Genomic DNA, 229,202 nt, shown 5'->3' with positions numbered 1-229,202 from the left:
ATGAATCCAACCCGCTGGTGGATACGCGCCTGGCCGACGGATCACGTGTCAACGCGGTGATTCCGCCGCTGGCCCTCAAAGATCCCTGCCTGACGATTCGTAAGTTTCCCGACGAGCGGCTGACGGTCAAAGATCTCATTAACTTCGGCAGCATGACCGACGAAATGGCGAAGTTTCTGGCGCGGGCGGTGCGCTCGAAGAAGAACATCGTCATCTCCGGCGGTACCGGTTCTGGTAAGACGACGCTGCTCAACGTGCTCTCGGGGTTCATCGGGCAGACCGAGCGTGTGGTCACCATTGAGGATGCCGCGGAACTCCAGATCTATCAGGAGCACGTGATCAGCCTGGAGACCAAGCCCCCGAACCTGGAGGGTAAGGGCGAAATCGGAATTCGCGAGCTGGTGAAGAACGCGCTGCGTATGCGTCCGGACCGCATCGTCGTCGGGGAATGTCGTGGTGGCGAGGCGCTCGATATGCTCCAGGCTATGAACACCGGCCACGACGGGTCGATGACGACTGTTCACTCCAACAGCCCGACCGAGGCGATTGCGCGTCTGGAAACGCTGGTGTTGATGAGTGGTATGGAGTTGCCTACCCGAGCGATTCGCGAGCAGATTGCGGGGTCAGTGGATGTCATCATCCAGCAGTCTCGCTTCATGGATGGTAGCCGTCGCATCACCTACATCACCGAGGTCCTGGGCATTGACGATGATGGGTTCGTCAAACTTGAAGACATCTATCGTTACCGCCAGAAGGGGATCAACGAGAAGGGCAAGGTCTACGGCTACCACATGGCAACCGGCTACCTGCCCAGCTTTCTCGACGAGTTTCTCATTAAGGGGCTCGCCGATCCGGAAGACTTCTTTTGATAGGCCTGCCAACCTGCGGAGTCCGCGGGCAAGGCGGTTGCAGACAACAGGTCGGCTCGATAAAGTTCCCAGAGCGCAGATGAGCTTGGATTGGCGAGTGGTGAGAGTGGGCAGGAGCAGGGGGCAAATCGATGCCACCCGGAACTGCGCATGACACCCTCAGCGAGGAAAAGGACACCGTGTTATACTTATGGCTGGCATTGGCTCTGGGGTTTGGCGCAGGGTTTCTCGCGATCTGGGCTGGCGGCGACTGGATTGCGGAGCGCCTCTCGGCAGAGCGTGGCGTGTACGAGCGCATTATCGGTAAAGAGCTCCACCGGCTCTTTCTTCCCATCTCGCCACAGGAGTTTGTGCTCTACCACGCGGGCTTTTTCCTGGTCTGCGTGCTCGGCGGTGTGGTCCTGGTCAAGAGCGCCATTCTGGGGGCTATTTTCGGGGCGGCGATGGGGCTCTTTTTGCCGCGAGTCTTCCTAAAACGCGCCTGGGCCAACCGTCTCACCGCGATCGATGAGCAGGTCGAAGAGGCGATGGTGTACATGGCCAACAGCTTTAAGGCCAACCCCTCGCTTCCCGAGGCGATTCAGGATGTGTGCAACGCCATGGGGCCGCCGATTAGCCAGGAGTTTGGCGTGTTGCTCAAAGAGTACCGCCTGGGTACGCCGCTGGATCAGGCGCTGGTCAACATGCAGCGCCGGGTGCCTTCGCGTAACCTGGAGCTGGCCATCTCGGCATTGGTCATCGGTAGAACGGTCGGTGGAAACATCCCGGAAATTCTCAGCCAGATCTCCGGCACCATCCGTGAGAGCTTCCGCCTGGAACGGGTTATCGATACGCAAACGGCTCAGGGAAAGATGCAGGCCTGGGTTATGGGTTTGATGCCAGCGGTCGTTATTGCCGTCTTTTATAAGATGGACCCGACGCTGATCCAGCCCCTGTTTGAGACCTTCGTTGGCTATATCATTCTGGCGGCGGCGGGCGTCTGTAACATCATCGGCGTGGTGATGATTCTGAAGATCGTTCAGATCGACGTTTGATCGAGCGAGAGCTCCTTACTGTGTACGAGAGCTTCTCTCGACGAGGTAACGCGTGAATAACACTCTGATTCTGGTCGGTGCGATCGTCCTTATCTTCCTGGCCTTTGCCCTTTTTGTCTGGGGCGTGGTGCCCGAGGAGATCGAGGAAGATGAGATCTACGGCTATCGCCTTACGCGTCGTAAGCGCATGCTTGAGGAGGATGCCCTCTACGCGATGGTGCTGCCGCTGGTGAAGATCTTCGCGCACTACATCCGCAGCCTGCCCGATTTGCCCTTTCTGAATATGACCGAACTGCGCGCTTCGCTACGTGACAAGTTGATGCGTTCGGGCTTTATGGGCTCGTTCACTCCCAATGAGTTCCTGGGGATGTGCGGGGTGGCGGGGCTGGGGGGCTTTATGTTCGTGCTCCTCTTTACGCAATTGATGACAGGATTGCCCAACATCGGGCTGGCTTGTGTGGCGGGCTTTCTGTCGCTGGGCTTCCCCTGGCTTTCACTCAGTGGCGCGATCAGCAGCCGGCTGATCGAGATCGACCGACGTCTGCCCTACACCGTCGATCTGCTGGTGCTCTCGATGCGCGCCGGCCTGGACTTCATGACCGCGCTCGATCGCGTGGTGGTACGTGGCCAGTTGCAAAATCCCGACGATCCGATGATCCAGGAGCTGGGGGTGGTGCTCCAGGAGATGCGCGTCGGTACGGCGCGTACCGATGCGCTGATCAATCTTTGTGAGCGGGTTAATTCGGAGTATCTAAACTCCATGGTCGGGGCGATCATTCAGTCCGAGCGTCGGGGTACGCCGCTGGCCAATGTGCTTGAGATTCAGGTCGATACGATTCGCAACAAGCGCACTGCTAAGATTGAGAAAGCTGCCAGCCAGGCGGCCGTCAAGATTCTCTTCCCGCTGCTCTTTATCTTTGGTGCGGTCATGATCGTGATCATGGGCGCGATGATCATCAAGGTGTCCGGCTCCGGGATGTAACCTGCGAGACGGACGCGCGTTCCGTCAAACCACCTCAAGCATTAGCGGACAAATCGCACATGACCTCCTTCTGGTTAGAGTTCGACCATAACGGTCAGACGCAGAACGCCACGTTTGCCGGCCACTCCATCACGGTGGGCCGTGATCGGGGCTCGGATTTCATTCTTGATCACCCCACCGTGTCGCGGCAGCACGCGTTGATCGTCGATGAAGGAGGTGGCACCTACCGGTTGGTGGTGCTTTCTCGCGGCGGACTCACCGCGGTCGACGGGCAGCCCGTCAACGGAGAGGTGACGCTGTGGGACGGAGCGATGCTTACCCTGGGTAAGCACTCGGTACGTTTTCGAGCGCCGGACTCTACGACTCGCCCGCCGCGAGGCGCGGCGGCGGGGCCCACGGCGCCGGTTCCTGCCGGCGGTGGCTTTGGTCAAACGCCGGCGGCGGGTGGGAACTTTGGTCATCAGGGAGCGGCCGGGAGCTTCGGGCAGCAAGGAGCACCGGGTGGATTTGGTCAGACGCCGGTTGGGGGGGGCTTCGGTCAGACGCCAGCTGGGGGTGGTTTCGGCCAGCAAGGAGCACCGGGTGGGTTTGGTCAGACGCCGGCTGCTGGCGGCGGGTTTGGTCAACATGCTGCGCCGGGTGGGTTTGGCTCGCCGGTGCCCAACGGGTCGCCCGAGCCGGGTGCGAAGCCGGCCAGCGATGATCCTGCAGGGATCGTGTCCTGGGATGAGATTGCTGCCAGCGATGCCGCGCTCGCGGACGCTGATGAGGACGTCCAGGCCAGCGATTACCAACGGATTCAGGCCGCCAGTGCCAAAGCCGGGGCAGCCCCTGGGGAGACCAACCCGGTGGTGGTCATTGGTGGGGTGGTGATCGCAGTGGGGATGTTGGCATTTACCTTTTTAGGCGGAGGGGACGGCGGCGCGGCATCGGGGCCCGAGAAAGTCAATTACTCCGAACTTCCCCCGGTCCAGCTTGAGGTAAACTGCCTCGATCAGACCGACTGCATGCGCCAGGCACAAGAGAGCTACCGCATTGCCACCGATCTGCTCGACAAAAAGGATGTTGAAAACCGTAACCTTTTTGATGGTTACAAGCGTCTTCTAGAAGTGCAGGCCTATATGGAGAAGGGAGGGGTCACGGAGTTCCCGGCGGAGATGGGGGAGTGGACAGTCCTTCATGAGGGGTCTCGAGCGGCGCTGGATGATTACTTTCGTAACTTCCGGGCTTCATTTCACTCGGCGATGCAGCGTGATCGTTATCTGGAGATGGCCGAAACTCTCAACAAGGTTGAGGCATTTTTTCCGGATAGCACATCACGGGAGAATCGTTGGGCCAGTGATATGGAACTGAAGATGAAAGCCGAAGGAAACTATCCGCGAACGATGCGTTGAAGGTGATATGAGGCAGCTCGAAGTTCGACATAGGGGCCTGCGCCGCGTCGTGGCGCAGGCTCTTCTTGTAGGTACTCTGGTATGGAGTGTGGCGTGTGTGAACACGCGCGCCCTGGGAGATAACGCCTACGAGCGTCAGGAGTTCTCTCTGGCGCTCGACTACTATGAGGAAGCCTTCGCCGAAGGGGTACGCGATCCGGAGGTCTATTTCCGCGCGGCTAAGGCGGCCACGGCTCAAGGGGCTTTTTCTCAGGCGGAGCGCTACTACAGCCAGGCGCTGCGTCATGGCGGCGATGTGCACGTGGCCCGGGCACTGGCGGAGTTCTACATCCAGACCAGCAATTTTGCGCAGGCCGTGCGGGTGTATCAGTACTTGATGCGCGTGGAAGAGGACGTGCAGCCGGTTTACAGCAATCTGGGCACCGCCCTGATGTATTCTGGGAAGTATCTGGAGGCCGAGTCTTTTTTAACGATCGCTCAGCAGATGAATCCCACCGATCCGGTTCCCTACATCAACCTGGGAGTGCTCTACGATCGACATATTCGAAATCGTCCGCGTTCGGTGGCGTTTTATTCGTGTTTTGTGGAGCTCAGTGCGGATGATTCGCAGCGGCGTATGGTGCAGAACCGCCTGCTGGAGATGTTGAATGAGGGGGCGGTCGATGCCTCTCGGGTCGGGCTGGAGTGTGGGCAGCTCTACCGAGTTCCGGAGCCGGCGGACATTAACGTGCGGGCCGAGCTGGAGGGCATTGGCGAGCCGGTCGATCTCGGATTTGGCGATGCTGTCGGGGCGCCGGAGGGTGAGGTTGAGATTGAGGCGTTGCGGCCGGATGACGCATTGCCGGATAAGGAGGGCGCTGACGTACCGAGTTCAGTGCCGGAAGTAGGGCGGCCGACGGAGGAAGAGCCGGCCTCGGCTAGGCCGGCTGAGGCGCCGACATCGGAGTCGCCACAGACGAAGACTTCCGAGAGTGTGGAGGCACAGGCCGCTGCCCATTTTGAGGCCGGTCGCTACGACGGTGTGGTCGCGGCGTTGCATGGCTTGCAGGGGCGAAGCCAGGAGGGCGATCGTTATTACGCTCTGGCGCTCTACCGGACCGGACGTTTTGCGGACGCCGTAGACTGGCTCAAACTCACGGAAGAGCGTCAGCCTTCCCCGGAGGTGGTGGGCGCGCTGGTTGATACGTACCGGCGCCTGGGGCGCCGTGATGCGCTGGCCTCGGTCTGTGAACGCTTTGCGGGGTGGCCCGACTACGAGGCGGCGGTGGCTCGCTGCCCGAAGTCCGAAGAGGGCGCGGTAGGGAACTAAGACCCGCTGTGATTTTGGAGGCGCCAGGTGATTTTGAAACTTCGGACATGTGTGGAGCGACTGCCGCGGTGGTTGCGTCAGGGGCGCGGGGCAACGGCGTCGGAGTACATGGTGCTCTTGATTCTGGCGGCGCTCTTTATTGTGGTGATGATTCGGCTCTTCGGTGCTTCGGTGAGCGAGCGTTTTGAAGCCAGTCGGCAGGAGATTGCCGGTATCAGCAGTGAGCAGGAGGGCGGGGGAAGCGCTGCCAGCGCTTATGGCTCGGGGACCTCGGAGACGGCAGGCGCGAGTGGAGCCGGGAATTCGGCGGAGTCTGCCGAAGCGGCTGCCGCCCGGGAAGCTCGTGCGCAGGGCCAACGTCCGGCCGGGAAAGCCGGTTCGGTCGGCGGCGTGAGCTGGGTGGTGATCATGATTGTGCTGGGGCTCTTTGGGTTGCTCGGCTACGTGATCTTTGGTGGGAAGAAGAGCTGAGCCCGGGGCTTATTCGACTGCGGAGAGTACGAAGCGGAAGAGAAGCACGCAGAGCACTCCGTAGGCCAGGTCCATAGCAACCATGGCCTTGAGCCATCCCCCGACCTGTTCCCAGGCGCCGCCGGTAAGCAGGGCGGCGCTGATTTTCACCCCGGCAATCAGCAGCGGGATAAGCAAGGGATAGAGAAGAACCGGCAGGAGTACCTCGCGAAGATCGTTTTTAACGAGCATCGCCGAGACCAGTGTTCCCAGGATGGCGAAGCCGGCGGTTCCTACCAGAATCGATGCCAGATGCAGCCCCCAGGTGGGCCCCGGGCTCACGGAAAATGCCAGCAAGAGAAGGGGGATCAGCGCGAGCTCAAAGAGCAGCATGAAGATCAGGTTGGCGGCGAGCTTACCCAGGTACAGGCTTATCTGGCTGCCGGGGACCAGGGCCAGCGCGCGCAGGCATCCGGTCTGGGTTTCGTGCTGAAAGCTGCGCCCGATGGCCAGCGTGCCGGTGAACACAATCGAGATCCACAGAATCCCGGGGAAGACCTCCGCGGTGGATTCGCCATTGCGATAAAATGCGAAGGTAAAGACCGCCATCAGCAGCACAGAAAAGGCGACGGTGGTGGTGAGGATTTCTCGGGTGCGCCATTCCCGACGCAGGTCTTTGGCGAGGATGGTGCGGCTCTGTCTTAAGAGGAGCGCGGTCTTCATAGGGGCAAGGCGTTCAGGTCAGGCGTGAGTGTGGTAGTGAGACATCAGGGAGGTGCCGGCGGGCATGGGGCCGCTGGCGCGCAGCTGTCCTTTGCGCAGAATGAGGAAGTTGTCAGCCAGCGCTTCGATCAATGCAAAATTGTGGGAGATGATCACCACAATGCGACCTTCATCGCGAAGCTGGTGGAGGAGCGCGCTGACCAGGGCTGTGCCGGCCTGGTCCAGGCCGGTGGCGGGCTCGTCGAGGAGCACCAACTGTGGATCGTGGAGAAGGGCCCGGGCCAGGGTCAGACGTTGTTTCATGCCCCGGGAGTAGGTGCTCACGGGTTGATCGGCGGCGTGGGAGAGGCCGACGCGTTGTAGCCACTCTTCGGTCAGGGCGGGGACGTTGTCCAGGTCGTAGAGTGTCCCGAAGAAGCGTAGGTTTTCACGTCCGGTGAGCTCGTCGTAGACCAGCGTCTGGTGGCTGACCCAGCCAATGCGCGCGCGCCCCTGGCGCGCGAACTGGCTAAAGTCCAGCTTGCCAAAGCGGACTTCCCCCTCGGTGGGCGCGTCGATCGTGGCCAGGATATTGATGAGGGTGGACTTGCCGGCGCCGTTATTGCCCAGAAGCGCGGTGATCGAGCCCCGCTCCAGGGTGGTGGAGATGCGGTGCAGGGCGTAGGTGCGACCGAAGACGCGGGAGACGTTATGCAGCGTCAGACGGCTGGGAGAACGAGGAGCCATGGGCGCCCTGGGGAAGGCCGAGTGGTGAGTCGAACGCGGTTATGCAGCGGGCGCCTGGCCGAGATCCCGGAGCTTGGAGAGGATGAGCGAGAGGCGCTCGCGCAGAAGTCCGAGTTCGGTATCGATCTCCCACTGCGTTTCTTCGTCAGCCGTCTGGCGCAGGCGGCGAAGTTCGGCGAGTTCATCGAGCAGGGCTTCGCGTTCGGCGTTGAGCGCGCTGACGATGGCATCGCTCCTGGAGCCGTCGTGGAGGCGACGATGTTCGCGCAACCCGAAGACGATGATCAGCAGCGAAACCAGGGCGCCCAGCGCCAGGGCGATCCAGCCTCCCAGGGGGCGGCCAAAGGGGAGGCCGCGAAGTTGGAAGGCATAACTCTGAGAGGCGGCCAGGTCGCGGCGGTTGGCGATGAGAAACTCCATGTCATCGCGAAGTCCCAGCGACGAGGCGTCGGTGGTCAGTTCGAATTCGGGGGCGACCATGGCCAGGTCATTGAGGCGTGGCGTGCGCTCGTATTGAGTCTGCAGGGGGGCGATGATCTGGATCTGATCGACCGGCCAGGCCATCTCCTGCGCGTAGTTAAATACGTCATCACGGGCGGCCATCGAGAAGCGAATCTGCATGTTGATCGGCTCCCCGGGTTTGATCACCCCGGTCCAGAAGACCACGTTGTTGATGACTTCAAAGCTACCCTGGCCGTCGGCGCGGATGCCCTCGGCTTTCAGGGGCAGGCGGATCGGCAGGCCCCGGGCATACTCGGGGTCCGGTACCATGGAGATATCGACGGCGTGGTCGGCGTCCAGGGTGAAGGTCCAGGTCTGGCTGAGGATGATGTACTCCTCCCAGGGCTCGACGATCACGCGTTTGGAGGCCACGCGGAGCCCGGAGAGATCGTGTCCGCGATCGAAGACCTCGATGTTCATGCGCAGGCCATTGGCCGCGGCGTAGGGACGCGAACTAAAGGGCACGCCGCCGTAGGTTGCGCGGGCGCGCAGTCGCAGGCCTTGCTGGGCAACCTGGGCCGGGACCTGAGCAAAGGTGGCGACGCCCTGAGCGTCGGCCACGGCGGTCCAGCGGGCCACGGGTTCCGGGGCATTGACCTCGAAGGGGCCCTGGGGGCGCGACGCTTCCAGGATCACCGGAGTGCCGGCCAGCGCGGCCTGGTCGTCGGCGCCGTGGGCAAGCTCCACGTGAATACTCCATTGCTCCGGGGCGGCCGTGGCCTGGTGTGCGGTCGGCGCGGCGGTCGCCGCAGGGGCGGTCGGGAGTTCCTGGGCATGCACGCTGGAAGCGAAGGCCAAGAGCAGGCCCAGGAGAGGCATGAGACGGGAGAGGTACTTCATCCGGTGACCTCGGAGGTCAGGGGGGCAGCGCGGTGAGCGGGGACGTCGGGTTCGGTCCGAGGCGTGCCACAGATGGCGCAGAAGCGCGCGCGGGGGCTCAGCGCTTCACCACATTCGCGACACGCTTCGGCGCTCTTAGCAGCCGTCTGAGTGCTGCTGGAGGGCACGTCCTGCGCGTCGGCTTCGGGCAGCGCCTGGACACGGGTGTGGATGGCTTCTTCAATATGGTCATCCCACTCGCGACCGCCGTGAATGGCATCGAGTCGGCGCATGATCGCCACGGCCTGACGTTCATGAGAGCGCTTGAAACGCTTATAATCGTCGGCCGAAATCTTGGCCGTCTGGTGGTCGTACTCGATATCGCGCAGCGACTGCACCAGCGAGGCCTTGCGGGCCATCAGGCCTTCGATTTCGCGCAGTTCTTCGTCGAGGACTTCAAAGCGCAGCTGCTCGTCCTGGCGTGCGAGAAAGGGGCGAACCATGTTGATCAGTCCCCAGAGCGTGAACGCAATGGCGACGATAAGAAGAGGAAGGCTCATGAGGGCTCCACCTGCACAGGGGATCCATCGGCCGCCGGAGTCTCAACCAGCGAGGCCACGGGGCGCTCCATGCGGCGAGCGTCGCCCCAGGAGGTAAAGGATTCGACGGTCCATACCATCATCGGAGAGAAGACCAGGAGGACCACACCGCCGAAGATCGCGGCCCGTCCCAACCCGCCGCTTCCCGGTCGCAGCGAGGCGATGGATTCGCGGGTGGGCCACAGGCAAATCAGGGTGCCCAGGACCAGGATCACGCCCCCGAACCAGAACCACCAGGTGAAGGGGCTGATGAAGACTTTGAAGGCGGCCTGGCTGCCGTCGGGATCGAAGTTGACCAGGGCCACGTAGGTGTCTTCCAGCGGGGTGGAGCGAATGTCGATTTCGCTGACGGGCATGCTGGGACTGGCATGGAAGATCGATTTGCCCGGGTGCATGTCATAGACGTAGCGCCCGCCGCGTTCGACTTTGACGCGGGCGGTGTAGAGGACGCGCTCCCGGTCGTGCTGATCGCCAAGCCCCTGGTAGGTAAAGGTGTAATCGCCGATCTGGGTGGACTCGCCCAGGGCCACGCTGACATCGCGCTCGATCTTCATGGCGTTGCCGGCGAAGGCGACAAAGGCAAAGACGACGCCCAGGTGCACGATGTAGCCGCCGTAGCGGCGTTTCTGCTTCATGCACAGCCGGTAGAAGGATTCGAAGGCGCTTTCGTCATGCATGCGTCGGCGCGCGCTGATACCGCGGTAGAACTCCTGGACGATGGTGGCGCCGACAAAGATGCTCAGCGCCAGGGCAAAGAGCGCGTAGCCGGCTTCCAGGCGGTCGGGGGTGACCAGATCGGTGCCGCGCAACATCCAGTAGGCGCCCGCGCTGAGCGGGGTCAGAATCAGGCTGGCCGCGATCGGGGAGACGAAGTTGCGCTGGAAGTTCTTCTTGCTGGCACGTCGCCAGGCGATGACGGTGCCGATGCCCATCATCAGCATCATCAAAAGCCCCAGGGGAATCATCCAGCGGTTGAACCACTGGGGACCCATGGCGATGTCCTGACCAGAGATGGCTTCTTTGATGCGGGGCCACAGGGTGCCAAAGAGCACCACGGCGGTCATGGAGAGGAACATCCAGTTGTTGAAGATAAAGGCCGCCTCGCGGCTCACCGGGCTGTCCAGACGTTGCTCGCTCTTGAGGGCCTTCCAGCGGTAGATGAAGAGCGAGACGCTGAAGACGGTCACGGCGATCAGCAGGTTGAGGAAGTAGGGTCCGATTTCGCTCTGGGCAAAGGAGTGGACCGACTCGATGAGCCCGCTGCGGGTGATGTAGGTGCCGAAGATCGTCAGCAGGAAAGTGCCGATCATCAGGCCCACGTTCCAGCGCTTGAGCATGCCGCGGCGCTCCTGGATGAGGAGCGAGTGGATCAGGGCGGTGGAGGTCAGCCAGGGAAGGAGCGCGGCGTTTTCAACCGGGTCCCAGGCCCAGTATCCGCCCCAGCCCAGTTCTTCGTAGGCCCACATGCCGCCCAGGATGTTGCCGATGCTCAAGAAGAGCCAGGGCCACAGGATCCACTTGCGCGCAGCTTCGACCCAGGAGTTGGAGAGGTTACCGCTGAGGAGGGCCGCGATGGCGAAGGCAAAGGGCACAGTCATGGAGGCCATGCCGGTGAGCAGTGCCGGGGGATGGAACACCATCTTCGGCGTCTGCAGAAGGGGGTTAAGCCCCTTACCCTGGGTGGGGTCATCGATGAGATGATAGCCGTCGAAGGGGTTGGAGCCGAAGACCATGATGATGAGCAGCGCGGCGGCCACGGCCAGGCAGACGGTCATCACCCAGGGCATGAAGTCCTGGTAGCTCTTGCGGTTGGTGTAGACGCAGATCGCAGTGAAGAGCACGACCTTCCACACCCAGAAGAGCAGGCTTCCGGCCTGGCCGCCCCAGAAGGCGCCCAGGAGGTAGAAGGTGGGCATGGACTGGTCGGAGAAGGCCGCCACGTACTTGATGCTGAAGTCGTGTGTCAGCAGTGCGTGAATCAGCACCAGGGAGGCCACCGAAATGGCTCCAAATGTGGTGTAGGTGGCGAAGCGCGTGGCGTGGAGGAAGCGCCGTGAGCCGGTGCGTGCGGCGATGACGCCCATGGTGGCGCCGACCAGCGCGGTGTAGAGCGCCAGGTAGATGGCAAGGGATCCGAGCCAACTCATAAACTGTCCGGGGTTTTAGCGTGCGGCTTGCGGCGAGAGTTCGGTCGCGGTGGGCGGGGCACCCTCGTAGCGGCTGGGGCATTTCACGAGGACTTCATCGGCGTGAAGGGTCAGGGTTTCATCGACGCGTCCCTGGGCGACCACTTCGCTTTCTTCCTGGAAGGTGTCGGGCAGCGCGCGCTTGTAGACCACCTTCATACCCACGCCCTGTTCGGAGACGCGGAAGGTGTTGTGGATGCCGCCGGCTTCGCCTTCAAAGGAGCCGGGTTCGACGATGCCCTTGATACGAACGGTTTTGCCAATAAGGTCGTCGCCTTTGGCCACGGCCTGGTCGACCTCATAGAAGTAGGTCTCGCCCTGCAGGCCGTCGAAGACCAGAAAGCCAATGGCGGCGATGGCGATCAGCACCCCGGCGATAAGGCCCCAGCTGGGGCCATCGGCCTCGGAGCTGGCGCCGGGCTCAAGGTCCTCCCGCGCGTCGAGCTCATCGAGGTCCAGGTCGGCGTCGAGATGTCCATCCCACCCGGGCACGTGAGGGCCGGGATTGTCATTGTGTTGAGCGCTCATAAGTCGATCCAGTGTCAGGCGTAGGTCGAAACCACCGGGGGAACGTCGGTTTGAGGGCCGGGCATTCCCCCGAAATTTGCCGGGTGGCAAAAGGCCCTCTCTATCTTTGGGCAGAGTTAGCCTAAGCGCCTGAGGCTGGCAAGTAGAGCGCTTGTGGCATTTTGACGCGAAGGGCCTCGCGCAACGCAATACGCGGCGGCTCCGTGAGGGAACCGCCGCGTACCGGGTCGATGCGAGAGGAGCCTCTGGAAGCGGAGAGAGGTGGCCTACCAGATGCTGATGATGTGGTTTTCCTTCTCCTCTTGTTTGGCAGGCTTTTTCTTAGTGGTCTTGCGGGTGGCGCGTCGGCTGGAAGTGCGGCGCGTGGTGCGTCGCTTGGGAGCGGCGCGCTTGGCGGCCGGGTCCACAAAGTTCTGGTCGATGCGGAAGATGGTCGCGGTGTACCCGAGCGCCAGCTCAAACTCCGGATTACGGGGCTCAAAGAGGGCGGAGTCATCATCGTTGGGGTCATACTCCGGGGTACGGATGGAGACCTTGGCGCTCTGACCGGGGATGCCTTCAAAGGAGAACTGAGCGGCGCCGGTGAAGTCGGTACGGGCGACTTCCTGGCCGTCGACCAGGACCGGGAGTCCCTCACAGGAGCCTTCCCTCATGCGTTCGTCGCAGCTGGTCTGAACCCAGCCCATGAAGGTGTGGCGCAGCGACACGACCTTGGGCTTGAGTGTCAGTGGGAGGCCGGAGTACTGGCCGCCGATGACTTCGGTGACGCGCAGCGCTTCGGTGATCTCGCCGCCGTCGGCCACCCGATACCCTTCGGGGGCGCTGACTTTAAGGGTGACGTTGGTGTTGGGTTTTTCGACCAGAGTGGCTTTGAAGGTGCCATCCGCACCGGTAAAGCCGACCACCTGGCCGTCGAGTTCCACGGCGACCGAGTGCACCGGTTGGCCGGCGCCGTCGGTGACCTGCACGTCGACCGGGAAGTTGAACTCGGGAGGAGGTGGAGGGGGCCCCTGGGGCTCGGACTCGCAGGCCACCAGACTCAGGGCGAGGCTGAGCAGGAGAGTGCCGGTGAGCGTGTGGCGCAGGGGCAAAGAGGGGCGAAACATTGAGGGGACCATGGAGGGCTCCGCTGCCTGTGAGGGGCGTGCAAACATCAGTTCTCTGCGCTCTCTTCGGTATCATCGGCGTTGGAATCAACGACCTGGTAGGTGGCGCTGTTTACCGCGATGATGAAGTCCTGGGCGTTTGCGTAGGGGTCATGAGCGGCCAGAGTTTTGTAGTTGTTCCGGACGGCGTCAGTGGTGCCAAGTTTCAGCCCTTCGGCGACATCGGTGCGGAGACGCTCGACGTAGGCCTTTGCCTCGCGTTTCTGGTAGATCTCTTTCCACAGGGCCAGATCGTCGGCCGCGGGGGCATCCTGGGCACGGATGACGCGGGTGATCTTGGAGAGGGCCTCGCGGTACTTTTTGAGTTGATCATCCGAGCGGAGGCGAGCGGCCTCCTCGATGAGTTCGCGAGCTTCGGTGCGGAGGGTGTCGAAGTCCTCTTCGGCGAGTTCGGCGGAGGGCTGGGCCGGCGGGTTCTGCGCAAAGCCGTGCGAGATGGTCAGGCGAGGGTCGCGGGTGACCTGGCCTGGCAGTTCAACCCGGGGAGCCTGAGCAACCTCGCCAGTGGTGGCCGGCGCCGGGGCTTGCTGAGGATCGGGAGCAGGCGCCTGCGCTTGCTGGGGCTGTTGCCCGGGGGCCGGCTGCTGTGGTGCGGGTTGAGAGGTGTCGCCCATGAACATCAAGGCGACCATGGTGACCATCAAAATGGCTAAGATTCCGCCGCCGAGCACTTTGATGTCGAGTCCCTGGCCGCTGCCTCCGCCCCCATACGCCGCGCTGAACTCGGCCGGGGTTTGGGGGCGTTGGGAGGCGTCGGGATTGAGGGCGCTCTGAAGCGAGGCGACCAGCTTTTGATCTTTGAGCTGAGCCAGGCGAGTGCCATCAAGGGGCAGGCCGGTGAGTGCGGCGGTGGCTACGGCGGCCAGGCTGTAGACGTCGGTGGCCGGTGAGAGCTGACGTTGCTCGGGGGGAACCTGCATCTCGGGGGGGCCGAAGGCGCCCAGCCCGCCGCGCTCCTCAAAGCGCAGCATATCGAAGGGCTCGAGCATGGCCTCACCGTTGGGGGTGATCCACACCGCGTCGGTGGTCAGGTTAGCGTAGGCCAGTTGCTGGGCGTGGATGGTGTCCAGGGTTTGGGCGATGGACTTGACCCAGGCACTGACGTGGGCGGGATCCTGGACGCCATGCTGTTGGATGATCTGGGTGAGACGCTGGCCCTGGGGGCGATCGATCTCCACCCACATTCCGGAGCTGGAGACGAACATGCCGTTCATCGGGACCAGGTTCGGATGGCGCAGGCTGTGGAGCTGGGCGATGCGCTGGCGCAGCGGTGTCGACATCTGCTCGGCAGGGCCTTCCCAGACCCGTTTGAGCACGACGTGCTTGCCCAGCTGGTTCTGCGCAAAGATCAGGGTGATGTCGCCGCGCTGAATGGCGTCGGGCGTAAAGATATAGCCGCGCTGCAGATCCTGGTCGTTTTCAATCGGGTCGCCGCCAGCACCGTCGGCGCCGGCCATCAGGGCGTTGACATCCACGAACTGGGTGTTGCCGTCGTAGCCGGCAGCCTGCTGCTCGGGGGTGTAGTGGGCGGCCTGTTCGGCGAAGTCGGCGATGTTGACAAATTGCGTGCTGCCTTCGTAGTCGGGCTGCTCACCGCCGACGTAGACCTGGTGGCCCCCGGAAGCGCCGACCGACGGTGCGGGCGTAGGCGCGGGGGCTGGAGCGTGGCGGGCGGCCGGAGGTTGGTAACCGCCGTAGTCCGGCGCGCTGCTGGTGATTCCGTCGCCTTCGGCGCTGCCCGGGCCTCCCAGGGCGGCGGGGATTTCGAAGAGCTGTGTGGCCTCGTCGGAGGGCCCTTCAAAGGTGGGCGGAGGCGCAAACTGCGGCTGGGGACCTCCCTGAAGTGCATTGAGGTCGACCATCTGGGTTTTGTCGTCGGCGTCGGACTCAAAGCCGCCGTCACCGCCCTGCTGACGCTGATTGGCGCGGTCAATGAGGCTGCGTCGGGCTTGTTTAAAACGATCGTCGGACATGGTGGGGAGGCCGTTGCGAGGGGAGAGTGCGGGCAGCGTTCTATTCAGGGGTATCGCGACTTCAGAACCAATTAGTCACGGGGTTTGGCGAACCATCGCTCGTCGACATTCAGGCCGCGTTCCCGGACGGCATCAATGAAGGTGGGGATGTTGCCCTGGCCGATGTGCTCGCCGATGACTTTGCCCGTGGTCGGGTCGTTGCCACGGTTGCGGAAGACGAAAATCGGGCGGATGCGGTATTCGCCACGCTCATCCAGGCCCAGGACTTCGCAGATGTGGGTGATTTTACGGCTACCGTCGTTGAATCGGCTGGTCTGAATGATGACCTGGATGGCGGAGGCGACCTGGCTGCGCAGGGCGGCCAGGGGCATGTCGACTTCGCTCATCATGGCCATGGTTTCCAGACGGCGCAGGGTGTCGTCGGGATAGGTGGCGTGGGTGGTCGACATGGTGCCCCCGTGACCGGAGGTCATGGCCTGAAGCAGGGTGAGGGCTTCGCCGCCACGGATTTCCCCGATGACGATGCGGTCCGGGCGCAGACGCATCGCCGAGTGGAAGAGGTGCTCGATCTCGACGGCGCCGCGACCTTTGGCGTCGGGCCCGCGGGTCTCCAGCATCAGGCAGTGCGGCTGCTGCATTTGAAGTTCGGAGGAGTCTTCGATGACGATGATGCGGTCTTTATCGCTGATCAGCGAGCTGACGCAGTTGAGCAGTGAGGTCTTACCGCTACCGGTGCCGCCGGCCACGATGATGTTGCGTTCCATCTTCACGCAGATGTCGATGAAGTTGGCAGCTTCGCGGTTGATGGAGCCGTAGCTGATCAACTTGTCGATGGTCAGGTCAAATTTGCCAAAGCGGCGAATCGCCATGGAGACCCCGTTGCGAGCGCAGGGGGGCAGGACGACGTGCACGCGGCTGCCGTCGGGCAAGCGCGCATCCATACGAGGGTTGAGTTCGTTGAGCGTTTTACCGACGTACTGCGCGATGTTTTTGGCGCCGCCCATCAGATCGTCTTCGTTCTCGAAGCGGGCGTCGGTCTTCTGAAGCTTGCCCTTGACCTCGATCCAGATGTCGTTGGGGCCGTTGACCATGATCTCGCTGACGGATTCGTCATCGAGGTAGGGAGTCAGCACGTGAAAGTAGCGTCGGATGGACTGTTCGAAGATTTGCTGAGGGATCATGGCGACAGCTTACGTGGAGGCACGCAGCGCCCCGGTGGTGGCGAGCGAGGTGCGATGGCGCGCCGCAGAAGGGCGGCGAGGGTGCGGACGTAAAAAGGTTGTCATCGTCGCGGAGTATATACAAGCGCTCAAGAGAGCGTCAATTGAGCAGGTCGATGGCTTGTGAGGGTCCGGGGGGCGTGTTAAAGCGGCGCGGGAATGCGGCCCTGGGAGGCCGTGTTGTGGCGAAGCCAGAGCGCCATATTATGCGGGTGCGCGCAGGGTGCGCGTGCCGATTGCGGAGTCGAACTCCGGGATTTGGACGGCGCGTAGATACGACGGTAAAGGGCCGATGGTAAAGTTCATCGACAGGAAGATTTTCCCGGTGGTGGCATTGCTCGCCATGCTGGCAACGTTGGCAGCGATGGCGCTGATTTTCTTCTACGCGCCGGTCGAGCAGACGATGGGCATTGTGCAGAAGATCTTTTATGTGCACGTGCCCTCGGCGATGGCGTCGTATGCCGGGTTCACGGTAACGGCGGTATGCAGCCTGATTTACCTGTTTTCGCCACGGGAACACTGGGATCACGGGGCGGTGGCCGGCGCGGAGCTGGGGCTGTTTTACTGCGTGTTTGTGCTGATTTCGGGACCGCTCTGGGCGTACAAGGCCTGGGGGACGGCCTGGACCTGGGATCCGCAGCTGACGGCGACCTTTATTCTGTTCTTGCTCTACGGGGGGTATGTGCTCTTGCGCCAGTTCGGTGGAAGTAGCAAGCGGTTGAAGAAGATCGCGGCGGTGCTCGGTGTGATCGCGTTTGTGGACATTCCGCTGATTCACTACTCGGTACGCATTTGGGGTGGGTTGCACCCGGTGGTGGAGCGGGAGGGGGGCGGAGGCCTGGCCACGGAGATGTCGCAGGTGTTCGGGGTGAGCATGCTGGCGTTTTTGTTGATGTTCGCCACGCTGCTCTGGTTGCGTTTTCGTGTGCGCTGGCGAGAGGCCGAGCTGGATCGGCTCTACCTGGAAGTAGAAGACCTGGCGCGGGTGCGCGGGATCTGAAGACGCATGGCGTTTGGATGCCATGCGCGACGAGGAGTAGGAATGCACAAGACGAAGAATACCCGGGTAGCGGCCGTGGCGTTGGCTACCGCGGTGATGCTCAGCGCGGCGGTGACCAGCGCACAGGAAGTCACGCCTTCGCTGGCCTCGCAGGATACCTCGGTGCCCGGTGGGACGCTGTTGATGATCTGCTACATCGTGCTGTGGGTGATGATCGGCGGGTACATCTTTTTTGTGATGCGTCGGCAGAAGGCGCTGGAGAAGGATCTGGGGCGTCTGGAGGGGCGCCTGGATGAGGTGCTGGGAACCGGCGCCGAAGGGGAGCCGTAATGGGTGCTCAACGTGATGAGTTGCGGGTCTCGCCGGTCTGTGGTGAGCGAGAGCGGCTGGCGTTTGCGCGCTTCGGGCGCGAGATTGGCAAGCATGATTCGAACCACCGTACCCTGCCTGATCTGCTGGTCTGGAACGACCTGCGCCCCGGGGGCAATCCCTGGTTTGAGCACGGGGAGGCCGAACTCTTTTTGGCGCGGCGCGGGTCGCGGATCGTGGGGCGAATCTCGGCGCAGATCGATGATGAGCATCTGAAGACCTATGATGATGGGGCGGGTTTTTTCGGGTACTTCGACTGCGAAGATGATCCGGAGGTGGCGCAGGCCTTGCTGGAGGCGGCCGCGGACTGGTGCCGGGCCCGGGGGATGAACCGGTTGCGCGGGCCCTTCTCGTTTTCGATCAACGAGCAGTGCGGCACGCTGGTCGACGGGTTTGATTCACCGAATTACGTGATGATGCCGCACAATTCGCCCTACTACGACGGCCTTCTCAAAGGCGCGGGGCTGGAGGGGGTCAAAGACCTCTATGCCTGGCGCTACAATCGGGAGCAGCCGCCGGAGGCGGTGTTGCAGATCGCCGATGCCGTCGCCGAGTACCCCGGCCTGGTGGTGCGGCCGTTGAACATGAATGATATCGAGGGGGACCTCGAGATCATCATGAGCATTTTTAATGACGCCTGGTCTAAAAACTGGGGGTTTGTGCCCCTGACCCGGGCCGAGGTGCACGCGATCGCGCAGCAGTTTAGGTTGATTGCCGATCCCAACCTCTGTCTGATCGCCGAGGTCGACGGGAAGCCGGCGGCGATGGCCGTGGCCCTGCCCAATGTGTACGAGGCGATGGCCGATCTGGACGGAAAGCTCTTTCCGCTGGGGTGGGCGAAGTTGTTGTACCGCCTTAAAGCCCGGCCGCCGAAGACGTTTCGGCAGATCTTGCTCGGGGTGCGCCGGGAGTATCGCGGCAGCGTGCTGGGCGGTCTGAGCGTGCTGCTCTACGTGACGATTCACCGCAAGGCCTACTCCAGCGGATATGTGGAGGCCGAGGCCAGCTGGACGCTCTCGGATAACCACCGCATTAACCAGGGCATGGCCTTTATGGGGGCGGAACACTACAAAACCTATCGGATCTATGAGCGGGAGCTCTGAGTTCGGATGGGGTTGAGGTTGGGCTTCCGGGTGGGTTTTGGAGGATAAGATGCGGGTATTTTTAACGGGTGCGACGGGCTTTGTAGGCTCTCATGTGGCCGAGGCGCTCTTGGCGGCGGGCCATGAGGTGATGGCGCTGGTGCGTCCGACCTCGAAGGTGGCGCATCTGAGCGCGCTGGGGGTGAGTCAGGTGGTGGGGTCGATGGAGGCGCCCGAGGCCTTGGAGGCATCGCTGCGCGAGGTTGATGCGGTGGTGCACGTGGCGGGGATGACCACGGGGAAGACGCCTGCGGATCTGTATCGGGTCAATGGCGTGGCCAGTGGTCGTCTGGCCGAGGTGGCGGCCCGGGCCGGGGTGGCGCGTTTCGTGTACGTCTCCAGTGCGGCGGCGCAGGGCCCCGGCGAAGGAGATCAGCCGCGGCCGCGGGGAGTGCGGCCGCGACCGGTGAGTCACTACGGGCGTAGCAAATTGCATGGCGAGGGAGCGGTGCTGCGGGTACGCCAGGAGATGGGCGTCACGATTTTGCGCCCGCCTCCGGTGTACGGGCCGCGCGACCGCGACATGTTCCAGGTCTTTCAGCTGGCGAGCTACGGGCTGGGGCCGGTGCTGGGGGACGGCTCACGCTGGTTGAGTGTGATTCACGTCCATGATGTGGCCCGTGCGGCGGTGCGTTGCCTGGAGGATGTGGGGTCGGGAGCGGCGTACACCATTGATGACGGCGGCCGCTACACCTGGCGGGAGTTCACCGGCATCATCGCCGGCGCGGTGGGCAAGCGAGGGCTGCATCTGCCGATTCCGGCGCCGCTTTTCGGGGTTGCGGCGATGCTCAGTGAGGCCGGCGGGCGGCTGGCCGGAGTCACGCCGATCTTCAATCGCGATAAGTACGCGGAGATGTCGCAGCCGTCGTGGGTCTGTGGTCACGAGGCGATTCAGCAGGCGCTGGGCTGGGAGCCCACGCTGGGGCTGGAGGAGGGGGCCCGACAGACCGTGCAGTGGTATCGCGAAGAAGGCTGGCTCTGAGGCCAGTGTGGCGTGTCGTGCGTGGTAAGAACAAAGGCCGCCCGGAGCTCCGGGCGGCCTTTGTTATGCCATCTGCGATTGCCTGCTTCGCCGGCCGCCGTGGATGAAGGCGGCCGCAGGAGAGGGCTTACATCTCGTTGAGGGTCTCAATGCCCAGCAGGCTCAGGCCGGCGCCGAGCGCGTTTTGCACGGCGCGGGCCAGCAAGAGCAGCCCGTCTTTGCGGGGGCCTTCGAGATCCACGATGCGGTGATCGGCGTCGTTGTAGAGGGTGCTAAACGCCTTGGAGAGGTTGAAGAGCGCCTCGGTGATGCGGCCCGGGGAGAGCTGGGCGGCGGCGGTCTCCACCATCCGCGGCCAGTCCTGGAGTTGACGGATGACGGCGAGTTCCAGGTCGCTGGTGAGGCTCTCCAGCGCGGCGTCGCGGGCCTGGCCGCTGAGGTTGGGCCAGCCGCCGACCCGGCGCTCGATCGACGAGATGCGGGCGTAGCTGTAGAGGCAGTAGGGGCCGGTGCGTCCCTGGAAGTCGATGGACTTCTGGGGATCGAATTGCACGGTGGAGCGTGGCGAGAAGTCGAGGATGAAGTACTTGAGCGCGGCCAGGCCGATGACGCGGGCGCGGTGGGCCTGTTCGTCGTCGGAGAGGTCGGCGTAGCGCTCGGCGACGGCGGTGCTGGCGAGCGCTTCCATTTCGTCCATCAGGTCGTCGGCGTCGACGACGCGGCCCTCGCGGCTCTTCATCTTGCCGTCGGGGAGCTCAACCATGCCGTAAGAGAGGTGGTTGAGGTTGCCTTCCAGCTCGGGGCGCAGCATCGAGAGGATGCGGAAGAGCACATCGAAGTGGTAGTTCTGCTCATCGCCGACGACGTAGATCATGCGCTCAACGTCGTACTCCTCGAAGCGGGCCAGCGCGGTGCCCAGATCCTGGGTCATGTAGACGCTGGTTCCGTCGCCGCGCAGCAGTACTTTTTGCCCCTGGAGTCCGAGGGCCTCCAGGTCGCAGACCACCGCGCCGTCGTCGAGTTTTTTGAAGTTGCCGGCGTTCAGGCCTTCTTCGACGATGGATTTGCCCAGTTTATAGGTGTTGGACTCGTAGTAGACGCGGTCGAAGTGCACGCCCAGACGCGCGTAGGTCTCGTCGAAGCCGTCGAAGACCCACTGGTTCATGGTCTTCCACAGCGCGACGACTTGCGGTTCGCCGGCCTCCCAGTCGCGCAACATCTGACGGGCGGCGCCGCCGAGCTCGCTTAAGGTGTTGAAGTAGATGTCTTTGAAGGCGGAGAAGAAGACCGGGAGCAGCGTTTGGGCGTCGTCGCCGTGCGCCTTGCGAGCGTCTTTGCTCTCGGGGCTGTTGAGCCAGGCTTCGAAGCGGGCCTGGGCGGCTTCGGTGTGTTGCCAGTCGGCGTACTCCTGGCGGAAGGCCTGGTCAAAGCGCACGTAGTACTTGCCCACCAGGTGATCGCCTTTGATGGCGGCGCTCTCGGGGGTTTCGCCCTGGCCGAAGCGTTGGTAGGCGAGCATGGACTTGCAGATGTGAATGCCGCGGTCGTTGATGAGGTTGACGCGGGTGATGTCGTGGCCGGCGAAGTCCAGGATGCGCGCGACGGAGTCGCCCAGCAGGTTGTTGCGCACATGCCCCAGGTGCTGGGGCTTGTTGGTGTTGGGGGCGCTGAACTCGATCATGATCTTCTGGCCGTCGAGGACCTGGGAGCCGAAGTCGGCGGCGCGGTCGAGGGCCTCGGAGATCACGATGTTGGCAAGTTGGGCCGGGTTGAGGCGCAGGTTGACGTAGGGACCGGCGGCGCTGACTTCGCTGATGAGCGGGTCATCGGCGACCAGGGGCTGGAGCGCGTCGACGAGTTGTTGGGCGATCTGCGGGGGGCCTTTGCGCAGCTGTCGGGCCAGCAGAAAGACGGGGAACCCGCGGTCGCCCATGGTGGGGTCCGGCGGGTTGGCCAGGCTGATCTGGCTGGCGACGTCGGCGGGGATGTCAAAGGCGGCCAGGGCTTTGTCTTTGAGCTCGATAAGGTGGGCTTCGATCTCGGAAATGCGCATGAAGTCTCCGGTGGGGCGTGGGCATTACAGACGAGCGGTGGGGCGCGGGGCCGGAAAATGGCTCGTCAGGCCGGCAGAAGATAAGAGGGGGCCGCATTGATGGCAAGGGTGGAGGGGGTGAGTTTGGTGGGCGGAGTCAGGCGTTTAAGTTCGGGGTCAAACACGGCCCGCCTGACCGGTCCCCCGCGGACGGAGGGGGCGTGCCGACACCACACTCGCCGCGTGGCGCCGGAAGGCCCAGCGGGGGCATCCGGCAGCGCGAGAATTCACGCGATCCGGCTTGTGCCACTCGCCCGGCCGATCGCCGACGTCAGCAGCGGAGTCAGACATGGCGAACAAGGAACAAGGCAGTGGACAGGAGTATGGCACCGAGCCTCCCAGCGGAGCTCATGCCTATCAGGAAGACGTCGTGATGGAGGCGATCGCCGCCAACCGGGTCGACCGCCCGGTCTCCCAGGTGCGGTGGGGGGCGATCATCTCCGGGGTCTTCGTGACCTTTGTATCGCTGACGTTGCTCAACGTGTTGGGTCTGGCGATCGGGGCGGCGACCTTTGACGCATTTAACGGCAATCAGGCGCTGGGCCTTGGTACGGCGATCTGGTGGACGATCAGCGCGTTGATTTCGCTCTTCTTCGGGGGGTGGGTCGCCGGCCGTCTCTCCGGGGTCCATCACCGTCAGGAGAGCCTTTTGCACGGGGTTGTGACCTGGGCGGTGGCGATGGTGTCGATGTTCTTTGTGGTCACGACCGCGGTGGGCAGCGTGATTGGCGGGGCGTTTAGCGTGATCGCCCGCGGACTGATCGCCTCGACGGCGGCTTCCGGGATGCTGGGGCAGCTGGAAGCTCAGGCGGCGCAGCTGGGACTGACCGGCGAGCAGTTGGATCAGCTGCAGACCAGTGCGATGGTGGCCAGCCAGGAGGCCTCGACGGCCCTGGCGACGGCGTCGTTCTGGGCTTTTGTGGTGATTCTGCTCGGCGGGCTGGCCTGTGCGCTGGGGAGTAGCCTGGCCTCGGCGTCGCTGAGTGAAGAAGAGGTAATTGAGCGTGGAGGAGTCCGCGCCCAGCGCCATCTGCGCCCTCGTGAGGTGTGAGGTTCAGAGCTGTGTTGCACCCTGAGTAAGCCCCGATGCGCGAACCAGTGAGAGAGGTTCGTCGCGTAGACAAGCTCCCGCGCAAGCGCGGGAGCTTTTTTGATCTTTTTTAGAGGGGCGACGCAATGTCGGGGTGAGGGCTTCGATAACAGGGGTAGGGGAGCCCGCACGGCTTCTGACGCGATTGCATTTTATACGAGGGGGACCGGAGTTTGTCCGGTTCGGTAGCCCGACTTTAACGACGAATAGGAGGGGATGATGCGTGAGGGTTTTAATGTAGGTGGATGTAGGTTTATGTGGCTTTTTTGGGCTCTGATAGCCGGTGTCCTCTTCGGTTGTGCCGGAGGCGAGGACAGGGGAAGTCTGCGAGCGCGAGGGGCTGCGATTCCGGTGCCGGTGGAAGAGGGGAAGAGCGATGAGGCGGAGGCCGACGAGTCACTCCGGGGCGATGATAAGGCGTCGGTGCCGCATTCGATGCGCCCGAGTGAGGACGGTGGCGAGCGCGAGGATGAGCAAGAGAGGGCGCGCGCGCGGCGGTGCCGCGTGACGTGTTTTAAGGTGGCGTGGTGCGGGGGCAGTGACGAGGCGCTGGTGAGTTGCGTGGAGCGTTGTGAGGAGGAGGGGAGCGACGCAATCCCGGAGTCGGTGGTCGGGTGCGTAGAGGAGTCCGAGCGTTGTGGGGAGGTGAACCGGTGCCATCGGCAGCTGGAGATCTGCGAGGAGGTGTGTGGGGCGAAGCATCACTGTGGGCAGTGGGATGATTCGCAGGGGGATTGTCAGCTGTGGTGTGCCGGAGAGGTGTGGTCGGGGCGCTTGAGCTGGGAGAATCAGGGGTGCGTTGTGAGTCAGGCGCTGGGGATGGTGTGTGAGGGGTTGGATGTGGCGATGTGCGGGCTGCGCGACGCCGAGGAGGGGGCGTACTACGGCGACTGAGTTGGGTCGGGAAGGTCGGGCGTGGTGGGGAGGTTGACCGGGAGGGCGTGCGAAGTAGGGTGTCGGCCTGAGAGCCGACGCAGCGCGCGTTTGCCGGTCAACCCACCACTGCCATTCGAGAACATCGCCGTGAAGCTACGAAAACCTGACAACCTGACGTTTAACCTGTTGCATACGTTGCCCTTTGTGTTTCTGGTCATCGGGCTGATCTTCTCGGCGCATATGGGGTATCAGGTGGCCACTGGCGAGCGAGAAGCCGGAGCGGAGCTGGCGATTGCGGGCTTTTTCCTGGTGTACTTCGGGTATCGCGCGCGATTTGCCTGGGAGATGCTCTTTGAACCCGAGCAGAGCGATACGTAAGCGGTGTGTGGCTGCGGTGGGGGCTAAGAGACGACGTGGAGGATCGCGTCTCGGAGTTCGCCCAGGCGTTCGGCCAACGAGGGGTTATCGTCGGTGGAGGTGCGCCACTCGTCGATGAGGCCAGTGCGGGCCATGAGCGCGGTGTCGCCGTGGTGTGCCAGGCGAGCCCGTTGGAGGACTTCCAAAAGTTCGTGGGCGGCGAGCTGGCGAGCGCCGGGGGTGTGTGGGCAGTGAGGGACCTGTGTGGTGGGATGGAGCTCAAGGCTGCGCGCGAGTGTGTTGAGCACGTCAAGCAGGGGGCCGAGTTCCTGGCCGCGCCTCCAGAGGCGTACGCCGTACATATCGTCGGTCAGGGTGAAGTAGGGACGCCCGACGCGGTCACAGGATGTGAGCATGGCCATGAGCATGGCCACGTAGGGGTTGCAGGTGACGATGAGGCTTGCAAGGTCGGGAGCTTTGCGGGCTGCGGCGTTGAGGGTAGCGCGGTTGAGGGGGATGGAGCCAAACCAACGGGCGTGTGGCGTGTGGGGGATATCGTAGGAGGCGCGTTTCCAGTCTTTGAGCGCGAGGGGCTCCTGCCGCAAGAAGAGAAGAAGTTGGGCGGGGAGCGCGATCCAGATGGCGGTGCGCGAGGAGAACTTGCGGGCGCTGAACGCGGTTAGAAAGCTCTGGCCCTCAAAGGTCAGTGGGGTGTTTTGATGGGGGCGAGGCTTGCCTGTGTTCCAGTCAAAGTCCTGGCGGCGGTAGGCGTAGCCGAGCATGGCGCTCAGGGCGCTCGCGCGGCGATTTACGGTGGCCGCGCTGAGGTTTGAGTGGGCGGTGATGGCCCGGCGGCAGGCTTCCCGGGTTGCCGCCGGTTCGGGCTGGTCGGCCAGCTCTTGCTGTTTGAGTCGGTGCACGGTGTGCACCAGGGGACGTGCGAAGAGCGCGTTGGAGAAAATGCGTGGGCGAGCCGCGATGCTGAGTGCGAAGCGTCGTCCGTCCGGGGTTAGCGTGATGGCGCCGACGTCGGAGGGGCGGACAAGTTCGAGCCAGCGGGCAAAGTCTGCGTAGTAGCGCGCGGTGCGGGGTTCTACGCCCAGGGATTCGGCAATCGCCTCGAAGGTATGAGGGCCGTCCTGGAGTTGGTGGATGAGCGCGATGAAGGTTTCCAGGTTGTTGGCCTGGGGGATCTCGGAGGTCGCCTCAAGAAGATCGAGTTGGGGGTTGTCGGCAGGTTCGTTACTCATGTGACCAGTCTACCTGAGAAGAGGTTCAGGAGCGATGGGCGCGTTTTGCGAGGACCGGGGCTGTGATATGGTCCGCGGCGATACCGTTGGATGCTTGCGGGCGTCGACGGCTCAAACAGACTATCCCAGAGAATTCGGGCCAACTGAATCGATCCACGGAGCTCTCCGATGCAACGTTCTATGAAGGTGATTACGGCCACGTTGATGGCCTGCACGCTGTGGGGCTGCAGTAAGACTGAGGACCGCGTTTTAAATGTGGTGACGCATGAGATTGAGAAGTGCCGGGCGTCCACCGAGCGCTTTCATGAGGTGAAACTACACGGGGACCGCAGCTATCAGGTGCTGGTGGAGGCCTGTCACGAGCCGATCTCCGAGGTGGAGATGGCCAATGAGTGGCGCGGGCAGGTGCGGACCGGGCCGGTGGTGTGGATGGCGGGGGAGGATAAAGCCCTGCGTGCGTTTGTGCTCAATAATGTGGAGTGGCCCGACCTGGACCGCGCGCTGAGCATGGCCGACGATCCGAAGGCCAGTCACGGCACTCTCTCGGAGGCCGAGGCGAGCTTTGCGAAGGCGCAGCAGGCGTTTCCGAAGAACGGTTGGGTGAGGTTGCAGCGCTTGGAGAACCTGATTCACCTGCGTGAGAAGACCCGTTCGGGGACGGAAGCGCCCGAGACGCTGGGTGAGGAAGCGCAGGCAGTGCTCGACGAGATTGCGGCCTGGGCCGGGGAAGCGCAGAAGCCCGAGGTGTTGGCCGGAGCCCGCATGTTGGCGCTGACGTACTACGAAGACTACATCCGTCGGCAGGAAGGGGCGCTCGAAGCGCTGGGTTCTCGTAACCCGTGGATTGAAGCGGCGATTGAGCAGGCCATTAAAGACGGCGATACCAAGACGGTTCAGGAGTATCAGGCGGAGTTGGAGGAGCGTTTAGAACGCGAGCCGGCCGAGCGCGAGGCGCTGGAGGTGCGTCTGCACAAGCTCAAAGAGCTGCGGTGTGAGCAGGCCAGTCAGCTCAGCGTAAGCGGTGTGGAGGATAACGCGCTGCGTGAGGAGGTCACGCAGAAGAAGGCGTCGATTACCTGTCCGGTGCCGCCGCGCGCGGAGGCCTCGGCGGAGTGATTCGCCGGAGTCGCAAGGACGAAGGAGCCGGCCCCCTGCGGGGGGCCGGCTTTTTTAATGCGCGACGAGTCAGGGGTGAGCGTGCAGGGCCAAAAAGTCTGCGAGCAAGCGATTGAAGTCGTCTGGGTAGTCTTCCATCGGGCAGTGACCGCAGGCGTTGAAGACGTGGAGGGAGGCGCGGGGGATGGCGCGTTCGAGTCGGTGGGCGGTTTCCAGGGGAAGGAGGTGGTCGCGATCGCCCCAGATCAGAAGGGTGGGAAGCGCGATGTGTTCGGCGCCCTGGCTGCGATCGCCGGCCGCGACCAGGTCGGCGGCCAGGCGAAGCATGAAATCAAGGCGCGCGGGGTGTTTGAGAGGCTCGAGGTAGGCATCGAGTTCGTCGGTGGTCATGCGTGCCCGGCGCCATTGCAGGGGCTCCAGCAGACGGATGCCCAGGCGGTTCATGCCCAGTTGCGCCAGGGGGGAGGGGAGTCTTTTGATCAGGCCTGCGGCCTGGCGTGGCGTGCGCAGTTTGAGGCCGGGGCTGATCAGGGTCAGGCTTTGCAAAGGGGCGCGGTCGGCGCGCAGAGCGCGATGAAAGCCCAGCGTGGCGCCCAGCGAGTGGCCCACCAGGTGCACCCGGGAGTCGCCGATGCTGGCGAGGAGGGCGTCGAGCCAGCGCGAAAGCCCCTGGACGGTGGGCGGGATGTCATCGGGGGAGCGGAAGGTCTGGTCGCGTCCATGGGCGGGGAGGTCGGCGACGATGACGCGGAAACGCGCGGCCAGGGGGGAGACTGCCAGGCGAAAGGCCATCGCGTGGGCCATGATCCCGTGGAGGAAGACCACGGTCTCGGTGCCCTGGCCGCACTCCCACCAGTGGAAGGGGTGCATTTGAAAGGGAGAGGGCGTGTAGACGGAGCGGAAGGGGGGATTCAGGGAAGTCAGCATAAGGAGAAGTCGGTGCGGAGGATCGAGCTGGGGGGCTGGTCGTGGGGAGGGCGGGAAAGTGCCCGGAGCGCGTTATAACAGAGGAGCGGCTGCGCTGACCAAGGGAGGGCAAGGGGCGGTGACTTGACGCTCCTACCCCCCCTTGATAGAACGCCCAGACGATCTGGAAGTGATCCAAAGCTGCACCACGGGTGCTGTCCCTGGCAGGGGGCAGAGCTCGTCTGAGTGATTGAGCATGCTGCGCCGTCGGGCTGTTGGAGGTTGGTGGATGAGTGCATGGAAACGCCGAGTGGTTTGTCTGGGCAGCGTGCTCAGTGTGTTTGCGATAGCATCGCCGGCGATGGCGGGCGGCAACGATCTGGAGTTGTCGCGCTTTGCGACCTTTAATGAGAACACCGAGGCCGGGTGTGCGGAGACCTGTGGGGTTGCCGAGCCCGATGAGGCGCTCTTCTACGATCTGTCGCGTGACCTGGGGCAGGTGATGGCGCCGCGTTTTGTGGCTCCGTCGGAGACGCTGGGGGAAGCCGGTTTTGCGGTGATGTTCATGGGGAGTCTTTCGGCGATTCCGCATACCGAAGAGCACTGGCAGCTGGGGGTTCGCGATCGTAACCCGGAGTCGACGCTCTTTACCGGGCACCTTCAGGTGCGCAAGGGGCTGCCCTTCTCTTTTGAGGTGGCCGGCAACCTGGGCTATCTCTACGACAGCGAGATGTTCACGATGGGCGCCGACTTGCGTTGGGCGCTTAACGAAGGGTTCTACTACTTCCCGGATGTGGGAGTGCGCGGCACGGTGAACACGGTGGTTGGTGCGCGCGAGCTGAACATGGTCAACGTGGGCTGGGACGTGTCGGCGTCGAAGTCCTTTGCGCTGGGCGGCGTGATGGCGTTGACGCCTTACGTGGGTTTTCAGCAGCTCTACGTGATCAGTTCCAGCCGGGTACTCAATGCCTATCCTCAGGACCCGCGTCCGCCGCAGTTTAATCCGGACCGTCCCGGCGAGGTGTTTGCTCCGGAGTTTGTGTTCGGGCAGCAGCAGATTCAGATCAATCGTTTCTTAGGTGGGCTGCGTCTGCATGTGTGGATTTTGAACTTCACGCTGGAAGCGGTCTTTTCGGATACGGTGCAGCAGTATACGTTTGCGGGCGGAGTGGATTTCTAACTTCGCAACCCGTAAGCAGGGCCAAAAAGTATGCCTAAGCTCGTCAAGCGTTACGCCAACCGCAAGCTCTACGATACCGAATCGAGTACGTACATCACCCTGGAGAACATCGAGGAGATGGTTCGCCAGGGCGAGGATGTGCGCATTATCGACAATTCGACAGGGGAAGATATTACCAGCGCGACGCTGGCACATATTGTGCTGGATCAGCAGCGTGCGAACCCGGCGTTTCCGGTGTCGGTATTGCGGGGGATCATTCAGTCTGGCGAGGAGTTTTTTGCGCGCCTGCAGTGGCCGGTGACCCAGTTTCGCGATGAGTTTAAGCGACGGGCCGAGGCGTTGGAGGAGGGAGGGAAGGCGATTCGTGAGTTTGTCGACGGGACGCAGCGTTCGGTCGACGAGATGCAGCGTCGTCTGGATGATCGTTTTCGAGACGCGGTCGATCAGCTTACGCACCTTCCGGAGATGCAGCATGAAATCGACGAGCTTCAAAAGACGGTGGGGGAGCTCGAAGACCGTTTGATGCGCCTGGAGGCGATGGTGGCGCACGAGCGTCAGGACTGAGGGCCTGGCGTGGAAAAGGGGGTTGGAGGCGCGGCCGGTGCGCGCTACATTGGGGTCTGGCGTAGGGTCCAGGTCCGCAAGAACACTCATGAAATTGAGGCGAATCGATGATCATCCGGTGTCCCGAATGTTCGACAGGTTTTAACCTCCCCGATGAGCGCGTCAGTGAGAAAGGCGTGAAGCTGCGCTGCTCGCGCTGCAGTCATGTGTTTCGAGTTCGCGCGGGGGAAGGCGACGAGGTGGAGATCTTCTATCAGGAAGAGGATCACGCCGAGGCGGCCGAGCCCGAAGCGACGGAGGCGGCCGAGCCGGCCGAGGCCGAGAGTGAGGAGAAGAAGCTCAAACTGCCGGGTAAAGGCGGGCTGAGTCTGGGGGGCTCCGGGAGTTCGAACCCCTTTCCTCACGCGGGGTTGAACCTCAAGCCGAAGAAGGCCAGCGCGCTTTCAGGTGGTGAGGAGGAGGCTGCTGTCTCGGAGGAGGAAGCTGCCTCGGAGGAGGAAGCGAGCGACGAGGTTGCTCAGGCGCCGGCGGCCGCAGCGCCCGCCGCGAAGTTCGGTCCGCCCCCCGGGGTGAAGCTCGCCGGCGCGCCGCCGACTGCGCAGGCGGCGCCAGCGGAAGATGTGGACGCGGCGGAGGATTCGGGGCCGATTCTGGGGCAGGGACAGGGGGCGTTTGGGGATGCGTCGGAGTTGGTGGACGAGTCCTTTGGCGAAGACGGTCCTTATTTTGATCCGAACACCGGCAAGGTTGAGCCCGGCGCATCGGCGCCGGCGCCGGCACGGCCGCCGGTTGGCGCGGCGCCTCCGCGAGCAGCCGCTGCGCGGGTGGCGCCGGCGGCTGCCGCACCGGCAGCGCGACCTGCTCCTGTGGCTGCTGGCGAGCTTGACGACCTGGAGCCGCATCGCATCGGAGGACGCGGCGGGTCGAAGTTGGCGGTGGTGCTTTTGCTGATGTGCCTGGTGTCGATGGGTTTTCTGGGAACGGTCGCTGCACTCAACGACGGGTTTCTGGATTTCAAAAACTTCGGTCAGATGATCGAGGTGGCTTTCGGGGACGGAGAGTATACCCCGCGTGAGGAGTGGGCCCGGCCGACGCAGACCACGATCATTCAGGCCCCCGAGGCTCCGCTGGCGGCCGAGAGTGTGTATGGCCAGCTGGTCGATGTGGGGCGCGACGCCAAGGTGCTTCTGGTCAAGGGGTTCGTGCGCAGCTACGCCGAGAGCGCGTTCCATAATGTGGAGCTTCGCGCGACGGTTTCCAGCGCCGAAGGCCGCCCGCTGCGAGAGGTGGGTGGTGTGGCCGGCGCCGATGTGAGTGCGGCGGAGGTGAGCGGCCAGAAGAGCGTGGAGGATGTGCGCGCGCTGGTAAAGGGAGGCGGCCAGTCGGTGAATCCGAAGTCGGTGGTGCCCTTTACGCTGGTGTTCGACGACGTGCCGCAGACCGTGCTCGAGGGTGGTAACTTCGGGCTTAAGGTGAGCGTGGTTGAGCAGGCCGGAGGCGGGGCGCCGGTTGCGGTGGGAGAGTGATTTATGGGTGATCCCGACGAGAGCGCTGCGCATGGTGATTTGCCGAGGGTAGATGCGTCGTCGGGAGGGGGGGACTCGCCGGTGCCCGACCCGCTGGCGAGGGCGTATGAGGCGATGGTTCGCCACGTCGTCGGAGTGCCCGAGCTGGCGATGCGGGCGGCTACCGTGGCTGGTCGTCTGGAGGCGCTAGAGGCTGATGAAGCCGTCTGGTGCCTGGATCAGCTGATCCGGGGCGCGCTGTGGGGAGACGCTGATGCGATGGAGGCCATGCTGGCGGCGGCCTACTGGCTGGTGACCGTGGATGTAGACGCGGACTACGGCTGGATTACCGAGCTTTTTGAGGCGGCCTATCGCGCGGAGCGCGCGTCGGTGGTGGCGATGTTGCGTGATGCGCCACCGGTGCGGGGGCTGGCCGCGGGGCGGAAGTTGCCGGAGGTGCGCCTGCCGCTGGAGCGAGAGATCACGCTCGGGGAACGACGGATGATGGCCAGCGAGCGCGAGCGCAAGTTGTTGGATCGTTTGCTGATGGATCCGAGCCCGCTGGTGATCGGGAAGCTGCTATCCAACCCCCAGTTGCGCGTGCGGGATGTGCTCGTGATCGCTGCTCGCCGCCCCACTGTTCCGGAGCTGGTGAATGAGGTGGCTTGCCATCCGGTGTGGTTTCGCAAGGTGGAGGTGCGGGAGGCGCTGGCGCGTAACCCCTTTGGTCCTACCGGGGTGGCGTTGAAGATTTTGCCGACGTTGCCTTTGAAGATGCTTCGGCAAGTCGCCGGGAGTGGCGAGCTGCACGAGTTGGTGCAGGAGGCGGCCGGAAGGCTGGTGCGGCTGCGAGAGGAACGCACCGCCCCCTGGCGGGTGTGAGTTACAGGCATAAAAAAGCCTCCCGGGAGTGCCCGGGAGGCTTTTTTGTAGGTGTTGCCAGCAGGGGGTCAGGACCCGAGTGTGCGTTCCGCCTCGGCGACCGCCTCGTCGAGGAGCTTGAGGTAGGCGTCGCGGGTTTCAGGGGATTGACCTTCGGCGCGCATCACGAGGACCGGCTGGGTGTTGCTGGCGCGGACGAGTCCCCATCCCTGGGGGAATTTTACGCGGACGCCGTCGATGGTGTTGGTTTCATAGTCGGCTGAGAAGTGCTGGGCGACGATGCCGGGGACCTTGAACTTGATGGATTCGGGACAGTCGCGGCGGATTTCGGGGGTGACGTGGGTCTGGGGTACGTCGGCCAAGAGCTCGCTGAGGGGCTGGTCGGTGTGGGAGAGGATCTCGGCCAGGCGGCAGGTGGCGTAGAGTGCGTCGTCAAAGCCGAAGAAACGATCGTTGAAGAAGATGTGTCCGCTCATTTCGCCGGCCAGGTGAGCGTCGGTTTCCTGAATCTTGGCTTTGATCAGGCTGTGGCCCACACGTGCCATGACCGGGACGCCGCCGTGAGCCTGGATGTCGTCGAAGAGGGTCTGGGAGCACTTGACCTCTCCGATGATGGTGGCACCGGGGTTGTTGGCCAGCACCTGGCGCGCGAAGAGGATCATGAGGCGGTCGCCCCAGATGATCTGTCCCTTTTCGTCGACGACGCCAATGCGGTCTCCGTCGCCATCGTAGGCGACGCCAAAGTCACAGCCGAGCTCTTGGACGCGGTCAATAAGGTCGGTGAGGTTTTCGGGGACGGTGGGATCGGGATGGTGATTGGGGAAGGTGCCGTCGGGCTCGGAGTAGAGCTCTTCGATGCGGGCGCTGATGGCATCGCGCAGGAGTTCCGGGGCGATGACGCCAGCGACGCCATTGCCGGAGTCGACCGCGATGTGGAGTTTGCGCGGCCCCATGGAGATGTTGTCGCGGATCCATTCGATGTAGTTCTTGCGCAGGTCGGGCATGGCGGAGCAGCTCAGGTCATCACCGGTGGTGAAGTCCCGGGCTTCGATCAGGCGGCGCAGCTCCTGGATGGATTCGCCATGGAGAGTTTCCTTGCCGATCATCATTTTAAAGCCGTTGTACTCTCCGGGGTTATGGCTGCCGGTGATCTGGACGGCGCCGTGGAAGCCGGAGGTGAGGGCGGCGAAGTAGACCAGGGGAGTGGGGACAGTGCCCAGGTTGACGACGTGAGCGCCGGCCTCGCGCATGCCGCGCTGTAGGGCATTGAAGATGCGGTCGGAGGAACGTCGGGCATCGCGTCCGATACCGATGCGGGGCTGACTCTGGCCGCGTCGTGCCACCATGGTGGCGAAGGCGCGTCCGATGTCGCAGACCAGATCGTCGTTGAGGTCGGTGTCGGCGATGCCGCGGATGTCGTAGGCGCGGAAGATCTCGGCGTTCATGGGGGCTCCGTCGTCGGGAGGACAGGGGTAGGCGGCGTAGACGTCGAGGCCGTGGCAGTGGGGCAAGAGTGGGCCGAAGTTAAACGCCGTCACAGGGTGAGCAAGGCGGGATGTAGCACCGGGGGGGGCGGTGGGCAAGTCAGGCCGGTGCGTGGGGCGTTAGCGGGGGGCGGTGGGGCGGATTTCGAGGTCGAAAGTGCGCCAGCGAGGGGGGAGGCAGAGGAGGTTGGCGGAGAGTTCCAGGCGTAGCCAGAAGCGAGCGGTGGGGTCTTCGAGAAGCTTGCGGGTTGGGTGCGTAGGGAGAGGGATGGTGAGTTCGAGGCGATCGTCGAGGGCCTGGCGCAGGTCGGGGCGTGTGGGGCGATTGCCCAGGCTAACTTCGGCCAGGCCCGTGGCGTCGGGGCGAGTGGCTACCAGGGAGAGGGGGCCGACGTGGGGGAGGAGGTTCAGGGGGATGTTGTGTCCGCGCTCTTCGAGGGCGGCATGGAGGATCAGGCGGTCGCGTTGCCAGCGGAGCGCGGCACCGGCGACCAGGCGGCGACGGGGGAGGTCGGTGGCGAGTTGAGGCAGGGTGGTGCGGGCGTTGGGCGGGCGCAGTTCGAGGGGGAGCGCGCCTCGGTCGGGGAATGCCATCCAGCCGGGGTTGTCGGAGCTTCCGGTGACGCGGATGGCCACTGGATCGTCGCCCTGCATCAGGGAGTAGCCGATGAGGGCGTGCTGGCGGGAGAGTCCGGCCTCAATGCGTTTGACGAGAGCGCGGGCGGCGTGTGGGGCTTCGAATTGCTGGATGTAGATCTGGCGCTCCATGGCGCCGACGCGTCGGATGATGGTGCCGTTGGTGGCGATGGCTTCGGGGAAGCGTTCGGCGTGTGGGCCGCGGTGGGTGCGCCAGAGGAGATAGGGGAGGTCGGCGGCTATGAGGTGATTGGTCTGTGACACGGTGCCCCCCGGAGGTAGTGCGAGTGTGAGGAAGTAGGAGTTTAGAGGGTCGCGTTGCGCCAGACCAGCCGGGAGGGATGTTTTGACCTGATGGCGCTCCCGGGGCACGATGGCCGGCGAGCCGGCCGGGTCAGGGTGTCGGGAGTAAAGTGATCAGGGAGTAAGGATGAGCGCGAGCCGAGGATGGAGTTGGGTGCTGGTGGCGATGCTGGCCGGAGGGTGGGTCGGATGCGAGACGCCACGCAGCGGGGAGACGTCTTCGGTGCGCGGGGGAGAGGAGGCGCAGGTGGCGCGCCTGATGGAGAGCGCGCAGGTGGTGGCGCGGGCGGCGGAGCTTCGTGATCGCGGGTATGGTGGTGAGGTCGAGGTTGTCAGGGGGGAGTCGGTCGCGCCGGGGCGGGGGCTCGGGGAGGGGATTGAGGAGGAGCGCGCGCGTCTGTCGCAGGCGTTGTTTGGGGATGCCGAGGCGTTGCAGTTGTCGGTGGATCGGGGGTGGTCCTCTCGAGCCGAAGCGCGCGCCGGCGAGCAGGGGGCGATGCGGGTGATTCAGGAGGGGGACGGGGAGGTGTCGCGGTGGGCGTCGGCGATGGCCAGCAGCGTGGCGTTGGAGTCACAGGTGTTTGGGGCGTTGGAGACGGCCGGGAGCGTGGACGGGTGGTTGGCGCAACAGGTGGTGCGGAGCGCGGGGCCGATGTTCGCGTCGACGCTGGCGCTGGCGGAGGCACAGGGGATGGAGCTGGATGGGGCGTTGCTGGCGCGGCGGCCCGATCTGGCCGAGCGGGTGGCCGGAGTCAACGAGGTGATGGCGGCTGGTGAGGGGGCCTCGGTAGAGCGGGCGCTGGGAGCGTTGGTGATGCGGGAGGCGCTGGGGTTGGCCGCGGCGTTGTATCGGGCCCAGGGGTGGGGCGGCGTGGAGTGGGGGCGCGTGGAGGGATCCGGGCAAAGTGTGGACGTGGTGAGGCCGGATCGGTGGATGGGCGGGGATGGCGAGGCGGTCTGGCAGTGGCCGGAGGCGTTTGAGGCGGTGCAGCAGGCGCGGCGTTGGGAGCTAATCGGCCAGGGGAGGGTGGGGCCGTTGTTGACGAGCGTCTGGTTGGAGGAGGTGCTGGATGCCCGGGGGGCGCGCTCGATTTTTGGGGCGTGGCTGGCCGATAGCTATCGGGTGTATCGGTCGCCCGGCGGTGGGGAGGAGGGGTTTGTCTGGCTGAGTGCCTGGCGTACGCCGCATGAGGCCCAGCAGGTAGCCGCGGCGATGGAGCAGGCGTTGGTGGCCCGGCAGGGGGAGGGCGCCGGGGCGCGAACGCGGGTGGCGGTGCAGGGGCTCCATGTGGCGTTGACGAGTTATACCGAGGCGCAGGACCCGGGGCATCTCGATGATGAAGTGAAGGCGTTGGCCGGGGCGGCGCTGGCGTTTTTGCCGGAAGAACCGGCGCCGCTTCGCTTTGTTCCCACGACCTATGAGCGTTATGTGGAGGCGGCTCAGGAGGCCCGACTGGAGGGGGAGCGTTGGCAGGATCCGGCGTCGGGCTGGACGATGTCGCTGGAGGCGCTGGACGGATGGCAGGTGCAGAAGAGCGACGAGGTGCACGTTCGCTGGTTTGCGACGCATGAAGATGGCGCGCTCGCGCAGTGGACCACGGAGCTTGTTGATCCGTTGGGGGCGGCGTTTGGATCTGATGACTACGTGGCCGGGCTTAAGGAGGCGTTTGCGCGGTCGGTGCAGGGCTCGGAGCCTGAGGTGCAGGTGAGTGCAGAGGGAGAGGGGGGCCCACGGGTGAGCCTGGCGGCTACGGGGGAGATCGACGGACGCGCGATCGAGTTGCAGCTGTGGCAGTGGGAACGTGGCGAGGTGTTGACGTCGTATAGCGTGCAGGCGCCGGCGGATGGGGTTGGGGAGCGGCTGGCCGAGGTGGCTCTAGCGCTGGAGAGCCTGGAGTTGTACGGGGAGGCGCTGGTGCCTGAGCGCGAGCGTGGCGAGGCGGAGGGCGGCGCCGCGGGAGGCGCCGAAGGGAGGGGGGCGGAGGCCGAGGGGATTTTGGAGTTTCGGGTTGAGGAGGAGTGAGGCGGCGGCTGTGTGTACGCGCGTGAGGCGTTTGGAGCACGATGTCCAAGACGGGGTGTGTTGTGGGCGTGGCGGTGAGGCCGGATAGGTTTGGAGTCGGGGCTTGAGCGCGTCAGGGGGGCGGAGCGCTTAGCGGATGGTGTCGATGTGGAGGAGTTGACGGGATGCGCGGGTGGGGGCGAATTCCGCGGGGGCGGTGCCGGGGATAAAGGGATAGGGGTGGCCCGGTTCGCCGGGGCGGGAGCGCAGGCCGGTGGCCGGGTCGATGAGGACTTCTTCGAGGTCGAGCGTGCGGTGAGGCCAGTCGATGTCGGGGCGGTGCAGGTGTTGGTAGAGGGAGGTGAAGACGGGTAAGGCGGTACGCGCGCCGTGTTCACCGCGGCCGAGCGGGTGGGTGTTTTTATCGCTGCCGATCCAGACGATGGCAGTGAGAGTCGGGGAGTAGGTTGCCAGCCAGGCGTCGAACTCGTTGGTGGTGCCGGTTTTAGCGGCGATGGGCCAGGCATCGGGGATGGCGGCGGCGGTTCCCCGGCGGGCGACCTGGAGGAGTGCGTGGTGGAGGAGTGCGGTGGGGCGCGGGTTGAGCACGCGCTCGGGGGGGAGAAGGGGGGCGGCGATGCGTGCCAGGCGTGCGGTTGCCGTGGCGGAGGGCGACGCGAAGTGGCCGTGGTCGTGGAGTTGGCCGGTGCGCAAGTCGATGGTGCGGTCGATAGCGCGGGTGGGGGTGTCGAGCCCGCCGCGGGCGATGGCGGCGTGGACGCGGGCCATGTCCAGGGGGGTGACGCAGCTGGCGCCCAGTGCGAGGGAGGCGGTGGGATCGAGGGTGGCCTCGACACCCAGGGCTCGGGCGCGTCGGATCAGGGCGGAGGGGCCCATGCGTTCCAGGAGGTGAACCGCGGGGATGTTTCGGCTTAAGACCAGTGCGTCTAAGGCGGTGATGGTGCCTTTGAAGTCGAGGTCGGCGTTGCGGGGGGCCCAGGTGCCGGTGTTTCCGCGTGTGTCGACGGTGGAGGGGATGTCTCGAAGAAGGGTGGCCAGGGTGAGAGAGTTGGAGAGGGCTTCGGCGAAGACGATGGTTTTGAAGAGGCTACCCGGTTGACGGCAGGCGCGCGTGGCGCGGTTAAAGGCGCTGCGGTGGACCTGGTGGGCGCCTACGGTGGCGGTGAGGTCACCGCTGTGGTGATCGAGGAGCAGGAGCGCGCCTTCGGCCCGGGCGGGCTGGAAGAGTTCCCAGGAGGCTCGGGGAGAGGTCCGATGCAGGAGGACGAGGTCATCGGGGCGTAAAAGGCGCTGGAAGGCGCGGGGATCGCGGGGGCGTCCGCTGCGTGGATCGAGGCCTCCGAGCCAGGATAAGCGCTCTTTCGGGATGTGGAGGGGGCCCAGCGGCGTGAGGATGGCGAGTCCGTCCGGGGAGGCGTGCTGGACGCTGGCGAGGGAGTAGCGGGCATCGTCTGGAAGTGGGTTTAAGAGGGCGGGGAGCTGCTGGTCGTTGGCGAGGCTGGCGAGGGCTCCGTGGTAGCCCTGCCGCCGGTTGTGGGCGAGGATTCCGCCGGCCAGGGCCTGTCGCGCGGCGGCCTGAAGGCCGACCCGGTGGGTGGTGATGACGCGGGTGCCGCTGAGGCTCCAGTCGGTGCCGGGGTGCAGGCGCTCGATATGCTGACGGGCTTCGGTGTGCGCTTCGGGGAAGGAGAGGTGATGGTCGGGTTGGGCTGTGGGGAGGCCGCCGAAGCCCAGAGGTTGTGCGCGTTCGGCGAGGTAGGTGGGTGTGCTGATGACGCCGATGTCGTGGAGTCGGCGGAGCACGCGGTTGCGCTTTTGCAGGGCTATGTCGGGGGAGGCGACCGGGTTGTAGACGCTGGGGGCCGGGAGGAGTCCGGCCAGGGTGGCCATCTGTCCGAGGGAGAGTTCGGCGGGGGCGAGGTTGAAGTAGCGCCAGCTGGCGCGGGAGATGCCCCAGGCCTGCTGACCGAAGTACACGTTGCGCAGGTAGGCTGCCAGGATCTCGGGTTTGGAGTAGTGCGCTTCGAGCTGGCGGGCGAGGAGGAGTTCTTCGAGTTTGCGGCGGGTGGTTTTTCGGGAGGAGAGGAAGTGTTTGGCAACCTGTTGGGTGATGGTGCTGGCGCCCTGGATGATGTCGCCCGCGCGCAAGTTTACCAGGGCCGCCCGTGCGATGGCGCGGGGGCTGTAGCCCCGGTGAAGGAAGAAGTCCTCGTCTTCGGCGGCGAGGACGGAGGCGATGAGGAGGGGGGGGAGTTCTTCGTAGGCGAGGGGGGCGCCGGAGGCGTGGGAGGTCAGGGGCCAGCCGTCGGCGGTGGTGATCTGTGTGGGCAGATCGGGGTTCCAGGCGTGGAGGTCGGGCAGGGGTGGGAGGTTATTGTGGGCCTGTGTCCACAACCGGGCGGCCCAGATCGCGCTGGCGAGCGTGGCGATGCTCAGGAGCGTCGCCAGGGCCAGTGAGAGACGGCGGAGGTTGAGGCGCCGGGGTGTGCGGGAAGAGGTGGGCATCAGAACTGGATACCGGCGCCCAGGCCCAGATTCCAGAGGCGCACGGTTTCGAAGGTGCCGTCGTCGCGCAGCTTCCAGAGGCCGCCGTAGCGGGCGTGGGCGTAGAGGGGGCCGTAGAGGCCGAGGCGTCCCTCGGCCAGGGTCAGGGCGCCGTCGAGGTTGGTGAGCGCGTTGAGGGTGCCGCTGCTCTGAGGGCCGTCGAGGTTGGTTTTGTAATAGAAGGCGGCGAGTTGGAGTCGGGTGGCGAGTTGGAGGGCGGCGCGGGCGCGCAGGGCGGCGTTGCCGGAGTGTTGCGCGTCTTCGTAGGCGGCGCTCAGGGTGAGGATGCCGGCGATGCGGGTCTGGAGCCAGGCCTGGAAGCCGTGACGGGAGGCGGCGTCGGCGGAGTGGGCGACGCGGAGTTTGGGGCCGGCCAGGCCGGGTTCGACGGGGGAGGCGGTCTGGTAGCGGGAGACTTCGTAGATGGGGTCGATGTATTCGGGGAGGTATTGGTCGGAGAGGTGGCGGTATTCGAGTTTTGCGGAGAGTTCGACCGGGTCGGCGATGTTCTGGCGCCAGAGCAGGCCGGCGTGCAGGCCGCTGCCCAGGCCGAAGTGGGTGTTGAGGTCGAGGTAGGGGGTCAGTGAGAGGCGTGGGCGGTTGAGGAGGTCGATGCGGGCGTCGAAGCCCAGCAGGGTGGTGGGCTGGGCGGATGCGACCCGGGGCTGGAGCGTGGGGCCAGCGAGAGCGCTACCCCGGGTTGTGCGGACGAGGTCGGTCGGAGCGCGGAGGTCGGAGACCAGGGTGGCGCCCAGTGAGATGCGGTCGAGGGCGCGGGGGGCGTTTTTGAAGAAGGAGGATGGCCGCAGGTGCGCGCGTATGCCCAGGAGGTTGGGGCTGGCCAGGTTATTGGCCAGGAGTTCGACGCCGCCGCGGGGGAGGTCGAGGTGGGCGCGCAGTCCCAGGCGGTAGTGATCGGTGGTGATGACGTTGTAGTAGCCGCCGATGATGGTGCCGTGTCCGAGGGAGGCGCCGCCGAGTTCGCCCAGGCGCAGGTAGAGGGGGGCGTTGGGCGTGCCGTACTCCAGGCGCCGAAGGACGCGGAGGTAGTCGGAGAGTTCGAGCCAGTCTTCCTGGCGGATCAGGCTGTGTTGCTCGGGATGGCGGTCGGCCAGGCGCAGACGCAGGGGGATCTGGAGTGAGGCGTGGAAGAGGCTGGAGCAGGCGCTGTCGTCGGGGCAGTAGAGGGCGGGCAACGGGCGAATGTAGGTGAGGCGCGGGGTGATCGAGAGGAAGATGTCCTCATCGAGCGGACCGATCCCGGCTTCTCCTGAGAGCATCAGGACGGTGTCGGAGGCGGCGGTGTTCTGAGCCCGGGTCGTGGCGGGGAGGGCCAGCAGGGTCAGGGTCAGCAAGATGTACAGGTGGGCGCGCATGAACTCCTCGGGCGCGGCAGAAAAAGCCAGCGTGGAGGGCAGCCTAGCGCGAGGCGATCGGTGGGACAACCCGGGTTGGGGGCGTCTGGCGCGTGCCAGGGCGATACGGGGGCGGGGGGAGAGACGGGCCCCGTTTTGTGGCGCTTGTCGGTGGGGAAGCGGGTCATTACACTCCGCGCGACTTGGCGGCCCGGCGTGGGCTGCCTGTGACGTGCGAGAGGAAGATGACTCGAGTCTACACATCGATCAGCGAGGCGGCCGAGAAGCTGGAGCGCTCGGTGGTGACGATCGGCAACTTTGACGGGATGCACCGAGGGCACCAGGCGATCTTCGGGCAGGTCGTGGAGCAGGCGGCTCGCCTGGGTGCGACGTCGGTGGCGATGACTTTTGAGCCGCATCCGGTGGCGTTTTTTCGTCCGGAGGCGGCGCCGGCCAAGTTGAGCGTGCCGCCGGCGAAGTACGGGTTGATGGGACGCTACGGTGTGGATGCCGTGGTGGCGCTGCGTTTTGATGAGGCGCTGGCGTCGATGAGCCCCGAGGCCTTTATCAAGGAGGTGTTGGTGGAGGCGTTGGGGGCGGTGGAGGTCGTGGTCGGGGAAGACTTCCGGTTCGGGCATAGGCGGGCGGGAACGACGGAGCTGTTGCGAGAGGAGGGGGCTCGCTACGGGCTGAAGGTGGTGGTGCCGAAGCTGGTGGAGGTCGGCGGGGCGGTGGTGAGCTCCACGCGGGTGCGGGGGCTTGTTAAGGCCGGGGAGTTGGCTGAGGTGCGGGAGCTTTTGGGGCGGCCGCACCGGTTGACGGGGGAGGTTGTGCACGGGGAGGCGCGGGGGCGCGCGTTGGGCTTCCCGACGGCGAATCTTGAGGTGGTGGAGGGGATGGCGTTGCCTCCGGACGGGGTGTACGCGTCGCGGCTGGCCAAGGGGGGCGATGAGCGGGGCTGGCGGGCGATCACCAATATCGGGACGCGGCCGACGTTTGGGGGAGGGGCCCGGACGGTGGAGACGTTTGTGCTGGAGGAGGGGGTAAGCGATGAGTTGGACCTGTACGGGGAGCAGGTGATGCTCGCGCTGTACATGCGTGTGCGAGAAGAGAAGCGTTTTGAGTCGCCGCAGGCGTTGGTGGCTCAGATCAAAAGCGATGTGGCGCAGGTGCGCGGCTTTTTTGACGAGGGTATCGATGGCGAAGGCTGAAGTGTTGCGTCGCTTCACGGAAGAGGAATCGAGTGAGGCGCTCTGGCTCGAGATGTGGGACGAGCTCAGCGCGGGCACGGCGCTGGAGGTGCACGGGGTGGAGCTGGTGTCGGTGGATGACGATACGATTGTGCTGAGCATGCCGATGGGGCCGCATGCGTTGCAGCCTTTCGGGTTGTTGCACGGGGGCGTCAGTATGCTGCTGGGAGAGAGCGCGGCGAGTATGCACGCGGGCTGGAAGGTGGACGTGCGTGAGCGGGTGCCGGTGGGGATTGAGATCAGCGGCTCGCATATGCGCAGCGCTACGGAAGGGATGATTCTGGTGCGGGGACGGGTGTTGCGTCGCAGTCGGATGCTGATTCATCACGAGGTGGTGATCGAGCAGGCTGAGAGTGGCAAGACGCTCTCGGTGATTCGGGTGACGAACCTGTACAAGCAGCTCGGCTGAGCGGTCGCGCTTGAGGGGGGAGGGTAAGAAGCGGTGGCTGCGCGGGGGGGCGGGGCGGCTTCGCCCGACATTGAGATTCGGGGCACAGTCAGGAGGGAGAGCACGGGAGCGCGTCATGGGCGGGTGGCGAGGCGGTGGTGTGCGTGGGGCGGGCTCGGGGCCAAGGCGGCCGGCAATGGGGGCGATGCGCGTGGCGAGGCCGGGATGGGGGGCGCTTTGGGGCGTGTGTGGAGGTGGGCCTGTGCGAAGTGGATCGCGCCGCTTGGCGGGCGCCAAGCCTTAAGATACATCATGCACGTTGTTCCGGCGTACGTGCCGCATACGCGAGTTCTTTGTGTGTGTATGGCGGTGGGTCGCTGGAGGAGAACGCTGACCGATGAACAGGAGTCGTAGATGTTGAAGTTTCAAAAAGTGGGAGTGGCGCTGGGAGCGGGGTTGATGGCGCTGAGTGTGTCCGGCGTTGCTGTCGCGCAGGACGCGGCCGATCCGATGTACGTGGGTCAGGAGCAGCTTGAGACGGATGAGCAGCCCCAGGGGTTCAGCGGTCAGCTGGGTGTGGAGGCGAGTTTTAACCTGGTGTCGAACCAGAACGTGATCGGTCAGAACGAGGGGACGTCGTTTTTGCTTGGTGGCGCGGTCAACGGTGGGCTGGACTACTTCCGCGGCAAGCATCAGTGGCGCAATACGCTGGCGTACAACACGAGCTGGGCGCGCACGCCGGTGCTCCGGGAGTTTGTGAAGAACAACGATAAGATGGAGTTGGAGAGCATTTATAACTATCTGCTCAACGACTGGATCGGTCCGTATGGACGGGGGAGCGTGGAGACCAGTGCGTTTGCCACGGAGCTGGTGACGGAGGAGGCGACCGGGTATTTGATCACGCGTCCGGACGGGAGCGTGGACGGAGAGGTGACCGATCGTCTGCGGACGGCGGATCCGATCAGCCCGTTGAACTTGTTCCAGTCGGTGGGTGTGGCGCTGGAGCCGGTTCGTCAGGAGGCGGTGCGGGCGACGTTGCGCGTGGGCTTTGGTGCACGTGAAGCGCTGACCGAAGGCGTACTGGTGGTCCAGGATGATGAGACCACCGGGGATGTGGAGTTGGTGGAGCTGGAGAACGCCTACCAGGCCGGTGCCGAGGCGTTTCTGGGTCTGGAAGGGAAGTTCCCGGAGCAGCGCATCGACTACCGCGTGGGGGCCACGGCGCTGGTGCCCTTTATCAACAACGACCAGGAGGATCGCTCTCCCTTTGATCTGGCGCGCATCGGCGTGACGGGCAAGGTGCGGGTGGCGATTGTGGACTGGATGGGCCTGACCTACAGCCTGATGGTGTTGAGCGATCCGCAGCTGTTGGATGCGACGCAGGTTCAGAACAGCCTGTTGCTTACGTTTAACTACACGCTGATCGATACCGAGAAGTAAAACGAAGCCGTGAGGGAGGGCGCGATGGTCGAGCAGGGAAAGGCAAGGTCGGTGTTGGGACGTTATCTGGCGTTGACCTTTGTGGCCTGCTGGGGATGGGCGGGGGCCTTTTATCTGGCCGGGATCGAGTACGGCGGGATGATGACCTATGCGATCGCGCTGCCCTATATGTTGTTTCCGGCCATCGCGGCGATTGTGGTTGATCGTCGCGATGGTCGCGCGGTGCGCGAGAGTTTGTGGCTGAAGTTTGGGGTGAACCGGTGGTGGTTGGTGGCCTGGTTTCTGCCGGTGGTGCTGGCGTTTGCGGCGCTCTTTGGGGCGTTGTTGCTGCCGGGGGTGGGGTTTGATGTGGGGATGGGTGGGATTCTGGAGTCGCTGCGCCAGATGCTGGGGCCGCAGGAGTATGCGGAAGCGAAGGCGGTGTTGGAGCGGTTCCCGCCGCTGATCTTTTTTGTGATTCAGCTGGTGCAGGGGGTGGTGGTGGGGGCGACGTTCAATGCGTTTTTTGCGCTGGGGGAGGAGGCCGGTTGGCGCGGGTTGATGTTAAGGGAGCTGGCGGGCAGGGGGTTCTGGACGAGCGCGCTGATCATCGGGGCGGTGTGGGGCGTGTGGCATGCGCCGCTGATTTTGCAGGGGCATAACTATCCGGAGCACCCGGTGCTGGGTGTGGGGTTGATGACGCTGTGGTGTGTGTTGTTGTCGCCGCTGTTTTCGTGGGCGACCCTGAAGTCGGGGTCGGTGATTGCGGCGGCGGTGATGCACGGGACGCTCAACGCGACGGCGGCGTTTTCGTTTTTGTATCTGGACCACACGATCCCGCTGGTGACCGGACTGCATGGTCTGGTGGGAGTGGGGGTGCTTGTGGTGGCGAACGTGCTGCTCTGGGCGCTGGCCCGGCCGACGTTGGAGGCCGGAGACTGGGAGAAGCTGCGGGGAGGCCGGCGCGCCGAGAGCGAGGGGGCTTGAGGCAAGCGGTGTTCAGGGGGTGAGGGAGCGCCTCATGAAGAGGGCATCATCGTCGTAGCCGGCGGCCGGGCGCAGGGGAGTAAAACCACGCTTTTTCCAGAAGCCTGCGGCGTCCTGAACGGCGACCAGGGTGATGGCGTGAAAGCCCTGCTGGCGAGCGGCGTCGATGAGGGTGTCGAGGAGTTTGGTGGCGATGCCCTGACCGCCGAAGGCCGGGTCGACAGCCATGTCGTGGAGGTGAATGGCATCGGATTGGTCGGGGAGGGAGGTGATGACATTGTCGAGGCCGGGGGAGGCGTCGGCAGGCCAGGGGTGTGCCAGGATGTAGGCGGCCAGGGAAGCGTGTTGTGGGGACTGCGCGGCGAAGCAGAAGTCGGGGGCGACGTGGATTCTGGAGACGAGGGCGTCGAGGAGTTCCCGGAGGCCTTCGCCATAGGCCAGGTGCTGGATGCGGTCGATTTCGGGGGCGTCTTGAGGGGAGAGGGGGCGGATGAGGGGGGAGGTCTGCATGGCAGGTCTCGGATGTGAAGGGGGGGACTCAAAGGGGGGAAGGGCAGAGCCGAGCGCGATAGTAGCGTTGTTTTAGAAAGAAAAAAGCCCCGCGTTTGCGGGGCTGAAGTGGGCAAGTCGGGGTTATGCGGGGTCTGTGGCGAAGGGTTCTTCGGGGGCGGGTTGGGAGGGACCAAGTTCCAGGATGTCGGGCTGGAAGTTTGCGGGGGGGATTCCGGCGTCGGGTTCGGGACCTTCTTCGCCGCGGGCTCGTCTTAAGGTGGGGCGAACGCGTTCGGCCAGGTCGGGGCGTTCGGCGAGCCGGAAGAGGTGTTCGAGTTGCCCGGCGACGGCGAGGTAGACGACGCGCCAGCGTTCCACAGCCTGGTCGCGGAGGCCTTTGGCGTCTTCAATGTCCCGTCGGTTGCGTTTTTCGTCCTGGCGGGCCTGGTTGTAGTGCTGCCGTTTGTCGTTGAGGCTCGCCGCGATGGAGGCGGTGTCCATGGAGATGCCGAGACGGGAGGTGGCGGTGGGATTCTTTCCGAGGAGGTGGATGACGTTTTCGACGTAGCGTTCGAGGTCGTCGAGGCGTTGCGGGGGTTGTTTATGCATCCCAAACCTGGCGAGGGCCTTTCGTCCGAGGATCTGTTCGATGCTGTTGCGGACGCTGCGGATGTCGTCATTGAGTTGTGCGTAGGCGTCGTCCCGGGCGGTGATCAGGGGCTGTTCGGTGCCCTGGCGGGCGGTGTAGGCGAGCTCGGCCTGGTTTAGGGACTCGTTGGCGTGGTGGAGTTTGTGGCGGAGCCAGCGGATCCAGCGTTCGACTTCGTCTTGCTCCAGGTGTAGCTGGAGGTCGTGGGACTGCATGGCGACCAGGGTGCGGGCCACGGAGCTGTTGTGGGCGTCGAGGGCGTGGATGACGTTTTGACCGTTACGAAGCTGGGTGCTGACCTGAACGCTGACGGAAGCCTTCATGTGGTGCTCCTGGAGCAAGGGGGCGCCGTACTGGCGAGCGCACCGAAACATGGAAGTGACCGATCGCCCCCGGTGGGCGTTGGTCGCGCTCCTGTCTCACTCGAAACGCAGGCGATACCACTCCGGGCTGAGGGGCAGCGGAGAAGCCCGCTCAGGAGAGCGCCATCGAGGAACTGCGGATAGGAATGGGGGTAGTTTAGAGGGCGGCGCGGGAGATTCAAGGTTTGGGCGTGGGAAAAGGCAAAATCAGTCGCTGGAAGGAAATCCCGTGTGGGAAAGGAGGTGATATTCGAGTTGGGAGCACATTTCGCGTGGGAAAGAGGTTGATATAGGAGCTGGGAGCACATCCCGTATGGGAAAGAGGTTGATATAGGAGCTGGGAGCACATCCCGTATGGGAAAGAGGTTGATATAGGAGCTGGGAGCACATCCCGTGGGAAAAGAGGGTCGATATTCGAGCGGGAAGCACATCCCATTTGGGAAGAGGGTTGATATTCGAGCTGGAAGCATATCCCGTGTGCGGAGAGGGAAAGCTCGACTGAGAGAGGGGGGGGAGGAGGGTTAGAAGAGGGGCGATCGGCGATGTGGCAAGATCTGGCCGGAAGCGCCCGGGGGATTCGCCGCGGGTGGAGACCGAGCGTGGATGCTCGGTCTTTGGTGCGGGAGATCAGGGAGGCATGATGGTGATGAGCGTGACAGGTCTGGTGATCGAGGTGCTTCGACGAGGTGGGGAGGTTGGAGGCGCGGGGTTAAGCGATAGGCAGCTGTTGATGCTGGTCGTGGTGGGGGTGTTGGTGCTGGTGGTGCTGAATCTGTGGGCGGGGCCGCCGTCGAGCCCTCCCGGCGGGAGGGGAAGAGGACGTCGGAGGCGCCGCTGAGGTGGTGGCTGCCCGGGGGGAGGTAGGGGCAGGGAAAGGGCGCTGATGGCGAGGGCACCCTGGAAGTGCACTGGCCAGGGAGGCCAGGAGGAGGGAGGGGGGCGGCGCCGGATGGTGACTAGAGCGCGATGCGTTTGGAGGGGGACAGTCGGAAGTGACCGGCATTCGGGCAGAAGAGGGGCCTGATTGTGATGCGATCGGGGGAGAGGCATTGTCTGAGGCGTCGAATCTAGTCGGGTTGTCCGGTGGGAGAGGGTGTGCGGCGCGCTGTGGCTTGGGGTTTCCCTGCGGCGGAGCGTTGTCGATGAGCCCGGGCCCATGCTGCTGAGATGAGGTGGATGATGAGTATGTTGGTGATGCGTGGCGTGGTGGTTGCGGGGATTGCGGGCGCCGGTCTGGTGCTGGCAAGTGACGAGGTTGAGGCGTGTTCGGTTCCGCCAGTTGACACGGTCCAGATCGTCGGAGGGGAGGTCGCAGTGCTGCCGGCGAACTTCGGAATTCCGCTGAAGATTTCACGCAGCGTAGACGGGGACGGAGTCGAGGTAGTGATCTTCGATGAGGCCGGGGAGGAGGTGCCCTCGACGCTGCAGGTGCTGAATCAGCGACGAGGGAGGGGCGCGCCGTGGATGGATTGTTCGCCGGGTGTTCTGGAGATGAGGGAGGCGGTGTATCTGAAACCGGTGGAGAGCTTGGTGCCGGGGGAGAGTTACCAGGTTGTCGTTCGTGCCGGGGTAGATACCGGGACTGAGGGGGGACCGTGGAGTGAGGAAGCGTTTGGTTTTGAGGCGGTCGAGGAGCAGGAGGTTCAGGCGCTGGCGGGCGTTGAGGTGGTCAACGCCGAGGTCCGGGTTGATACGCGAGCGAAGTCGTACGAGTGCTGTAGCTGTTCGTCGTGTGGAGGAGGCGCCTGCTGCGCGAGCGATGACTTTCGGGAGTGTTGGTATACGAGCGATCTTCGGTCGCCGCAGGTGGTCGGGGAGCTTGGGAGCGTGCCGAACGCCGGGCAGGTGTGGGTGCAGGTGCTCAATGGCGAGGGGGATGTGGCGTCGGAGGGCCTGGCGAGTGAGTTCAGTCAGGTGAATGTGCTGTATTCGGGAGAGGGGGCTGGAGTGTACTGCTTGCAGGTGCACGCGCGGCATCTGTTAAGTGGTGAAGAGGTGCGGAGCGAGCAGGTGTGCGCGACGACGGACGAAGGGAGCATCTTTGGTGAGGTGGCGCGCGATGTGGAGCGTCCGGGACAATGCGATAGCTCCGAGGTGCCACAGGAGGAGGTGGATGCCGGTGAGCCGGACGCGCAGGATGAACCGGAGGAGGAGGTGGATGCCGGTGAGCCGGACGCGCAGGATGAGGACGGCGAGGGGGGCGGGTGTGGCGTGGCCGGCGGTGGTGTGGGGGGAGTCGCCTGGCTGTTGGGGGCGTTGCTGGCGTTGATGGGGCGTCGCCGGCAGCTCGGGCAGATGCGCTGAAGAGAGACGTGAGCGACACAAAAAAGCCGGGCTATAGGCCCGGCTTTTTTGTGTTCAGGAGGGGGGCTTAGCCCTGGATGGGCCAGCAAGAGCCACTGTTATGACAGTAGTGGCCGCGGGGGCAGTGGTCGTTATTGGTGCAGGGGCAGGAGATGGTGGCGCGCAGCTCGTTGTTGTCTTCGTTGCACTCGCGGAGGGTGCGCTGGCCTGTACCATCGTCGTTGATGCGGGCGATGACTTCGACCTGTTCGCCGTCGCCGGATGTGATGGGGGCGTCGTACCAGTCGTAGGTCAGCTCCAGGCGTCCACCGGGAGCCAGAAGCTGGTCGGAGGGGACGACGTCGATGAGGAGCTCTTGGTCGCCGTCGACGTAATAGAGGGCGACGGGGAGGCCTTCGATCACGCCGCGGCTGCCCTGGTTGGAGGCGATGAAGTGAAGGGAGAGGTGGTCGTCATTGCAGGTGCCCTGGGCCTGGTTGACGACGAGGTCCGGGGCATTGAAGAGGCCTTCGCCCTGGACGTTCTGTCGGAAGTTGTTGAGGTGCTCGACGCGCCAGTTGTCGAGGCGCGGGGAGGGGATGGCGCCGGGGAGGTTGGCGGTGCCGGGGCAGAGCGAATCGTCGAGGCCGTCGCAGACGTTGGTGACGCTGTAAGCGTGCTGGTTCCAGACCGGGCGTGTGGCGACCCAGCGGCTTTCGACATCGCGGATGACTCGCACGCCGGCGAAGGAGCCGCCGAGGTCGTCGAACCCGGGCCAGTCTTCGCGGCAGCGCTGAGAGAGGCCGGCGGAGTAATCGTTGGAGATGACGACGATTTCTGCGTGGTAGTCGCGGTCGACGTCGACGATGACGGGGAGTTCGCGGGTGGTTCCGCTGGTGTTGGCGATCTGGAAGATGATGTCGGTGGTGCCGTCGCCATTGCCGGTGCCGTCGTAGACGCGCAGGAAGCACTCGTCGCCGTAGACGACTTCGGCTTTGCCGTCGCCCTGGAAATCGAAGACGGAGGAGCCGGTGACCCGGCTGGAGAAGTCCTGGGAGGGGAGCTTCCACATCAGTTCGCCGCGTTCGTTGAAGACGACGTAGAAGCAGGAGCCGGCGGTGGCGACGTTGGGCAGTCCGTCGCCGTTGAAGTCGGCGATGGTGGGAGGGCCGGCGCCCAGAGAGCCGGCGCAGGTGGCGTCGGTGTAGTGGGGATGGCCACTGGTGGGCATGGGAGCCATCCAGATGCGCTGGCCGGTGCGTCCGTCGTGGAGTTTGAGGGCGTCCTGGGCGCGCCTGGTGACGATGGCGACCTCGGGGAGGCCGTCGAAGTTACCGTATTCGAAGGTGTCGCCGACGAACTGGCCGAAGTCGGCAACGGCGGGATAGCCACCGACGCCGTCGTCGTAGGTCCAGGCGGTGGGGCAGTCGGCGGTGCCGTCGGGGTTTCGGGTGAAGCTAAAGGCGCCGGATGCGGCGACGACTTCGAGATCACCGTCGCCGTCGAGGTCGGCGACCAGGGAGTTTTGAGGGGTGTCGCTCACGGCGGCGTTGACGCAGAGCTCGGCGCCGGAGACGCCGTCGAAGACGCGGTTGGCGCCGACGACTTCCACGCTTCCGTCACCATCGAGGTCGGCGAGGTAGGCGCCGTCCCAGCCCATGGGGAAGGGAGCGGTGCGCCACATTTCGGCCCAGCCGGTGTCGTGGTCGTCGAAGGCGATGAGGCCGTGTCCCCCGGTGAGGACGGCGATGATTTCGTTTTTGCCGTCGCGATCGATGTCGCCGACGGCCAGGGAGGCCGCGGCGGAGACGCGATGGGCCGGGTCGGTGAGATCGAAGACGGGTTCGTAGGTGCGTCCGTTGACGGCGCGGAGAATGCCGTCGTTGGTGTAGTAGTGGTCGGCGAAGGTGGAGAAGATGATCTCGGGGATGCCGTCGCCGGTGATATCGACGACCGAGGGGGTCATCATGACCTGTCGGTGGGTCGGTGCGGGGGTGTCGTCGGTGGCCTGCCAGGCGACGTCGACGACGGGGTCGAAGACGTTGCCCTCGGGGCGGTAGATGCAGGCATCGCCCAGATCCGGGAGGCATTGGCCTAAGGTGGGCTCACAGAACTCGTCGGCGGCACATTGGAGGGAGCTTTCGCAGGAGGCTCCGGGGGTGACGCAGCTTCCGGCCAGGCAGAGTTGGTCTTCATCACAGCAGTCTTCGCCGCAGCTCTGGAGGGCCGGGCAGCTGGGGCCGGTGTCGAGGGTGTGAGCATCTTCGTCATCGGCGTCGGGGGTGGTGGTGTCGGGGACGCCGACGTCGTCGGTGTCGGCGTCCACGGAGACGTCGAGGTCGTCGGGCTCGGTCAGCCCGTTGGTATCGGCGCAGTCACCGCAGCCGGTGAAGAGCATGGCGAGCAGGGCGATGGCGATGGATCGGTGTAATGAGCGCATAGGTCAGACCTCGAAGAAAAGGAGTGACGAGCCAATAAAGGTTTAGCGTCCGGTTAGTGCGGCGGCCGGAGAGATGTGGCCGGCGCGGCGCGCGGGGATCAGCGCGCCAAGCCAGCAAAAGATCAGAGCGGTACCGAATCCCAGGGCGGGCATCCAGAGGCGCCAGCCAAAGAGCGAGTCGGGTTTGAAGGGAAAATCGCCGACCAGGTGAGCAAATGCAAGGTCGATGCCCAGGGTGGCCAGCCATCCCATGGCGAGGCCGGCCAGGGCGGCGAGGAGCGCCACGATGGTGGCCTCGCCCAGGACGAGCAGGTGAATGGTGCGGCGAGTGGCGCCGAGGGCGCGCATCAGGCCGAACTCGGCGCGACGCTTGAGTACCATCATGGAGAAGGTGTGGGTGATGTTGAGCGCGGAGATGCCCAGGATGATCAGCGCGATGAGGTTAAAGAGCAGGGTGATGAGGAGGATCAGAAGGCCAACGCGTTCGGCTTGCTGGTGTCTGGAGGAGAGTTTGAGGCCGAGTTCGTCGGTGAGTCGAGCGGTCAGGGAGGGGACCTGATCGTTGGCGGCGGCTTCGACGAGAAGGGAGTGGTAGATGCCGGCGACGTCGTCTCCGGAGTAGTGGGCGTTTAGGCGCTGGACGATGCTCAGGGGCAGGGTGGCCCCCATGGGCATGGCGCGCTCGGAGAAGCCGACGAGGCGGGCGCGTTCGAGTTGTCGCTCGGATTGTCCGGCGCGGCCCAGGAAGCTCTGGCCTAAGACGAGTTCGAACTCCAGTCCGACCAGGAGGTCTTCGGAGAGGTGGGGGAGCTGGCCGCCGATGCCCTGCGAGCCCTTGAGAGCGGTGCGCAGGCTGGCGTTGTAGAGCTCGATGAGATTGGGGTGTGCGAGCACGGGGATGGGCCAGGCGCAGTGGTGTTGTTGCGGGTGGCAGTAGGCCTGGGCGCCGCAGATTTGCGCGAGGTCGTCGTCGGGGCGGCACGCCAGGGGCTGGCAGGTGTTCTGGGCGCAGCTCAGGCCGGTGGCGCAGTCGGCGTCGGCGGTGCATGGCGAGGGGGCAGCGTGGTCGGTGAACCCCAGGGGATCTTTGAGGTCTTCGTCGACGAGGTTTTCGGGGATGCCATCGGCGATGAATTCGATGGTGAGATCGCTGCCGAGGAGGGACTTTCCGCCGCGGGCGCTGGCCGGGAAGGTGATTTTTTGCTTGGGGAAGACGGCAGCGACCTCGTCGAGGTCGCGGACGCGCTGCACCATGCGCTCGTTGAGGCCGCCGCCGGAGCCGAAGAGGCCCCCCAGGGAGGGGGCGTCGGCGGTCGGGTCGATGACTTCGAGTTGGCCGATGACAAAGACGCGCTCCAGAATCTGGGTGCGTACTCCCTGGCCCAGAGCGGTGAAGAAGACGAGGGTGGCGATGCCGACGGCCACACCCAGGCCGGAGAGTGCGAAGTGGAGTCGGTTCTGGCGCAGGCTCTGGGCGACAAGGGCGCGGAAGCGCGTGGGGGAGAAGGAGGAGTTCATGCGGAGACCTCGCGGTGCGGGGTCTGCAGGGCGTCTTCGATGACGCGGCCCTGATCGATGACGATGCGTCGTCGGGCGCGTGCGGCGACGTGACGCTCGTGGGTGACCAGGATGACGGTCATGTTGCGGGTGCGATTGAGCGACTCGAAGATGTCGAGGATTTGCAGGCCGGTGGCGTGATCGAGGCTGCCGGTGGGTTCGTCGCAGAGGAGGATGTCGGGGTTCTGAAAGAGTGCCCGGGCGATGGCCACGCGTTGCTTTTGTCCGCCGGAGAGCAGGGGGGGGCGGGTGTGGGCCAGGGCTTCGAGCCCGACGTGGGCGAGGAGTTGTGCGGCTCTGGCCAGGGCCGGGGCGCCGGCAAACTCCCCGCCGAAGAAGGCGGGGAGGGCGACGTTTTCCAGCGCGCTGAGGTGATCGAGGAGGTTGAAGTGCTGGAAGACGTAGCCCAGATGCCTCTGCCGAGCCCGGGCAAGTTCGGGCTCGGAGAGGCCATGCAAGGGGGGGGCGTCGTCGCCGAGGAACACTGCGCCCTGGTAGGAGGTATCGAGCCCACCGAGGGCATTGAGCAGCGTGGTTTTGCCGCTGCCGCTCTTTCCTACGATGGCGACGAATTCGCCGGGCTCGATGGTCAGGGAGACGTGGTCGAGGGCGACGACCTCGCGGTCGCCGCTTGTGAAGCGGCGCGAGAGGTCTTCGACGCGGAGTCTCATGGGGCCTCGGTGGGAGCGTCGGCCTGGGCGGAGGGCTCGGGCAGGGGAGCGACGAAGTCCAGGGAGAAGGTGGCGAAGAGGCCGTGGTCTTCGACGGAGACTTCGAGGAGGAGCTCCTGGAGGGGGTCGAGCCTGGCGATCACGTTTCCGATCATGGGCATAGCGCCAAAGTTATCGCGGAGGCGCTCGAAGTTGAAGTAGAGGCCGTTGAGGTTGTCTGCGGAGGCGAAGCGCGCGCCCAGGTCGAGGCCTTCGACGTCTTTGAGAGCGGGTTCGTCGCGTTTGCCGGAGAGGTACTCATAGACGGCGTCTTCGCCCATGCCGGCGGCGGCCAGGGTGAGGGTGTCGCCGCGCTGGAAGAGCCTGGCCGGGACCATGTCGAGGTTGGCCGGCGCCAGGACGCGGGCGTCTTCGACCGGCGAGGCTTTGTAGTTGACCGGGCGGAGTTCGGCGTGGCCGGTGGCCATTTGTGCCAGGCGGTCGAGGAGGCTCTCCATTTTGCGTTGATCGCTGAAGCCGGCCGAGATCATCAGGCCGCTGGCCGAGAGAACGCGCATGCCCTGTTGGAAGGCGTTGCCCTGGCCGAGCGCGCCCATGAGCTGGCGGGTGCCGATGCCGTAGAACGCGATCAGGGAGTGGCCGGACAAGGCGTTGATGATGTCTTCTTCGACGTTGACGTCGACGTTGCGGCCCCATTCGACGAGGTTTCGGCGGAGGGCGCGTTGATTCTCTTCGGGGAGCCCGTTGATGAAGGTCTGGTAGAGGCCGGCGAGATCGAAGCTGGTGCGGACGCCGAGCATGGTGTTTTTGGTGAGCATGTTGGCCCAGTCGGCTTTGTAGTCGCTGAGGTAGGCCTCACGGGCTTGTTTGGTGAGTTCGGGGTCTCCGCTGGCGAAGGATTTGAGCTGGATGCGGGTGGGCAGGACGTCGATGGCGAGTCCGGTGCCGTTGGCGTTGCCTTTGGAGAAGAGGGCGACCTGTTCGAGAGCCTTCTGGTAGGGCGGGGCGTCCGCGGAGGGGGATTGCTCGAGGCGGGCCAGGTAGCGGTTGGGCTCGACGTAGAGGCTTAAGGGGGAGTCTTTGGCGAGGTTATCTCGGAAGGCGATGAAACCGGTGGTGCTGGCGAGGGAGGTTTCTTTGGTGGTGGTGTCGATCTGGCTGGAGATGGCCAGGGCGGTACCATTTTCGAGGGCTTCGACGGCGTCGAACGCCGGCAGGGTTACAAAGGCGATGTTGCCTTTGTATTGCCAGGCGAGTTCCATGCCACCGGATTGGCCGCTGATTTTGAGGGTGGTGTCACCGATTTTTTCGTTGCGTACGGGCTCTTCGATTTCGAAGGTCTGTCGGAGACGTTCGATGAAGGTGCCTTCGAAGGCCTGGCGGTCGGCGACGTAGGTGACGATGACGGGTCGGTTGACGACCATGGCGATCATCAGGGCGCCGTCGGGGGTGATGCCGGCGCGTTTCCAGCTTTCGGCGTCGTTAAGTTTGAGGCCCCATTCGCGCTGGACCTGAGTTTCGAGCATGCGCGCGGCGGGGGAGAAGGTTTCGGTGCGGCGCATCAGCAGGTCGAGGGCCTGACGGCTTTTATCGAGCTGAGGAGCGATGAAGGCGGCCTCGGTGGTGGCCGGCAGGTGTTCTGCGAGCTGGGTGATGCGGGCCTGAGCCGAGGGGGGAATGGCGTCTTTGCTTTTGCATCCGTCGCAGGCCGGCGCGAAGGCCAGCGCGAGGAGTGCGAGGAGGAAGAGGAAGTATCGCTTCATAAGATTCTCCAGGAGGAGGCGAAGGGCGTGGTGCACGTGGTGGTGTCGGGCTTCCCGCAGTGGGCAGACCGGGCTGCCGCGGGGGCCGGGCGCAGGGTATCGTAGCGATGGCCAGATAAGAGGACAATCCGGGTAGCGTCAAGGGAGGTGCGGTACCGGGGAGCGCGGGACACCTGGACAGTGTGAGGCGTGACAAAAAAAGAGGCCGCGAGCGAGCTCGCGACCTCCAGGCTGGGTGGGTGCCCGGGGGCACCCAAGGGCCAGGTTACTTCAGTCCGATTTCGCGCAGACGCTCAAAGAGAAACTCTTCGGCGGTGATGGGGGCGCTGGCCGGCTCTTCGCCTTCTTCAAGGCAGGTGTCGAGGACTTCGAGCACGTAGTCCGGATGCGGGTGCACGAAGAAGGGCATGGAGTAGCGGCTGGTGGCGTCGCCTTCGGGGTTGACCACGCGGTGGGTGGTCGAGGGGAGCTTGTTGTTGGTAATGCGCGCGAGCATGTCCCCGGAGTCGACGATCATCTGGCCCTTGATGGCGTGGATGGGGCGCCAGGTGCCGTCGCGCTCCAGAAGCTCCAGACCTGACTGGGTGGCTTCGGGGAGCAGGGTAATGAGGTTGATGTCTTCGTGCTCGGCGGCGCGCATGGTTCCGGGCTCATCGAAGCCATCGCAGACCGGGTAGTGAATCACGCGGATGATGGAGTTGCCATCTTTGATCATGTCGGGCAGGAAGCTCTCCTGTTGGCCCAGGTAGATCGAGATGGCTTTGAGCATGGTCTGAGCGGAGTTCTCCATGGCCTGGTAGAGTTCCTGCGCTTTTTCGCGGAGGGCAGGCACCTCTTCGGGCCAGACGTTTTTCTGGATGCGCTCGGCCATGGGGTGATCGGCGGGGAGGTCACGGCCCAGGTGCCAGAACTCTTTGAGGTCAGCCTTTTCGTTGTTCTTGGCGTGTTCGACGCCGAAAGAGGTGTAGCCGCGCTGGCGACCGGTCTCGGGGGACTCGTAGCGACGCTTGGTGGCTTCTTCCAGGGCGAAGAACTTCTCGAAGAGGTCGTAATTTTCGTAGAGGAGGTCGGTGTCGACGCCGTGGCCTTCGACGGCCACAAAGCCCAGCTCTTTGAGGGCGTCACCGATTTTTTGGACGAAGGCCTGACGCGAGGCTTCGTCGCCGTGGGTGTAATCGCGCAGGTCAACGACGGGGATGGTCTGTTCCTTAGCCATGACTGCTACTCCGTAGGTTTGGCGCAGGGCCTGAGGGCTGTTGCCGCGAGGAAGCGGCGGTGGGGTGCTGGGCAGGAACACTTATCAGATGAGGCGACAAACGCAAGGGGTGAGGGGCGGCGTGCGGTGGGGAGTTCGTGGGTAAATTGTCGCAGTCGTTGAGCGGTCCTGGGGGGAGGTGTGGTGCGAGTTCTGGGAGGGGAGCGAGCGGGGGGAGGAAGGCCCAGGGGTGTGGTGTGGGGGGAAGAGGGCTCGGGCGAGGCGCCCGCAGGGGGCTCAGCGAGCGTGGGATCCGATGAGGAAGGCCTGTGTGCGCCGGGTCTCCCCGTACTCGCGGTCGTAGGATTCCACCAGAAGCTCGCCGTGGACCATGGCGCGGTCGAAGTCGAGGATGAGGAGGAGTGACTCCAGGGCGTGGCCGTCCGGGATGCGTGGTCGCCAGTCGCCGTCGAGATCGCGCTCGTCAAAGCGTGCCACGACGCGCAGGGGATCGTCGGGGTAGGTGGGGATGATCTCGGCGGTGGCCAGGAGGCGTTCGTCCAGGCGAGCGTGGGTCGACTGAAGGCGCAGACGCAGGGGAGCTTCGAGGAGGTCATCACAGCGGGCGCGTCCGTCGATGGGGAAGCGCTGGGTTTCGAGGACAGGCTCGTCGCGGCGAGTGAGGGTGATGTCGAAGGTTAAGGGGAGGTCGCGGTCGAGGTCGTAGCCGGGGACTTCGTAGTCGTCGAGGTGAGGGTCGACGTAGTCGCGGGGGCGCTCTCCGTAGCGGTCGCGATCGTCCCAGCGCATCGAGGAGGTGCGCTCGTCGCAGAGATCGCCCGGGGCACCGCAGGAGGCGGTGGTGAGGGAGGTGAGGAGGGCGGCAGCGGTCAAGATTCGTTGTGGGTGACGCATCGGTGTCTCCAGAGAGCAGGCGGCCCGGTTTGCAGGGGGCGTTGCGGGGAGTGTCTGCCCGAGGACAGGCGAAGAAGGGGAGGCGCGACTCGAATTTAGCGTAGGCCAGGTGAAGTCGGAGGGCGACGGCTGGAGTGTTACGCCTTGTTCCGGAGTGAGGGGAAGCGTCGGTGGTGGCGAGGCGGTGCCGGAAGGCGGAGGCGATGCGGATATATGGGCTGATGCGCACGGGGAGAGGCGAAGGTGTTTGGTGAGTTCGCCATCATCCGTACCTTTGGGGGCATGGGAGTAAGAGAGGTTCTCACACCATCGGAGTCTGACCATGACCATCACCGGAATGTCCAACCTCGATCGCGCCGTCAACACGCTCAACATCTGGCTGAGCGATCTGGAGGCTCGCCTGGGCTGGGATGAGCGCCCACGCACCTATCGCGCGCTGGAGGCGACGCTATGCACGCTGCGCGATCACCTGACCCCGGAGCAGGGGGCCCACCTGAGCGCGCAGCTGCCCTTGATTGTGCGCGGCGCGTACTATCGGGGGTGGAGCCCGGCGAATACGCCGGTGAAAGATCGCAACCTGGATGCCTTTCTCGACCACGTGCGCCAGGGACTGGAAGAAGGGCCGGGGAAGGAGAAGGTGGACCCGCTGCGCGTGACGCGCGCGGTGTTTGGGTTGCTCAACGAGCGGATCTCAAGCGGAGAGGTCGCCCGGGTGCGCGGAGAGCTGCATAGCTCGATCGACGCGATCTGGCCGGAGCGCGGCGAGCAGGGCGGGGAGTACTTTCACTGAAGGTCTGAGGCGCAGTGAAGGGAGCGGGCCCTGAGCCGGACTCACCGGCGCTTCAAAGGCGCCGGTGGGGCAGGTGCCGGGCCGGCTCCTCGCGCCGGGGGAGTTCAGTCGTGGAAGCGGCCCACGATGATGAACTGGCGCTCCAACTTTAGGTCGTAGAGCTCGGCCTGAAAGCCGCCGGCTTCTAACTCGGCGATGATTTGCTCAGGGCTGAGGCGGTGCTCGGGGGGCGGTCCCATGGGGCTATCGGCGCTGATGTCCACGATCCAGAGCGAGCCGCCCGGGCGCAGGCGCGACTTGAGGTGCGCGGCGTAGGCTTCGCGCTCGGGGATGTGGTGCCAGGTGTTGACCGTGAGGATGCGGTCGACCTGCGCCTCTTCGAGGCCCGAGGCGTTGGGGGTGGCCTGGATGGTCTTGATGTTGTCCCAGCCCCGGGTGCGGGCCTGTTCCTGGATGTAGCCAAGCATCGCTTCTTCGGTGTCGACGGCGAAGACGTGGCCCTCGGGGCCGACCTGCGCGCTGAGGTGGGGGATAAAGTATCCGGTGCCCGCGCCGATGTCGGCCACACTCATGCCGGTGGTGATGCTCATGGCTTCGACCACGGCGGTAGGGCGTTGCCAGCTATCGCGCTCCGGGCTGTTCCAGCGCTCGACGTAGTCCTCGGGCGACTCGAAGCGGTGGTTGTGGTGGCCGTGCTTGTGAGTGTGGGGAGTGGCGTGATGCTGGTGGTCGTGATGGTCGTGGTGACTCATGGCGTTCTCGTCGTCGGTGTCGTCTTCGGCGTGGTGTGGCGGGGAGGCGTTGAGGGGTTGGGTGGCCCGGGCGTCGTCGGGGGTAGGGCTGTCGGCTTTCTCGATGGCGGAGGAACCCGAGCAGGCCAGGGTGCAGGCCAAAAGGAGAGGGCTCAGCGTGTGAAGGGCAGGTTTCATCAGGGGCTCCGGGGGAAAGTTTGGGGGAGTCAGGCCGTGTACGCAACGCGTTGAGGGTACTCGAATCGTAGGGTTCTCGCTCGTTACGTTTGGGAAGGGCGATGGATGGATGGGGGGCCGGGCGAGAGGAAGGATGGTGGTGAGGGGGAGAGGGCGGTGCAGACCCTGCGTGGCGGTCGGTCGGCGGTGCATGTTTTGCGTGGCGGAGGGAGGGTGAAGGAGCTCCGAGAACCCGGATGTGTGGGGCGCGGGGACTGCGTTGCGGGGTGGCGTGTGGTGTGCGGTGTGGCGAATGGTCGCAGTCTGCGGGAGGAGGGGCGAATCCGAGGCGTTGAGGAACAATCCTTGCGTGTGCAGGTGACTTTGTTGCGCAATGCTTGGGGCTCCGGCCAGGGGCTCGTAAGGATGCACCGGAGGTATGGATGGTCATGATCGATATGCTCGGCCCGAACGAAGCGCCGACGCGTGAGGGAGGGAGCGCGCTGTGGGCCACGGGGTTTCGTCCTTTCTTTCTCGTGGCGGGGCTCTACGCGGCGTTGATGGTGCCGTGGTGGGCGCTGGTGTACGCGCGGGATCTGGAGGTGGCCAGTGCGTTTAGCCGCTTGAGCTGGCATGGCCATGAGATGGTCTTTGGCTTTGCGATGGCGGTGATCGCCGGCTTTTTGCTCACGGCCGTGCAGAACTGGACCCGCATGGTGAGCGCGCGGGGGCCGGCGTTGATGGGGCTGGTGGGCGTGTGGTTGGCAGGACGGCTGGCGATGAGCGGGCTGTGGGAGCCGGGCGTCGTGGGAGCCGTGCTGGACCTGCTCTTTGTGCCCGCGCTGGCCCTGGTGCTGGCGCGTCCGCTGTGGAAGTCCCGGAACCGGCGCAACATGAAGTTCGTTGTGGTTCTGGGGGGGCTTTTTGTGTTGAACCTGCTGATGCACCTGGCGGCGCTGGGGCTTATTGGCACCGGGGAGCGCGTCTGGTTGATGGCGGCGCTGGATCTGGTGGTGGTGATGATGCTGGTGGTGGGGGGACGCGTGATCCCGATGTTTACGCGCAATGCCACCGGGGCGCAGGTGGTGAAACGGGAGTGGATCGAGAAGGTGGTGGTGGTTTTTGTGGGGCTGAGCATGGTCACTCAGCTGGCGCTCCTGCTGGTGGCGAGTGGTGGCTGGATGCGCGCTCTGGCCGGGGGCAGCGCGGCGGTGGCGGGCGTGGCGGTGCTCGCCAGGATGTGCGGATGGGCGACGGGGGCCACGCGCAAGGAGCCGCTCTTATGGGTGCTCCACGCCGGGCACGCCTGGATCGGGATTGGATTCTTGCTGCGGGCGGCGGCGTTGCAGTGGCCGGGGGTGTCGTCGGCGATGGCCACGCATGCGATCACGGTGGGGGCGGTGGGAATGCTGACGCTGGGGATGATGGCGCGTGTTGCTCTCGGGCATACGGGGCGCCCGCTCAAGACCTGGCCGGCGGTGGGGTGGGCGTTTGGGCTGGTCGGGCTGGCGGCGCTCTTGCGCACCTTTGCGCCGATGCTGCTGCCTGTGATGCTCCCGGGCGTGTGGCCGGGGTACTACACGGGCTTTGTGGCAGTGGCGGCAGGTCTGTGGGGCGTGGCCTTTGCGGTGTACTCGGTCGTGTACCTGCCGGTGCTGGTCGGGTCGCGGGTCGATGGTCGTCCGGGTTAACGCCGCGCCGGGGAAGCTCGCGGCCGGGGGGCCGTGGCGCCGGTTATGCGGTGGCGTAGATCAGGCGGGCGTGTGGTGCGGGCAGGAGAGGTACTTGTGGAGGGTGAAGGGTGCCGACACTGAGTCGCGTTTTTATCAAATTCGGGCTGGTCTACTTTGTAGGGGCCATGTGCGCCGGGTTGGGGATGGCCGGGTCCGGTGGGGTGTGGTCGGCGGTCCTCTGGCCGACCTACGTGCACCTCTTTGTGGTCGGATGGATCACGCAGTGCATTGTGGGTGTGGCGCTGTGGCTCTTTCCCAGGTGGAGTAAAGCGCAGCCCCGGGGGCCTGTCTGGTTGGGGTGGGTGAGTCTGGTGGGGTTGAACGTGGGATTGGTGCTGCGCGTGGTGGCCGAGCCGGCGAAGTATGCGTTGGGGAGTTCGGGGAGCGTGTGGGGCTGGCTGTTGGTGGCCTCGGCGCTCTTGCAGTGGGGGGGCAGCCTGGCCTTTGTGGCGCTGATCTGGCCGCGGATCAAAGATCCAAAAGGCGCGCGGGCGCGGCGCCGTTCCGATGGTGCGGTCGGTGATGTGGCGAGGCGCCGATGCCCGGACTGACGAGGGTTGCCTTACGCCTGGCCTGCGTGCACCTGGTGGTCGGCGTGAGCGCAGGGGCCCTGCTTCTTGCGCATAAGGGAGTGCCCTTTTTGCCGGTGGCCGGGATGGGCATGGTGGAGCTCTTGCGCGTGCACCATCACGCGCTGCTCTATGGCTGGACGGTGCAGCTTGTGATGGGGGTCGCGTACTGGGTTCTGCCGACCTTCGGAGCGCGTCACGAGCGGGGCAGCACGTGGCCGATGGTCGTGGCGCTGGGGGCGTTGAACCCGGGCGTGATTCTGGGAACGATGGGGCAGGCGGCCAGCGCTTGGATGCTTCAGGTTGCGGCCGCGCTGTGCTTTGGCGTGATTGCCTGGCCCCGGGTCAAGGCGTTTGGCAGGCGATAGTCTGAAGGGGTGTGCCCGGGAAGCGCTCAGACGTGAAATTGCTTTTCGCGGAAGATCGCCGTGGCGACGGCGGTGGCCAACGTCGTGAAGATGGCGGCGACCAGCAGGCCGAACCACCATTCGAAGTTCAGAGGCTCGTCGAGGATCAGCCGGTCGAGCCAGCCGGCGCGATCGGCGCCCTGAAGCCCGGCGATGGTGCGGACGTGGAATTTGATGCTCACCAGCTCCAGTACCGGGATGGCCGCGATGACCATTTCGACGATGACGTAGTAGACGATCCCCAGCAAAAGACTGGAGGAGAAGATCGCCGCCAGCATGGCGAAGACCGCGGTGTAGGTGAGTACGCCCACCGCCGAGGCTCCGAGCATCTTGCCCAGCGTGGGGAGTTCTCCGAGCAGCTCACCGGAGCTGAAGGCGCAGATGCCAAAGAGGAGGATGATGGGGAGCGAGGTGACGAGGAGCGCGCTCAGCATCGCGCTCTTGAGCTTGGCCAGGTAGATGAGCGCGCGGGGCAGCGGGCGCAGAGTGAGGTAGGTGATGGTGCGGCCTTCGATCTCGTCGACGATGGCGGGCCCGCCAAAGTAGAGGGCCGCCAGCGGCACCAGAAAAGGCAGGTAGACCGACTCCATGCTGTTGCGAAACATGGTCATGCCGTCGAGCTGGCCAAAGGCCACGTAGGCCAGGGCCACCAGGACCGGGAGCAGCTGTACGGCCAGGAGCACCAGGGTCTTTCGGGCGCGGAGTTGGCGGCCGAAATCAAGTGAGAAGAGGCGCAGCGCCTGGGGGATGACGCCCAGATTTCGGGCCGGCAGAGAGGTCGAGGTCATGATGAGCTCGCGTCAGGAGACGAGGTAGCGGAAGACCGCTGAGAGATCATTATCTGAGGAGGTCAGCGCGTGCAGCGCCAGGCCGTGCTCCACCGAGAGTTTGGCGATGCGGCTGTAAGCCTGATCGGGATCGGAGGTGCTCACGAAGAAGCCGCGTTCGGTGAACTTGAGCTCCAGGGTGTCGGCATAGACGCTGAGCAGGCTGGCCAGCCGGCGCGGCTCGTCGCATTCCACGTAGATGCGATGGGGGTGCTCATCGATCATCTCGCGGATGCGGTAGATGTTGCCGTCGGCGAGTACACGGCCCCGGTTGATGAGCACGATGTCGGAGGTCATTGCCTCGACTTCGTGGAGGATGTGGCTGGAGACGAGCACGGTGTGCCCCTCATCGCCCAGGCGTTGAATCAGGTCGATGATGGTGCGGCGTCCAATGGGGTCGGTGCCGGTGAGGGGCTCGTCAAAAAAGAGGACTTTAGGGCGGTGGGCCAGGGCCTGGGCAATTTTAATGCGCTGGCGCATGCCCTTGGAGTACTCGCGGATACGGCGATGGGCCTGGTCGGTGAGGCTGACGGTGGCGATGGCCTCTTCGGCCAGCGCGGCGGCGTCGCTGCGAGAAAAGCCCTGCAGACGGGTGAGGTGGGTGACAAAGTCACGGCCGCTCATGTCTTCGTAGAACGCGTCTTGTTCGGGGACAAAGCCCAGCTGGGCAAAGGCCTTCGGGTTGTTCCAGACGCGAGCGCCGGCGATGGTGGCCATCCCGGTGGTCGGGCGCAGTTGGCCGGTGAGGCATTTGAGCAGGGTGGACTTTCCGGCGCCGTTGGGGCCGAGGAGGCCGACGACGCCCTGTCCGATATCGATGGAGATGTCGTTGACGCCGATGACTTTGCCGTACCAATAGGAGAGACGGCGCGCGGCGATGACCACCTCGCCAGTGCCGACGCGGGTGATCTCGCTTTTGGCGAGCTCAGCTGTGGCTTGAGGTTTGGAAGTAGGAGCGGGGCTCGACATCAGCGCCTCGTCGTGCAGAAAGAAGTCAGAAGTGGAGCTTTCATGCGATGCCCTCCAGGCGGTTGACCCGGCGCAGGAGGGAGGCGATGCCCGCCGCGCCCAGCCCGAGCATGACGGCGAAGGGGGCCCACAGGGGGACGGTGTCCGGGAACTCGGGGCCGCCTTCGAGCAGCGCCTGGCCGATGAGCGTGAGGTTACCGGTGAGGCTGAAGAGCGCGGCCGCCGGGTGCCCGCCGGTCACCGAGCCAAAGATCGCGTGGAGAATCAGCGGCACAATGATGGCACCCAGCCACCCCAGGACTGCGTAGCCGGTGCGAGAGGTCAGACTGCTGATTCCGACGACCATGGCGCTCATCACCGCGACCAGTCCCACGGCCATCACAAGTCCCAGCGCGTGCAACGCGGCGACCTCGCCAAGGAAGTCGGTGGAGGCGAAGAAAGCCACTCTCAAGGCGCTTAAGAGGAGCGCGGGGACCACCGTGGTGATGGCGCCGAGCATAAAGAGGCAGAGGAATTTACCCAGCGCGTAGTCCGCGCGGGTGATGGGCTTGGAGAAGTAGAGCTGTACGGTGCGATGGCGAAGATCGTCGCTGATGATGCCGCACCCATTGGCCGTGAAGACCAGCGCCAGGGCGAAGACCTGAAACTGCAAGAAAAGCACGATCGGTCCGCGCCCGGGCGCCTCGGCTGTGGTGAGCTGCTCAAGCTGCGAGCGCATGGCGTACTCCCCGATGACCAGGACGCCAAAGATCAGCGGGATGAGCCAGCTCCCGAGGAGCGTGAGTTTGGTACGCCAGAAGCGCCAGTAGGTGCGCAGCGAGGTCCAGGCGATGGTCCACCAGGCGTAGCGCTCGACGATGGGGCCTTCGTAGCGGGTGTAGTGCTGATCGCGAATCGACATAGGGTGTTCCGGGTGGGGAAGGCGCTTCAGGCGTCGGGCCGAGCGTCGGCGTGGGCGCGTTGCTCGTCGAGCAGGGCCAGAAAGGCTGTCTCCAGGGTCAGTCGCTGGGGGAGGAAGTGGCGAAGCTGAACGTCGTGCTCGACGGCCAGGCGGACCACATCCTCGGGGCTCTGGCCGGAGCTCAAGCGCACCTTGAGATGCATGCCCGAGGGTTGCACATCAAATCCGGCGTCTTTGAGATGGCGAGCGAAGGCGTCGTTGGCGTCGCGGGTGCCGACTTCGATCAGGGGATCGTCGTTTTTCTGGAGCTCGGCCAGCGAGCCCGAGTGCACCAGCTGGCCCTGGTTGAGCATGACCACGCTGTCGCAGATCTTTTCGACGTCGGGCAAAAGGTGCGTGGAGAGGACGATGTGCACGTCGCGATCGCGTACGTCGGCGATGAGCTCAAGCATCTCGTCGCGGCCTGCGGGGTCGAGCCCGTTGGTGGGTTCGTCTAAGAAGAGCAGGCGCGGGCCATGGACGAGGGCCTGGGCCAACTTGGCGCGCTGCTTCATGCCGGTCGAGAAGCCACCCAGGGGGCGGTAGCGGGCCTCGCCGAGGCCCACGTAGTAGAGGACTTCGTGGGCGCGGCGAAAGGCCTCGCTTTTGGGCATGCCGCAGAGCTGTCCGTTGAAGCTGACGTAGTCGACGGCGGTCATGTAGGGCAGGTAGCAGTCGTTCTCGGGCATGTAGCCGACGGCCCGGCGGATCGCCCGGGCGTCGTGGGGCAGGCTCATGCCCAATACCCGGGCGCTGCCGCCGTTGATGGGGATGAGTCCGAGCAGCGCCTTAATCAGCGTGGATTTTCCGGCGCCGTTGGGGCCGAGCAGACCCACGGCGCGGGCGTCGAGCTCAAAGCTGATGCCCTTGAGCGCGGCGTAGCCGGCGTAATCTTTTTGGACGTTATCGAGTCGAAAGAGCACGGTCAGGGCCCCCGGAGCTTGCCGGCATGCGCGGGCCGGAAACCTGAAGGAGGTCGTCCGGGCCGCGCGCCGGCGCAAAGGAGAGTGGGCGTCAGCGGAAGAGCAAGAATCCGATGATGGCGATGAGCACCACGAAGACCACCGCGGCGATGCCGATCACCGCGGTGAGGATGGTGCGCGAGGAGTCGGCGCCGGCCTGGGGGCGGGCGGGCTGCGGGAGTGCCGCGGCGGCGGCGCCGCCGCCGGCCTCGGCGGTTTGAAATACCGGGGCGTTGGTCGCCAGCGTGGGGGAGCTTTCGAAGGAGGACATCGCGTCGGGCGAAGCGGCGCCGGGGGCTTCCTGGCTCAGATCGATCGCACGATACATGCCGGTGAGTTCCATGCCCGGGACGTAGGCCGCTCGCCCGCTGAGGCCGCGCTCGCGGATGATCTCTTGCTCGCGGGCGAGCAGCGCTTCGAACATGGCCATCGCGTCTTCGAAGCGTTCGCCGGGATCTTTGGAGAGCGCACGCATGATGATGCGCTCCATGGTCGGGGCCACCGGCACCGGGCTGACGCTGGAGGGCGAGGGCACCTCACTGAAGACGTGCGCGGTCAGAATCTGCACGGGGGTGGCGCCCTGGAAGGGCACCGTGCCGGTGATCAACTCGTAGAGCATCACGCCCAGGCTGTAGATGTCGGTGCGGTGATCCAGCTCCAACGCCTGAGCCTGTTCTGGCGAGAGGTATTCGGGGGTGCCATAAACAATGCCGGCCTGGGTGAGCTTTTGTTGCTCGGGCTTGCCGTCGGCTTCGTTGAGTTTGGCGATGCCAAAGTCGAGGATTTTGACGAAGTTCGACTCCCCACGAAAGTTGGTCAGCAAGACGTTGTCGGGCTTTAAGTCGCGGTGGATGATCCCCAGGTCGTGGGCTTCGGAGAGCCCGCTGCAAAGCTGCTTCATCAGCTTGATAGCCTGGATCTCTTCCAGCGGCTGAGCGTCCATGCGTTCGCGCAGGCTCTGACCCTCGACATACTCCATGGCCAGGTAGAGAAGTCCACCCTCGGTGCGTCCGAAGATAAAGACGCGGATGATGTTGGGGTGGGTGAGCATGGAGACAACGCGGGCTTCCCGGTGGAAGCGCTGGATGAGCTCATCGCTCTCAGCGGCGTGCTCGTGGAGCACCTTCACCGCGATCTTCTGGTCGATGGAGTCTTGCTGCGCTAAATAGACCGCGCCCATCCCCCCTTCACCGAGTTTTTTCGTGATGGTGTATTCCCCAAAGAGGCGCTGGCCGACCAGGTTGTTTAAGTCGGGCGGCGGCATCGTGCTGCGGCGCGGCGGCGCATCGACCGCGCTCTGGGAGCGGGCGGATGGCTGTCCGGCGGCGGGGGAGGGGTTGTCGACGCGGTGGACGAGAGCTTTCCCGTCGTCGGGGCAAAACAACGTGTTGTCTGGGAAACGACGGTTGCATTTAGGGCAGATCCGCATCGGCTACTCCGGGGCCTCACCGCTGGATGGGAGCGGTGATGGCGTCGTGAACGTTGGCGCGCCCGGCTTATATCACAGCGATTCACTCCACAACAACGGCGCGCGCTGGCGCCGGCAATCTCGGGAGCGACGATGAGTTCGCCCAACGCACAAGAGCGCGCCCAGCTGCGCGAAGCCATCGATCAGGAGGCGCGCCGGCTGGGGTTTTCGGCCTGCGCGGTGATTCCGGCGGAGCGCTTGCCCTCGGCACGAAGCTATCAGGAGTGGCTGCGTGAGGGGCGCCACGGCTCGATGGATTATATGGAGAAGTATCAGCCGCTGCGTGTGGACCCGCGGGTGCTGGAGGAGGGCACAACCTCGGTGGTGGTGCTGCTGACGAATTACCACCAGGGCAGCGATCGTTTTGAGGGGGGATTGCGCGTGGCGCGTTATGCGCATGGCGACGACTACCACGACTTTTTGTGGGATCGGATGCGGGAGCTCGCCGCGTTCATTCACGCGGAGACCGGGGTGGAGGTGGCGACCCGGCCAGCGGTCGACTCGGCGCCGCTTCTGGAGCGCGATCTGGCGCGGATGGCCGGGTTAGGGTGGGTTGGGAAAAATGCGCTCCTGATCCGGCAGGGGTTGGGCAGCTTTACGATCATCTCGGAGATCTTGGTGGCGATGGATCTGGGGGAGCGCGCCCGGTCGGCCGCTGATCGCTGTGGCAGGTGCACGCGTTGCCTGGATGCATGCCCGACCGGGGCGATCGTGTCGCCGCATATCATTGATGCGCGACGCTGCATTTCTTATCTCACCATTGAGCTGCGGGGGCCGATTCCCCGTCGGCTGCGGCCGCTGATCGGTGACCATGTCTTTGGTTGCGATATCTGCCAGACGGTCTGCCCCTGGAACCGACGAGCGCCGATGAGTGAGGACCCCGGTTTCTCGCCCCGGGAGGCCTATCGAACGCTGAGCCCGATGGAGTTGTTGGGCTTTGATCACGCGCGCTACGTCGAGGTCTTCAGGCGTTCGCCGATGAAGCGTGCCAAGCTCGCCGGACTCAAGCGCAATGCCGCGGTGGTGGTGGGGAACTCGGGAGAGCGCCGGCATGTGGCGCAGCTTGGCAGCTACATGGCAGCTGAGGAGTCCGCGCTGGTGCGAAGCCATATCGCCTGGGCGCTGGGGCGGCTGGGCGGAGAGCTGGCGATTGAGGCGCTGCGGGAGGCGCGTGTCCGGGAGTCGGAGCCGGCGGTGCTCGAAGAGATCGAGCACGCGTTGCAGATGACTTCTCGGGGTTGAAAGGGGCCGCCGATAAACTCCGGCCTTGCCCTGGTTGGCATGAAGGGCCTACGTTTCGTGACACATCCCCGATGAGTCGTCATTTGCGTGTGCGGAGCCAGCGAAGAGCGCCGCCGTGTTGAGAGGTTCATGAGCCTCAGCGCCCGGTAAGTCACGCGATGCAGGGGTGCACGCGATCGCACGGCGATCGATGAGCAGGTATTTCACGCGATGCCACACGTGTCGGGAATGTTCGAGGAGAGGTTCGCTGCTTATGTTGAGACGCTATTTATAGCGAATGAACTGCGCATTGGGGATCAATGCCCGCGGACCACGCGGGAAACGAGTGGTCCCGGCATGCGAACAAGATCTGGAGGAAATGGTTGGGACGTGATAGTGCCACCGGCATGGTTGAGGCAGTCCACCCGAGAGGGAGCATGAGCGAACCAGGTATCATGAGAATTGAGCGTCCGGAGGAGCAACGCGTCCCGGTGATCGTCGACGTGCCACACGCAGGGGAGTGGATCCCTGCCGATGTGCACGAGGAGATGGTGATTGGCGAGAAGGTGCTGCGCCGAGATCTGGACCTGTATGTGGATCAAATCTGGGCGAAGACCACCGATATGGGGGCGACGCTGGTCGCTTCTAACGTGTCACGCTACGTGGTGGATCTGAACCGCGCTGAGGATGACATCTCGCCGGAGACGGTGGATGGCGGCAAACGCATCCTGCGACCGGGATACTATCAGGATCGGGGCGTGGTCTGGCGTACCACCACGGCGCGTACGCCGGTGATGGCCGGTCCGATGAGTAAGGCGGCGTTTAAGAAGCGCCTCAACACCTATTATCATCCCTACCATCAGGCGTTGACCGCCGAGATTGAGCGGGTGAAGAGCCAGTTTGGTTATTGCATCTTGCTCGACGGGCACTCAATGCCTTCGATGGGGCGCAAAGGGCATGATGACCCGGGTCGCAAGCGGGCGGAGATCGTGCCCGGCGATGTGGAGGGTCAGGCCTGTGACACGACCTTGCGGTGGCTGGTGGAAGAGCACTTCCGGGAGCAGGGCTTCAGCGTACGCTCCAATGAGCCCTATAAGGGCGGGTGGATCACGCGTCATTACGGGCAGCCTCAGCAGGGGGTGCACGCTATTCAGATCGAGATCCGTCGGGATCTTTACATGGATGAACGCAGCTTCCGGATCAGACGCGAGGGGCTGGAGCGGTTGGCCGAGGCGTGTGTGGCGTTGATTCCACGCTGTGGCGAGCTTGATGAAGAGGCGCTCAAGCCCTCGAAGCGGCCGCGTTTTTAAGTGAGATACGAGGGGGCGGGGTGTAGGAGAAAGCGGCTGAGCGCGGGGTTTGCGCTCAGCCAGCGGCGCTGGCCCAGCCCAGCGCAAAGAGTCCGTAGTAGAGACAGACTCGGGGGACACGCACCAGCGTGGCGGTGAAGAAGGGCTTGAAGGGCATGCGGTAGATGCCCGCCAGCCAACAAATGATGGAGAAGGGCATCGGCGTGACCGCGGCGATGCCTACCGCCCAGGCGCCCCACCGTTTGAAGAGGGCTTCGCCGCGGGGACGAAAAATCTCCAGGCGACGCGCCAGGAAGGGGATGCGAGCGACCTGCGGTCCGACCAGGTAGGCGAGGGCGCCGCCCATCAGGCTGGCCAGGCTGGTGGCGATCAGGACCGGAATCACCGACGCGCCGGAGGCCACGCCGGCAAAGAGGTAGGTGGACGCCGGGATCGGAAAGCTGATGGCATCGGCGGCCAGCACCCCCAGAAAGATGCCGGGAGCACCGAGTAACTGGACGAATTGTGTGGCCAGATCGGTGATCGGGTCGCGCAGCCAGTAGCCCAGGAGCGCGGTCAGGGCGAACATCACCACCATGATTGCGACACTCTGCCAGGCCAGGCGGCGCATGAACTTATCGTCGGCAATGTCGGGGGCGTCGCTCACGGGAGGCTCGCACTCAGGAGAAAGATTCATGAGGCCATTGTGCCTGCAATCCCGGCCGAGGCAAAGATAAGGCATGGTGCAGGCGCAAAAGGCTGTGATGATCGGTATAACGTTCAGGACGCGGTGGGCCTTCCCGGCGGGCAGAAAGGCACCTCACGCTGGACCTGTGAGGCGCGCAGGTTCGCGACCAACGCTCGGGTGGAGGCGCAATCGGGGGCGAGTTCCAGCACGCGTCGGGCCAGATCGAAGGCGTGTGCCAGATCGTTGGATTCGCGAGCTTCATCAAGGCGTTCGCGAAGGGCCTCCAGAGTGGTCTGGCAGGTCCAATTATCAATGATCTCGGCGCGGTAGCACGCACGTTGAGCGGGGATCGCGAGCACGTCGTGCGCGTGGTCCAGTCTGTGGAGTACGCGTTCTTTGAGTGGCTCTTCGTCGGGAGGAAGTGAGGCCGCGAGTACCTGTTCGCGCAGGCGCAGGTATGCACGTTGGACAAGCTGCGTGTAGGCGGACCAGTGCAGGTCGAGGTAGGCGAAATGATCGTCGGCGTCGGCGCGTGCGGCCATCCTCAGGACGGCATGGCGATGAAGGGCGTCATGACCGAAGATGTCGTTGCCGGAGAGCGCGTGGCGGGTGTCGGGCGTTGAGTACCGGAGAAGGTCGAAGTCGGCCAGGGTGAGCAACGTCGCGGCGATGAGTTCGGGCGGGTCGCCCGATTCCAGGAGCTGCGCCAGCGGCTGAGGCCTCTCGGAGAGTGCGCGCACCACCGGAGTGGCCTGGGGCGTGGCGCCGAGTTGTCGCCGTTGGAGGCCCGGGCGCTCCTGCAGGCTGAAGGGCCCGGGGCCCAGGGCCCGGGCGCTGTGTTTCAGGTCTTCCGGTGCCCGAGACAGTGTCTTTTTGAAGGTTCGGGCAAAGAGGTGGGTGCCTAACTCCACCCGAGTGGAGGGATCCAGGGCGGGGGCCTCGGGCAGGGGGTGAAAGCTCGCCAGCCCTCGTTCCCACTGGGTACCGGTGGGATCGAGGGCGTAGAGGATGCGCGCGCGGCGAGTCAGCGCCAGGCGCCGTGGCGAGAGGAGGTTTAGCTCCAGGAGGGCAGCTTCCAGGGGGATGTTTTGTTCGCTGGCGAGCCGGGTTGCCCGGGCAAGCTGGGGAGCATCGAGTTGACCGCCACGGAGCAGGAGCGTGGAGAGCGCGATCGACTCGGGGTGGGGAGCCTGCCAGACCTCCCAGACGGCGCGCTCGGCGACTAAAAAGGTCGTGGTGCGTCGGGGCTGGGTTACACGGAGGTAGCCGGCCCGCGGATCTTCGAGATGCTCGCGGAGGAGGTTGCAGAAGGAGCGCTGCTCCAGCTGCACCTGGTAGGTCGGGGCGATGGTCTCCAGGTCGTTCTCAGGTGGGGGCGGCGGGGCGGGCAGGGAGGTGCGCTCGGAGCGGGTGGTGGCACCCAGCGCCCGACGAAGCTCTTCGCCGCGCAGACGGGTGGCCAGGCCGGGGCGCTCCACCTCCAGGAGGAGCGCCTGGGCTTCGATGCGACTGCGGCGGACGCGCAGGGTCAGGGAGCCCCGCTCACAGGGGGCGAAGAGGCGGACGCGCTCGGGGGGGGCGCTGGGGGTGGGCAGCGCGCGTACCCGGAAGCGGCTCTCGGTGAGCACTGCGCGCCAGATGCGCTCAAAGCCGGCCAGCTCTACCACGCGCACCTCCAGGGTGCCCGGGAGCGACACGGACCACTGTGCCTCGGGCAGGGTGGCCGGTGGGCCCTGGGTCAGGTTCACGCGCAGATCGCCTCCCAGACGACTGAGTTCGGCAGCAATGGTGCCCTCGGGGAGGTGCGCGGAAAACTCCGCGATCACTTCCAGAAGCCTGGCGCTGAGCGCCTGACGCACTTCTCTTCCCTGGTGGCTCATGTGTTTCCCCCTCACCTTTTCACACCCCGGGCGCCCCCCTGGCAAAACCGCAAACCCGACGGACTAAACCTAAGACGCCAACGCCCCCCGGCTAGCCCCCACCGCCTTTGCAATCCCTTCGGCAGCGTGCACAATATCGCCTCAGATATCTCGGCCCCTCCGGCAGGTAGTTACGATGGCGCATCATCAGGTCTTTCTGGTCGCGGGTTTCTTCGGGTTTTCGAACCTCGGCGGGATCACCTACTTTCATCACGTGCGCGAAGCGCTGGAAGACGCGTTTGCGCGCGCCGGCCATCGCGTAAGTGTTTTCAGTGTGCCAACCCTGCCCACCGGCTCGATTCGCCGGCGCAGCGCGGTGTTGGCCGAGGCCCTGGCGCGTCACGCTGACACTCCGGGGCCCATTCATCTGGTGGGGCATTCCACCGGGGGGCTTGATACCCGGTTGTTGGTCACCCAGAACGTCTCGCTGCCGGTAGCATCGGAGATCGATGTCGAGGCGCTCGCTCGCCGCGTGCGCTCGGTGACCACGGTGGCCAGTCCGCATCTGGGGACGCCGATGGCCACCTTTTTTAATAACTTTTTTGGCGAAAACATCCTGCGCGCGATCTCGCTGGGAACGATTTACACCCTTCGCTTCGGGCGTCTGCCGCTGCGGGCGCTGATCGAACTGGCAGGGATCGTGACGCGGGTGGACCGGGTGCTCGGGCTCGACAATACGATCCTGGATCAGTTCTATCATGAGCTCTTCAAGGATTTTGATGCCGAGCGACGCGACGAAATCAGTGCGTTTCTCAACCAGATCCGCGTGGATCGCTCGGTGGTCGGTCAGCTAACTCCCGGAGCCATCGACCTGTTTAACGCATCGACCGGCGATCGTCCCTCGGTGCGCTATGGCTCGGTGGTCACCCGGGCGCCCGGCTTTGCGTTGAGCACGGTGAGGAGGCTGGGGTTGGATGCCTACGCGCACGCGTCGCACGCGCTCTTTCGCGCGTTGCAGATCATCAGCGCGCGCAGTGGCGATTACCCCCCGCTGAGTCAGGCTCAGGAAGAGGTGCTGATCGAGGCCTTCGGGCATCTGCCCGGGCGTCGCGATAACGACGGCGTGGTGCCCACACTCTCCCAGGTGCATGGGCAGGTGATTCACGCCACGGTGGCCGATCATCTCGATGTGTGCGGGCATTTCAACGACGCTCACCACACCCCGCCTCACGTGGACTGGTTTATCTCGGGGTCGGCCTTTACCCGGGAGCGTTTCCACGCGCTCTGGGACGATGTAGCGACGTTCCAGCTGGAGAGTTCCGGGGACGGGCCTCCGCAGCAGGGCTGCTGAAACGAGGCGATGGTGCCGCCGCGTGGTGCTCGCTTGCATTGGGCGGCCTCCCGCCGCTAGGTTATCGCGGTTGAGCGTGACGACACGCAAACCTGACCATTCATTGAACGATCTGGAAGGTGAAGATGAAACGTATCACAACCCCTCTTGCCGTGGCTCTGATGAGTCTTGTGGTGGGCGCCTGTGGCGGTGACAACTTTAGCTCGGATGTGGTGCCGGAGCTGACGATCGACCTCAACGAGGCCTCGATCACCATCGATCAGGTCGGTCCTGCCGATCGCACCACGACGATCGCCTCGCCGATCATCATGCGTAACTCCGGCAAAGGCGAGCTGAAGGTGACCAAGCTCGAGTGGGTCGCTCGCCCCGATCGTCTGGAGGCTTACTTTGACGGTCCCAACTCCACCAGTCTGGACGATGGGAGGTGCTCCGAAGATACGGAGTGCGCCGGGGGCGGCGTCTGCCTCTCCAGTGGTGTGTGCCGGGACGCCGGGTTTGGAGAGCTGCCCTTTGAGGTGGGGAACCGCTACGACCTGAACTTCTTGCTGCGTCGCGGCGACACGATCAGTTGCCCGGCGCCCGGCGCCGAGGTGCCCGAGCTGATCGCCGAGGTGTACTGTGGCGAGCTGCGCATTGAGACCAATGCCACCAATGATGCCGGCGTGGTCGAAGATGGTAACGCCACGATCTACTTTGTGACCGCCGGCGGAAGCGGCCAGATGGTGCTTCAGCCGGGCCTTATTCAGTTCACCGGGGCCACCGCCGGAGTGGCGCAGAGCGCGCAGTTCACCATTGAGAACCAGGCGCCGAGTCCGCTGACCATCGAGCGAGGCGACTTCGGGGAGAACGCGCATCTTTTTGAAATCACCCCGCCGGTCTTTGACCGGGTGATTGCGGGCAACTCCACCGAGAGCTTCACCCTGACCTACAGCCCCTCGGCGGGAGCGGGCGAGCCGGAGCTGGAGTTTTCGACCAACCTGCAGTTCTCCAGCAGCTCGGTGACCACGTCTCCGGCGATCACCATCGAGGTGACCCAGGGCGTGGGGGATGCCCCCTCGATTGAGGTCGACCCGCAGCAGCTTGATTTTGCCGACGCGAACTCCCGGGCGCTGGTGGTGCGAAATTATGGTGGTGCCACGCTGAGTATTTCCCAGCTGCGCGTGACTCCGACCGAGGCCGCCGCGTTCTACCGGGTGATGTATCAGGGCGAGGATATCCTGGCGAACTTCCCCTCGGGGGCCGAGCGCCCGCGCGTGCCTCGGATGACCGGCGAAGAGCCTTCGGAACTGGAGCTGATCGTGGAGTACGACGATTCGGCGACGGGATCCTCTGTGGGCACCCTGGAGATCCTCCATAACGATGCGGTTGCCGGTAACAAGTCCTTTGTCACGTTGCTCGGAGCATCCAGTGAGGTTGCGGTGGGCGAGGTCTTCCCGACGATCTTCTCGTTGCGCGCCAACGGTCCGCAGGTGGAGCGGGAGGTCGCCATCTACAACGACGGCAATACCGAGCTGGAGATCACCGGCGTTGATATTCAGGGCCTGGGTACCACCACTGATGTGGATCTCTTCAGCTTTGAGGGCTTCGAGGGGACCGTGGCGCCGGGAGCCATTCACACCGCGAAGGTGATCTACACCGGTGAGAGCGAGTTCCGGCACAATGTGGTCGCCACCCTGGAGTCGAACCATGCCGGGCAGGCTGACGCGATGACGCTGGCGGTCAACGCGGTGTCGATCGGTGCCTCGACCATGGATCTGAGCGTCTCCCCCTCGTTCTCCGGCGAGGCGCTGGTGGGCCAGGAGACCTTGCTGACCCTGAACGATGCCGGTGGCGTGGCCAACCTGGCTAACGCGCGTTGGTACATTCTGGAGCGTCCCGAGGGCAGCGAGCTGTTGACCCGTGGTTTCGGCTCCAGCGTAAGGTTTGTGCCCGATGTCGCCGGAAACTACCGCTTTGCGGTGCTGGCGTTGGACTCCAGCAACCGCGAAGAGCAGGTGATCTTCGAGTTCACCGCGACGAACTGAGCGTCTTCGGGGATCGGAGCGCGCCGGCGGCGCGCTCGCCAGGGCCCACCCGGTGGTCAGTGCTTGACACCGTTGGTGGGCCTACTTATATTCCGCCCCCGGTCCAGATCTGCGTAAAACCAGGGTCGACCCAATAGCCTCGCGCCACTTGCCGCGAATAAACATAAAAGCACACGACAGACGTGGTTTCTTACACGCATCCGCTCGGCGCTCACCTTCTGTATTGTTGGAGCGCCGCGCGAGCATTAGGGAGAAAAGCCTCATGGCCGAAGTGTTTCAGAACGTCAATAACTTCTTTGTCGACGAGCGACTGCAGCAGATGCCGACCTTCCCCGAGTGGGAGAACGAAGCGATCGAGCAGTCGCTGCGCGAGATCGAGGAACTCTGGGAGAAGCGCCAGCAGCAGCTCGAAGAGACCCCCGGTGAGCTGGCGACCCAGTACTACTGGATGAGCTACGTGCTGCGCGCGCTGGGATACTGCGCTTCGGTGGCCGAGCCTCCCCCCCAGGGTGTTGACGCGGAAGACGTTCGCCCGGACTTCACGCTCTTCTACTCCGCGGACGATTTCCGTCGCGTGGTGGGCATGCGTGGTGAGCGCGAGTTCTTCACCAACGCGCTGGGCGTGGTTCGCTGCCTGAGCTGGGGCGCTTCGCTCGATGAGTACGAGTCGGAAGAGGGCACCTACAGCCCGGCCTTCGATGTGGACCGCCACCTTCGAAACACCGGCACCAACTGGGGCATTCTTACCAATGGTAAGGTCTGGCGCCTCTACCACCGTGACTCCTCCGGTCTGCTCAACACCTACTTTGAGTTCGACCTGATGGCCGCGATGGAAGCCAACGACCTCGACGCCTTCCGCACCTTCTGGCTGGTCTTCTCGCCGGAAGGTCTGGGTGGCTCGGAGGTGGGCGGTGCGATCGTGCAGCGCCTGCTCAACTGATTGACCTGATCTCTACCGCGACGCTCCAGAAATGGGGCGCGCGGTATCCGCATCGATTTTAGCACTTTATCCGGAGGAAGCTCATTATGGCCCGACGAGACGACAAGCTCGGCCCGCTCGAAGTAGAAGTTCGTGACAACAACGTGAACCGCGCCATCAACCGCCTCAAGCGTGAGATTGGTCGTGAAGGTGTGAGCCGTGAGCTCAAGCGTCGCCGCTTCTACGAGAAGCCCAGCGTCGCCAAGCGCCGCAAGATGCGTGAGGCGGAGCGCCGTCGCCGCAAGGAAGAGCGTCGTCGCGAGAACCGTTAAGGTTCCGCGTACAAAACGCCTAAAAAAAGCCCCGCCGCCTGAGTTCAGGCAGCGGGGCTTTTTTGTGGGTTCAGCGTGTGAGGAGGATGGCCAGCAGAACGAGCGCCAGGACGCAGAGCACGGCCACGAAGATATTCAGGGGGCTGAGCCAGGCCGGTCGTCGCGAGGGAGGCGCGGGCTGTTGCCCCGGCGGCGCTGCGGGGAACGAGAAGGGGTGCGGGGCCGCCGGGGGGGCATCGAAGCCGCGGCTGGCCGGCTGCGTGGGCGCCACGGGGGTTAGAGACGCGTGGGACCGGCGGGCGAGGCCGGCGCCGGGCGTGAGGTTTGCGCCCGGTACGGGAGTGGGGCCCTGATCGGTATGCGTTGCCTGGGCCTGAGACCGGGCCTGGGAAGGAGATGCGGGCTGGGCCTGCCGCAAGGCCTGGGCCTGGCGCAACATCTCCAGCGGGTTCTCCATCATTTCGGTGGCGTCGTCGGGATCGGACTCCAGACGATCGAGAAGCGGCCGCATATCGTTGTGGGTATCAGCCTCGGCTTCAGCCTCGGCCGACGCGTGGGGCGAGCGATGAGCCTCGCGAGAGGGGGAGGCGCTGGCGGCAACGCCGGAGATCTTGTTTTGTGCGTTGGGCGGCGCGAAACCACCGGGAGGTAGTTCCATGACCAGAGTGGCCCCTTCGACCTCTTCGGGCTCCGGCTCAAATGTGGTCTCAATGGTGCGAGCGTCCTGGCTGCGAAGTGGCGCGCCGGGACCGCTGATCGCCGCGAGTTTGAGCGTGGCCGCAGCCTGGGGCGGAGGCATCATGGTGTCGAGCGCCCGGAGCATGTCCTCGGCGCTCGCAAAACGCCGGGAGATGTCTTTGGCGAGCGCCCGGGAGAGCCAGGGCCATAGGGGGTGCTGCATAAGGACATCGGGCGCGGGCAGCGGCGCGGGAGCGATCTGCGCGCGGGCGCGCTCCAGCGCGGAGGCCCCCTGGGCCAGGGGCGCGCCGATGATGGTCTCGGCCAGGGTCAGCCCCAGCGAGTAGAGATCGCTGGCGGGAACCGGGGCTTTCCCCAGCAAGAGCTCCGGGGGCATGTAGGTCGGACTGCCCAGCGCCATCCCGGCGGAGGTCAGGTCGTGATTGCCGAGCATGGTCTTGGCGATGCCAAAATCCAGGACTTTCACAAAGTCATCTTCGCCCTGGTGGGCGCAGAGCATGATGTTGGCGGGTTTTAAGTCGCGGTGGACGATGTCGAGGGTGTGTGCTGCGCTCAGGACACGGAGCACGCCGCGCGCCACCCGCGAGACCAGCTCCGGGGAGAAGGGGCCGCTGCGGGTGAGGCGTTCGGCGAGTGTCTCGCCATGGAGCAGCTCCATGGCGATGTAGAGCGCTCCGCAGTCGGAGCAGCGCCCGTAGTCGTATTGTCGGATGGAGTGCGGGTGCTTGAGACTGCTGGCCATCAGCGCTTCTCGGCGAAAGCGTTGCTCAAGCTGCTCCTGGGTGAGCTGGTCACCGGCGGCGTGCAGGATCTTAAGCGCCACCGGAAGGCGTTGCTGCCGATCCTGAGCACGAAAAATAACGCCAAATCCACCGCGACCGATTTCTTCGAGGAGGTCATAGCGCTGAGCGATCGTATTACCGATCTGCATCGGAGCTCCCGTGGGCTGGTTCTGGTCTGGCAGCGGGGCCCCACGCCGCCGCTGCCCGTGCGCTCCCCCCGAGGAGCGTCGGGTCTCGGGAGGGAAGATGCGTTGAGCTTAGAAGCGCCCGCCAAGTACGACGCCGGCGACTCCCTGGCCCAGGGCCGGCGCAACTTGAATGCTACCCAGGCGACGTTGGATGTCGTCCTGCTGGGAGTTGTCGGAACCGGCCCCTGCGCTCATGTAATCGTACACTAACCAGGCCACGCCGCCGGTGATCAGGACGGCGCCGGCCACGTAGCTGCCGATGGCGATATTGGCGCGGCTCTGGCGCCGGCTGGTTAACTCGGCGTACTCATCGGTCTGATCGGGGGAGAGCTGTCGACGTTCTTCATCGATCCCCGGAATCACCACCAGGTCGAAGACCAGGCCGTTCCCCAGTGCCAGCGCACCGGCTCCCACCAGGCCATATGCGAAATAATTAACCGGGGCCTGGGCTTCATCGGCTGGAGCTTCGGTGGCGTCCGGCAGGGAGTCAGACTCGGAGACCTCGGCGCTGGGAGTTTCCATAATCGCACCGATGGTGGCGTCTTGCTGGGCGACCACCTCGAGCTCTTGCGTAAAGTCCTGATGGTCGTCGAGTTCCATACGCACCTGATAGGTGCCTGGAGCCAGTCCGGCGCTTTCTGTCGGCGTGGTCCCGATGAACGTATCATCGATGTAGACCCGGGCGAACATGGGCTCGGATTCAAACATGATGCGACCGCCGAGCTCGTCGGTGTAAGCGGGGCAGTCAGCTTTGCCTTCGTCGAGAGCGGCTTGCGCCGAGGCGATGAGGGGCTCCTGAGCCGCCGGGTGACGCACAAACGCGGCGTAATACACCAGGCTCAGGGCGCAGTTGTCGGCCTGGGCATAGCTTCGGGCCACGTTGATCAGCAGGCGAGGATCGGGTTCTCTACGGTTGGCCAGCAGCAGGCGCTCAATGGCCACTTCATACTCGCCGGCCTCGTAGGCTTCCCGGGCCAGATTGACGAGGGTGGAGAGATCGGCCTCGGTCAACTCTTGCTTGGTCACGGGTTGCTGTGCGCTGACCGAATGACTGAACGTCAGGAGCAGTGTCAGCGCTGCGATCGCGCTAGCGTGCTTAAAAACCACGGTTCTTCCTCCAAAAAAAAGCTTCACCCGGCCGTCATCGTCATCCATAAGTTTGGCCGGCCCTCCCGGGCAGGAGGTATCTGCTGGCAGCGCCTGTTTTCCGAACACTCCCGCGTGTAGCATTTACGCCGGTCACTGACAACGATCGCCACCCGGCCGTGCTTGGAGGCGAAGTGCTCCCTGTGGTACATCGCAGAGCCTACGTAGGCCTGTGCGCGCACTGCAAGGAAAGAGCTGCATGATGAATTTGCCTGAGCTCGGTGACGTCATCGACGACACCTATGAAATTCGCGATATCCTGGGGAAAGGGGGCATGGGGGCGGTGTATCTGGCTCGACAGATCAACATGGATCGCGATGTCGCCATGAAGATCCTGGTAGCAAGCGGCCCGAAGTTCGACGAAATGGTCAAGCGCTTTCGTCGTGAGGTCATGGCCATTCGCAACCTCTCGCACCCCAACACTGTGCGGATTTATGACTTCCGCGACGACCCGGAGGGGTTGCTCTACTACACGATGGAGGCGCTCAAGGGGGAGACGCTCAAAGAGTTGATGCGTCGGGAAGGGCCGATTTCTCCTCGGCGTGTCAAGCATGTGTTGCGCCAGATTCTCAAGAGCCTCTCCGAGGCACATAGCTACGGCATCGTGCACCGCGATTTGAAGCCGGCCAATATCATGTTGGTCGACATGCACGGGGAGACCGACTTCGTCAAAGTGCTCGACTTCGGCATTGCCAAGGTGTTCTCGGAGAACGACGACGATGAGGAGCTGACGTCGGCGGGCATTGTGGTGGGGACGCTTCGGTACATGGCTCCGGAGCAGATTGCCGAGAAGACGGTCGGGCCGCCTACTGACCTTTACGGGTTGGGGCTGATCGCCATTGAGATGCTTTCCGGGCAGAGCGTGTTTGCCGGGACCGGTCAGTGGAATCTGATTCATCAACAGATCAGCGACGATCCGGTGCCGATTCCCGAGCCGATTCTGCGCAGTGCGATCGGGCCGGTGTTACGCCAGTGCGTGGAGAAGCCGTACGAGGCCCGCTTTGCGACGGCCGATGCGATGCTCAAAGCGCTCGATGCGCTTTCGGACGACGCGTTGGATACGGCGCCACTTTTTGTGGCATCGCCCAGTGGTGAAGGTTGGGTGCCGGCCTCGGGAGGTGGCGCAGCGGGTGGGGCCGTCGCGGTCGCCGTGGATCTGGATGATGCGGCCACGATGGTTGCGGCGTCGCCATTTACGGCGGAAGGGGCGTTGCCCGCGCCCATGCCTGCTCCCAGGGACCACGCCACGCCGGGGCCCATTACCGGAGCGAGCGTGCCGGCCACCTCTCCTTTTGCCTTCTCCGGGGAGTCGGGGGCGCTCGCGTCCATGGGGCCGTCCTCACCGCTGGTGAAGTCGTCAAACTCCCGAAGTCCGGTCGTTCCGCTGGCGTTGATTGTGGTGTTGCTGCTCGGCGGCGGTGCCGGATTCTGGTTCTACTCCCAGCAGCGGGGAAGTGCGCCTGTGCCGCCCGAAGCGGGACAGGCGCAGCCTGCCGATCCCGCACCGGCAGCAGCGGTGGCGGCCCGGGAGCTTCCAGAGCCTGACGAGATGGTGCTGGAAGTCGAGGAGGTCGCCCCCGAGGAGGAGACGCGTCTTGTGCATGTGAGCACCGGCGAGGTGCGCGCGATGATCTTTGTGGATGGCGAGTTGATGGGGCGCACGCCCTTTGATGTCGAAGTGGGGGAGGCCCCGGTAGTGGTGCGCCTGGAGGCCACCGGCTACCAGGAGCAGGAAGTGCTTGTGGAACCCGATGGTCCCGAGGAGGTCGGGCTGGAGATGGTTGCCGAGGTTGTCGAAACGCCGGAGGTTGTGGCCGGTAGCGAAGAGGCGCCGCGGGCAAGCTCAGGGGGCCGTTCGGGAGGGAGTGAGGCGGCCTCCGGTCGGAGCACGACGTCGACGGGGTCGAGAAAGTCCAGTCGTCCGCGGAAGCGCCCTGAGCCGGTGGAGGAGCGGCCCGCGCTCTCCGATGGTTGGGTCGACCTGAGCGAAGTCGCTCCGCGGGAAGATGCCTCCAAGCCGAAAAAAGAGAGTGCGCCGGCCGATGACTGGGTCGAGATTGTGCCGGAGACCGAAAAGAAAGAAGAGGTGGATATCCCCCTCTTCTAGGGCCGGGGCACAATGAGACGTGTGGCCCGTGCGAACTCAGAGAGCGGCAGGGGCGTCGGCCTTGCTTGTCTATCACGCTGGCTTACTCGTCCATCAGGTAGGCGTCGAAGATATTGGCGTAATCATCGGTCCACACCCGGAGTTTGGCTTCGGGTTGATAGTCGTACCAGTCGGGGTCGTCGATGAGTTCGGCGAGGGCCTCTTCGCTGCGGGCCAACAGGATCCAGTCCGACCCGTCGACGTAGAGGTTGTAGACGGGATCATTGGCGTCGACCCAGTGGTCGCGCCCCCGGACCACCAGACCGAGTTCGCCGGCAATACGGGTCAGGGGGGGCTGCAGATCCAGGTGGCGGTTGGAGATATGAAAGGCCAACACGCCGTCGGGGCGGAGTTTTTTGAGGTAGAGTTCCACGGCTTCCAGCGTTAGCAGGTGCACCGGGATCGCTGTGGAGCTGTAGGCGTCCAGCACGATGAGTTCGTAGCGTTCGTCGGGCATCTGGGCGAGCTGAAGGCGTCCGTCGCCGAGAATGACGCGGCACTCTCCGCGGCACTCCTCCAGGTAGGTGAAGTAGCGCGGATCTTGAGCGATGCGGGCGATGGCCGGATCGATCTCAAAGAAGTCTGCCTGCTGGCCTTTTCGGGTGTAAGAGGCGATAGCCCCGGTGCCCAGCCCTACCACCGCGAAGGGGTGGCGCTCGGGGCGCTTGCTCAACACTTCAAAGAGCTGCCCCAGGGGGCCGGTCAGGTAGTAATAGGAGAGGGGGACCTGGCTGAACTCCTTGTCGCGGGCCTGCACGCCGTGAAGCGTGGTGCCGTTGTAGAGCTTATGGTAGCCGCCATCGGAGGTCTCAATGACCTGGTTAGCGGCAAAGAAGCTGCGTTCGGCGTGGAGTTCGTGCGCGTCGGGCATGGCGAGGTAGTACGATGTCAGCATCAGGGGGACCGCCAGCAGTCCCGGGGTGAGGACGCGGTAGCGGGTCAGGGCAACGATCAGCGGGGCTCCCAGTGAGAGGGCAAGCGCTGCCAGCGTGGCCAGCTCACGGCTGCGCTCCAGTCCGAAGTAGATCGTGATGTCGCGTCCCACAAAGTACCCGGCCACCAGCACGCTCAGGGCCAGTGTGACCCGGGTGGCCCGGTGCCGGTAGAGGGTGGGCGGAAACGCGAGTGCGGCGAGGATGAGGATCACCGGGTAATCGATGAGGCGCTCAAAGATGATGGGAGCGAGCAGCGCGTTGAACAGCCCTCCGAGTGCGCCGCCTACCGACATCCATAAAAAGAACCCGGTGAGGTGGTGCGTCGAGGGGCGATCGGCGGCCAGGAGTCCGTGAAAGACCAGGGAGAAGAGGAGCAAGCCGGCAAAGTGTGCGCCGGTGACCCATTCCAGGGGGCTGCTCACCTGGATAAAGAGAATCGTGGCCAGCCCGAGCAGGGCCACGGGAAAGAGCGCAAAGACCCAGATGGAGCGAAAGAACTCGGCGCGGGCAAAAACCAGCACAAAGGAGAGCAGGTAGATCGCCAGGGGAGGGATCCAGAGCATAGGGACCGGCGCGATGTCGGTGGTCACAAAGGAGGTCACCGCCAGCATCATGCTGGAGGGCACGAAGGCCCAGAGCATCCAGCGGCCTCGCCGCGCCCAACTCAGCGGCTGCGGGGCCCGGGGAGGTTCGGTCGCGGGCTCGGAGGAGTCAGGCTGAGGGCTGCGCCACAGCGCCAGAGCGCAGGCGGCCACCGCCGCGATGAGCACGATGTAGGCGATCATCCACAGGATGGTCTGGGTCTGCACGCCGATGCGTGGCTCCAGCACAAAGGGGTAGGCCACCAGACCCACGAAGCTGCCGATATTGCTGGCGGCGTAGAGGTGGTAGGGATCGGCGGCATCGGGATGGTCGGTGGTGGAGAACCACTTCTGCAAGAGGGGCGCGCTGGTGGAGATCACAAAGAAGGGCCAGCCCACCCCCAGCATCAGCGCGCCCAGCAGCCAGAGGGCCGGGTGGGCCAGGGAGGCGGGATCGGCCGGAGGTTCAATCCCGATCGGCAGGAAGAGCACTCCGATGACCATGATGCCGAGATGCAGGAGCGATTGGCGGCGCGTCCCCAGCCAGCCTGTGGAAGCGTGGGCATAGGCATATCCGGCCAGCAAAAGCGCCTGAAAGAAGACCATGCAGGTGTTCCAGACGGCCGGGGAGCCGCCGAGCACCGGTGTGACCATCTTGGCGACCATGGGCTGCACAAAAAAGAGTAGCGAGGAACTCAGCAGCAAGGTCAGGGCGTAGAGGAGGTAGCGCATAGGAGCCTGAAAGAGGGCAGAGCCCGGGGAACAAGAAGCGCAAAAGGCGCACTCGCCAGATGGCGAGTGCGCCTCAATTCAGGGGCGGCGTCAGGTCGTGCGCAAACGAGGTCTTACTCATGCGCGTGGTCATGTGACTCGGCCTCGATAAGGATACTCACCGTCGGCTCCGAGCCGGGGCCGAAGGAAAGCGTGTAACTTCCGGCCTCCAGGGCCACGCGATGCGATTGGAGCAGCTCGGCGCAGGCGTCCACCGCGGTGGTGCTCACCACCTGCTCGGCGCCGGTGCTGTCCAGAACTGCGACGTCGATCACGCTGCTGGTAAAGAGCAGAACATCGGCGGGCTCTGTGCGATCATAGCGAAGATAGCCGGTGTACTGGCCGGAGTGCGAGGTGCTCTCGGGGAGCGAGATCTCGTAGAGCGTGTGGCCTTGCTCAATGTCGGGGGTCAGCGCCTCTTCTGGACTGGCCGCGGCATTGATCAACGTGGGGGTATCCTGAGCGTGAAGGCAGGCTTCTTCTGTAGCGTCCGGGCTCTCGGAATCGTGTTGGTGACCATCGTGGTCGGCATCGCCACAGCCTGTCAGCACAATGAGGAAGAGCAGGGCAGCCGGGAAGGGAAAAATCCAAGTCATCGGATGGGCTCGTCGCGAAAAAAGTCCGTCATCTCAGGCGCCCGGCGGCCAACAGGCCTCGACTCAGCCGCATTTGGAGCAGAGGCCTTTTAGAAATACTTCGCTGATTTCGGCCACCAGAACCGGGCTGGTATCCTGCCGGTTTACCTTAATTTCAACCTCAGCCAGACAGGAGACTTCGCCGCAGTCCACGCAGAGAAAGTGAGGGTGCTCACCTTCGTCATGCTTGTGGTTGCCGCGGAACTCAAAGCGCCAGATGTGATCGCCGAGATCCAGGCGGTTGAGGAGTCCGGCTTCCGTCAGATCGGTGAGGTTGCGGTAGATGGTGGCCTGATCAAAGCCCTGGGGAACGAGCTCCTCGGCCAGGTCAGCATGACTCAGGGGAGCGGTGGCCCGGACCAGGCGAGCGAGCACGGTAGTGCGCGAAGTCGTGCAACGCAGACCGGCCTCGCGGATCATCGCCTGGAGAGCATCGTCGGAGTATTCGTGGGGTGCGGCCATCACAGAGATCCTCGGGAACGAAGTTGCGGCGCAGAGAGCCTCCAAAGGCCTATCATGCGGGCTTTGCCCGCGCAATCGGGGGCCCCTGGCGCCGAGGGAGCCTTCTTCGATAGAAGGCCTCACCAGGCGATGGTGTTCCCCTGCCACTCTTGAAAGGTGCCGGAAGTTTCGGGGCCTGCCCGATCGATGACGTGCAGAAGGTTGGAGATGCTGGTCTGGGCGTCGATCAGGGCGTTGGGGCCGCCCATGTCGGTGAGCACCCAGCCGGGATGTACCACGAAGGCGATGATGCCTTCGGCGGCCAGATCCAGGGCCAGCGAACGCGTGACCATGTTGAGGGCGGCTTTGGAGGCCCGGTAGGCGTAAGAGCCCCCGCTGGTGTTCTCGGCGATCGAGCCCATTTTGGAGCTGAGGTTAACGATTTTTGCCCCCTGGGAGCGGCGCAGAGCGGGGAGCAGCGCTTCGGTCAGGCGGAGGGTGCCCATTGTGTTGACCTGAAAGCCGCGCTCGATCGCCTCGTAGTCCAACGCGCCGAGGGTGCCCCCGCGCTCCAGAATCCCGGCGTTATTGATCAGCACGTCGATTGTGTGATCGGCGCAGGTCTTGGCAAAGGCCGCGATGCTCGTGGGGTCGGCGATGTCGAGGGTGAAGAGTTGCAGGGCGTCGGGAGCGCTACTGGCGAGTGTGCGCAACTCTTCGGCCTGCTCCAGGTTGCGGGCGGTGGCGAACACCCGGTGGCCCCTGGCGAGCAGTTGACGGGTGAATTCTAGGCCCAGGCCTCGATTGGCGCCGGTGACGATGTAGAGCATGGTAACTCCCGGGATGCAGGTCGTGTCGCGGTTCGCCCCCGTGCACCGGTGGCGCGGTGGGGGGAGTGTGGGCAAAGGATTCTGGACATCGTTTCAGGTAGGGCAAGCCCCCTGGTAGCACCATGTTCAGAGCATGTCGGGGATGGGAGGGGCTTGTGGCGAGGCTGCGGGCTCCTCGGTGAGGGCGGGCCAGTCGAAGCCAAAGCTGAAGATTACCGTGTTATCAACGACTTCGAAGCGTTGCCGAGCCCAGAGGTCGGCTTGAAGCTCATCGTAGTAGCGTTGGTAGCGTCCGGCGTTGATGCGTCGGGCATCGACGATCGCGTTGGCGATGTTGCCGCTGTAAAAACCCAGGGTGAGCAGGCCGGCGACCGCCGTCAGGGGGATGCTCTCAAGGCCGCGGTACGCGTAGAGGGTGGCGCCCCCGAAGAGGCCGGTAAAGCCCAGGGCCAGCAGCGCATCGACCGGCCGTCCGTTGTAAAGTTGCCCCGCCCCGGGGACCAGCGCCGAGAGGGTGCCCGCGAGCCAGGGCTGTTTGAGGCGGAGGCGATCGAAGTCGCGATGACGCTGCACCAGTTGGTGTGCGGCCGCGGACAGGGTCGGATCCTCAAAGGTGTCGGGGCGAGTCTCCAGCACGCGGGGCGAACGCAGGAGCGAGGCCACAAAGAGGCGCTGGTAGCGGAGTAACTCCAGCAGCTCCGGAGCGTCCTCCCGGGCGCGTTCTTCAAGCTCGGTGAGCGTGTCATAGCAGGTGGCGATGGCTCCCAGGCTCAGGCAGAGTTCTTGAAGGCCGAGCAGATAGCTTTGAAGCTGCGCGGGCGGGGAGGTCGCGGCGCGGCTGGCTTCAAAAAAATGCTGCATCGCCAGCTCCGAGAACTGGTTTCTGCGGTAGACCTCGCCGATGAGCAGAGCGGCCAGATGGTCGGCCCGTGGCGAGGCCGAGAGCAGACGGTAGCGTTTGAAGCTGGTGATCGCGCGGTAGTCGTCGCCCTCACCAAAGAGGCGCAGCCCCATCTCGACCTCGGCGCTGGCCTGCCAGCGTAAGAAGGCCTCGAAGTCGGGCACCGGCGCCCGGTCATCTTCTGGAGCAACGTGCGCTCGGGGAGGCTCAGCGGGCGGGGGCGCTGTCTGCTGGGCGCTGGCCGGAGGGGCGAACATCACTATCAGGGCGGCGCTCCAGAATATCGCGGGCAAGACCCGCACGCAGCGCGCGAACAAAGAGGTACCAGCCATGATGAGGCGTCTCCACATAGGGGGAGCGGTCGAGGGTCGGAGCCTGAGTCCAGATGGCGTAGTTGGCGATGGGGTCGCTCAGGTGGCCATCGGGCGTGGTGGCGTAGAAGTCATCGGGGCGTTGATCGCGTTGCAGGCGCCCAAAGGTCCAGATCAGCCCCCGGGGACCGTAAGCGGAGGCCTCCAATCCGAAGCGCGAGCAGGTCGGCGAGAAGTTGCAGGTCGGCCCGCTGGCTCGCCCGTAGGTTTCGCCGTAGACGCGCCACCACAGGTAGGCCGAGGCCTGCAGCGGCCCCTGAGCCAGGTGCGCCCGGGAGTGGGATTGACCGGGGGCGCGCATGGGGTGCGTAGGGCTGGTCAGGTGGGCCGGGTGGGGGCGCAGGCGTGTGGGTTCAAAAGGGATCAGCTGCGCGCTTTGAGGGGTACGCTCCGAGGGCGAAAACGCCGGGGCGCTCGCGCAGCTCGCACACAGGCTGGCCGTAAAGAGCACCGCCAGGGCGGATCGAAGGGGCTTGTAGGCGATCAACATGAGGCCGGCAGACGAAGTTTTTGGAAAACCCTTTGAGCGCAACGGCCGATGTTTACTATAAGCCCCCGGGTGAAGCTAGCGATGGAAAGGCCGGACGCGAGGTTCAGGGGCCGGCGAAGTCAGGCACGCATGCCGCGTGCCCTATTGAGGAGGTCAGATGCAGGGCAAACGACTGGTGGTGGCTACGGATCTTTCGGAGAACGCACAGCCGGCGGCGCGTTACGCGGTGGCCTTTGGTGGGCTGCTGGGCATGGAGGTGCATGTGCTGCACGTGCTCGATGTGCAGCTGATGAGCTGGAAAAAGGCCTTTGAAGACGTCAGCGGCGCGCAGCTTCGCGAGAAGATCGAGGGACGCATCCGCGCGTGGTTCGTGGAGGCTACCGGCCAGGAGCCCGCGGGCATCGACCTGCAGATCGGCACGCCGCTGCGTTCGACCTGTGAGGCGTGCAAACCCGAGGATGTGGCCTTTTTGATCATCGGGATGTCGGGCCGCGGGGCGTGGAACAAGTTTGTGTTCGGCTCCACCGCCCTGGAGTTGGCCCATACGCCGCCGTGCCCGCTGATCATCGTGCACCCGGAGCGCAACCAGGTTGCCACGGGCATGGAGGTGGCCATGGGCACCGACTTCAGCGAGCAGGCCGATCGGGCCCTGGAGGTCACCGTGCCCCTGGTCAAGGCGTTGGATGCGACCATGCATCTGGTCCACGCGCACACGCTCCCGACCACCACGGTGATTCTGGACAGCGAGCTTCCCGAAGCGCTGCAGTCGACGGCGATTGTGGACTGGGCCGAAGAGGCGATGACCTCGTATCTCAAAAAGCACAAGACCTTGCTCGACGGGGTGGTGGCCGATGCCCATCTGATCACCGACAGTCCGGTGGCCGGTCTGCGCGACTATGTGGATGCTGCCGGCATCGATCTGGTTGCCATCGGGCACTACCCGGCCAACGCCGGGCGCCTGGAGCGTCTCTCCAGTGTGATGCTCAAGTGGGTTCAGCAGATGAACTGCACCACCCTGATCGTACCGGCCCCGGGCGCCCGGGCGATTGAGTAATCACCGGGCATCTCACGCAGTCCCGAGCAGATGAGGGCGCTTCCAACGAAGCGCCCTCATTGCGCTGGGGCTTAAGGCGTACGGGAGGCTCAGATCGAGACGCCGCCGTCGACATCGATGCAGCGTCCGGTGAAGTAGTCGCATTCGATGATGAAGCGCACCGCCATGAAGATCTCCTCGGGTTTGCCCACGCGTCGCAGGGGCACCCGGTTGACCATGGCCTGGAGCATGTCTTCGCGCATCCCGGCCAGGATTGGCGTCTCGACAAAGCCGGGGGCCACCGCGCCGACACGGATGCCGTAGCGCGCCAGTTCTTCGCCCCAGAGTTTGGTGTCGGCGATGAGTCCGGCTTTGGCCGCTGAGTAGTTGGACTGCCCCTGGTTACCGTGGCGGGAGATCGAGCTGATGTTGACGATTACTCCGCCTTTCTCGTCGTTCTCGACCATCCAGGCGGCGACCTCCCGGGTGAAGAGGAAGGGGCCGGTCAGGTCCACATCCAAAACCGCCTGCCAGTCCTGAAGGCTCATGGTCTGCACCTGGCCGCTTTTGCGATCTTTTTTGACCAGGAGACGATCGCGGAAGATGCCGGCGTTGTTGATGACCCCGTTGACCTTGCCAAAGGCCTCGACGGTGGCGGCGACCGCAGCTTTGACCGCGTGTTCGTCGCTGACGTCGGCGGCAAAGGTCGCCAGGCGCCCGCTCAACCCGGAGGCATCGGCCAGGAGCGTGGCCAGCGCGTCGCTGGCGAGATCGACGGCCATGACGTCGGCGCCGCTCTTGAGCAGCTCAAGCGTAAAGGTGCGGCCCATGCCCTGGGCGGCGCCGGTGACGATGACCTTCATGTCGTTGAGCTGCATACATACCTCAAATGGGTTTGCCTTGCGCAGGCGTTGCCACTAGAAAAAGTCCTTTGGAGGGCCCGCCGGGCCCGGCGCCGGGCGCATAGAGACGACCGGTGCGTGGAGCAGGTTGATTAGCCAGGGTGAAGTAACATGAGTCGAACGACCTTCAAAGAGCTCAAGGAGCGGGCCGATTCCATCTACCAGCGTTACAACGCGCACTTTGCCGGTAAGGCACGTGCCACGCGTGACCTAAGCCTGCTTGATGAGCTGCTCGGCGAGTTGGAGACGGTGATCGCCGATGCTCAGTCGCAGTCCGGTGATCCGGCGGTGGTCTCGCTGCTGGAGATGGCCAAGGACAACCAGCAGGTCTACCGCGATGAGCGCCTGGCCATCGCCGAGGCCAAAGAAGCCGGACCGGTCGCCGAGGAGGTCAGCCGGGTGGTGGCCGAGGCCAACCTGGTCTTTGGGCACTATCGCCGTCATTTCGCCAGCAAAGATCGTCGGACCCGCGATATGGGCATCCTCATGGAGGTCATCACCGATCTCGAAGAGGTGCGCGCCCGCATGAAGGGGCTGGTCAAGTCGCACCGGGAGGCGATTGAGCCCAACCTGGAGATCGTCGAAGAGAACCTGCGCATGTATCGCAATGAAGCGCACCAGATCGAATCGGCGCAGACGCAGGGCACCCCTCAGGAGCAGGCCGACCTGCTGGCGACCCTGGCCAACAACCAGTTTGGTCTCTACCGCGATCATTTTGCCGGTAAGTCGCGCCACACCCGTCGTGAGGGGCTTCTGGAGCGCATGGTCGAGCAGCTCAAGCGGACCCGCGCCGCGATGCAGCGTCTGAAGAAGCGCGGACTGCGCTCCCAGGCCAACGATCGCAACATCGGTATCGTCACCGAGAACCTGAAGGTTTACGCCCGGGAACTCGCCGCGATCAAAGACGCCAAGGCCGAGCTGAGCACCGAGCAGATTGCCGGAAGTCTGGGCGCGGCGGCCAACGAGGTGATGGGCGAGTATCGCGAGCATTTCGCCGGCCAGAATCGCGCCACCCGCGATCTGAACAAGCTCTCGTTGATGTGCGATCAGCTCGCCGAAATCGGGCGTCAGATGCATGCCATCGAGGTCAAGGAGCCGCTGGAGATCAACTCCAAAAATCTGGATATCGTCACCGATACGCGCGTGATGTACGAGCGGGAGTACCGCGAGGTGGAGAAGGCCAAGGTCGGCGTTTAAGTTCGGCATTCCACCGGGGAGGGGGGGAGCAGGAGTGAGGCGATGGCGTCTGAGCAGGTCGACAGGCTCTGGGAGGTTGTGGCGGCGACGGGGGCGTCGCCCGCGGACGGGGAGCGGGATGCGCTGACCCGGGCCATCGCCGGGGGGGCACTCCAGGTTGAGACCTTGGTGCGCCGCTTCAGCGGCGTGCCGTGGCCGGCGTCGGTGGTCGAGGAGGTGCTCCGCCTTGTGCGTGAGTTGGTGGAGCAGGGGACCTTGCTCCGCAGCAGCGAGGAGGTCGATGTTGCGCTGAGTCTGGGGGCGGCCGGGCGTCATCCGCGTCGCACCCTGACCCGCCAGCCGGAGCTGGTGGGGTGGCTGGCCGCGGCGCGCTGGCGCGATGAGCCGATGCCTCGTGAGGCGATGGCCGATGAACTCGCGGCCTATCATGACGCTCTCAGGGCTGAGCTGAGTGGGGAGAGCGACGACGGTTCGGCGCGTTTTTCGGCGCTGCATCACGCGCTTCGCTGGTTCAAGCACCGCCAGTTGTTGCGTATTTTTTTGCGTGAGATCGAAGGGGCCTCCGTGCGCCACACCACCACCGAGGTGGCGGATGTGGCGGAGGTGTGTCTGGATGAGGCCGTGCGCGCGGTGGCCGAGATTCTGGGAGCACCTGAGCTGGCCGAGCACTTTTGTGTATTTGGCATGGGGAAGCTCGGGGGGCGCGAGCTTAACTACAGCTCCGACATCGATCTGATCTTTGTAGCCAGCGATGCGGTGATGGTCGGTGAGGTATCCCGCGGCCAGGTTGAGACCCTGGCCCGGGAGGTCGTCCGCGCCATGGACACGATCACCGATGAGGGGCAGGTGTTTCGCGTGGATCTGCGCCTGCGCCCCGACGGATCGCAGGGACCGATCGTGCAGGGAGCCTCGGCGACGACGGACTACTACTTGAGCTGGGGCCGGGGATGGGAGCGTGGCGCGTTGCTCAAGGCCCGTCCAGTTGCCGGGGGGCGAGCACTGGGAGCGCAGGTGCTCGGGGCGCTGGAGCCCTTTATCTTCCGGAGGTACCTGGATTTCGATGCCATCGACGAGTTGCGCCGCATGAAGGCGATGATCGACGATCAGGCTCGGGCCTCCCGCGCGCTCTCACGCGCGCGGCAGCATCTTCCCGGCGCTGTCGGAGGGACGCCCGCGGGTAAGGCGCCGCAGGCGCCGGTGTCGGGCCTGCAGCAGCGGTTGCTGGCCAAGCTCGGGCGCTCCGCGCCCTCGTCTGCCGCGCCGGCCACCGCCGGGCCCCGCGGCGAGGCCGCCCGGGGGCCGGCGGGCTGGGATGTGAAAGTCGGCCGAGGGGGCATCCGTGAGATCGAGTTTTTTGTCCAGGCGCTCCAACTCGTGCACTGCGGCACTCGCCCCACCTTGCGCGTGCGCGCCACGCTGGAGACGCTCGACCGGTTGCTCTACGCCGGGTTGCTCGCCGGTGAGGAGCATCGTGCGCTGGCCGATGCCTACGACCTCTACCGACGGCTGGAGCATCGGGTGCAGATGGCCGGCGATCGTCAGAGCCACCGCCTGCCCGAGGAGCCGGAGGCCTTCGCCGAGTTGGCCTGGCGCATGGGGGAGTCTCCCGACTCGCTCACGCGCCGGATTGAGGAGTGCCGCCAGGCGGTGCGCGAGATCTTTGAGCGCCTCTTTGAGCAGTCGCCCAAGACCTCCCGCAGAGCCACCGTGGGCGATGCCGGTACCGAAGAGCTCGCCGCGCTCCTGGCCCTGGAGCCCGATGACCTCTTGAGCAAGGCCGGAGTGCGGGCGCTGGGAGAGGCCGGGTTTGTGCGCCCGCGCCAGGCGGCCGGACAGCTGCAGGTGTTGCGCCAGAAGCGCTACGGACCTTTCTCGGCCAATCGTGCCGTGGGCTCCCCGGCCCAGGCCCGCTACCTGCTCAGCGCGATCTGCTCGGCTCCTGACCCGGAACAGGCGCTGGGCCATCTGGTGCGCTTTACCACGGCGGTGGGAGACACCCCGGGCACCTGGCGGATGCTGCGGGAGAACCCTCACGCCGCGCGTCTGTTGATGCACCTCTTTGGCTCCAGCGCGCCTCTGGCACAGATGCTGGCCACCGAGCCCGATGTCTTTGCGCGTATGGTGGCCAGCTCCACCGCGAGCCTGGAGCGCGATCGCGCGGCGATGGAGCGAGAGCTGCGCGCGCGCGTCAGCGCGCTTGTCGACCCGGCGCATAAGCTCGGGCGTATTCGACGATTTCACCAAGAGGAGAGCCTGCGCATCGCTCTGCACGAGGTCGCCGGGGTGGTGCCCAGTACCGCGACCTTCACCCAGCTCAGCGACCTGGCCCAGGTGGTCCTGACTCAGGTCGAGGACACCCTCACGCCGGAGCCCCGGGGCGCCCGCGCGCTCTGCGTGGTGGCGATGGGGAAGTTCGGGGGCAAAGAGCTCGGGTTTGGCTCGGATCTCGACTTTATCTTCGTGTACGACGACCGCGGCCCGGGCGCCATCGATCATCAGGAGGCCACCCGGCGCGCTCGCCGCCTGGTGCGCGCGCTCAGCGCGGCGACCGAGGCCGGTGGCTTCTACGAGGTCGACCTGCGCCTGCGTCCCTCCGGTTCCCAGGGAACCCTGGTGACGAGCTTCCAGGCCTGGAGAGCCTATCACCTGGAGCATGCTGCGCTCTGGGAGCGTCAGGCCCTGATCAAGGCCCGGGCCATCGGCGGCACCGCCGCGCTGCGGGAGCGCCTGGAGGCCGAACGCCAGCGCCTGGCCTTTGATCGCGCGCTGCCCGAGGACCTCGCCGAGAAGATCGCGAGGATGCGCCAGCGGATGTTTGACAGCGCCGCGCTCGCACCGGGCGTTTTTGATGTCAAACAGAGCCGCGGCGGGCTGATTGACGTGGAGTTTCTGACCCAGTTTCTGCAGCTGGAGGCGCCGCAGGTCGCTCGCGACAGGCGCGATACCGTGGGAGCGCTGCACGCGCTGGCGGAGCATCCCCAGACCACACGGGGGCTGGATGTGGAGAGCCTGGCCCGAGACTACCTCTGGTTGCGCCGTCTGGAGCTTCGTCAGGCCATCGCCGGCGCCGGGAGCACCGTTCCCCGCTCCGGACCTCGCCATGCCGCGCTGGCCCGGCAGATGGGCCATCAGGGCCGCGACAGCGTCGCGCAATTTCACGATGAACTTGCCGCAACGCGTCAAAGGATCGGCCAGGCCTGGGCGCAGATCTTTGCACGCGGATAGCTTTCCCTCGCCAGCTCAGGTGTGATAGCCCTGTCGCGATTCTGAAGTCCCCTTGTTGTCTTTTGACAGCGAGGGAACATCTTTGCCCAACGCAAGACCTGCGGGGCGCTGGACACAGGAGGAGATGTGGCGATTCAAGCAGACAAGGTATGGATGGACGGCGAACTCGTGGATTTCGAGGACGCCAAGATCCACGTGCTGACCCACACGCTGCACTACGGGTTGGGGGCCTTTGAAGGCATCCGCTGCTATCAGCGAGCAGACGGCCATTCGGCGATCTTCCGGCTTGGCGAGCACATCCGCCGCCTGCTGGAGACCTGTCATATCTGTACCCTGGAATCTCCCTTCACCAGGGAAGAGATCGAGCGGGCGTGTGTCGAGACGGTTCGGGCCAACGGCTTTAAGGACTGCTACCTGCGCCCGGTTGTGTATCTGGGCCATGGCGAGATGGGTTTGAGCGCGATGGGCAACGATGTGCGCGTGGCGATCATCGCCTGGCCCTGGGGCGCCTACCTGGGCGACGAGGGATTGACTCAGGGCATTCGCGCCAAGATCGCCAGCTTCAACCGCCATCACGTCAACGCCTCGATGGTCAAAGGCAAGATCAACGGGCAGTACGTCAACAGCATCCTGGCCAAGCGTGAGGTCATGAAGGCCGGCTACCAGGAAGCAATCATGCTCGACACCAACGGCTACATCTCCGAGGCCAGCGGTGAAAACATCTTTATTGTGCGCGATGGCGTGATCTACTCCACCCCTCTGGGAAGCTCCATCCTGGGGGGCATCACCCGCGATACGGTGCTGACCCTGGCGCGGGAGCGGGGTTACGAGATCATCGAGCAGCGCGTTACCCGTGACTTCCTCTACGTGGCCGACGAGATCTTCATGACCGGGACCGCCGCCGAGGTGACCCCGGTGCGCGAACTCGACGACCGTCAGATTGGCACCGGAAAACCTGGCCCGATCACCCGCGTGCTGCAGGATGCCTACTTCGACCAGGTTAAGGGCTCGGCCACCGACCACATGGATTGGCTGACGATGGTCGAATAAACGTCATTCCCGGGAATGTACGAGAGCCACCGATGAGGCGGCGCGGTAACTCAGCAGGTGAGTCTCGCGCCGCTTCTTCGCTTTATATGTCTTTGTGATGTCGAGTATGTGAAGTGTTCACCCCGCTGCGAGACACCGATTTCGCTGCCTATGTGTTTGAATCTGGATCAGGGAGGAGAGAGAGATGACCACGTCGATCGAACGCATCGTTGAGCTCTTGGGCTCAGACGCCGACAACCTTCTGGGCTATGAGTCGAAGACCATTTCGAAAGAGCGCCTCAGCCTGCCCGGGCCGGATTTTGTGGAGCGCGTCTTCATGAATTCCGACCGCTCCCCGCGAGTGCTGCGCAGCCTTCAGGCGCTCTACGACGGGGGCCGCCTGGGCGGCACCGGCTATCTGTCGATTCTCCCGGTGGATCAGGGCATCGAACACTCCGCCGGGGCGTCGTTTGCGCCCAATCCCGATTATTTCGATCCGGCCGCCATTGTGGAGCTGGCCATCGAAGGCGGCTGCAACGCGGTGGCCTCGACCTTTGGCGTGCTCGGCATGGTGGCTCGCCGCTACGCGCACCGCATTCCCTTTGTGGTCAAACTCAACCACAACGAGCTGCTCTCGTACCCCAATACTTACGATCAGATTATGTTCGGTACGGTGGAGCAGGCCCACGAGATGGGGGCGGTCGCGGTAGGGGCCACCATCTACTTCGGTTCGCCGGAGTCCAACCGTCAGATCGTGGATGTTGCTCGCGCCTTTGCCCGCGCTCATGAGCTGGGCATGGCCACGATCTTGTGGTGCTACACCCGCAACAATGCGTTCAAAACCGGCGGCAACGACTATCACACCGCCGCCGACCTCACCGGTCAGGCCAACCACCTGGGCGTGACGCTGCACGCCGACATCATCAAGCAGAAGATGCCCGAGACCAACGGCGGCTTCCAGGCGGTCACGCACGAAGACGGCTCCAAGTTCGGTCGTACCCACGAGAAGGTTTACAGCGAGCTGAGCAGCGAGCACCCCATCGACCTGACCCGATATCAGGTGGCCAACTGCTACATGGGCCGTGCCGGGCTGATCAACAGCGGCGGCGCCTCCGGAGATAATGATCTGGCCGACGCGGTGCGCACCGCGGTTATCAATAAACGCGCCGGCGGCACCGGGTTGATTCTGGGGCGCAAAGCCTTCCAACGTCCGCGCAACGAGGGCATCGCGCTTCTGAACGCGGTTCAGGACGTCTACCTCTGTGATGATGTCACGATTGCGTAAATGAGTCTGGTTCGAACATGAATCTTTCGGGGGGGCGAGGATTCGCACCCTGGGCCCTCCGGACAGTACCCTCAATGAGGTGAGTATGAAGTTGCGCTGGAAGGCAGGAGTTGCGGCAGGATTGATGGGGCTGGGGCTGATGGGTTGCAGCACCAATGATATCGCCAGCCGCATTGTGGGCTCGGCGATGCAGACCACTGAGCAACGCATCGGCGAGGAAATCGGCAATCGGGTTAGCGGGGCGCTGCTCAAAGAGCTGACGCCGGCGTTGATGCGCCAGTACACCGTCGGTCTGATGCAGATGCTCTTTTATCAGGGCGGCTACGCGATGGAGTTCGCCGAATACAATCCCGGTGAGTACACCGCCTGGTACACCGAGGGTTCGGAGTACGGACAGGAGGTTGTGAAGGCTTTTCTGCAACGCGATGAAGAGGGCCGGGAGTGGTGGCGAATCGAATCGCGGGCCGGTGCCGATGAAAATGGTGAGGAGGTGGTGCTGGTGATCGAGGCGCTCTTCGAGGTCGGCGAAGACGGCAATCGTTACGTGCGACGAGTCCGTGCACAATACCCCGGCGAGACGGAAGTCCAGGAAGTGCCTGTCCAGGAGGAAGACGCCGAGCTGTGGGTGATCCCCTCTCAGGGGCAGCTCACCGAAGAGAGCCTGGAAGGCTTTAAGGCGGGGCAAGAGAGCATCGAGACGCCGGCGGGCTCCTTTAACACCGCGCGCTACGAGATGAAGGAGCAGGGCACCGATGATACCATGATCTGGTGGATCACCGATGAGGGCGTGCCCGGCGGGCTGGTGGCCACTGAGTGGCGCGAAGATGCCGAGGATATCCAGCAGCGCATGGTGCTCACGGCGTATGGTGCAGACGCGACCGAGTCGAAGCTCGGGGCGTTCTAAGCTCGCCGGTGGAGTAGCGGCACGCGACGACGAGGCTGTCAGAGAACTGGCGGCCTCGTTGTGTTTCGAGAAGGTAACAATCTGAGGCCGGGCCTTTGCGCCGGCGACGCTGTGTGTAGTGTGACGTAGTGTGCCGCATGGTGCGGCGATGATGATCAACTGAATGTGCTGGAGAGACCCATGACCGTGCTCTGTGCCACTGACTTCTCCGAGAACTCCCAGGGCGCACTGCGCCTGGCTGCTGACCTGGCACGCGGTACCGGCCGCAGCTTGCTGGTGACCCATGCTGTCGATCTGGCCGCCGGCGATCAGGGCTGGCGGGTGTTGGTAGAGGCTCCCGATGAGATCGAGGCGTCGGTGCGCGAAGAGGCGCAGCAACGCCTGGAGAGCTTCTTTGACGAGAGCGTCGATGCCTCACGGCGCCCCGGGCTGGTGCGCTTTGAAGTGTGCATGGGCTCGCCGGCCGAGGCGATTTTGGACCTGGCGTCCAAAGAGGCCACCTCCATGGTCGTGGTCGGCACGCGCGGGGCGAGCCGGCTGCGCGAGATCTTTTTGGGCAGCGTGGCCAACAGCCTGGTCCGCCAGAGCGAGGTTCCGGTGGTGCTCGCACCGCCGGAGACCGCGTCGGGAACGTTTAAGACGATCGTGGTGGGGCTGGACCTTTCACCGGTCAGCGGTCCGGTGTTGCGCCGCGCCGCCACCCTGGCGCGCGAGCAGGACGGGAGAATCCACGTGGTGCACGCGTTGATCGTGCCCGAGGTCACGGGCCTGGCGATGTCGTTGAATGAGCCGGCGTCGCGCCTGTCCGAGCTGCGTGCGGAGCGTCACGCGCAGCTGCGTCAGCTGGTCAGCGACGAGGGCGCCCAGGATGTGGTCGACGAGGTCCACGTGATGGTAGAGGCGCCCGATCGGGCGGTAGTGAGTCACGCCGCAACGATCAATGCCGATCTGATCGCGATGGGAACGCGCGGGCGTCGCGGCTGGTCGCGCTTCTTTCTGGGCAACAGCGCTGAGCGCACCATGCGTCGCGCCGGATGCCCGGTCTTTGTGGTGCCGATCGGCCACGAAGACTAACGCCCCAACCAGGCCAGCCAGCTGGCGCTGCGTCCCAGCCAGTAGAGCGCGCTCAGCCCGAGGAACACCAGCAGCGACTGGCGCAGGGTGCGCTCGTCGCTGGCGCGCCGCCCGGCCATGGGGCCCAGGTACACCAGCAGCAGCGAAACTCCCACCGCCAGCAAGAGCCCCAGGCTGGCGAGGGTGAGTACGGTGGGCCCGAAGCGCTGCGGGCCAAAGCTGACCAGGCCCTGCATGGCGAACCACCCGGCTGCGCTCAGGCAGAGCGTAGTGATCAGGCCGCGCGCCTTCGGCGCGCGGCCATCACAGAACACCGTCAATGTGCCAGCCACGATCGGACCCGCCATCAACGCGGCAAAGGGGATCAACCCCGGGTGGAGCGCTGCGGCTTCGATGCTCTCATCTTCCGCGGCGCCCGCCGGGTGCTGACGAGCGCTCATCAGGGCCGGATCGATGCCTTGAAAGACTGGCGCCTCATCCCAGGCCCGCTCCACATCGTTTTCGTAGAGATGTTCGGTCACCGACGCCGCGTCGTCTTGGGGCCTCGACGCGGGGGTTTCGTGGGGCGCAGAGGCGGCGGGCGTGGTGGCGAGGTCGCGTCGGCGTCGACGGCGATTACGAGACATAGGCGTAGCTCCAGGTGAGAGCGAACAGGGTGCAAATACGACGCTAGCACAGCGCTCCCCAACGAGGCGATCAGCCTCCGGCCCCTTCTTGACGCAACGTCTGACGCGAACTAATGATTCAGGCGGGCAAACGCCCCCCAGCCACAATTTCGGCGCGTCGGTCTTTCATGCACGCGCCGGCAAGCACTGCCATTGAACTTTATGACGTTGGCGCCCGTGTTGCGGGCGCTGCATCGGGTCGACTTTTACCTGGAAGAATCATGGCAAAGACCAAAGCGAAGGACGAAGAGATCGGGCAGGCCTCCGGGCCTCAGCCCGAGGCGCTCAACCTGGAGCTGGCCGCAAGTGTGCGCGAGGAGCTCGGCGATGAACGTCTGGTGGCGATGCTGCGCGAGATGTTGCTGATGCGCCGCTTCGAGGAGTACGCCGGACGGGCCTATCAACGGCGCAAGATCAAGGGATTCTGTCACCTGTACATCGGTCAGGAGGCCGTCGGGGTGGGCTGCATGAGTGCGCTCTCGGACGCCGACAAGATCGTGAGCCATTACCGCGAGCACGGCCATGCCCTGGCCCGCGGGTTGGACCCGAATGCGGTGATGGCCGAGCTCTACGGCAAGGCCACCGGAACCACCGGTGGCAAGGGCGGCTCCATGCACCTCTTCGACGCCAGCAAGGGCTTTCTGGGTGGCTGGGGCATCGTCGGCGGGCAAATTTCGCTCGCCGGAGGGGTGGCCTTCGCGCTGAAGTATCGCGGCGAAAAAGCGGCCTGCATCACCTTCCTGGGCGATGGCGCGGTCCATCAGGGCATTGTGCACGAGACGCTGAATATGGCGTCGCTGTGGGACCTGCCCCTGATCACCGTGGTGGAGAACAACCGCTACGCCATGGGCACCTCCATTGAGCGCGTGGCCGCGGTGACCGAACTGGCTCAGAAGTCCGCGCCGTACAACATCGTCGGTGAGACCGTCGACGGCCAGGATATCTTCGCGGTCTATGATGCGATTCGCCGGGCCCGCAAGCGCGCCATTGAAGAGGGGCGCCCGACCTGGCTCGACGTGCTCACCTACCGCTACCGCGGGCACTCCATGACCGATCCGGCGCCTTACCGCACCAAGGAAGAGGTGGAGGAGGAGCAGGACCTTCGCGACCCCATCACCCGCATGAGCGGCTGGATGGTGAGCGAGGGCATTCTGACCGAAGAGCAGATCAGCGCGATCGACGACGAGGTCACGCAGCAGAGCAAAGACGCGATGACCTTTGCTGAGGAGTCCGACTTCCCGGACCCGGCCGTGCTGACCGAAGACGTGTACGTTGAGTGGCCCTGGGACATTGAATAAGGACGACGTGATGCGTGAGATTGCATATAGAGACGCCCTCAACGAAGCGCTCGCCGAAGAAATGGAGCGTGACGAGTCGGTCTTCTTGATGGGTGAAGAGGTCGCCAACTACAACGGCGCCTACAAGGTCAGCAAAGGTCTGCTCGATAAGTTCGGGCCCAAGCGCGTGGTCGATACCCCGATTGTTGAGCTGGGGTTTGCCGGCATCGGCGTGGGCGCGGCGATGGGCGGGCTCAAGCCGATCATTGAGATGATGACCTTCAACTTCGCGATTCTGGCACTCGATCAGATCGTCAACCACGCCGCGAAGCTGCGCTACATGTCCGACGGCCAGCTCAGCTGCCCGCTGGTGTTGCGTGGTGCCGGTGGGGCCGGGGGCTCGCTGGCCAGTCAGCACTCGCAGTCGCTGGAGCAGCAGTACGCGCATATCCCCGGGCTGAAGGTGATGATGCCGGCGACGCCTCATGACGCGAAGGGCATGCTCAAGACGGCGATTCGCGATCCGGATCCGGTGATCTTCATCGAATCCGAAGTGCTCTACGGCATGAACGGTGAGGTGCCCGAAGAGGAGTACCTCATCCCGATGGGCAAGGGTGATATCAAGCGCTCGGGTGCGGATTGCACCATTGTGACCTGGAGCCGTGCGGTGCACTGGTGCCTGCAGGCCGCCGAGCTGGCTGCCGCGGAAGGCATCGACGTGGAGGTGGTCGACCTGCGCACGGTGCGCCCCTTTGACAAAGAGATCATCGCGGAGTCGGTCAAAAAGACCAACCGCGTGATCGTCGTTGAAGAAGCCTGGCCGATGGCGTCGGTAGGAGCGTCGGTGGCTGAGTGGATCGGTCGAGAGCTCTTTGACTGGCTTGATGCGCCGGTGGGCCGGGTGCACCAGCGCGACATTCCCATGCCCTACGCCTACAACCTGGAGCCCCTCTCCTTGCCCTCGGCCGAGAAGATCGCCGAGGCCGTCAAGAAGGCCTGCTACCGTTGACGCGTCGGGGACCATCGAGCGCCATCGCGCCGGTGGTCCCCGGGCTCCGCACACGACTATTGTTCAGCTCAAGCATATCGAGGCACCGATGGCAGAAGTGATGGAGATGTTGGCGCTCAGCCCCACCATGGAAGAGGGCACGCTCGCCGAGTGGAACAAGGCTGAGGGGGACGCAATCAACGAGGGCGACGTCCTGGCCGAGGTCGAGACCGATAAGGCGACCATGGAGATGGAGTCCTTTTTCTCGGGGACCGTGCTCAAGCTCCTGGTGGAGCCGGGGCAGACGGTGCGCGTGGGCGACCCGATGGCCATCATCGGCGAAGAAGGAGAAGACATCTCCGGCCTGCTTTCGGAGCTGGGCGGTGGCGGTGGCGCGAAGGCCGCGCCCAAGGCGGAAGCCAAGCCCGAACCCGCTGCGCCGGCGATGGAAGCTGACACAGGTACAAAAGAGACGCCCGTTGAAAGTGGGGACGGACGCCGCATCAAGGCCAGCCCCCTGGCCCGCAAGATGGCCGAAGACAAGGGCGTGGACCTTGGCAGCATTAACGGCAGCGGCCCCGGCGGGCGCATCATCAAGCGTGATATTGAGTCGGCTCAGGCCGCGCCCACCCGCCAGGCCGCTCCAGTCAGTGCGGCGCCGAGCGGCGAACTTCGCGCGGCCGCCGGCCTCAGCGAGGTCCCCGGCGAGCAGCAGCCGATGAGCCAGATGCGCAAGACGATTGCCCGGCGTCTGGTGGATGTGTGGCAGAGCACGCCGCACTTCTACCTGACGATGGACATCGACATGGCTGCGGCGATGGTGGTGCGCAAGGATATTAACGCGCAGCTCAAAGCGGCCGAGGCGGGCTACAAGGTGTCGGTCAACGACCTTATCGTCAAAGCGGCCGCCGCCGCGCTGGCGAAGTTCCCCAAGGTCAACACCGGGTTTGCCGGCGAAGCGCTCTACGCGTTTGATGAGGTCAACGTCGGGGTGGCCGTGGCCATCGAAGATGGTCTGATCACGCCCACCGTGCGTAACGCCGATCAGAAGTCCCTGGGTACCATTGCCCGCGAGGTTCGGGAGCTGGCCGGTCGCGCTCGTGACAAAAAGCTCAAGCCCGAGGAGTACAGCGCACATACCTTCTCGATCAGCAACCTGGGGATGTACGATATCGACAACTTCCTGGCGGTCATCAACCCGCCGGACGCCGCGATTCTGGCCTGTGGCGCGGTTCAGCAGGTGCCGGTGGTCGTCGATGGCGAGCTGCAGGTCGGGACCCGTATGAAGGTCACGCTCTCCTGCGACCACCGCGTGATCGACGGGGCGCTGGGAGCGGAATTCCTCAACGAGCTGCGCCGTAATCTAGAGCAACCGATGCTTCTTCTGGTCTGAGCATCAAAATGAAGTTCTAATGAGGGCGGCCTGATGAGCCGCCCTCATTGCGTTTGACCCATCTCTTTTGAGCCCCTAAAGGAGTCGCTCATGGCCCTGCCCGAGATCTTTAAAAATACTCGCCTTCCGATCGTTGCCTCGCCGATGTTCCTGGTTTCCGGGGATGAGTTGACGATTGCAATCTGCAAGGCTGGCCTCACCGGGACCTTCCCCGCGCTGAACCAACGGACGACCGAGGGGTTCGAGGAGTGGGTCGTCAAGATCACAGGGGAGCTGGAGGCGTTCCGCCAGGCCAACCCCGAGGCCCCCTGCGGCCCCTTTGGCGTGAACCTTATCGTGCATCGCTCCAACCCCCGGCTGCAGGCCGACCTGGAGGTGTGTGTCAAACATAAGGTGCCCCTGGTGATCACCTCGCTGGGAGCGGTCGAAGAGGTGGTTGACGCGGTGCACAGCTACGGTGGGGTGGTGTTTCACGATATCACCAACCGTCGCCACGCCGAGAAGGCCGCCGAGGCCGGTGTGGACGGTGTGATTCTGGTCGCCGGTGGGGCCGGCGGTCACGCCGGGACGATTAATCCCTTTGCGCTGATGGCTGAGATTCGGTCCTTCTTTAAAGGCACGATTCTGCTGGCCGGTGCCCTGTCGACGGGCAGCGATGTGGCGGCGGCCCGGGCGATGGGAGCTGACCTGGCGTATATGGGCACGCGTTTTATCGCGACCAAAGAGAGCAACGCGCAGCCTGAGTACAAGCAGATGATCTGCGAGGCGCGGGCCGAAGATATCGTGCACACCCCGGCGGTCAGTGGCGTGCCGGCGAGTTTTATGCAGCAGAGTCTGGCGGCCAACGGCTACGATGTGGCCGAGCTGAAGAATCCGTCGGCCGTGGATTTTGGCCGGAAGCTCACGGTGAACGACGAGGCGAAGGCCTGGAAGACGGTGTGGTCCGCCGGCCACGGCGTCAGCGCCATCGCCGATGTGCCCACGGTTGCGGAGCTGGTCGAACGACTGGAGCGCGAGTATCGCGACACGATCGCGCAGATGGCCGCCGAGTTGAAGTAAGCCCAGATAGGTAGGTTGAGCTGCAAAACCAATAGAATAGCCCCGGGTGCACAAGCACCCGGGGCTTTTTTATTGGCTACCGATGAACGAGTTTGCCGAGGTGTCTCAGTAGGTCACAACGCTGGCTTCCAGGCCATTGCGCGTCCACCGAACCCAGGCGCCGGTGCGCGAGCCCCGGTGGTATTCGCCCTCACTGGAGGGTTCCCCGTTGGCGTGCCACTGGGTCCACAGGCCGATGCGCGTGCCGTTTTCGTACTCACCTTCTTCGGCAACCTGACCGTTGGAGTGATAGCGGACGTAGGGTCCGTGGCGCGTGCCCCGGGAGGTGGCGCAGTAGTGCTCATCGCGGGAGGTCACCAGTCGGGTACGCACCGGGCAGCTGAGATCGGAGTTGGCGTAGCGGTCGACCTCGACGATGACGACCTGAGTTTCGGTGTGGTGGTGATGGTGCTCGGTGTGCACCGGGCGCGGGTAGTGATGGTAGCGGCGGTGGATACGCGAGCGTCGGCGTCCGTCGTAGACGTCGTAGCGGGTGCGGTAGTGGCGCGCCGGGTGATGGGCGTGCCCACGTCGGTGGTCACGGGCGTGATGATGGCGGTCGTTGCGGTGGTGATGGCGGTCGTTGCGCCCGCGATCTCGGTTCCGATGCCTGTTTCGGTCATTGCGGCCGCGCCGGGCATCGCGGTTCGGGCGGACATTGCGCACGCGCCGCTCGGAGCGGGTGGTGGTTGTCGTGGTGGTTGTGCGCCGCTCGGAGCTTCGCGCGTGAGACTGCGCTTCCGCCGTGGAGATCGCGGCGCCCAGTGTCAGTGACCAGGCGGCGACCAGCGTGCAGACAAAGAGTGAAGTTCGCAGGATGGAGTGTTTCATGACAGGGCTCGCTGTCGAGAGGGTCCGAGGAGGCCAACGAAGGGGCTGCTATCGGGTCTGACGCGGCACGGTGCGGGGTATTCAACACGATTTGATGCGAAGGGCCGCGAACCTTACCAGCAGGTTGCCGGGGGGCACTGTCCCTCGATGGGATAGCCCTTGTCGCGACGCGCCAGATCGAGGGTGGCCTCGCAGTGGGCGCGCGCACGCTCGCGGGCCGCGATATCGTCGGGATGGGCTCCCCAGCCGCAGATCAGATCTTCGGGCGAATCGCTGCATTCTGGGGTGAGATCGCCGGGTTTGCATAGCTTAACGCAGGAGAAGCAGGCCGGTGTGCGTGGTGAGGTGCGTTCGATATGGCCGCGGGCCTCGGCAGGCTCGGCATCCGGGGGGAGCGCTGCCTGCAGGAAGGGATCGCCGGCGGCGGGGGGCGGTCGTCCGATGAGGGTCTCGGAGGAAGCGTCCCGGCGCGCGCGCGGTGTGGTGGGCTCGGTGCTGGCGCAGGCGCCCAGCGCGATCAGCGCCAGGCTGATCAGCATCGCTCGCCAACCTGGATGGTGCGTAGAAGGGCGCATATCAGTTCGGAGTCTCGGCATCGCGGAAGGCCCAGAAGTGGCTGGCGACGAAGTTCAATGCCATGCCGCAGGCGATTCCGGTAAGCACGCCCAGGGTCGGGGCCAGTTTGTAGCCGCCGGGATTGAGATTGAGCATCACCCACAGCGGGAGGCTGGCCCAGGCCGTGACCATTTGTACGGCGCCGGCTCCTGAGGCCGCCAGGTAGTAGCGAATCAGGCGCCGCCACCAGTCGCGTCGGGAACCTTTTTGGCGGTCGCCCCAGGTGAAGCGGTCGTTGAGCAGGAAGTTGGTAAAAATGCTGACGATGATGCCGGCCAGATTGGCCAGCAAAAAGCGCGCATCTTCGCCCAGTCCTCCCGGAACCAGCCCCAGATAAAAGAGCTTGAAGACGGCCAGATTTACGCCCACACCGCTGAGTCCCACCACACCAAACATCAGCAGGCGGGCGCCATGTTCACGCCAGGGGCTCACAGTGGCGAGCTCACGTTCGGTGGAGATGTCCAGGGGGTCGATGGTCATGGGGCCAGGCGTCCTTTCGGCACGGATGAAGTCGCCGCACACCCTAGCGATGTTAAGCGTGTGCTTCAATCGGCGATAAAAATCGTCTGGTAGGGCTCGCGATAGGCAAATCCCACGCGCTGGTAGACCCGGCAGGCCGGCAGGTTGGATTGATTGACGTAGAGTGTGATGCGGGGAACGCCCTCGGCGAAGAGCAGCGCGCAGAGGTCGCGCATGGCGCGGGTGGCGATGCCCTGATTGCGGAAGAGCGGGTCGGTGTAGACCCCCGAAATCTGAGCCCCGTAGGAGCCGCGCGTGGAGAGGTCGGCCTTAAAGAGCAGGCGTCGCTCATCGAACCAGGCAAAGGTTCGTGCGTTTTCAATGCGGTAGCGTACGTGCCGGCGAAAACCCTCGGGATCGCGTTGCAGGGGATCTTCCAGGGTTTCTTCGCGGTGCATGCGCGCGCTGGCCAAGAAGATCGCCTCCAGATCCTGGACCTGCGCGCGGCGCAGCCCGGAGCGCTGGGTGCCGGCGCTTAGATCCTCGGGCTTGAGGCGGTAGAGCTGCTGGTCCTGAATCAGGCGGGCGCGGATCTGGGGTCCGTCGTCGGAAGCGTTTGCGGCATAGGTCTGCCAGAACGCCCGGGCGCAGGGCCGGCGCGAGACGATGTGTTGGAAGAGGGTTCCCTGCCGGCGAAAGTAGCTGCCGAAGGCTGCGTTTCGCGCCTCAAGCGAGGACTCCACCATCACCAGGCGGCCGGAGAGATCGAGGGCCACCGCGTCGAGCTGCTGCTCGGAATCGAAGAATCCCAGAAATCGGAATTGTCCGCGTTGATGGGGCTCAACCCCGTGGCTCTCCAGCCAGCAGAGTTGAAAGAGATCGGCGTCGGGGCGTTGCTCAAGAAAAGAGGTCAGCGCCCGTCGATGCCGGTTTCGCAGCTCGACGGGCGCCGGGTACGACGCTTCGTTGGCGTAAAAGGTCGCCATCAAGCCGCCGGGTTAAAAGCCGCCGCCGAAGGGATCGAAGTCGAGATCGATGTCGATTTTCTTTTTCTTCTCGGTCTTTTTGGTCGTCGAGCGTGCCGGACGCGAGGAGCCGCTGGAGGACTTGCGCGTGGAAGAACGGCGCACGGTGCGGCGAGGTTCGGGCTCGGGCTCAGGTTCGGCTTCGGGGATCGGATTAAAGCCCAGCTCGACCACGCTCACCTGGGTCTCGGTGGGGCTGTAGACCGCTTTGGCGTAGGTGGTGTTGTCGACCTGGTAACCGGCCGGCATCAGGAAGAAGGCCACGGCGGCGGCGCCGATCACCGCTACCAGGAGCGCGGCGAGGACGAGAAGCTGCGTGGTGTTAGACTTTGCCGGGGCAGCCTGGGCCGGAGATTGCAGAGCGCTCTGCACCTGGGCCGCCGGTGCGGCAGCAGCCTGCGCGGTAGGCGGCTGTTCGGCGGCTCGGGGCGGAGCCTCCTGCTTGACCTCTTCGGGAGGTTGCCACTGACCGCTCTCTTTAAGTTCTTCGATGCGCAGCGCTTCGAGTTTCTGGGTGCGGCGTTTTTCGACCTCTTCCAGCCGGCTTTTCTCGGCGGAAAGGCGCGCTTCGGCCTCGGCGCGACGACGGATTTCTTCTTCTTCTTTGAGCCGTCGTTCTTCTTCGTCGCGCGCGGCGATCTCCGCAGCGATGCGTTGCTGCTCAAGCTCGGCCTCGGTGGCGGTATCATCCAGAATGCCGGCGAGCAGATCGCCGGCGTCGTCGTCGCTGGCCCATTTTTGGTTGGACACGGTCTTTCTCCTAAACCTTCGGCGCAGGCCGATCCACGTGAAGCTCTCCAGGGGCGCCGGTCCTCTCGATCGCCCGAGAACCGAGTATAGTGGCGGTGAGCCAGCGCGACAACCGGGCATCGGGCCGGATCAGCCTCGCATCGTGACCCGGAAGCGAAAGGGCCAGCGTTGGGCCAGGGTGAAGACTTCATCGTTGCGCAGCACATGGCGGGTGATCCGCCGCTCGTCGACGGTGATGCCCGAGGGACTTAAAAGGTCGATGAGCAGCACCTCGCCAATCTCCAGCGGCAGGATCAGCGCGTGCTCCGGTGCCACCGCGTCATCGGGGATGATGATGTCGCAACGTCCGGGGTGTCGGCCGATTTTTAAGCCGGCGCGGCGCAGTAAAATGCGCCCGGGCACCAGTCGGCCCGAGAGGTCTTCGAGGTAGCCAAAGGCTCGCGGCTCGGGCAGTGGCGAGGGTTCGGTGGGCTCAAAGCCGCGGGGATCGCCGCCGCGGGCGCGCCCCGGATCGGGGAGGTCATCCTCGTGGGCAAGCTCACGGCGAATGGCCACCCGGCAGCGACGCAGCGCGGCTTCCATCTCGCCGGCGGAGTAATAGCGCTCGTCGGGCTCTTTGTGCAGCGAGCGCATCACTGTTTCGACCAGGCATTCCGGGAGATCCTCGCGCAGGGTTCGCGGGTCGGCGGGGAGCTCCTGCTCAATGCGTTTCATCAGCGGGTAGCCCTCGTCGCCATCAAAGGGGACCTCGCCGGTGAGCATTTCGTAGAGGGTGACGCCCAGGCTGTAGAGGTCGGCGCGATGGTCGACGGTGCGCGGGCTGGTGAGCTGTTCGGGGGCCATGTAGACCATGGTGCCGACCAGGTCGCGGGATTCGGTCACGCGGCTGTTTTTGCTGCCGACTTCGGCCCGGGCGACCCCGAAGTCGGCGATTTTAACGCGGCCCTCGGGGGTGACCATGATGTTTTCGCTCTTGATATCGCGGTGCACCACGCCGTGATGATGAGCGTAGGCCAGGGCATCCAGGGCCTGGATAGCGATGTCGATGGCGACCAGCGCTTCGACCACCTCGACCTCCTCGTCGAGGATGTCGGCGATGGCCCGGCCGGGGACGAACTCCAGCACCATCGCCGGGCGGTCTTTGACGACCAGGGGCTCATAGCAGGTGACGATGCCCGGGTGCTGTCGTCCGAGCATGTTCTGAATGCGAGCTTCCTGGTGCATGCGATAGACCAGTACCTCGTCGCGGGCGCTCTCCTCGCTGAGCACCTTGATGGCCACCGGCATGCCGGTGGGGCGGTAGACGCCACGGTACACGGTGGCCATGCCCCCGCGCGCGAGCACGCGGCCAATTCTGTAGTTGCCGACGATCACGGCTGCATCCTTTGTTGAGCGACGTATGCGACGGTCGTCCATACCGGGTCGAGCGACCAGTATGCACATCAGGGGGCGCTTAGGCGACCCCCGGCAGGCGCGTCGAGGGGCGAAGTTTTGTCGGGGCGAGGCGTGGGGCCCACGACGTATCAGGTGGAACGCGGCAGATTTGACTCCCGGGAGGCTTTCTTGACAGGCCGCGTCAATCAGCTTATTCCCGAAAAGTAGGCGTTTTAGCAGCAGGTGCTGTTAAAGCGAGATCGCGAAGTCGTATCGAATCAAAAAAAGAGGTCGCACATGTTCCGTCTTGTTGCCCTGATGTTCATCGCTATGTTGGCGTTCACCGGCTGCGAAGAGCCGACTCCGGCCGAAGAAGCCGCTCCCACCGAGGAAGGCGCCGCTGAAGAAGCCGCTCCGGCTGAAGAAGCTGCTCCGGCCGAAGAAGCCGCTCCGGCCGAAGAAGCCGCTGCTGAAGAAGCCGCTCCGGCTGAAGAAGGTGGCGAAGAAGCTCCGGCCGAAGAAGCTGCCGCTGAGTGATCGCTGCAAAATCTTGGAGGCGCTTCGGCGTTTCGAGGTTTTGAAAGCCGACCGGGTTCTCCCGGTCGGCTTTTTTGTGTTCGAGGGCCCGGGTTCGGCTGCGCGGCGCGTTTCGGAAAGCGCCTTTCTCAAATCCCGAGTTCTCGGGAGGGCCCAAAGGGGGGAGGGGGCGTTTCCCGCGTCTCGCGAACAAGAAGTTATGCCCTGCGGTTGCGTCGCATGTGCCAGGTGGGGCATTTTGGGCGCGACCAGAGGTTGCGAAAACGACGCAACCCGCAAGCCCGATGCACGTTTAACACCACACTTCACACCGATGTTGCCAGGATGACACAGATCGATCAGGAACGCGCCCCTTCCCAGGCGTTGAGCTTTGAGCTGAAATGCACCGACGGGCGCGCGCGCCGCGGTCGGGTCACCGTAACCCACGGAAGTTTTGAGACGCCGGCGTTCATGCCGGTGGGCACCCGGGGGACGGTCAAGGGTATGACTCCGCGCGACTTGCGGGAGACCGGGGCCCAGATCTGCCTGGGGAACACCTATCACCTGAACATCGCGCCCGGGGCCAAGATCGTTAAAAAGCTCGGGGGGCTCCACGGGATGATGGGCTGGGATGCGCCGATCCTGACGGACTCCGGCGGCTTTCAGGTCTTTTCGCTCCCGAAGCTCGAGATCGAGGAAGAGGGGGTGACCTTTGCGTTTAAGAAGGGCGGCAAGGCCATTCAGCTGACGCCCGAGCGCAGCATGCAGATTCAGGAAGGCCTGGGCGCAGATATCATCATGGCCTTTGACCACGTGGTCGCCCACCCGGCGCCCTATCACCTGGCTGAGGAGGCCGTGTACCGCACCTCGCGCTGGCTGGAGCGTTGTCGGAAGGCGCATACCCGTACCGACCAGGCGCTCTTCGGGATCGTGCAGGGTTCGACCTTCCCCAACCTGCGCCGTCTTTCGGTGGAGCTTATCTGCTCGCAGGAGCTGCCCGGATACGCCATTGGCGGGCTTTCGGTGGGGGAGGGCCACCAGCTGATGATGGACACCATCGATCAGACTGAGCCCTTTATGCCCGCGGAGAAGCCCCGCTATCTGATGGGCGTGGGCTATCCCGAGGACCTGGTCGAAGCGGTCGCCCGCGGCGTTGATATGTTTGACTGCGTGCTGCCCAGCCGTCTGGCCCGATCCGGAATCATCTTCACGCGTCATGGGCGCTACCGGGTGACCAAGGGGCGCTACAAGGCCGATAAGTTCCCGTTGGATACCAACTGCAACTGCTACGCCTGCCGCAACTTCAGCCGGGCCTACATCAACCACCTGATCAACTCCAAAGAGATCCTGGGCTCGGTTCTGGCCACCCTGCATAACATCACCTTCTACCAGGACCTGATGCGCGCGATGCGCCAGGCCATTGAAGAGGGGCGCTTTGAGAGTTTCCGCCGCGCCTTTCTCGATGAGTACCTCTCGGATGATCGCAAAGAAGAGCTCGACCTCGAAGAGGTCCTCGGCGTCAGCGAAAACGAGGGCGACGATCTTCCCTGGAAGACTATCCACTCGGTGGTACCGCCCACGGCGGTGGAGGAGAACCGCCGGCGCTCGCGCCGTGACGCCGAGGTCAGCATGCCGGAGGAGCGGATGAAGGAGCACCGCCAGGGCTCCGGCAACGAGCGCAAGAGTGGGGCGAAGGGGGCGAAGCACGCTCCCCGCGGGTCCAAGGGGGGCAAATCCAAAGCCTCGGGCAAGGCCGGCGGCGCCAAAAAGTCGGGTAAGAAGCACTCCGGACGCGGCGGCTCCAAGCCCAAGGCCTAAGGCGGCATTGAGAAGGGGAGCGCCGGGCGTGTCCGCTGGCAAGGCGCTCGCAAATGGGGGGGCGACTCCCCGGGTGGACTGGCGAGCGCCCGTGCGTTGATTCGGCCGCGGCGGTGGGTGTGGGGGGCGTTGCGTGGTTTTGCGGGCACCGGCGCTCAAGAGGACCGGGGGGCGTGCACGCGAAGACGTGTGTTTCGAAGACTTTAGACGAGGGCAGTGTCCGTGAATCCGATCCGAGTGAAAAGCGAACCTGTCGACGGTGCGGATACGCCGGGGAAGCGTGGGGGAAGATGGTCCTTGCTACTGGCCGCGCTGGCGATGGTCTGGGTGGTGGCCGTGGCGATGCCGGTATCGGCCGGCGAGGAGCCGCCCGCTGAACTGGCGCAGGACTATCAGCGCTGGCGAGCCGAGGTGGATAAAGACCCGGTCGGGGTGTTGCGCGCGGTGGAGGAGGCGCCGAGCTTCGGTCCGGTCGAAGAGTTGCGTCAGCGCCTGCTCGCCGATGCGGCCCTCGGCGCCGGTCGCCTGGATGTGGCGGTGGAGGCGTTGCGCTGGTTGTACGAGGAGAGTGATGACGCCACCGAGCGCTTCGCCGCGGGGCTGGAGCGGGCCGAGGCGCTGGTGTTGCTGGGGAGCATCGCCGATGCCGAGGCCCAATTGCGCAAGCTCGGGCAAGCGGAGCCGTCCGGGCGTCGGGCGGATGCACGTTATCTGGCCGCGCGCCGGGCGCGCCTGCGCCACGATCTGGCGCTGGCCGGCGGGCGCGGCACCGAGGCGCGCTCCCGGGCGCGCGAGTTGCTGACCCGTTACCCGGCCGAAGATGCCACTCGCCGTGCGGGCTTAAGCGTGACGGTGTCGGAGCTCGACGACGCGCAGCAGGTGCGCCGGGGGCTGGCGCTCTACGAGGCCTGGGACTACGCCGGGGCACGCGTGGCTCTTGAGCCCTTCGCCGAACATCCCCAGGAGGGGCCCCGGGTACGCTGGCACCTGGCCGACATCGCGCTCAATCGTCTGCGCGATGATCCGCAGCGCGCCGAAGCGCTCTACGGGGAACTGGCCGCGGGGCGCAGTCGCTTTGCGGAGCCGGCCCACTATCAGTATGCCCGCGCGCAGATGCGCCAGGAGCGTTACGACGATGCACTCGACACGCTGGAGGCCTATCAGGCGCGCTATCCCCGGGGCACCTGGTCGGAGGCGGCAGACTATTACCGAGGCTGGCTTCCCTACGATCATCGCGAAAATGAGCGCGCCATTGAGGGCTTTCGTCGCTATATCGACAAGCGGGGCTACCGCACCGCGCGTTCGTCGTTGGTGCTGGGGTTCTGGGCCTGGGCGCATCTGCGCGAGGGGCAGTGGCAGGAGGCCATCGACGTCTACGAGCGCCTCTACCGCTACGGAAACATGCTGGTCGAGGGCAAGGCCCTCTACTGGCAGGCCTATGCGCATCTGAAACTGCGGGAGCCGGAGGGGGCGCTGGCTCGTCTGGACCGTCTGCGGCAACGCTATCCGGTGACCTACTACGGGATGCTTGGCGAGCAGCTGCGGGCACAGATCCAGGGTGAGGACCCCACAGCCTCCCGGGTCTGGTGGCCGGAGGGGGCCGGACAGGCCGATGATACTCCGCGGGTCAATGTGGAGGCGTTTCCCGAACATCGGCTGGGCGCATCCGATCGCCAACGCTGGCAGCACGTCCGTTGGCTTGTTGCATTCGGGGAGCCGGAGCGGGCGCGCCGGGTGTTTTTGCCGATGCGACGCCGCATGATCGCTGCCGCTCCTCAGGCGCAGCGTCTGGAGTGGATTCACGCGCTGGGGCAGTACGTGGGCGACTATCACACCATGTGGAACGAGGTCACCGGCGGGTCGATCTCAGCGATGCCCCGGCTTCCGGATACCTCGGCCATCGAGACAGTCATGGCCTACCCGCGGGCCTACCGCCCGGTGGTGGAGAGGGCCGCGGGGGAGTTTGAGTTACCCCCGGAGTTGATGTGGGCGATCATGCGCCAGGAGTCGCGTTACCGTCCCGGACAGATCTCGCATACCGATGCGGTGGGAGCGCTGCAGATGATTCCGGCGACCGCTCGCCGCATCGCCGATGAGCTGGGCACCGAGTATCAGGTGCGCACCTTTCACCGCCCCGAGGTCGGCTTTCGATTCAGCGCCTACTACATGCGCCGTCTCCTCAATGTGTTTGACCAGCGTCTGGTGTTGATGGCCGGCGCCTACAACTCCGGTCCCCAGGTGATCAAGCGCTGGGTCGACAAGAACCCCGGCGATGATTTTGCCGGGCTGATTGAAGAGTTTGAGTACAACGAGGGGCGAAACTATGCCCGAAAGGTCACCGAACATATGCTGCGTTACCTCTACATCTATGAAGACGATGCCGAGCGACGCGGGATGTGGTTGGACCGGATGTTTCCGCTCACCCGGGAGGTCGATCTTCCGGATGATGTGGGTTATTAGTGTCGAATATTCAATGGGTTATGGGTTCGGGATGAGGCTGGGATGACGCAAAAGAGAAAGGCATTTGTGGCCGGAGCCACCGGCTACACCGGGCAGCAGGTGGTGCGTATTCTGGCGGCGCAGGGCGTGGAGGTTGTCGCGCATGTGCGTCCGGATTCCGCAAGCCTGCAGCGCTGGCGCGACCAGTTTGAGGGGCAGGGCGCCCAGGTGGATACGACGGCCTGGGAGCCGGCGGCGATGCGTCAGACTCTGGCGGACATCGGGCCGGACCTGGTGTTTTGCCTGATCGGTACGACCCGTGCCCGCGATCGTCAGAGCGAGGCGGATGCCGGCTACGAGGCCATTGACTTCGGGCTGACCCGGCTCCTGGTCGAAGCCTGTGCGGAGAGCGCGCCTGCGGCGCGTTTTGTGTACCTCTCGGCGCTGGGCGTTCGTCCGGGCTCGCGTTCGGCCTATTACCGGGCGCGGTGGAAAGCCGAAGAGGCAGTTCGCGCCAGCGGCCTGGCGTATCTGATCGCGCGCCCCGGTCTGATTACCGGGCCCGACCGCGAAGAGAGCCGCCCGCTGGAGCGGGTGGCCGGCGTGGTCTCGGGCGCGCTCTTTAAAGGGGTGAGAGCGCTGGGCGGTAAAACGCTCTACGATGCTTATGCCCCCACCGATGCTCAGGAGCTGGGCGGTGCGCTGGTGCGCCGAGCCCTGGAGGCCTCAGAAGATGCGCTGGTCGTGGAGCCCCCGCAGCTTCGTCAGGAGCGCCCTCAGGCGTGATGCGCTCGACCTCCTCGCTGTCTGGGGGGCTTCAGTCTGCCATCACCACCGTGCCGGGGGCTTCGCAGACGCCTCGGGTGAGCTCCTGGCCGGTTGATGGGGCCGGGTAGTCGGCAAACTCTGCTGGCACCGACTGGCACCACCAGCTGGAGCAGCTGCGCTGGATCTGAAAGTGCAGGTGCGTGCCGCACACCCAGCCTGAGTTCCCCACGCGACCTACCACCTGGCCGGCCTCGACTTTGTCGCCGGGCTTCACCGTGACCGAGTCAGCCTCCAGGTGAAGGAGCAGCGCGTCGTAGCCGTTGAGAAGATCGATCACCACGTAGTTCGCATCCCAGCCAAACTCCGGGCCGCATCCATGGCGAGTTGAGTCATCGCGGACCATGCGCACTTCTCCGGCCGCCGGCGCGCTGACCGGCGTGCCCTCGGGAAGATCGAAGTCAAAGGCCCAGCGTCCCAGTCCCTTATGGCTGCCGACATCATGGGTCTGGGTGACTCGGTAGGCCGCCGAACACTCCCAGGGAAGGGAGAGCTCGGCGACCTCCGGGGCCGGCGTCGTGGGCGCGGGATGCGCCTGGGGGGAGGCGTTGGAGAGGGGGGCTGTCGCGCCGACCGAGGAGACCAGCACAAACGCGAGCGCAGCGAGCACGGCAAGGAGCGTGCCCGAGAGGAGATGTCGGACCATACCTGTTCTCTTCAACAACGGGGGAGTTCGGACCGTCTTCGGGGCGAAGAGGGTCGGTTCGTGTTGAAGAGAATGTGTAAGTTTCCGTTTTTATTTAAATTTTCTAGATGGCCCAGCGGCCCAGAAGCGCTTCGAGGTCACCCTCGACCTCGTTGAAGTCGCGGGCGAAGCGGTCCGCCAGCGATTCGCCGCGCTCCAGGATCGTCCGCAGCGGATCCAGGAAGGTGGCTTCGCTGGGGTGGTTGAACTCGCTGGCGAGCGCCTCCAGCCCGCGAGTGGCGATGGCCACGAGTTCGGCGGACAGCTCGGCGATGGGACCGTAGGCACTCTCGGCGTGAATGCCTCCGTGCATCGCCTGGAGGTAGAGCTCGCGATGTTTCGCTTCATCAAAGGGGTGAAAAAGATCGACGACCGCGCGACGGCTCGGCTCGTGATAGAGCAGGCCTTTCCAGAGCGCGGGAAGGGCCACGATGAAGTCGCGGGGCCCGCCATCGGCGCTGCGCACCTCGATGTACTGCTTGAGGCGCACCTCCGGAAAGAGCGTGGAGGCATGCAGCTCAAAGTCGCCGAGCACCGGCGAGTAGTCGGGGTGCTTGCCCTCGACAAAGTCGCGGAAGGAGTACCCGGCCAGGTCGATGTAGCCTTCTTCCCGGCGGATGAAGAACATCGGAACATCGAGCAGGTACTCCAGGTAGTCGGAGTAGCCCCAGTCGTTGCGGTACATAAACGCCGGGACGCCGCTGCGATCGGGATCGGTGCGCGTCCAGATGTGGTTGCGGAAAGACTGCATACCGGTGGGTTTGCCCAGGCGCACCGGGCTGTTCGCAAAGAGCGCGCCCACCAGCGGGCTGGCCAGCACGCCGGTGCGGATGATGTCGGCAGCGTCGTCTTCGCTCACGTAGTCGAAGTTGGCCTGAATGGTACAGGTGCCCTTCATCATCCAGTGCGCCAGGTCGCCACGGGTGGGCAGGTAGTTGCGCATAATGCCGTAGCGGGCTTTGGGCATCCAGGGGACCTGGTCGAGGTCGTAGGTCGGGTTGAGGCCCCAGGGGGCAAAGCGCAACCCGGGGCCGCCGGCGGCTTTGACCTCGGCGAAGTGGGTGTCGATCTCGGCGGCGGTATCAAACACCGTCTTAAAGATCGCCCCGCTGAGCTCAAACTGGCCGCCGGGCTCCAGGGTGATGGCGGCCCCGTCGCGCACCAGCGCTACCAGGTGTCCCCGGTCCAACGCAGTGGCCTCCCAGCCGTGGTGGCGTACCAGGTTTTCGAGCAACTCGCCGATTCCCCCGGGTTCTTCGTAAGAGGCCACGCGCTGGCCGGGCACCTTGAAGACGAATTTCTCGTGTTCGGTGCCCACGCCGCGGTGGCGCCGATCTTTTTCACCGGCACGGAAAAAATCCAACAATTGTTCGCGGTCAACAATGGGCGATGTGTCGATGCTCTGGTCGCGGGACATGTACGGCGTCTCGGGGAAAGATATGAAGAGGGGGGGGAACGTACCTCAAGGGTGCGTCAGGTCTGGCGGTCGGCCCGGTGAGGGCCGCCTGGTGGCGGGTCACACTAGAAGATGCGTGGCCTGGGGATCAACCGCGCACAGACAAGCAACGAGAGTGTCGAAAACTTCCCGGGAAGGGACGATTATCGCTTCTCCGGGCGCTTGCTGGAGAATCCCGCGCTGTGCTTAGTATGTGCACGACGAATCGGACGCGACGAATTGGAGGATGCATGACGTGTCAAAAAGGTGTGCCCGGTGGATGGAAGGTGTGTGTGCTGGGCGCGCTGGTATGCCTGGGATCGGCCTGCGCCAGTGCTCCGCGAGGGCCGGTGGCCTGGTCGGACGCAGCCATTGAAACCTCTCCAGCCGCGGCGCAGAGCCCGGATGAGGACGCCCGGTTTGCGCGAGGCGAAGACGGCTTTCTCTATGTGGTCGGTGACGCGGACTTAGAGGTGGGGCAGCGCGTCTACGGCCGCTACGACGGCGTCTGGCCCATGGAGAATACCGCGCCGCCGGCACTCTTCGTCGGAAAGGTCGTCGAAAAGAGTCAGGAAAGTTGGCGGGTGCATCCGCTCTACACCTTCCCAGATTCCGATGTGCTGGCGCTGCGGCCGGTCGGGGCCGATGGCGAGCGCGAGAAGATGGGCAAGGGCGTGGGGACGCTGACGGAGGTTGATTTCCGCGGTCCCACGCATCTGGGGATGGACCTCGGGGGCGTCGATGGTGTGCAGCGTGGTGATATGTACATGATCTTGCGCCCTGGTCAGGTCGAGGGGCAGGCGCCAGACCTGCTTACGCGGCGTCTTTTGGGCGTGTGCATGGTGGTCGAGGTAGAGGCCGAAGCCAGTACCTGCCGGCTGCGCCCTGGACACAGCGATTATCCCTGGGCGGGGACGATCGCCGTTGGCGATCGGGCACTTTTTGCCGAGCCTACCTTTGGCAATGCCCCGGCCGAGGCGGTGATCTACGTCAGTGCTGTGGAGGGGAATGATGAACTCACCGAGCGGGTGGTGACCTACCTACAGGCCTACGTCGATCGCATGCCCGGGGCGCGTGTCAGTGTGGAGCCTTTCTACGACGCGGTGGATGCCACCGATCCCAACTTCCATCGCTGGAGCCGACTGGCCGAGAGCAACAACCGGCCGGCGCTTCTGGTGGGGCTGACCCGGGTGGAGCATGAAGAAGGCGCCCATCTGGTGATCAACTACACCGGGTTGAGCCCGGCGTTGGGTACCGGCATGGTCGCCGCTCCGCCCGAGGGGGGCGTGGATATGGGGCGTATCGATCTTCTTAGTAGCGAAGATTTCTCCCAGGTGGGAGCCACCGTGTTGGGCTCGTTGATGGTGTATCGAGGTCAGAATGCCGAGGCGCTGGCTCACCTGCATGACGTCTTGCGCGATCCGCGGATCGAGGGCCCCTGGCGATGGCACGCACGCGACCAGTACGCGATGCGCTGGGCGGCGATGAAGCACTACGATGAGGCTCTCTGGTTGGTGCTCCAGGATGAAGCCATGGCCGCCGGAGACGAGCGTGCGTATCTCAACGCGCTGGGCACTCGGGTGCGCCTGCTCGACTTTTTGGAGAAGCCCCAGGCGGCGCACAGTGCTGCCGGGGCCTATCTGGAGGCCCGACAGGCCGAACGCCCGGAAACCAGCTACCTCTCGGCGCTGGCCATGTACGGCGAAATGAGCGCGTCGGTGGGTGACTTTGAGCGCACCGGTCAGGTGATCGATGAGATCGTGGAGAGCTGCCCCGACAACTGCCAGGGCGACGCTATCGGACTCCTCGCCGGAATCTACTGGTCGGTGGTTGAGAGCCCGGAGCTGAGTTCACGCATCGTCAGCGAGATGCTCGCTCTCGGTCGCAATGATAGGGACTCCATGGCCGGCGTTCGCATGTTCCAGGGGTGGAACGCCATGGGCGAGCGAGAGTTCGACGTGGCGATGATCGCGTTTTTGGAGGCGCGGCGGCTTTTTGAAGAGAATGGGGCAAGCTACGGAAAGGCGCGCGCCGATCTCTACCTGGCTATTGTGCAGATGGGACGCGATGAACCTCAGGCCGCGTTTGAACACGGCATCGAAGCGCTCAATGCGATGACGGCGTTCAACGATTACACCTCGACCAGTCAGGTCTACGACTACCTCAGTGGGCTTTACGGCGATATCGATACCTCCAGGCGTCCCGAGGCTTACCTGGGCGGGGCGCCGCGGATTTTACAGGCTAATCTGCAGGCGCGTCTCTCCAGCGGCAACTACAGCGCGGCGGCAGATGCGGCCTTTGGGCTGGCGCACTTTCTCTTCCGGGTGGGCGAACTCGAAGACGCCAGGAGCTTGTTTAAACGTTCGGTTACGCTGGGGTTGAGGTCGACGCGATTTGATATCTGTGCGCTGGCTCATCTTTTCCTGGGCTTGGCGGCGCGGGCCGAGGGCGATATGGAGACCTTCCAAAAAGAGGTCATGCGCGCCCAGCTGATGGGCGAGCTGGCTGAGGACTCCACGATCGATGAACTCATTCAGAACCTGCTCTCGCCGCAGGGTGGCGAGAGCGTACCCACGCAGTTGTTATGACCGAACATGCCGTAAAAAAAGCTCCCCTTCATGTGCTCCAGATGCAGCCGGTGCTGATCGAGAAGATCTGGGGCGGACGCAAGCTGGCCGACCTCTTTGGAAAGGAGCTGCCGGCTCAGGGCCGCTATGGCGAGAGCTGGGAGGTTGCTGATTTGCCCGAGGGGCAATCGAGCGTGGCCGCCGGTCCCCTGGCAGGTTGCACGCTCTCCGAAGTTGTCGGGATGTGGGGGCGAGAGCTCGTGGGTACGGCGGCCCCCGACGCCGCGCGCTTTCCGCTTCTGGTGAAACTGCTGGATGCCAACGCGGACTTGAGTGTGCAGGTGCACCCGGGGCAGCAGCATCTGGCCGAGCTGCCGGGCGCTCATTCCAAGGATGAGTGTTGGATGATTCTGGATGCCGAACCCGGTGCTTCCATCGTGCATGGTCTCAACGGGGAGGTGTTGCCCGAAGCATTTGCCGGGGCCGCGCGAGAGGGCACGCTCAAAGCGGTGCTGCATCACGAGGAAGTGCGTGCAGGAGAGGTCGTACGCGTGAGTCCGGGCACAATTCACGCGATTGGTGCCGGGGTGGCGCTGCTCGAAGTTCAGGAACCCTCCGATACGACCTACCGGGTCTACGATTATAATCGTCCCGGTCTCGACGGGGAGCTGCGTGCGCTGCATCTTGATGAGGCCATGATGGTGAGCCGTTTATGCCCCTCTGCCGAGGTGGCGCTCGCACCGATAGCGCTGGGGCAGGGGGTAGAGCTGCGCGTGGACGCCCCGGGCTATCGGCTGGAGACCGTCCACGTTGCCGGTCAGGCCGATGTAAGCTGGGAGATCGCTCGGAGCTCGGCGCAGGTGATCTACTGTGTAGCCGGAGCGCTTTCGCTGAACGACGGGTTGGGCGGGAAACTTGAGCTGAAGGCGGGACAAACAGTCGTGGTGCCCGCGGCGCTGGGGCGGGTCCAGGGGCAGGTGAGGGATGCCCGACTTGCGGTAGCAGGGCTGGGCGGCGACCTGCTCTTGCGCGATCTCCGAGTGGTGAGTGTCGGTGCCGAGGTTGCGCCGGTTTGACCACGAGCGTGTGTTGACGCGGAGATCAGGGCGTGGTGAACGCGCTCGGGTCTTCGGCTAGAGACACTCGCCGATAAACAAAAAGCTCCGGGCTCTCTTGGGAAGAGCCCGGAGCTTTTTTGTGCCCGGGGGCGACCTAGACCTGGGCGGCGCTCGGAGCCGCGGCTCATATCTCGGTAAGGCCTTATGACACCCAGGCAGCAGGTCGCCGGTCCGACGAGGGGGCACAGGCTCGCGTGGCCAGGGATGTTCGCCATCACGGCGCAAGCTGAGGCGTCGATCTGTGCGACTCTCGGTTCACGCGACGCACGCGCGTGAATCAAAAAGCCCCGCGTCCTCCGTGTGGGAGGGGCGGGGCTTGTGACTTACTTAGGTCGTAGTCTGGACCAACTCGGCGAAACCTTCATTTTGTTTAGAAGGGGTTGGGAATGCAGAAGTTGCCAAATCCGAAGGTATTGCCGCAGAACAACCCGTCGGGGCACCCTCCCTGAAGATTCATAAAGCTGCCATCGCAACCCGAGCAGAAGAAGCCATCGCAGGTCAGGCCGCCGTCGCAGGTGCAGTCAGGGTTGCACATGCCGCAGCCCATGTCTCCGCCGGCACCCGAGCAGGTGTTGGTGGCGGGGTCACAGAAGCCGGGGAAGGGGCAAGAGGTAGGATCGTTAGGGTCGCAGGAGGAGCCGGCGTTGGGGATCACACAGGTGCCGCTGGCACTGCACTCGTAGCCGGCCGGGCAGGCGGTCGGGTCGGCGTTGCAGTCGGGAGCCTGGCCGCAGAAGCCGTCGATGCAAAGCTCGCCACCGGAGCAGTCAGCCGCGCCGACACATTCCACACAGCAGTTGCCCATGCAGTAAGGGGTCCCGGCACCGGCGGCGCCACAGACACCGGGCTGGTCGGTGGAGCAGGGGGTTGCGCAGCCCTGCTGCTGCTCGCAGACTCCACCGTTGCAGACGCGCCCACTACCGCAGTCGTTAGTGGTCAGGCATTGGACGCATTCACAGGCGTTGGCGTCGAAGAGCGGATGGGTCGGAGTGCAGGAATCCGGGCTGATATCGGCACAGGTGTTGGTTTTGCAAGTGCCAGTGGATTCGTCACAGTACTCACCGCTCGGGCAGCTGGCTTCGGGCAGGGTGCAGTCGGGCTGGCAGGTACCATACCCCTCGATGCAACGCTCACCGGGCTGGCATTCGACCGTCTGGCAGTCCACCACCGGAATACACTGCCCGGAGGCCGGATCGCAGAACTCGGCGTCAGCCTGGCAGTCGTCGATGCTCTCACAACCACCGCTGGAGCCATCAGGAATGCACTCGCCGGCGGCGTTGCAGATCTCGCCATCGTCGCAGTCCCCGGCGTTGCGGCATTCGGGAGCTACGGAGGAGCCTCCGCAGACGTTATTGACGCAGGCCTCGCCATTGGGGCAGTCGTCCGGCGAGTAGCACTGGGGGGCCGAGCAGGAGCCATTGGGGCGCTCGTCGGTGACCAGGCAAATCTGGTCGTGCGAGCAGAATTCGCAATCGGCGACCACGCAGAGACTATTGGCGCCGCAGACAGTGCCCAACTCGCAGTCGGTGTCTGTTACGCAGGTGCTGGCCGCAACATCGTCGCTGCTGCAGCCGGCAGTGAGTGCAGCCACACTCAGAATCAGCGTCAGCGACATCAGAAAGCGGCGTGTACATTGCGCCATCGTCAGCGATAATTTCGTCGTTTTCATCATGTTACATTCCCGGTGTATCGGTGCGTCAGCTCTCCGACCATGGAACGCTCCAGACGGCAACGAGGCCGAACTCAAAAGGAGCTTCCACGGTCAGCCGGAAGGCTGAGACGCGGGGGTTCAGTTTACCCTTGAAAGGACTGACCATCATACGGGTTTCGCCTTGTAAGTCAAACGCTTCTATGTTGTCTTTTCGGCGACCGGGTCGGAACAATGACGACTTAAAATCTGGCAAAGGCCATCATGCGCAATTTGATCAGTACAGGCTTACGAAAGCTGGTGAAGAATGAGTCGCGGTACCCCAGGGGGCAACGCAACGCGGTGGTGATCGCCGTGGCGACCGTCAAGGGAGGGGTGGGCAAGACGACGACCGCCGTCAACCTCGCGTGTGGGCTGGCAACCTTTCACAATAAGAAGGTGTTGCTTATCGATCTCGACGCTCAGGGGCATTGCTCCACCAGTTTGAGTGCGGCCTTGCCTGCGGTGGGGCCGGAGCCGACGCCGATCAGCGAAGTGCTGCTCAGCGATGAGCGACTTGATGTGCTCGATGCCAGGCGCGCCACCACCATTGAGCGGCTGGATCTGACGCCGGCCGATCAGGGGTTGGCCGAGGCCGAGGGCCGCATCAGCCAGAAGATCGGCAAAGAACTCCTTCTGCGTGACGCGCTGGAGTACGCGCGCACGCACTACGATGTAATTCTGATGGACTGCCCGCCGAACAAGGGCAACCTGACGCTCAACGCGCTGCTGGCCGCCGATCAGGTGCTTATCCCCACCGATCTCTCGCCGCTGAGTGTTCAGGGGGCCGATGAACTCCTGGATACGGTGCTGACAATTCGGGACCGTCTGCATCACCGTGTCGAGATTCTGGGGGTGGTGCTCACCCGGGTCGACGGGCGCAACGTCACGATCAATCAGGAGATCCTTCAGAGCATCGAAGCGGCCTGGGGCGACCTGGTACTCGAGCAGTCGATCGGGATTAACACGCAGTTGGCGCGGGCGCAGCTCAGTGGAGAGTCGATCTTTGAGCATGCTCCACAGAGCCGCGGAGCTCAGCACTACCGGGCGCTGGCCGACGAAGTGATAGCGCGCCTGGCCTGAACCGGTGGGATGTTGCTTGCGCCTGACCCTCGGTCGACCTAAGAGCGTAGGGGGGGGCCGCCGAGGCCCTCGGAGAGCAACGATATCATGCATCGTTAACGCGATGGAGATGACGCGATGAGCAAGCATCCTGTGGAAGTCCCTGTGGGGCTGAATGCCTTTGTCGATAACGCACCCGTTTCACCATCCGACCGTGTGTCGCGAGGGTTGAACTTTGAAGAGCCGCTGATCTTTGAGCGCAGCGAGCCCGGGCGTCGCGGGTTTGTGTTCTCGGAGAGCGACTGGGATGTCGAACGCATCGATGTGGCCGGGGAACTCGGTGGGTTGATGCGTACCGAAGATGCCCGGCTCCCGGAGGTGACCGAGCCCGATGTGGTGCGTCACTATACCCGGCTCAGCCAGTGGAACTACGCCATTGATACGGGGTTCTATCCGCTGGGGTCGTGTACGATGAAGTACAACCCCAAAATCAACGAGGCCGTTGCGCGGCTTCCCGGGTTTGCGCGTCTGCATCCCTACATGCCCGAGCAATGGTGTCAGGGGGCGCTGGAGCTGCTGTGGAATCTGGAGCGTCTCCTCTGTGAGGTGGCGGGCCTGCCGCAGTGCTCGCTGCAGCCGGCCGCCGGCGCCCAGGGGGAACTTACCGGCCTGATGTGCATTCGCGCCTATCACCAGGCGCGCGGCGATGTGAAACGCACCAAGATCATCGTGCCCGACTCCGCGCACGGCACCAACCCGGCGTCGGCGGCATTTAACGGGTTCAGCGTGGTGGAGGTGCCTTCGAGCCCGGACGGGACGCTCAGTGCGGCGTCGGTGGCCGCGGTGATGGATGACACGGTGGCCGGGTTGATGATCACCAACCCCAACACCATGGGCATCTTTGAGGGGGAAATCGCCGAAATCTGCAAGATCGTCCATGAGGGGGGCGGCAAAGTCTATATGGACGGTGCCAACATGAACGCCATCCTCGGGAAGGCTCGCCCGGGAGACTTTGGCATCGATGTGATGCACTACAATGTGCATAAGACCTTTTCGACCCCTCATGGTGGCGGAGGGCCGGGCGGTGGTCCGATCTGTGTGAGTGAAGACCTGGCGCCTTTTCTGCCGGTGCCCCGGATCGAACGCCACGACGAAGAAGGGGAGGTCCGCTTTCGGCTCGTGCGCGAGGGTTACGAGAGCTCGGTGGGGAAGGTCAAAGCCTTCCTGGGGAACTTCCTGGTGTACGTGCGGGCTTACACGTATCTGCGCGAGTACGGCAGCAATCTGCCCCGGGTCAGCGAGCGCGCCGTGCTCAATGCCAACTACGTGCGCAGCCAGCTCAACGACGTGTTCAACGTGGCCTACCCGGGGATCTGCATGCACGAAGTTGTCTTTGATGACAGCTCGTATAAAGCCGGTGGTGCGACCACGCTCGATATCGCCAAGCGCATGATCGACTTCGGGATCCATCCACCCACCACCTACTTCCCGCTCAACGTGCCGGGCGCGCTGATGATCGAGCCCACTGAGACGGAGTCGTTGCGCACCCTGGATGAGTTTCTCGCGGTGATGCGGACCATTCACCGTGAGGCGGTGGAAGCGCCCGAGAAGCTCAAGGGGGCGCCGCATAATGCGTTTCGCACTCGTCTGGATGAGACGGCTGCGGCACGCCGGCCGGTGCTTACCTACCGTCATGCGCAGGCGCAACGCGAGAATCGTTAACGCTCTGCGATACGAGTATAGTGACCAAAAAAGCGCCCCCCGCCAAGGGGGCGCTTTTTTATGCCGGAGGGCGAAGGTTCAGAGGCCCATGACCTTGGAGACGATTTCCTTCATGATCTCGGTGGTGCCGCCAGCGATGGAGAGGAGGCGCGCGTCGCGCCAGGCGCGGGCCACGGGGCCTTCTTCAACGTAACCCATCCCACCGTGGAGTTGCAGGCAGCCGTCGATGACCTTCATTGCGTGTTCGCCGGCCAGCATCTTGGCCATGGAGATTTCGCGCTGGCAGGGGATCCCGCGCTCGAAGAGCTGGGCGGCGTGGTAGGTCAGTGCACGGCATGCCTCAAGCTGAGTTTCCATTTCGGCGAGCTTGTGGCGAGTGACCTGAAAGCCCGAGAGGGGGCGATCGAAGGCATGACGTTCCCGGCAGTAGGTGATCGTTTCATCGAGCACGATCTGAGCGCTGGCGATGCCGGTGAGGGCGCCGACCAGCCGCTCTCCCTGGAAGTTTTGCATGATGTAGTAGAATCCGGCTCCCTCTTCGCCCAGCATGTAGCGCGCCGGCAAGGCGCAGTCTTCGAAGAAGAGCTCGGCGGTGTCGGAGCAGTGGTTTCCGATTTTTTCGAGTTTCTGGCCCACGCTGAATCCCGGCGTATCGGTCGGGAAGAGAAAGAGGCTGATGCCGCCGTAACGGTTATCCGGGTCGGTGCGTACTGCCAGGGTGATAAAGTCGGCCCGGGTGCCGTTGGTGATCCAGGTCTTCTGGCCGTTGATGATGAAGTCGTCGCCCTCGCGCTGCGCGCTGGTTCGGATGCCGGCAACATCGCTGCCGGCACCGGGCTCGGAGATGCCCAGGGCGGCGATCTTTTCGCCGCGGAGGGCGGGGATTAAAAACTCTTCTTTTTGCTCCTGTGTGCCCAACTCGGCGATGACGGGCGTGGCCATGTCACTCTGGACCAGAAGCGCCATGGTCAGGCCGGCCATCGAGGCCCGTGGGAGCTCTTCGGCCAGCACCGCGGTATGCCAGATGTCGCCTCCCGAGCCCCCGAGTTCTTCGGGGTAGCGACAGCCGATAAACCCCAGCTCGCCCATGCGTTCAAAGACGTCGCGGGGGAACTCGCGCGCGGCTTCCCAGTCGTCGGCGTGCGTGGCGAGTTCGTTGAGGCAGAAGTCGCGCACGGCCTTGCGAAAGATGTCGTGCTCGTCGGTGAACTGGGCATACTTTTTCATGCGCACGTCTCCCTGGGCGTCTGAGTTTTTAGATAGGGCTCCAGTGTACGAGAGCCGACTCAGGGCAACAAGGAGTTCGGGCCGCGCCGGGCTCACTCAAACATGTTGCTCATGGCAAAGAACGCGATCTTTTCGTTGCTCTCGCGCAGGCGCGCGGAGAGCGTGGCCACAAAGCTCCAGAGGATTTCATTGGCCAGGTCGCGGTCGTCGCGCATCAGCTTCAGGAGGGCGTCGCGCTCCAGCACGCCCAGGTGACAGGTCCCGCCGGCGATGGCATGCGCGCTGCGGCGAGCATGTTCATCCAGAAGGGCCATCTCGCCGAAATAGGAGCCGGCTTTTAAAAACGCCAGTGCTTCCTCGCCGACGCCGTGAATGTCTTTGGAGATGCGCACCTCGCCATCCAGGATGATGTAGAGGGCGTTGCCCGCATCGCCTTCCCGAAAGATGAGCTCGGCCGGTTTGGGGTGAAGGGTGGTGGTGATGGCCAGCAGCGACTCCAGCGCGCGATCGCTGATGCCGGCAAAGAGATCGACGTCGCGCAATGTGGAGATGTCGAGAAACTTCCAGCTCATGGGCTCCTCATGAGGGAGGTGGGGCCTGCAATGCACGGGGCAGAGTAGGAACGAGTGTACGCGCTGGGAAGGCCAGAGCATAAAAAAATCCCCGAAGTCTTGGGACTTCGGGGACACATAACCGCGATGGCGCCGGGCTTATTCAACCACGGTGATCGGCAGCGTCGGGCTCTCAAAGAGGAGCTCGTCGTCTTGTGCGCGAAGCTCGAAGAGCACGGCACTTTCGCCGATGGCGAGGCCCTCTACGTCGAGGTGGTCTCCGTGGACCTCGACGGCGACCACGGTGTCGGGGCTTCCCGGGGCAATGCGGGCGACCAGGTTGAGGGTGGTGTCGTCGAGCACGACCGGATCACCGGCCTCGTCGAAGAGCTCCACACCGACTTCCAGGGACTGACCGACAAAGAGTTCGGGGAAATCACCATGCCAGTGATCACCGTGGGTGTCCGCCCAGACATCCTCGGTCTGTGGGTCGATGAGTACGACCGTGTAGGCGTCGGAGTGGTCGCCGTGGTCTCCGTGGTCTCCGTGGTCTCCGTGGTCTCCGTGGTCGCCGTGGTCGCCGTGGTTGTCAGAGTCCTGAACCGGGGAGTCCTCCTCGCCACAGGCAGCGACGCCAAGCGTCAGGGCGGAGATGAGCAGAAGAAGAGAGAGACGTCGGGTGAGCAGCATACAATCCTCGGGGGGAGAAATGGGATGGAATTCGGCACCGGGCTTCGGCGCATGTTGTTGTGTAGTAGAATGAAGATGTAAATGCAATGTGTTTGCGTTTGCGGTTCATAAAAGCAACACACGCGTACATTCGGGGCTCAACCGGCTTCCGGGATAGCGAGGGCGTAACGCGGTGAGTCCCCGAGGCGCCTCGGGGAGAGGTGCCGGGGGCCACGGGGGCGCTATTCTCCCGAGGCGGCGGGTGTTGAGGCGAGGCGCCCACGCAACAGGGGCGCGGCGTGAGAGACCCGTCGGGGGAGGGCTAGCTTTAGGGAGGAGGAGGGCTCAGAGGGTCAGCCCGAAGACCAGACGTTGGCTGGAGGGGGCGACATCGTCGGGAAGTTTCCACGCGGCGATGCGGCGTTGGAGGCACTGGCTCAGGCCTTCGGAGAGTTCTTCGGGGCCGGCGTTGAGGTTGACCTGCTCAATGGTGCGGTCGGCGGCGAGCTCCAGATGAACGCTGAGGCGGTAGGTTTTCCCGGTGTCGCGGGGGCATCCCTGCAGCGAGAGGGACTGATCGCGGGCCCAGCTTAGCAGGCGCTGGCGATCTTCGGCCGACGTGGGCGGCGGGCTCGGAGGCAGCGGCGGATCCTTTTTGACGGGGGCGGGCCTGGAGGGTTTGGCCGGCTGTGGCGAGGGCTTCTCGCGCTCTGCGGGCGCCTCGGGGCAGACCTCGACGATGCGCTCGGTGGGCGGGGGGCACTCCACGGGTTCCGCGGCATCGGGGGTGGGAGGAGCGCAGAGGCGCGGGCCCAGGAGCAGGCCCACGGCAAAGCACATGGCCATTGCGGCCACCTGGGAGGCGATCTGGGAGGTGCGGCGTTGCATCCGATATCCGAACTTCCAGGTTCAGCGCAGCGCGCGCTCCAGGGTGGACGCGGCGGTTAGCGCGGCGCGCTCGGAGCGCGAGGAGAGGGCGGTGCACACATCGATGTTGTAGCCGGAGGCTCCCTTCGTGCGGAGTCCATCGAGTAAGGGGGCGAAGTAGGCGTCTGGCGAGGGCTCCATCACGTCGAGGGTGGCCGCGGGGAAGTTGGGTTCGGCCAGGCATTGATCGGCAAAGCGCTCAAAGCTGATGCCTTCGGGGGTGGCGACCGAGAGGTGGAAGATGCGCTCGGCAGGCAGGCCGGAGGGGCCCGGGAGGTTGAGCCAGCTGGCGAGCTCCCCACTCTCGTGGGTGAAGTAGTTGGCGGGGGACTGTCCGTTGAGCTGGCAGGCGGCGCTCTGGTGGGCGCAGCGCCGGGCGGAGGCACTCAGGTAGACGACGACAAAGCCGTCGGCCGCCTCATGGAAGTAGGCGCTGCTGTCGGAGCCGACGCCGGTTGGATCGAAGATGGCGGCGCGGTCGAGATCCAGGCCCAGCGCCGCCAGGTTTTCGCCGACCCCGTCGCTTTGTTGGTCGAGGTGCCGTTGGCCTTCATCGCTGATGTAGTAGAGCAGGGTCTGGCTCAGATCCAGGAGTTGACCGGGGCCGCCTCCGCCGGTGGAAGGATCGACGGTGGGTTCTTCGCCGTCGACGGGTCGTTCATCGGGGAGGTTATCGGAGGGATCGCTTTCCGAGCCGAGGGAGCCCCCTACGCTGCTCTCCGAGCCGAGGGAGCTTCCCGCACTTACCTGAGCGCCCCGGCCGTAGATCAACGGGGGGGTATCGCCCTGGCGGCGGTAGAGCGGGGCCACACCCACCCGGCGCGTCTGAATGTTGTACTCCTGCATGGCCAATTCCAGGTGGCCCAGAAAGCGAGAATAGCCAGTCATGAGATTGGCCGCGCCCCGGGGAAGATCGACGAGGACCAGGATGTCGACGACCTTCGGATCGGGCTCTTCACCGGGACCGGGAGGCGGGTCGACATAGCGAATCAACGTGCAACCCGGGAGCGACAAGAGCAGCGCAGCAGCGAAGGCGAAAGGGAAGAGGCGTCGCATCAGAGGACCTCGGGTTCGGGGGGCGGAGCCTGACGGGCGTGGGCGCCACGGCGGAGCGCGTTGGTGTTGTAGGCCGCGACCTCAAAGCCGTCGCGTTCCAGCGTGGTGCGCAGCGTCTGGGCGAAGACGCGGCGGGCCTCCAGAAACTCCACGCGTGTGGAGGGGATGTCCAGCGAGAGCTCGGTGGCCAGCGCCTGTCGGGTGGAAGCCGGCGAGCGCGCCAGAAGATGATCGGCGATATCGCGGCGAGTGCCGCGCATAAAGGTCGCCAGGGTTTCCACCGGCAGGCGGTGCAGGGCGTTGGCGAGGGGCTCGTCGGGGACGTGCAACGCGGTCGATTCGAGCAGCAGCTGGCCCAGTGCGGCGTCGGCGACGGCGGGCTTTCTGGACAGAAGATCGCGCAGAATGTCTTCCTGCTCTCGGAGCGCGAGGGCGTCGATCATTTCCAGGACCATGGAGGCCTGGCCCTGAGCTTCGCGACCGGCGTCGATGAACTCCTCGGCCACCGCGCGCTGGCGAGCGGCGAGTTCCCGGGCCTGGGAGCGGGAGAGCGCGTCGGCTTCGCTGGCTTCTAGCAGCAGTTCGCGTCGCTCGTCGGTCTCCAGACTTTCCAGGTAGCGGGAGCGCACCACCGCCGAGAGGCGCGTGAGCACAAAGGCGCGTTCGCGGCGCGTGCAGCTCTGCAAAAGCGTGGCGATGTGGGCCAGTCCCAGGCCTTCGAGGAACTCCCACTCGGCGTCGGTGGAGCCGTCGTCCAGGACCTGCTGAGCGGTCAGGCGGGCGCGCGCCTTCTCGGCGATGGCATGGGCCTCGTCGGCGTCCAGGGGCTGATCGCGCAGGGCGACCTCGCGGGCGATGGCTTCCATGGGGCCGCGCAGCGAGGAGTCACGGCGGACGTCGTCCAGAATGCTGGAGCCCACCAGACGCACCAGGAGGGCAACGTCGGCGGGGGCTTCGCCGATCCATACGCGCAACATCCGGTTGAGAAGCGGGCGCGAGTGTTTGAGCTCGGCGCGCAGCTCATCGACGTCGGGCATCGGGCGCTGGCGAGCCTCGGTGGCGCTGCCCTCAGCGGTGGAGGGCTCGCTGGCCGGGGAGTCGCGGCGCTCGGTCAGGGCTTCCAGGCGTCGCAGGATGGTGATGATCAGGAAGCTCAAGATCAGCAACGTGGCCAGCAGGGCGATCCAGGGCAGAAGCTCTTGCCAGAGGGGGCGCTCCGGAGACGCGGGCGTCTCGGGCGCGGCGGCAGGCTCAGCCACCGGCGCCTCCTCGGGCATCTCTTCGGCAACGGGCAGCTCCGGCATGGGTTGTGGGCGAGGAAGGGGGCGCGGTTCCTCCCGCATCATGGGAGGCATCGGCGGGAGTTGGGGCTCGGGGAAGTCCAGAAACTCCGGGCGAATCTCAATGGTAGGAGCGATGTCCTGGAGTCGGAACTGAGCCATGCGCGCGATGTTGGCGCGGAAGTTCTGCGGCAACTTGCTGTCGAGCAGCACCGTGGCCTCAATGCGGCTCACCCGGGTCTCGTAGCTTGAGCCGGCGACCGAGTTGCCAAAGCCCGGGGTTACCCGGCCCACGGCGCGTGGGGCGTCGACCACCGCGCGAAGTTCCACCAGCTCGCAGCGCCCCGGGCAGAGCCTGGCGAGCATGCTCTCGAGCTCGGCGCGGGCCAGGGATTCGGCACGGGCGCGGGTGCCCTCGATAGCGGCGCGTTCGCCGGCGCTTCCCTGCGCCAGGGCCGGGGAGGCGATCAGCAGGGCCAGGGCGCTGAGCCCTGTAATAATAAGAAGACGCAGAGTGCGAAGCATCAGAGGTTCTCCTGGGGGCTGTCCGAAGCGGTGTCGCCTGGGGAGGTGGGATAGAGGCGTTGCACAAGATCGGGATCGAGGGTGTCGATGCGAATCACCACCCGGCGGTTGGCCGCGCGGACCTCGGCGCGGGTCTGGTCGTCGAGCGCGTCGAGGGCTCGGGTGTCCAGCAGATCGACTTCGGTGGCCGGGCGGGTGTCGGCAAAGCCCTGCACCGACATCCGCCGTGGGTCGAGGCCGGCGCTTTTAAGGCGTTCCATCACGTGGATGGCCCGCGAGGTCGAGAGCTCCCAGTTGGAGCGGTAGCGTCCCGAGACGATCGGGACATCATCGGTGTAGCCCTCGATGACCAGGCCGTAGTTGGGGGCCAGGTCGTGGACCAGGTGGCGTTCGATGGGCTCAATGACCGGGAGGGCGCGGGGGCGAAGATCGGCGCTACCCGAGTCAAAGAGCAGGGCGTTGGAAAACTGAACTTTTAGTCCCTCATCGTCGAGCAGGGTCTGGACCTCACCGCCGAGAGCCTGCTCCTCGATGATGCGATCGATCTTCTCCTGGACTTCGTAGAGGTTGCCGGCGCGCTCGCCGGTAAACGCCTGGACGAGCAGGTCGTACTTGGTCTGAGCGATGGTCGAGATGGAGAGGAGCAGGATCATAAACGTGAGCAGGATCGTCATCATATCGGCGTAGCTGACGATCCACCCGGCCTGTCCGGTGGGAATCTCTTCGGTGAAGCGTTCTTGAATCAGGCCGCTCACGCGCTCCTCCGGGTGGGTTCCACCGGGGTCAGGGTGGTGGTGCGTCCCTGCGCCAGGAGGTTTTGGAGTTCGTGGAGGGGACGACGGCGCGCGATTTTGAGCATGCCGTCGACGACCAGGTTGAGGTTGTCGGCGCGCTGCAGGCGGCGCTGCCCGATGAGTCTGGCCAGGGGCAGGTAGAGAAGGTGGGCCAGGATCAGGCCGTAAAAGGTGGTCAAGAGGGCGATGGCCATGCCCGGACCGAGCTTCTCGAAGTCGCGCATGTTGGCCAAAAGCTGAATCAGTCCGATGACGGTGCCGATCATGCCCATGGCCGGGGCGAAGTCGCCCAGGCTGCCGAAGACGCGCTCGCCACTCTGGTGGGCGTTTAACTCACGACGACCGATCACCATCGCATCGAGCTCCAGCTCGTCGGGTCCGGTCTGCTGCAAGAGCTGGCGTCCCAGGTGCTTGAACATCGGGTCGGGCTCACGCTCCAGGACCGCCGAGGCCTCGGCGGGGCGTTCGGCGCGCAGGGCCCGGGCAAAGGCCAGCAGATGCTCCAGCAGGCGATCGCGCTCGGCGGCTGGATTCCCCCAGAGCGAGCGGCCCAGTCCTTTGAAGGCCTGGGCGATGACGCCAAAGCGGTAGGTCATGATCATCAGCCCGATGGGGACGCCGCCGAGCAGGATCGCGGAGTAGAGGTTAAAAAAGCCGCTGAATTCGTGGCTGATGTATTGAAAGGCCGTCAGAAACGTAGCGACGACGATGAGGGCACCGATCAAAACGTGCATGGCAGCTCCGGGGGCACAAGGGCCCGAGGGTGAGCGCGGTCGTTAAGGGAGATTAGTCTTCCAGGTCATCGACACCCTGCTCCAGCTGGCGCAGGGCATCGATGACTTCGCGGTTTTCGGGATCGATCTGCAAGACCTCTTCCCAGGCCTGACGGGCCAGGGAGGGGCGGCCCAGAAAACTCCACAGGGTGCCTTTCATCATAAGAAGTTGCACATCGCCGGGATAGTGGCGCTCCAGCTCCACGAGGTGGACCAGGGCCATTTCGTGGCTGCCGGCCTGGGCCAGGCGTTTGATGTCTTCGACGCCGCGGTAGTAGCTGGGGCGACTCGGGGCGGGCTCGGCTTCGGCCTGGCCGTCAGGCCGCTGGCGGGGCTGGGGTTCGCCGGTTTCGCGGTCGAGGACATGTTCACCATCGACGAAGGCTCCTTCGCGCTCGAAGTTGGGGTCGGTGCGGCGCAGGTGGTCGATGAGTTCTTTGTCGGCCTGAGTCAGCGGGTGATGCGTGGGGAAGACCTCGGAGGAGGACTCGGTGCCCAGGGGAATGCGCATCTCGTAGCCGGTGGCGACTTCCGGGAACTCCACCTCCCAGTCGCGTTGGCCGTCGCTCATGCGCACGACGTAGCGTTGGGCGGGGATGGAGCCATCGCCGCGGTAGTGAGGCGCGGTGGTTGCGGCCGAGGGCACGATGATGGCGCTCTCGGTGGGCTTGTTGGCGCGCGCGCAGGCGCTCAAAAATAGGGCGCAGGCCAGGGCTGTCAGGAGGGTATGTCGCGTGTTCACAGCGAATCCTTCGCGAAAGATTACCAGTTGAAGCTCGCGCGAGCTTTAAAGCCGAAGCCGCCCAGATCGTAGCCGGCATATTCGGTGGGCAGGAAGTACATGGCGCTGATGCCCGCGCCCAGGCGGTATTGCAAGATCGCGTCCAGGCCCCACTCCATGCTGAAGGAGTTGCCCTCGCTGCCGGCGAAGAAGCCGCCGACGGTGGGGCCGGTGCGCAGCTCCAGGCGGTTGAGGTTGGGCTCAAAGAGTTCGTACTGGAAGGTGGCGCCCACAAAGGCACCGAGCAGGCCGTTGGCGTCGGAGAAGTTCGCAAAGCCCTCGGCGCCCACGCCGAAGAGCATCCGGCGGTCCTGACCGAAGCGCTCGTAGAGGCGGTAGCCAATGGCCGCGCCGGTGATGGCGCCGGCCGGGCCGTCGTAGGGGATGGTGCTCATGCCCAGGTAGAGTTGATGGCCGTAGTAGGGGCGCTCCTCGATCTTGCGTTCGAGTTCGCGCACCCGTTCGGCGCGGCTGATGATGCGAGCGCCGGTGCGCAGAATCGCCGCCGAGGTGGCATCGGATCGGTAGGTTTCGCTCCAGAGTACGGTGGCATCATCGGCCCGGAAGATCTCCAGCTGCATCGCCACGATGTTGGGGCCAGGAAAGAAGGCAAAGCTGATGTCGAGGAAGGCTTTGACGTTGAGGCGTTCGGCTTCGCGTTGGAGATCTTCGTGTTCGGTCAGACCGACGCTCACCACCCAGTCATCGCCTTCGACGCGCGAGCGCATGGCCCGGCAGGCGATGCAGCGCTTGACGCGATGGTCGGTCAGGTTGGCGATGCCCGAGACCAGGGTGCTCTCCACGAAGCTGCCGAAGTGGGGGCTCAGGTTCGGGGTGAGGTTGAGGTTTCGGACCGCCAGCGGGGAGATCGCCCGAGGGTTGAGATCGGCCAGATCGGAGAGGGCTTCGTCGACCATCTCTTCGGCGAGCTGGTAGATGTGGATGACACCGGCATCGGTGCGCAGGTGGCGCTCCACGCCTTCGGCGGCCTGGCGCTGGCGCTCGTCGGCGGCGGGCGCCGGGCGGACGCGGGGCTCTGAGAGGTCCGGAGCGTCTTCCGCAGCGTCTTCGGCCAGGGGCGTCTCCGGGGATTCGGAGCTTTCGGTGGCCGGGGCGTCGTCGATGCGCAGCTCATCGGCGCTCTGTGCCCGGGTCACCGACGCCAGGCCGGTGGTGACCAGCAGGGCGACCAGCGCGACCAGGGTACGCACAGCAGTGGAGGTGGAGGGAGACATCATCATCAGAAAGCCCATCCCAAAGAAAAGTCGAAGCTAAAAAGACCGTCGGTGTTCATGTAGTCGCGCAGGCTGGAGCGCATCTCCGGGTCGTAGACGCCGGGCCCGTAGAAGACCTGGTTGTAGAGCACGCGTCCGTGGGTGATGCCCAGGCGAGCGTTGAGGCCGAAGGCAAATTGCGCCTCGAAGCCGGCGGCGGCGGTGACCAGGTGGTAGCGTACCCGGGCTCCGGAGCTACCGGTGGAGGCGTAGCTGTAGAGTGGGCCCGAGCCCAGGCCGAAGCCCACCGTCAGGTAGGGAGAAAACCAGCGCTGTGAGGGCAAATAGGTGGCCTGGGCGGTGGTCAGGATAAACTCCTGGTTGCCGTTGACGTAGGTCATGTCGGGGTCGTCGGGCTCGTGATAGAACGAGTTGTCGACCATGATCGCGTTGAGCTCGGCGCGCAGTCGCCCTTCGACAAAGGTGCGTCCGACCAGGATGCCCGGGCCCAGCGTGCGGCCGCTCAAGGCCACCAACCAGGGTTTGTCGAGGCGATGGATGTCGTTACGCCGCCGGGCCAGGATGCGTTCGACCTGGCGACGTGTGTCGAGTTCCTGGTGGGCGATGTCCAGGTGGCGGCGGGCGCGATTCTGGGTTTTGAGGCGTTGAATACGGCAGCGGCGGTTTTGCCCACACACGCGATCAGCGCCGCCATCAGAGGCGTCTTCGGGAGGCGGGTTGTGTGGGTCGAAGGCAGGGGCTGCGGCCTGCTCCTGTTCTTTGAGAGCCTGCATGGCGGCCGGGGAGTGGCAGCGGTTCTGGTGGCAGACCCAGCTCTCGGGGCATTCGCTGTCGAAGGTGCAGGCGTCACCGGTCTGCTCTGCGCCGGCCTCGGCCGCCGCGTTGTCGGACTTGCGGAGCGCGTTCAGGCACACCGCCCCGGCGGAGGGGGCCAGTGAGGCAAAGACGAGGGAGGCGAAGGCCGTGATCCCGAGCAGACTGGCGAGTTTTAGCGATCGGCTCACAGGGCCTCCGCGGGTTGCTCGTCGGCGTCGAGTTCGAGATCAAAGCGGGTGGGCCAGCTCAAAAGCTCGCCATGGTCGCGTGGGATGATCATCAGGGAATGTACCGGGGGCCAGCTTAATCGTGGGATGGGCGCGTTATGAGCCAGGTGGGCCGGGGGGACATGGACGGTGCCTAAAATCAGCGCGGTGGCCTCCTCGCGGCCGACGCGTTCGGCGTAGCCGCGGGGGTGGGCCTCCAAAAGTTCGCCGGCCAGGTGGTAGAGCTCCTGCAGTTCGTCGCCGACTGCTGACTCGGGAGCGCTGCGGATGAAGCGTTGAAGTTCTTCGGTCATCAGCGTGAGCCAGCGTTGGCGACGTGTTCGGTCGCCGGGGGAGTCGCCCCATTCGGCCATCAGCGGCAGGGCGGCGCGAAGCACGCGGGCGAGTTGGGCATCGGCCCGGGCAAAGAAGCTGGCGCGGCGATGGGCGGGGATGACCTCCACCACCGCTTCGGGGCGCGGGGTGACCTGCCGGAGTTCGCGAACAAAGGCGTCGGTGTCGTCGAGGAGAAAGGCGGCGAGCGCCAGAGTGGCGTGGTAACGCGGGCGTTCTCGGGCGTCGGTGCGCTGGTCGAGCAGGTACCTGGCGAGGTGTCGGGCGACGTAGGGACGTCCGGCGTCAATGGCCACATCGGAGAGTTCGGCTACCCGTTCGAGCAGGTGGGTTCGGGGGCCGAATTCCTCCAGGATTTCGAAGGTGCGTTCATCGACCTGATAGGTAGCCAGCTCGCGCAGCACCTCTTGATAGATGGCTCCCAGATAGGGGTCATCACCGCGTTTGCGATCGCGCAGGGCCTGGCGAGCCGCACCGAAGAAGGCGTCTGTGCGACCGGCACGTCGTTGGGCGGTGACCGCGAAGTAGGCGTGAGCGCTGTGGAAGGTCATGGCGGTCGGCGGCAGCGGCAATGCCAGGTCGGCCGCCTGCTCAAAGCGTCCCTCCAGCCAGAGCATGCGCAGGCGCAGGTAGCGCGCGGCCTGAGCGATCGGGCCTTCGGCCTCTTCGCCGAGCATGCGCAGCGCGTCGGAGGCCCGGTCGGTTTGCCCGAGGAGCAGGGCCAGGGAGGCCTGACGGGCCAGCGTGCCGGCGGAGGCCTCGCGAGAGTTGAGGTCGATCAGGCGTTGCAGCGCGTCGTGGGCGGCCAGGGCGGCGTGGGCGTGGTTCAGTGCGGTTCGGACGCGTTTGGGAGCCGGGGCAGGCGGCGGTTGGTCGAAGCGCGCCAGTGTGAGGTCGGCGAGGTGGGCGGTGAGCGCGTCGTGATGGTGGGTGAGCTCGGGAAGGTGATGGGCGTCGATGCTGGCGAGCAGGGCGCGGGTCGCATCGGACTCCCTGGCCATCCAGGCATCGGGATCATGGTGGCGCGCCTGTGTCCCGAGCGATTCGCAGTGCCACTCCAGCTCGATTGGCGCGGGCCGCTCCCCGGGCCAGCGCTCGGTGTGGGCGGGCCAGACCACGAGGTTCGAGGGGAGCTCCTCGGGGGTCAGGCGAAAGGTCTCGCGGGAGGTCAGCACCGTGTGCAGGGTGCCGCGGTGCCAGCCCGAACGTTGGTTGGCGGGGAGCTCCATCGAGGCGCGGATCAGCCGCAGGCGGCGCGTCTCCTCCAGTGCGATGAGGTTGAGGAGCAGCGCGGTGTCGGGGGATGCGACGGCCGCTGTGGTGTCGAGCGGCTCGCAGGTGGCGATGTCCAGGAGGGCGTGGGCCACCGCGTCGAGTTCGTGTGGGGCGTGGCGTTGGTTGCGGTAGGCCAGTCGCGCTTCGGCCGCGGGCAGATCGCCGGCGTGGATGGCCTCGAAAGGCCCGCTGAGCTCATCCGGGCGATCGGTGAGGGTGATGCAAGCCGTGGTCGAGAGGGCGACCATGGTCAGGCTCAGGAGGCCTCCGCATGTCAGAGCTCGGGCGAAGCGCGGGGTCACAGGTTACCTCCCAGGGGGAGGGACCACCCGAGGCTCAGCGAGGGCATAAAGCCAAAGGCCGGCGCGATGCCGCGCAGCCGATTTTCAAACTGGGCGCTGAAAAGAAGGTCGATTTTTAGCTGCAGATCCCACTTCATGTGGATCACGACGCCGGCGCCGATGGCGGCGCCGGGGGCGATGCGTTCCTCGGCAAAGAGGACCCCGGCATGACCGACGAGCTGGGGATCGAAGCGCATCACGAAGCGCTCCCACACCAGAATCTTGGCGTAGCCCAGTGAACTCCGCACACCGGCGCTCAGCCAGAGGTCGGGGGCGCGCAGGTCCGGGGCAAGTCCGGTCTGCTCCAGCACGCTTGCGCCGGCCCGGGAGAGGGTGCTCTGGAGTTTGAGCACGCGCAGCTCCGCGCCCCAGCGCTCGTCAAAATAGTAGCCCAGGTCCAGGCCGAAGCCCGGGGTGTCGTAGAAGTCGTTGCGGACGAGCATCGCCGCGGAGAGATGCCCGTAGAGGCGATCCTCTTTCAGGACGACGCGCTCTTCGATGCTCGGACGCTCTTCAGCTCCGGCCGCGCTCACAAGAAGAAAGAGGCTCAGGATGGCGAGCCCGGTGGCCCGTGATAAGCGCATCATGGGGTCACCCACTGGCATTGGTTGCGGGCTCCGAGCCAGGAGGGATACGTCTGGCCGTTACGGGCCTGGAAGGGGTTATCACAGAACCGGTCGCAGGCCTCGTAGGTGAGGGCCAACCTGGGGGCAGAAAACTCGCCGAAGGGGATAAAACTCTGGGTGGGGAGCATGTAGTGCAATGCCGGTAGGCCACTTGAGGGCCAGGGGTGCGGATCGGACTGTGCGCTTTGCGGCGTCAGGCCCTCGCCAGTGTAGAGCACGGGCGCGGGGCTGGACTGACAGATTCGCATGTAGCGCGGGGTCTGGGAGCCCGACGGCCGGGGAAGTTCGAGGGCGTAGTCTTCCAGGGCCGGGGTGCTGCTCAGCGGGAAGAGGTAGCGTACGGCGGAGCGCAGCGAGGGTTCAAAGTCTCGGCTTTCCACGGGCATCCAGGGCGTGGTGTTGGCCCAGGTGATTGTGGGGTAGGAAGTCCCAAAGCCGATGAGCCAGGGAATGAGACCGGGGCCTGAGTCGGTGTCGGCGCGGGCCGTGAGCTCCAGGAGTTGGGCGTTTTTCTCAACGTTGACCGGGAGCTGGAGGTTGTTGAGCACGATCAGGGCGAGCGCCGGACGGACGCTCTGGTCGGCCATGGCATCCAGGGCGTCGGCTTCGATGGTGCTGAGCGGGTAGGTGAGGCTTTCGGATTGATCGCAGCCACTGGTCGGCGCCCCGGTGGCATCGCGGGGGTAGTAGACGCCGAGTTCGTGGACCGGCTTACGCTCTTCGGCAAACTCGTCGAGGATGGTGTGGCGTACGGCGTTGACGAGCTGTTCGCAGCGCCCGGAGTTGCTCACCTGAAGATCGACCAGGAAGGCGACCTGGGTGGGGTGGCGAATGGTCTCGATGATGTGGTCAAGGTTGCCCAGGTACAGCTCGGGGCCAGGGCTCAGCGGCGCGACAAGGGCCGTAGCGTTGCGGTCGGAGCGCCGGGGGCGCACGGCCAGGCATGGAGGGTCGTCTGTCCAACCCTGGGGTAAGGGGACCGTAGCGCTCAGGGGGCTCCAACCGTTGGCAGGCGGAGGCTCGCAGACGATCTGGCTGTCGATCTCATCGGCGCCGGTAAGGACCCACTCAAAGGAGCGGCGAATGGGGAAGCCGTCTTCCACCAGGAGATCGACGAGCTGTGGGTTTGCGACCTGGTTGTTGGAGGCCGGCACGGGATCGAAGGCGTAGGTCTGCGGGACCTCACTGCTGCGGGGCTCGGCGCCGGGGATGGTGCCAAAACGTTGGTGGACGGCCCGCAGTGCGACGGTATCGGTAGGAGCCGTCCAGCGACCGGGAAGCTGATACTGGAAGCACAGATAGAGGCGATCGCAGGCGAAGGGCTCGGAGGGATAGGGCGCCGTGGCGAGGTCAAGGGGGCGGTGGGCACCGTCTTGCCAGAGTTCGAACTCCACCAGGGCTGGGTCGGCGCTCTGGGTCAGACGCCAGACAAAGAAGGTCAGGTCGTCCTGGTCTGAGTAGCGCACCTGCAGGCCGCGAGGGGTGTAGGGGCTGGTCTCGAAGTCGACGAATGAGCACCCGCCCGACAACCATAGAAGGACAAGACCTGCCACAAGCAGGGGATGTAAGGAGGTACGAACCAAACGTGAGCTCCGACCGTACAGACAACGTGGACGGTCTCGGGCTCAAGCAAAGGCTATGCCATGGCTCCTCCCTTCGTTCCCGAGACTTGCGTCAATCGGAGCCAAGGTAGCCGATGGTCTTCAAAAGCTCCAGCCGCAGTGGCGAGCTCAGGGGTTGGATTGACGGTTGATGCGCTCGGCCACGACGACGGCGTCGACGATGGACCAGATATGAACCACCCAGCCCAGGAGCACCAGCCAGAGCAGGATGCAGAGCACCATCATGATGATGCCCTTGCTCACCTCGCCATTGTAGATCTGGCCGGTTCCGCAGAGGATCAGGCTCAGGAGCAGGGCCATGCCCGGTTGATGTTCGGGCTGGTCGAGGGCGCCGGGGTGATTGAGCGCGAGCTCTGAGCCGCCGGCGGTGGCCAGGGCGGTGGAGACCCGGGGCTGGGCAAAGCCAAAGGGGGCATGGTCGGGTTGTGTCGCGTAGGAGCCCGTCTCATAGCCGGTGCAGGACACGACGGTGGGACGCTGGTTGGCCAGGGGCCGGGGCTCACAGCTGGCCTGGGCATCCACGATCATCGAAGCGCTCTCGCAGCCGGTGGCGGTGCGCGTAGGTTGCGCGCTGTGGCGGAGCCCGCCGTCGTAGCCCTGTTGATGCGAAAGGGTGGGGCCGGCGTACTTGCGGGACATGATGCCGTAGTTCAATTGCGGAGAGGCGCCCGGGAGCACTCGATCTTCAGTGCCCGCATGACGGGTATGGCGCTCTTGATGTACGAGCGCGTGGTGATCATGGGGTGCCTGTGCGCCCGGGGAAAAGGCCGGGATATCGGCGGCATCATCAAGCGAGGCGCTGAAGGGCGATGCCAGCGGTGGCGGCGTCGCCGGCGCCCGGGCATCGGTCGGGGATGTCGGGGAGGGCGCAGGAGCGCGTCCGGCGGCGATGTCGGCCGCTGCCTGAAGGTCCTGCCAGCTATCGTCGCCGGTCTGGCGAGGCGTGGGGGTGTGCAGGCTTCCCTGGTTGGGGACCTGATAGAAGAGGTTGCCCTCGGAATCACTGTCCAGCTCAAGCGCACCTTCTTCTAGAAGGCGGTTGAGCAGGCGGTTGGCCTCCCTCGAGGGGATCCCGAGGTAGTAGGCGACCGAGGCGGTAGTGATCCGGGCGTCGGTCTCGAACGCCATCTTCAGTATGGCCTGTTCAAATCGCTGCACTTCCATGGGGCGCCACCCTCTCGGTTACCACATCACCAGTGAACGGATCGGGTTGGGAATCCGACGCGCTCACTCTAAAAACCATCGTAGCGAGGCGAATTGTTCCCAACAAGCCAGGCTGCGAAGATGCATAGAGTGTGCCGGGCGCTTTTCAGAGAGCCGGGCGCGTATCATGCAGACGCCGATCCCATCACCAGCACCCTCGATTCAAAACTAAGCAATCCGGCGTTTAATTCAACGCGCTCGCCGACCTCCTCCACCGGCCAGATGCTTCCGGCGAGAAAGTGCGCGCGGGGTCTCAGCGCCAGGCCCACGCGTGGGTCGGCGCCGTGAACCGGGACCATCAGCCGCGGGCTCAGGGCCCGGCACCACTCCCAGGCCTGAGCCGCGCCCACGGTGAAGTAGCCGCCGACGGGCACGATCATCACGTCCGGCCGGCCCAGCGCCCTCAGCGCCCGGAGGTCTTCGGGGCGAGGGCTATGGCCGATGTCGCCACAGTGCAGCACCGAGCAACCGTGAACCTGGATCAGGAGGAGGTCGCTTGTGCCGCCGCGGCGACTTCCCTGATATTCGTCATGGTAGGCCGGGATGCGGTGGAGGGTGAAGGGCCCAAATGTTCCTTCGACCAGGCGTGGCGGGGGGCCGACGAGGGTGTCGATCGCGGCGTGGTCGTCGTGGTCGTGGGTGGTGATCACCCGATCGAAATGCTCCTCGATCGGGGGAAGTGCCATCAGGCCGCCGAACCCGCCGGGGCGGTAGGGATCGATGATCAGGCTATGCTCACCGGCTCGAAGCCCGAAGGTCGCGTGTCCGTAGAAGCGCAGCTGAGGCGCCGGGCTCGGGGAGAGGGGCGGAGTCATGGCTCCGGAGCGTCTTCCAAGAGGTTGACGCGGAGCCAGCTCGCCAGGGCCTGGCGGCCCAGGGGCTCGATGGCTTCGAGCGTCAGCACCAGAAGCGCCGGGTCGCTTAAGGTCTGGGCCGCTGGCGAGGCGCGCAGCACCCACCCATCGGCCGTCTCGACGCTGGGGCGCGCTCCGTCTCGGACCACTCGGAGGGGCGCTTCATCGCGGTAGTCGCGGTGCAGCGTCCAGCCCCGTTGTGGCAAGGACTGCGTGCTCGGTGCGTCTGCTTCTGCATCTACGAGCAGTGCTTCCTTCGCAAGCGCTTCCGTGCCTTCGGCGAGTCCGTTCGCGCTGGCGCGCGCGGCTTCCTCCGCGCTCCGACTGAGCGCGGCCTCGACAGCCCGCGGCGCGCTCCGGTCGACCTCCGAAAGCGCTCCCTGGTTTCGCGGAGCCACCGCGACGTTGAGCGAGGCGTACATCGGCGTGTCGAGGGCCTCGGGGCCTGGCTCAGCAGCGTGTTTCGCGCTGCCCGCCGGCGCCGGGGGGCGCAGCAACCCCAGCAGTTCCCCGGTCTCACCGAAGATCGCCCAGTCCTGTCCGGCGCGCTCCACCCGCCAGTGGCCTTTGAGTTCGCTCACCTCGGGGCTCACCCGGCGGCTGTCTACCGTGTGACCGTCCCAGCGTTGCGCGCGTACCTCTCCCGCCTCAAGCAGGTGCACTCGGCCGGCCGGCTGCATCGACTCCTCATAGACGCGCACCTGATGCGGACGCACCCGTACCTTCATGAGGGCCCCGTCGGGGCCCTCAAAGTGCAGGCGTTTGCCGCGCGTGGTGAATTGCTCGTAGAGCTCGCTTCCCGGCACAAAGCGCCGGGGCTCGGGCTGCTCGCGCATGCATCCGCTCAGCGCGAGCAGCCCCAGAATGGCGAGGACTCGCGGGCCGCTCACTCTTCGGCGGCGATGGTGATGTTGCGGTTTTGACATAACTGGTCGAGCAGTCCGTTGATGAAACCCGGGGTACCTTTATCGCCAAACTCCTTGGCGAGCTCCACACAGGCGTTGATCACGACCAGCGGCGCCGTCTCGCCCTCCAGGAGCTCACTGATCCCCAGGCGAAGCAGATTTCGGTCGACCGCGGCCATACGTCCGATGCGCCAGCGGGGGCTTAAGACCGTGATCTCCTCATCGATCTTCGAGAGGTTATCGATCACCGCCGTGACCCGATGGACCACCAGGTCCCAGTAGCGCGCCGGGTGGTCGTCGGGCTCGGCCAGGGTCGCGCGAATGCTTTCCAGGGCCTGGCCCGACTCGTAGCCCGAGACATCAATGGCGTAGAGGGTGCGCAGCGCGGCGCGGCGAGCGCGTCGTTGTTTGTCGATCATCAGAGTGCCTTCTTAGCCTGAGAGGGCGTCGTAGAGGTTGACCATCTCGAGCGCGGCCATGGCCGCCTCCACGCCTTTATTGCCGACCTTGGAGCCGCTGCGCTCCACGGCCTGGTCCAGAGAATCACAGGTGATCACGCCAAAGCTCAGCGGAATCTCGCCATCCATCGCCAGCTGTCCGATGCCTTTGGTGGCTTCGGCGGCGATGTAGTCAAAGTGCGGGGTGGCACCGCGAATGAGCACGCCCAGGCAGATGATCGCGTCGACGTCGAGGGAGCGTTTGACGCGGGCGGCGGTCATCGGCAGTTCGAAGCAGCCCGGGCAGCGCACCACGGTGATGTCGTCTTTCTCCACGCCGTGACGCACCAGGGTATCGATGGCACCGCTCAAAAGCTGGTCGGAGAAAAAGGAGTTCCAGCGCGCCGATACGATCGCAAAACGCTTGCCCTGGCCGTGAAAGCCACCTTCGTAGGTGTTGGTCATAACAGATTCCTTTTATGTTTCAAGTGCTTAGGTGTTTGGGCTCAGGCGGAGCGTTGGGGGATCGGGATCTGGTTGACGATCTCAATGCCGAAGCCGTCGCTGCCGATGATGGTCTTGGGACGGTTGGTCATGACTTCGACCTTGCCGCAGCCGGCGTCGCGCAGGATCTGGGCGCCGATGCCCAGCGAGCGCAGGATCTGGCGAGGCTGGTTGATCTGCTTGGCGCGCTCCTCCTCGCTGAGCTCGGTGGCGGCCTTGTGCACATAGCGGCGCACCAGATCGCTGGCACGGCTGCCGGGCTTGTCCAGGTACACGATGACCCCGGTGCCGGCCTCGCCAATGGCCTGCATGCAGTCGCCGATCAGGTGAGCGCTCTCGCTGCGCTCTTGCAAAAAGAGGTCGAACCCGTCGATGCGCGGCTGCACCCGCACCGGGGTCGGCGTGTCCGCGTCGGGCTCGCCGCAGATAAAGCAGAGGTGTTCGGCTTCATCGACCCGGCTGCGGTAGACGCGAACCTTCCAATCGCCCGGGTACTCGGTGTTGAGGGTGCTCTCCTCGACCACCTCCAGCAGAGATTCCCGCTGCAGGCGGTAGGTGATGATATCGCTGACCGAGATCAGCACCATGTTGTGCTCCTCGGCAAAGCGCTCCAGGTCGTCGAGGCGAGCCATGGTGCCATCGGGATTCATGATCTCGCAGATGACTCCGGAGGGCTCGCAGCCCGCCAGACGCGCCAGATCGACGCTGCCTTCGGTCTGACCGGTGCGCACCAGAACGCCGCCCTCACGGGCGCGAAGCGGGAAGATATGCCCCGGCATCACGATGTCGTGGCGGGTAGCTCCCGGAGCCACCGCCGCCTGCACCGTGCGGGCGCGGTCCGCCGCGGAGATCCCGGTGGTCACGCCCTCGGCCGCCTCAATGCTCACGGTAAAGGCGGTGCCAAAGGGGCTGGTGTTGCTGTCGACCATCATCGGAATGCCCAGCGTCTCGATACGCTCCGGCGTCAGGGTCAGGCAGATCAGCCCGCGCCCGTGGGTGGCCATAAAGTTGATGGCTTCGGGAGTGACCTTATCGGCGGCCATCACTAGATCCCCCTCGTTCTCGCGCTCCTCGGCGTCGAGCAGGATCACCATCTCGCCCTGGGCGATGGCTTTGAGAGCTCGTTCTACGCGAGCGATTGCGGCGTCAGACATCGGCGCTACCTCCAAAAAGGGTCATTGAAATCCGAAGCGGGCCAGCTTCGCCAGATCCAGGCCTCCGGTAGCCTGCGGATCGACGAACTTGCGCACATATTTTCCGAGCACGTCAGCCTCCAGGTTGACGCGCTGACCGACCTGGTAGTCGGTGAGTTTGGTCTTGTCGGACGTAAAGGGAATGATCGCAAGGCTAAAGCGCGCCCCGGCCACCGAGTTTAGCGTCAGGCTGACCCCGTCGACGCAGACCGAGCCTTTATCGATAAGGTAAGGCGCAACTTCCGGGGGGGCGTCCACCTCAAAGAGCCAGGCGTTTTTATCTTTGCGGCGGCTGCGCACCACGCCGACCCCGTCGACGTGGCCCAGCACCAGGTGACCGCCCAGGCGATCTCCCACACGCAGGGCACGCTCCAGGTGGACGCGATCGCCGGGGCGACGATCGCCCAGCGTGGTTTTCTGCAGGGTCTCCGGGCTGGCGTCCACGCAAAACGCCCCGCTTTCCAGGCGCGTGACCGTGAGGCAGGCGCCGTCCACAGCAATGGATTCGCCCAGCTCCACCGTGCTCAGATCAAAGCTCGTCGCAAGGGTGAGCTCCCAGTTCTCGCCAGCCTGTTTGCGGGCGCGAACCTCGCCCAGGTCGGCAACCAATCCGGTAAACATCGTCTATACCTCGTCGAAGATCGAAGGGAGTAGCGCGCGGCGCTCTTGGGGGATGTCCCCGCGGAGTAACAGGTCGTCGCCGAGCTGCTCCAGGCTCAGCCCGTCGAGCGTGACCGCCTGCGACATAAGCTCCAGCCCGGCGCCGCCAAGGGGGGAGGGGCCACTGCCGCCAATGAGTTTGGGGGCCACAAAGGCGTACACCTCGTCGATGAGCCCCTGGTCAAAGAGTGTGCCATGGAGGCCGGCGCCACCTTCGACCAGAACGCTGAGCAGCTCTTTGGAGGCGATCGCCTGCAGCACCTGCCGGGCGTCCAGGCGACCGGAGTCGTCCCGGGCCACCGAGATCAGGTCGACGTTATGGCGAGCTCTCAGGGCTTCGGCCCGTGCCGGATCGGCGTCGTCGGCGCAGATCACCCAGGTCGGGGCCGGGGAGTCGACCAGGTTGAAGATCGCAAGCTCTGGCGACGCCACCAGATCGGCGTCGAGCACAAAGCGCACCGGGTCGCGCCCTCCCGCCAGCCGGCAGGTCAGCTTCGGGTCGTCGGCCAGCAGCGTGCCGGTGCCCACCAGAATGGCATCCAGGCGATTGCGCAGCTCGTGCACGCGCTGGCGAGCGATGTCGCCGGTGATCCAGCGCGAGTCACCGCCGCTGGCGGCGATTTTGCCGTCCAGAGTCATCGCCCACTTCGCTACCACCCGGGGAAGTCCGGTGGTGATGTACTTGAAAAAGGGCGCGTTGAGCGCCTGGCTCTCCTGGTCGAGCACACCGTGCACCACCTCCAGCCCGGCGGCACGCAGGCGTCGGATGCCGCGTCCACTCACCCGCGGGTTGGGATCGATGGTGCCGACCACCACACGCCGGATCTTATGCGCGATGAGCGCATCGGAGCAGGGCGGGGTGCGGTTATGATGACTGCAAGGCTCCAGGTTGACGTAGAGCTCGGCACCGGCCACGTCGCCGCCGGCATCTTTGATGGCGGCGACCTCGGCGTGATCCTCTCCGGCGCGGGCGTGGTAGCCCCGACCGATGATCTCGCCATCACGCACAATCACACATCCCACCAGCGGGTTGGGCCGGGTGCGGCCCTCGGCCCGTCGCGCCAGCTCAATGGCCTGGGCCATATACGCCGCGTCGGTGGGCTTCTCTACGGAGGCTACCATGTCCTTCTCAATCCTTCGGGGAGGGCTCGGACGAGTCGCCCCGGTCGCGCTCAAACTGATCGAGATCGCGCAGCTCGCTCAAGAACTCTTCGATGTCGTTGAACGCACGATAAACGCTGGCAAAGCGGATGTAGGCCACCGGGTCCAGCGCACGCAGCTCGGTGGTGATGGCCGAGCCTATCCAGTCGCTCGTCACCTCGCGCTGGCTCAGCTCCAGCATCCTTTCCTCAAAGCGCTCGATCACCGCTTCGATCTCAGCCAGTGAGATCGGTCGCTTGCTGCAGGCCAGCCGAATGCCGCGCTCGATCTTCTCACGATCGTACTCCTCGCGGGTGCCGTCGCGCTTGATGATCTGCGGAAAGGACTCCTCAATCTGCTCATACGTCGTAAAGCGGCGTTCGCACTCCAGGCATTCACGGCGGCGACGAATGGCCGAACCACCGCGGGCCTGGCGAGAGTCCACGACACGATCTTCGAGGTGGCCACAGAAGGGACAGCGCATAGCGGCTCAGGGAAAGAGGAACATCAGGAGTCGGAGTCGTCGCCCGTTTCAAGCTCGGTGATGCGGGCCACTCGCCGGCGGTGGCGCCCGTCATCGCCCGGATCAAAGGCTGTGGTCAAGAAGGCTTCCACACAGGCTTTGGCCATGTCGGATCCACTCAACCGGGCGCCCAGGCAGATGACGTTGGCGTCATTATGCTGACGCGCCAGCCGGGCCTGAACCGGGTTGCTCACCAGCACCGCCCGGATACCGGCGACTTTATTTGCCGCGATCGACATCCCCACCCCGGATCCACAGATCAGAATCCCGAAGCGGGCCTCGCCACGTGCGACCACGCGAGCCACGCGTTCGGCAAAGTCGGGATAGTCCACCGGGGAACCATCCGAGGGGCCCAGGTCGCGCACCGTGTGGGAGTGGCTGCCGACCCATTCGTTGAGCTCGGCCTTCAGCTCGGTGCCGGCGTGATCCGAGGCGATCGCCACATCGCTCACCCGGGCCGAAGGGCCCGGTTCACCGCGCAGGGAGTCGATCAGCGCGATCAGATCGGCCACGGTTTCCACCGCCTCCAGCGCCTCCTCCGAGAGTTCCCCGAGCCCGAAGACCTCCTCGACGCGCCAGACCAGGGTGACCACATCCAGGCTGGTCACCCCCAGATCTTCGGCGAAGCGATCGCCTGGGCTTATCTCCAGAAGCGGGATCTCAAAGACCTCCGAGATCACCTCAATCACGCGCGTTTGTGTCGACATAACTCCCCGGGCAGTAAACGCAGCGCGCCGGTCGACCCTCAACACTCCATAAAAGTGCGGGGCCACCGGCGACGTCTGCTTAAATCATCTTTCTTCCGACCAGGTCGGCGGCACGGGCTCAGTACTGCTCCCACACCTCAACCACCTGCTCTTCGCCGTAGAAGCCACAGTCGGCGCAGGCGCGGTGCGAGCGCTTGGGCGCGTAGCACTGCGGGCAACGCTGCAGTTTGATGGCGGTAAGCTTGTCGTGGTTGGCGCGACGCGAGCGCGTCTTGGCCTGGGACTTACGTTTCTTGGGCACAGCCATGATTGCCTCCTCTCATGCATCTTTTCTGGCGCAGGCTCTCAGTGCCCTTGCCTTCATTAACGTTGCTTTAGGTCGCCGCCCTGGCAGGGGAGGGGACCGAGTTCACTTAATCTTTGGCGTCGCTCTTGAGCTTGATCTCACGCAGCTTCGACCAGCGCAAATCCATGGAGTTGGCTTCGTTGGTCTCCACCGTCTCCTGACCCACATGCGCCTCAAAGGCTTGATCGCAGGACTGCGAATCTTCCTCCGGGCAACGTGCGAAGCTGGGCAGCTCCAGAACCACCGCTTCTACAATCAGCGGGCGAAGGTCAATGACCTCTCCCTCGTAGAAGCTCACGTCGAGGTCGTCGGCACTTAGCACGATCTCTTCCTGATCGCCATAGGCCTCCTCCCACGAAGCGCGAGACATCAACACGAACTCGACCGAAGAGTCAAGCTCGAAGCGGCGCTCGCGCATGCAGCGCCCGCAGGTGTACACCAGCACACCGGCCACCGTCCCACTGAGACGCACCGTCGAGTCGATGAGCTGTGCGCTCAATTCGACCTCAAACTCCGCGTCTTCCGCCGGTCGGTAACCCGCCTCGTCAAGCCCCTGGGCCAGCCAGCCCAGCTCGTCGATCGGAGCCTTAAAGCTCAGTTCGACCGCTTCACCTTGAAAATCAAGGAGATCGAGCTCGAAGTTTTCGCTGTTGATCGCTTTCATGATCCGGCCTTCCGAACGATGATGGAAGTCTTTGCAACTCCCTTAAACGCGGCTCTTTTACCGGGGGGCTGCACCCACGTCAACGGACTTGCGACAACCGGGGCCGGTACCTCAACATTTCGCCCAGAATCTTTGCTGAAGACCACCTTTGAACCACGACCCTGCTCATGCGTACACAGACCACCGCATCTTCTATCCTCCGGACGCGCTGGCGGCGCTCTACCCTCGGGATCGCCGCACTGGCCGCGGCCTCTCTCCTGTTGATCAGCTGCGCGGCGCCCCGGGCTGCACTCCGAGATGTGGAGTTTCGCTCCATCAACTTAAGTGCGCTCAACTTCGCGCTGCTCATCGATCTGACCAACCCCAACGAATACGCGCTGCCGCTGCGGGAGGTGGATTGGCGCGTCGACCTCTTCTCGGCCTACCTGGCCAGCGGGACCCTTCGTCACGATCAGCAGATCCCGGCACGAGGAAACGCCCGAATTGACCTCCCGGTGGCCGTGCGCTTTGCCGAGGCAAAGCAAAGTGCGACCCGAATCATCCGCGAGCCGGTGATCCCCTGGCAGGTCTCCGGGGCCTGCCATATCGAGACGCCGATCGGCAGCATCCCGGTGAGCTTTCGCGACTCCGGGACCTGGAACAACCCCCTGGTGCGCTGAATCCGCTCAGAGCAGACCCTGGTCGCGCAGCCGGCGCAGCTCCGTCTGGAGCCGGTGGGTGGCAAAATCCACCCGGCGCAGGTGGTCGCCGTAGTCGGGATGGCGGCCGGCGAAGAATGCGTGGGCGTTGAGGTAGACCAGATACCCCGCCATCGCCGTGTTCCCGGCAGCAGCGTGACCGTGCAGGGTCTCGATGGTGGCATGGGTGTTTTGGTAGGCGCGCTCCGAGAGCGAGGTCGCCAGACTGATGGCATCTTCGCTGAGCACATCGGCGGCCAGCCCCCACTCTTCGCCTCGCCAGTCGCGGCGCTTGCGATCAAAGCGCAGGCGAGTGGCTTCCTCTCGCCAGCGACGGCTCGCGTCGTATAGAGGCTCATAAAAATGCGGGGAGCGGCGCACGGCCTCCACGTAGAACGTGTAGAAGGCGATGAGCTCCTGGTCGAGCGCGTCGCGCAGCTGGCGGACTCGGCGCATCATCCACCACTGCTCCAGGCGCCGGCCCAGGTCCCCGGAGATAAACGCGCCGAGCACCGACTGCGCATCGAGGTTGCCGAGCTTCTCGACGTCGAAGAGGCCGCCACCCCCGCGCTCCGAGAGACCTAAGGTAACAGGGCCCCCATAGCCACTTCGGGTGTCCCCGCGCAACGCGCGCCTGCGGCGCGCTTCCTGGTGCGTCGGCACGCCGCTCCCCTCGTGCCGCCGCACCGGGAGGTTATCCGCGACCTCGGCGCTCTCCGGCCCCTCCAACTCCAGCACGCGCCGTCGGCGCTGGCTCAGCCCCGGAAGCTGCCGGCGGCTTCCCACATGGCGATGCTCGTCAAAGAACTCCCCGATCGCCTCCAGGCTGTCTTCCAAAAACGCGTCGTAGCTACCGTGGCCCGCCACCAGATCTTCGAGCCGATGCCACACGCCGAAGATCTCCTCCTCGTGCTCGGGCAAGAGATCATGATGCGCCATCAGCTCCAGCGACCAACTCGACGCTCCCAGATCCCAGTACACATCAAACACCGACACCCGGGTCGCGCCCACCGGGTGCGGCGCCCGCAGCGCCGCCCGCAGCTGGACCCGTTCCTGCGCCGCTCGCCGCTGGCGTGCGGCCTGCGTTAACCCGCCGCCGGCGAGCAATGCCAGGGTGGTCAGAATCGCCCAGGTGATCGGTTCCATGATGGCCTGTGAAGGAGCGTTTTGTGCGGGTTAAAGGGGCTCGACCAAAGCACGGCGTATCAGCGTGCGCGAATCGCACGCGCCGGCAACGAGGCGCGCGATGATGTCACCCGGGCTCCAACGCTGTCAAAACGCTTCGGGGCTCTCCGCGGGTGCGCCCCGGGCTTTCTGAAACCTCGTCATGACAAGGAGCATCTGCCAACCGGTGCTCCCCCGCGCAACCCGCGCCGGCGGCCCGCAGCGCGGGTTGACGCCGGCTTCGGCCAGCACCATCATCCCCGCCGGTTGACGCGAACCTCTTCCCCGCTCGCTGGCGAGTGCGGTCAAGAGCCGTGCGGCCTGTGACGTGGCAGTGTGGGGCCCTTCGGGCCCCTCAGGTGGTTGGTAGTGAGAGCAACAACGATCTTCCAGAGCGCGTGGGCGCTGAGCATCACCCTGACGCTTGGGGGCGTGCTGGCCGGCTGTGCATCTTTTCGCACGCCTTCGCCGGTGTGCCTGGCCGGTGCCCAGCTCGATAAGAGCGGGATCTGCCGCAATCAGCTCACCCCGGAGCACCGGATCCCATTTCGGGAGGGGAACACCGTGGAGGTCTCCCAGGGCTTTCACGGGTATACCAGCCACAAAGAGGGCATGGCCTTTGCGGTCGACTTTGCCTGCGCTGAGGGCACCCCCGTGGTGGCCTCCCGCGATGGCGTGGTCTGGGCGGCGCGGGGCGATTCCAACAAAGGGTGCTCCGCCTCGGAGTGCGTGGAAGACGCCAACTACGTAACCCTGGACCACGGCGACGGCACCTACTCCGCCTATTACCACCTCCAGCACTTCGGAGCGCTGGTCCAACCCGGAGATCAGGTCTGCGCCGGCCAGCTCCTCGGCCTCTGTGGCAACACCGGCTTCTCCAGCGGTCCGCACCTGCACTTCGCGCTCCAGGACCTCACCGGCAGGACCCTGCCGGTGCGCTTCACCGAAGCCCGAGATGCCGGCTACGCCTACCCGCTGCCCCTGGCGAGCTACACCTCGCAAAACGCCCTCTCGCTGACCTGCGATCCTACCGACTACTCGACCCTTCCGCGCGACGCCTTCGCGCATCAGGGCGTCTTCCTGCGCAAGAAACTCCCCACGGTTCTCCCGCTCGGGGAGGGCCGCGCCGGGCAGACGATCGAGGGCACCTACCGCGGCACCTCTCCCAACGTGGTCATTCACCGCCGCGCGCAGGGCGCATCCACCTGGCAGGAGGACTGCGTCCCGGTGGACGCCCGCGGCCGCTTCGAAACCACGATCGTCTGGGAGACTCAGGATTATCCTGCCGGCCAATACTTCTTCATGATCACCGGCGGCGACCAGGATTGTGGCTCGCCGGGCTGGGCCTGGTCCTACGTCTTGCGCGTCGACCGGCCCTGAATCCTTCCCCTACGAGGTCTCTATGGGCACGTTCAACACCCTCCACCTGTTCGCCGTATCGCTGATTCGGGCCGCCCGCGGCCGAAAGGTGCGCGAGCACAACCAGGCGCAGCCACCGCGCCCCGAGCAAGCCCTGGAACTCTACGAGTTCGAGGGCTGCCCCTACTGCCGAAAGGTGCGCGAGGCGCTCAGCGAGCTCGATATCTCCTACATCGCTCGTACCTGCGCCCGCGGCGACACCACCAAGCGCGCTCGCGCCACCGAACTCAGCGGCAAGCTCCAGTTCCCGGTGCTCATCGACCCGAACACCGGCGATGTTCTGCTTGAATCCTCGGCGATCCTCGACCACGTGCACCGTCACTATGGCCAGGGTCTGCCGAGTGTAGACAGGCTCACCAGCCTGCCGAGCACGCTGACCGGGTTTATCGCCACCCTGGTGCGCCCGCGCGGCATCCGCGTCCTCCCCGGCCTGGAGGCCCGCACCCAACCGCCCGAGCTGCCGGTACTCTACGGTTTTGAGGCCTCTCCCTTCTGCCGAAAAGTGCGGGAGACCCTCCACGAACTCAACCTGGATTACCGCATGGAGAACGTCGCCATCGGCTCGGCCCGTCGCTCCGATTTCGAGGCGCTCGCCGGTCGCGTGATGGTGCCTTACCTCGTCGATCCCAACCAGGACGTCGCGATGTTCGAGTCCGACGACATCGTCGCCTACCTCCTCCAAACCTACGGCCCGACCGGCGCGCTCACCGCCAGCCCGGCAGCCGGCGTCTTGCCCCGCTGAGATCCCTGGGCTAAACCTGCACCGCACGTCTTCTGATGGCTGTGTTGAGCCCACTTTACTTCATTTTCCAACGAGCCCGAGCATGTCCGATTTCCGTCCCGATCAGATCGAGCCCAAGTGGCAGGCCTACTGGCAAAAGAACAAGACCTTTAAGGTCGAAGAGGACCTCAGCAAACCCTCCTTCTTTGTGCTCGATATGTTTCCCTATCCCTCGGGCTCCGGGCTGCACGTGGGACACGTCGAGGGCTACACCGCCACCGACATCATGGCGCGCTTTAAGCGGGCCCGCGGCTTCGACGTGCTCCACCCCATGGGCTGGGATGCCTTCGGTCTGCCGGCCGAGCAGCACGCCATCAACACCGGCACCCATCCCCGCGACACCACCGTCGAAAACATCGCGACCTTTAAGGGCCAGCTCCAGGCGCTGGGCTTTGCCTACGACTGGGATCGGGAGATCAACACCACCGACCCCGATTACTACCGCTGGACCCAGTGGATCTTCCTCAAACTCTACGAGCAGGGCCTGGCGTACATCGCCGAGGTCCCCGTGAACTGGTGCCCGGCGCTCGGCACCGTGCTCGCCAATGAAGAGGTCATCGACGGGCGCAGCGAGCGCGGCAGCCACCCGGTCATCCGCAAGCCCATGCGCCAGTGGATGCTCAAGATCACCGCCTACGCCGAGCGCCTCCTCGACGACCTCGAGCTGATCGACTGGCCCGACCACCTCAAAGACATGCAGCGCAACTGGATCGGGCGCTCCCAGGGCGCCGAGGTCGACTTCAAGGTCGACGCCGCCTCCGCCAACGGGCTCGATGCCAACATCCGCGTCTTCACCACGCGCCCCGACACCCTCTTTGGCGCCACCTACATGGTGCTCGCCCCCGAACACCCCCTGGTCGACGACCTGGCCAGCGACGCCCAGCGCGACGCTGTGATCGCCTACCGCGACGAGGCCGCCACCAAGAGCGAACTCCAGCGTACCGAACTCCAAAAAGAGAAAACCGGGGTCTTCACCGGCGCCTACGCCATCAACCCGGTCAACGGCGCGCGCATCCCCATCTGGATCGCCGACTACGTGCTCTGGGGCTACGGCACCGGCGCCATCATGGCCGTACCCGGCCACGATGAGCGCGACTGGGAGTTTGCGAAAGCCCACGACATCGCCATCGTCGAGGTCATCGCCGGCGGTGACGTCACCCAGGCCGCGCATACCGGCGACGGCGAGCTGGTGAACTCCGACTTCCTCAACGGCAAGGCGGTGGCTGACGCCAAGAAGACCATCATCGCCTGGCTCGAAGAGCGCGGGCTGGGGCAGGGCACCATCAACTACAAGCTGCGCGACTGGCTCTTTAGCCGCCAGCGCTACTGGGGCGAGCCTTTCCCCATCCTCCATCGCGAAGACGGCCAGGTCGTGCCCCTTCCCGAAGAGCAGCTTCCGCTGACGCTCCCCGATGTGGAGCGCTACCAGCCCAGCGGCACCGGGGAATCCCCCCTGGCCACCATCGACGCGTGGGTCAACACCGTCGATCCCCGTGACGGCACCCCGGCGCGTCGCGAAACCAACACCATGCCGCAGTGGGCCGGCTCCTGCTGGTATTACCTGCGCTACATCGACCCCCATAACGACGAAGCCCCCGTCGACCCCGAGAAAGAAAAGCGCTGGATGCCGGTCGACCTCTACGTCGGCGGCGCCGAGCACGCCGTGCTCCACCTGCTTTACGCCCGCTTCTGGCACAAGGTGCTCTACGACATCGGCGTCGTCTCCACCCCGGAGCCTTTCCAGCGCGTTGTGAACCAGGGCATGATCCTGGGTGTCACCTACCAGTACTTCACCTCCCCCGAGGGCGAGGCCCTCTCCTACAAAGAGGTGGGCGCGCGCACCGATCTCTCGCCAGCGACCATCCCCGCCGACCAGGTCGAGTGGAAGAACGAGGTCCCCTTCCACCCCGAGCACGGCGTTGAACTCGAAGAAATCGTCGAGAAGATGTCGAAGTCGCGCGGAAACGTCGTCAACCCCGACGACGTGATCGCCGAGTACGGCGCCGACAGCCTGCGTCTCTACGAGATGTTCATGGGCCCGCTCGAGCAGACCAAGCCCTGGAACCCCCGCGGGGTCAGCGGTGTGCACCGCTTCCTCTCCCGCGTCTGGCGCCTGACCGCGGCCGAGGAGGGCCTGAGCGACACCATCGTCGACGCCGAGCCGACCGACGACATGCTCCGGCACCTGCACCGCACCATCAAGAAGGTCACCGAGGACACCGAGGCGCTTCACTACAACACCGCCATCGCCGCGATGATGGAGTACGTGAATTTCCTCTACAAACTCGACACTGTACCCCGCGCCCTGATCGCGCCCCTGGTTCAGATGCTCGCTCCCTACGCGCCCCACACCGCCGAAGAGCTCTGGGAGCGCTTAGGGCACGAGTCCTCGGTCATCAACCACCTCTGGCCCACCTACGAGGAGAAGTGGCTGGAAGACGACTCCTACGAGCTCGCCGTCCAGGTGATGGGCAAGCTCCGCGGCGAGATCACCGTCCCCAAAGATGCCGACGAGGAGGCGGTGGTGGCGCTCGCCAGGCAGAATGAGAAGGTCGAGGAGCATCTGGCCGGCAAGACCATTCGCCGCGTCATCTTCGTGCCCGGTCGCATCCTGAACTTCGTGGCGAACTGAGCCTGCGCGGTGGCGACGCTGCCGGGCCGCCGCGATGGCGAGGCCCGGCGGTGAGCCCGGCAGGGTAGAGCGCCCAAAAAGAGCCGGAGGCCTTAAGGTCTCCGGCTTTTTTTATGCGCGCCAGGCCAGGCTCGCCTTCGGCGCGCGGCAAGGGGCGCTCCCACCAGATCGAGCGTGGCGCAGGGGCCGCCGCGCCTTAAAACGCCCCGGCGAGTGTCGACAGGAGGGCGGCCGAGCCCAAAACGCGCGAGTGGCGCTCGTTGGCGTGGTTTCGCGCGTGAGAGGGGGAGCGCATCCGGCCACCCGACGTTCTTTAGCCCTAAAACCCGAGATCCCCCCTCGATCCTGACGTGGTGTGGCGTCTCCGCGTGTGATCGACGCTCGTCGCCGCGTTTTCAGTCGGGGCGTGGCCCTGGCGAGCGTGGTGGGAATGGGTTCGCTTTCGAGAACGCGCGCCGGGCGGCCGAGCACGGGTTTTCAGTTCCGAAAACGCGTGATCGGCGGGCGCGCACGCGACTTCCGTTGCGAAAGCGCGCGAGCGACGCCTGCTCGCGCCTTGAACGCCGTGACGAGCCGCCGGCGAAACTTCACACGCGCCCTTGAGCTTTGGAGGCTCTTTGCTAGGCTCATCCCCATACCCGAGGACGTCAGCCGTACGGGGGCCCTTTTGCGGCTCGCAGGTGTTCTGTGCGCGTGGTCGCGCGCGGAGCAGAGGCGCATCATCTGCTTTTGGAAACAGGAGTCTGTGATGAGCAACAAAGTGGGAAAGACGGTGGAGAATCGTGTGAACTGGGGCCGGTGGGTGGTCTCCTCCATTCGCATTCACGGGGAGGAGGTCGCCACCAGGCTCGGCGGTCAGATGGGCTTTGAGGCCCCGGAGTGGAGGCGCTTCATGGATGGTCAGGGGGACTCGCTGAGCGAACTCACCGAGCGCCTCTGGCAGAAAGAGGCCGAGCTGGCCGGGGAGCGTGCCGACGATGTCGAGCACCGCACGGCCCGCGACGAGGCCGCCGGCCGGGTGTTGGCGATGCTCTCGCGCACGCGCTCGCTCTTGGAGGCTGGCGACTCGGCGCAGGTACGTCGCTTTGGTCTCGACGGCGAGCTGCCCCGTCACCCCAAAGCGCTGGAGTCCTTCGGGCAGAACGTGGCAAAGATGCTCCACGAAGCCGACCTGACCTTTGAGGCGATGGGCCTGAGCATCGCGACCCGCGAGCTCGCCGCTACCCTGCAATCCCCGATCGACGTGCTGCGCAAGGAGTTGGTGACGCTCAACGAGGAGGAGCGCAAAGCTGAGCGCCTGCTCACCGAGCGCGACGCGTTGATCGAGGACTGGTCGCGCATCTACCAGGCGGTCGCCGCCATCATGGAACAACTCTACCGCCTGGCGGGCCACGACGAGCTCGCCCGCCGCGTGCGTCCCACGGCCCACAGCGCGCTGGGCGTCGTCTCGCCAGGGGCGGGCGGTGAGCCCGACGCCCCGGCGTCTCCGGGGGCCGCGGAGCCGCCGGCGCCGCAGCCGGAGGGCGTGGAGTAACGCTCGGTAGCACCAAACCCAAAACACCAGCGGGCCGCCGGAGTTCATTCCGGCGGCCCGCTGGCGTTTGGTCGTTCTCGCGGGCGTGTCAGTCTGCCGCGTGGGCGCGGCGGGGGCTGGGACGGAAGACCTCGCCAGACCTCGCTACATAAGAGCCTTCTCGGTGGTCTGACGTGAGGTGGCGAACCCTTGGTGGGGAGGCGCGAGACCCGTGAGCGCGCGCGGCGGCGTCGGGGCCTGTGACTGGGAGCGGGGTGCCCCCCACAGGGGCTGGGGGGCACGCAGGTCGGCGTCATGGTGGGGGACGCCGGCCGTCTTACAATGCCGGTTAGCGCGGCACGCTCTGCAAAGGGTAGGGCTCAAGATGCTCGACCATGGCCCCGTCGCCGAGCTCGCCAAAGAGGTTGAAGCCTTTGCAATGCGCGCGCCCCTCGGGGTCGAGCACGCAGAGGTGCCATTGCCCCAGGCTTACCTGGGTCACCTCGACATCCAGCGAGAGCTGATAAAAGTCACTGATGTAGGGCTGGCCTCCCTCGGTAATCAAGGCGCTCCGGTTATCGCCCGCGCAGCTCACCTGACCCTCACGGAGAGCGCAGACCGTATCGGCGTAGAGCTCCATGTCCTCCCACGCTCCGCTCAGAATCATGGGCTCGGTGGCTGTGGAACTCGTAAAAGGCCCCCCGAAGAACCCCCGGGAACCCCAACAATGCACTTCTCCCTCGCTCGTTCGCGCGCAGGTCGTGACGTTGCCGGCCTCCACCTCCACGTAGGTCGCTTCCGAGGCGATGGTCTGCGCTTCACCCCACTCCTGAGTGGCCGCGCGCCCCAGCTGGCCATAGGCGTTGTTGCCCCAGCAGCGAATCTCTCCGCCCGCGGTGAGGCCACAGCTGTGGTAGAAGCCCGCCGACACCGAGACATAGTCGGAGCGTTCTTCGACGCGGCGAGGACGGCCGGCATAGAGATTCGGGTTCATGCCCACTTCTCCGTAGTAGTTGTTTCCCCAGCACCAGATCTCTCCGGACCCGGCCACCCCACAGCCGTGATTGAGGTTGAGAGAGATCTCCTGAAAGCTCCGATATCCCTGGTCCATGACCATCGGATCCAGGAGTCCGAGAGAGGGGTGGTTCAGTCCCAGCCCCTGGGATGAGTTGGCCCCCCAGCACATGGCCTCGCTACGGTTCTCACCGCTGAACACAAGGCCGCAGCCCGTCATGCCGCCCAGAGCAAGCTCCGTAGGCTGCCACGGCTGGAGGTCGCTGGGGACGCTGATACTTCCGGATTCCGTCGACTGCATCTGCTTCTCTTCATTTCTTCCCCAGCACTTCCAGCGATGGTCATCCAGTAGTTGTCCACAGTTGCTGAAGTAGCTGGTGACCAGTTTCGAGAACCGGGCCTCCCCGCGTACCGGGCGCAGGGGATGGCCCGTGACCTGACGGCCGTCGCCGACTTGCGCGGTATCGTTGCGGCCCCAACACCAGATCTCGCCATCGGTGTCGAGCCCACAGGTAGTATCATCACTCAGCTCCACCGCCTGCCATCGGTGTTCCCCGATGACCTTCGCCGGCTCGGCATGTCTGCTTTTGACCCCGTGTCCCAGCTGCCCGTGGACATTCACGCCCCAGCACCACAACTCCTCAGTGGTCGAGAGGCCGCACACCCCGTAGGGGCTCATCTCCACGTGGCTCAGCGCGGGCACTTCGGGCACGCGGGTGGGATCGTAGAGTTCAATGTTGGGGAGAAACCCGATGTTGCCGGTCGCATTTTGGCCCCAGCAGTACGGTTCTCCGTTGTTCAATACGGCGCATGCCGCGAGCACCGAGACGGCCACACTCTGCGCGCGTCCCGGCAATACAATGCGCTCCGGGCGCGGAATGTTGGACTCTTCTCGCCTGGGGTTGACCACGCCATTCCGGTTGTTCCCCCAGCAGTACACCTTCCCGCTCTCGGTCAACGCGCACGTGTTGCTGCTGTTGAGAGCCATCGCGTCGATAGCTTCGTCGATCGCGATCTTGAAGGGCCACGCGATGCTCACGCCGGCTCCCTCGCCGATCGCCCCTTCGACGTTGTTTCCCCAGCAGTGCATCTCGCCTTCATGGCTCAGAGCGCAGCTATGCTGACGTCCCACGGCCACCTTCGCGATCCCCTCCAACTCTCCCACCCGCAGCGGATTGGGCACAAGATCGGCGCCCTCCATGCCGGCTTGGTTCCCGCGGTTATCTCCCCAGCAGTAGACCCTCCCGCGACGATCGGCGGCGCAGGCGTGGCTGTAGGTCAGGGCGATATCGACAATGTCGGAGAGCCCCGTTCGTCGTGTAGGCTCTTCGAACACCATGCCGGTGGGGCTTTCCGAACGGATGAGGCCTTCAGTGTTGGCGCCCCAGCAATACACCTCTCCCTCCCAGTTCAGGGCGCAGGTCCTGCCGTACGAAAGGCTGACCTTGCGCCAGCGCTCGTAGCGCACCTCCACGTCGACCACCTGCTCCAGGTCTTCGAAGCGCACCTCCACCTGAGCACTCCCCTCGCCAGCGCCGCGCAGCTCTCCTCCGGCTTCGATGGCGACCACGCTCGGGTCGTGCGACGTCCACACCACATCGGCCAAAAGCTCGGGCGCATTGACGGGGGCGCCATGCCTGTCGAAGAAACGCACCTCCAACGGGCGCCTTTCGCCCTGAACCAGGTGCAGCGTGGCGGGCTCCACACGGATCTCCTCCACTCGCCAGCCGGGCCCATCATCGTCGACGACCACCAGCGGTGGTTCCTGCGGTGGCGGATCACCACACCCCCAGAGAAGGCTGCCCACGACCAGAACACAGGGACCACTCAATGACCTGAATATTCTCACGTTAACCTCGATAATAGTGCGCCTCTTACGCTTCGGCGCACGATAAAAATCAAATTCACCTGCCATGCCTCAGGGGAGGTCGTGGCGGGGGCGATACAGGCTCGACGCTCTCTGCTCCCAACCGGCCGCGCGTAAAACCAGGCACGTTGGACCATCCCCGACGGCGTCGCTCGCACACCGGAGGGCCGTAACGAAGCCCCCGCGTCTACGGCGTTGTCAAAGGATGAATGACAGGCTGATAGTTCACCCGTCTGTGGGGTGTCAAATGGTGTCGTGCTTTGTGTCTTAGGGGCGTGCGGGCCCGCGCCTCGCTTCGATGTCACCCCGGGGTGTCGAGGTGCATTCACCCCGGCGAAGCTCGTCGACGAGGTCCGCGGCCGGGGGCAGGGGAGGGCGACCCGGGGACGCGTCGGGATGACGACTCGCCAGACCTCCACCAGCACGCTCCCGCGGAGGGCCACCGCCGGAGCTCGGTGGACGCCATCGTGTCCGGATGGACGGTGGGCTCGGCACCGGGGGCGGGCCCTGGCCCGAAAGCCTGCGAAGCTCCGAAATGCCCCATGGCTCCCGCTCCTTTTATAGAGAGGCAGGCCCCCAACGCCATGCGTCGTCGTCATGACGCCCCTTCACCCCCGAGGAGTTCTGATGAACCTTGAATTTTCCGCCGCGAAGAGCGCGGCTACCCTGGCTGTTCCCGGCTCCGGAACGGTCGTCGCCCGCATCGACTTTCGCGAAGACGAGCACGGCGTCTTCCTCGACTACCTCTGGACCAACCCGATGTTCCGCGGGCAGGGCTACGCTCGCCAGATGCTCAACGCGTTCGCGGAGTTTGTGCGCTCTTCGGGCAAGGGCATCACGCCCCTCTGTGGCGTGGCTCGCGCCATGATGCAGGGCGATCCACGCTACGACGATCTTCTCCCCCAAAACTTCGGTGAGTCCCCGGGGTGAGGGGGGCTTCACCACGTTGGATGAGGGGGAGGGCGAGTGAACCCTGAGCTTTGGTCGGGCTCCGCACAGGGTTGGGTTTCGGGGCGTGGAGGCTCCTCAGAGCTGACGCGATGCGTCACGTTTTAGGCGCCTCGTTGCCTCCCGCACTCCCTTGTCCGCGCGCTCGAGCGTGTGTTAGTTCTGCCCCCAATGATAGCCGACCGAACCGCGCGTCGCTTGCGCGCGGACGGATGCCCTCACCGGCATGCGCTCAGCCCCTTTCCGATTCGACAAACGTCGTACGCCCGCACTGGAGGTGAAGTGGTGGAACCTACACAGCAAGGTAACCTGAGCCCGTCCAAACAGACCGCGACCCAGGGGGCCGGCTCCCCGCGTAAGAACGCTCCGTACCACGGGCTCAGCAAAGAAGAGCTCGTGGATATGTTTCGCGTCATCTACACCTCGCGAAAACTCGACGACGCCGAGATCAATCTGAAGCGTCAGCAGAAGATTTACTTCCAGATCTCGGGCGCGGGCCACGAAGCCGTCCTCGTGGCGGCGGCCAGGGTGCTCAAGCCCACCTACGATTGGTTCTACCCTTATTACCGTGACCGGGCCCTCTGCGTGGGCCTGGGCATGACTCCGGTGGAGGTCCTGGCCGAAGCCGTGGGCTCCTCCGAGGACCCCAACTCCGGCGGGCGCCAGATGCCCGCCCACTGGGGCCACAAAGACCTCAACATCGTCAGCCAGTCCTCCTGCACCGGCACTCAGATGCTCCAGGCCGCCGGTGCTGCTCAGGTCGCCCGCATCATGGAAGCGGTCGAAGGCCTCAAAGAGCGCACCGACCAGTACACCGGCGATGAGATCGTCTACGTCTCCATCGGCGATGGCGCCACCAGTGAAGGGGAGTTCTGGGAGGCCATCAACACCGCCAGTAACATGAAGTTGCCGGTGATGTTCATGGTCGAAGACAACGGCTACGCCATCAGCGTGCCCGTGAGCGTGCAGACCGCCGGCGGCTCCATCTCCAAAGCCTGCGCCGGGTTTGAGAACCTCTTCATCACCGAGTTCGACGGCTGTGACCCGGTGGAGAGCTACGCCAAACTCCAGGAAGCTGCCGACTACATCCGCAGTGGAAAGGGCCCGGCGCTTATCCACGCCCACGTCGTGCGCCCCTACAGCCACTCGATGTCCGACGACGAAAAGCTCTACAAGACCGATGAAGAGCGCGAAGTCGAAGCCAAACGCGACCCGGTCACCAGCTATCCGGCCTGGCTCATCAGCGAAGGGATCGCCACCGAAGACGAAGTGGCCCAGGTCCGCGCCGAAGTCGAAGCCACGATCCGACAGGCCGTCGATGACGCCCTCGCGCTCCCCACGCCGCACCCCGATACCGCCCTCGACTACGTGTACTCCCCCGACGTCGACCCCACCTCTGCCGATTTCGAGACGGCTCCGGTCTACGCCGAGGACGCTCAAGAAACCACGATGGTCGACCTCATCAACGATGCCCTGCGTACCGAAATGCGCAGAGACCCCTCCATCGTCGTCTTTGGCGAAGACGTCGCCGACGTCACTCGCGAAGAACTTTTGGGCAAGGTCAAAGGTAAAGGGGGCGTCTTCAAGGTCACCCACCGCCTCCAGGAAGAGTTCGGCGGTGCGCGCGTCTTCAACAGCCCCCTGGCCGAAGCCAACATCATCGGCCGGGCCATCGGGATGGCCACCCGGGGCTTAAAGCCCGTGGTCGAGATTCAGTTCTACGACTACATCTGGCCGGCCTACATGCAGCTCAAAAACGAGCTCTCCAACATCCGCTGGCGCTCCAACAACAACTTCAAGGCTCCCGTCGTGGTCCGCGTCCCGATTGGCGGGTACCTCAAGGGCGGCGCTCCCTACCACAGCCAGTCCGGCGTGACGCTCTTCACCCACGTGCCCGGCCTGCGCGTTGTGATGCCCTCCAACGCTGAAGACGCCAACGGCCTGCTGCGCACGGCCATCCGCTCCGACGATCCCGTGATGTTTCTGGAGCACAAGCACCTCTACCGCCAGACCTATAATAAGGGCCGTAACCCGGGCCCCGACTACATGATCCCCTTTGGCAAGGCCAACATCGTTCAGGAGGGCACCGACCTGACGATCGTCACCTACGGCGCGCTCGTCGAACGCAGCCGCCGCGCCGCCAAACTCCACCCTGACCTCAGCGTCGAGATCCTCGACCTTCGTACGTTGAGCCCCTACGACTGGGACGCCATCAGCGACTCGGTCAAAAAGACCAACAAGGTCATCGTCGCCTACGAAGACAACATGAGCTGGGGCTACGGGACCGAAATCGCCACCCGCATCGCCGACGAACTCTTCGAGTACCTCGACGGTCCGGTGCGACGCGTGGCGGCCCTCGACAGCTTCGTGGCCTACCACCCCGATCTCGAAGATCGCATTCTGCCTCAGATCGAGGACCTGGCCGACGCCATCGAGTCGCTGGCGAAGTACTGAGATAGAGCAGGGCGCGCAGCCATATCGTTGATGTGAGCCGGGAGCTTTTGCTCCCGGCTTATTTTGTATCCGCCGAGTTCTTCCAGGCATCTGTTCAGGCGCGAACCTTTTCACTCACTGAATTCCGGTGGACCCCTTGATGAACGCCTCTCCTTACCTGCGTGTCGCGCTGCTGATCGCCGCCGCAACCCTCGTCGCATTGCTTCTGGTGCTCCTTCACTCCACCGCCTGGCTCGCCAGCCTGGGAGGCTCGCTTGAGGGAGAGCGCCTCGAACGTGCGATGGCGTCGCCCAACTGGAGCGCGGAGGAGAACATCTTTCTCAACCCCGTTGAGACCTCGGTGATGGAGCCCGGCGGCACCTGGGAGACGACCCGCGGCTGGTTCTCCAAACCAGCCGACTCCGTCCCGTCGCGCGAACTCCCCACGAACTCACCCGACCTCGCGTCCCCTCCTGTAAGCGGCCTGCGCCTGACCTGGCTTGGCCACTCCTCGACCCTGCTGGAGATCGACGGGGTGCGCCTTCTCCTGGATCCCGTCTTCTCCGAGCGCGCTTCCCCTTCCACCATCCTGGGGCCCAAACGCTTTCATCCCCTGGTCATCCAGCCGGACGAACTTCCCACGCTCGATGCGGTGATCATCTCCCATGATCACTACGATCACCTCGATATGCAGGCGGTTAAAGACCTTTTGCACCTGAGCGACGCGCTCTTTCTCGTCCCGCTGGGAGTAGGCGCACATCTTGAGCGCTGGGGCGTGCCCGACGAACGCATCGTGGAACTGAATTGGTGGGATGAACATGACATCAAGGGCCTGACCATCGCCGCGACCCCCTCGCGCCACTTCACCGGACGCGGTCTCTTCGACCGGTTTGAAACTCTCTGGGCATCCTGGACCTTCGTCGGCCCTGAACACCGCGTCTTCTTCAGTGGCGACACCGGCTTCTTCGATGGGTTTAAGGACATCGCAAAGCGCTACGGCCCTTTCGACATCGCCATGTATGAGATCGGCGCGTACCACCCGGCCTGGGGGCAGATTCACCTGGGGCCAGAGGGCGCGCTCGACGCGTTTGAGAGCATGGACGCTGCCATCGTCATGCCCATCCACTGGGGAAGCTTCGATCTGGGGATGCACAGCTGGACCGAGCCCATTGAGACCTTTGTTTCGCTGGCCGAAGAGCGCGGTCATCAATGGGTGACCCCGGCCCCCGGCGCTTCGGTTGAGCCGGGAGTCACAGAGCCTCGCTCGCCATGGTGGCGCATCAACGATCCTTAACGACCAGAGACTTGAGCGGCGGTGTCGCCAGGATAGGGTAGGGGCTCTAACCTCAAACGCCGACGAGTTCTCTGCAGGGGCGACGTCGCAACCACCGGATTTCGTATGCGACACTCTCGTGCTCTTGCTGCTCTTTTGGTCGCTTCGGCCGTGCTGCTCTTCTCGTCCTGTGACGAGCCGTCAAACCCCACGCAAGAGCCCTTCGATGCGGGCGCATCCAGCGATGCCGATGCCGTCGACGCGTCCTTCACTGATACAGCTCCCCCCGCACCCGACGCCGAAGCCCCCTCGGACGCCGAAATCGACACCGCTGATAGCGCGCCCGACCTGCCTGACGACTGCCCTGCCGCGGAGTCTGAGGGGATTAGCGCCCTGCTCGGAGGGGGCGAAGAGGGCCAAACCCTCGTGATCTGCGGCCGCGGCTTCGGTACACAGGGGCCCACCACTTTCTTTCTTGAGGACTTCGAAGCAGGGCAGGCCGGAGCGTCTCTTCAAACCGACGCCACCCGGGGCCAGTGGCTTGATCCTAAGGGAACCTACGTCGACGACGACGCGCTCTCCGGGATAAACGCGCTGCTGGTCGCCGATCACATCGAGACCGAGGGGCGCGGCGTCAGTGCCGTGCTCGGTTTTCCCGATGACCAGGGCGACTTCGGCCTGAAGCACTTCAACGAATTCTTCGTGCACTGGTCGATGCGCGACCTGGGGGACTTCCCCGGCCACGATTCCAGCCCCACCTCCTTCTCTTCCGACTCCAGCGCCAAAGACATCTGGGTGATGTACGGCGATCGCGGCGACAACTACGACTATTCTTGCTCTCGGGGCAGCTGCAACGGAAACGACATCGTCCTGGCAACCCATACGGGCCAGGGAAGTTTCAAACATGACGGCAATAACACCAACTCAAACTGGTGGATTGGCGGCTACTGGGCCTTTCAACAGTGGAATACCCTCTCCACCTACCTCAAAATCAACCCCGAAGACCCCTACGGGGCGACGACCGGGGTCTTCGAACACCTCAGCGCAGGGCAGGGCGTCTATCGCAGCACCTACAACGAAGGGGTGTTGCGTGAAGATCTCACCGAGATCCCTCCGGTCTGGGATCGCCTCAAGTTTGGCGCCTGGTACCGCACCGCCGGCGATGTTCGCCGCCTTATGGACGAGATCTACGTCGCCGTTGGGCCCGGTGCCGCAGCCCGCGTCGAGGTGGCCAATGCCCCCAACTTCGATGAAGCCACCCGCGTCATCATCTCGCCGGTGAACGCCTGGACGGACACTCGCATCGAGGTGGATCTTCGACTCGCTGACCTCGCCACCAGCGACGAAGAACTCTATCTCTTTGTCGTGGATGCTCACCACCGGCGTAGCGCTGGTGTGGCGCTCTCGCGTTAGTCCTTCAGCCGGTGGGCCACCGAGCCCGCACTCCTGACCGGGCGCGGCCACTCCTCAATGCTCATCGAGCTCGAGGGGCCGCACGTTCTTCTGGCCCCGGTCTTCGCCCACACCTACGGCCTCGTCGACCTGGCCACGTTTGAAATCGGCGCCTATCACCCATCCTCGGGCCAGGTGCACCTTAGCTCCCCTGGGCGCACTCGATGCTGCCGGGCCGATGAATGCCTCGCTCATCATGCCCATCCACTGGTGCACCTTCGATCTCGGCCTCCACGGCTGGACGGACCCCACCGAAACCTTCGCTCACGAGGCGGATGCACGCGGTCTGCGCTGGACCGCGCACGCTCCGGGGGCTCCGTCGAACCCGGAAGGCTGGAGCCTCGCCAGCCCTGGTGGCGATGACGCGTGCCGATGAGTCGCCGATCACAGAGCCCGGGCCCTCGCTGCCTTGGGCGTTCTCACCAGAGGTGTGGTACATCGCGAGGCATTCGCCGGCTTGAACCGCGCACCAGCTGTCTTATCCTCGCCGCGTCATCGTCTGCTACTGATGATCTCACTGACCTCTCCACTGGAGTTTGTATGTTTCGTCAGCCCCTGACATGGACCTTCACGCTTACCGCGACCGCAGCGCTGACCTTGTCGGTGACGGCCTGCAAGTCGACCCTCCCCGATGAGTCTCCCGCCGAAACGACCACGGCCGCGGTCAATCTCTCCGAGTTGGCGGCGCACGAACAGGTCGGCTACCTCCTGCCCTCGGACACCATGGTGGTCGCCGGGTATCACATCGAACTCTTCCGGGAGTTCCGGCAAACCTCGCCAGTGCCCCAGAACCTGGCCCGCTCCCTGGTCCTCGACCTCCCCCTGGTCGTGGACATCCTCACCCACGATGAGGGGCCTGAGCCCCTGGCCGGTCTCAACCCCGAGGGTACCCTCTATCTGGCTACCTCCCGCGCCGGCTTTGAACCCGCCATCGACAGCCTCCGCGTCGGTAGCCCCGAACTTCTGGCGACGGCGGAGCTTGGCCTTCCCGAAACCTTCCACCTGCGGGCTCTGCTCCCAGTCTCCGATGCCGAGGCGGCGCTCACTCAGATTCAAAACGCCCAACTTACGAACATCCGCGCTGTCTCCCGGGGCGACTTCCTGGTCATCGACTTCGCTGCTGGCATCATCGAGCCGGACGTCATCGCCTGGGATGAGAGTTCGCCGATCACCGAAGGCCTCCCGGATACCGCCAGCGCCGCCTGGTCGGCATTTGCCTCGCGCAACGCCCCCTTCGCCCTCTACGCCCCCATCGAAGGCCTCTTCGACCAACTCGCCCTCATCGAACTCAGCTCTACTTTGCTTGCCCCTCGTACCGCTACCGAGCAGGCGCAGATGAAAGCGATCTACGCGTCCGAACTCTCGCAGATCGCTCAGGAGTTTAGCTTCGACAGCCCCGAGGTCGCTGAGTCCGAAGACCTCGCGCTGATCCTCTCGTTCTCGCAATCGTCGCTGACACTGGATGCGGTCGCCAGCCTCACCGAGTACGGACAGTCGCTGGTGGATGCCCTCGCTCAAGCGGCGCCGATGCGCGCGCGCACCGGCGCCCGGCCCGTGCTCGACCTGCGCTTTGGTCTCGATCTCTCCGCCGCAATCGCAAAACACACCACCCCTCGCTGGGCTGACGATGTTCAGGGCATGGATGACGCCAGCTTCGCCCGCATGCTCGAAGGCCAGACCCGGGACTCCGCCTGGGGCTTCCCCCTGGGAGTCATCCGCTCGCCAATCACCGGCTACGCGCTCTTCGATCGTTTCCTCGGTCAGCATACGACCCCCGCTGAGTTCGCCCTGGTGCGCGGCTTCTGGATGCAGATCCTCGACGCCCGTGACTCTGAACTCGTTACGGCACTCTCGCTGAACTTGCCCGCCGATGCGCCTCAAGCCTCGTTTGAAGACTTCGCAAAGGTCGCGCTGCGCCCCCTGGGAGAGCCCCTCGAAATGAATGTCGTGGAACGGGCGCAGGGTATTGAATTCCAGGCCTCCACCGCGGCTCCCGTCGATTCGATCTTCGCCTCACAGGATATCAGCGTTGAGCCGGGCCTTGACCTCTACCTTAACCTCGAACGCACCTTCTCCCTCATGCAGAGCATCCAGGGAGAGGGGGGCCTTAACCCGATGCAGATGATGATTTTTGGGGCCATCGCCAGCAGCGGCCTCACCGAGGTCTTTACGCACGCCAGCTTCGCCCCGGGACAGGGGCTGGTCCGACTGCAATGGGGCGGAGGCTCCCTGAAACTGCCGCCCCCCGTCGACGGGGCGCGTGCCCCTCGCGCGCTGAACGCCGCCGATCCCTGCCTCTTCACCGCGCGTGAGTGGTCCATCCTCGGCCTGAGTGAGTTTTCCGCGTTGCGTGACCCCGCCACCGAAGCTCCCGCCCTGGCTCAGGAACTCAGCGGCGCCCTGGATGCCCTGGCTGCTCAGTGTACCGACCCGAGCGCTCGGGAGCGGGTCTCCACGCTTGCCGAAGACTGGCGCGTGATGACCCCCTGAGCCTTATCACTCAAGGTCAGCGGAGTACGTTGTACCCTGGAAAGATGAGGCCCCCTGCTCGGTGAGAGCAGGGGGCCTCTTGGTTTGATGCATCAAGTGTCCGCACAAGCACTCCGCGCTGGCTCGAACCGCCACCGGGGGGAGCTTTCCACACCACTCCTCTTTCCTGTGCATGTCTGTGGTGTTAGGCTCCCCTTATTACGCTGTGAGCAGATGGTGATGTCGCTGGATGCGACATCGAGAGTGACGCCGGGCAAGGCGCGAAACTTCAGGCGATGCTTTTGTATCGTCGAGACTTCGCATCCCCGCTTGGTAGCGCTCTCGATCGAGCAGACGTGATATCAACGATAGCTCAAAGCGTATGAATCTCTCCACACGTCGTATCGCTGGGGGACTACTAGCAGTCGCCACCTCGTGCCGTCGCGGTGGGCTCTTGTGACGTACCGTCCATTCATCTCGCACATCCAACGAGAGGAGTCAGTGATGCATGATCTTCTTCGCTCCTACCTCAAAGGTAGGTTGCTCCCCACCGGGCGTCGCCTCTTCGCACTCGAAGCGATCGCAAAGGCCGCCCAAAACCTCAATGACCAGGCGCTCGTCAGCCGCTGTCTGGAGGCTCAGCGTCTCAACCGCAAGACCCGTCGCATTGAGATGATCTACCGATCTCAACGTAGCCAACGCAGCAAAGCCCGGGGCAACTCCGTTCAACTCGACGCTGAGATCGGTACCATCCTCAGCGCCATGTGCAGTGTCGCGGAAGGACATAGCTTCAGCAGCGATGCCGTCGCGGAGCTCGCGACCGAGTTCGTCGTCGAGGTCGCTCCCGACGGCCGCGCCGCGCTCACCCGGCAGAACTTCGAGACCCAGCTCGCAGATGCAGAGGCGCTCCTGGATCGTTTTGACTCCGACCTCGCCCCTCACATCTCGGAGCTCGGCCTGGAAAGGCATCTCAAGCAGTTGCGAGAGGTCGTCCCCAGGTTCGCCCGGGAACTCGCTCATGAGGCTCCCAGGAAGCTCTCTCACGAGGAAGTTCAGGCCGCTCAAGCCATGGGCCGTGAAGCCTTCGCCTCCGTGATCTTCCTGGTGCTGGGGACCTACGCCGATGATGCCGATACCCGGCAGCTCTTGCTCAGCGAGTACCATCGCCAGGATCGCTTCGCCGCGGAGAGCTACCGGCGCCACCGCAGCGTAACCGACGTCGACCCGCATACCGGGGACGATATCGCGTCGAGCCCCGACGCCGGGGAACCCGCGGTGCTTTCCCCCCCGCACGAACAGCTGCATTGACCCCCTGCCTCCCGTGACGGCACACAGGCAACAGAGCAGAGGTCGCAGCCCCACGAATAGCAAAGCTATTCGTGGGGCTTTTTGCTGCGCCCCCGCGCACTCGCCAGCCGCACCCCTCCATGGTCACCTCCCCCCGTCTCTCTCAGCTCATCCCCGTGCGTTTTTTTTGTTTTGTCGCTCCAGGCTCCTCGTGAGCCTTGAACTGCATCGGCGCAGACCGGCCGAGCCTGTGAAAAACCCAGTCGGCCACGAGATTTGAGTCAGCGAGCCTGTGAAAAACCCAGTCGGCCACGAGATTTGAGTCAGCGAGCCTGTGAAAAACCCAGTCGGCCACGAGATTTGAGTCAACGAGCCTGTGAAAAACCCGGTCGGCCACGAGATTTGAGTCAGCGAGCCTGTGAAAAACCCGGACGGCCACGAGATTTGAGTCAGCGAGCGCCTGGAAACCGTCGAGGGGCGGCGGATTCGCGTCACGCGGCCCCGCGTGCCCGGTCTTTCACTGGACGTGATGCCGGCGGAACACCCGAAAAGAAGAGGGGAGGGCGAACACCGGCACACGCGTCGCCGGCAACTTCATCGGACGTGCGGTGTGTGGCGTCGCCAATCCGCAAAAAAAGCCCCCTGAGAGCGGCACGCTCCCGGGGGGCTCCTGGATACCTGAGGCTGCGACGATCGCAAGCCCGGGAGATCAACTCGGCTGGACAACCCGGTCAATCGCGGCTGCCAGATCAAAATCCTTCGCGGTCAGGCCCCCGGCGTCGTGCGTCGTCAGCACCAACTCCACCCGGTTATACACGTTAAAGAGCTCCGGGTGATGGTCCGCGGCTTCGGCCAGCGGGGCCACTCGATTGATAAACGCGATGGCCGATAAAAAATCATCGAAAATTAGCTCGCGCTTGATCCTGTCGCCTTCGCGTTCCCAGCCATCCAGGGCTTCAAGACCTTCCGAAATCGTTGCTTCAGCGAGTAGCGTCGGGGCCATCTCAGCTCCTTGTCGACATTGAATTATCCACGTGGGGCAAACTCCACATCCAACAGGTCGGCCTGCTTCAGTAATGCGCTAATCTGCTCAACTCGCCCGAAGCGCTTCCACACCGTGGCCACCGCCCGTAGCTGACGAGCGGCCTGCCGAGAGGGCGTTTGTTCGGCGCTATGGCGTGCGAGCTGCCCGAGCAGATCTAACCACACCTCGCGATCCAACTCCGCCAGCAACGGCTGTTTTTCGGCTTCGACAATCAGCGTTTCATACGCCGAGGTCGACTCTGTGAGCAGTGCGTAGAAGGCCGCATTCGCCTGACAGAACACGGTCACCCGGGGCATGCCCAGATCTTCGGCGTCGGCTCGGGCTCGGCCTAGTTCCAGCGCCGCCAGTTGCAGACGACTTAAGAAACATTGCAGCAGCCCCATCAGACTCCGGGCCTTGGCACGGTCCTCGGCCGTTCCCTGCGCGTCGACATGTTTGAGCGTCTCGCTCAAATTGTGCTCCGCGCTCTCCAACTCGCCATGCCACATGTCGACCAGCGCCAGATTGTTGCGCAGGTCAAAGAGCCCCCAGTTCGTCCCCAGGTTCTCCTTGAGCCGACGGGCCTCCCTCAACACGGTCTGCGCCTCGTTGAACCGCCGTTGGTTAATCAGCACGATGCCTTTATTGAGCAGGGGCTGCGAAATCATGACCTGGTCGCCGATGCGCTCAAACACCTCGATGGCCGCGTCGAAGTGCTGCTCGGCCTGCGCATAGCGACGCGTCATCACCATCAGGATCCCCATCCCGTTTTGCGCAGCTCCGATATTAAACGGGGTGCCCAGTGCCTGGTGAATGTTCAGCCCCTGCCGAAGAAGCCCCTCGGCCTGGTCATAGTCCTCGATCTCCAGCTTCAACTGACCCAGCTGACGAAACGCCTCGGCAAGTCCGTGCCGATCCCCGATCGCTCGCTTTAATTCCAGAGCGTCGCGCAGGGTCTGTTCTGCCTGCGCAAATCGATCCGGGGCATTGAGAGACGGAGCCATCAACGCTCCGCCCAATGCGATCAACGCGTCACTTAACCCCTGACGATTCCTGGACGATTCAAACGCCCTGCGTGCTCGTTTCAGGTAGGCGTAGCGCTCATCATGATCCCCGCGACGCTGAGAGGCCTCGGCCAGATGCAAGAGTACCTGGCCCGTGACCTCGGCATCGCCAAGCGTTCCCGTCATCGTCTCCAGCTGCTCGCGAACCTGCTGGCCAGCCAGCGCATCGCCACGGATCAAGTGCACCCGGGAGAGGCCAATCAATGCCTTGGCGACGCCGGCCACATCGCCGATCTGCTGACTGTGGTCCAGCGCCTGGCTATAGTAGTGCGTCGCCTCATCGGAGCGAGATTGAATCGTGAGCAGATGACCAAAGCCGCGCAACGCCCGACTTCGTTCCGGCCCTCGGGCATGCCCGCCCTCCACCACGCGCCGGTAATGCTCCTCCGAAAGACCAAACTCCCCAAAACGACGCGCCAACTCCGCCATCGCCAGGTTCGACTCGGTCCATAACTCTCCGTGATCCCCGCGGCGCTCCAGCAGTCCTAACAACTCCCGATAGCGATCCCGGGCGCCACGCAGATCAAAACGCGCCATCGAACGCTTCGCGGCACCACTGAGGCTGTCGCGATAGCGATCGCTATCGCCGGCCTGCCGCCAGTGATCGGCGATCTCCACCAGCGGCACCTCCAGCTGACGCTCCCCGTAAAACGCCTGCTTGAGTTCGGCGGCCCCCTGGTGCATCCCGCGCGTGGACCACTGCTCCCGAAGCTCTTTGAGCATCGCCTCCCGCAGCAGACTGTTCTCAAACTCCACGCAGATCAGATTCTGATGCACGCCCTGGCGGGCGATCGCCTCTTCACTCAAGGCGCCGAGGTCCAACTCCAGCTGGCTGACATCGTGTCCCTCCAGCCGGGTCAGCGCGGCCTTCAACAGGTCCACCGGAACGCGCATCCCCAACACGCTCAGCCACTCCAGCACACGGCGCAGCTGAGGGCGATCGCGGTGCTTATGGATCGCCTGCTCCACCCGCAAGGCCATCAACTCCATCAAATCCGGTGGGAGCTCAATTTTGCGCGGGTTCCCGCTCTTCAGACGCCAACGCTCCCCGGCTTTCTGCAGGTTGTTCTCATTCTGCAGGTACCGGATGATCTGGATAGCGTGCAGGGGCACCCCCTGACTCAACCAGCCCACGCGCTCTTTCAGCCGCCTCTCCAGCGGCAAAATCGAGTCCAGAAACACCGAGAGCGCTTTGCCCCGGAGGCGACGCAAACGCTGCCGTGAGAAACTCACCCCGACGTTCGCACCAATGGTACGAAGATGGTCCTCCAGATCCGGGTTCAGTCCCCGCTCCTCCGGACGCATCGTCAACATCAGAACCACCGGGCAGGCCTGGGTCCGCATCGTCACGGCGAAATACTCCAGAAACCCCAGGCTGGCACTGTCGGCGTACTGAATATCTTCCAGCGCCAGCACCAGCGGCCGGCGCTCGGCCATGCGCAACAAGAGTCGCTCCAGACGCGCAAAGAGGACCCCGGACTCCGAGGCCGCCAGCTCCGAGGGCTCCATCACCCGCGGCCTTAAAAAGTCGACGATCGCCCCGATTTCCCCGTCGGAGAACCCTCCCAGACTCCGCAAATCCTGGCGAACCGTGCTGTCCACCTGCATGCGCTCACTGTGCGAGACTCCCCAGAGTCCTCCAATCGCTTCGCGCAGCGCCTCCAGCGGAAGAGAGCGCCTGCGGAAGGCCGCCGTAGAGTAGGACACCGGTGTCTCGGAGAGCGCACTCATCACCGCGTGCACCAGATGGGTCTTGCCCACCCCTCCCTCTCCCTCCAGCAGTACCACCTGCCCCGACCCCAACTGGCCAGCACTCTTCACCAGGCCGACCAGCGTATCAAACTCACGATCTCGCCCGATCAAGGGCAGGTCGAAGCGTGGCCGAGAATGCGCCCGCGTTTGAAAGGGGAAACTCGGTCGTGCGGCCTCGGCTGGCGCAGGGACTTTGCGGCTGATGCGTTTGATTTCAACCCGTGGCGCGCCCCGAGGCAGGGGAGGGGGCTCCGCTCGCGGCTTCGGAGGCTCAATCAGGTGGGTGGCGTCCAGCTCCGCACTCTCGGTCGCTGCCACCGCGTCAGGCGTCGTCTGCACCACCGCATCTGAGGCCTGACTCGTCTCCTCGGTCGTACTCGTATGCCCAAACGCGCGTTGCACCTCCATCGGCACGATATGCGAGGCCGAAATCTCCGGACGGCTTCCGCCGCCCTGAGGCGTCGGCCGAATCTGCATCGCTTGAATCGCGTCGAGAAATCCGTCGAGCAAGGCGGCCGCGTCCTGATAACGGGCCAAAGGATCCTTCTCACACGCCCGGCGTATCAACCGACCCACCGGCGTCTGTTCCAACTCCGGGGGGAGCTCCGGAACCTGATCGCGGATCTGCTTGTGGATCACATCCATGCGGTTGCGGCCCGTCACCGGGGGCTGCCCGCTCACCATCTCATAGAGCAAGAGCCCCAGCGCGTAGACGTCGGTTGCTGGCGTGATCGGTTCCGCGCAGGCCTGCTCCGGTGCCATATACAAGGGCGTCCCGAAAATACGCCCGGCACGCGTTAAGGCCTCCTCCCCGTCGGGGTCGTCGTCGGAGTCCGCCAGCGTCATCTTCGCAACGCCAAAGTCCAGCACCTTGACGTAGTCCCGCTCCCCGAACATCTCACACAGAAAGATGTTCTCCGGTTTGAGATCGCGGTGGACCAGCCCTCGGCGATGGGCCTCCGAGAGACTCTTCAAAACCTGGATGTAGACGTGGGCCGCTCGCGGCCACCCCAGCGCTCCCTGCGTCTGGATCACATCCCCCAGCGCATCGCCCTCCAGAAACTCCATCACCATGTACGCCAGCCCATCTTCGGTCTGGCCGTAGTCATAGAGGGTGATGGTGTTGGGGTGGCGCAGCTGACTGACGTGAAAGGCCTCCCGACGAAAGCGCTCCACGTTGATCGGATCCTTGGCGACCACGGGCGTCAGAAACTTCAGCGCGACATCTCGCCCGATATTCTCCTGAACCGCCCGGTACACCGTGCCAAACCCGCCGGTCCCCAGAACTTCCAGGATACGAAAGCGCCCACCGATTAAATCCCCCGCCTCGGGGAGCGTGGCGTCGATTGAATTCATAACTTCTCTCCGGAGCGCCTGGCCTCCGTCCCCGCTGGCAGCAGGCCAGTGCGGCGTAGCCCGCAGCAGTCTCGCTTTGCGCTCACTGCTTCGCCGGCTGCGTCTGCTGGCCCCCTCGTCTGTCGCCGTTTAGCAGGGGCAAAACCGCCATCCTTAACGTCTTCCGGTGTAGCATGCCCCCTGCTTTACACGCAACCGGGCACCCCACCCTTTGACGCTTCTGACCTGCCCCCTGTACACCATGGCCACCGCACGGAGCGCGTCGCGTTTGCGAGCTCCGTGGTGTCTCCGAGATTGCCTCTTTTCAGGATGTCCCCATGAAGATCTACAGCTGGAACGTCAATGGCCTGCGTGCCTGTGTTCGCAAAGGTTACCTCGACTGGCTCGATGCCTGTGAAGGCGACATCGTTGGCCTCCAGGAGGTCCGCGCACTTCCCGAGCAGCTCTCCGCTAAGGCCCGCAACCCCGAGGGCTGGCATACCTACTTCCACCCCGCGGAGCGCAAAGGTTACAGCGGCGTCGGACTCTACGCTCGCCAGCCCTTCGACCAGGTCATTGATTCCCTGGGCGAGGAGGCCTTCGATTGTGAGGGCCGCGTGCAGATCGCGACGCTCGGTAAGCTCACCCTGCTCAATGTCTACTTCCCCAACGGCAGCGGAAAGAACCGCGACCTGAGCCGCATCCCCTACAAGCTCGATTTCTACAGCCATCTCCGTGACATGCTCGCCACACGCATCGCCCGGGGCGAACGCATCCTGGTCATGGGCGACTTCAACACCGCTCACCGACCCATCGACCTCGCGCGCCCCACGTCCAATACCAAGACCAGTGGATTTCGCCCCGAGGAGCGCGAAGAACTCGACCGCTGGCTGGACCAGGGATGGGTCGATACCTTCCGGGCGATCCGCGGAGACGTCGAAGAACGCTACACCTGGTGGAGTCAGCGCGGAGACGTGCGCGCTCGAAACATAGGCTGGCGCATCGATTACGTGTACGCTTCTCCAGCTGCGATGGAGTTTGTGGTCGACGCCCGGATCCATGACATGGTCATGGGCTCCGATCACTGCCCCATCAGCGTGACTCTCAATCCTGACATCCTCCTCTGAGCCTCCCGGGGCACACACCGCCTCGGTATCGCTATCGCGAGTGTGCCCCGATGAACATCACCCTTCGCCGCGCCTTCCTCAGCCTTGGAGGCTCCCTCCTTGTCCTCGTCTCGGTGGTGCTCGTTCGCACCGCGATGCTGACGCCTGCCCCCTCCCAGGTGTCACAGCCTGAGATAGAGCTCTCCGATGAAGACGCGATCATCGCGCGCTTTGCCCGGGCGCTCTCCATCCCGACCGTGTCTCCCACCGCGGAAGCGCCCAACCTGCATCACTTCCGTGAGCTTCATGACCACCTCCAGAGCTGGTTTCCCCGCGTGCATGCCGAGGCTTCCTTGGAGGTTGTCAACGACGCCACGCTCTTCTTTACCCTGCCCGGAACCGACCCGGCGCTCCCCGAGGTGGTGTTCCTCGCGCACCAGGATGTGGTCCCCGTGGAGCCCGGCACCGAACACGACTGGACCTATCCTCCCTTTGGCGGGACCGTCGCCGAGGGCTTTGTCTGGGGTAGGGGGGCGCTCGATAACAAACATAACCTGATGGCGCTGATGGAGGCCCTGGAGCGTCAGCTGCAGCAGGGAGAGCGGCCGCGTCATACCCTGAGCCTGGTCTTCGGTCACGATGAGGAGGTCGGTGGCACCCAGGGGGCAAAGGTCGTCGCCTCTCTGCTCAAAGAGCAAGGAGCCTCGCTGGCCGCTGTCTATGATGAGGGGCTGATCATCGCCGATGGACTGGTTCCGGGCATCCCCGGACAGGTGGCGCTGATCGGCATCACAGAAAAGGGCTACGTCACCCTCAACCTCACTGCCACCGCCGAAGGCGGGCATGCCTCGATGCCTCCTGAACAACTCGCCGTAAGCCGGCTTGCCGCCGCCCTAAACCGCCTGGCGAACAACCCCATGCCGGCTGCCATCGACGGGCCGACCCGGATGATGTTCGACGCCCTCGCTCCGCACATGGCTTTCCCCTTTCGGGCGCTCTTCGCCAATCTCTGGCTTACCGAGCCCCTGGTCGTCTCTCAGATGGAAGCATCCCCCGCCTCAAATGCCGCGCTGCGGACCACTGTGGCGCCTACTATGCTCCGGGCCAGCCCTCGTGAGAACGTCCTGCCGCAGCAGGCTGTGGCCACATTGAACATCCGTATCAACCCGCGGGACTCCATCGCCGACGTTCTCGCGTACGTGGAGTCGGTCATCGATGACTCTGCTATCACCGTGACCCCGGTCGGTGAGATGCGCTCGGAGCCCGGGCCCATGGCCAGCACGGAGCGTGCGGGATACATCGCGCTGCGCGAGAGCGTGCAGGAGGTCTTCGGTGCGATCCCCGTGGCTCCCAATACCCTGGTGGCCGCAGCAGATGGACGTCATTTCACCGACTTGACCCCCGACGTCTATCGCTTTCAGGCCGTCGCGCTCACCGCCCGAGACCTCGAGCGTATTCACAGTACCGATGAGCGCCTGGCCACCGGGGCCTACCTCGATCTGGTGCGCTTCTATGGCCGGCTCTTGCAAAAGTGGTAGTCCGGGGCGCAGGAACGTGTTTTGACAAAAACATGCCTGAGCCGGGCGCTCCTCCGTGGTAGAGTGAGGCGGTCGCGATGCCTGAGCGTTGCGACTCGTTCACCGGGCCACACCCTCTCCTGGGTGGGCCCTTCTTCTTTGCCAGGAGACGCTCGTCTATGAACATCATCAAGCTGGAGTCCGACGCCGCAAATACTGCTGAAGCCATCAATGAATCGGTGCGGGTCCTGGAGCAGGGAGGGCTGGTCTGTCTTCCCTGTAAGGGCACCTACCGCATTCTGGCGGACCTAAATAATGCAGACGCCGTGATGCGCGTCTTCCAGTCCAAGCGCCGCGTGCATAAGGCCCCCTGCCTGGTGTTCATCGACAAGATTAACCGTCTTCATGAGGTCGCCGCAGATGTGGACCCGGCGGCCAGTGCCCTGATGAAAGCCATCTGGCCCGGTGGGCTCACCATCCTCTTTGAGGCCAGCGACTCCATCCCCCGTGCGGTCGTTAAACAGCTCACCAAAGCCAACGGCAAAATCGGCGTGCGCATCCCCGAGTCTCACCTCGTGCGGCAGATCGTGGAGCGATTCGCCGCGCCGGTCCTGGTTTCCAGCGCCAACCGGGGCAATAAATCCGGGGAGAGCTCCCCGGCGCAGGTCCGAAAGAACTTCGTGGGCCGAGTCGACCTCTTTGTCGATGCCGGGGACCTTCCTTCAGCTCCCGGCTCCACCGTTGTCGATGTCACCGACGAAGAGATTGTGATTGTGCGTCAGGGTTCGGTTCCTAAAGCTCGCATCGAAGCGGTGATCGAGGCGATGGACGAAGATCTGGACGGCTAACCCCTCCCTGTGCGAGGGTTTTGCCGCCTGTGTCCCGGGCGCAGGCGGCATCCCTTTCCCCTCGGCACGTCTCGGAGTGGTTTCATGTACAAGTTCTCGAAGATCTGGCGGTCCGCCGCACTCGTCTCACTGACAACGTTGGCCCTTGGTGCGGGCTGTGGCGAAGACGCCCAGGAAGACCCCTTTGACGCCGCGCAGACTCCGCTGGAGCAATGCGAGGTAGCCTGCGCACACATCTACGAAACCTGCGATCTCAACCTCACCTACCTCGACGGCGCACGCATGGGGCAGGCCTCCTGCGTTCAGGCCTGTGCCGAAGACGATTACTTCCAGGGCAACGTGGAGTGCGCCGCTCGCATCTCCTGCTCTCAGGATGCGCTGGATACTTGTCTTCCCGAGAAAGTTCCTGTCGCGGACTGCTCCTCGCTGCCAGACTGGGACCCCGAGCTTGCGGCTCTGGAAGAGCAGGTCGTTCACCTGGTGAACGAGTACCGGGCCGAGGGGGCAAACTGTGATACCGAAGGGGTCTTCGATCCCGCGCCTCCCGTCGTCGGGGAAGGCATCCTTCGTTGCGCCGCGCGTCTTCACAGCAAGGACATGGCCGAGAATGATTTCTTTGATCATATTCACCCGGTGACCGGAGAGACGCCTTTCGATCGCATCGAAAAGGCCGGCTATACCGGAAGTTATCCCCAGGGAGAGAACATCGCGGCCGGGCAGGAAAGCGCCGTAGAGGTGATGGAAGGGTGGATGGAGAGCGACGGACACTGCGCCAACATCATGAACCCCGACTTCACTGAGCTGGGGGTGGGCGTGTTCAGAGATAGCAGTGCTAGCAACTCGTACGGGATCTACTGGACGCAGAAATTCGGCGCACGCTGAGCGACCACCGCGCACGCCTCCGCCGGGTCAGGCACTTCCTGAGAGCCGACCCGCGCGGGATGACCATGAGTGCACTACGACAAAGCCCCGGCTGACTGGCCGGGGCTTTGTTGTGGAGGGGCCTCAGCTGAGCTCATCGATGGCCTGCAGCTGCACCATGCGTGCGTAGAGTCCACCGGCCTGTAGCAACTCAGCGGGGCTGCCTTGCTCTTTGAGCTCACCGCGCTCTAACACCACAATCTGATCGGCACGGGCCACGGTGGAGAGGCGGTGGGCGATGATCAGTGTGGTGCGTCCCTCCATCAAGCGGTCGAGCGCCTCCTGCACCAGCTTTTCGCTCTCGACATCCAGCGCGCTGGTGGCTTCGTCGAGAATCAGCACCCGCGGATCCTTGAGCAGAGCCCGCGCGATTGCCACCCGCTGCTTCTGGCCACCACTCAAGCGGACGCCTCGCTCACCGACCACCGTATCGAGCCCCTCGGGGAAGGCTTCGACAAAGCTCAACGCATTGGCCGCCGCCATTGCCTCACGCACCTCCTGGTCGCTGGCCTCCGGTCTGCCATAGCGCACGTTCTCGGCCACGGTGCCCGAGAAGAGCACCGGTTCCTGGGCGACCATCCCCAGTCCTTCGCGGAGGGCTTCCTCGCTCCAGTCGGCAATGGCTCGCTGGTCCAGGCTTACGCTCCCCTGATCCACCTCATAGAAGCCGGAAAGCAGGTTGGCGATCGTGCTCTTTCCTGCTCCGGAGGCACCGACCACGGCGAGTTTCTGCCCGGGCTGCATGTCAAAAGACACGTCGTGAAGCACGGGGGCTGTGGGGCGAGTTGGGTAGGTGAAGGAGACGTGATCAAAACGCACATGGCCCCGGGTGATCTGTGCCTCGGTGGTGGTCTCATCGTGTGTCGCGACGCGTGCTTCGGCCGCGGCGTCCAGCAGACCAAAGACCCGTTCTCCGGCGCCGAGGGCCCGGGCAAAGTCGGTCCACAGGCCGCTCATCACGCCCAGTGAGACGGCGACAAAGAGGACGTAGAGAATGTAGGCGGTGAGCTCTCCGGGGCTCATGGCCTCCGAGAGCACCAGCTGGCCGCCGACCCAGATGATCACGGCGATGGTGGCGTAGGCTAAAAAGGTGACGCCCCCACCAAAGAACGCTCCCAGGACCGCCCGGGTGCGCGCCAGCGTAAAGCTGCGTTCGATTGCCTCGGAGTAGCGCTCTTGCTCGCGTGCCTCGCGACCGAAGCTGCGCACGGTGCGAACGCCCGCGATGCTCTCTTCGGCCAGCGAGGTGGAGTCGGCGATTGCGTCTTGGACGTGGCGGGAGAGCTTACGGACGCGGCGGCCATAGGCCATGGCCACGCCTGCCACGACCGGTAAGACGACCACCATCACCAGGGAGAGCTTCACGTTGGTGACGAAGAGAAAGATCAGCCCACCGATGGCCTGGACCCCGTAGCGTAGTGCCATGGACAGGTTTGTCGTCACCACACTCTGCAAGAGCTGGGTGTCGCTGGCCAGGCGGCTCGTCAGCTCCCCGGTTCGGGTCGCATCAAAGAAGGCCATCTCCCGACCGATGATGGCGCTGTAGAGGTCTTTGCGCAGGTCGGCGACCACGCGGTCACCGACCACGGTGAAGAGGTAGTAGCGCAGGCTGACAAACACGGCCTGGAGCAAAAAGAGCCCCAGCAGCGCCAGCCCGACCGTGCTCAGTTCGTAGCGGGCTCCCTCGGAGAGCACCTCGTCGACGACCACGCGTCCCACCTGGGGGTAGGCCAGGGTAATCCCCGAACCGATCACCAACGAGAGCGTTGCCAGCGCGAGCGGGCGCCAGTGTGGCGAGGCCAGCGCCACAAGGCGCCGCCAGTCGACTCGGGCGTGTGGAGGGGGGGCGGGATGGGAGGAGGGAGAACTCGTGGAGGGGGTGTCGTCGGCGGTCATAAGAGCCTTAACGGGCATATGAAACGGGGTGTTAATCGTTGTAAGTGCTTGTTTTTGCTAGTTTTTTGGCTTTTTTGGGTGTGTTAGGTTGCCGCATCCCTGGGACGTAGCTGTTGGTCAGATACAGGGAGTAGGCAAGCAGAAGCGTTGCGCTGAGACCTGAGGCAACGCGTCGAGCCGATGAGGAGTACCATGGAGCGAAGAAGCGAAAAAGTAGGCGGGATGAAGCTGTGGCCCCTGGTTGTGGGGGCGCTGCTCTTGAGTGCCTGCGAAGGGCAGTTGAACGTGGAAGGGGGGCCAGACCTGTCGAAGGCACCATCGAGCCCCGATGCCGGGGGAGGGGACGGGTATCAGCCGCAGGACCCGTCCAATCCCTTTGATCCGGTGGACCCTTCGAATCCGCGTGACCCGTCGAACCCGGGAGATCCTGGCGATCCCACCGACCCCCATCCCGGCAACCCGCCGGAGGGCCAGGAGCCCTGTCGGTCGAACGCGCAGTTCTTTGAGCGCGAGGTCTGGACCGACGTGGTCTCGCGTCAGTGCCAGTCCTGCCACATGGAGAACGGATTCGGTGCGGTCAACAGCGACTTCGAGTTGGCGACCGAGCGGCTCTACGCAGAGGATCACCTCTCCCGCAACTACGATGAACTCTCGGGGTTTGGGCGCGAGCGTCTGGAGGAGTTTGATGACCAGTCCTTGCTGGTGCTCAAGGCGACCGGCCAGGTGATTCACGGGGGCGGCGAGGTGTTTGGCACAGAGAGCTGGCAGGCTGACACCTTGCGGGAGTTTTCGGAGCGGCTGGATGCGCCGGATCCCTGTCCCGGGGGCGTGGACCTCGATGAGGAGGGCTTTTTCGCCGGGGTCGAGTATATGAACGACCTCGACTGGCTCAGCCGAATGACGATGACGTTGGCCAGTCGGGTACCGACCGCCGAGGAGATCGCGAAGGTTGAGGCGCGCGGCGCGGAGGGGATCGATGAGGTGCTGAGCGGCCTCTATGCTGAGGCGGGGTTTTATGAGCGCCTGGAAGAAGGTCTGGCGGACATCTTCTTGACCGACTACTTCATCCAGGGCAACCCGCCGGACAACGTGCTCAACTCGAACCACTACCCGGGGCGGCGGTGGTGGGCGGAGATGGGGTTGAGCGTGGAGGCCCGCAACGAGATCGCGTTGCTGGGGCGTCATGGTCTGGGGCGAGAGCCCCTGGCGCTCTTTTCGCACATCGTCAAAAACGATCTGCCGATCAGCGAGTTTGTGACGGCGGATTACCTGATGGTGAATCCCTACTCGGCGAAGTCTTACGGGGTGGAGAACCAGGTTGACTTTGATGACGACCAGGACCACCTGGAGTTTAAGCCGGCGCGGCTGCCTGCGATCACCTCCTCGGGGATGCGTGGCGAGTACCCGCACGCCGGGGTGTTGACCTCGTACATGATGACCGGGCGGTATCCGTCGACGAACACGAACCTCAACCGCAAGCGTTCGTCCTATTTCTACCTGCTCTTTCTCGGGGTGGACATCAACAACCTGATGACGGAGGCGACCGATCCGACGGCAGTGGCAGACATTGAGAATCCGACCCGCAACGCCGCGGATTGCGCGGTGTGTCACGTGCCGATGGATCCGGTGGCTCAGCTATACCGCACCTACAACAACTACGGTCACTACCTGCCGGTCCGCGATAATCGCTTCGATGGGATGTTCCCGGCCGGGTTTAACGGCGAGGAGATCGCCGATGACGATGTCTGGCAGGGGTTAAGGTGGCTGGGGCAGCGTGTGGCCGAAGACCCCCGCTATTTCCACACGATGGTGCGCCATATGTACCGAGTGGTGCTACGTCGACCGCCGCTCGACAAGCCTGCTGACCCGGCCGCCCCCAACTACGAGGCCCGGCTCAAGGCGTACCGAGTGCAGGACGCGTTTATTCAGCGTGTGGCCACGCAGATGCGCGACAATGGGGAGAGCGCCCGGGTGGCCATTCGGGAGTTGGTCTTTAGCCCCTACTTCCGGGCGGTCGACATCGATTCACAGATGCTGACACCGGAGCGCAGCGTGGAGCTGGAAGAATTTGGTGGCCCACGCCTTCTACATCCCGAGGCGATGACCCGTCGCATTACGTCGGTGTTTGGCCGCGAGTGGATGTGGGGGCCCTTTGAGGCCTTCGCGCCCCACCTGTATCGCTACCTGTACGGAGGCATTAACTACGACAACCTGACCGAGCGGCTGGACACGCCCAGCGGTGTGATGGGTGCGGTGTCGATGGTGATGGCCAACGAGCTGGCCTGCCAGAATGTCCCCCGGGAGTTTGAGACCGCGGCCGGCCAGCGTCTGCTCTTCCCCTACGTGGAGCTGGATGACCTGCCCGGCAACAGTGCCGCCGAGGCGCGTATCCGGGAGAACATTCAGCACCTGCACTTGCGCATCCTGGGTGAGGACTTGCCGGCGGATCACGCCGAGATTGACCGCACCTATCAGCTCTTCGTCGACCTGATGGAAGACGGACAGGCCGGGATGGCTGCTGGCGAAGCGTACTACTCGGAGCGACTCAGCGACTGGTGTCGCGGCGATAGCCTGGAACGCGACCCGACCTACGCGCTGCGGGCGTGGTCCGGCGTGATCAGCTACCTGGTGTCCTCGTTTGAGTTCCTCTACCTCTAAGGAGGTTGCTATGAATCGACGTGACTTTATCAAACTCGCCGGCATGGCCGGCATGACGGTGGTATCTCCGATGGCGTTTGGGCGCATCGCCCGGGCCGAGGAGATGAATTACCCGGGGCCGTATTACGTGATGGTCAACGCCATCGGGGGGTGGGATACGACCTATCTCTGCGATCCCAAAGGGGTGAACGGCATCAACACGGCGTATGGCCAGGGTGAGATTGGCACCATCGCTTCCAGCCCGATTAAGTACGCGCCGGTGGGTAATAATCAGTACTTCTTCGAGAAGTACGCCAGCGAGCTGCTGGTGATCAACGGCGTGGACATGGCGACGACCGGGCACGCGGTCGGGGAGCGTTACGCATGGACCGGGAGTCTGGAGAATCCGGAGTATCCCACCTTTGCGGCGCTGGCGGCGGCGGCCCACGCGCCGAACCTTCCGTTGTCTTACCTCAGCTACGGCGGTCATGACGCAACCGGGGCGTTGTTGCCGCTGACGCGGGTGAGCAATGTCAGTCACCTTAAGGGGTTGGCGGATCCGGATCACAAAGAAGGGTTTGCGCATAAGCCCTACCATGCTCCGGGGGCGGCCGAATTGATTCAGCAAGCGGTGGATGCCCGCCATGCCGCCGGCCAGGACCATAGCCACCTTCCCTCGGAGCGCGCGGCGCGCAGCTCGCTCTTTACCGCGCGGATGGGCGCGAAGGAGCTGAGTCGGATCCGGGACCATCTGCCCACGAGTTTGCCGCGGGATAACGAGATGAAGGCGCAGGCGATGGTGGCGCTGGCCGCGTTTAAGGCGGGGCTATCGGTGGCCGTGAACCTGGTGCTCAACGGGTTTGACAGCCATGCTCAGAACGACACGGTTCAGTTGCCGAAGTTGCAGCTGGTGCTCGATGCGGTCGACTTTCTTCTGGAAGAGGCCGAGACGATGGGGCTGCGCGACCAGATCGTGGTGGTGATGGCCTCGGACTTCGGGCGTACGCCGAATTACAACTCCGATCAGGGCAAGGATCACTGGGCCATCGGGTCGATGATGGCGCTGGGACCGGGCATTCGTGGCAACCGGGTGCTGGGGGCGACCGACGAGGAGCAGCGTCCCTTTAACGTGAACCCGACTACGTTGGAGCTGGAGTATGAGGGGGTGCGTCTGCGCCCGGAGCATGTGCATCGGGCGTTGCGCCGGCACGCCGGGCTGGCGGACCATCCTCTGGCCGGTCGCTTTGAACTCAAAGAAGACGACCTGGACATCTTCAGCTGAGCGAAGGCGTGTCTCAGGTTTTTGGTGACGAAGGCGGCCCCGACAGGGGCCGCTTTTTTGTGGGGAGAGGGTGAGGAGGCCTGGCGGTTGGGGCTTAATTCGGTAGGCTCTTGCGCCGCAAGAGGGAGAGGGAACGCGACTGAGAAGCGCTGGAGAGAAGGAGAAGAGGATGAGCGAGCAAGAAGCACCGGTTCTGATGTCGTTGAGTGAAGCTGCCTGCGCACATGCCGAGGGGGCGATGGCCGCGACCGCGGGCCATGACGTGGCGCATCTGCGGCGCGTGCATCGCGTGGCGTTGAGGCTGTGGGAGGTGGAGGGAGGGGATCGGGAGGTAGTGGAGGTCGGGGCCTGGCTGCACGATCTGGTGAACCTTCCCAAGGATCATCCGGAGCGCCGGCGGGCGTCGACACTGTCGGCGGAGGCCGCGGTGACGTGGGTGGGAGAGCGCATGAGTCCGGCGCAGCGCGCGTTGCTCTTTGAGGCGATTCAGCGCCACTCGTATTCGGCGGGTTATGTGCCGGAGTCGTTGGAGGCGAAGATCGTATGCGACGCGGACCGCCTGGATGCGCTCGGGGCGGTGGGGTTGATGCGGACCCTGGAGACGGGCGGGGCGCTGGGGCGCTTATCTTTTGACCCGCGCGATCCTTTTTGTCAGGAGCGCGAGCCCGACGACGGTGTGTTCACGCTGGATCACGTGTTTGCCAAGCTCTTCAAGTTGCCGGGGCTCCTGCATACCGAGGCGGCCCGCACGATCGCCGCAGAGCGCATCGAGGTGATGGAGCACTTTTTAAGTGCCCTGGGCCGGGAGCTGGGTCACCCTTATCGGCGCTGAGGGATCAGCGGCCGTAGACCTGGCGAGCGACCTGATAGGTCTGGGCGTAGGCCTCGACGGTCAATTCAATGGGATGCGCGTAGCCGCCCCCCAGGGTGAGCGCCACAGGGATGCCGCGGGCGTGCGCGCCGGCGAGCACCATCAGGTCGCGTTGGCGAAGGCCGTCCAGGGAGAGGTCGAGGCGGCCGAGGCTGTCGGCCTGCAGGGGATCGACGCCGGCCTGGTAGAGGATGAGCTCCGGGGCGTGATTCCAGACGGCGTCCAGGGCTTCTTCGAGCGCGTTGAGGTAGGTGAGGTCATCGCAGCCGTCGGGGAGGCCGACATCCAGATCGCCGGGGGGTTTATGAAAGGGGTAGTTCTTTTGCCCGTGAAGGCTCAACGTAAAGATCTCAGGGGTACTGGCGAGTAGGGTGGCGCTGCCGTCGCCATGATGGACGTCGAGGTCGACGATGGCGGCGCGCTGAAGGATGCCCTGGTGGAGCAGCGTCAACGCCGCGATGGCCAGGTCGTTGAATACGCAGAATCCGCCGCCGTGAGTGCGATGGGCGTGATGGGTGCCCCCGGCGAGGTTGCCGCTGATGGAGGTGTCCATGGCGTGAAGGGCGGCGTGCAGGGTGCCTCCCATGGAGGTTCGTACGCGTTCGACAAGGGCCGGGCTCCAGGGCAGTCCGATGGCGCGTTGGGCGCGGCGGTCCAGCCGCCCTTCGAGAAAGGCGTCGACGTAGTCTGGAGCGTGCGCCTGAATCAGCTGCGCACGTTCGAGGGCTGGCGAAGGGAGGAGTTGAGAAGGGCGGAGGATGCCTTCTTCGAGGAGCCGGCGATGAAGCATGCCGTATTTGGCCATCGGGAAGCGGTGCCGCGGGGGGAGGGGCACCCTCACGTGGTCATTGTAATAGGTGATCAAGATCCGTCGGCTCGTTTCAGGTTTCGGGGATGGTCGGAAGGCTGGCGCTGGTTTCGGAGCGTCTACGCTCGGAGCGACTCAGGCCGACGAAAAAGCGTCGGGTCGTGGAGGGCGCGACGAGGGCGAAGAGCGCCGCCAGGGCGCCGGCGACGATCTGAATGCTGGCGTTCTGCCCCGGGGCCAGAACCACGGCGATAAAGGCCCAGATAAACACCAGCGCGACGAGGGGTTCGTCAAGCCCCAGTCGCAGGGCGGCGCCGATCAAGGCGGCGGTCACGAGCATGATCACCGACCAGGTCACGGCGTCGAGGCCCCATCCCTCCCAGCCCAGGCTCACCAGAAGAGCGGAGGCGTTGAGTACAGTGGCGATGGTCAGCCAGGCGACGTAAGCCCCCAGGGTCCAGCGGATGAGGCGCGCCAGGGACCAGCCCTGGCGAAGCTCGGGGTCGGGTCGGCCCCGGTGGGTGGCGAAGGCCTGGTAGAGCCAGATGGCGCTGGCAAGTTGAGCGGCGATGACCAGGAGCGATGTCCCGAAGAGGAGCGATTGCCAGGAGAGGAGCCAGGCGGCGTTGAAGAGCATCGTAACGATCAGCGGGAGGCGTGCGCGCTGATAGCGCGCCCGCTCCGCAAAGCGCGGCAGGGCCTGGAGGAGCGCCAGGGTGAGGATGCCCGCGTAAATGAATCCCCAGATGGAGAAGGCGTAGCCGGCGGGGATGATGAGCACGTTGCTGAAGAAGGTCTCAGAGATCGCACCCACCGAGCGTCCGGGGGGAGCCGCAAGCTGAGGCAGGCTGATGGCCAGGGGGGGGATGATGAGTGCGAGTATTTTAAGAAGAGAGCGAGGCATAAGACGACTCGTTGGGATGGTCACGACGTGCCCATCTTCAAGTAAAAGCACCGAGGCGTCGGAGCAAAGCGAGCAAGCTTGCGTCGGGGTGGGGCGTTGGCGCAGACTTCGGGGTGTATTCCAGGCTCAATGAATCGATGATGTTGTACGCAGGAGTGGCGATGACGTTGAATTCACCACTACGCCATGTTGTGGCGGCCGGGGCGCTGGCAGGGTTTTTGATGCTTAATCCCATGGCGCTGGGATGTGGCGAGGATGGGAGCGAGAGCGGTTATCAGTTTGGCGCGGAGGAGATGAGCGCGGTGGTCGTGGGCTCCTGGGAAGGGAGGGTGCGCTATGAGGGGAGGGAGCCCGTGAGCTTTGAGTTGGCGATGGAGCCGGCGTCTGCCACGGGGGCATCGTCGGGGAGTTTGCGTCAGGCGCTGTGTGGCGAGCGCACGTTGGTGGCGGCGGCTCAGGCCTGCCTGGCGACCAGTGAGCTTGATGTTGTGGCGGTGCTTCGCGATGGCGAGCACGAAGCGGTGGAGATGGAGGGGACGCTGGTGGCCTACGGGGCCGAGTTGAGCATGGGGGAGCTTACGCTTTATGGCGCCGGTCGCCTCTGGCGTGTGCAGATGGAGGAGGGGGCGCTGGCGCCCGCTGGCGAGGTGCGTGATCAGCAGAGCGGGGAGGCGCTGGGCTCATTTGATCTTGCGCGACGGGATGACGTGGCGCGTTAGAGCGAAGGGAGAGGATGGGGGAGGCGCGTGCTGGTGATCGCGTGCCGGGGTGCCGCTGGGGGCCGTGGGTGGAGGGTGGCATCCCATCTCGTTTAGCGACGCTCGTCAGGCAGCACCCCATGGGCTCGAGTCGGCGGACGACCGACGTCAGCACAAAGGAGCCGCCGTCAGGCGCGTTGGGGAGACGCCTGCGGCGATTACCTTTGAGATGTGGAAGGTAGATGCCCCCACCGGGATTCGAACCCGGACTGGACGGATTTTAAGTCCGCTGCCTCTACCGGTTGGGCTACGGGGGCCGGCGTCAGGCCGTCAGGGATGCTTCCGGGCGCTGTCGCAATACAGCAGGATGTAGCATTGAGGTCGATGCGGCGCAAGGCAGGTCGCATCGCGGGCGTCCATCGGGCGCAAAGGGGAGGGCGATGGCAGAGAGGACGGGGAAGTTGGAGGTACGTCCGCCCACGGGGATCGAAGAGCTGGGGCAGGTGTTTTCCCGGCTGGTTCGGATGGGCTGGGGAACGGTGTTGGTGCCCTGGCTGGCGATCGCCGCGATCGACTTTTTGTTTGTCGCGGCGAGCGTGGCGTTGATCTGGAGCTATGGCGCCACGGATGCGCTGGCCGCGGGAGGCGGAAGAGGGGTATGGCTTCAGGTGCTCAGCGGGTTGGAGATGGCAGTGGTGCTCACATTGAGGGTCGCGCTGTTGAACGTGCTGCGCGATCTGGTGATGGTGGGGCCCTCGGCGGTGGGCTCCCTGGGGAGGGTGTTCCGCGAGATGACGCGGCGTCTGGGGCCGGTCTTTCTGGTCAACGTGATGGTGGGGGCGGTGGTAGCCGTGGGGCTGGCGCTCTGCGTGTTGCCGGGGCTGGTGGCGCTCTACTTTCTGGCCTTTGCGCCTTATCTGGTGGCGGTGGGCAAGGCCGGACCGCTGAGCGCGTGGGGCGAGTCCGCGGCGATGGCTCGACGCCATGTGGGAGTGCTTCTGACCGGGTTTGGCGTGGCGGTGTTGTTTGCCGGCGTGATGGCCTGCGGCCTGGGGGCGAGCGCGGCAATGATTCAGGGCTCGGCCGGGGTAGGAGGCGGGCTACTGGTGGGGTGGGTGCTCAACACGACGTTGGGGTACCTGGCGTGGCTGTGGTGGGGGGCGGTGTATGTGACCGCTGAGCAGCGAGACCAGGCGGCGCGCCTTCGTCAGCGGGGCGCCTCGGCGGTGCTTCCCGAGGCGCCCGAGGAGCCGGAGCCCCCGATGGTTTAAGGGGCGCGCTCGGCGGGGAGGGTATCGAGGTCCTCGTCGGTCGCCGGTGCCGGCGGCTCGTAATAGACCGCAATCACGTGGCGGCCCGGGGGCATTTCCAGGACGCGTTCATCGCCGGCACCACTGTTGGCCAGGCGGCTTAGCGAGACGTCTTCGTCATCGAGCACCACGCGGCGGATGGGGCGCCCTTCGAAGTCTCGGGGGAAGGCGACGCTGGCGATGGCTCCTTCGGGAGCGGATTGGAGTCGGGCGCCGAGGACATTGACGGAGATGGTCAGGCGTTGTTCGGCAGCGGACCACTGGCTGGTGAGCACGGACTGTCGACGCGCGACCAGAAAGTCGATGAGATCGCCCACGGATGTGACCCAGTGCTCATGAGCGCGGGCCAGGTCATGGAGCTCGCGAAATCCCAGAAGAATGCCGGCTGCGGGGGTCTCGGCCATGGCGTCGGCCGGGACGTTGATCGCCAGGGGCTGGTGAAAGTAGTTCTGGCTGTTGACGAGCATGCGCTTGAGACGTGCCGGGTTGATGTTGGCACCGCGGAGCACATAGGGAGCCTCGAGAATCGGGAGGGGGAGCCCGCGGCTGTCAATGGGGTAGAAGGGCATGCCGGTGCCGAAGAGGTACCCGTAGTGTTCGGAGGCGCCGGGGCCGAAGCTGGTGTCGACGCGCAGGCCGGCGGCCGAGAGACGGCGGAAGGTGGCGTCCCAGTCGCCCTCCCAGAGACCCTCTTCGGTTTGAACCAGGCGGATCTGGCGCCCCTGTCCCAGGTTGGCTTCGAGTTTGGTGAGTTGTTCGGCCAGATTGAGTTCTTCGGCCCAGGGTTGCATCGCGCCCAGGCCCCGGGCCTTGGTCAGGGGGGGACGGTCCTGGCCGAGGACCCAGAGCAGACCGACCTGCGCGCCGACCTGATCGGCCATGGCAGCCTGGGACGGGGTGAAACGATCGGCGGCCACGAAGATAGTCGAGGCGCCCTCGTTTTTACGGGCCCAGTCGGCGTAGCCGAGGGCTGCGCGGGTGGACTCGGAGCTGGGGTGCGTGTTCATGACCGCGCCCATATGGCGCCCGGGGAAGGGCCAGAGTCTGGGCATGGGGCGGTGTTCGGAGAAGCGGTCAAAGAGGGCCCGCTTGAGCAGATCGGCGTAGGGCACATGGCTGGTAAGCATGCGCTCGTGGGCGACGCGGTTCTCGGTGGGCTGCCATCGGGGGCTGCCGGGGGGGCCAAATTCCATGTGACGGGCGGGCTTGCCCTGATGCAGCGCGGTGAGAGAGCAGGCGTAGTCAAAGAGGATGGTGTAGACTCGCCCCTGTCCCAGGGGCTGGACCAGCAGGCCGGGTTGCTCTTCGACTTCGAGAATCACCGGTCCGGCCGGGCGCGGCAGGAGCGCCGCGGTGGGGAGAAGGGGCCCGGTGAGGGGCGTGTCGACCAGATGTTCGCGGAGAGGGCCATGAACTCCGAGGCCATCGGCGGAGGTGATACGTCGGGCCTGGCCGACGGCGCCGGTGGTGGAGATGCCGGTCAGCGGTTCCCAGCCCTCGCGGGGAAGCTCAACGACGAGCTGCCCGCCGCGGCGAGCGAAGTCTTCGAGCGCGCTCATCGCGGCACGTGGGAGGCTGAGCGCGACGCGTTCCGGGACGATGACCACGCTGCGGCCGGCCAGAATTTGCGGGGAGAGGTTGTCGCTCTGTGCTGTGGCAAAGGCGCCGTAGTGGTGCCACAGGGCGTTGAACCACCCGTAGCTGCAATCCAGCGCGCGCAGCTCGGCAGCCTGGGCGGCGGGCGTTGCCGGCAGAAGCAAGAGCACGTCGCCTTCGGTGCGATCCGGGGGACGCGAGCCATTGGTCTGCGGGGACTCCGCCGGTTGCAGAGTGGGTTCGTTGAGGCTGCTCCATAGCAGGGTAAGCAGGCCGAGCAGGAGTAGCGCGCCCAGGTCCCATTTGAGAGCCCCCAACACTGTGCGTCGTCGAACCATAGGTATCAGTCGTAGTAGAACTCAAAGTTGTTGAAGCCCTGCGAGAGCGGCACTCGCCGCAATTGCAGGCCGATGAGGGAGGCTTCGAAGGTCTCGACCTCGCTGGACATCAGTTCGCCGCCGACGCGGCGGGTGCCACTGCGGGCGCCGAGGAAGGAGCGATCGCCAATGGTGGCCGGGATCACGACGCTCATGTTGCGCTCTTTGGCTTCGATGGTCAGGCGCATGATCGTGCCGGTTCGCGCGCGGTCGGCCGACTCCCGGGTGTGGGCCGGGAGCTCGGTGTTGCGGAGGAGGCGGCTGCGAATCGAGCCCGCTCGTCGCGAGCGTTGGAAGGCGTCGAGTCGCAGTGCGTTCATCACGGTGTGCTGATGGGACTCGATGGACTCGAACATCGAGAGCCACTCTTCGAAGTCATCGACGTTGGGATAGTCGGCAAAGGCGCCGGGGTCGATGGCGACGGTGATGGTCTGATGGTGACCGCCGGCGCTGGTTTCCAGGAGGGTGGCGAAGTCGGGGCCCTGCAGGCGATGGGGCGGCACGATGATCGGGAGTTCTCGAAGACCCAGGGGGATGCCTTCGTCGCTCAGCGCCAAAAAGGGGAGTCCGGTGCCAAACGCGAACCCGCTGTGACCGGGGACCGCGTAGCTGGCGTCGATGCGGATGTTGGCCTCGGCCAGGGCGGCCAGGGGCGCGCTCCAGGTGGGGGCCCAGGTGCCGTCGATGGAGCGCGTGGTGCGGATGTAATTGATCGGGAGGAGGTCCCGCATCTGGTTAAGTTGTTCTTCGATGGTGAGTGGGCGCTTCAGCGGTTGGAAGGCCCCGAAGCCATCGGGTGCGTAGGTGGCGGTGTGCGGGTGCGGATAGCGCCAGAGCAGGCCGACTTCACCGCCGCGCTTGTGAATCGACTCGGCGCCCTCTTTGGTCAGGCCGGAGTCGATGGAGGAGAGCAGGGTGCTGTTGGCGCGCTGGCTGTTCTCGTAGTCGAGCATCCAGGCGCCGCCGTCGCCCAGGCGAGCGTCTTCGTGGAGGAAGACGACCGCGCCGAGCGCGTCACCGGGGTAGGCCCAGAAGGCGGGCAGTGGGGCGTATCGGGCGATGACGCCGTGAGCGATGTAGCGCTCCAGCAGGTCGGCGTAGGGAACCTCGGCGCCGGGGAGTTTCTCATCGGCGACGAGATCTGAGGTGCGGGGAGGGCGTTGACCGTGATCTCCGCGCAGGCGGTAGTTCTCGTCGGGGCGGCCCTGTTGCAGCGAGACGAGTTGTTCGCCCAGGTCGAAGTCGACGGTGATGACGTGCCCCTGGCCCACCGGGAGGGCGTAGATCACCGGCGCACCGTCGATCGAGAGCAGGGTTGAGGCGCCCTCCCGCGGTGAGGTGGAGCCGATGAAGTCGGTGGCCATCGGCGTCTGTCGCAGCTGTGAAAGGAAGGGATCACTGAGGCCGTCGGCGTGGGTCAGGCGCTGTGCGCGGCGGACTCCGGCGCGGCCGTTGGCCGAGAATTGCGCGCGGAGCTCACCCCGGGGACGTTCCACAATGACCAGGCTGCCCTCGCGGGCCCGGCGGCGGACGGCCTCCAGCGTGCTCGAGGGGAGGTCAGCGGTGACGCTGGAGGTCAGGATGATTACCCGGGATTCGTCGAGGGTGCTGGCCGCCAGGGTTTGAGGGGTGGCGATGGCGACCGGGCCGAACTCCTGTTCGACAAGATTGATCCAGGCCGCGCTGAAGTCGCGCTCGCTGAAGGAGGGGCCGCTTTGACGGATGACCTCATAGTCCAGTACCACCAGCACATCGGCGCGGGCTTCGCGGGTGACCTCCACCCCGGCGGAGAGTTGCTCGTCGGCGTCGACGGCGATCGGGTTGCGATGCAGCACCAGGACCGCGGCGATCAACGCCACCAGACTCCAGAGGGCAACCCGATAGGGCAAGACGTTGGCTTGTTTTCGGCGTAAGCTTACGACCATAAGGTGGGGCGTGCGGGGCAAAGGTGAGAGGTTGAGGGCATCGGTTGCGTCGTCGGGCCAACCCTGGAGAGGACCGGCGAGATTCCCGCCAGTCATACACCTATTTGTGGTGATGATTAAGTCTGGACATGTGCCTGATCTGTAAAGATGAGGTGATAAGGAGCGAGATGTCAGAGGTTGTGACGGTCAAAGAGAGCCGGGGGGCACTGGTGATCGAGCGGAGCGCCGGGGGGCGGGCGCGGGCCGGAGCCTGGCGCGCCCTGGTGACGATGCCCCTGGCGCTGGGGGCGCTGGGGGTGGTGCTTTTACCCGATTACATCGGGCGCTATCGCGAGGCGGAGCCGGTGCCGGGGCTCTTCTGGGGAGCGCTGGCGGCGGTGGCGCTGCTGGTCGGGGGGCTGGTCGGGCTGGTGGGAGCGCTTCGCCGGGAGCGCTGGGTGGTCGACGGGCCCGGCCGAGAGTTGCGGGTCGAGGTGAGTTTGATGGCGTCGACTCAGGGCGCCGGTGTGCCCCTGGTGGAGGTGAAAGGGGTGGAGCTAGTGCCCGGCGGCGTCCTGCGTCCGGGGCGCCTGGATGTGGTGCTCACCGACGAGCGCCGGGAGACGTTGGCACGGGGGTATTTTCTGACGAAGCGCCTTCGTGATGTGGGCGAAGAGGTCGTAACCTACCTGCGAGAGCATCGCTTTGTCGTGGCGTTGAGGCAGGCGGGCGGTGGGGCTGAGCGGGCCTGAGGAATGGTGGGGCGTCGCGGCGAAGTTGGCTCCGAGGAGGCAGGTGATGGTTGAGCTTTGGAAGCAGGGGAAGACAGGCATGAAGAGTGGTTGGTGGTGGAAGCGCGTCGGGATGTGCGCGGTGACGGCCGGAGCGCTGGCGTTGAGCGGTGGCCTGCCGTCGCTGGCGCAGGCTCAGGACTTCGAGGTGACCAGCGGCGATGAGCGCCAGCAGCGCATTGTCGAGCGCTACATGGAGCTGGTGGAGTCGAACCCGGCCGAGGAGCGCCATCTCCAGAGTTTGCTCTTTCATGTGGGACGGGGGCAGGGGCTAAATCACCTGATTGACCACTACCGCCGTCGTGTGGAGGCGCGGCCGGAGTCGCTAAATCTGCACCTGGTGCTGGGGCACTTGCTGCGCGCCCGGGGGGACTTTGAAGATGCGCTGGCGATGTACGAGCGCGCGGTCGAGCTCGGGCCACAGGCGTCGAATGCCTGGTTGAGCCGGGGGCAGGTGCGTCTGATGATGGGGCAGCGCGATGGCGCCCTCACCGACTTTGAGCGAGCGCTGGAGCTGGAGAAGAACCGTCAGCGCCGTGGTGAGATTCTGCAGAACCTGGCGGAACTCTCATTTGCTCAGCGCGACTTTGAGCGAGGCATTGAGTTCTACAAACGGCGGATCGCGCTGACGCCCGGGGATGAGTACGTGCGTCGCGATTTCGCGTCGCTACTTTTGCAGTACCGGCAGTGGGAAGAGGCGCTGGCGCAGTACGACGCGCTCTTGCGGATGGTGGGCGGAAACACCGCTCGGCGCGCGGAGTTTCTGTCGGAGCGCGCGGAGATCTTTGCCTCGATGGGGCAGAATGATCGCGCGTTGGAGAGTCTTCAGCAGGCCATCGGGTTGTTGCGCTCGGATAACTGGCGAGTTGGGGAGATGCGCGCGCGAATGGTGGACATCTACCGCCAATCGGGCGAGTTGGGCACCTTTCTGGAGCGCTACGCTCGGAGGTGGTCAAAAGGGGGGTACGACCAGCAGATGCTGGTTGCCGATGTGTACGCCGAGACCGGGCAGCTGGATGAGGCGCTCGCGCTCTATCGACGGGCTGCCGGCCGGAATCGTCGCGCGGAGGAGCCGCGGCAGAAGATCATCCGGATCTATGAGCGGATGGGACGCGAGCAGGACTTACCGGCTGCGTATCGCGACCTGATGCGAGCTGCTCCGCAGCGCCACGGGTACGGGCTGGAGTTGGCGCGCCACCATATGCGTATGGGACAGCGTGACAAAGCGCTGTCGGTGCTCCGGGAGCTGGAGCGGCGCTTTGGGGAAGATAGTTACGTGCTCCTGGAGATCGCCGATCACTACGGGCGTTGGGACATGTCGGATCGGGCGGAGGCGACGTTTGAGAGGGTGAATCGGCTGGATCCCGATGATGATGTGGTCATTCTCGCGTTGGCCGAGCACTACTTTGGTCGTGGGGAGCGTCAGCGGGCGGTCGACACCTGGCGGCGACTGCCGGACTCTCGGCTGGGGCGTGTTCCGGGGTTGGCTCGCATGGGGGAGGTCATGGTGGATCGCGGGCTGACCGATATGGGCGTGAGCGCGTATCGCCAGGCGCTATCGGAGGCGCCAGAGGATATGAACGTGCGCCGTGGGTTGGCCAACGCGCTGGAGCGTGCGCGGCGCTGGGACGAGGCTGCCGAGGCGTGGAACTCGGTCTACGAACGTGCTGATCGCGAGCAGCTGCGTCAGGAGGCCCGGGGACGAATCGTTGAGTTGTACCGCCGTCAGCAGAAGCTGCGCGAGCAGATGAACACCTGGACGCGAGCGTTGGAGGACCAGGGGGATGTGCGAGCGGGATTCTTCCTGGCGGAGGCCCACCTGCGGCTACGCGAGTTTGACCGGGGGGCCGAGGTGTTGGAGCAGCTCGTAGGCAGCTCCGGGGTGAACGACGACGAGAAGGTCAGTGCGCTGACGTTATTGGAGCGCGCCTACGTGCAGGCGGAACGTTATGACGACGCCATCGTGGTCCTGGAGCAGCTGGTAGAGCTTCGTCCGCAGCTGGCCGGAGAGCTTCTGGCGAGGATGTCGGAGTATGCGCTGAGGGCCTCCGGGGAGGCGCAGGCCGTTGATTTTGCGGTGCGCTCGTTGGAGGTCAATCCCGACGACGCGCGCGCTCAGGCGCGGGTGGCGGGTATCTATGAGCAGGCCGGCGAGTGGGAGGAGGCGGTGCGTCACTATCGCGCCGCGGCAGAGATCGATCCGCAGGCGTTTGACCTGCGCCTGGCGTTGGGGCGAGCGCTTCTGGCGCAGGGAAGGGAGAGCGAAGGGGAGGAGGTGTTGTGGGAAGTGGTGCGGGACGCCACTGAGGACCAGATGATTCTTGAGGCCGGAGAGCTGCTGCTGAATCGGGCCCAGCGAAGCGGGCGGTTGGCGGTGCTTGAGGCGCGCTGGTCCCCGTTGGCGTTTCGTCTTCCGGTGCGTGACGCCCACGGTCGGCTCTTGTTACAGCTCTACAGCCGAATGGTGGGTCCGCTCCTGGTGGAAGCGCACCACGGTGATGTGGAGCAACGTCAGCTGGCGAGCGCGGGGCTCCGAGATCTCGGTGGGCGCTCTGCCTCGTTGCTACTAGATGTGGTGCAGAGCGCTGACGTCAGTCAGCGGGCCAGAGCCCTGCGCTTGATCGCGGAGCTCGAGGTTGATCTTGCGGTGCCGATGATCGCGCGGATGATCGCAGACCGCAAAGAGGCGACCCGGGTCGGTGCGATTGTTGCCGCTGCTCGATTGGCAGATGCGCGCCTGGTGGGGCCGCTTCTTGATGCAGCTTCATCAGCGGAGCCGAAGGTGCGACAGGCTGCGGTCTGGGCCCTGGGCTTTATGCCGGCGCAGCGTGACCTCCTTCGAACGCTGGAAGCCATGGCCCGAGAAGAGTCCGGTGGTGGGGGGCTGGCGCTGGGGTCGCTGGCTCGCCACGGCGGAAAAGAGGCGCAGCGCGTGATTGGTGAGCGTATCGAGGCGCTCGCTCAGGGAGAGCCTTCCTACGATGCGGCCCAGGTGTTCAGCGCGTTGGTCGAGAGCGGTCGTGGCGAGGGCGAGGAGAGTGCTGCGCTGGTAAACTTGATGAAGGATGCCTCCAGTCCGCATGCCGTCTGGGCGGCCCGGGCGTTGGGAAGGAGGCGTTCGGCGTCGGGGGTGAGCGCGCTGTGGGAGCACTACGTGGCGACCTTGCCCGTACCATCGTATGCCGCCGAAGAGGGGCTTCGGGCGGCGATGCGCGCAGGGGATCGCGAGCGCGATCGTGCAACGCTGTGGCAGGATGAGTCGAGGGCCTTTGATTGGCGACGGGGAGAACTAAACGTCGGTGCGCTCCTCGCTGCACGTAAGATGCAGTTGGAAGGGGGCGCTTCGCTGCTCGGCGTTCTTGATAATGGCATCGTGGCGGAGGCGCTGGGGCGCACGTTGGGCCGTGATGCTGCGCGGTGGCAAAAAGTCGCGATGCATATGCTTGAGGAAGAGCTCGACGCCGATGTCGATGGTGCCGGCGCTGCGATCGGAGGACGGGAGCTTGCAACGCAGATGGTCGCGAAGATGCCGCCAGGAGTCGAAGGGGCAGCGGCGTCTCTCTGGAGGGCGTTGGCTGGTGACCTCAATGCCCAGGACGTGTTCGGGTTAGCGCAGGAGGAGCAGCTGGATGAGGTACAAACCTTGTTGGCGCTACGCGTGGCCCCGTGGCCTTCGGAGTTCGACCGGCAAGGGGTATCCCATTGGTTGCGAGCTCGCCTGGAGAGTGAGCACGCCGAGCTGAGGTTGTTGACGCTACGCGTGCTGGCCGGCCTTCCCGGCGAGGTTGTGCAGGCTGACGTCTTGAAGCCGGCGGTGCTCTCACAGCTCGATTCCGCACAATCAGCTCATGTGATTGCGGCGGCCGGAGCGCTGGCGGCGTTAAATGCGGTCGACGCGCTCCCGCGTCTCCGTGAGTTGGAAGCGGAAGCCCCCCCGGCGGTGCGCCGTGCGCTTCAAGAGGCGCGTCAGAGCCTGGGGGCTGCGAGTCCGAAGAGTGTCGAAGAGGAGACCCCGAACACGCGTGGCTCTTGATCGAATGCCACGCAGCTCTTAGGCTTCCCGACGCTGTCTCGATGATGTGGATACGCCGTGAGCAACTCTTGCCTGCGGCGCTAGAGGAGGTTTCGAGCATGTCCAGCGCTCGCTTATGCGCCAATTGCAAAGCCGTTGTCCCGGAAGAACATTTTTACTGTGGACGCTGTGGCGCAAGCTACAACGAAGATGGCCGGCAGGAGGCCAATGAAACGCTCTTTTTCGGGGCGATGCAGGCCCCGGGGCGAGCTAAGATTATCCTGATCAGCGGTCAGGGGCTTGAGGGGCTGAGCTACCATCTGAACTCCACCTCCCATGTAGCTGGTCGAGGAAAGGGCGTGATTCTCTTTCCCGACGATCCTTACCTGTCGGAGAAGCACGCCAGCTTCTTCTACCGGGCCAATCAGCTTTATCTCCGCGATGAGAAAAGCCTCAACGGAACGTTTTTGCGCATTCGCGAGGCGCATGAGCTGAAGGATGGTGACGAGTTCCTGATCGGGCAGCAACGTTTTCGCCTGGAGCTGCTCGATCTGAAGAGCGAGTACCCGATGCGCGAAGACACCCTGATGTATGTCAGCCCTCCGCGCCCCTTTAAGTTCCGTCTGGTGCATGTGCTCAAGGGTGGGCGGCCTGGAGCCGCCTACTGCAATGGGGAAAATACGGTGACTCTGGGGAGAGAGGGCGCCGATGTGATCTTCCCCGATGATCGCCATGTGTCGAAGCATCATGCCCGTGTGAGTTGGCGTGATGGGAAGGTCTGGCTCGAAGACCTGGATTCGAAAAATGGTAGTTATGTTCGAATCGCCCAGGAGGTCGCGCTGAGTCACGGTGATTATGTGTTCCTGGGGAGTGAGCTGATGCGTGTGGAGATCAACGTCTGACACCTCAGGCCTTGCCCTCATGATCGCGGATGCCGGAAGCCCTCCTGAGATGTCGGGAGGGCTTTGTTGTGAGAAGGGCAAGGGCATGGCGTTGAGAAGGGGGCATACAAAACGACGCGTCGGACTCCCGCCAGAGTCAGACGCGTCGTTTTGTATGCGATGAGGCTAAGCGAAGTTTAGCCCCGATAGGCAGGCTTACATCGAGTAGTCGTGCTCGTGGCTACGCAGCACTTTGGCCGCATGCAAGCCCTTGGGTCCACGCCGCAGTTCAAACTCCACGACCTCGCCCTGCTTCAAGGTCTTAAACCCTTCGCCCTCAATCTGACTGTAGTGGACGAAGATGTCGTCTTCTCCTCCCTGAGTGATGAATCCGAAACCTTTGGCGTTGTTGAACCATTTTACAGAACCCGTTGCCATACTAATCCTCCCTCAAACAACAAAGATGTACGTTATGACGCTTCGCCCCCCGTCCTGGTGGTGCGACTTGAGCGGCCCGAACCGCCCGCGATGGGTAATGTCCACCCGTCCTTAGATGTTCACGCCCACAGCATCACGATACGAGGAGTATAATGATAACGGGATATCTTGCGTCAAGTGTTTTGCATTTTATTTATTGGGGTTAAAATTACAGGTATGATGCAATTTAAAGATGATTTCAGTGGGGGTGTATAGGGTTTATAATTGCAGTGAAGGTGGATTGGGTGGAAAAGTTTAGTGTGGATAAACTTTTGGGGCGCATCCACAAGATAACATCGGGCACCAGGGCCGAGAGGGCGCGAGCTTAGATCGAAAAAAGCCCCGCCGGGTCAGGCGGGGCTTTTCGAAAGCGCGAGATGTCTGTGGCGAGGCTTCAGCGAGAGCGCAGTCGGTTGAAGTTGTTGCGCGCGCGGACGGCATAGGGGCCCTCGGGGGCCAGCTCCAGGTAGCGCTCAAACGCGGCGGCAGCTTCCGCATGTTGCCCCAGGCGCTGCTGGATGTAGCCCTGGTTGAAGTAGGCCGGCGCGTAGTTCGGGTCCAGGGCTTCGACCTGTTGGTAGATGCGCAGCGCCTCCTCGGGGTTTTCCTCCGAATAGGTCAGTAGCCCCAGGCTGTGCAGGGGACGCGGATCGTCGGGGGCGATTTCGGCGGCTTTCTCCAGCGCCTGTCGTGCCTTAGGATAGGCATGCAGGTAGATGTAGGCGGCGCCGATGTTGAGCAGGGTATCCACATTGAGCTCGCCGCCAGCGGCGGCCAACGAAGCGCGGTAGGCGGTGATCGAGGCATCATAGACGCCTCGCTCCTGGTAGATGTTGCCCAGGTTGAAGTAGACCTCAGGTTTGTCCTGGCCTCCGGCAATCAGGGCGTTACTGATGGAGGCGATGGCATCGTCGTAGCGCAGCAGAAAGGTCAGCGCGATGGCGCGATTCATATGAACCTCCCAGCGCTGCTGATCCAGGGCCAGGGCTTCGTCGTAGGCGGCGATGGCCTGCTCCCACTGCCGTTGGTCAAGGGCCTGGTTCCCACGGACGATCAGCTCCTGGATCGTGATCGTGGGCGCCCGGACCTCGTTTTCGACCGGAGCTTTATCGGTGCGAGCAGCGCTGGAAGAGGAGCAAGCCAACGCGCTCAGTGAGAGCGCGCCTAGAAGGGCGATGACGTGCAGAGAAGGAAGAGGCATTGGATGAGACTCCACAGAAAACAAAATGGTCAGATCGTGCACGCCAACGCGGCAGACCCGCGGCGGCAAGAACCTCGTAGGGGCCGACGGTATCGCGTAGGCCAGGGGTGGGCAAGTTGGGCCGCGGTGTTGGTGCTGGGATTATCGGTAGCGGGGTGTGCAGGGGCCGGAGCCTCGCAGTCTGACGGGAGTGACGCCCGGGCCACTAAGGGGACATCGGCGGCCGAGGTACTCTTCGAGGTGCTTTTTGAGAGCATCGAGGAGCACAGCCCCGGAGTCGATGTCAGCTCCGCGGAGCAGCTGTTGGTCGTGAGCCGCTATGAGACGCTTTCCGAGCAGCGTCGGCGCCGGCTGGTGGGGCGAGTGGTGCCGGTGGGGCGAGGCGTCGGGGTGAAGGTGCTGGCGGAGTACCAGCGTCGTGAGCCCGCCGAGAGTCCGGGGGAGGAGCGTTGGTCCTCGGAGTTGCGAGAGGAGCACGCCGAGGAGGCTCAGCGCTGGGAACTCCAGGTGGCGCGTGACGCCGAACGTCGTTTTCACCGCCGACGCTAGGGCCTTTGCGTCGGCGCCGTCGCCGCCAGAATAACGCAGCTCCGATGAGCGCCGGCCATGCTCCCGGCCCCGAGGGCGCAAGTTGGCAGCCAGATGTCGCCTGGGAGCCCGAGCCGTCGGTGGGCGGTCCGGGCTCCTGCGGCTCCCAGGGATCGAAGCTCCCCAGGGACTCGACTTCCATCGTGGTATGGTCAGCGCCAGCGCTTATCTCAAACTCGGCCGGAGAGCCCATCAGTCTGGGTTCTCCCAGGCGATCGACGGCGATCATTTGAGCGCACCAGAAGCCGATAAAGAGCGCGGTGGTGTTGGAGGCGCCTTCCACCAGCAGTTCTTGTCCGGGTTGCAGGGTGAACTCCATCAAACGGAGGGTTCGCACCTCCTGCTGCCATTGCGCGGCGCTCAGCGTGTCGGAAGTCGGGCAGCTGCCGGGGCGGTTGCGCAGCTCAAAGCTACGTACCCAGGTTGGCACGTCGGCGTCATTTCGGACCGTCAGGCTCGCTACCAGCGGTGCACCGGGCATCGCCTGTTCGGGGGTGATTATGAGCTCGTCGACAAGGGTGAGGGTGCTCAGATCGCTGGTGGCCCCCCCCGCGGTGGGCGACCTGTAGTCCAGCGTGCGGGTGCCCCCGTGCCCTCGGGCCAGGTCCAGGGCCCGGGCCGCGCCGTCGAGTGGGGTACTGCTCCCCAGGGGTTCGCGGGCGCCGAGGGTATCGTAGATGAGTAGCCGGTGGTTGGGGTGCGGCGATGTCCAGAGGCCGGGTTGATAAGAGGAAGCGACGACGTAACGTTCGGAGAGCCAGCTGAGAGCGAGGTACTCGCCACCCACCGGGGCATCGGAGAGCGCGGATTGCCAGCTCAGCTCGCCGTTGAGGTTTACCCGGAGCAGTGCTTGTGCGCTGGCGATGATCAGCTCGTTGTCGGGCAGCGCCATGAACGCGCGGATCGGATCGAGCTGGGGGAGCACCGCGGCCTCCGGATAGTCCGGATGCGGAGCCGAGAGCAACACGTGGGTGGGCTGACGGCGATCGTCGCGCTCAAAGATCAAGACGCCCGAAAGTTCGACCGCCGGCCATCGCAGAGCCACGGCGAAACGGTTGTCGGGGAGCACCGCGGTGGCTTCGACTCGGGCCGAAGCCTGGGCAATCCCCAGAGGGAGGGACCACGTGTAACGTCCTTCGACGGTGTCGTAGAGATGGATTCGCCCCACGGTGTTGTCGCCCATCAAGAGTTCAGCCGGGCGGTTGGGGGCCAGGTAGGATGCTACGGCGAGTCCCGGGGAGGAGGTCCAGTCGCCCGGGCTGGCCAGCGCTTCGACCTCGTGGCCCTCGGCGTCAAATCGTAGCGCGCCTCGTCCCGAACCATCTCCCAGGAGGAGGTGGCCATCAGGAAGTTTGAGCAGCGCGTTATAGCTGGCGAGTTGCCCGCTCTCCAGCTGCAGCGGGACGTCGGCGCGCCGGGTGATCTGGGCGCCTTCGGGGCTCACCCTTATCTGGTAGCTCCACAGCACGCGGGTACCACCGGTGGGCAAGACCCAGAGGTCTTCGCTCAGCGTCTGCGCATCACTGACACCGAGGCTGCTCCCCCAGGTCAGGGCTGCGGCCAGCGCGGCCAGGAGCACGCGCGCAGCAAGCGCGGTGCGCATGCCTGCAAAGTGGGGCCAAGATCGGATCACGGCGACTTCCTGCAAATTTTCAACATCGAGGTGTGAGCACTTCGCTCGTATCCTTATAATATGTGCCGTTACAGCGCCAATTCCACACCGAATAAGGACCCGACCATGGCCGAAAACGACGCAGGCTCCGCGTCCAGACGCTTCGAACTCTCACGGGAGGGCAAGGAGGTCATCGCCTTCCACTTGCAGAGCTTTCTGCGCCCCTGGATGCAGTTCTTTGGCGTGGAGCGTGTCCTGGTCTGCCCGGGGTTTGAGCATTCGTTGATGCGCCTGGGCGCCTACTCGGTGAGTGTGGATGCCTGCACCTTTGACGAGGGGCTGAGATGGGATTTTCACGAGCTCTTACAGAACTGGCGCTATGGCAGTCCTCGCCTGGTGTGGGAGGCCCCCGGTGGGGGCGCGTCGGTGCAGTATCAGATGGTGGAGGTGCCCGATCGCGGACCGAGCGCCGAGGGTAGGATTCTGGGGTTTGCGCTCGTTCGCGCCGACATGACGCTGCCTGCGGACGCGCTTCGAGATCTCAAACATATGACGGCCGAGGCCCTGCGGGTCTATCGGCGTAATGCGGTGCGGCTCTTCTTTGATGAGCGCAGCGATCTTGCGGTCAAAGCCCAGCTCTACGAGCTGATGAGCAGCTTCGCGGAGTGGCTGGGCTGTGACCATTCGGCCTCCATCCTGTTGAGCAGCTCGCCGGTTGTGGTGACAAAAGAGGGCGAGGGGCCGGAGCGCTTTGATGTGTTGGCGGAGCGTATCTTTTTTGAGGCCGAGGGGAGTGGTGGGGATGGCGCGCGTCGGCTGGTAGGGATGGCCATTGAGGCGGGCGGTGAGCCTACGCTCGTCAGCGAGACGATGCGGCGCTATGGGGAGGATCCCGCGGCCCCGTATCATGCGTTTGTGCGTCCGGGGGATGATACCGACGAGGAGTCGGGCCAGACGCGCTCCGGGTGGCGGGCCAGTGATGCGCCGGACCGAGAGCTGGCCGAGTGGCATGCCATTGAGGAGCGTCCGGTGTCGCGAGCGTGCTGGATGGTGCCGATGCTCAGCAACACCCGCGGGGAGGACGAGCTATTGGGATATGTGGCCTTCCACTTTTTGCAGGCGCAGGAGCCCACTCCGCATGCCGTGGAGCTGATCAGCGAGATCGCCAGTCAACTGGCCCGGGTGTTGCGCCACTCCTCGATGTATGTGCTCGGCGCGAGCAAACTCCAGATTGTCCAAGAGATACGCCGGATTGCCGAGTTCCAGCTGCGAGGCAATGAGACTGGCGAAGCGGTGATCAATGCCTACATCGCCGGCGTTACGGCGCTTGTGGCCGAGCGCGTGGAAGTGCCCTCCCTGGCCATTGGGTATGTGGTGGATCGGGGAGGAGAGCGGTGGCTGCGCTATGCACACCCCTGCGGGTGGACGCGTTTTGATCAGTTGGAGATCCCGATCGATGTGGCGCCTCAGGCCCGAGCAGACTCCGGAATCTCTGCGCTGGCCGTACGTCTGGCGCGGCCGGTCACCCTGTCCGGGGGACATGGAAGCGGCGAGGGGCTGCGCTTTAAGAATGAGCTTCGGATTCATGAGGAAAGTGGACGCATTGCCGATGCGCGCAGTCCGGCCTGGGCCGGCTTGAGGCAGGAGCAGGGGTGGCGGCGACTCAGCGAGTACTACAAGCCAGCACGCAAGAGCGCGTACGCGACGCTGGCCTTTCCCGTCGTGTATGCGGGGCGAGCGTTGGGCGTGCTGACCGTCGAGGTGGAGCGCACTACCGACTGGGTGTGGTGGTCGGGGCTGGGGGGACAGCTTTTTTGGGAGCTGGTTGCCGGGGAGCTGGCGTTTGGGTTTGCGACCCTGGGAGGGCCTCAGTGGGTGGCGCTCAACCCCGGTTAAGCTCCTCAACCCGGCGCAGCAGCACCGGAAGGACCTCGCCGGTTTTGCCGCGGATGACGATGTCGCTGATGTCGGAGAGGGCGCTCAGGTGTGGGTTAACCTCAATCAGGGTCGCACCGAAGCGTTTGGCGGTCTCGGGTAGGGCGGCCGCCGGGTAGACCAGGCCGCTGGTACCAAGAATGAGGCAGATGTCGGCCTCTTGCGCGAGCTTCATGCTTTTGCCCAGCGTGTCTTCCGGGAGCGCCTCTCCGAACCAGACGACCCCGGGGCGAAGGGGGCCCTGGCATCTCGGGCAGCGGGGCTGCTCACGAAGGTCGAGGTGCAGATCTTCGACTTGATAGTCGCACTCGTGGCAACGCACCGAGAGCAGGGAGCCATGCAGGTGATAGATGGCCGGGCGGAATCCGGCCTGATCACTGGCGGCTTCCAGCAGGTGATCGACGTTCTGAGTAGCGATGGTGTAGTCGCCGGTCTGAGCAAGTCCGATCAGCGCGTGATGGCCCGGATTGGGCTCGATGGTGTGGAGCTGCTCGCGCCGCTCTTGATACCAGTGGAGCATGTGCCCGCGCTCGCGCTCGCTCTCAAAGGTATCGACGTGGGTCAGGTGCGCGATCTCCGCGTCGCTGTAAATCCCCCCGGGGCCACGAAACGTGGGCACGCCGGATTCAGCTGAGAGGCCGCTGCCCACACACACCAGTACGGTGGGCGAGCCTATGAGCCTGTGAGCGGCGCGATCGATGGCCGGCAAGTTCATGCGTTGGCTCCTCAGACGCGGGTCGAGCGCCGGTGGAAGGAGATCGGCTGCCCGGGCGGCGAGGGCGCGCGCCAGGGTGCGAACGAGGTGATTAGGCAACGGGCGGCTCGTGCTGCAGAGGGAGTTCAGTTCCAGCGAAAGGGGATCGGGGCCGCGCCGGCCGGCTCAAAGGGAGCGCGCGCCGGGGTGAAGCCGCTGTAGAATGGATTGGACGTGGTGTTTTCAATCAGCACGCGCGTCTGTCGGCCATCGGCCTCCAACTCCACACTAAATTGCGGAGCGATATCCGGATGCCCCAGGCGCAGGCGCGCGCGGGTTTGGCCCAGTTCCATGCCGATGATTCGCAGGTGCCCGACGTCGGAGTGAGGGACCGCTTCGGGAGTGACGCCGGCAAAGTCTTTGCGGCCGAGGTATGTGCTTTCGACCTCGGTGCGGACCTGCGAAAAAGGAATGTCATAGACATGCTCAAAGTCCACGCGGCCCTCGCGAGCAACCTCGCGGGAGGAGAGCAGGTCCCAGGGGAAACTCAGCGGGGAGCGGCTAAACCCGGAGGTGACGAGGAGCTGGTGTTCCGGGACCATCTGCGGAGCGTAGGAGGTGTCGCTTTCCGGAGGGGATTGCGCAAAGGTGGGAACGCCGGCAAGCGTAAGGCAAAGCGCGATGGGAGCGAACAAGGAGAGTTTCACGGAGATCTCACGCGGTTGGTCGGGGTGAGCGGGTCAGAGGGCCGGGCTCGGCGCGCAGCGCTGAGCCGGGGCGCTGATTGTAGCGTTGCGGTCTCACCTGTCCAGCGTACCCGCGATGAGCACCGCGGATCCCTGCTGAGCCGGAAAACGTGGCTACGCGTGGTGTTTTCTGGACCGCTTACCCCGTAGAGCGAGAGGAGAAACTTGACCCTGGTTTTGCTCCTTTGCTAGCGTCCTTCTTGATGTTTCGTCTTGTGAAACAGCTCGCCGGCCTTGCTGGACTGGCAGCAGAGCGTCTGAGCGATCTCGATGGCGAGGTCGGGCGCGTGATCCCCTCTGGAGGTTTGAAATGAAGGTTAACGACACGCTGAAACTGTTGATGGTTCTCCTGGTCAGCGCCGGTATGGCGACGTCCACGCTCACTGCCTGTGGTGGCGACAGCGACAGCAACACCGACGTGGAAACGGATGCCGGTGATAACGATACCGGTGGTGAAGATTCCGGTGACGTTGAAGAAGATGGCGGCGACGGGCCGGGAGACGGCGTGGACATCGCTCCTCCGCCCCCCCGCTGTGGCGAAGAAGGAGCCTCGGAGCGTTGTGATGCCGATCCGGAGACCTTTGAGTTCGGGACGGCGTCCAAGATCAGCGAGCTGAAGATTGCAGACGACACCTGCTGCTACGACTTCGACGATAATAATAATATAGATAATGCCCTGGGGGGATTGGCGAATCTTATCCCGAACGGCGGTGTGGACGTGGCCAACGATGCCATCGCCGAGGGCATCGCCGATGGGTCCATCAGCCTGGTGTTGGAGCACGATGGGCTCACGGCGCTGGAAGCGGGGCAGAACTTCAACATCAACTTCATGCTCGGTGCGCAGAGCACGGAAAACGGTGAGCTGATTGACCCGGCCAGCTTCGACCAGGGTACGGCGCCGCAGGCGGTGTTGCCCAACGCTACCATCATTGATGACGGTGGCATCCCGGTTGTGGAAGCCGGTCCGGGTACGGTTGTCATCGTACTCGAGTTTTTCGGTTTGGAACTCGCGCTCTCGGTGCGTAACGCCACCATCGAAGCGGATGTCGTTGCTGAGGAGAGCTCGCTGGAAGAAGGCGTGACTCTGGAGAACGGTCGTCTGGGCGGTTTGATCATCTTCGAAGAGCTGATCGACGAGGTGAACAAGGTCGGCGCCAACTGTGGCTGCCTGGGCAATCCGGAGACGCTGGTCGATCTGGTCGCTCTGGACAACGGCGAGCCGGCCTGTCCGGAGTTCAGCGAGGCGCAGCTTGACTCCTGTGTGGATGATGAGGCGATCTGCGGTGATATTGCCGGGTTCTGCGGCACGATTCCGCTCGTGAGCAGCTTGGCGGACATCGACATCGACGGCGACGGCGATGCTGACGCGTTTAGCGCCGGCCTGACCTTCTCGGCGGTTCCGGCGGTGATCGCCGGCGTGGAAGCCGAAGCGGCTGCGGAATAAGGCCACGCTACCTCTTTTGCTACTCCGAACTCGGAGCAGCAAAGAGGGGAGGTCGTCTTGATAAAAACGCCCGGGTCGAATTCGGCCCGGGCGTTTTTTATGCGTCAGACCCAATGTTCAAACACGGTGGTGAGCTGACCTGATTTTCCCGGCGCAAGAAACTAAAGAAGCCGCCCTCGAAAACGAGGGCGGCTTCTTTATATTGCATCTGATGCGGAAGAGAGGACTCGAACCTCCACGGTGTTGCCACCACTGGCACCTGAAGCCAGCGCGTCTACCAATTCCGCCACTTCCGCGTGGCTGTGACCGTCTTTGAAGAGACGGTCAACGTGAGAAGTCTTGTAGACCCGGGGCGCGGGTCTGTCAACAGGCGTTATGCGTCACGAGAGAACTTTTTTAAGTACAGATCTGCCGAGCGCGACGGGTCAGCTTGAGAGAGCATACATGTAAAAAAGCCGCACCCTTTTAGGGGTGCGGCTTTTGAGATGCGGAAGAGAGGACTCGAACCTCCACGGTGTTGCCACCACTGGCACCTGAAGCCAGCGCGTCTACCAATTCCGCCACTTCCGCGTGGCTGTGACCGTCTGTGAAGCGACGCTCAACGTGGAAGGGTATGTATCGCCGGGAGGAGAGGGTGTCAATGGAAAAGTTGCACCGGCGTCGATTTTCGTGCGCCGGCTGGTGCAATGGGACAAGCAGACATAGAGTACCGGTGTTTCTGAGGCTCTTTCTTCCGCGGCGATGGATGTGACGCGGCGCCGGGGGGAGTCTGGCACGGGTATGAACTTTTAGGAGTGGTGAACATGGCTCGAGATCCCCTTTTGAGGTTGGAGCGCGCGATGGAGTTGGCTGCGCAGCTGCCGACACTGTGGTTGGAGCCTGGCCCGGCCGGCGATCCGATTCAGGCGCTTGCCGAGTTGGTGCAGCAGGGGAGTGCGGCGGTGGAACAGGCGCCGCTGTTTGAGTTTGGTGAGTGGGTTGCGCAGGCACAGCGCTTGCCCCTGCCGGAGAACGTTTCCCCGGGCGCCGGCGATCCGCTGGAGCGACTTCGAGCGTGGTGGGCCCCGGTGACGGGGGAGGCTTCCGGGGAGTCTTCCGAAAGGGAACAGGGTCTTCAGAAGCTGCCCAACGCACCGTCAGGGGCGAAGGATAAAGCCTCGGAGCGCGATATCCTGGGGGCCGGGCCGACCGCTGCGCTGGGGCAGCAGGTCTGGCAGGAGCTCGTGGGGCGCGATCTTCCTGGCGAGGTGCGTGCCGAAGCGGCTGCACGCCTGGCCGCGTATCTTGAGCAGACAGTGGAGGCTCCCGCGGCGCTCCGTGAGGTCTTTAGCCTGTTGGTCTTTGAGCGCTGAATCATAGGTCGGGTTTCTCAAAAACGCTGGAAATCCATTGCTTGCGCCTGGTCAGGGGGTGTCTACGTTAGGGGGAACTGCGGGCAGGCGCGATGCCTGTACCGTAAGAGCGCTGGCGCTGTGTCGGCGTGTGCTCCACGGGGCCCGGGCACCCCGGGGAGTTCGGTGTCGATCCCAACCCGATCAGGAGGACGACCATGTTCGAGTGGATTGTGATGGCATTCTTTATTGGCGTTCCGGCGCTTCTACTGGTGGGGGCCGGTATCGCCATGGTGCGTCAGCGTCGAGAGCGTTTTGCGCTCGCCGATGGTGAAACCAGCGCTGGCGATCGTCCGGGCTCAAACACCCCCTGAGCGTTGGCGGAGTCTGGAACGTCGATGTTGTACCCGGATATGCGTTGGAGGTTGCGTGGGAGTAACATTATGGATCGAAGTCGGTCCCCTGGAGCTCACGAGTTCACTCGTGGGCTCTTTTTGTGTTCGGATGTCCGCCGAATTGTGAAGGCTCTCAGAAGGGGAGTCGGAACTATGTGGTCTTAACTTTTAAGAATTTCGGTAAGAAGGAGATCTTCGACGCCTTTGAGATCTCTCAGTTGGGCGGCCAGCGAGGGTTCGGCGAAGATTCGGATCTTTTTGACGACGGCGATAAAGTCATCCTGGATCCCGTTGACGACCTGCGAGAGTTGGTGGAGCGGATAAAAGCGTTTGCCCCGGGCTCGGGGGTAGACGACATCGATGGAGTCGATGCGATCTTTGTCCCGCGGGGGGATGTCAATGATCAGCGCTGCCGGATGAAGAGGCACCCCCACGGCGGAGCCCAGGCGGGCGCTGAGGCGCGCGGTCAGATCGAAGAGCTGGGCGCGCTCCATCTGATAGATTGTCTCGTAGGCGCGCTGTTTATCGCGTTCCGCGTAGATCCGGCTGAAGGTCGCCACGCGTTTGTAGAGGCGTCGTCGTGTGGTTTGAAGCCCCCCGAGTAAAAAGCGTGGGGCGCTCGGGTCGGGGGAGTGCTCAAAGAGCCAGCTCAGTAGCTCCTCATCATCAAAGCGCAGCAGGTAGCCCAGGAAGTCGTCGGGGTCGATTTGCGCACGACTATGAAAAGCGGCGATCGCATTTTCGACCATCGCGCTGGCCGCCCGCACGGTGTGGTGCCAGTACACCTCGCTGAACATGGTGTAACGGCTGAACACAAACATCTCCGCGGGCACCTTCCCTTTGGCGGCAATCGCCAGGCGGGTCTCATCGGCGTTGAGGGTCAGGTTGGCCAGCAGACGTTCTCGGTCGTAGGTGCGCCCGTAGGGCACCCCGATGTGATGGGAGTCTCGCTCCAGGTAGTCCATTTTATCGGCGTCGATCGTTCCGCTGATGATCGAGTGCAGCAGTTGATCGATCTGCGAGGGGCGAGCCCCCAGATTGCCGGTGCACAGCGCGATGACACGTTCGGGCTCCACGCCCCACTGACTGCTGAGGATCTCGGCGATGGATCGTTCGCCGCGCAACGCCTCGAACTCCCCCATAATAATCCGACCGCCGACTTCCTCGTGGCGTGGGGTGTCTTCGCCTTTGAGGTGCAGGGCCTCCAGGCTATGGGCAAAGGGGTAGTGCCCGATGTCATGGAGCAGGCCTGCGGCGAGCACGCTCAGAAGATCGACCTCGCTCAGCGAAGAGGCCAGCTCGGGGATGCGTCCCAGTGACTGTAGAAACCAGCGCGTGCATCCGTAGACGCCCAGAGAATGCTCAAAACGGGTGTGCACAGCCCCCGGGTAGACCAGGTGCGTGGGGCCGAGCATGCGGACCCGGCGCAGCCGCTGAAACGCCGGATGGTCGAGGATCGCCTCGACGCGCGGGGTTAGCGCGATGTTGCGCAGTTCGGGCACCCGTACCGTGGTGCCCATCGCGTCGCGTCGAAGTTCGGGAAGGCTACCAAAGGGGTTGGACGAAGACATAGGAGGCTCAAAGAAGGTAGCCAGCCGCAGAAGCCGGCGCTAAGAGAGATGGCACTTCAGTGTCGTCGCACCATAGCGGGTCGCGCCTGCGGGTCGGGCAGACCGGTGGTTCGCATCCCCGGAAGCGCCTCAACGAGGAGCGTTTATGTCCTATGAGTTATTCATCAGCCGCGCCAGCCCCTATTCGATGAAGGTCGCCGCGCTCTTGCGTTATCTGGGCGTGGAGCATCGCCTGGTGATTCAAAATGTGGTGCGTCGCTACAGGCTGATTCGTCGGCTCACCGGGAAGACGATGGTGCCGGTGTTACGCAACGGAGACTGGGCGATCAATGACTCTACGGCGATCGCCGAGTATGTGTTGCGCCTCCCGCAGCTCGCCCGAGAACTCTATATGCCCCCGGGGATCGACACGCTGAGTTTGTTGCTGGAAGACTTTGCCGATGAGTGGATGGTGCGCTGGATGGTGCAATCGCGCTGGGGCCATCCCGAGGACGTGCGCCACGTGGAGCAGCTTATCGGCGCCGAACTCACCGGAGGACTCCCCGGGGCGGGGCGCCTGCTGGGACGCGCGGCCGGTCAGGCGATTCGATTTCGGCTGGAAGACTGGGGGATAGGCCCGGCGAACGCCGAGGTGTTGAGTGGCAGCGCGAGGCGCACGCTGGAGGCGCTCGAAGCCGCCCTGGGGGATGGGCGCCTCTACCTATTTGGTGACGTGCCTTCGTTGGCTGATTTCGGGTGCTACGGCCCGCTGGGACAATACGCAAGCGATCCCAGCGGTGCGCGGGTGCTGCGTAGCGCCGAATTTGGGCGGGTCCGGGCCTACGTAGCCCGTTTTGACGCCATGCTCCTTGGCGAGGTGGAGGTGGGCAGTGCGACCGATGCCTCACTCCAGGCCGTGGAGTCGCTGATGGGGGAAGCGCTCGGGACCTACTGGGAGGTGATGGTGGCCAACCTGGAAGCGATGGGGCAGGGCAAACGACCCGCCATGGTGGAGGCGACTCTGCTCGACGGGGCGAGCTTTGTGTTTGCCCCCTCGCGCTACCTCTACTCCCGGCTTCAGAGCTGGCTTCAGTTGATCGAGGAGGGGTACGCCAGTCGCCGGGAGCTCTTCGGGGATGGAGGTGCGTCGGTGGAACGAGCGCTGATCGGACGGGTGGAGCAGCTTGTCGCGCGTCCGCAGGCCGTGGAACTGCTCAAGATGTATCCCGGACTGGGGCTTCGTTGAGTGTGATAGAGGTCGATCTGGCTGTGAACACACCTTAAATATGGGTGTGCAAAAACGATCGGTTGACCCCTGTCGCGAATCATCCGATAACGATTTGTCAATTTGCCGGGCGCGCTAAGCTCCCGGATTTCTGCACGAAGCACGTAGTGTGGCTGTGAAGATGTGGCCGGTGGCATGTCTTTTGAATGTGCCGGATCCAGGTGATTGACACCTGTTTCGCGGCTCCATTAAGGTGCGCAGTCCTGCCACGAGTCGAATTTTGCCCACCGCCGGGCATCGCATGGAGGTTTTATGAGGAAGTCGGTTTCACAACTTTGGGCGTTGCTCGGCGTCGCTCTGCTCGCGCTGACCGTGTCAGCATGTGGGCCAGATGATGACGTGTGCGTGAGTGACGATGAATGCGGCGCCGGGTCGGCCTGCTTTGACGGGGAGTGCGTGCTCCGCTCCTCCGAGTGTCTTGATGACTTTGACTGTGAAGGTCATCAGCAGTGCGCTGCGGGACAGTGCATCAATAACACCAGCTGCGACACCGCCACGGACTGTGCGCCGGGGCAAACCTGCGACGATGAAGGCGCCTGTGTGGAGCGCCAGTGCTCGCGCAGCTCTCAGTGCCCGGAAAGCTACGTCTGTGACGAAGGTCTCTGCCGCACTACCCCGCGCCAGTGCACCGAAGTCGGTCAGGATTGCGTGCCGGGTGACGCCACGCGTTCCGGGTTCGCCTGTGAAGATATCGGCGATGGGCCGCGTTGTTACGAAACCTGCACCGAGTATCGCGTGTGCGGTAACGGAGGACAGGCGACCTCGGCTTACGATTGCAGCTCCGGTCAGGCCTGCGTGACCGACGTTTCGCTCCAGCTCAAGCCGGTCTGCCGCCCCTCGGAATGCGGTGGCGTGCTCAGCGCTGAAGAGGATTGCGCTGAGATCGTGGCTGAGAATCCGGCGCTCTTCGCCAACGGCGTGCACTGCGGCCTGCAGAATGGCGTGCGCACCTGTCTGCCGGCCGGCAACGCTCAAGAGAATGAGAGCTGCACCGCGGCCAGCGACTGCGAAGAAGGTCTTGTGTGCGTGACCGGTGTCGATTCTTTGATCGATATTCAGACCGGCAATAATACGCACGAAAGCTACTGCGCCCGTCCCTGCTCCAACGACGGCCAGTGTGGCGGCGACCAGGCGTGTATCGGCGAAACCAGTGGCGCGCTGATGGGCATGGGCTTCTGCGGCGATCGTTGCGAGCCTTTCGGTCACAATGGTGCTCAGTGCGGCGACGACCTGGCCTGCGTGCCGGTCGATGGTGTTGACGGTCTGTGTGCTCGGGAGACCACCCGTGAGCGCGACCTCTACGAGAACTGCTCGGACAACACGCAGTGCCCCGATAGCTCGGCCTGCATCCAGATCGACGAAGGTGTTCGTCGCTGCCTGCCCTCGTGCGACCCGACGCTGGGTAACGCGGCGCAGCGCGACGCCACCTGCCCGTCGGCGTCCACCGGTGCTTACACCCAGATCGCGCACTTCGGTGCCGAACTGCCCGCGGTCGACGTGCTGGTCGACGGTGAGGTGATCCTGGAGAACGTCTCCTTCGGTGACATTGCCGGTGAAGAAGGCTTCCTCTCCCTGGACGCTGGTGAGCGCCAGGTGGTGGTGCGCGCCACCGGTGGTGCCGTGCTCTTTGACGGCGAGCTTGAGGTCGATGCTGGCGACGCGGTTGTGATTGCGGCGGTCGACAATGCCGATGCTGACAACGGTATTTCGGTGCTCACGGTGCCGGTGGCCCGCGACGAAGCTTCGGTCAGCGGTGCCGCGAAGGTTCGCGTGGTCCATGCAGTGGCGCTTCCCGGCTCGGTGGACGTGGTCTTTGTGGAACAAGACTCCGATGTGAGTGTGGCCAGCAACCGTCACTACGCGCTCACCGCGGCAACCTTTGGCGCCATCGGCAACTACATTGAGTTGGATGCCGGGGATTACGATGTGTACGTTTTTGCAACCGGCGCGTTTGAAGGTGACGAGGCGCTGCGCATCTTCACCTTCACCGCGGAAGCCGGTGCCGTGACGACCGAGTTTGCGCTTGATTCGGAGTCCTCGCCGCTGGGCTCGGTGCCTTACCTGTCGGCTCCGGTGGGGCGTATGCTTGGTGGAACTTGCCTGAACCTGATTCAGGGTGCGGCGTTCATCGGATCGGGCTTCTGCCTGGAAACCTGCGCCAACGCTGACCAGTGGGGCGTGGGTGGCTGCACCAACGCCAACGATCGCTGCGATGATTTTGGTGACGGCAGCGGCGTGTGCTTCCCCTCGAACGGCAACGAAGTGGGCGATGCCTGCTCGTCGGACTCCGACTGTGTGGACGGCGCTCACTGTGACGCCACCAGCACTGGTGCCGGCGTGTGCCGCAGCTACTGCCAGCCTGCTGAGCAAACCAACGACGCGCTGGGTTGCGAGAGCGGCGAGATCTGTGTCGGGCAGGAAGGCATCGATAACTTCGGCAAGTGCCGTATCCCGTGCAACGCCGGGGCGGACAACACGGATCCGAACTGCCCCGCCGATCAGCAGGGCTGCTTTGGCCCTGAAGGTCAGACCTACTGCCAGCCCTCCGGTGACGTAGCCTTCGGTGAAGACTGCGGTCAGCCCTCCAAGCAGAACTGCGAGGCCGGCATGGTCTGCGCCCGTCGCAGCAACACCCTGGGTGGCTTCCTGCAGAGTGCCTTCACCGATGCGACTCAGCTGGGCGCCCCCGGTGGTGTCTGCAGCCAGGTGTGTGAACCCTTCGTCGGCGATGGCGGCGACAGTGGTTGCTCCGAAGGTTATGCCTGCTCGCCGATCACCCCCGATGGCGCCAGCACCTCCGCGGGCCACTGTGTGGAGCGCACCGACAAGAAGATTCGCTCACTTCAGCCCTGCGACGTGGCCGACGGTGGCAAGATGTGTGACGAGAACTCGTTCTGCATCGTGGAAGCCGTGAATGCCTGCGTCGAGCCCCAGGGGATCTGCGTGCAGATGTGCGACTTCTACGGTGGTGGTGGCTGCACCGACGGTACGGTCTGTGAGCCGTGGTCGGATGACGGCCCTCTCTTCGGCGTCTTCGGCATCTGCCGATAAGGCCTGAGCATCTCCGGGCAGCACGTGCCCGGAGATGGCATCGCGTACGTAAAGAACCCGCGGGCTAACACCCGCGGGTTTTTTTGTTGGAGAGCGTGTCGGAACATCGCCGAGGACCCGGGCAGTGTGTGGGGTTCACGCTTCGTCGGAGCCGCACGGGGGCCATGGTGGCGGCAGGCTACATTCGCCGAGAGAGGGATGCTTCTGAGAGAGGAGAGGAAGCCATGCGCGCGCGGGCGTTTCAGGTGAGCTGAACTTCTGTGGGCGATGAAGAGTAGACGGCCCGGGAGGCGGCTAGAAGATGAAGAGCACGAGGTGGGGGATACTCCGTGCGACGTAGCCTCCCAGGCTCGTTGGAGGCCCTCAGGAGCAGCGAGCGGCCCGCGCCTCGCGATATGAATTCGCGGCGCAGTGGGCGACGTACGTGCACCCGAAAACATTATGAGATTTTTTTGGAGAACCTGTTGACAGGGTGGGGGGGCGGTGTTACTTAAGCTGCCCATCGGGACGGAGTAACACTTCACCGCCCGACAGTGGTTTCAATAGCCACTCCTTGGGGTGTAGCCAAGTGGTAAGGCACCTGGTTTTGGTCCAGGCATTCCTAGGTTCGAATCCTAGCACCCCAGCTTCACATCAGCTCCTGCTACTCGTTGTCTGAGTTTGCCCGTTGAGCTGCATGAGGACGACAATCGCGCTGGGCCTCTCTGGCGAGTTTAACTGAGAGGTCGGCGCGGTTTTTTTTCGAAACGCGAGCGGCATACCTGGCCGACTACGCATCAATCGCGCCCTCGCGCTGGTGAACAAGATGCCAGCACGTCCAGGGGATCATTGGAGGATGTCATGGCTTCGAAGAATAACCCCACGCTGAACGCGACGGTTCGCGCGGAGTCCGGGAAGGGCGTTGCTCGCAAATTGCGCGCGCAAGGTCTGATTCCGGCGATCTGCTACGGGTCGACCACCGATAACGTCTCGCTGGCGATGGACCCGGCCGAGTTCGACAAGATCATGGACACGAAGCTCCAGATCAACTCGGTGTTCAATATCGCGCTCGATAACGGCACCACCATCGAAAACGTGATGCTGCGCGATTATCAGTTCGACCCGATTCGTCGCGTGGTGATTCACGCCGACCTGGTCGCCGTCGATATGGATGTTCCGGTTGAAGTCAAGGTTCCGATCGAGCCTACCGGCCGCGCCAAGGGCGTGCGTATGGGCGGTCGCCTGCGTATCATTCAGCCCGACGTCAAAGTTGCGGCGCGCCCCGGCGATATTCCCGAGGCCATCGTGATCGACGTCACCGAGCTGGCTCCCGAAGGGGCGATCATGGCCGGTGAGCTGAGCTATCCGGAAGGCGTTGAGCCGGCGTTCAAGATGGACTACGCGCTGATTCGCATCCAGATGCCGCGCAAGAAAGTCACCAAAGAAGAGGACGCCAAGGCGAAGAAGGCCAAGAAGGCCAGCTGAGCTACAGCGTAAGTATGACCGAATATTCAAAAGACCGAGGGCGCCTGTCGCCGTCGGTCTTTTGGGTTTTGGTCCCCGGAGGCAGAAGTGTTGGATGTATTTCGCCGCATGTTCGCTCCGAAGGAGGAGAGGGTGAGTCGTACGCTGATCGTGGGTCTGGGTAACCCGGGGCCTAAATACGAAGGTACGCGCCATAATATCGGCTTTGCCGCGGTCAACCGGCTGGCGGAGCGCTATCGCCTGACGGTGACGCAGTCGAAGTTTCACGGGGTCTATACCACGGGGATCATCTGCGGGGTGGATGTCGCGCTTTTGAAGCCGCTGACGTTCATGAACCTCTCGGGCAAGTCGGTGGCTCCGGCGATGAAGTTCTTCAACGTGGAGCCCGTTAGCCTGATCGTGCTTCACGATGAGCTCGATGTGGAGCTGGGGCAGATGAAGATCAAGGAGGGCGGTGGCCACGGTGGCCACAACGGCCTTCGAGACATTGTCGCTAAAACCGGCACCCGGGAGTTTTTGCGCGTGCGCCTGGGAATCGGTCGTCCAGAGCACGGGGACGTGACGAATCACGTGCTGGGGCGTTTTCGTCCCGATGAAACTCCGGCGGTGGAGCGCATGCTCGACGATGCCTGCGACGCCGTGGAGACGATCCTCTCGGAGGGCGTTGCCGCCGCTCAGAACCGCTTTCATGGCCGTTGAGGCGGGCTTCGTTAATTTCTGCTGGCAAATCCTGGCGGTCGGGTGTATGGGTTCCACCCCCCGAACGGGCACGCCTGATGTGCCCCGATTAGGAGTGTGATGATGATGTGGATGCAATTCAAAAGCCTTCGCCTTACCTCGGCCGCACTGGTGCTCTTCGCCGCGCTTGGCTTTAGTTCGACGGCGATGGCGCACCACACCGACGATGACGGCAGCGAAGAGATCGACGCTGCGTTTGCTCATCACACCGATGACGATGGGGGCGAAGAAGTAAGCGATGAGCTGGCTCACCATACCGATGATGATGGTAGTGAAGAGCTGGCCTGAGGCTTTTTTGAGTTTAACCAGGATTGCGTCGCGCCTTAGTAAAAGGCCGGCACGAACCTCGCTCCGTACCTGTTGAGGCGGGGCTTTACCCGAGAGGTTATTTCATGGCTGTAGAGAGACTACGCGAGTACGAAACGATCTACATCGTGCGCCCCGACGCCGGCGAAGAGGAATTCGCTCGTCTGCGTGAGCGCGTCGAAGGGATCATTGAGAACGAGGGCGGTCACCTGCTCAAGTTCGACGACTGGGGCCAGCGCAAGCTCGCCTACGAGATCCACGACAAGTCGGAGTCGCGCCGCTTTGAGCGGGGCAACTACCAGTACTACCGCTACATGGTCGGCGGGAACACGGTTGCGGAAATCGAGCGCAACCTGAAGCTCATCGACTCCGTGTTGAAGTTTTTGACCGTCAAGCTGGAAGACGATCTCATCGCTGAGGAGCGCCTGGCGCGCCCCGAAGAGGAAGAGGTCGAAGAGGTCATCCCGGCTCAGGACGACGACGAATAGGAGGCTGTGAGATGGAAGTCATTCTGACCGAAGATGTGCCCAATCTCGGCGAGATGGGTGAGATCGTAAAGGTTGCTCCGGGCTACGGCCGGAACTTCCTCATTCCCAAAGGTATGGCCCTTCCGGCCAGCGCCACTGAAAAGAAGGCGCTGGAGCACAAGAAGCGCCAGATCGAGCTGCGCAAAGAGCGTGAGCGCGAAGAAGCCATGGGTGTTCAGGCCAAGCTCGACGGCGTGAGCATCACCATTCCCAAGCGCGTGGCCGAGGGCGATGCGCTCTACGGCTCGGTGACCTCGCGTGAGATCGCCGACGTGCTCAAGCAGGAAGGCTTCGAGCTGGAGCATCGCTTCATCGAAGTTGGCCGCGGCATCGACGAGCTGGGCATCTACAAGGTGCCGGTCAAGCTCGCCAGCGGCGTCTACGCCCACGTTGTTCTGTGGGTTGTGGCGATGTAAGGTGGCTTTGCCTTCGGGCATAAGCGATATAGAGCCCGCGATGAATGCATCGTGGGCTCTTTTTTTTTTGGTCTGTGAGGTTGCGCCACCTCCCTTGATAAGGCGCTCAGGAGAACCGATGGCGATCGATGTGACCCGCGCGACGGATACGCTGGAGCAGTTGGCCGGCGAGCTCGAAGGCGAGCTTCGGCTCGATGACCTTCACCGCTCGCTCTATGCCCAGGACGCCTCGGTCTATCAGTCCGAGCCGGTGGGGGTGGTCTTTCCGCGCACGGTCGAAGACGTGCAGGCGATCGTACGCACGGCCGATGCCCTCGGTCTGGGATTGATTCCACGGGCCGCCGGGACCAGCCTGGCCGGGCAATGTGTGGGGGAGGGGTTGGTGGTCGATGTGGGTCGCCACATGAACCAGATCCTGGAGCTGAACGTCGAGGAGAAGTGGGTGCGGGTTCAGCCCGGCGTGGTGCTCGACGAACTCAACCGTTACCTGGCGCCGCATGGGCTCTTCTTTGGTCCGGATACCTCGACCTCGAACCGGTGCATGATCGGTGGGATGATCGGCAACAACTCCTGCGGCAGCCACTCGATCTTGTACGGCAACACCATGGCTCACGTCCTGGAGCTGGGGGTGGTGTTCGCCGACGCGAGTTTTGAGCGCGTGGGGGCCTGGTCGCCCGAAGGGCTGCGGGATCGGATGCACCAGAGCGATCGTCTTGGCGAGGCGTTGCGGGTGCTCGATCGGGTGGTACGCGAGCATGGCGAGTTGATTGAGGAGCGCTATCCGCGCCGCGACGTGGTGCGCCGAAATACCGGCTACCCCCTGGACGACATCCTCTGGCGGGCCCCCTATACCGAAGATGGCGAGGACTTCTCGCTGGCGCGCTTCTTATGCGGCACCGAGGGGACCCTGGGGCTGGTCACCGAGGCCCGGCTCAATCTGGTGGAGAGGCCCGTGGAGAAGTGCGTGGTCTGCGTGCACTTCGATTCGCTGGAGGCGTCGTTGCGGGCGACCGTCGTGGCGGTCAAGCACGACCCGGCCGCCGTGGAGCTGATTGACCGTCGGGTGCTCGAACAGACGAAGCAGAACATCGAGCAGTCCAAGAATCGCTTCTGGGTCGAGGGGGATCCGGACGCGGTGCTGGTGGTGGAGTTTTATCGGGAGAGCCACCAGGCGCTGGAAGAGGCCTGCCACCGGTTGATCGCCGAGTTCCGCTCGCTGGATATGGGCTACGCCTATCCGGTGTTGCGGGCCCCGCAGGACAAGGCGGTCTGGGAGCTGCGAAAGGCCGGGCTCGGGCTGCTCATGGGAATTGAGGGTGATGTGAAGCCGGTCACCGTGGTGGAGGATACCGCGGTGGCGGTGGATGTGCTTCCTGATTACGTGCGCGACTTCGCCGGGATTATGGACGCTTACAACACCGCCTGTGTCTATTACGCGCACGCCTCGGTGGGGGAGTTGCACCTGCGCCCGGAACTCAACCTGAAAGACCCGGAGGATGTGCGCCGCTTTAAGGGCATCGCTGAGGATGTGGCCGACCTGGTGCGCCGCTACCGCGGCGCCATCAGCGGGGAGCACGGCGATGGCCGGGTGCGCTCGCCACTTTTGGAGCGCTTTTACGGACCCGAGATCATGGCGCTGCATCGTCAGGTGAAAGAGGGCTTTGATCCTCAGGGGATTTTCAATCCGCGCAATATTGTCGATCCGCGACCTATTGACGCCGATTTTCGTTTTGTGCCGGGTAAGCCCACCCCGGAGCTGCGCACCTACTTTAAGTGGGAGGCCGAGCGTGGGTTGGTGCGTGCCACTGAGCTTTGTAACGGCGCCGGGGTATGCCGCAAGGCTCCCGAGGCCGGGGGGACGATGTGCCCCAGCTACATGGCCACTCGCGACGAGAAAGACACCACGCGCGGGCGTGCCAATGTCTTTCGTACGCTGCTGACCGGCGACGAGCCGGAGGCCGCCTTTGAGAGCGATGCGCTGGCTGAGGCCCTCGATCTTTGCCTCTCGTGCAAGGGATGCAAGAGCGAGTGTCCGGCCAATGTGGACATGGCCAAGATGAAGGCGGAGTTTCTGCAGCAGCGCTACGATCGTCAGGGCACACCGGCACGGGCGCTGCTCTTTGGGCACTACGGTCGCTTAAGCAAGCTCGGGGCGCTGGTGCCCTGGCTTGCGAACTTCATGCTCAGCTTTGCTCTGACCCGCGCGCTCTTTAACGCGTTCTTTAAGCTCTCACCGCAGCGTCAGATGCCGATGATGGCGGCGCGCAGCTTTGATGCGGCGCTGCGGCGGGCCCGCAAGGACGGGCGGCTTTCCGGCCCCGATGCCCGCGCCCAGAACGAGACGGTCTGGCTCTATGTGGACCCCTTCACCGACTTTAGCGAGCCCGAGGTGGGGCTGGCCGCCGTCGAGGTGCTGGAGGCGGCGGGCTATCGGGTGGAGCGTTTTGGGATGCGTGACGACGGGCGCACCTACCTCTCCAAGGGGATGGTGCGCCACGCTCGCGAGCTGATGGAGACGGGGCTGGAGAGCGTAGAGGCCGATCTCCAGGCGTATCCCGAACGCCGGGTGGTGGGCCTGGAGCCCAGTGCCCTCCTGACCTTTCGCGATGAGCTGCCGGACCTGGTGAGTGAGCGCTGGCGGGCGCTGGCCGACAACCTTGCCAGTCGCGCGCTCCTCTTTGAGGAGTTCATCGCCGCGGAGGTCGATGCCGGGCGCTGGCCTCAGGGGCTCTTTGAGACGAGTCGCCCGCAGTCGGCGCTCTTGCATGGGCACTGCCACCAGAAGGCCATCTGCGGGACGACGGCGACCGAAGTGGCGCTGGGGCTGGCGGGCTACGAGGTGGAGACACTGCGCACCGGGTGCTGCGGCATGGCAGGCTCGTTTGGTTACGAGGCCGAGCACTACGAGGTGTCGATGAAGGTCGGCGAGCTGGTGCTCTTGCCGCGGGTGCGCGAGATGGGCGCCGAGCAGGTGATGATCGCGCCGGGGACGTCCTGCCGGCACCAGATCGCCGATGGCGCCCAACGGGAGGCCTTGCACCCGACCCTGGCGCTGCGCGCTCGCCTGAAACGAGGCTAAGCTCGGCGCTTAAGTCGAGCTTAGTCGGCGTCGGGCCAGGTCAGCTCCAGGCGCGTCCAGGTGGGGCCCTGCGGATCGAGTCGCCAGAGCGCGTGATCGTGAGCGTCGCAGACCACAAGCCCCTCCGCGGTGGCGCAGATCGCGGCGGGGAATTTTAACTCGGGGTTCTCCAGAGTGCTGAGTTCGCCATGGGCGGGCTCAAAGTAGCGCACGGCCCGATTGAGGCTGTCGGCGATGTAGACCGTGCCCTGGTAGATGGCCAGTCCGCGGGGGTGTTGAAGCAGCGCCTGGGAGCCCGGGCCGTCTTCGAAGCCGTAGCTAAAGACGCTCTGGCCTAAAAGGGTCTGCACCCGGTTGGTTCGGAGATCGATGCGTCGTAGCGCCGAGGAGGAGCTGTCGATCACGTAGAGTTGGTTGTCTTCCAGAACCAGGTCGGTGGGTTGAGCGAAGCGCGCGCGGGAGCGATGACCGTCGATGCGATCTTCGTCACCGGTGCCTGCGTAGCGTTCGATATGACTGCCGTCGAAGTCCATGCGCATCAGTCGGTGGGTGGCCGCGCAGGCCACATACCATCGCGATCCGCCGGCGCTCACCGACCAGGGGGCTGGCGAAGCGCTCTCGGAGGGCGAGGGCACCCGACAAAAGGTGGAGGTGCGACCGGTGAGCAGGTCGACCCGGCGTAGCGCCTGGTTGAGGGTGTCGGCGACCACCAGATGATCGTCGCGGAGGGTCAGTCCGTGGGGTGCGTAAAAGCGGGCCTGGTCGGCGTCGCCATCCTCCAGCCCGAGGTGGGGCCCGCCGACCACGCGCTGCACCTGGCCATCGACATCGGCGATGACCACACGATGGTGACCGGTATCGGCGATGATCAGCCGACGATCGTCGGCGGTCACGCCGCCGGGAAAGGAGAGCGACCGGGGGGCAGGGGTGTCGGCCGGCGGGGCTTCCTCCCGGGGCGCAAGTTCGTCGCGCTCCCCCAGGAGCGCGACGATGGCGTCGAAGAGTTTCTGAGGCTCAGGGACCTCGCAAAAGAATCGGCAGACGTAGCCCCGGGTATCGATCAGCGCCAGCGAGGGGAGCCGACGCACATTGAACTGGCCGGCCACGCGGTGGTCATTGTCGACGATCACCGGCGCCAACACTCCGACCCGACGTATCGCCAGGCGCAGGTAGTCGAGATCACGCTCCCCATCAAAGCGCGGGGAGTGCACGGCGATGACCTGAAGCTCGTCGTCGGAGAAGCGCTCCACGGTGCGCCGCATCAGCGGGACGCCCTCCTGACAGCGGATGCAACTGGAGCTGATGAACCCCACCAGCACCACCTTGCCCAGAAGCTCTCGCAGGGGCAGGGGAGCTTCGGTGTTGAGCCAGGGCAGCTCAGGAAACTCCGGCGGACGAATGCCATGGGTGCAGGGCGATTGTGGCATGGGGGGCTCCGTGGGGCTCGGGTGGCCGATTGAGCGCCCTGTGGCCCCCGGAATGCCCGCGGCGCTGGACCGGGCTTAGCTCAGAAATCGGGTCAGGGCATCGCGAAATGCCTCCGGCCGCTCAATGGGGATGGTGTGGCCACAGTGCTCCACCAGAATGTGCTCGCCATCGAGGAGGTCGGCCAGCGCTTTTGCCCCTTCGGTGGTGACCAGGAGATCCTGATCGGCGGAGATGACCAGCGCGTCGACATCGAGATCGGCAGCCAACTCGGCCACCGGCTCAAAGGCCATCAGCCCTTCGAGCAACAGGCGCACGCCCTCGGGTTGGTTGCGCTGGACCGAGGCCTTGACGACGTTGCTCAGAAACTTCTGGTGCGATCCCAGGAAGTCACTCCCCAGGATGGTGGGAAGCGAGGCCCAGGCCATGGCCTCCAGACCGCCGGTACGCAGGACCTCGTACCAGGCCCGCACGATCGTGTCGGCCAGGGCCGTGGGCCGGGCTGTCGCGCTGCAGAGCACCAGCTTATCCAGGCGCTCGGGGAAGGCGTTGGCAAAGCCCAGGGCCACGCGCGCTCCGTGGCTGAAGCCGGCCAGGTGGGCGCGCTGGATGCCCAGGTGATCGAAGAGTTCGGCCAGGTCTGCGGCGTGTTGGGCCAGGGTGGGCGCCTGTGCCGGGACCTGGCTCTGGCCCTGACCGCGGGCGTCGTAGAGGAGCACCCGGTAGCGATCACGCAGCGCGCGGGCGTGGCTCATCCAGTGCTGGGTGGACTGGGTCATGCCGTTGAGGAGCACCAGCCAGGGGCCCTGGCTGTGCTGATCGTGAGCTTCAAAGTGGAGCGTGACGCGGTCGGAGAGTTCGAAGGTGCTCATCGGAATCGCTCGGGGGTCGGGGGGAGAAATTTTGACAGGCTGGCGGGGCCCTCTAAGAATCGCCCTTCGTGTCAGGCCCTTTTCGAGAAGCGATACCATGCGCAGAGAGCTCATTCTAGCCGCGGCCACCCTGGGGGGCCTCCTGCTCGCCGTGCCCGTGATGGGCGGCACCCCGGTGCGACCTCCGGGCGCCGCGCCGGTTCCGACCTCCGGAGCGGCCGATGCCGACACGCCCGGGGATGCGCCGGCCCCGGCCAGTCCGCACGCCCAGGCGCCCCCGGCGGCCGATGCGTCCCGAGAGCAGGAATGGACCGTGGCGGTGATCTCCGATCTCAACGCGTCCTACGGCTCGACCGAGTACGGCAAAGAAGTGCACGCCGCGGTCAACTGGCTCACAGAGGTGGCTCGCCCCGACCTGGTGATCAGCCCCGGCGATCTGGTGGCCGGACAGCGCCAGGGGCTCGATCACGGCGCGATGTGGCAGGCCTTTCATCAGGCCCTAACCCGCCCTCTGGCCCGCGCCCACATCCCCTTTGCCATCTCGCCGGGGAACCACGACGCCTCGGGATCGCCGGCGTTCTGGGAGGAGCGCGTGGAGTTTGCCCGCCAGTGGCAGGATCGCCGGCCGCAGGTCTCCTTTGTCGACGACCGCAACTACCCCTTTCATTACGCCTTTGAGATGGGCCCGGCGCTCTTTATTTCCCTCGACGCCACCACCGTGGGGCCCCTGGACGAGGCCCAGCGGCACTGGCTGGAGGGCATTCTCAAAGCGAGCGACGACTACCCGGTCAAGATCGTCTTCGGGCACCTCCCCTTGCATCCGGTGGCGGTGGAGAAGGCCGAGGAGTCGCTGGGCGATGAGGCGCTGGAAGGGCTGCTGCGACGCTACGAGGTCGATCTCTACGTGGCCGGCCATCACCACGCCTATTATCCCGGCAAACGCGGCGGGTTGGGGCTGCTGCACAGCGCGTGCCTGGGGTCGGGGCCGCGCACGCTGATTGGCGACGATCGCTTAAGCGATCGCTCCGTGGCCCTGGTGCGCTTTGGTCATGATGGCGTGCGCCAGGTCGACGCCTACCGCGGGGAGCACTTCGATGAAGTGGTGCCGCGCCAGGAGCTCCCCCGCTCGGTGGGCCAGGGCAGCAGGCGCATCTGGCGCGACGACGTGGCGCCGGAGATGGAAGCTGGCGAGGCCCGGCGCAACGGGGCCGCAACGAGCCTAGAAGGAGGCGCCTAAGAGCAGGTAGAGGTCGGAGAGGCCCTCGGGCCCCAGGCCCCGGGCGTAGCCCAGGCGCAGGCTGTTGCTGGCGTAGTAGCCCAGGATCGCGTCGAGCTGCACCTCGGCCCCGATGCCCGTGAGAATCTGCGCGTCGCTCAGGTACCCGTTGTAGGCCGAGCCGGTGTCCAGGAACACCTGGCCTTTGATCTGCCGAAAGAAGAGGGGGAGGGTGGAGAAGCCCTTGTCGAGATCCAGGATCGGGAAGCGGTACTCCAGCTTGGCGAGCTGGTATTGCGAGCCGCGCATCGCGCCGGGCTCAAAGCCGCGGATGGGATAGCCGACCCGGGGCTCCTGAAAGATCACCGAGGTGAAGATCTCCTGGGGCCTCAACCCGCCGATGCTGTACTGGCCCTCCCGGCCGCTGGCGCTGCGGGTCAGCGCGCCGCGCAGGCGCAGCGCCAGGACATGACGCTCAAAGAGGGGGTTGGGGTAGTACGCGTTCAGTCCCCAGCCCAGCGTCAGCGCGTTGTTCTGGTGGCCGAGCATCGGATGTTGAATGCCCATGGAGATGCTGGCCGAGATGCCGCGCTCGGCCGAGATCGACTCCGGGTAGCGGTAGAGTCGGCTGTAGGAGAGGCCCATGGAGAGCTCGTTGAACCACCCGAGCAGGGGCTCGCGGGGGCGGATGTCACCGGGCTCATGGACCACCGGGGGCCGATCCTTGTAGGTGGTGTATTCGGCGCGGTAGCTGGCCGAGAGCCCCACCCGATCCGAGAGCACGCGCAGCGGGTACGAGAGCGAGAGCTGGCCCAGGTACTGGCGCTCCAAAAAGGGCACGTAGCGGCTCTCGGCCACCCGGTGGCGGGTACGGGGGTAGTCCTGAAAACGGGCGAGTGCGCTCACGTTAAAGGGGAGCCCGCCGTAGCGGTAGATCAGGCCCAGGCCGGCGCTGGGGTCGTCAAAGCCCTCGGCGGTGGTGACCCCGCCGGAGAGGGTGTAGGTGTGGCGATCCAGCGGGTCACCGCCCTCGATCGAGGCGCCAAAGCCCGCGCCCGAGCGCAGCACGCCCGCATCCGGTCGCAGAAACTGTGGGGCCAGCCAACGCGCGGCCCGGTAAGGGGCGGGCTCCAGATCGAGCTCGGGCTCCGGAAAACGCACCCGCGCCCGGGAGCGTTCGGTGGCCCGGCGGTCGGGGTGGCGACGGGTGCGGGGGTGGGGGAGGCGCGCGATCTCAAAGCCGGCGGCGGTATAGAGGCTCACGTAGATAAAGTCGCCCCGGGGGCTGACCGCCGGCGAAAAGGCCCCGGTGATCACGTTGCTCACCTGCCAGGCCTGACCGCTGTGCAGGTCCATGGCAAAGATGTTGAAGACGCCCTCGACGTCGGCTGCAAAGTAGAGCGCCCCCTCGGGGCCCAGGTGCGGATCCATCTCGTGGGCGGCGGTATCGGTGAGCTGGCGCAGCGCGCCATCGCTTAAGCTCACCTCCCAGAGGTCGCGTTGGCGGCGGTCCAGGCGCCACCAGCTAAAGATCAGCGTATCGCCCTCGGGGCCGAAGATCGGCCGGGAGATCTGCTGCCAGTGCGCGTCGTCGTCCGGGGCGTGATGCAGGCCCGAGACGAGCACCCGGGCCTGCTCCGGCTCATCGAACTCCCGCACCACCAGCTCCATGGTACCGCCGCGATTGCGCACGTGGGCTACCAGGCGTCCATCGGGAGAGAGGGCCGGCTCCCGGGCGCGATCGCCGCGGGTGAGCCGGCGAGTGAGCCCGGTCTGGGTGTCGTAGGCGAAGAGGTCCTGGTAGGCGTAGACCGAGCGGTAGGTGTCGGAGCGCGCGTACACCAGGGTGCGCCCATCGGGGGTCCAGGCCATCGGGCCGGCACCGCCCTCGGCCTCCAGGAGCTGGCGAGGCTGAAGCCCCCCGGCGACCACACTCTCAAAGGCGGGATGTCCGCGCTGCGACGAGGCGTAGTAGGTGATCTCCGGGCGCGGCCCCGGGCGCAGCGTCGGGTACTGATGGCGTCCGCCGCCCCGGGTCACAAAGCTCACCGGGGAGGCGCCCTGCGCGTGGGTGAGCACCTGGCGCGCGCGGGCCTTGCCCTGGGCCTCGGCGGTGAACCCGGCCCAGAGCTCATCAAAGGTCTGCGAGCTGATCTGCTTCGCGGTGCGGTTGAGCGCGTAAGGGATGACCCGGCGGCCGTAGCGGTGGTTGAACTCTTTGATGAAATCCTGGCCGTGATGGCGGGCGATGTAATCGGCAAAGAAGCCGCCGTAGAGGTAGGCCGCGCTGCCCGAGGGCCACTGCACCGGCAATCCCGTGGACTGGCCCAGGGTAAAGAGGCGGTCTTCCAGCGCCGCGGTGCGAAGCCACATCCCAAAGAGCGGGCTCTCCACCCGGCCGGTGCCGGCGTGGGCCGTCTCAAAGTAGGTGGCGATCCCCTCGGTGTACCAGCGGGGCAGGGTGGCGTTGGGGTGAAACTGCTTGCCGACCACCCGGTTCACCAGCTGCGGAATCCCCGGGTTGGTGTCGATGTGCAGGATGTGGACGTATTCGTGGTAGGCGAGCACCCGGAGCCAGTCGTCGTAGTAGCCGAGCACGCTGTCGGCCTGGGGGGGCATCCCGTAGATCGTGATAAAATTGCGCCCGAACACCCGCGCAAAGCCGTTGGCCGTGTCGATGCGGTCGCTCACCACCACGTGGGTGCGCCCCCGGGGCACCCAGTCGAGCAGTGGTGTCAGGATCTGGTGGGCCTCTTCAAAGGCGACCGCCGCGCGGTGGGCCAGGGCTTCGGTCTGGTCGTCGTAGTGCAGGTAAAAGTGCGGGGTGGTCAGCGTAAAGTACTCGCGCTCCGGATCGTCGAGGGCATTGGCCTTCGGGGTGACCAGGGTCAGCAGGAGCAGCGCGACCAGGGCGAAGAGGGCCGAGCGCACGAAGGGGATCTGGCGAGCGCCGGGCGGCGCGGTGGGGGAGAATACGTCCATGGTGGTCGGGTTGTAGCACCCCGCCCGGGGCGAAGAAAGCATGGCGCGTTTGCCCTACCAGTATTACGCCGTGAGCCAGTGTTGATGCCGTGTCTGCTGCATTGAAAGCACCTCGGGAGGCGTTGCAAAGCCTCGACGATGCTCAAGCATCGCCTGCGTTTTGCGCCTTGCCCGAGGTACGGGTCAGGAAAGGCCCGGAAGGTCGGTGCTCGGGGCCGACCTGCGGGAGCCTGGTGAGTCAGTGCGCCCCGATCCACCCCGGGGGACGGAAGGTGAGGTAGAAGGTGGCCTGGCCAGTGCCGGCGACCTGGTCGGCGGGGAGTTCCCAGCCCAGCAGGGCCTCCTGCACGCAGCTCAGCGCCTGAGGGGAGGGATGGGCGGTGCCGCTCTCGTTGCTCAGGGTGAGGTCGAGTTGCACGGGGCGCCGCGCCTGCGTATCCCCCGTGTCTCCCCCTTCCAGGGGGCGTTGCCACCCCATGCGCACCTCGGCAACTACCAGATCCAGGGGGAGTTCGGTGCGGAGCCGGTCGGCGCAGCGTTGCAGGTTGGTCGCCTGCGCGGCCAGGGCGGTCGGCATCGCGGCGGGCTCCTCGGCCGACGTCCCGCTCGGGGCGCCGACCCAGCGGAAGCCCTCCAGCAGGAGCGAGGGCTCGCCAGGGGGCTCGGGGCTGACGAGCTCAAAGCTCACCCGGTAAACCAAGCGGTAGATCGGGGTTTCGGGCTCGCTCAGGTCGGGCTCGCCGGGGAGCTCAAAGCGGTAATCCCAGGCCCGGGCCAGCATGCAGCGAGCGTCGGCCGCGCTCATCTTCAGGGGCGTGCCGCGCACCCCCACCGGCTCGCCAGTGTCGGTGACGCGCAGGGTGATGGTGATCGAGGGCTCCGTGCGGTAGCCCCGCGGTGAGAGGCAGGTGGACAGCGCGTCGAGCTCGCCGGACTGGAGGACCTCGAGGGCTTCGGGGGCGCCCGGGAGCTCCATGACCAGCGTCTCCACCCGGGGCCGCCATCGCCAGGGGACCACCGCCACCGCCGTGGAGGGCTGCCCGGCTCCCGCGCCCGGGCTCGCTGCGGCGGCCCGGGCAAAGGCGGCACCCTCCTCGCCATTGGGCGTCGACGCCGGGATGGGCTCCACCAGGCCCTCGGCCCCGGTGCAGACCCGCTCCCCGGGGGCTACCCCCTGGGCCTGGCAGTCGTCGGTGCAGGTGAAGCAGCGCAGCGCGTCGGGGCCCGCGGCCCCGGCGGCCTCCTCACCAGCAGGCGGCTGGGCCTGGGCGTGGCTGACGCCGGCCATCAGCACCCAGATCAGCGCGATCACCACCCAGCCCACAAGTCGTCTGCGCTCCTGCGCGTTCAAGGTCTCGGGTTCCTCTTGCATGACACACCTCACCCTTAAGCTCTGGTCGCCTGTTGCGGAGTGAACCGGGTGGTCCCTCCCCCCCTTCGTGATCGTTTTCGGCGCCCCCTAACCCCGACATCGGTGGGATCTCCGCGCCCGCACTCCCTCAAAGGTAAACACCGCTTCGGGGCGCTTCCGTGGC

General features: G+C 64.5%; 188 protein-coding genes, 4 tRNA genes and 1 pseudogene (1 of these 193 running past the window's edge). 92 read left to right on the top strand and 101 right to left on the bottom strand.

Going from position 1 to position 229,202, the window contains the following annotated elements; all coding sequences use genetic code 11:
• The 6 genes from DL240_RS00975 to DL240_RS00950 form a co-directional block, all read left to right on the top strand.
• Positions 1–869, top strand: the end of a protein-coding gene (locus tag DL240_RS00975; protein ID WP_111727987.1) for a TadA family conjugal transfer-associated ATPase. 979 nt of this gene lie to the left of the window's left edge; only the last 869 of its 1,848 coding nucleotides appear in the window; its start codon lies beyond the left edge, outside the window; the stop codon is at positions 867–869.
• A gap of 179 nt (positions 870–1,048) precedes the next feature.
• A complete protein-coding gene (locus DL240_RS00970; RefSeq protein WP_158542266.1) occupies positions 1,049–1,903 on the top strand; it encodes a type II secretion system F family protein in 855 nt (284 codons plus the stop codon).
• 52 nt (positions 1,904–1,955) lie between these two features.
• Entirely contained in the window at positions 1,956–2,885 is a 930-nt protein-coding gene (locus DL240_RS00965; protein ID WP_111727985.1) for a type II secretion system F family protein, read from the top strand.
• Positions 2,886–2,944: 59 nt separating this feature from the next.
• Positions 2,945–4,279, top strand: a complete 1,335-nt coding sequence (locus DL240_RS00960) for an FHA domain-containing protein (protein ID WP_111727984.1) — start codon at positions 2,945–2,947, stop codon at positions 4,277–4,279.
• A gap of 97 nt (positions 4,280–4,376) precedes the next feature.
• Positions 4,377–5,588, top strand: a complete 1,212-nt coding sequence (locus DL240_RS00955; protein WP_158542265.1) for a tetratricopeptide repeat protein — start codon at positions 4,377–4,379, stop codon at positions 5,586–5,588.
• A 27-nt stretch (positions 5,589–5,615) separates the two neighbouring features.
• The gene (locus DL240_RS00950) at positions 5,616–6,059 is read left to right on the top strand and encodes a hypothetical protein (protein ID WP_146618025.1); all 444 of its coding nucleotides are present in this window, start codon (positions 5,616–5,618) and stop codon (positions 6,057–6,059) included.
• A 9-nt stretch (positions 6,060–6,068) separates the two neighbouring features.
• On the opposite strand, the gene DL240_RS00945 is transcribed toward DL240_RS00950, so the two are convergent.
• The 9 genes from DL240_RS00945 to DL240_RS00905 form a co-directional block, all read right to left on the bottom strand.
• The gene (locus DL240_RS00945) at positions 6,069–6,761 is read right to left on the bottom strand and encodes a heme exporter protein CcmB (RefSeq protein WP_111727981.1); all 693 of its coding nucleotides are present in this window, start codon (positions 6,759–6,761) and stop codon (positions 6,069–6,071) included.
• A gap of 18 nt (positions 6,762–6,779) precedes the next feature.
• Entirely contained in the window at positions 6,780–7,487 is a 708-nt protein-coding gene (locus tag DL240_RS00940; protein ID WP_111727980.1) for an ABC transporter ATP-binding protein, read from the bottom strand.
• Positions 7,488–7,526: 39 nt separating this feature from the next.
• On the bottom strand, positions 7,527–8,828 hold the full coding sequence (locus DL240_RS00935; RefSeq protein WP_111727979.1) for a hypothetical protein: 1,302 nt from the start codon (positions 8,826–8,828) through the stop codon (positions 7,527–7,529).
• Positions 8,825–9,367, bottom strand: a complete 543-nt coding sequence (locus DL240_RS00930; protein WP_111727978.1) for a zinc ribbon domain-containing protein — start codon at positions 9,365–9,367, stop codon at positions 8,825–8,827. Before DL240_RS00930 ends, DL240_RS00935 begins: the two co-directional genes overlap by 4 nt.
• Complete coding sequence (locus tag DL240_RS00925; protein ID WP_111727977.1) at positions 9,364–11,553, bottom strand: heme lyase CcmF/NrfE family subunit; 2,190 nt, start codon at positions 11,551–11,553, stop codon at positions 9,364–9,366. The genes DL240_RS00930 and DL240_RS00925 overlap by 4 nt, the downstream gene beginning before the upstream one ends.
• A 15-nt stretch (positions 11,554–11,568) precedes the next feature.
• Positions 11,569–12,120 carry a cytochrome c maturation protein CcmE gene (locus DL240_RS00920; RefSeq protein WP_111727976.1) on the bottom strand — a complete coding sequence of 184 codons (552 nt, stop codon included), beginning with the start codon at positions 12,118–12,120 and terminating at the stop codon, positions 11,569–11,571.
• Positions 12,121–12,386: 266 nt separating this feature from the next.
• A complete protein-coding gene (locus DL240_RS00915) occupies positions 12,387–13,238 on the bottom strand; it encodes a carboxypeptidase-like regulatory domain-containing protein (protein ID WP_111727975.1) in 852 nt (283 codons plus the stop codon).
• Between the two features lie 35 nt (positions 13,239–13,273).
• A complete protein-coding gene (locus tag DL240_RS00910) occupies positions 13,274–15,259 on the bottom strand; it encodes a protein kinase domain-containing protein (protein ID WP_111727974.1) in 1,986 nt (661 codons plus the stop codon).
• A gap of 71 nt (positions 15,260–15,330) precedes the next feature.
• A complete protein-coding gene (locus tag DL240_RS00905; protein ID WP_111727973.1) occupies positions 15,331–16,440 on the bottom strand; it encodes a TadA family conjugal transfer-associated ATPase in 1,110 nt (369 codons plus the stop codon).
• Between DL240_RS00905 and DL240_RS19860 the strand changes: the two genes are divergently transcribed.
• The 5 genes from DL240_RS19860 to DL240_RS00885 all read left to right on the top strand — a co-directional run bounded on the left by DL240_RS19860 (position 16,439) and on the right by DL240_RS00885 (position 19,972).
• Positions 16,439–16,606 (top strand): hypothetical protein, encoded by a 168-nt coding sequence (locus DL240_RS19860; RefSeq protein WP_158542264.1) that lies wholly within the window; start codon positions 16,439–16,441, stop codon positions 16,604–16,606. The two genes, DL240_RS00905 and DL240_RS19860, sit on opposite strands and share 2 nt — an antisense overlap.
• 165 nt (positions 16,607–16,771) lie before the next feature.
• Positions 16,772–17,479 carry a cytochrome c biogenesis protein CcsA gene (gene ccsA / locus DL240_RS00900; protein ID WP_111727972.1) on the top strand — a complete coding sequence of 236 codons (708 nt, stop codon included), beginning with the start codon at positions 16,772–16,774 and terminating at the stop codon, positions 17,477–17,479.
• Between the two features lie 42 nt (positions 17,480–17,521).
• Complete coding sequence (locus DL240_RS20180; RefSeq protein WP_199589689.1) at positions 17,522–17,809, top strand: CcmD family protein; 288 nt, start codon at positions 17,522–17,524, stop codon at positions 17,807–17,809.
• A complete protein-coding gene (locus DL240_RS00890) occupies positions 17,809–18,951 on the top strand; it encodes an N-acetyltransferase (protein WP_111727971.1) in 1,143 nt (380 codons plus the stop codon). Before DL240_RS20180 ends, DL240_RS00890 begins: the two co-directional genes overlap by 1 nt.
• 49 nt (positions 18,952–19,000) lie before the next feature.
• The gene (locus DL240_RS00885; protein WP_111727970.1) at positions 19,001–19,972 is read left to right on the top strand and encodes an NAD-dependent epimerase/dehydratase family protein; all 972 of its coding nucleotides are present in this window, start codon (positions 19,001–19,003) and stop codon (positions 19,970–19,972) included.
• A 127-nt stretch (positions 19,973–20,099) separates the two neighbouring features.
• On the opposite strand, the gene argS is transcribed toward DL240_RS00885, so the two are convergent.
• On the bottom strand, positions 20,100–22,025 hold the full coding sequence (gene argS / locus DL240_RS00880; protein ID WP_111727969.1) for an arginine--tRNA ligase: 1,926 nt from the start codon (positions 22,023–22,025) through the stop codon (positions 20,100–20,102).
• 328 nt (positions 22,026–22,353) lie between these two features.
• Here argS and DL240_RS00875 point away from each other — a divergent pair, with 328 nt between their 5' ends.
• The 3 genes from DL240_RS00875 (at position 22,354) to DL240_RS00865 (ending at position 24,408) form a co-directional block, all read left to right on the top strand.
• Positions 22,354–23,115 carry a hypothetical protein gene (locus DL240_RS00875; protein WP_111727968.1) on the top strand — a complete coding sequence of 254 codons (762 nt, stop codon included), beginning with the start codon at positions 22,354–22,356 and terminating at the stop codon, positions 23,113–23,115.
• 396 nt (positions 23,116–23,511) lie between these two features.
• Complete coding sequence (locus DL240_RS00870) at positions 23,512–24,048, top strand: hypothetical protein (protein ID WP_146618024.1); 537 nt, start codon at positions 23,512–23,514, stop codon at positions 24,046–24,048.
• A 129-nt stretch (positions 24,049–24,177) separates the two neighbouring features.
• The gene (locus DL240_RS00865; protein ID WP_111727966.1) at positions 24,178–24,408 is read left to right on the top strand and encodes a hypothetical protein; all 231 of its coding nucleotides are present in this window, start codon (positions 24,178–24,180) and stop codon (positions 24,406–24,408) included.
• Positions 24,409–24,431: 23 nt separating this feature from the next.
• Here DL240_RS00865 and DL240_RS00860 read toward each other — a convergent pair whose 3' ends face one another.
• Positions 24,432–25,637: a DUF7226 domain-containing protein gene (locus tag DL240_RS00860; protein WP_111727965.1), complete on the bottom strand. Its 1,206-nt coding sequence runs from the start codon at positions 25,635–25,637 to the stop codon at positions 24,432–24,434.
• Between the two features lie 168 nt (positions 25,638–25,805).
• Here DL240_RS00860 and DL240_RS00855 point away from each other — a divergent pair, with 168 nt between their 5' ends.
• Positions 25,806–26,753, top strand: coding sequence for a hypothetical protein (locus DL240_RS00855; RefSeq protein WP_146618023.1), 948 nt, complete (start codon positions 25,806–25,808; stop codon positions 26,751–26,753).
• Between the two features lie 69 nt (positions 26,754–26,822).
• Here the strand turns inward: DL240_RS00855 and DL240_RS00850 are convergent, their stop codons facing one another.
• Positions 26,823–27,680 (bottom strand): alpha/beta fold hydrolase, encoded by an 858-nt coding sequence (locus DL240_RS00850; RefSeq protein ID WP_111727963.1) that lies wholly within the window; start codon positions 27,678–27,680, stop codon positions 26,823–26,825.
• Between the two features lie 268 nt (positions 27,681–27,948).
• On the opposite strand from DL240_RS00850, the gene DL240_RS00845 reads away from it, so the two are divergent.
• The 4 genes from DL240_RS00845 (at position 27,949) to DL240_RS00830 (ending at position 31,790) form a co-directional block, all read left to right on the top strand.
• Positions 27,949–28,839 carry a hypothetical protein gene (locus DL240_RS00845; protein WP_146618022.1) on the top strand — a complete coding sequence of 297 codons (891 nt, stop codon included), beginning with the start codon at positions 27,949–27,951 and terminating at the stop codon, positions 28,837–28,839.
• A 30-nt stretch (positions 28,840–28,869) separates the two neighbouring features.
• On the top strand, positions 28,870–29,403 hold the full coding sequence (locus DL240_RS00840; RefSeq protein ID WP_111727961.1) for a polyhydroxyalkanoate synthesis regulator DNA-binding domain-containing protein: 534 nt from the start codon (positions 28,870–28,872) through the stop codon (positions 29,401–29,403).
• Positions 29,404–29,510: 107 nt separating this feature from the next.
• On the top strand, positions 29,511–30,929 hold the full coding sequence (locus DL240_RS00835; RefSeq protein WP_111727960.1) for a zinc-ribbon domain-containing protein: 1,419 nt from the start codon (positions 29,511–29,513) through the stop codon (positions 30,927–30,929).
• A 3-nt stretch (positions 30,930–30,932) separates the two neighbouring features.
• Complete coding sequence (locus DL240_RS00830; protein WP_146618021.1) at positions 30,933–31,790, top strand: hypothetical protein; 858 nt, start codon at positions 30,933–30,935, stop codon at positions 31,788–31,790.
• Between the two features lie 68 nt (positions 31,791–31,858).
• Here DL240_RS00830 and DL240_RS00825 read toward each other — a convergent pair whose 3' ends face one another.
• Both DL240_RS00825 and DL240_RS00820 read right to left on the bottom strand, forming a co-directional pair.
• Complete coding sequence (locus DL240_RS00825; RefSeq protein ID WP_111727958.1) at positions 31,859–33,235, bottom strand: phosphomannomutase/phosphoglucomutase; 1,377 nt, start codon at positions 33,233–33,235, stop codon at positions 31,859–31,861.
• Between the two features lie 159 nt (positions 33,236–33,394).
• Positions 33,395–34,174, bottom strand: coding sequence for a hypothetical protein (locus DL240_RS00820; RefSeq protein WP_111727957.1), 780 nt, complete (start codon positions 34,172–34,174; stop codon positions 33,395–33,397).
• Between the two features lie 166 nt (positions 34,175–34,340).
• On the opposite strand from DL240_RS00820, the gene DL240_RS00815 reads away from it, so the two are divergent.
• Positions 34,341–36,236 (top strand): hypothetical protein, encoded by a 1,896-nt coding sequence (locus DL240_RS00815; RefSeq protein WP_111727956.1) that lies wholly within the window; start codon positions 34,341–34,343, stop codon positions 36,234–36,236.
• 129 nt (positions 36,237–36,365) lie between these two features.
• Here DL240_RS00815 and DL240_RS00810 read toward each other — a convergent pair whose 3' ends face one another.
• Together DL240_RS00810 and DL240_RS00805 are read right to left on the bottom strand one after the other, a co-directional pair.
• Positions 36,366–38,741 carry a transglycosylase domain-containing protein gene (locus tag DL240_RS00810; RefSeq protein WP_111727955.1) on the bottom strand — a complete coding sequence of 792 codons (2,376 nt, stop codon included), beginning with the start codon at positions 38,739–38,741 and terminating at the stop codon, positions 36,366–36,368.
• Positions 38,741–40,156 (bottom strand): hypothetical protein, encoded by a 1,416-nt coding sequence (locus tag DL240_RS00805; protein ID WP_111727954.1) that lies wholly within the window; start codon positions 40,154–40,156, stop codon positions 38,741–38,743. The genes DL240_RS00810 and DL240_RS00805 overlap by 1 nt, the downstream gene beginning before the upstream one ends.
• Before the next feature lie 224 nt (positions 40,157–40,380).
• Between DL240_RS00805 and DL240_RS00800 the strand changes: the two genes are divergently transcribed.
• From DL240_RS00800 to DL240_RS00785, 4 genes are all read left to right on the top strand, one after another.
• Positions 40,381–41,346, top strand: coding sequence for a bifunctional riboflavin kinase/FAD synthetase (locus tag DL240_RS00800; RefSeq protein WP_111727953.1), 966 nt, complete (start codon positions 40,381–40,383; stop codon positions 41,344–41,346).
• Positions 41,333–41,794 carry a PaaI family thioesterase gene (locus DL240_RS00795; protein WP_158542263.1) on the top strand — a complete coding sequence of 154 codons (462 nt, stop codon included), beginning with the start codon at positions 41,333–41,335 and terminating at the stop codon, positions 41,792–41,794. The genes DL240_RS00800 and DL240_RS00795 overlap by 14 nt, the downstream gene beginning before the upstream one ends.
• Positions 41,795–42,187: 393 nt before the next feature.
• Positions 42,188–43,213, top strand: a complete 1,026-nt coding sequence (locus tag DL240_RS00790; RefSeq protein ID WP_111727951.1) for a DUF3078 domain-containing protein — start codon at positions 42,188–42,190, stop codon at positions 43,211–43,213.
• 24 nt (positions 43,214–43,237) lie between these two features.
• On the top strand, positions 43,238–44,179 hold the full coding sequence (locus tag DL240_RS00785; RefSeq protein WP_111727950.1) for a CPBP family intramembrane glutamic endopeptidase: 942 nt from the start codon (positions 43,238–43,240) through the stop codon (positions 44,177–44,179).
• Between the two features lie 12 nt (positions 44,180–44,191).
• On the opposite strand, the gene DL240_RS00780 is transcribed toward DL240_RS00785, so the two are convergent.
• Complete coding sequence (locus tag DL240_RS00780) at positions 44,192–44,689, bottom strand: GNAT family N-acetyltransferase (RefSeq protein ID WP_111727949.1); 498 nt, start codon at positions 44,687–44,689, stop codon at positions 44,192–44,194.
• Between the two features lie 123 nt (positions 44,690–44,812).
• The gene (locus DL240_RS00775; RefSeq protein ID WP_111727948.1) at positions 44,813–45,643 is read right to left on the bottom strand and encodes a hypothetical protein; all 831 of its coding nucleotides are present in this window, start codon (positions 45,641–45,643) and stop codon (positions 44,813–44,815) included.
• Positions 45,644–46,861: 1,218 nt separating this feature from the next.
• On the opposite strand from DL240_RS00775, the gene DL240_RS20630 reads away from it, so the two are divergent.
• A complete protein-coding gene (locus tag DL240_RS20630) occupies positions 46,862–47,986 on the top strand; it encodes a hypothetical protein (protein ID WP_158542262.1) in 1,125 nt (374 codons plus the stop codon).
• A gap of 67 nt (positions 47,987–48,053) precedes the next feature.
• Here the strand turns inward: DL240_RS20630 and DL240_RS00760 are convergent, their stop codons facing one another.
• From DL240_RS00760 to DL240_RS00735, 6 genes are all read right to left on the bottom strand, one after another.
• Positions 48,054–50,405, bottom strand: a complete 2,352-nt coding sequence (locus DL240_RS00760; protein WP_111727945.1) for an FG-GAP repeat domain-containing protein — start codon at positions 50,403–50,405, stop codon at positions 48,054–48,056.
• 42 nt (positions 50,406–50,447) lie between these two features.
• A complete protein-coding gene (locus DL240_RS00755; protein ID WP_111727944.1) occupies positions 50,448–51,923 on the bottom strand; it encodes an ABC transporter permease in 1,476 nt (491 codons plus the stop codon).
• Positions 51,920–52,633, bottom strand: a complete 714-nt coding sequence (locus tag DL240_RS00750) for an ABC transporter ATP-binding protein (RefSeq protein ID WP_111727943.1) — start codon at positions 52,631–52,633, stop codon at positions 51,920–51,922. Before DL240_RS00750 ends, DL240_RS00755 begins: the two co-directional genes overlap by 4 nt.
• The gene (locus tag DL240_RS00745) at positions 52,630–54,396 is read right to left on the bottom strand and encodes a hypothetical protein (RefSeq protein ID WP_111727942.1); all 1,767 of its coding nucleotides are present in this window, start codon (positions 54,394–54,396) and stop codon (positions 52,630–52,632) included. Before DL240_RS00745 ends, DL240_RS00750 begins: the two co-directional genes overlap by 4 nt.
• A gap of 265 nt (positions 54,397–54,661) precedes the next feature.
• Positions 54,662–55,612, bottom strand: coding sequence for an isopenicillin N synthase family dioxygenase (locus DL240_RS00740; protein ID WP_111727941.1), 951 nt, complete (start codon positions 55,610–55,612; stop codon positions 54,662–54,664).
• Positions 55,613–55,888: 276 nt separating this feature from the next.
• A complete protein-coding gene (locus tag DL240_RS00735; protein ID WP_111727940.1) occupies positions 55,889–56,506 on the bottom strand; it encodes a hypothetical protein in 618 nt (205 codons plus the stop codon).
• Positions 56,507–56,828: 322 nt separating this feature from the next.
• Here DL240_RS00735 and DL240_RS00730 point away from each other — a divergent pair, with 322 nt between their 5' ends.
• Complete coding sequence (locus tag DL240_RS00730) at positions 56,829–57,296, top strand: DUF2267 domain-containing protein (protein ID WP_111727939.1); 468 nt, start codon at positions 56,829–56,831, stop codon at positions 57,294–57,296.
• A gap of 104 nt (positions 57,297–57,400) precedes the next feature.
• Here the strand turns inward: DL240_RS00730 and DL240_RS00725 are convergent, their stop codons facing one another.
• A complete protein-coding gene (locus DL240_RS00725) occupies positions 57,401–58,225 on the bottom strand; it encodes a class I SAM-dependent methyltransferase (RefSeq protein WP_111727938.1) in 825 nt (274 codons plus the stop codon).
• A gap of 422 nt (positions 58,226–58,647) precedes the next feature.
• On the opposite strand from DL240_RS00725, the gene DL240_RS00720 reads away from it, so the two are divergent.
• From DL240_RS00720 to DL240_RS00710, 3 genes are all read left to right on the top strand, one after another.
• A complete protein-coding gene (locus DL240_RS00720) occupies positions 58,648–59,895 on the top strand; it encodes an NnrS family protein (protein ID WP_111727937.1) in 1,248 nt (415 codons plus the stop codon).
• Positions 59,896–60,005: 110 nt separating this feature from the next.
• Positions 60,006–60,488 carry a hypothetical protein gene (locus DL240_RS00715; RefSeq protein WP_199589688.1) on the top strand — a complete coding sequence of 161 codons (483 nt, stop codon included), beginning with the start codon at positions 60,006–60,008 and terminating at the stop codon, positions 60,486–60,488.
• Positions 60,476–60,874, top strand: coding sequence for a hypothetical protein (locus tag DL240_RS00710; RefSeq protein WP_111727936.1), 399 nt, complete (start codon positions 60,476–60,478; stop codon positions 60,872–60,874). Before DL240_RS00715 ends, DL240_RS00710 begins: the two co-directional genes overlap by 13 nt.
• 26 nt (positions 60,875–60,900) lie before the next feature.
• Here the strand turns inward: DL240_RS00710 and DL240_RS00705 are convergent, their stop codons facing one another.
• The 5 genes from DL240_RS00705 to DL240_RS00685 form a co-directional block, all read right to left on the bottom strand.
• Positions 60,901–61,701 (bottom strand): ABC transporter permease, encoded by an 801-nt coding sequence (locus tag DL240_RS00705; RefSeq protein ID WP_111727935.1) that lies wholly within the window; start codon positions 61,699–61,701, stop codon positions 60,901–60,903.
• Positions 61,702–61,713: 12 nt separating this feature from the next.
• A complete protein-coding gene (locus DL240_RS00700; protein WP_111727934.1) occupies positions 61,714–62,709 on the bottom strand; it encodes an ABC transporter ATP-binding protein in 996 nt (331 codons plus the stop codon).
• Positions 62,710–62,749: 40 nt separating this feature from the next.
• Complete coding sequence (locus DL240_RS00695; protein WP_111727933.1) at positions 62,750–63,610, bottom strand: ABC transporter permease; 861 nt, start codon at positions 63,608–63,610, stop codon at positions 62,750–62,752.
• Between the two features lie 26 nt (positions 63,611–63,636).
• A complete protein-coding gene (locus DL240_RS00690; RefSeq protein WP_158542261.1) occupies positions 63,637–64,572 on the bottom strand; it encodes an ABC transporter ATP-binding protein in 936 nt (311 codons plus the stop codon).
• Between the two features lie 91 nt (positions 64,573–64,663).
• Positions 64,664–66,040 (bottom strand): serine/threonine protein kinase, encoded by a 1,377-nt coding sequence (locus tag DL240_RS00685; protein WP_111727931.1) that lies wholly within the window; start codon positions 66,038–66,040, stop codon positions 64,664–64,666.
• A gap of 132 nt (positions 66,041–66,172) precedes the next feature.
• Between DL240_RS00685 and queG the strand changes: the two genes are divergently transcribed.
• Positions 66,173–67,321: a tRNA epoxyqueuosine(34) reductase QueG gene (gene queG / locus DL240_RS00680; protein WP_111727930.1), complete on the top strand. Its 1,149-nt coding sequence runs from the start codon at positions 66,173–66,175 to the stop codon at positions 67,319–67,321.
• Between the two features lie 416 nt (positions 67,322–67,737).
• On the top strand, positions 67,738–68,610 hold the full coding sequence (locus DL240_RS00675; RefSeq protein WP_158542260.1) for an N-formylglutamate amidohydrolase: 873 nt from the start codon (positions 67,738–67,740) through the stop codon (positions 68,608–68,610).
• A gap of 55 nt (positions 68,611–68,665) precedes the next feature.
• On the opposite strand, the gene DL240_RS00670 is transcribed toward DL240_RS00675, so the two are convergent.
• On the bottom strand, positions 68,666–69,256 hold the full coding sequence (locus DL240_RS00670; RefSeq protein ID WP_158542259.1) for a YqaA family protein: 591 nt from the start codon (positions 69,254–69,256) through the stop codon (positions 68,666–68,668).
• 113 nt (positions 69,257–69,369) lie between these two features.
• Positions 69,370–71,157, bottom strand: a complete 1,788-nt coding sequence (locus tag DL240_RS00665; protein ID WP_111727927.1) for a hypothetical protein — start codon at positions 71,155–71,157, stop codon at positions 69,370–69,372.
• 175 nt (positions 71,158–71,332) lie between these two features.
• Here DL240_RS00665 and DL240_RS00660 point away from each other — a divergent pair, with 175 nt between their 5' ends.
• From DL240_RS00660 to rpsU, 4 genes are all read left to right on the top strand, one after another.
• Positions 71,333–72,487: an esterase/lipase family protein gene (locus DL240_RS00660; RefSeq protein ID WP_199589687.1), complete on the top strand. Its 1,155-nt coding sequence runs from the start codon at positions 71,333–71,335 to the stop codon at positions 72,485–72,487.
• 125 nt (positions 72,488–72,612) lie between these two features.
• Complete coding sequence (locus tag DL240_RS00655; protein ID WP_111727926.1) at positions 72,613–74,511, top strand: choice-of-anchor D domain-containing protein; 1,899 nt, start codon at positions 72,613–72,615, stop codon at positions 74,509–74,511.
• 262 nt (positions 74,512–74,773) lie between these two features.
• Positions 74,774–75,451: a hypothetical protein gene (locus DL240_RS00650; RefSeq protein WP_111727925.1), complete on the top strand. Its 678-nt coding sequence runs from the start codon at positions 74,774–74,776 to the stop codon at positions 75,449–75,451.
• 86 nt (positions 75,452–75,537) lie between these two features.
• Positions 75,538–75,762 carry a 30S ribosomal protein S21 gene (gene rpsU / locus DL240_RS00645; protein ID WP_111727924.1) on the top strand — a complete coding sequence of 75 codons (225 nt, stop codon included), beginning with the start codon at positions 75,538–75,540 and terminating at the stop codon, positions 75,760–75,762.
• Positions 75,763–75,832: 70 nt separating this feature from the next.
• Here the strand turns inward: rpsU and DL240_RS00640 are convergent, their stop codons facing one another.
• Together DL240_RS00640 and DL240_RS00635 are read right to left on the bottom strand one after the other, a co-directional pair.
• Positions 75,833–77,392: a serine/threonine-protein kinase gene (locus DL240_RS00640; RefSeq protein WP_111727923.1), complete on the bottom strand. Its 1,560-nt coding sequence runs from the start codon at positions 77,390–77,392 to the stop codon at positions 75,833–75,835.
• A 108-nt stretch (positions 77,393–77,500) separates the two neighbouring features.
• Positions 77,501–78,538 carry a PEGA domain-containing protein gene (locus DL240_RS00635; protein ID WP_158542258.1) on the bottom strand — a complete coding sequence of 346 codons (1,038 nt, stop codon included), beginning with the start codon at positions 78,536–78,538 and terminating at the stop codon, positions 77,501–77,503.
• Positions 78,539–78,776: 238 nt separating this feature from the next.
• Here DL240_RS00635 and DL240_RS00630 point away from each other — a divergent pair, with 238 nt between their 5' ends.
• Entirely contained in the window at positions 78,777–80,684 is a 1,908-nt protein-coding gene (locus tag DL240_RS00630) for a serine/threonine protein kinase (RefSeq protein WP_111727921.1), read from the top strand.
• Positions 80,685–80,766: 82 nt separating this feature from the next.
• Here DL240_RS00630 and DL240_RS00625 read toward each other — a convergent pair whose 3' ends face one another.
• From DL240_RS00625 to DL240_RS00600, 6 genes are all read right to left on the bottom strand, one after another.
• On the bottom strand, positions 80,767–82,971 hold the full coding sequence (locus tag DL240_RS00625) for a fused MFS/spermidine synthase (protein ID WP_111727920.1): 2,205 nt from the start codon (positions 82,969–82,971) through the stop codon (positions 80,767–80,769).
• Between the two features lie 113 nt (positions 82,972–83,084).
• Positions 83,085–83,606 carry a hypothetical protein gene (locus DL240_RS00620; protein ID WP_111727919.1) on the bottom strand — a complete coding sequence of 174 codons (522 nt, stop codon included), beginning with the start codon at positions 83,604–83,606 and terminating at the stop codon, positions 83,085–83,087.
• A gap of 63 nt (positions 83,607–83,669) precedes the next feature.
• Positions 83,670–84,107 carry a Fur family transcriptional regulator gene (locus tag DL240_RS00615; RefSeq protein WP_111727918.1) on the bottom strand — a complete coding sequence of 146 codons (438 nt, stop codon included), beginning with the start codon at positions 84,105–84,107 and terminating at the stop codon, positions 83,670–83,672.
• A gap of 119 nt (positions 84,108–84,226) precedes the next feature.
• Positions 84,227–84,916, bottom strand: a complete 690-nt coding sequence (locus tag DL240_RS00610; protein WP_111727917.1) for an SDR family oxidoreductase — start codon at positions 84,914–84,916, stop codon at positions 84,227–84,229.
• 126 nt (positions 84,917–85,042) lie between these two features.
• A complete protein-coding gene (locus tag DL240_RS00605; protein WP_111727916.1) occupies positions 85,043–86,074 on the bottom strand; it encodes a DUF5683 domain-containing protein in 1,032 nt (343 codons plus the stop codon).
• On the bottom strand, positions 86,025–86,678 hold the full coding sequence (locus DL240_RS00600) for a membrane protein insertion efficiency factor YidD (RefSeq protein ID WP_111727915.1): 654 nt from the start codon (positions 86,676–86,678) through the stop codon (positions 86,025–86,027). The genes DL240_RS00605 and DL240_RS00600 overlap by 50 nt, the downstream gene beginning before the upstream one ends.
• A 157-nt stretch (positions 86,679–86,835) precedes the next feature.
• Between DL240_RS00600 and DL240_RS00595 the strand changes: the two genes are divergently transcribed.
• Positions 86,836–87,732, top strand: a complete 897-nt coding sequence (locus DL240_RS00595) for a universal stress protein (protein WP_111727914.1) — start codon at positions 86,836–86,838, stop codon at positions 87,730–87,732.
• Between the two features lie 89 nt (positions 87,733–87,821).
• On the opposite strand, the gene DL240_RS00590 is transcribed toward DL240_RS00595, so the two are convergent.
• On the bottom strand, positions 87,822–88,589 hold the full coding sequence (locus DL240_RS00590) for an SDR family oxidoreductase (protein WP_111727913.1): 768 nt from the start codon (positions 88,587–88,589) through the stop codon (positions 87,822–87,824).
• A 135-nt stretch (positions 88,590–88,724) separates the two neighbouring features.
• Here DL240_RS00590 and DL240_RS00585 point away from each other — a divergent pair, with 135 nt between their 5' ends.
• From DL240_RS00585 to DL240_RS00560, 6 genes are all read left to right on the top strand, one after another.
• On the top strand, positions 88,725–89,810 hold the full coding sequence (locus tag DL240_RS00585; RefSeq protein WP_111727912.1) for a hypothetical protein: 1,086 nt from the start codon (positions 88,725–88,727) through the stop codon (positions 89,808–89,810).
• Between the two features lie 42 nt (positions 89,811–89,852).
• Positions 89,853–93,035, top strand: coding sequence for a bifunctional [glutamate--ammonia ligase]-adenylyl-L-tyrosine phosphorylase/[glutamate--ammonia-ligase] adenylyltransferase (gene glnE / locus DL240_RS00580; protein WP_111727911.1), 3,183 nt, complete (start codon positions 89,853–89,855; stop codon positions 93,033–93,035).
• A gap of 126 nt (positions 93,036–93,161) precedes the next feature.
• A complete protein-coding gene (locus tag DL240_RS00575) occupies positions 93,162–94,085 on the top strand; it encodes a branched-chain amino acid transaminase (RefSeq protein WP_111727910.1) in 924 nt (307 codons plus the stop codon).
• Positions 94,086–94,269: 184 nt separating this feature from the next.
• On the top strand, positions 94,270–95,349 hold the full coding sequence (locus DL240_RS00570) for a class I fructose-bisphosphate aldolase (protein ID WP_111727909.1): 1,080 nt from the start codon (positions 94,270–94,272) through the stop codon (positions 95,347–95,349).
• 85 nt (positions 95,350–95,434) lie between these two features.
• On the top strand, positions 95,435–96,253 hold the full coding sequence (locus DL240_RS00565; RefSeq protein ID WP_146618020.1) for a hypothetical protein: 819 nt from the start codon (positions 95,435–95,437) through the stop codon (positions 96,251–96,253).
• Between the two features lie 180 nt (positions 96,254–96,433).
• Complete coding sequence (locus DL240_RS00560; protein ID WP_111727907.1) at positions 96,434–97,327, top strand: universal stress protein; 894 nt, start codon at positions 96,434–96,436, stop codon at positions 97,325–97,327.
• Here the strand turns inward: DL240_RS00560 and DL240_RS00555 are convergent.
• Entirely contained in the window at positions 97,324–97,953 is a 630-nt protein-coding gene (locus tag DL240_RS00555; protein WP_111727906.1) for a hypothetical protein, read from the bottom strand. The two genes, DL240_RS00560 and DL240_RS00555, sit on opposite strands and share 4 nt — an antisense overlap.
• Before the next feature lie 260 nt (positions 97,954–98,213).
• Between DL240_RS00555 and pdhA the strand changes: the two genes are divergently transcribed.
• From pdhA to DL240_RS00535, 4 genes are all read left to right on the top strand, one after another.
• Positions 98,214–99,290 carry a pyruvate dehydrogenase (acetyl-transferring) E1 component subunit alpha gene (gene pdhA / locus DL240_RS00550; protein WP_158542257.1) on the top strand — a complete coding sequence of 359 codons (1,077 nt, stop codon included), beginning with the start codon at positions 98,214–98,216 and terminating at the stop codon, positions 99,288–99,290.
• Positions 99,291–99,300: 10 nt separating this feature from the next.
• Positions 99,301–100,278 (top strand): pyruvate dehydrogenase complex E1 component subunit beta, encoded by a 978-nt coding sequence (locus DL240_RS00545; protein ID WP_111727904.1) that lies wholly within the window; start codon positions 99,301–99,303, stop codon positions 100,276–100,278.
• 88 nt (positions 100,279–100,366) lie between these two features.
• Entirely contained in the window at positions 100,367–101,650 is a 1,284-nt protein-coding gene (locus DL240_RS00540; protein ID WP_111727903.1) for a pyruvate dehydrogenase complex dihydrolipoamide acetyltransferase, read from the top strand.
• 90 nt (positions 101,651–101,740) lie between these two features.
• On the top strand, positions 101,741–102,709 hold the full coding sequence (locus DL240_RS00535) for an NAD(P)H-dependent flavin oxidoreductase (protein WP_111727902.1): 969 nt from the start codon (positions 101,741–101,743) through the stop codon (positions 102,707–102,709).
• 105 nt (positions 102,710–102,814) lie between these two features.
• Here DL240_RS00535 and DL240_RS00530 read toward each other — a convergent pair whose 3' ends face one another.
• From DL240_RS00530 to DL240_RS00505, 6 genes are all read right to left on the bottom strand, one after another.
• On the bottom strand, positions 102,815–103,579 hold the full coding sequence (locus tag DL240_RS00530; protein ID WP_111727901.1) for a toxin-antitoxin system YwqK family antitoxin: 765 nt from the start codon (positions 103,577–103,579) through the stop codon (positions 102,815–102,817).
• Between the two features lie 113 nt (positions 103,580–103,692).
• On the bottom strand, positions 103,693–104,154 hold the full coding sequence (locus DL240_RS00525; protein ID WP_158542256.1) for a hypothetical protein: 462 nt from the start codon (positions 104,152–104,154) through the stop codon (positions 103,693–103,695).
• 1 nt (position 104,155) lies between these two features.
• Positions 104,156–104,674: a GtrA family protein gene (locus DL240_RS00520; protein ID WP_111727899.1), complete on the bottom strand. Its 519-nt coding sequence runs from the start codon at positions 104,672–104,674 to the stop codon at positions 104,156–104,158.
• Between the two features lie 65 nt (positions 104,675–104,739).
• Positions 104,740–105,639 (bottom strand): GNAT family N-acetyltransferase, encoded by a 900-nt coding sequence (locus tag DL240_RS00515; RefSeq protein ID WP_111727898.1) that lies wholly within the window; start codon positions 105,637–105,639, stop codon positions 104,740–104,742.
• A gap of 12 nt (positions 105,640–105,651) precedes the next feature.
• Complete coding sequence (locus DL240_RS00510) at positions 105,652–106,428, bottom strand: hypothetical protein (protein ID WP_111727897.1); 777 nt, start codon at positions 106,426–106,428, stop codon at positions 105,652–105,654.
• Positions 106,429–106,557: 129 nt separating this feature from the next.
• Positions 106,558–107,802 (bottom strand): serine/threonine protein kinase, encoded by a 1,245-nt coding sequence (locus tag DL240_RS00505; RefSeq protein WP_158542255.1) that lies wholly within the window; start codon positions 107,800–107,802, stop codon positions 106,558–106,560.
• Between the two features lie 297 nt (positions 107,803–108,099).
• Here DL240_RS00505 and DL240_RS00500 point away from each other — a divergent pair, with 297 nt between their 5' ends.
• From DL240_RS00500 to DL240_RS00485, 4 genes are all read left to right on the top strand, one after another.
• A complete protein-coding gene (locus DL240_RS00500) occupies positions 108,100–108,339 on the top strand; it encodes a hypothetical protein (protein ID WP_111727895.1) in 240 nt (79 codons plus the stop codon).
• Positions 108,340–108,663: 324 nt separating this feature from the next.
• Positions 108,664–110,136: a tRNA guanosine(34) transglycosylase Tgt gene (tgt, locus tag DL240_RS00495; protein WP_199589686.1), complete on the top strand. Its 1,473-nt coding sequence runs from the start codon at positions 108,664–108,666 to the stop codon at positions 110,134–110,136.
• A gap of 222 nt (positions 110,137–110,358) precedes the next feature.
• Positions 110,359–112,596, top strand: a complete 2,238-nt coding sequence (locus DL240_RS00490) for a transglycosylase SLT domain-containing protein (RefSeq protein ID WP_146618019.1) — start codon at positions 110,359–110,361, stop codon at positions 112,594–112,596.
• A gap of 42 nt (positions 112,597–112,638) precedes the next feature.
• Entirely contained in the window at positions 112,639–113,361 is a 723-nt protein-coding gene (locus tag DL240_RS00485; RefSeq protein ID WP_111727893.1) for an NAD(P)H-binding protein, read from the top strand.
• A gap of 31 nt (positions 113,362–113,392) precedes the next feature.
• Here DL240_RS00485 and DL240_RS00480 read toward each other — a convergent pair whose 3' ends face one another.
• Complete coding sequence (locus DL240_RS00480; protein WP_111727892.1) at positions 113,393–114,046, bottom strand: M23 family metallopeptidase; 654 nt, start codon at positions 114,044–114,046, stop codon at positions 113,393–113,395.
• 103 nt (positions 114,047–114,149) lie between these two features.
• Positions 114,150–115,502 carry a glutamate--cysteine ligase gene (locus tag DL240_RS00475; RefSeq protein WP_111727891.1) on the bottom strand — a complete coding sequence of 451 codons (1,353 nt, stop codon included), beginning with the start codon at positions 115,500–115,502 and terminating at the stop codon, positions 114,150–114,152.
• 269 nt (positions 115,503–115,771) lie between these two features.
• On the opposite strand from DL240_RS00475, the gene DL240_RS00470 reads away from it, so the two are divergent.
• Together DL240_RS00470 and DL240_RS00465 are read left to right on the top strand one after the other, a co-directional pair.
• A complete protein-coding gene (locus DL240_RS00470; RefSeq protein WP_146618018.1) occupies positions 115,772–118,108 on the top strand; it encodes a tetratricopeptide repeat protein in 2,337 nt (778 codons plus the stop codon).
• Positions 118,105–119,163 (top strand): type I phosphomannose isomerase catalytic subunit, encoded by a 1,059-nt coding sequence (locus DL240_RS00465; RefSeq protein WP_111727889.1) that lies wholly within the window; start codon positions 118,105–118,107, stop codon positions 119,161–119,163. Before DL240_RS00470 ends, DL240_RS00465 begins: the two co-directional genes overlap by 4 nt.
• Positions 119,164–119,575: 412 nt before the next feature.
• Here DL240_RS00465 and DL240_RS00460 read toward each other — a convergent pair whose 3' ends face one another.
• On the bottom strand, positions 119,576–120,877 hold the full coding sequence (locus tag DL240_RS00460) for a hypothetical protein (protein ID WP_146618017.1): 1,302 nt from the start codon (positions 120,875–120,877) through the stop codon (positions 119,576–119,578).
• 276 nt (positions 120,878–121,153) lie between these two features.
• Here DL240_RS00460 and DL240_RS00455 point away from each other — a divergent pair, with 276 nt between their 5' ends.
• Together DL240_RS00455 and gcvPB are read left to right on the top strand one after the other, a co-directional pair.
• Positions 121,154–121,975: a ParA family protein gene (locus tag DL240_RS00455; RefSeq protein ID WP_158542254.1), complete on the top strand. Its 822-nt coding sequence runs from the start codon at positions 121,154–121,156 to the stop codon at positions 121,973–121,975.
• Between the two features lie 117 nt (positions 121,976–122,092).
• Positions 122,093–123,676 carry an aminomethyl-transferring glycine dehydrogenase subunit GcvPB gene (gene gcvPB / locus DL240_RS00450; RefSeq protein WP_111727886.1) on the top strand — a complete coding sequence of 528 codons (1,584 nt, stop codon included), beginning with the start codon at positions 122,093–122,095 and terminating at the stop codon, positions 123,674–123,676.
• A 78-nt stretch (positions 123,677–123,754) separates the two neighbouring features.
• On the opposite strand, the gene DL240_RS00445 is transcribed toward gcvPB, so the two are convergent.
• The 27 genes and pseudogenes from DL240_RS00445 to DL240_RS00320 form a co-directional block, all read right to left on the bottom strand.
• On the bottom strand, positions 123,755–124,903 hold the full coding sequence (locus tag DL240_RS00445; protein ID WP_111727885.1) for an acyl-CoA dehydrogenase family protein: 1,149 nt from the start codon (positions 124,901–124,903) through the stop codon (positions 123,755–123,757).
• A gap of 92 nt (positions 124,904–124,995) precedes the next feature.
• Positions 124,996–125,475 (bottom strand): cyclic nucleotide-binding domain-containing protein, encoded by a 480-nt coding sequence (locus tag DL240_RS00440; protein WP_158542253.1) that lies wholly within the window; start codon positions 125,473–125,475, stop codon positions 124,996–124,998.
• A 138-nt stretch (positions 125,476–125,613) separates the two neighbouring features.
• On the bottom strand, positions 125,614–126,144 hold the full coding sequence (locus tag DL240_RS00435; RefSeq protein WP_111727883.1) for a hypothetical protein: 531 nt from the start codon (positions 126,142–126,144) through the stop codon (positions 125,614–125,616).
• Between the two features lie 324 nt (positions 126,145–126,468).
• Positions 126,469–127,011, bottom strand: coding sequence for a hypothetical protein (locus DL240_RS00430; RefSeq protein WP_111727882.1), 543 nt, complete (start codon positions 127,009–127,011; stop codon positions 126,469–126,471).
• A 21-nt stretch (positions 127,012–127,032) separates the two neighbouring features.
• On the bottom strand, positions 127,033–128,106 hold the full coding sequence (locus tag DL240_RS00425; protein WP_111727881.1) for a hypothetical protein: 1,074 nt from the start codon (positions 128,104–128,106) through the stop codon (positions 127,033–127,035).
• A complete protein-coding gene (locus tag DL240_RS00420; RefSeq protein ID WP_111727880.1) occupies positions 128,106–129,911 on the bottom strand; it encodes a hypothetical protein in 1,806 nt (601 codons plus the stop codon). The genes DL240_RS00425 and DL240_RS00420 overlap by 1 nt, the downstream gene beginning before the upstream one ends.
• A complete protein-coding gene (locus DL240_RS00415; protein ID WP_111727879.1) occupies positions 129,911–130,666 on the bottom strand; it encodes an OmpA/MotB family protein in 756 nt (251 codons plus the stop codon). Before DL240_RS00415 ends, DL240_RS00420 begins: the two co-directional genes overlap by 1 nt.
• Entirely contained in the window at positions 130,663–131,439 is a 777-nt protein-coding gene (locus DL240_RS00410; RefSeq protein WP_111727878.1) for a motility protein A, read from the bottom strand. The genes DL240_RS00415 and DL240_RS00410 overlap by 4 nt, the downstream gene beginning before the upstream one ends.
• 52 nt (positions 131,440–131,491) lie before the next feature.
• Positions 131,492–132,220 (bottom strand): tetratricopeptide repeat protein, encoded by a 729-nt coding sequence (locus tag DL240_RS00405; RefSeq protein ID WP_111727877.1) that lies wholly within the window; start codon positions 132,218–132,220, stop codon positions 131,492–131,494.
• Between the two features lie 20 nt (positions 132,221–132,240).
• The gene (locus DL240_RS00400; RefSeq protein WP_146618016.1) at positions 132,241–133,500 is read right to left on the bottom strand and encodes a hypothetical protein; all 1,260 of its coding nucleotides are present in this window, start codon (positions 133,498–133,500) and stop codon (positions 132,241–132,243) included.
• Positions 133,500–134,498 carry a hypothetical protein gene (locus tag DL240_RS00395; protein WP_111727875.1) on the bottom strand — a complete coding sequence of 333 codons (999 nt, stop codon included), beginning with the start codon at positions 134,496–134,498 and terminating at the stop codon, positions 133,500–133,502. The genes DL240_RS00400 and DL240_RS00395 overlap by 1 nt, the downstream gene beginning before the upstream one ends.
• Positions 134,495–136,393: a hypothetical protein gene (locus DL240_RS00390; RefSeq protein WP_111727874.1), complete on the bottom strand. Its 1,899-nt coding sequence runs from the start codon at positions 136,391–136,393 to the stop codon at positions 134,495–134,497. The genes DL240_RS00395 and DL240_RS00390 overlap by 4 nt, the downstream gene beginning before the upstream one ends.
• Positions 136,394–136,443: 50 nt before the next feature.
• Entirely contained in the window at positions 136,444–137,073 is a 630-nt protein-coding gene (locus tag DL240_RS00385; RefSeq protein WP_146618015.1) for a porin family protein, read from the bottom strand.
• A complete protein-coding gene (locus tag DL240_RS00380) occupies positions 137,070–138,695 on the bottom strand; it encodes a hypothetical protein (protein WP_146618014.1) in 1,626 nt (541 codons plus the stop codon). The genes DL240_RS00385 and DL240_RS00380 overlap by 4 nt, the downstream gene beginning before the upstream one ends.
• A 147-nt stretch (positions 138,696–138,842) precedes the next feature.
• Positions 138,843–139,898 carry a hypothetical protein gene (locus tag DL240_RS20175; RefSeq protein WP_199589685.1) on the bottom strand — a complete coding sequence of 352 codons (1,056 nt, stop codon included), beginning with the start codon at positions 139,896–139,898 and terminating at the stop codon, positions 138,843–138,845.
• Between the two features lie 164 nt (positions 139,899–140,062).
• The gene (locus DL240_RS00370) at positions 140,063–140,752 is read right to left on the bottom strand and encodes an MBL fold metallo-hydrolase (protein WP_111727871.1); all 690 of its coding nucleotides are present in this window, start codon (positions 140,750–140,752) and stop codon (positions 140,063–140,065) included.
• A complete protein-coding gene (locus tag DL240_RS00365) occupies positions 140,749–141,627 on the bottom strand; it encodes a hypothetical protein (RefSeq protein WP_111727870.1) in 879 nt (292 codons plus the stop codon). The genes DL240_RS00370 and DL240_RS00365 overlap by 4 nt, the downstream gene beginning before the upstream one ends.
• 50 nt (positions 141,628–141,677) lie before the next feature.
• On the bottom strand, positions 141,678–142,115 hold the full coding sequence (nusB, locus tag DL240_RS00360; RefSeq protein WP_111727869.1) for a transcription antitermination factor NusB: 438 nt from the start codon (positions 142,113–142,115) through the stop codon (positions 141,678–141,680).
• Positions 142,116–142,127: 12 nt separating this feature from the next.
• The gene (ribH, locus tag DL240_RS00355) at positions 142,128–142,598 is read right to left on the bottom strand and encodes a 6,7-dimethyl-8-ribityllumazine synthase (RefSeq protein WP_111727868.1); all 471 of its coding nucleotides are present in this window, start codon (positions 142,596–142,598) and stop codon (positions 142,128–142,130) included.
• Positions 142,599–142,639: 41 nt separating this feature from the next.
• The gene (gene ribB, locus DL240_RS00350; RefSeq protein ID WP_111727867.1) at positions 142,640–143,791 is read right to left on the bottom strand and encodes a 3,4-dihydroxy-2-butanone-4-phosphate synthase; all 1,152 of its coding nucleotides are present in this window, start codon (positions 143,789–143,791) and stop codon (positions 142,640–142,642) included.
• Between the two features lie 21 nt (positions 143,792–143,812).
• A complete protein-coding gene (locus DL240_RS00345; RefSeq protein ID WP_111727866.1) occupies positions 143,813–144,451 on the bottom strand; it encodes a riboflavin synthase in 639 nt (212 codons plus the stop codon).
• Between the two features lie 3 nt (positions 144,452–144,454).
• On the bottom strand, positions 144,455–145,612 hold the full coding sequence (gene ribD, locus DL240_RS00340; protein WP_111727865.1) for a bifunctional diaminohydroxyphosphoribosylaminopyrimidine deaminase/5-amino-6-(5-phosphoribosylamino)uracil reductase RibD: 1,158 nt from the start codon (positions 145,610–145,612) through the stop codon (positions 144,455–144,457).
• 7 nt (positions 145,613–145,619) lie between these two features.
• Positions 145,620–146,114 carry a transcriptional regulator NrdR gene (gene nrdR, locus DL240_RS00335; protein ID WP_111727864.1) on the bottom strand — a complete coding sequence of 165 codons (495 nt, stop codon included), beginning with the start codon at positions 146,112–146,114 and terminating at the stop codon, positions 145,620–145,622.
• Positions 146,115–146,137: 23 nt separating this feature from the next.
• The gene (gene rpiB, locus DL240_RS20840) at positions 146,138–146,596 is read right to left on the bottom strand and encodes a ribose 5-phosphate isomerase B (RefSeq protein ID WP_347342240.1); all 459 of its coding nucleotides are present in this window, start codon (positions 146,594–146,596) and stop codon (positions 146,138–146,140) included.
• A gap of 57 nt (positions 146,597–146,653) precedes the next feature.
• Positions 146,654–146,860, bottom strand: a pseudogene (locus tag DL240_RS20835) (acyl carrier protein); the annotation flags it as partial.
• A gap of 118 nt (positions 146,861–146,978) precedes the next feature.
• Complete coding sequence (rpmF, locus tag DL240_RS00325; protein WP_111727862.1) at positions 146,979–147,167, bottom strand: 50S ribosomal protein L32; 189 nt, start codon at positions 147,165–147,167, stop codon at positions 146,979–146,981.
• A 106-nt stretch (positions 147,168–147,273) separates the two neighbouring features.
• Positions 147,274–147,870 (bottom strand): YceD family protein, encoded by a 597-nt coding sequence (locus DL240_RS00320; RefSeq protein WP_111727861.1) that lies wholly within the window; start codon positions 147,868–147,870, stop codon positions 147,274–147,276.
• 167 nt (positions 147,871–148,037) lie between these two features.
• Between DL240_RS00320 and DL240_RS00315 the strand changes: the two genes are divergently transcribed.
• Positions 148,038–148,529: an LEA/WHy family protein gene (locus DL240_RS00315; protein WP_111727860.1), complete on the top strand. Its 492-nt coding sequence runs from the start codon at positions 148,038–148,040 to the stop codon at positions 148,527–148,529.
• A gap of 6 nt (positions 148,530–148,535) precedes the next feature.
• On the opposite strand, the gene DL240_RS00310 is transcribed toward DL240_RS00315, so the two are convergent.
• On the bottom strand, positions 148,536–149,693 hold the full coding sequence (locus DL240_RS00310; protein ID WP_111727859.1) for a hypothetical protein: 1,158 nt from the start codon (positions 149,691–149,693) through the stop codon (positions 148,536–148,538).
• Between the two features lie 387 nt (positions 149,694–150,080).
• Between DL240_RS00310 and DL240_RS00305 the strand changes: the two genes are divergently transcribed.
• From DL240_RS00305 to DL240_RS00290, 4 genes are all read left to right on the top strand, one after another.
• Positions 150,081–151,091, top strand: a complete 1,011-nt coding sequence (locus DL240_RS00305; RefSeq protein ID WP_146618013.1) for a M23 family metallopeptidase — start codon at positions 150,081–150,083, stop codon at positions 151,089–151,091.
• 22 nt (positions 151,092–151,113) lie between these two features.
• The gene (locus DL240_RS00300; RefSeq protein ID WP_111727857.1) at positions 151,114–151,872 is read left to right on the top strand and encodes a glutathione S-transferase N-terminal domain-containing protein; all 759 of its coding nucleotides are present in this window, start codon (positions 151,114–151,116) and stop codon (positions 151,870–151,872) included.
• An 82-nt stretch (positions 151,873–151,954) separates the two neighbouring features.
• Complete coding sequence (gene leuS / locus DL240_RS00295) at positions 151,955–154,543, top strand: leucine--tRNA ligase (protein WP_111727856.1); 2,589 nt, start codon at positions 151,955–151,957, stop codon at positions 154,541–154,543.
• Between the two features lie 748 nt (positions 154,544–155,291).
• The gene (locus tag DL240_RS00290; RefSeq protein WP_111727855.1) at positions 155,292–156,077 is read left to right on the top strand and encodes a hypothetical protein; all 786 of its coding nucleotides are present in this window, start codon (positions 155,292–155,294) and stop codon (positions 156,075–156,077) included.
• 328 nt (positions 156,078–156,405) lie between these two features.
• Here DL240_RS00290 and DL240_RS00285 read toward each other — a convergent pair whose 3' ends face one another.
• Complete coding sequence (locus tag DL240_RS00285) at positions 156,406–158,877, bottom strand: hypothetical protein (protein ID WP_158542252.1); 2,472 nt, start codon at positions 158,875–158,877, stop codon at positions 156,406–156,408.
• Between the two features lie 687 nt (positions 158,878–159,564).
• On the opposite strand from DL240_RS00285, the gene DL240_RS00280 reads away from it, so the two are divergent.
• The 4 genes from DL240_RS00280 (at position 159,565) to DL240_RS00265 (ending at position 165,004) form a co-directional block, all read left to right on the top strand.
• Positions 159,565–159,867 (top strand): GNAT family N-acetyltransferase, encoded by a 303-nt coding sequence (locus DL240_RS00280; RefSeq protein ID WP_158542251.1) that lies wholly within the window; start codon positions 159,565–159,567, stop codon positions 159,865–159,867.
• A gap of 300 nt (positions 159,868–160,167) precedes the next feature.
• Positions 160,168–162,339: an alpha-ketoacid dehydrogenase subunit alpha/beta gene (locus DL240_RS00275; protein ID WP_430673499.1), complete on the top strand. Its 2,172-nt coding sequence runs from the start codon at positions 160,168–160,170 to the stop codon at positions 162,337–162,339.
• Positions 162,340–162,478: 139 nt separating this feature from the next.
• Positions 162,479–163,612, top strand: a complete 1,134-nt coding sequence (locus DL240_RS00270) for an MBL fold metallo-hydrolase (RefSeq protein WP_111727851.1) — start codon at positions 162,479–162,481, stop codon at positions 163,610–163,612.
• Positions 163,613–163,717: 105 nt separating this feature from the next.
• The gene (locus DL240_RS00265; RefSeq protein ID WP_111727850.1) at positions 163,718–165,004 is read left to right on the top strand and encodes a hypothetical protein; all 1,287 of its coding nucleotides are present in this window, start codon (positions 163,718–163,720) and stop codon (positions 165,002–165,004) included.
• Between the two features lie 54 nt (positions 165,005–165,058).
• On the opposite strand, the gene DL240_RS00260 is transcribed toward DL240_RS00265, so the two are convergent.
• Positions 165,059–165,238 (bottom strand): hypothetical protein, encoded by a 180-nt coding sequence (locus DL240_RS00260; RefSeq protein ID WP_158542250.1) that lies wholly within the window; start codon positions 165,236–165,238, stop codon positions 165,059–165,061.
• A 345-nt stretch (positions 165,239–165,583) separates the two neighbouring features.
• Between DL240_RS00260 and DL240_RS00255 the strand changes: the two genes are divergently transcribed.
• Positions 165,584–167,533: a hypothetical protein gene (locus DL240_RS00255; protein WP_111727848.1), complete on the top strand. Its 1,950-nt coding sequence runs from the start codon at positions 165,584–165,586 to the stop codon at positions 167,531–167,533.
• Positions 167,534–168,016: 483 nt separating this feature from the next.
• The gene (locus DL240_RS00250) at positions 168,017–168,820 is read left to right on the top strand and encodes a hypothetical protein (RefSeq protein WP_111727847.1); all 804 of its coding nucleotides are present in this window, start codon (positions 168,017–168,019) and stop codon (positions 168,818–168,820) included.
• 688 nt (positions 168,821–169,508) lie between these two features.
• On the opposite strand, the gene DL240_RS00240 is transcribed toward DL240_RS00250, so the two are convergent.
• Positions 169,509–169,802, bottom strand: a complete 294-nt coding sequence (locus DL240_RS00240; protein ID WP_111727845.1) for a 4a-hydroxytetrahydrobiopterin dehydratase — start codon at positions 169,800–169,802, stop codon at positions 169,509–169,511.
• Positions 169,803–169,825: 23 nt separating this feature from the next.
• The gene (locus DL240_RS00235) at positions 169,826–173,995 is read right to left on the bottom strand and encodes a serine/threonine-protein kinase (RefSeq protein WP_111727844.1); all 4,170 of its coding nucleotides are present in this window, start codon (positions 173,993–173,995) and stop codon (positions 169,826–169,828) included.
• A 317-nt stretch (positions 173,996–174,312) separates the two neighbouring features.
• Here DL240_RS00235 and DL240_RS00230 point away from each other — a divergent pair, with 317 nt between their 5' ends.
• The 4 genes from DL240_RS00230 (at position 174,313) to DL240_RS00215 (ending at position 178,327) form a co-directional block, all read left to right on the top strand.
• Complete coding sequence (locus DL240_RS00230; RefSeq protein ID WP_111727843.1) at positions 174,313–175,101, top strand: exodeoxyribonuclease III; 789 nt, start codon at positions 174,313–174,315, stop codon at positions 175,099–175,101.
• A 50-nt stretch (positions 175,102–175,151) separates the two neighbouring features.
• The gene (locus DL240_RS00225; RefSeq protein ID WP_111727842.1) at positions 175,152–176,618 is read left to right on the top strand and encodes a M20/M25/M40 family metallo-hydrolase; all 1,467 of its coding nucleotides are present in this window, start codon (positions 175,152–175,154) and stop codon (positions 176,616–176,618) included.
• Between the two features lie 158 nt (positions 176,619–176,776).
• The gene (locus DL240_RS00220; RefSeq protein WP_158542249.1) at positions 176,777–177,445 is read left to right on the top strand and encodes an L-threonylcarbamoyladenylate synthase; all 669 of its coding nucleotides are present in this window, start codon (positions 176,777–176,779) and stop codon (positions 177,443–177,445) included.
• Between the two features lie 84 nt (positions 177,446–177,529).
• A complete protein-coding gene (locus tag DL240_RS00215) occupies positions 177,530–178,327 on the top strand; it encodes a CAP domain-containing protein (protein ID WP_111727840.1) in 798 nt (265 codons plus the stop codon).
• Between the two features lie 123 nt (positions 178,328–178,450).
• Here the strand turns inward: DL240_RS00215 and DL240_RS00210 are convergent, their stop codons facing one another.
• Positions 178,451–180,262 (bottom strand): ABC transporter ATP-binding protein, encoded by a 1,812-nt coding sequence (locus DL240_RS00210; protein WP_111727839.1) that lies wholly within the window; start codon positions 180,260–180,262, stop codon positions 178,451–178,453.
• Between the two features lie 192 nt (positions 180,263–180,454).
• Between DL240_RS00210 and DL240_RS00205 the strand changes: the two genes are divergently transcribed.
• The 3 genes from DL240_RS00205 to DL240_RS00195 all read left to right on the top strand — a co-directional run bounded on the left by DL240_RS00205 (position 180,455) and on the right by DL240_RS00195 (position 185,013).
• On the top strand, positions 180,455–182,920 hold the full coding sequence (locus DL240_RS00205) for a hypothetical protein (protein ID WP_146618011.1): 2,466 nt from the start codon (positions 180,455–180,457) through the stop codon (positions 182,918–182,920).
• A 10-nt stretch (positions 182,921–182,930) separates the two neighbouring features.
• Positions 182,931–184,181, top strand: a complete 1,251-nt coding sequence (locus tag DL240_RS00200; protein ID WP_111727837.1) for a DUF1501 domain-containing protein — start codon at positions 182,931–182,933, stop codon at positions 184,179–184,181.
• Positions 184,182–184,350: 169 nt separating this feature from the next.
• Positions 184,351–185,013 carry an HD domain-containing protein gene (locus DL240_RS00195; protein ID WP_111727836.1) on the top strand — a complete coding sequence of 221 codons (663 nt, stop codon included), beginning with the start codon at positions 184,351–184,353 and terminating at the stop codon, positions 185,011–185,013.
• Between the two features lie 4 nt (positions 185,014–185,017).
• Here DL240_RS00195 and DL240_RS00190 read toward each other — a convergent pair whose 3' ends face one another.
• Both DL240_RS00190 and DL240_RS00185 read right to left on the bottom strand, forming a co-directional pair.
• Positions 185,018–185,917 carry a histone deacetylase family protein gene (locus DL240_RS00190; RefSeq protein ID WP_111727835.1) on the bottom strand — a complete coding sequence of 300 codons (900 nt, stop codon included), beginning with the start codon at positions 185,915–185,917 and terminating at the stop codon, positions 185,018–185,020.
• A 16-nt stretch (positions 185,918–185,933) separates the two neighbouring features.
• Positions 185,934–186,764 (bottom strand): tryptophan-rich sensory protein, encoded by an 831-nt coding sequence (locus DL240_RS00185; protein ID WP_111727834.1) that lies wholly within the window; start codon positions 186,762–186,764, stop codon positions 185,934–185,936.
• A gap of 140 nt (positions 186,765–186,904) precedes the next feature.
• Here DL240_RS00185 and DL240_RS00180 point away from each other — a divergent pair, with 140 nt between their 5' ends.
• Positions 186,905–187,483, top strand: coding sequence for a hypothetical protein (locus DL240_RS00180; RefSeq protein WP_158542248.1), 579 nt, complete (start codon positions 186,905–186,907; stop codon positions 187,481–187,483).
• A 222-nt stretch (positions 187,484–187,705) separates the two neighbouring features.
• On the opposite strand, the gene DL240_RS00175 is transcribed toward DL240_RS00180, so the two are convergent.
• Positions 187,706–187,779, bottom strand: a tRNA-Leu gene (locus tag DL240_RS00175).
• Between the two features lie 123 nt (positions 187,780–187,902).
• On the opposite strand from DL240_RS00175, the gene DL240_RS00170 reads away from it, so the two are divergent.
• Positions 187,903–188,733, top strand: a complete 831-nt coding sequence (locus DL240_RS00170) for a hypothetical protein (RefSeq protein ID WP_146618010.1) — start codon at positions 187,903–187,905, stop codon at positions 188,731–188,733.
• Here DL240_RS00170 and DL240_RS00165 read toward each other — a convergent pair.
• Positions 188,730–190,706, bottom strand: coding sequence for a polysaccharide deacetylase family protein (locus tag DL240_RS00165; protein ID WP_146618009.1), 1,977 nt, complete (start codon positions 190,704–190,706; stop codon positions 188,730–188,732). The two genes, DL240_RS00170 and DL240_RS00165, sit on opposite strands and share 4 nt — an antisense overlap.
• 5 nt (positions 190,707–190,711) lie before the next feature.
• Positions 190,712–192,670 carry a polysaccharide deacetylase family protein gene (locus DL240_RS00160; protein ID WP_146618008.1) on the bottom strand — a complete coding sequence of 653 codons (1,959 nt, stop codon included), beginning with the start codon at positions 192,668–192,670 and terminating at the stop codon, positions 190,712–190,714.
• A gap of 167 nt (positions 192,671–192,837) precedes the next feature.
• Between DL240_RS00160 and DL240_RS00155 the strand changes: the two genes are divergently transcribed.
• The 3 genes from DL240_RS00155 (at position 192,838) to DL240_RS00145 (ending at position 198,354) form a co-directional block, all read left to right on the top strand.
• Positions 192,838–193,401, top strand: a complete 564-nt coding sequence (locus tag DL240_RS00155; protein WP_111727829.1) for a hypothetical protein — start codon at positions 192,838–192,840, stop codon at positions 193,399–193,401.
• Between the two features lie 46 nt (positions 193,402–193,447).
• Positions 193,448–197,473, top strand: coding sequence for a tetratricopeptide repeat protein (locus DL240_RS00150; protein WP_111727828.1), 4,026 nt, complete (start codon positions 193,448–193,450; stop codon positions 197,471–197,473).
• A gap of 98 nt (positions 197,474–197,571) precedes the next feature.
• Positions 197,572–198,354: a double zinc ribbon and FHA domain-containing protein gene (locus DL240_RS00145; protein WP_158542247.1), complete on the top strand. Its 783-nt coding sequence runs from the start codon at positions 197,572–197,574 to the stop codon at positions 198,352–198,354.
• A gap of 195 nt (positions 198,355–198,549) precedes the next feature.
• On the opposite strand, the gene DL240_RS00140 is transcribed toward DL240_RS00145, so the two are convergent.
• The 3 genes from DL240_RS00140 to DL240_RS19525 form a co-directional block, all read right to left on the bottom strand.
• Positions 198,550–198,771 carry a cold-shock protein gene (locus DL240_RS00140; RefSeq protein WP_111727826.1) on the bottom strand — a complete coding sequence of 74 codons (222 nt, stop codon included), beginning with the start codon at positions 198,769–198,771 and terminating at the stop codon, positions 198,550–198,552.
• A 433-nt stretch (positions 198,772–199,204) separates the two neighbouring features.
• On the bottom strand, positions 199,205–200,011 hold the full coding sequence (locus DL240_RS00135) for a tetratricopeptide repeat protein (protein ID WP_111727825.1): 807 nt from the start codon (positions 200,009–200,011) through the stop codon (positions 199,205–199,207).
• Positions 200,012–200,294: 283 nt separating this feature from the next.
• The gene (locus tag DL240_RS19525; protein ID WP_146618007.1) at positions 200,295–202,232 is read right to left on the bottom strand and encodes a hypothetical protein; all 1,938 of its coding nucleotides are present in this window, start codon (positions 202,230–202,232) and stop codon (positions 200,295–200,297) included.
• A gap of 105 nt (positions 202,233–202,337) precedes the next feature.
• Between DL240_RS19525 and DL240_RS00110 the strand changes: the two genes are divergently transcribed.
• Entirely contained in the window at positions 202,338–204,107 is a 1,770-nt protein-coding gene (locus DL240_RS00110; protein WP_111727820.1) for a GAF domain-containing protein, read from the top strand.
• Here DL240_RS00110 and DL240_RS00105 read toward each other — a convergent pair.
• Together DL240_RS00105 and DL240_RS00100 are read right to left on the bottom strand one after the other, a co-directional pair.
• Positions 204,094–204,960, bottom strand: coding sequence for an SIR2 family NAD-dependent protein deacylase (locus DL240_RS00105; protein WP_146618005.1), 867 nt, complete (start codon positions 204,958–204,960; stop codon positions 204,094–204,096). The genes DL240_RS00110 and DL240_RS00105 overlap by 14 nt on opposite strands.
• A 26-nt stretch (positions 204,961–204,986) precedes the next feature.
• Positions 204,987–205,547 (bottom strand): hypothetical protein, encoded by a 561-nt coding sequence (locus DL240_RS00100; protein ID WP_111727818.1) that lies wholly within the window; start codon positions 205,545–205,547, stop codon positions 204,987–204,989.
• A gap of 349 nt (positions 205,548–205,896) precedes the next feature.
• Between DL240_RS00100 and DL240_RS00095 the strand changes: the two genes are divergently transcribed.
• Positions 205,897–207,030 carry a hypothetical protein gene (locus tag DL240_RS00095; protein ID WP_111727817.1) on the top strand — a complete coding sequence of 378 codons (1,134 nt, stop codon included), beginning with the start codon at positions 205,897–205,899 and terminating at the stop codon, positions 207,028–207,030.
• Positions 207,031–207,242: 212 nt separating this feature from the next.
• Here the strand turns inward: DL240_RS00095 and DL240_RS00090 are convergent.
• Positions 207,243–207,326: transfer RNA gene (locus DL240_RS00090), tRNA-Leu, on the bottom strand.
• A 190-nt stretch (positions 207,327–207,516) separates the two neighbouring features.
• Positions 207,517–207,600 (bottom strand) — tRNA-Leu (locus DL240_RS00085).
• A 233-nt stretch (positions 207,601–207,833) separates the two neighbouring features.
• Here DL240_RS00085 and DL240_RS00080 point away from each other — a divergent pair.
• Both DL240_RS00080 and DL240_RS19855 read left to right on the top strand, forming a co-directional pair.
• Entirely contained in the window at positions 207,834–208,382 is a 549-nt protein-coding gene (locus DL240_RS00080) for a hypothetical protein (RefSeq protein WP_111727816.1), read from the top strand.
• A gap of 197 nt (positions 208,383–208,579) precedes the next feature.
• Positions 208,580–208,735 (top strand): hypothetical protein, encoded by a 156-nt coding sequence (locus DL240_RS19855; protein ID WP_158542246.1) that lies wholly within the window; start codon positions 208,580–208,582, stop codon positions 208,733–208,735.
• Positions 208,736–208,917: 182 nt separating this feature from the next.
• Here the strand turns inward: DL240_RS19855 and DL240_RS00075 are convergent, their stop codons facing one another.
• Positions 208,918–210,327: an HD domain-containing protein gene (locus DL240_RS00075; protein WP_111727815.1), complete on the bottom strand. Its 1,410-nt coding sequence runs from the start codon at positions 210,325–210,327 to the stop codon at positions 208,918–208,920.
• Positions 210,328–210,472: 145 nt separating this feature from the next.
• Here DL240_RS00075 and DL240_RS00070 point away from each other — a divergent pair, with 145 nt between their 5' ends.
• From DL240_RS00070 to DL240_RS00030, 9 genes are all read left to right on the top strand, one after another.
• Entirely contained in the window at positions 210,473–211,552 is a 1,080-nt protein-coding gene (locus tag DL240_RS00070; protein ID WP_111727814.1) for a glutathione S-transferase family protein, read from the top strand.
• Positions 211,553–211,936: 384 nt separating this feature from the next.
• Positions 211,937–214,642: a DUF4397 domain-containing protein gene (locus tag DL240_RS00065; RefSeq protein ID WP_158542245.1), complete on the top strand. Its 2,706-nt coding sequence runs from the start codon at positions 211,937–211,939 to the stop codon at positions 214,640–214,642.
• Between the two features lie 554 nt (positions 214,643–215,196).
• Positions 215,197–215,268 (top strand) — tRNA-Gln (locus tag DL240_RS00060).
• A gap of 214 nt (positions 215,269–215,482) precedes the next feature.
• Positions 215,483–216,106 (top strand): 50S ribosomal protein L25, encoded by a 624-nt coding sequence (locus tag DL240_RS00055; RefSeq protein ID WP_111727812.1) that lies wholly within the window; start codon positions 215,483–215,485, stop codon positions 216,104–216,106.
• A gap of 108 nt (positions 216,107–216,214) precedes the next feature.
• Positions 216,215–216,805, top strand: coding sequence for an aminoacyl-tRNA hydrolase (pth, locus tag DL240_RS00050; protein ID WP_111728696.1), 591 nt, complete (start codon positions 216,215–216,217; stop codon positions 216,803–216,805).
• A gap of 102 nt (positions 216,806–216,907) precedes the next feature.
• Positions 216,908–217,132 (top strand): hypothetical protein, encoded by a 225-nt coding sequence (locus tag DL240_RS00045; protein WP_158542244.1) that lies wholly within the window; start codon positions 216,908–216,910, stop codon positions 217,130–217,132.
• A gap of 104 nt (positions 217,133–217,236) precedes the next feature.
• Positions 217,237–217,638 carry a 30S ribosomal protein S6 gene (gene rpsF, locus DL240_RS00040; protein ID WP_111727810.1) on the top strand — a complete coding sequence of 134 codons (402 nt, stop codon included), beginning with the start codon at positions 217,237–217,239 and terminating at the stop codon, positions 217,636–217,638.
• 11 nt (positions 217,639–217,649) lie between these two features.
• Positions 217,650–218,093: a 50S ribosomal protein L9 gene (rplI, locus tag DL240_RS00035; protein ID WP_111727809.1), complete on the top strand. Its 444-nt coding sequence runs from the start codon at positions 217,650–217,652 to the stop codon at positions 218,091–218,093.
• Positions 218,094–218,211: 118 nt separating this feature from the next.
• On the top strand, positions 218,212–221,172 hold the full coding sequence (locus tag DL240_RS00030) for an FAD-binding and (Fe-S)-binding domain-containing protein (protein ID WP_158542243.1): 2,961 nt from the start codon (positions 218,212–218,214) through the stop codon (positions 221,170–221,172).
• Between the two features lie 20 nt (positions 221,173–221,192).
• Here the strand turns inward: DL240_RS00030 and DL240_RS00025 are convergent, their stop codons facing one another.
• On the bottom strand, positions 221,193–222,599 hold the full coding sequence (locus DL240_RS00025) for a redoxin domain-containing protein (RefSeq protein ID WP_111727807.1): 1,407 nt from the start codon (positions 222,597–222,599) through the stop codon (positions 221,193–221,195).
• 75 nt (positions 222,600–222,674) lie between these two features.
• Entirely contained in the window at positions 222,675–223,469 is a 795-nt protein-coding gene (locus DL240_RS00020) for an alpha/beta fold hydrolase (RefSeq protein WP_158542242.1), read from the bottom strand.
• A 97-nt stretch (positions 223,470–223,566) separates the two neighbouring features.
• Here DL240_RS00020 and DL240_RS00015 point away from each other — a divergent pair, with 97 nt between their 5' ends.
• The gene (locus DL240_RS00015) at positions 223,567–224,706 is read left to right on the top strand and encodes a metallophosphoesterase family protein (RefSeq protein ID WP_111727805.1); all 1,140 of its coding nucleotides are present in this window, start codon (positions 223,567–223,569) and stop codon (positions 224,704–224,706) included.
• Here the strand turns inward: DL240_RS00015 and DL240_RS00010 are convergent.
• Both DL240_RS00010 and DL240_RS00005 read right to left on the bottom strand, forming a co-directional pair.
• Positions 224,689–227,709: a PD40 domain-containing protein gene (locus DL240_RS00010; RefSeq protein WP_111727804.1), complete on the bottom strand. Its 3,021-nt coding sequence runs from the start codon at positions 227,707–227,709 to the stop codon at positions 224,689–224,691. The genes DL240_RS00015 and DL240_RS00010 overlap by 18 nt on opposite strands.
• Before the next feature lie 196 nt (positions 227,710–227,905).
• The gene (locus DL240_RS00005; RefSeq protein WP_111727803.1) at positions 227,906–229,039 is read right to left on the bottom strand and encodes a hypothetical protein; all 1,134 of its coding nucleotides are present in this window, start codon (positions 229,037–229,039) and stop codon (positions 227,906–227,908) included.
• Between the last annotated feature and the right edge of the window lie 163 nt (positions 229,040–229,202).

Source organism: Lujinxingia litoralis (assembly GCF_003260125.1).
GTDB lineage: Bacteria > Myxococcota_A > Bradymonadia > Bradymonadales > Bradymonadaceae > Lujinxingia > Lujinxingia litoralis.
Note: the sequence above shows the minus strand (reverse complement) of the source record. Positions and strands in the feature narration are given on the sequence as shown.

What these genes read in the sequence shown, in the direction of transcription:
- DL240_RS00425 (WP_111727881.1), bottom strand. Translation starts at nt 128,106, where the DNA reads ATGCGACGCCTCTTCCCTTTCGCCTTCGCTGCTGCGCTGCTCTTGTCG.
- DL240_RS00855 (WP_146618023.1), top strand. Translation starts at nt 25,806, where the DNA reads ATGCAACGTTCTATGAAGGTGATTACGGCCACGTTGATGGCCTGCACG.
- DL240_RS00760 (WP_111727945.1), bottom strand. Translation starts at nt 50,405, where the DNA reads ATGCGCTCATTACACCGATCCATCGCCATCGCCCTGCTCGCCATGCTC.
- DL240_RS00225 (WP_111727842.1), top strand. Translation starts at nt 175,152, where the DNA reads ATGAACATCACCCTTCGCCGCGCCTTCCTCAGCCTTGGAGGCTCCCTC.
- DL240_RS00800 (WP_111727953.1), top strand. Translation starts at nt 40,381, where the DNA reads ATGACTCGAGTCTACACATCGATCAGCGAGGCGGCCGAGAAGCTGGAG.
- DL240_RS00300 (WP_111727857.1), top strand. Translation starts at nt 151,114, where the DNA reads ATGGGCACGTTCAACACCCTCCACCTGTTCGCCGTATCGCTGATTCGG.
- DL240_RS00795 (WP_158542263.1), top strand. Translation starts at nt 41,333, where the DNA reads ATGGCGAAGGCTGAAGTGTTGCGTCGCTTCACGGAAGAGGAATCGAGT.
- DL240_RS00215 (WP_111727840.1), top strand. Translation starts at nt 177,530, where the DNA reads ATGTACAAGTTCTCGAAGATCTGGCGGTCCGCCGCACTCGTCTCACTG.
- DL240_RS00625 (WP_111727920.1), bottom strand. Translation starts at nt 82,971, where the DNA reads ATGCGCTACCTCCTCTACGCCCTGACCTTGCTGCTGAGTTCCTCGCTA.
- nrdR (WP_111727864.1), bottom strand. Translation starts at nt 146,114, where the DNA reads ATGCGCTGTCCCTTCTGTGGCCACCTCGAAGATCGTGTCGTGGACTCT.
- DL240_RS00585 (WP_111727912.1), top strand. Translation starts at nt 88,725, where the DNA reads ATGAGTCGAACGACCTTCAAAGAGCTCAAGGAGCGGGCCGATTCCATC.
- DL240_RS00890 (WP_111727971.1), top strand. Translation starts at nt 17,809, where the DNA reads ATGGGTGCTCAACGTGATGAGTTGCGGGTCTCGCCGGTCTGTGGTGAG.
- DL240_RS00555 (WP_111727906.1), bottom strand. Translation starts at nt 97,953, where the DNA reads ATGTCTCGTAATCGCCGTCGACGCCGACGCGACCTCGCCACCACGCCC.
- gcvPB (WP_111727886.1), top strand. Translation starts at nt 122,093, where the DNA reads ATGAGCAAGCATCCTGTGGAAGTCCCTGTGGGGCTGAATGCCTTTGTC.
- DL240_RS00435 (WP_111727883.1), bottom strand. Translation starts at nt 126,144, where the DNA reads ATGCTGCTCACCCGACGTCTCTCTCTTCTTCTGCTCATCTCCGCCCTG.
- DL240_RS00615 (WP_111727918.1), bottom strand. Translation starts at nt 84,107, where the DNA reads ATGGCCGCACCCCACGAATACTCCGACGATGCTCTCCAGGCGATGATC.
- DL240_RS00150 (WP_111727828.1), top strand. Translation starts at nt 193,448, where the DNA reads ATGGTTGAGCTTTGGAAGCAGGGGAAGACAGGCATGAAGAGTGGTTGG.
- rplI (WP_111727809.1), top strand. Translation starts at nt 217,650, where the DNA reads ATGGAAGTCATTCTGACCGAAGATGTGCCCAATCTCGGCGAGATGGGT.
- DL240_RS00410 (WP_111727878.1), bottom strand. Translation starts at nt 131,439, where the DNA reads ATGCACGTTTTGATCGGTGCCCTCATCGTCGTCGCTACGTTTCTGACG.
- nusB (WP_111727869.1), bottom strand. Translation starts at nt 142,115, where the DNA reads ATGATCGACAAACAACGACGCGCTCGCCGCGCCGCGCTGCGCACCCTC.
- DL240_RS00570 (WP_111727909.1), top strand. Translation starts at nt 94,270, where the DNA reads ATGACCACGTCGATCGAACGCATCGTTGAGCTCTTGGGCTCAGACGCC.
- DL240_RS00665 (WP_111727927.1), bottom strand. Translation starts at nt 71,157, where the DNA reads ATGAGCCACCAGGGAAGAGAAGTGCGTCAGGCGCTCAGCGCCAGGCTT.
- DL240_RS00045 (WP_158542244.1), top strand. Translation starts at nt 216,908, where the DNA reads ATGATGTGGATGCAATTCAAAAGCCTTCGCCTTACCTCGGCCGCACTG.
- DL240_RS00590 (WP_111727913.1), bottom strand. Translation starts at nt 88,589, where the DNA reads ATGCAGCTCAACGACATGAAGGTCATCGTCACCGGCGCCGCCCAGGGC.
- DL240_RS00255 (WP_111727848.1), top strand. Translation starts at nt 165,584, where the DNA reads ATGTTTCGTCAGCCCCTGACATGGACCTTCACGCTTACCGCGACCGCA.
- DL240_RS00465 (WP_111727889.1), top strand. Translation starts at nt 118,105, where the DNA reads ATGACCGAACATGCCGTAAAAAAAGCTCCCCTTCATGTGCTCCAGATG.
- DL240_RS00220 (WP_158542249.1), top strand. Translation starts at nt 176,777, where the DNA reads ATGAACATCATCAAGCTGGAGTCCGACGCCGCAAATACTGCTGAAGCC.
- DL240_RS00110 (WP_111727820.1), top strand. Translation starts at nt 202,338, where the DNA reads ATGGCCGAAAACGACGCAGGCTCCGCGTCCAGACGCTTCGAACTCTCA.
- DL240_RS00015 (WP_111727805.1), top strand. Translation starts at nt 223,567, where the DNA reads ATGCGCAGAGAGCTCATTCTAGCCGCGGCCACCCTGGGGGGCCTCCTG.
- DL240_RS00365 (WP_111727870.1), bottom strand. Translation starts at nt 141,627, where the DNA reads ATGCGCGAGCAGCCCGAGCCCCGGCGCTTTGTGCCGGGAAGCGAGCTC.
- DL240_RS00195 (WP_111727836.1), top strand. Translation starts at nt 184,351, where the DNA reads ATGAGCGAGCAAGAAGCACCGGTTCTGATGTCGTTGAGTGAAGCTGCC.
- ribD (WP_111727865.1), bottom strand. Translation starts at nt 145,612, where the DNA reads ATGGTAGCCTCCGTAGAGAAGCCCACCGACGCGGCGTATATGGCCCAG.
- DL240_RS00830 (WP_146618021.1), top strand. Translation starts at nt 30,933, where the DNA reads ATGGGTGATCCCGACGAGAGCGCTGCGCATGGTGATTTGCCGAGGGTA.
- DL240_RS00745 (WP_111727942.1), bottom strand. Translation starts at nt 54,396, where the DNA reads ATGAAGCGATACTTCCTCTTCCTCCTCGCACTCCTCGCGCTGGCCTTC.
- DL240_RS00700 (WP_111727934.1), bottom strand. Translation starts at nt 62,709, where the DNA reads ATGTCGAGCCCCGCTCCTACTTCCAAACCTCAAGCCACAGCTGAGCTC.
- DL240_RS00650 (WP_111727925.1), top strand. Translation starts at nt 74,774, where the DNA reads ATGGCCGAAGTGTTTCAGAACGTCAATAACTTCTTTGTCGACGAGCGA.
- DL240_RS00815 (WP_111727956.1), top strand. Translation starts at nt 34,341, where the DNA reads ATGAGCGCGAGCCGAGGATGGAGTTGGGTGCTGGTGGCGATGCTGGCC.
- DL240_RS00675 (WP_158542260.1), top strand. Translation starts at nt 67,738, where the DNA reads ATGAGCGAACCAGGTATCATGAGAATTGAGCGTCCGGAGGAGCAACGC.
- DL240_RS00500 (WP_111727895.1), top strand. Translation starts at nt 108,100, where the DNA reads ATGTTCCGTCTTGTTGCCCTGATGTTCATCGCTATGTTGGCGTTCACC.
- DL240_RS00440 (WP_158542253.1), bottom strand. Translation starts at nt 125,475, where the DNA reads ATGAGCTGGAAGTTTCTCGACATCTCCACATTGCGCGACGTCGATCTC.
- DL240_RS00235 (WP_111727844.1), bottom strand. Translation starts at nt 173,995, where the DNA reads ATGAATTCAATCGACGCCACGCTCCCCGAGGCGGGGGATTTAATCGGT.
- DL240_RS00945 (WP_111727981.1), bottom strand. Translation starts at nt 6,761, where the DNA reads ATGAAGACCGCGCTCCTCTTAAGACAGAGCCGCACCATCCTCGCCAAA.
- DL240_RS00170 (WP_146618010.1), top strand. Translation starts at nt 187,903, where the DNA reads ATGGCAGAGAGGACGGGGAAGTTGGAGGTACGTCCGCCCACGGGGATC.
- DL240_RS00520 (WP_111727899.1), bottom strand. Translation starts at nt 104,674, where the DNA reads ATGACCATCGACCCCCTGGACATCTCCACCGAACGTGAGCTCGCCACT.
- DL240_RS00075 (WP_111727815.1), bottom strand. Translation starts at nt 210,327, where the DNA reads ATGTCTTCGTCCAACCCCTTTGGTAGCCTTCCCGAACTTCGACGCGAC.
- DL240_RS00420 (WP_111727880.1), bottom strand. Translation starts at nt 129,911, where the DNA reads ATGCTTCGCACTCTGCGTCTTCTTATTATTACAGGGCTCAGCGCCCTG.
- ribB (WP_111727867.1), bottom strand. Translation starts at nt 143,791, where the DNA reads ATGTCTGACGCCGCAATCGCTCGCGTAGAACGAGCTCTCAAAGCCATC.
- DL240_RS00180 (WP_158542248.1), top strand. Translation starts at nt 186,905, where the DNA reads ATGTTGTACGCAGGAGTGGCGATGACGTTGAATTCACCACTACGCCAT.
- DL240_RS00740 (WP_111727941.1), bottom strand. Translation starts at nt 55,612, where the DNA reads ATGGCTAAGGAACAGACCATCCCCGTCGTTGACCTGCGCGATTACACC.
- rpsF (WP_111727810.1), top strand. Translation starts at nt 217,237, where the DNA reads ATGGCTGTAGAGAGACTACGCGAGTACGAAACGATCTACATCGTGCGC.
- DL240_RS00710 (WP_111727936.1), top strand. Translation starts at nt 60,476, where the DNA reads ATGCCCGGACTGACGAGGGTTGCCTTACGCCTGGCCTGCGTGCACCTG.
- DL240_RS00600 (WP_111727915.1), bottom strand. Translation starts at nt 86,678, where the DNA reads ATGTTGATCGCCTACAAGCCCCTTCGATCCGCCCTGGCGGTGCTCTTT.
- DL240_RS00790 (WP_111727951.1), top strand. Translation starts at nt 42,188, where the DNA reads ATGTTGAAGTTTCAAAAAGTGGGAGTGGCGCTGGGAGCGGGGTTGATG.
- DL240_RS00315 (WP_111727860.1), top strand. Translation starts at nt 148,038, where the DNA reads ATGCGTACACAGACCACCGCATCTTCTATCCTCCGGACGCGCTGGCGG.
- DL240_RS00905 (WP_111727973.1), bottom strand. Translation starts at nt 16,440, where the DNA reads ATGATCCCTCAGCAAATCTTCGAACAGTCCATCCGACGCTACTTTCAC.
- DL240_RS00095 (WP_111727817.1), top strand. Translation starts at nt 205,897, where the DNA reads ATGAAGGTTAACGACACGCTGAAACTGTTGATGGTTCTCCTGGTCAGC.
- DL240_RS00265 (WP_111727850.1), top strand. Translation starts at nt 163,718, where the DNA reads ATGCGACACTCTCGTGCTCTTGCTGCTCTTTTGGTCGCTTCGGCCGTG.
- DL240_RS00080 (WP_111727816.1), top strand. Translation starts at nt 207,834, where the DNA reads ATGGCTCGAGATCCCCTTTTGAGGTTGGAGCGCGCGATGGAGTTGGCT.
- DL240_RS00535 (WP_111727902.1), top strand. Translation starts at nt 101,741, where the DNA reads ATGGCCCTGCCCGAGATCTTTAAAAATACTCGCCTTCCGATCGTTGCC.
- DL240_RS00935 (WP_111727979.1), bottom strand. Translation starts at nt 8,828, where the DNA reads ATGAAGTACCTCTCCCGTCTCATGCCTCTCCTGGGCCTGCTCTTGGCC.
- DL240_RS00025 (WP_111727807.1), bottom strand. Translation starts at nt 222,599, where the DNA reads ATGCCACAATCGCCCTGCACCCATGGCATTCGTCCGCCGGAGTTTCCT.
- DL240_RS00655 (WP_111727926.1), top strand. Translation starts at nt 72,613, where the DNA reads ATGAAACGTATCACAACCCCTCTTGCCGTGGCTCTGATGAGTCTTGTG.
- pth (WP_111728696.1), top strand. Translation starts at nt 216,215, where the DNA reads ATGTTCGCTCCGAAGGAGGAGAGGGTGAGTCGTACGCTGATCGTGGGT.
- DL240_RS00540 (WP_111727903.1), top strand. Translation starts at nt 100,367, where the DNA reads ATGGCAGAAGTGATGGAGATGTTGGCGCTCAGCCCCACCATGGAAGAG.
- DL240_RS00310 (WP_111727859.1), bottom strand. Translation starts at nt 149,693, where the DNA reads ATGGAACCGATCACCTGGGCGATTCTGACCACCCTGGCATTGCTCGCC.
- DL240_RS00165 (WP_146618009.1), bottom strand. Translation starts at nt 190,706, where the DNA reads ATGGTTCGACGACGCACAGTGTTGGGGGCTCTCAAATGGGACCTGGGC.
- DL240_RS00630 (WP_111727921.1), top strand. Translation starts at nt 78,777, where the DNA reads ATGATGAATTTGCCTGAGCTCGGTGACGTCATCGACGACACCTATGAA.
- DL240_RS00875 (WP_111727968.1), top strand. Translation starts at nt 22,354, where the DNA reads ATGGCGAACAAGGAACAAGGCAGTGGACAGGAGTATGGCACCGAGCCT.
- DL240_RS00430 (WP_111727882.1), bottom strand. Translation starts at nt 127,011, where the DNA reads ATGCAACGCCGCACCTCCCAGATCGCCTCCCAGGTGGCCGCAATGGCC.
- DL240_RS00320 (WP_111727861.1), bottom strand. Translation starts at nt 147,870, where the DNA reads ATGAAAGCGATCAACAGCGAAAACTTCGAGCTCGATCTCCTTGATTTT.
- DL240_RS00445 (WP_111727885.1), bottom strand. Translation starts at nt 124,903, where the DNA reads ATGAAAAAGTATGCCCAGTTCACCGACGAGCACGACATCTTTCGCAAG.
- DL240_RS00780 (WP_111727949.1), bottom strand. Translation starts at nt 44,689, where the DNA reads ATGCAGACCTCCCCCCTCATCCGCCCCCTCTCCCCTCAAGACGCCCCC.
- DL240_RS00620 (WP_111727919.1), bottom strand. Translation starts at nt 83,606, where the DNA reads ATGACTTGGATTTTTCCCTTCCCGGCTGCCCTGCTCTTCCTCATTGTG.
- DL240_RS00070 (WP_111727814.1), top strand. Translation starts at nt 210,473, where the DNA reads ATGTCCTATGAGTTATTCATCAGCCGCGCCAGCCCCTATTCGATGAAG.
- DL240_RS00390 (WP_111727874.1), bottom strand. Translation starts at nt 136,393, where the DNA reads ATGGTCGCCCTCTCGACCACGGCTTGCATCACCCTCACCGATCGCCCG.
- DL240_RS20175 (WP_199589685.1), bottom strand. Translation starts at nt 139,898, where the DNA reads ATGGAAGTGCAGCGATTTGAACAGGCCATACTGAAGATGGCGTTCGAG.
- pdhA (WP_158542257.1), top strand. Translation starts at nt 98,214, where the DNA reads ATGGCAAAGACCAAAGCGAAGGACGAAGAGATCGGGCAGGCCTCCGGG.
- DL240_RS20180 (WP_199589689.1), top strand. Translation starts at nt 17,522, where the DNA reads ATGCACAAGACGAAGAATACCCGGGTAGCGGCCGTGGCGTTGGCTACC.
- DL240_RS00910 (WP_111727974.1), bottom strand. Translation starts at nt 15,259, where the DNA reads ATGTCCGACGATCGTTTTAAACAAGCCCGACGCAGCCTCATTGACCGC.
- DL240_RS00010 (WP_111727804.1), bottom strand. Translation starts at nt 227,709, where the DNA reads ATGCTTTCTTCGCCCCGGGCGGGGTGCTACAACCCGACCACCATGGAC.
- DL240_RS00400 (WP_146618016.1), bottom strand. Translation starts at nt 133,500, where the DNA reads ATGATGATGTCTCCCTCCACCTCCACTGCTGTGCGTACCCTGGTCGCG.
- DL240_RS00660 (WP_199589687.1), top strand. Translation starts at nt 71,333, where the DNA reads ATGGCGCATCATCAGGTCTTTCTGGTCGCGGGTTTCTTCGGGTTTTCG.
- DL240_RS00055 (WP_111727812.1), top strand. Translation starts at nt 215,483, where the DNA reads ATGGCTTCGAAGAATAACCCCACGCTGAACGCGACGGTTCGCGCGGAG.
- DL240_RS00135 (WP_111727825.1), bottom strand. Translation starts at nt 200,011, where the DNA reads ATGCCTCTTCCTTCTCTGCACGTCATCGCCCTTCTAGGCGCGCTCTCA.
- DL240_RS00460 (WP_146618017.1), bottom strand. Translation starts at nt 120,877, where the DNA reads ATGATGAAAACGACGAAATTATCGCTGACGATGGCGCAATGTACACGC.
- queG (WP_111727930.1), top strand. Translation starts at nt 66,173, where the DNA reads ATGAGTTCGCCCAACGCACAAGAGCGCGCCCAGCTGCGCGAAGCCATC.
- DL240_RS00345 (WP_111727866.1), bottom strand. Translation starts at nt 144,451, where the DNA reads ATGTTTACCGGATTGGTTGCCGACCTGGGCGAGGTTCGCGCCCGCAAA.
- DL240_RS00530 (WP_111727901.1), bottom strand. Translation starts at nt 103,579, where the DNA reads ATGAAACACTCCATCCTGCGAACTTCACTCTTTGTCTGCACGCTGGTC.
- DL240_RS00160 (WP_146618008.1), bottom strand. Translation starts at nt 192,670, where the DNA reads ATGGTCGTAAGCTTACGCCGAAAACAAGCCAACGTCTTGCCCTATCGG.
- ribH (WP_111727868.1), bottom strand. Translation starts at nt 142,598, where the DNA reads ATGACCAACACCTACGAAGGTGGCTTTCACGGCCAGGGCAAGCGTTTT.
- DL240_RS00605 (WP_111727916.1), bottom strand. Translation starts at nt 86,074, where the DNA reads ATGTTCGCCCCTCCGGCCAGCGCCCAGCAGACAGCGCCCCCGCCCGCT.
- DL240_RS00595 (WP_111727914.1), top strand. Translation starts at nt 86,836, where the DNA reads ATGCAGGGCAAACGACTGGTGGTGGCTACGGATCTTTCGGAGAACGCA.
- glnE (WP_111727911.1), top strand. Translation starts at nt 89,853, where the DNA reads ATGGCGTCTGAGCAGGTCGACAGGCTCTGGGAGGTTGTGGCGGCGACG.
- DL240_RS00750 (WP_111727943.1), bottom strand. Translation starts at nt 52,633, where the DNA reads ATGAGACTCCGCGTCGAAGACCTCTCGCGCCGCTTCACAAGCGGCGAC.
- rpsU (WP_111727924.1), top strand. Translation starts at nt 75,538, where the DNA reads ATGGCCCGACGAGACGACAAGCTCGGCCCGCTCGAAGTAGAAGTTCGT.
- DL240_RS00920 (WP_111727976.1), bottom strand. Translation starts at nt 12,120, where the DNA reads ATGAGCGCTCAACACAATGACAATCCCGGCCCTCACGTGCCCGGGTGG.
- DL240_RS00470 (WP_146618018.1), top strand. Translation starts at nt 115,772, where the DNA reads ATGACGTGTCAAAAAGGTGTGCCCGGTGGATGGAAGGTGTGTGTGCTG.
- DL240_RS00385 (WP_146618015.1), bottom strand. Translation starts at nt 137,073, where the DNA reads ATGATGCGCTTATCACGGGCCACCGGGCTCGCCATCCTGAGCCTCTTT.
- DL240_RS00805 (WP_111727954.1), bottom strand. Translation starts at nt 40,156, where the DNA reads ATGCGCGCCCACCTGTACATCTTGCTGACCCTGACCCTGCTGGCCCTC.
- rpmF (WP_111727862.1), bottom strand. Translation starts at nt 147,167, where the DNA reads ATGGCTGTGCCCAAGAAACGTAAGTCCCAGGCCAAGACGCGCTCGCGT.
- tgt (WP_199589686.1), top strand. Translation starts at nt 108,664, where the DNA reads ATGACACAGATCGATCAGGAACGCGCCCCTTCCCAGGCGTTGAGCTTT.
- DL240_RS00485 (WP_111727893.1), top strand. Translation starts at nt 112,639, where the DNA reads ATGACGCAAAAGAGAAAGGCATTTGTGGCCGGAGCCACCGGCTACACC.
- DL240_RS00200 (WP_111727837.1), top strand. Translation starts at nt 182,931, where the DNA reads ATGAATCGACGTGACTTTATCAAACTCGCCGGCATGGCCGGCATGACG.
- DL240_RS00785 (WP_111727950.1), top strand. Translation starts at nt 43,238, where the DNA reads ATGGTCGAGCAGGGAAAGGCAAGGTCGGTGTTGGGACGTTATCTGGCG.
- DL240_RS00640 (WP_111727923.1), bottom strand. Translation starts at nt 77,392, where the DNA reads ATGCAGATCGGTAATACGATCGCTCAGCGCTATGACCTCCTCGAAGAA.
- DL240_RS00210 (WP_111727839.1), bottom strand. Translation starts at nt 180,262, where the DNA reads ATGACCGCCGACGACACCCCCTCCACGAGTTCTCCCTCCTCCCATCCC.
- DL240_RS00925 (WP_111727977.1), bottom strand. Translation starts at nt 11,553, where the DNA reads ATGAGTTGGCTCGGATCCCTTGCCATCTACCTGGCGCTCTACACCGCG.
- DL240_RS00860 (WP_111727965.1), bottom strand. Translation starts at nt 25,637, where the DNA reads ATGAGTAACGAACCTGCCGACAACCCCCAACTCGATCTTCTTGAGGCG.
- DL240_RS00475 (WP_111727891.1), bottom strand. Translation starts at nt 115,502, where the DNA reads ATGTCCCGCGACCAGAGCATCGACACATCGCCCATTGTTGACCGCGAA.
- ccsA (WP_111727972.1), top strand. Translation starts at nt 16,772, where the DNA reads ATGGTAAAGTTCATCGACAGGAAGATTTTCCCGGTGGTGGCATTGCTC.
- DL240_RS00020 (WP_158542242.1), bottom strand. Translation starts at nt 223,469, where the DNA reads ATGAGCACCTTCGAACTCTCCGACCGCGTCACGCTCCACTTTGAAGCT.
- DL240_RS00560 (WP_111727907.1), top strand. Translation starts at nt 96,434, where the DNA reads ATGACCGTGCTCTGTGCCACTGACTTCTCCGAGAACTCCCAGGGCGCA.
- DL240_RS00885 (WP_111727970.1), top strand. Translation starts at nt 19,001, where the DNA reads ATGCGGGTATTTTTAACGGGTGCGACGGGCTTTGTAGGCTCTCATGTG.
- DL240_RS00140 (WP_111727826.1), bottom strand. Translation starts at nt 198,771, where the DNA reads ATGGCAACGGGTTCTGTAAAATGGTTCAACAACGCCAAAGGTTTCGGA.
- DL240_RS00270 (WP_111727851.1), top strand. Translation starts at nt 162,479, where the DNA reads ATGAACGCCTCTCCTTACCTGCGTGTCGCGCTGCTGATCGCCGCCGCA.
- DL240_RS00695 (WP_111727933.1), bottom strand. Translation starts at nt 63,610, where the DNA reads ATGTCGATTCGCGATCAGCACTACACCCGCTACGAAGGCCCCATCGTC.
- DL240_RS00705 (WP_111727935.1), bottom strand. Translation starts at nt 61,701, where the DNA reads ATGACCTCGACCTCTCTGCCGGCCCGAAATCTGGGCGTCATCCCCCAG.
- DL240_RS00145 (WP_158542247.1), top strand. Translation starts at nt 197,572, where the DNA reads ATGTCCAGCGCTCGCTTATGCGCCAATTGCAAAGCCGTTGTCCCGGAA.
- DL240_RS00515 (WP_111727898.1), bottom strand. Translation starts at nt 105,639, where the DNA reads ATGGCGACCTTTTACGCCAACGAAGCGTCGTACCCGGCGCCCGTCGAG.
- DL240_RS00250 (WP_111727847.1), top strand. Translation starts at nt 168,017, where the DNA reads ATGCATGATCTTCTTCGCTCCTACCTCAAAGGTAGGTTGCTCCCCACC.
- DL240_RS00290 (WP_111727855.1), top strand. Translation starts at nt 155,292, where the DNA reads ATGAGCAACAAAGTGGGAAAGACGGTGGAGAATCGTGTGAACTGGGGC.
- DL240_RS00725 (WP_111727938.1), bottom strand. Translation starts at nt 58,225, where the DNA reads ATGAAACCTGCCCTTCACACGCTGAGCCCTCTCCTTTTGGCCTGCACC.
- DL240_RS00525 (WP_158542256.1), bottom strand. Translation starts at nt 104,154, where the DNA reads ATGCGCCCTTCTACGCACCATCCAGGTTGGCGAGCGATGCTGATCAGC.
- DL240_RS00685 (WP_111727931.1), bottom strand. Translation starts at nt 66,040, where the DNA reads ATGCGGATCTGCCCTAAATGCAACCGTCGTTTCCCAGACAACACGTTG.
- DL240_RS00230 (WP_111727843.1), top strand. Translation starts at nt 174,313, where the DNA reads ATGAAGATCTACAGCTGGAACGTCAATGGCCTGCGTGCCTGTGTTCGC.
- DL240_RS00960 (WP_111727984.1), top strand. Translation starts at nt 2,945, where the DNA reads ATGACCTCCTTCTGGTTAGAGTTCGACCATAACGGTCAGACGCAGAAC.
- DL240_RS00840 (WP_111727961.1), top strand. Translation starts at nt 28,870, where the DNA reads ATGCCTAAGCTCGTCAAGCGTTACGCCAACCGCAAGCTCTACGATACC.
- DL240_RS00280 (WP_158542251.1), top strand. Translation starts at nt 159,565, where the DNA reads ATGAACCTTGAATTTTCCGCCGCGAAGAGCGCGGCTACCCTGGCTGTT.
- DL240_RS00370 (WP_111727871.1), bottom strand. Translation starts at nt 140,752, where the DNA reads ATGACTCCGCCCCTCTCCCCGAGCCCGGCGCCTCAGCTGCGCTTCTAC.
- DL240_RS19860 (WP_158542264.1), top strand. Translation starts at nt 16,439, where the DNA reads ATGGCGACAGCTTACGTGGAGGCACGCAGCGCCCCGGTGGTGGCGAGC.
- DL240_RS00825 (WP_111727958.1), bottom strand. Translation starts at nt 33,235, where the DNA reads ATGAACGCCGAGATCTTCCGCGCCTACGACATCCGCGGCATCGCCGAC.
- DL240_RS00185 (WP_111727834.1), bottom strand. Translation starts at nt 186,764, where the DNA reads ATGCCTCGCTCTCTTCTTAAAATACTCGCACTCATCATCCCCCCCCTG.
- DL240_RS19855 (WP_158542246.1), top strand. Translation starts at nt 208,580, where the DNA reads ATGTTCGAGTGGATTGTGATGGCATTCTTTATTGGCGTTCCGGCGCTT.
- DL240_RS00610 (WP_111727917.1), bottom strand. Translation starts at nt 84,916, where the DNA reads ATGCTCTACATCGTCACCGGCGCCAATCGAGGCCTGGGCCTAGAATTC.
- DL240_RS00205 (WP_146618011.1), top strand. Translation starts at nt 180,455, where the DNA reads ATGGAGCGAAGAAGCGAAAAAGTAGGCGGGATGAAGCTGTGGCCCCTG.
- DL240_RS00565 (WP_146618020.1), top strand. Translation starts at nt 95,435, where the DNA reads ATGAAGTTGCGCTGGAAGGCAGGAGTTGCGGCAGGATTGATGGGGCTG.
- DL240_RS00240 (WP_111727845.1), bottom strand. Translation starts at nt 169,802, where the DNA reads ATGGCCCCGACGCTACTCGCTGAAGCAACGATTTCGGAAGGTCTTGAA.
- DL240_RS00545 (WP_111727904.1), top strand. Translation starts at nt 99,301, where the DNA reads ATGCGTGAGATTGCATATAGAGACGCCCTCAACGAAGCGCTCGCCGAA.
- DL240_RS00755 (WP_111727944.1), bottom strand. Translation starts at nt 51,923, where the DNA reads ATGAACTCCTCCTTCTCCCCCACGCGCTTCCGCGCCCTTGTCGCCCAG.
- DL240_RS00730 (WP_111727939.1), top strand. Translation starts at nt 56,829, where the DNA reads ATGACCATCACCGGAATGTCCAACCTCGATCGCGCCGTCAACACGCTC.
- DL240_RS00735 (WP_111727940.1), bottom strand. Translation starts at nt 56,506, where the DNA reads ATGCGTCACCCACAACGAATCTTGACCGCTGCCGCCCTCCTCACCTCC.
- DL240_RS00480 (WP_111727892.1), bottom strand. Translation starts at nt 114,046, where the DNA reads ATGGTCCGACATCTCCTCTCGGGCACGCTCCTTGCCGTGCTCGCTGCG.
- DL240_RS00030 (WP_158542243.1), top strand. Translation starts at nt 218,212, where the DNA reads ATGGCGATCGATGTGACCCGCGCGACGGATACGCTGGAGCAGTTGGCC.
- DL240_RS00005 (WP_111727803.1), bottom strand. Translation starts at nt 229,039, where the DNA reads ATGCAAGAGGAACCCGAGACCTTGAACGCGCAGGAGCGCAGACGACTT.
- DL240_RS00155 (WP_111727829.1), top strand. Translation starts at nt 192,838, where the DNA reads ATGTCAGAGGTTGTGACGGTCAAAGAGAGCCGGGGGGCACTGGTGATC.
- DL240_RS00810 (WP_111727955.1), bottom strand. Translation starts at nt 38,741, where the DNA reads ATGCCCACCTCTTCCCGCACACCCCGGCGCCTCAACCTCCGCCGTCTC.
- DL240_RS00720 (WP_111727937.1), top strand. Translation starts at nt 58,648, where the DNA reads ATGGTCATGATCGATATGCTCGGCCCGAACGAAGCGCCGACGCGTGAG.
- argS (WP_111727969.1), bottom strand. Translation starts at nt 22,025, where the DNA reads ATGCGCATTTCCGAGATCGAAGCCCACCTTATCGAGCTCAAAGACAAA.
- DL240_RS00260 (WP_158542250.1), bottom strand. Translation starts at nt 165,238, where the DNA reads ATGAGCGAGGCATTCATCGGCCCGGCAGCATCGAGTGCGCCCAGGGGA.
- DL240_RS00775 (WP_111727948.1), bottom strand. Translation starts at nt 45,643, where the DNA reads ATGAAGGCTTCCGTCAGCGTTCAGGTCAGCACCCAGCTTCGTAACGGT.
- DL240_RS00850 (WP_111727963.1), bottom strand. Translation starts at nt 27,680, where the DNA reads ATGCTGACTTCCCTGAATCCCCCCTTCCGCTCCGTCTACACGCCCTCT.
- DL240_RS00915 (WP_111727975.1), bottom strand. Translation starts at nt 13,238, where the DNA reads ATGGTCCCCTCAATGTTTCGCCCCTCTTTGCCCCTGCGCCACACGCTC.
- DL240_RS00940 (WP_111727980.1), bottom strand. Translation starts at nt 7,487, where the DNA reads ATGGCTCCTCGTTCTCCCAGCCGTCTGACGCTGCATAACGTCTCCCGC.
- leuS (WP_111727856.1), top strand. Translation starts at nt 151,955, where the DNA reads ATGTCCGATTTCCGTCCCGATCAGATCGAGCCCAAGTGGCAGGCCTAC.
- DL240_RS00835 (WP_111727960.1), top strand. Translation starts at nt 29,511, where the DNA reads ATGATCATCCGGTGTCCCGAATGTTCGACAGGTTTTAACCTCCCCGAT.
- DL240_RS00845 (WP_146618022.1), top strand. Translation starts at nt 27,949, where the DNA reads ATGAGTGCATGGAAACGCCGAGTGGTTTGTCTGGGCAGCGTGCTCAGT.
- DL240_RS20630 (WP_158542262.1), top strand. Translation starts at nt 46,862, where the DNA reads ATGAGTATGTTGGTGATGCGTGGCGTGGTGGTTGCGGGGATTGCGGGC.
- DL240_RS00930 (WP_111727978.1), bottom strand. Translation starts at nt 9,367, where the DNA reads ATGAGCCTTCCTCTTCTTATCGTCGCCATTGCGTTCACGCTCTGGGGA.